The organism is Bradyrhizobium sp. SZCCHNS1050 (assembly GCF_032484785.1).
Lineage (GTDB): Bacteria > Pseudomonadota > Alphaproteobacteria > Rhizobiales > Xanthobacteraceae > Bradyrhizobium.
Map to the genome: position 1 here is coordinate 906,990 of NZ_JAUETR010000001.1, position 229,219 is coordinate 1,136,208.

A 229,219-nucleotide genomic window follows, 5' to 3' on the forward strand; every position below is an offset into this window, starting at 1 on the left:
GCAGCGCGCCGCCGATCGTGCCGGGAATACCGAACAGGAATTCCAGGCCCGCGAGATTGGCCGACGCCGCGATCTCGGCGACGCGCTTGTCGAGCGCGGCGGTGCCGGCGGTCACGATGTCGCCCTCCGCCTTGACCTCGCCGAACGCGCGCGGCGCCAGCCGGATCACGACGCCCGGCACGCCGCCGTCGCGCACGATCAGGTTGGAGCCGACGCCGATGACGTAGAGCGGCAGATCACTGGACAGGTTCTTGAGGAAGTAGGCGAGGTCGTCGGCATCCGCCGGCGTGAACAGCACCTGCGCCGGTCCGCCGACGCGAAACCAGGTGAGAGGCGCGAGACTCTCGTTGGCGAGGAGCCGCCCGCGCAGCTCCGGCATTACGGCTTTGAGCTCGGGCGTAATGTCGGGGAAACTCACGCGGCTGCTCTCACATCGTGCGCCGACATCGTCAGGGTCGGCACGCACTCTCCGTTCCCTCCCCCCTTGTGGGGGAGGGTCAGGGAGGGGGGTGAGCCCCAGGCGCCGGCGCTCGTGGTCCCCCCCTCTCCACCTCTCCCCCACAAGGGGGGAGAGAGCAGAGTATGCCGCGTAGCTGCCAGCTCGCCCAACGACACAGCCCTCATCCCAGCGCCTTCAACTCACCGGGCAGCGCGTAGGCCCATTGCGTGATGTTGCCGGCACCGAGGCACACGACCAGGTCACCGGGCTTGGCGAGACCCTTGACGATGCCGGCGAGATCGGCGGCCTTCGGCAGCGGCACCACGTCGCGATGGCCGTGGGCGCGCAGGCCCAGAACGAAGTGATCGCGATCGATGCCCTCGATCGGCGCCTCGCCGGCCGGATAGACGTCGGCAACGACGACCGCATCGGCGTCGTTGAAGCAGGTGCAGAACTCCTCGAACAGCGATTGCAGCCGGGTGTAGCGATGCGGCTGCACCACGGCGAAGACCTTGCCATTGGTGGATTCGCGCGCCGCCTTCAGTACCGCCGCGATCTCGACCGGATGGTGACCGTAGTCATCGATCACGGTGACGCCATTCCACTCGCCGGTGCGGGTGAAGCGGCGCTTGACGCCGCCGAAGCCGGCAATCGCCTTGCGGATGGCCTCGTCGGACAGGCCGAGCTCGCGCGCGACCGCGATCGCCGCCGTTGCGTTCGAGGCATTGTGCCGGCCTGGCATCGGCAGCGCGATGTCGGCAATCTCGTGCGTCTCACCGCTCTTGCGGTCGCGGAACACGACCTTGAACGACGAGCCGCCGCCCATCGGCGCGAGGTCGACAAGGCGGACATCGGCTTGCGGGTTCACACCGTAGGTGATGATGCGGCGGTCCTCGATCTTTCCGACCAGCGTTTGCACCACCGGATGATCGATGCACATCACGGCGAAGCCGTAGAACGGCACGTTCTCGACGAAGGCGCGGAAGGCGTCCTGCACGGCCTCGAAGGTCTTGAAGTGATCGAGATGCTCGGGATCGACATTGGTGACGATCGCGACATCCGCCGGCAGCTTCAGGAAGGTGCCGTCGCTCTCGTCGGCCTCGACCACCATCCATTCGCCGGCGCCAAGCCGCGCGTTGGTGCCATAGGCATTGATGATGCCGCCATTGATGACGGTCGGATCGAGACCGCCGGCATCGAGCAGCGCCGCGACCATCGATGTCGTCGTGGTCTTGCCATGGGTGCCGGCGATGGCGACGCAGCTCTTCAGCCGCATCAGCTCGGCCAGCATCTCGGCACGCCGGACGACGGGAATGCGCTGGGCGCGCGCCGCCATCAGCTCGGGATTGTCGCGCTTGATGGCGGTCGAGACGACGACGACGTCGGCACCCGCGACGTTCTCGGCCTTGTGGCCGACGCTGACGGTGATGCCCTTCTCGCGCAGGCGTGCGACGTTCGCATTGTCCGAGGCGTCCGAGCCCTGCACCGTATAGCCGAGATTGCACAGCACCTCGGCGATACCGCTCATGCCGATGCCGCCGATCCCGACGAAGTGGATGGGTCCGATCTCGCGCGGCAGTCTCATGGGGCATCTCGTCTCAAGGGTTCCGGGCGCCCGGCGGGAGGGAGCGGCCGCGAATCATCAGCCCTTCTTGCAAGACATGACCGACCTGGACAAGTCCGCCCAGGCCGTAAGAATTGCCAAATTCGCAGGCGTTCGCCCGATTTTGGCCGATTTTGGCAGCCCAGCCGGCGCGGTCGGCCAGGAGTTCCCGCTCGATCCCACCTTCACAAATTGTTAAGCGCGATCACACGCTGCCCCCTCCCAACAGGATACCTGCAATTTTTGCGCGCTCGCCGCGTCAGTTCGCGTGGCATGAGTAGCGGGCGGCCGGCGTGCCGGGCACGCATATTTCAATCTTTGATGGAGAACCCTCGCCGATGTGCTCGCTGTGTGAAACGCACCCTCCCGTATTGTCCCGGCGCCGGCTGCTTGGCGGCGGCGCAGTGCTGGCTGCCGCGGCGGTCGGCGCACTTCCGGCGTTTGCCAAGGAAGCCAAGCAGGCGAGCGACAGCGCGATGCCTCCCAACGCCATCTCTCCGGACGACGCGATGAAGCGCATCGTCGATGGCAACGCGCGCTACGTCGCCGGCAACCTCGACAACAAGGATTTCTCGGCCGGCCGGGCAGCGCGCGCCGCGGCCCAATACCCGATCGCCGCGATCGTGAGCTGCGCCGATGCCCGGGTCGCCCCCGAGCTGGTGTTCGATCAAGCGCCCGGTGAGCTGTTCGTGGTCCGGGTCGCCGGCAATTTCGTCAACGACGACGGTCTCGCCAGCCTCGAATATGGCGTCAAGTTCCTCGGCACGCCTCTCGTGCTGGTGCTCGGTCACAGCGGCTGCGGCGCCATCGATGCGACGATCAAGGTACTCAAGGACGGCACCAAGCTGCCAGGCCACTTGCCCGCACTGATCAATGCGCTCAAACCCGGCGTCGAGGCTGCGATCGCGAAGAAGCCGCAGGATCTGCTGGCCGAAGCCACCGCGGAGAACGTGCGCAGCAACGTCCGGCGCCTGTCGACCGCCAAGCCGATTGTCGGCCGCATGGTCGCCGAAGGAAAGGTGAAGATTGTGGGCGGCATCTATGACATCGGCACCGGCCGGGTCACGATGATCTGACGCCTCAAGCTGGCCGCAGCACGCGATCCGCACGCGCGGCTGCGGCCGCGAGCCAACACACTTGGTGGCAGAACCAGGCCTCCACGGAGGCCACGAAACCCGGCGTCAGTATCAGATGCCGGCGCCCGTCGGCGAAGCGCAGCAGACCGCGCCCCTCCATGGTCGTCAGCAGATTGCGGATATGGGAGCGCGAGACGCCGAGCGAGCTCGCAAGCTCCGCCGTCGAAATCGCGACGGCCTCGCGCCCAACGGCGGACCGGGCGACGAGCGTCAGCGCCAGATGGATGCCGCTGTCGTGCTCGTCGGTCCAGGCGAGATCGGGAAATCCCGTCAGGGGCCGATTGTCGCGGCACAGCCAGCTCGCACATTGCCGGATCGTCTCCGCATAGAACGCGGCGTCATCCTGCAGACGAAGGCTCAGTCCGCCGGCATGCGTCAATCGGGCGTGGCAATCCAGATGCATGGCAAGCCAGCCTCGCAGCCCCTCGAGGATGACGGGGCCGGGCACCAGGTAGCGGATACGAGCATCCTCGGGATCGCGCTCGACGGTCACCAGCGACAGACCGCGCAACACCGCGACGAACGCCGCCGTCTGCCGCGGACCCGGCAGCCGCCTCTGCAGGCGTGTCAGGGTCGGCCGCTCGACCGGCTTGCGCGCCGACATGTGCATCATCACGATGTGCGCAGCGATTTCCGTCGGAGCGCGCTGACCGAACAGCTTGATCATCAGGCGTTGACCGCGCAGCGGCGCAATCAGCTGGTCGCAAAATCCGACGAGCACAGGCACAAAGGACGGATGGCGCCGCAAGTGCATCGGATGATCGTCAAGCAGGACAGCGCCATTGTCGGAGCTCCGGTTCATCATGGGATCACCGTGCGCTTGCGCGACTAGAGCGCCGCCGTCCTGATCACGAGATCGGCCAGCCGTTCCGCGGCATCGAGCCGCCCGGCTGTGCGCGCAGCCTGGGCCATCGCGGCGAGACGCGTCGGCTCGGCGGCGAGCGCCGAGATCTCGGAGGCCAGCCTGTCGGAGGTGAATTCGCTCTGCACGATCCGGATCGCGGCGCTCGCGTCCGACAGCACGCCGGCATTCGCGAACTGGTCCTGGTCGATGGCGCCCGGCAGCGGCACCAGGATCGAGGGCCGGCCGATCGCGGCGAGCTCGGCCACGGTGCCGGCGCCGGAACGCGAGATCACGAGGTGATTGGCGGCGAGCCGCGCCGGCAGGTCGGTGAAGAAGGGTTGCAGATCGGCATTGATCTTGAGCCGGTCATAGACCGCGCGCACCCGCGCCATGTCCTCCTGGCGCACCTGCTGGGTCAGCACCAGACGGACCCACAGCGCCGGCTCCAGCCGCTCGATCGCGCCGGGCACGATGTCGCTCATGATGCGCGCGCCCTGGCTGCCGCCGACGACGAGCAACCGCAGCGGCCCGGCGGTCTCCGGCGGGACATAGGGCACGCCCGCGGCTTCGAGGATTGCAGGTCGCATCGGGGTGCCGACCGTGGTCGTCTTGCCGGCCAGCGCGGGATCGCGGTCGAGCACGCCCGGCAACGAGGTTGCAATCGCCTTCACATGCGCGGACAGGAAACGATTGGCGCGGCCGAGCACGGCATTGGCGTCGTGGATCAGGCTGGGCACGCCGGCGAGGCGCGCCGCCAGCAGCGGCGGCACGGTCGGATAGCCGCCGAAGCCGATCACGGCCGCGGGCTTGAGCCGCCGCATCAGGTTGAAGGCCGCGATGGTGCCGGTGCCGAGCAGCAGCGCGGTGCGCGCGAGCGCGACCGGCGAGCGGCTGCGCACCGTCTCGCTCGGCACCACGTCGATCATGTCCTTGGTGAACAGGCCGCTGTAGCGCAGCGCGCGCGCGTCGGTGACGAGACGGACGCGATAGCCGCGCCTGATCAGCTCGACGCCGAGCGCTTCAGCCGGAAACAGATGGCCGCCGGTGCCGCCGGCCGCGAGCAGAATGAGAGGCGCGGTTGAGGTCATGCGCGCTTGTTTACAGGCAATGTCTCGTCATTGCGAGCCAGCAGCCTAAGCGTAATTGCGCAGCGCGCCGGCTGCGTCGCCGGCCTCGAGCTCCATCCGCGGCCGCTGTCGGGTCAGCGCCAGCATCATGCCGACGCCATAGGCCAGCGACACGATCGAGGAGCCACCGTAGGAGATGAAGGGCAAGGTCATGCCCTTGGCCGGGATCAACTGCAGATTGACCGAGATGTTGATGGCCGCCTGGATACCGAACAGGATCGCGAGGCCCGAGGCCGCGAAGCGCGCAAAGCTATCCTCGGTCGCATAGGCGCGCGACAGCGTGCGGATCACGATGAACGCAAACAGCGCGACCAGCGCCAGGCACAGGATGATGCCGAACTCCTCGGCAGCGACCGCGAACACGAAATCGGTGTGGCTGTCCGGCAGGCTGCGCTTGGCGATGCCCTCGCCCGGCCCCAGCCCGAACCAGCCGCCGTTGGAGAACGCCTCCATCGCGGTGTCGACCTGGAAGGTGTCGCCGGAGGCCGGGTTCATGAAGCGCTTGATGCGGCCGGCGACGTGCGGGACCAAGAGATAGGCGCCGAACAGGCCGGTGGCGGCGGCGCCCGCGAGGCCCGCAACCCAGATCATGCGCATGCCGGCGATGAAGAACAGCGAGCCCCAGACCATCAGGATCAGCATGGTCTGGCCGAAATCCGGCTCCATCACCAGGAGCGACACCAGCATCAGCAGCAGCACCAACGCCATCGTGGTCGCCGGCATGTCGGGCCGCCGCGCGGATTCCGAGAACAGCCAGGCGGAAACGACGACGAAGGCCGGCTTCGCCGCCTCGGACGCCTGGATGTTGACGCCGATCAGCGTGATCCAGCGCCGCGAGCCCTTCACCTCCGGGCCGATCGCGAGCGTCAGCACGATCAGCACGATGGCGATCGTGAACACCACCAGCGCGCTGCGCCGGATCTGGCGCGGCGACAGGAAGGAAACGCCGATCAGCACGATGAACGACGGCAGCAGGAACAGGACGTGGCGGTTGAAGAAGTGGAACGGATCGAGCCCGATCCGAGTCGCCACCGGCGGGCTGGCCGCGAGCGACAGGATCACCCCGCACAGCATCAGCGCGAGGATGGAGCCGAGCAGCGGCTTGTCGACCGTCCACCACCAGTCGGACAGCGGATTGCGTTCTTCACGGGAGAGCATCGGGCGTCCACCTGAGCCGAGTGTCAGCCCATTGGCACCCAGGATGGTTATCGAAGGGTTAAGAAAATCGCTGGCAATGCTGCCTCAGGCCACCCGCTCCACGCCCGGTAGCGCCTGCACCAGGTCGCGGAAATGCGTGCCGCGGATTTCGAAGTTGCGGAACTGATCGAAGGAGGCGCAGGCCGGCGACAGCAGCACCACGACATCCTTCAATCCCGAGGCCTCCGCATCGGCGGCCGCCTGGGAGACCGCGACCTCCAGCGTGCCGGACATGTCGTGCGGCACCTTGTCGCCCAGCGTGCCAGCGAACTCCGCGGCCGCCTCGCCGATCAGATAGGCCTTGCGGATGCGCGGGAAGAAACCCGCGAGGCTGGTGATGCCGCCGGCCTTCGGTTTGCCGCCGGCGATCCAGAAGATGTCGGCGAAGGACGACAATGCGTGCGCGGTCGCGTCTGCGTTGGTGCCCTTGGAGTCGTTCACGAACAGCACGTTGCCGCGACGGCCGACCTGCTCCATGCGATGCGCCAGGCCCGGGAAGCTGCGCAGCCCTTGCTGCAAAACGTCCTCCTTCACACCGATCGCGAGCGCCGCGGCGGCGGCGCAGGCCGCATTCTGAGCATTGTGCTGGCCGCGGAGCGAGCCGATGCCGCCAAGCCGGGCGACCTCGCTGCGGGCCCCGCCTGCACTGCACACAATCGTCTCGTGCTCGACATACAGCCCGTCCGCCAGCGGGTTCTTCACCGAGATGCGCACGACGCGCTTGCCGGCCCGGTCGAGCCGGTCGGCGATCGCGCGCGAAAAACCGTCGTCGACGCCGACGATCGCGGAGCCCTTGGACTGGACACTCGCCACCAAGCGCTCCTTTACGGCCGCGTAGTTCTCGATCGTGCCATGCCGGTCGATGTGATCCTCGCTGACATTGAGCAGGATGCCGACGCTCGGATCGAGCGATGGTGTCAGGTCGATCTGGTAGGACGACATCTCGATGACGTGGACGCGGCCCATGCGCGGCGGCTCGAGGGACAGGATCGCGGTGCCGATATTGCCGCCCATCTGGGTGTCGTAGCCGGCGACGCGCATCAGATGCGCGATCAACGCCGTCGTGGTCGATTTGCCGTTGGTGCCGGTGATCGCGACGAACGGCGCATCCGGCGCGTGCCGCCTGCGCTCGCGGCAGAACAGCTCGATGTCGCCGATCACCTCGACCCCGGCCTCGCGCGCCTTCAATACGGTCCAATGCGGCACGGGATGGGTCAGCGGCACGCCCGGCGCCAGCACCAGCGCGGCGAAGTTCGCCCAGGAGACGGTGCGCAAATCGGCGGTGATGAAACCCGCCTTCGCCGCTTCCGTCATCCGATCGGCGCCGTCGTCGGCCGCGATCACTTCGGCGCCGCCGGCCCGCAGGGCATGACACGAGGCCAGCCCCGAGCCGCCGAGCCCGAACACGGCGACGGTCTTTCCAGCAAATGCGGTGACGGGGATCATGTCAGCGCAGCTTCAGCGTCGAGAGACCGACCAGCGCCAGCATCACCGAGATGATCCAGAACCGGATCACGATCTGCGGCTCGGTCCAGCCGAGCTGCTCGAAATGGTGGTGGATCGGCGCCATCTTGAATATGCGCTTGCCGGTCAGCTTGAACGAGGCGACCTGCACGATCACCGACACGGCCTCCAGCACGAACAGGCCGCCGATGACAGCCAGCACGATCTCGTGCTTCACCGCGACCGCGATCGATCCGAGCATGCCGCCGAGCGCCAGCGAGCCGGTGTCGCCCATGAAGATCGACGCCGGCGGGGCGTTGAACCAGAGAAAGCCGAGGCCCGCGCCGAGCACCGCGCCGCACAGCACGGCAAGCTCACCAGTGCCCGCGACATAGTGGATCTGCAGGTAGTCCGAGAACACCGCATTGCCGGCGAGATAGGCGATCAGGCCGAAGCTGGCGGAGGCGATCATCACCGGCACGATTGCCAGGCCGTCGAGCCCGTCGGTCAGGTTCACGGCATTGCCGGCGCCGACGATGACGAACGCTCCGAAGATGACATAGAGCCAGCCGAACTTGATCACCAGATCCTTGAAGAACGGAATGGCAAGCCCGGTCGAGGACGGATCGCGCCCGAGCCGCACCAGCGCGTAACAGGCGACCAGAGCGATCGCAGCCTCGATCAGCAGCCGCAGTCTGCCGGCAAAGCCGGAATGCGACTGCTTGGTCACCTTCAGATAATCGTCATAGAAGCCGACGAAGCCGAAGCCGAGCGTCACCGCGAGCACGATCCAAACATAGGGGTTGAGCGGATTGGCCCACAGCACGGTGGAGACGACGAGGCCCGACAAGATCATCAAGCCGCCCATCGTAGGCGTGCCCTTCTTGCTGATGATGTGCGATTGCGGGCCGTCGGTGCGGATCGGCTGGCCCTTGCCCTGGCGCAGGCGAAGATGATCGATGATCCAGGGCCCGAACAGGAACACGAACAGCGCCCCGGTGACGACGGCGCCGCCCGTACGGAACGTGATGTAGCGGAACACGTTCAGCAATCCGCGAAAGACGGACAGGCTCGGAAACGTATTCGTCAGCTCGATCAACCAGTAGAACATCCAACCCGCCTATGCCGCCTCACCGAGACCGCGAACACGAATTCGGTCGCGAATCCGGTCCAGCCTCTTTTAACCATGATCGGGGCCGGGTGCGAATCATAGCCCGGCGGAATGACCCATCCGGCATGACCGCTTCGACCACCAGTGGAAAATATCCTTCTGCCGCGCCGCGATATCGCCCGATTTTCAAGTGGGCCGCTGCAGCGCCGCGGCGAGCTTCGACACGAACTTATTGACCCAGAAGATCTTCTTGCTGCCCTTGATGACGACGACGTCGCCCGGCGCAAGCAGCGCCGCGACCCGACCGGGATCCAGAGTCACCGGATCCTCATGCCAGCCGAGCCGCTTCGCGTGAGGCAGGCTATCGAACAGGTGACGCATCAGCGGACCGACGCAATAGACGCCGTCGACCCCCGCGAGATGAGCGACCATCCCCTGATGATAGGCCGGCGCCTCGTCGCCGAGTTCGAGCATGTCGCCGATGATGGCGATCCGCCGTCCCCGCACCGGTCGCGCCTGCAGACTGTCGAGCGCCGCCGCCATGCTGGCCGGGTTGCCATTGAAGCTGTCGTCGATCAGAACAATGTCGCCGACGGTCTGCTCGACGCCACGGCCGGTCATGATGCCGACATCGCCGAGCGTCGGCGCGAGCAGCGCTGGATTGAGCCCGGCCGCTGCGATGGAGGCGAGCGCCGCCAGCGCATTGTGCAGGCGATGCGGCGCACCCGGCGTCAGCGTGAAGGCGACGCGGCGACCGGCGATGTCGGCGCTCACATCCCAGGTCTCGCCGCGCGAGTCGTGCGAGAGCTCGCGGACGTCAGCGCCGCCACCGAAGCGGATCACCTTGCCGGTCCATTCCGGTGCTGCGAGATCGGCCGGCAACACGAGGACGCCGTCAGCCGGCAGCCCATGCGCGATCGAGACCTTCTCTCTCCTGATCGCTTCCAGGCTGCCGAGCTTCTCCAGATGCACCGGCTGCACATTCACGACCAGCGCCACCGTCGGCTGCGACAGCTCCGTCAGCCGCGCGATCTCGCCTTTTTGATTCATGCCCATCTCGACGACCCACACCGAAGCGGAAGGATCGGCGTTGCACAGCGTCAGCGGTACGCCCCAGAAATTGTTGAAGCTCGACGGACTCGCAGAGGCACCGGGATAGGCGGCGATGAACTCCTTGGTCGAGGTCTTGCCGGCGCTGCCGGTCAACCCGATCACCGGGCCATGGAAGCGCGCCCGCGCGGAGCGCGCCAGCGCCCACAGCCCATCGATCAGCGTGTCCGGCACCACGAGCTGCGGCACCGTGATCCCATCGATCCTGTGGGGAACGATCATCGCCACCGCGCCGGCCGCTTCGGCATTCGCCGCGAACTCCCAGCCGTCGCGGCTGGAGGCGAAGCTCGATACGAAGCCGCCACTCGGCGTGCCACTCAGTGCCACGAACAGGCTGCCGGGCTTCACCGCGCGACTGTCCTGCGTGACGAAGTCGATCGGGGTCTCCGGGTAGTCGCCGGCGAGGCCGAGCGCGCGCGCCGCCTCTGCCACGGTCCACAGCGCCTTCGTCATGATGTCCTCGCTGCCAACGCGTCCGCGACCGCTTCATGATCGCTGAAATGCAGAATAGTGCTGCCGATGATCTGTCCGGTCTCATGGCCCTTGCCGGCGATCACGAGCGCATCGCCGGGCTGCAGCTCGCCGATCGCGACGCGGATTGCCTCCGTTCGGTCGCCGATCTCACGCGCACCGGGTACGGCGGCCAGGATTGCAGCGCGGATCGCAGCCGGATCCTCGCTGCGCGGATTGTCATCGGTGACGATGACACTGTCGGCCTCTTCGGCGGCGATCGCGCCCATCAAGGGGCGCTTGCCGGTGTCACGGTCGCCGCCGGCGCCGAACACGACGACGAGCTTTCGCGGAGCATAGGGCCGCAGCGCATGCAGCGCCTTGGCGAGCGCATCCGGCTTGTGCGCGTAGTCGATGAAAATGGGTGCGCCATTGTGCTCGCCGACCAGCTCGAGCCGGCCCTTGGCGCCCTCGAGCTGCTCGAGCGATTCGAACACCGCTTGCGGATCGCTGCCGGTGCCGATCGCGAGGCCCGCCGCGACCAGCGCGTTCTCGATCTGAAACGCGCCGACCAGCGGCAGGCGGACCGCATGCATGCGGCCGCAATGCTGGATCTGGAGCTGCTGCGCAAAGCCGTCGATTGCAACGGCCACGAGGCGAATGCCCTCGCCTGCACCGTCGCCATGCGTCCCCACCGTCATCAGGCGAAGACCGCGCGTCTGCGCCGCAGCGATGACTTCCGGCGAGCACTCATGATCGGCCGAGATCACCGCAGGCCCGCCCGGCGGCACGAGATCGCGGAACAGCCTCAGCTTGGCGTTGAGGTAGTGCGCGATGTCCGGATGATAGTCCATGTGGTCGCGCGACAGGTTCGTGAACCCGCCGGCCGAGACCCTGACACCGTCGAGCCTGAACTGATCGAGCCCGTGCGACGAAGCCTCGAACGCTAGATGGGTGACGCCATCCTGCGTGATCTCGTCGATCTGCCGATGCAGCGCGATCGGATCTGGCGTCGTCAGCGAGCCGTAGACGGTGCGCTTGTCCGACACCAGCCCGACGGTGCCGATGCTGGCCGAGCTGTGGCCGAGGCGCTGCCAGATCTGGCGCGTGAAGGCCGCGACCGACGTCTTGCCGCTGGTGCCGGTGACGGCGGCAATCGTCGCCGGCTGCCGCGGATAGAACCGGGACGAAGCGAGCGCGAGTGCCCGCCGCGGGTTCGGCAGCGCGATGAATGGAACGGCCAGCCCTGTTCCAGGGCCCGCCGCGCCGGCCACGGCGACCGCACCGGCCGCGATTGCCGCCGCAATAAAGCGGGAGCCATCGGTCTTGGTGCCGGAGAGTGCAAAAAACAGGTCGCCGGGCCGCACGGCTCGGCTGTCGACGGCGAGGCCGGATATCTCGACTGCGGCGATGGGAGCGTCGAGCGTCGCCTGATCGCCCAGGAGGTCGTGAAGTTTCATCCTGGTTCCGTGCCAGTCCTGGCCCCGCCCGGGATGGCGGCAGCTCCAAAGCCTGCGATTCGACGACGGCTTACTGTGTCAGCCGCGATGCCGCAAGAATTTGGCGGTCGGACGGCGGAAGGTCAAAACGGGGCTCAATTCCCAGCAGCGGCCCGATCCGGGAGATCACGTTGCCAGCGGTCGGCACCGCGTTCCAGCCCGAGGTGATGAAGCCATAGGTTTCCTTCAGCGGCTGCGGCTCGTCCAGCATGATCAGGAGCTGGTATTTTGGCTTGTCCGCCGGGATCACGGCGGTGAAGAGGGTCAGCACCTTCTTCTTGGCGTAGCGGCCGTTGATCACCTTCTCGGCGGTGCCGGTCTTGCCGCCGATGTAGTAGCCCTTCACGTCGGCCTTGCGCGCGGTGCCGACCTCGGCGTTCAGACGCATCAGATACCGCATCTTCTCCGAGGTCTCCGGCTTGATCACGCGCTTGGCGACCTGCATCGCCTCTGCCTCGGTGCGCTTCATGAAAGTCGGCGGGATCAGATAGCCGCCATTGACCAGCGCACTGACGCCCATCACACCCTGCAGCGGCGCCACCGCCATGCCGTGACCGAACGCGATCGTGACCGTGTTCAATTCGCCCCAGCGCTTGGGCAGGATCGGCGAGGCGCTCTCAGGCAGCTCGGTGCGCAACCGGTCGAACTGGCCCATCTTGCGCAGGAACGCCTTGTGCGCTTCCACGCCCTGCGTCAACGCGATCCTGGCGGCGCCGACGTTGGACGAGAAGTAGAACACTTCCTTCATGTTGAGGAAGCGGCCCTTCGGCTCGTCGTCATGAATCGCGAACTTGCCGTAGTGCAGCGGCCCGCGTGCATCCCACAGCGAATTGAGATCATATTTGCCGGTGTCGAGCGCCATTGCCAGGGTGAACGCCTTGAAGGTCGAGCCCATCTCGTACACGCCCGTGGTCAGGCGGTTGATCCGGTCGGGATCGTGCGCTTCCTTCGGGTTGTTGGGATCGAAATCCGGCAGCGACACCATGGCGATGATCTCGCCTGTCCTGACATTGACGACGAGACCGGAAGCTGCCTTGGCCTTGAACTTGTCCTTGGCCTTGAGCAGTTCGTCGCGCAGCGCGTGCTCGACGCGCAGATCGACCGAGAGCTCGATTGGGCGCTGCAGGCGATCGGTGGCGAAGCCCGCGCGATGCAGGTCGGCAAGGCCCTGATTGTCGAGCCACTTCTCCATGCCGGCGATGCCCTGGTTGTCGATGTTCACCAGGCCGATCAGATGGGCCACCTCGTTTCCGGTCGGATAGACGCGCTTGTTCTCGCGCAGGAAGCCGATGCCCGGCAGGCCGAGGCGATGAATGTCCTGCTGCTGCTTCGGCGTCATCTCGCGCTTCAACCAGACGAAACCCTTGCGCGACAACAGTCGGTCGCGGACCTCGCCCGTATCGAGATCCGGCAAGGTCGCCGTCAGAAGCTCGATTGCCTCGTCCTTGTCGATGAGACGACGCGGCTCGGCGAACAGGCTCGGCGTCTTCACGTCGGTGGCGAGAACGGCGCCATTGCGGTCGACGATATCGGGGCGCGCGGTGGCGATGGCGTCCTGCTGCGCGGCGCGCCGCGCGCTCGGACCATCCGAGCCGATCGCGAACATCACGAGGCGGCCGCCGATGACCGCGTAGACGGCAGCAAAGGCAATGATCGCGAGGCCGACTCGCGCGCGCGCCTTGGCAGTCCGATCGACATCGCGCCCATACAGCAGCGTGCGCACCAGACGTTGCCGCCAGGGTTCCTGCGGCTTGACGTCGGGCCGAAGCTGATCGGTCATTGCTGATCCTCCGGGCGACGCACCGACCCGGTCACGGGGGGCTCTTCGTTGATCGCGTCGATCGCATCGATCATCGATCCGATCGGATCCGGATTGTCCGGTCGCGCAAATCGCGGCGGCCGCTCCGGCAGATTCTTCAGGCTGTCGTATTGTGTGGCGTTGAGCGGCTTCAGCGGCAGATGCCGCTCGACCAGCCCTTGCAGCCGCAGCGGCGCGTCGAGCTTGGCCCATTCCGCGCGCAACACTGCGATGGCCTCGCGCTGCTCGCGGATCTCGGCGCGCAATTGCAGCACGCGCTCGACCCGCGCCGTGGAGTCCATCTTGATGCGATAGACATAGGCCGCCGCGAAGATCAGCGAGCAGATCACGACGAGATGCAGGAGGCGCATCGGTCACCCTCCTCGCAGGACATCGGCCAGCCGCGGCCAGGGCGACGAGGATGCCGAAGCGTGCGCCGGCGCCGCCGTGCGCTCGGCACCGCGCAGCTTGGCGGACCGCGCCCGCGGATTGGCTTCGGTCTCAGCCTCCGCGGCCACGACCGGCTTGCGGTTGAGCAACTGGAAGCTCGGTGCCTCCTGCGCGATCTCGGGCAGATGGCGCGAGCCGCCGCCGGTCCTGCTGCGCTCGGCGAGGAACGTCTTGACGATGCGGTCCTCGAGCGAATGGAACGAGACGACCGCCAGCCGGCCGCCCGGCGCCAGCACGCGCTCCGCTGCCGACAGCGCCTGTTCGAGCTCGTCCAGCTCCTCGTTGACGAGAATCCGCAGCGCCTGGAACGTGCGCGTCGCCGGATGGATGTCGCCAGGCTTGGATCTCACCACGCGCGCGACGATGTCGGCGAGTTGCCGCGTCGTCGTGATCGGCTGTTCCTTGCGCGCGGCGACGATGGCCCGCGCCACGGCGCGGGAGTGCCGCTCTTCGCCAAAGATGTAGATGACGTCGGCCAGAGCGCGCTCGGCAGCGTTGGCGACGACATCGGCGGCCGTCGGTCCCGTGCCGCCCATCCGCATGTCGAGCGGGCCGTCGAACCTGAACGAGAAGCCGCGCGCGGCGGAGTCGAGCTGCATCGAGGAGACGCCGACATCCATCACGATGCCATCGACATGCGCAAGGCCTCGCGATGCACAGATGTCGGCCAATGCCGAGAAACGGTTCTCGACCAGTGTCAGGCGACCGCCCGCTTCGGCGAGGAGACCTGCGCCGCCGGCGATTGCGGTGCTGTCGCGATCGATCCCGATGACGTGTGTTCCCGCCGTTGCCAGGATCAGGCGCGTATAGCCACCGGCACCAAAGGTCGCATCGACGTAGGTTCCGCCGCCGCGTGGCGCCAGCATCTCGACCGCTTCGGGGCCGAGCACCGGGATGTGCCGCTGGTCAGCCGTGCTCACCCGGCCGCTCCGCACGCGCGCCGTTGCTTCAGACTGACTTTGGTTGGCAGCGAGCCCATCGCGCCCTCGATCCTCGCGCCCCGTCAATTCGCCAAGCCATCTCCCGGGACGCTCCGTCATCCGTCGCGCCGTCACGACATCAGCAGCACGATCCGGCCATGTCGAGATCCTCGATCCGACAGCGATCGCGCGGCGCCGGAGCGCCCCGGAACCGCTTTCGATCGTGATCTGCCGTGCAGGACCTTGCATCGTGGCGGCTTGCCGTCCCGAAAGCCGGCTTGGCTCTTCACCACTCAGTAACGGCGTTTAGCGTTAACAAACCGTTGATGGTCTGTGGCGGATGTTGGGCACTTGGACCGCGAGGCGGAGCTGCCCGGTAGACGTTTCGTCCTGCTCGCCGCCGTGCCGTTCGGCGGACCGGCGATCGCGATACAACGGTCCGCTCAATAGCGAGGGCTCGCATGCGATTTCGATTGCGGCTGGGTCATGTAAAAGAGTAGTGCCTGCCCATATCCGGTTTGAGCCGCCGCCGCCGTCCGCTTCGAGTCGTTCATGCCAAGTCCCTCCGACAAGCCGGAATCGAAGCGTCCTCGTGCGCTGCAGATCCCCAAAGGCGTTTCCAACCTGCCGGTCTTCACGCCGGACTCGTCGGTTGTCTCCGACGTGATCCCGTCGGCCAATTTCGGCGAGCGCAAGGGTGGGCGCCAGCCGGACATGATCATTCTTCATTACACCGGCATGCCGGATGTCGAAGGGGCAATCACCAAGCTGTGCACCGCCGGCAGCGAGGTCTCCGCGCATTACGTCGTGCTCGAGGACGGACGCATCGTCCAGTGCGTGCCGGAGGCCTTGCGCGCTTGGCACGCGGGTCTCTCGTCATGGGACGGCGAGGAGGACATCAATTCCTGCTCGATCGGCATAGAGATCGTCAATCGCGGCCACGATTGGGGCTATCCGGATTTCCCACCGCGGCAGATCGCGGCGGTCATCGCGCTGTGCCGGGGCATCATGCTCCGCCGCAATGTCCCGGCGCATCGCGTGCTCGGGCATTCCGACGTGGCACCCGCGCGCAAGAAGGATCCGGGTGAGAAATTCCCGTGGCATTCGCTGGCGAATTCGGGCGTGGGCCACTGGGTGCAGCCGGCGGCGATCACCAAGGGCGAGACGCTAAAGCTCGGCAGCATCGGCGACGACGTCAAGGGCTTGCAGAAGGCGCTCGCCAAATACGGCTATGGCGTGCCGATCACGGGTAAATTCGACGGCATCACCATGGATGTCGTCACCGCGTTCCAGCGGCACTTCCGCCCCGAAAAGATCGACGGCATCGCCGACCGCTCGACCTTGTGGACGTTGCATGCGCTGCTGACGAGCCTGCCGGCCGAGGATCAGGCGCCGCGCGTCTGACACGTCAGGCCTCCACGTCGAGCTCGCCGAGCCGCCGTGCATAGAGACGCTTGAGCGGCGCGAGCTGCGTGGCTGCGCTCGCCTCGCGGTAAGCAGCGCGCGCCTCGTCGCGCCGACCGAGCCGCCGCAGAAGGTCTGCCCGCACCGCCGGCAGCAGATCGTACTGCTTCAATCCGCCGCGCGCGGCCAGCGCATCGACCAGTGCCAGCGCCCGCGCCGGGCCGTCGACCATCGAGACAGCGGCCGCATGATTGAGCTCGATCACAGGCGATGGCGCGATCCGCAGCAGAACCTCGTAGAGCCCCACGATCTGCCGCCAATCCGTTTCAGCGTAGCTGGAGGCCTGAGCATGAAGCGCGGCAATCGCTGCCTGGACCGTATAGGGCTGCGGGAGCCCCTTCATGCCCAGGGCCTGTTCGACCAGCCCAAGCCCTTCGGCGATCTGCTCACGATTCCACAGCGAGCGGTCCTGCTCCTCCAGCAGGACGATGTCGCCCGCCGCATTGGTACGGCCGGCGCGCCGCGCATCGTGCAGCAGCATCAACGCGAGCAGGCCCTTGATGTCGCGCGCCTCCGGCATCAAGCCAAGCAGCAGGCGACACAGCCGGATCGCCTCGCGCGCGAGATCCTCACGAATCAGCTCGGTGCCTGAGGTCGCGAGATAGCCCTCGGTGAACACCAGATAGATCACGGTCAGGACACCGCGCAGCCGCTCCTCGAGCGCATCGCGTCCCGGCACCTCGTAGGGAATGCCGGCGAGGCGGATCTTCTGCTTGGCGCGCACCAGGCGCTGCGCCATCGCCTCCTCGCCGGTGACAAGTGCGCGGGCGACCTCGGCGGTGGTGAGGCCGCAGACCGTGCGCAGCGTCAGCGCCACCTGGACCTCCGGCGCGAACGACGGATGGCAGCAGGTGAAGATCAGCCGCAGCATGTCGTCGTCGAGATCGCCCGGCGCGTCGGCATCGTCGTTGGCGGCATCGCGCTCGATGGCGTGAACGATCTCCGCCTCCTTGCCGCGAAAATTGCTCCGCCGCCGGATCCGGTCGATCGCCTTGTTGCGGGCGACATTGACCAGCCACGCCCGCGGGTTGGCGGGAGCGTCGGACCCCCGCCATTTGAGCAGCGCCGCAGCGAACGCATCCTGCAGCACGTCCTCGGCCAGATCGAAGTCACCGACGAGCCGGATCAAGGTCGCGAGTGCGCGGCCGGCCTCATCGCGGAACACCTTGTCGATCGCATCAAGCGTCATCGGTGACCCTTCTCGGCCGCGAGCGCACCGGCCTCAATGATTATATTGCCAGACCGGCCGCACCTCGATCGAGCCGAAACGGGCGCCGGGAATCCGCGCGGCAATCCCGATCGCCTCGTCGAGATTCTTGGCCTCGATCATGTAATAGCCGCCGAGCTGCTCGCGGGTCTCGGCGAACGGACCGTCCGTGGTGAGGATCTTGCCGTCGCGCACCCGCACCGTCGTCGACGTCGTGGTCGGCTGCAGCCGGTCGCCGCCCTTGTAATTGCCGCTCGAGATGATCGACTGGGTGAAGGTCTGGTACTCCGCCAGCATCTTGCCCTCGGCCTCCTTCTCCATCTTCGCGTAGTCGACTTCGTTCTGGTAGATCATCAACAGATATTGCATCGAACTTGCTCCCTTGTTTCGGCCGGATCGCCGACATCCAGTCGAATGGCGCGCTCACGAAACGACACGCCCAGGATAATATTTTTGCCGGCGCAGCGATGGCTTGACCTGATGGCCGGGAAGCCCCATTCAAGCTGCGTCAGTCGGCCGGACGGCCGCTCCGGCAGGCGCCGAAAGGCCGCCGGGGAGGAAAGTCCGGGCTCCATCGACATGCGGTGCCGGATAACGTCCGGCGGGGGCGACCCCAGGGATAGTGCCACAGAGAACGAACCGCTTCCTCCCGCGAGGGAGGCGAGTAAGGGTGAAAAGGTGCGGTAAGAGCGCACCGCGGGGCCGGCAACGGAACCGGCATGGTAAACCCCACCGGGAGCAAAACCGAATAGGGACGGCCACGCGGAGACAATCGCCAAGGCAGATGATGCCAAGGCGATGACGTCCGCGGGAGCGATGTCAGGCTCGCCGTCCGGGTAGGTTGCCCGAGGTCGCGCGCAAGCGCGATCCCAGAGGAATGGCCGTCACGTATCGTCATGCGCAAGCATCACGGTGCCCTACAGAACCCGGCTTACAGGCCGGCTGATATGTTCATGAGGGGCTCGGCGCAGCAGCGCCGGGCCCCTCACCATTTTTGTCAACCGGCGGCCGAGAGCTGGCCGAACTCGGTGGCCTGGCGCTCGAACAGGCTGCGATAGAGTCCGCCGGGTCTGCCAACCAGCGTGGCGTGGCTGCCCTGCTCGACGATACGGCCGCGGTCGAACACCAGGATGCGATCGAGGCTGCGCACGGTCGCCAGCCGATGCGCGATCACGATCGCCGTCCTGCCCTTCATCAGCCGCTCCATCGCCCCCTGGATCAGCGCCTCGGATTCCGAATCGAGGCTCGAGGTCGCCTCGTCCAGGATCAGCACCCGCGCGTCCGCCAGGAACGCCCGCGCCAGCGCGCCCCGCTGCCGCTCGCCGCCCGACAGCTTGACGCCGCGCTCGCCGACCAGCGTGCCGTAGCCCTTCGGCAGGCGCGTGATGAACTCATGCGCGTTGGCGAGCCGCGCCGCCTGCTCGATCTCGGCCTGGCTGGCGCCAGGACGGCCATAGGCGATGTTCTCGGCCAGCGAGCGGTGGAACAGGATCGGCTCCTGCTGCACGATCGCGATCTGGCTGCGCAGCGAGTCCTGCGTGGCATGCGCGATGTCCTGCCCGTCGATGAGGATGCGGCCGCCGCCAACGTCGTAGAGCCGCTGCACCAGCTTGACGAAGGTCGTCTTGCCGGAGCCGGAGCGCCCGACGAGGCCGATCCGCTCGCCCGGCCGGATGTCCACCGAGAGCCGGTCGTACAGCGGGGTGCGATGGCCGCCATAGTGGAACGTCACCGCATCGAACACGATGTGCCCACCGGTCACCGCGATCGGCCTGGCGTCCTTGGCATCGATGATGCCGATCGGCTCGCTGTGGATCGCGACCAGCTCGTCCATGTCGTTGACCGCGCGCTGCAGGTTGTTGATGTGCATGCCGACGTCACGCAGATACGCATGGATAACGTAGTAGCTCGTCAGCACATAGGTGACGTCGCCTGGCGAGGCCTTGCCCGCCATCCACAGCAGCACGGCGCCGCCGATCACCGAGGAGCGCAGGCACAGCAGCACGCCGAGCTGCACGGCCGCCGTGGTGTTGTAGCGCAGCCAGGTGCGGTTGACGCGGCGGCTCCAACGGCTGACGACGCGCATCAGCCGGCCGTCCTCGCGGGCTTCCGCGCCGAACGACTTGACCACCGCATTGCAGCTCAGCGCGTCCGCCAGCGTGCCGCCGACCTTGGTGTCCCAGGCGTTGGAGATCCGTGCGGCCGGGGCGATGTAGCGGGTCGAGAACGCGACGGTCATCGCGACGTACAGCACCGCGCCGACGGCGATCACGCCGCCCAGCGCGCCCCAGTGCAGGCCGAGCAGCACCATCGAGCCCAGCAGCACCGAGAGCGACGGCAGCAGCGCCAGCAGGATGGTGTCGTTATAGAGGTCGAGCGCCCACATGCCCCGGGTGATCTTGCGCACCGTGGAGCCGGCGAAGCTGTTGGCGTGCCAGTCGGTCGAGAAGCGCTGCACGCGCACGAAGGCGTCGCGCGCCACGTCGGACATGATGCGCAGGGTGAACGGCACGATCAGCTGCAGGCCCGACAATCGCAGCACGATCGAGGCGAAGCCGAGGGCTACGATGGCGGCGAACGCCACCAGCGCACTGTGCCGTGCATCGGCATTGCCTGGGCCCAGGGTGAGCGCATCGACCAGCCGGCCGGAGAACAGCGGCATGAACAGATCGGCAGCGGTGGCGCCGAGCAGCGCGCACGCAATGCCGAGCGTCATGCGTGGCTGCTTCAGCCAGTGGCGGGTCACGAACGGGATCACGACGCGGATCGCGGCGGGACGCTTGTCGGCCTTCAGGCCGGAGACGTCGACGGTCATGGCATCATCCGGCCGCGCTCGCAGCGCCAGCCGGCTCCAAATAGTGCAGACGCGACGCGGCGCGCGATCTGCGGATGAGTAACTCAGGCGTTGGGAAGTTAAGCGATGGTGCTCAAAGCGAGCGGCCGAACACCAGAACAGGCATCGAGCGGGTGCATGCGATCTGCAGATGCGATGTGGTCATGCAAATCTCCCCGGTTCGAGCGACAATTCTTGTTCCATACCATCGACGGTATGATTTGGCAACCCGCGGCGCGCGCAGGAGCCGCTCACGTCAATGTGCGTCGCCGCCGCCCGCCATCGGCGAGCTCGGCTTGTTGAGCAGCATCACCATGAAGCTGAGCCCGATGTAGAAGCAGGTCAGCATGAAGAACGCATCGCCATAGCCCATCACGACGGCCTGGCGATGCACGATCTGCGACAGCTGCTTCATCGCCATCAGGGCCGAATCGCCCATGCCCTGCAGCTTCTGCTGCAGCATGTTGAGGGTCTCGACCGCGGTGGCATTGCCCCAGTTGACGCGCTCGTGGAGGCGGGAAATGTGCAGGTCGGTGCGATCGTTCAGCACCTGGTTGATCACGGCAAGGCCGACGGCGCCGCCGAGATTGCGCATCAGGTTGAACAGGCCGGATGCATTCTTGACCCGATCCGGCGCCAGGGTGCCGAGCGCGATGTTGTTGGTCGGCACCATCGCGAACATCATGCCGACGCCGCGCAGCACCTGCGGCAGGAAAAGCTCCCAGAAGTCGTAATCGCGGGTGATGCCGGTCATCTGGTAGGAGCCGATCGCGAAGATCACGAGGCCGAACGCGATCATCAGGCGCATGTCGATCTTCAGCATCAGGCGGCCGACCACCGGCGCCATCAGGAACATGGTGACGCCGGAGACGAACATCGTCTCGCCGATCATCAGGGCGCTGTAGCCGCGAACTTCAGCGAGATAGCGCGGATAGATGTAGGTCAGGCCGTAGAGGCCGATGCCGATGCAGAACTGCAGGAGGCAGCCGACCGCGAAGTTGCGGTTGCCGAATGCGAAGAGGTCGACGATCGGCTCGTCGGCCGTCAGCACCCGCCAGAAGAAGGCGACCGCCGACACCGCGCAGACCGCGGCGAAGATCGCGACCGACGTGTCCTGCAGCCACTCATATTGCGGCCCCTCCTCCAGCACATATTCCAGCGAGCCGAGGAAGCCGGCCATGAACAGCAAGCCCCACCAGTCGAAGCGGTCGAGCAGCTCGAAATGCGGCTCGTCGAAATCCACCAGCGCCAGCACGCCTGTCGTGATGATGATGCCTGGCACGATGTTGACGAAGAACAGCCAGTGCCACGACATCGCGTCGGTGATGTAGCCGCCGACCGTGGGACCCACCGTCGGCGCCAGCGTCGCGACCAGGCCGATGATGGGACCGACGATGTGGAATTTGGTGCGCGGGAACACCGTGTAGGCCGAGGCGAACACGGTCGGAATCATGCCGGCGCCGAGGAAGCCCTGCAGCGCGCGCCACACGATCATCTGCTCGATCGACGAGGCGAAGCCGCACAGGAAGCTCGAGATGGTGAAGCCGGCCGCCGAAATCGCGAACAACAGCCGCGTGCCGAGCGCGCGCGACAGGAAGCCGGACAAGGGAATCGCGATCACCTCGGCGATCAGATAGGCCGTCTGCACCCACGACACTTCGCTGGAGCTCGCCGACAGTCCGGCCTGGATCTCGCTCAGCGACGCCGAGACGATCTGGATGTCCAGGATCGCCATGAACATGCCGAACACCATGATCAGGAACGCGATCAGCCGCCGCGGCGCGATGCGATCGGCCGGCGCCGCCGGCGCGCTCATGGTGGGGTTGGCTGTGGTGGCGGTGGCCATGGTGTTGTTCGCTGTCGAGAGAGCACGACCGCCGCGGCATCTTCGGTGCACTCCCCTCCCCCTTGCAGGGAGGGGTCGGGGGTGGGGGTCCCCAACGGCGGTCTCGCGCGGAGACCCCCCACCCCAACCCTCCCCCACAAGGGGGGAGGGAGTTCACTGCCGATGACGCGAAAGCCAACGCGATCGCATCATTCACTAACTACTTCCCCTGCACCGTCGCCGATGCGTCAAGGTCGGCTTCGGTGTCGGCATCCTTGGCGTCGGTGGTGTCGACGGTGACGTAGACCGACATGCCGGCGCGCAGCAGGTTTTGCCGCGCCACCTCCTTCGGCACGCGGATGCGCACGGGCAGGCGCTGCACGATCTTGGTGAAGTTCCCGGTGGCGTTGTCCGGCGGCAGCAGGGTGAACACCGAGCCCGCGGCCGGCGAGATGCTGTCGACCACGCCCTTGAAGCCGCGTGCGCCATAGGCGTCGACCTTGATCGTGACCAGCTGGCCCGGACGGATGCGCCTGAGCTGGGTTTCCTTGAAGTTCGCGTCGATGAAGACGTCGTCGAGCGGCACGACGTTGCCGAGCCGCTGGCCGACCGCGACGAAGTCGCCGGTGTTGACGAGACGGTTGGAGAAGGTGCCGTCGACCGGCGCGCGCACGGTGGCGAATTCGAGATCGCGCTCGGCCTTTGCAAGCGATGTCTTCAGCTCGGCGAGCTGCGCCTGGGCCTCGACCTGCTGCGCCTTCGTCACCTCGACATTGTCGCGCGCGGCGTCGTACGCGGCACGGGCGGCGCGGACCGCCGCCATGCCCTGGTCGCGCGCGGCTTCCGACTGCTCGAAGGTCGCATGCGAGGCAAAACCCTTGCTGCTCAGCGCCTGCTGGCGCTCATAGTCGAGCCCGGCGCGCTTCATCGCGGCTTCGGATGAGGTGAGATTGGCCTGCGCCTGCTCGGCGGCACTCTGCTGTGCGGCGACCTGGCGACCGATGCGCGCGATCGTCGCCTCCTGCGTGGCGATCTTGGTGCGGGCGGCGTCGACCGCGATCTTGTAGTCGCCGTCGTCGATGCGGAAGATCACGTCGCCCTTGCGAACCACCGAATTGTCCCGCGGCACGATCTCCTGGATGTGCCCGGAGACGCGCGCGCCCAGCATGGTGTTGTTGGCGCGGACGTAGGAATCGTCGGTCGAGACCATGAAGCGGCCGACCAGATAATAGTGCGTGGCATAGCCGGCGGCGGCGAGCGCGAGCAGTACGCCGATGCCCGCCAGCACGCGCTTGCGTTTGCCGGATTTCGGAGCGGCGGCGGGCGCGGCTTGCGGCTTCGCGCCCGTGGGAGCGCCGGCCGGCGCCGGCCGTTCAAGCGGCGCCTCGGTGCTGACGTCGGCCTTCGGGTCAGCCGGCTTGGCATCAACCGGCCTGCGCTGTGCCGCGTCGCTGGCCTGCGGCCGGACCGGCTCAGACCTCGTCTGTTCCAGCGTTTCCTCAGCGTCCGGACGGCGCGCCCGCACAGCCTGATCTCTCGCAGCGGCCATCAGAGACTCCCACCCATGACAGCGGGGCCGCTCAGGCCCCGAAAATCGAAAATCCCGACCGAACCGTTCGGTCAATCCACATCTACCATTGACCGAACCGTTCGGTCAATCTATATCTTCGCTACCGCAACATATCCGCGCAGATGCGTTTGTGACGTTGGCACCGGCCAAATCTTCGGGAACAGCCTAAACCAATGATTGAGCCGTACCAAAACACCACCCAGGCGACGACGGACGACGATTCCTCGAAGCGTCGGCAAATCCTCGAGGGCGCCCGCAAGGTGTTCATGGACATGGGCTTCGACGGCGCCAGCATGGGCGAGATCGCGCGCGTCGCCGGCGTCTCCAAGGGCACGCTGTACGTCTACTTCGCCGACAAATTCCGCCTGTTCGAGGCGATCGTCGAAGAGGAGAGCGTGCATCGGGGCGCCTCGAATTTCAGCTTCGACCCGGATCGCGATGCCGCGACCGTGCTCAGCGAGTTCGGCAAGGCCTGGATCGCGGTGGTCTGCCGGCCGGGCGGCGGATCGGCGATCCGTACCGTAATGGCGATCGCCGAGCGGATGCCGGACGTCGGCCGCCGTTACTACGAGTGCGTGCTCAACGGCACGATCAGCCGGCTGGCGGCCTATCTGCAGGCCCGTGTCGACGCCGGCGAGCTCGCCATCGACGACTGCCATCTGGCGGCCTCGCAATTCCAGCAGATGTGCCAGGCCACGCTGTTCCTGCCCTTCATCTTCCAGGCCGAGCCGGCCCCCTCGCCCGACCGCGTTCACAAGGTCATCGCCAGCGCCGTAGGCATGTTCCTCGCCCACTATGGCGTCAAGAACTGAGGACGGGCCGCGGATGGCGGCATCTGCGGCTCTGTTCTCACCAGCATCGGGCATGCGCTTTCCTTCTCGCGACGGATGACGTCCGAGCTTGGCGTCCGGATCACCCTCGAATCGATCGGAGGGTGCAGGGAAGGCCGGGCGCTGGCCGCGCCCGTGGCCCGCCTGCTCAAAAAAATGCAGGCGGCAGGTACCACAGGTTCAGCCGAGATCACCCGGCCCTCCCTGCGCGATGGGCTTACGACTTATACGTAGTCTCCCCGGTGTCCGGGCTTGTAGCCACCGTCATCAGCGCGATGCGCTGGGCATCGTCGCCAACTTGGCGCCAGCATCGGGGCGCCAGGACCATACGACTTCATCGTCCTGCCGGTCGCGTTCGTCCGCTCGCGATTTCAGCGCGCTGCGCGCCGACAGGCCACCGCTCCCCGCCTCCAACGCTCGTGACGACCGCGAAACGTCCCTCTTCGATCGAGGCGGGATGGCGGTAGACAACCATGAAATTCGGAAAAATGGAAGATCAAAATTTTTGCGCGAGGGACTGGACAGGGCAAATCAGTTTGATCGGGCAAACGAAATCGAATTCTGCGCGCAGCCGGCTTTAACCGCGCGCGACCGCAGCAGCAGCGGGCGACGATACCTCGGCGCCGTATCCGCGGAAGGAGCCTAGCGTCCGAGAAGGGTCGCGAGCCGACCTTGCAAGCGGTTGCGGATTGGGGCAATCGAAGCTCGGCAGCCGCGCATCCTGGGCCTACCATGTCAAAGTTCTTCGCTATGGAATCCGTCGGATCTCCCTGGGGTGACTACGGCGATATTCTTTTGAACGGCCTCGTTGAAGCGACCGAGTGCGTCGGGCCGCCGATCGTCCGCATCTTGCGCACTGGCCCATATGTGCCGCCGATGACCCAGCCATTCGGCTTCATCATCGTCACCGACGAATTTCGACGTGACCTTGAACGCAGCCAGTTGACTGGCTTTGACTTCGAGCAGACTCAGTATGGGAAAGTCGTCCGCCTCGATTGGCAGACTTGGAGCACGGACACCAATGAGCCGATGTCGTATCCCGAGACAGGCGAACCAGAGGACTACATTTTGGGATGCCCCCACGACCCCACTCTTCTGGCGCAGATGCCTCGGTTGTGGGCTCTCGCCGTCCGGCCTACGCCCGAATTGCAGGTCCAGGGCACACATTCCTTCCGCGCAGATCGACATCCGGGCACGGACATCGCTCGTGAGCATACGCTCCATTGGGTAAGCGAGCGTATGAAGGTTTGGCTCGAAAGATCGTCGGCGGCGAGATGGATTGCGTTTCGTTCGATAAGGCCGCGATGAACAATGTCCGCTTCGGGACGATTTCGTTGAAAAAGTCAGCAGTTGCGACGCAGAGATATCGGTGATTCAGTCTGTCTAGTGGGCAGGACTGAAGGTCATGATGGGGCATCGGCAAGTCGAACAGGCTGCGTTGTTCTATGAGTTCTCGCTGGAAAGGCACATCCCAGCCGACCACCTCGTGCGGTCGATCGATAGGTTCGTCGACCTTGAGGACTTACGGCGGGAGCTGGCGCCGTTCTACAGCAACATCGGGCGGCCCTCGATCGATCCGGAGCTGATGATCAGGATGCTCTTGATCGGCTATTGCTTCGGCATCCGATCGGAACGGCGCCTCTGCGATGAAGTCCATCTCAATCTGGCATACCGCTGGTTTTGCCGGCTGGGTCTAGATGGAGGCGTCCCCGATCACTCGACGTTCTCGAAGAACAGGCACGGCCGCTTCCGTGAGAGCGATCTCTTCCGTCGCGTGTTCGAGACCGTCTTGCGCCGCTGCATCCGGGAGCGCCTGATCGGCGGCGAAGGGTTCGCAGTCGACGCGAGCCTGATCAAGGCGGATGCCAATCGGCAGAAGGGAATCGAAGGCGATAAGAGGCTTCCGCCGGAGGCTGCGGGTCGAGCGATCGACGAGTATCTTGCCGTTCTTGATGATGCCGCGTTCGGTGCCGCGACGGAGGTCACGCCCAAGTTTGTATCGCCCTCCGACCCGGCGGCGCGCTGGACGGGAGCGCACGGCGGCCAAGCCTTCTTCGCCTACTCGACGAACTATCTGGTCGACGTCGAGAATGCGATCATCGTCGATGTCGAAGCGACCACGGCGATCCGCCAGGCAGAAGTATTGGCCGCCAAGCGCATGATTGAGCGTTCAATCGAAAGGTTCGATCTTTATCCAAGCCGGCTTCTCGGCGACAGCGCCTATGGCTCCGCTGAGATGCTCGGGTGGCTGGTCTACGAGCACGGGATCGAGCCGCACGTGACCGTCTTCGACAAGTCGGCCCGCACCGACGGGACCTTCTCGCGTGAGGCCTTCACCTACGACCATACCAGGGACGTCTATCGCTGCCCCGCTGGCAACCCCCTCACCACTACAGGGACGCTGGTGAACAACGACACGACGGTCCTCTACCGTGCGAGCAAGCGCGATTGTCAAGCATGCTCTCTAAGAAGCAGGTGTTGCCCCAACACCCCGGCTCGAAAAGTGCCGCGCTCGATCTACGAGGGCGCTCGCGACATGGCACGCGAGATCGCAAGCTCATGGGAAGGCCGCACTTCACGCCGGCTCCGCAAGAAGATTGAGATGCTGTTCGCGCATCTCAAGCGCATCCTCAAGCTAGATCGGCTGCGACTAAGAGGGCCGAACGGCGCACGCGACGAGTTCACCCTCGCTGCAGCCGCTCAGAACCTTCGTAAGATGGCCAAGCTGATCCCGATGCCCGCGCTGACGCCCGCGTGAACCACAACGCGCCAATTCGTCCTCGAAACAGATGGCGTTCACGACGAAACTACTGCCGACTTTTTCAACGGAATCGGACAAAATGGGATTCTGGTCGCAACAGCGGCGGAATATCTTCTGTCGTGAATGCACCAGTTGACGCGCTTCAGGATTAAACCTTCCCCGCCGCTGCCAAAGTACCTGCGGCAGCTCGTACCATTGTCATCACCGGCACGAGCAACGGCATTCTACGGCGCGCGACCGCAGTAGCACGGCGTCATCGCGAGCGAAGCGACGCGATCCAGGGGCCGCGCCGAGACTCTCGATTGCCTCAGCCCGATCGGCTGGGGCGGACACGTCGGCGCAAGGACGCCTTGCTCCGCCGCAGCCGCGGGTGATGATGCAACGGCGCCGTATCTGCGGCCGGAGCCTCGAGCCCGAGATGGGCCAAAGGCGGAAGACAAGCCGTGCAACAATCAGCCGACGCTGTCATATCATTCGGTGACGATTGACTTGGGTGAGAGTCTGCAGGAGCTACCGGAACATGCGACGCGACGGGACTCTGTTGAAGCGATATCGGGCGGGTGAGTTCGATCAGGTTTGGCGAGAAATTCGCACCTACCCAAGTATTGAAGGTGAGTTCCGCGAGGAAGTGATGGAGATCGCCGATGCGACCATGCAACGGGTCGTCCAAAACGCCGACCTCGTCGCCTCGCGATTGCAGGCCATTGGCTGGCAGGTCCTATCATCTCAAGATCAAAGTCTTCGGACACCACCGAAATCGAGCGACGAGGCGGTTTTCTCTCGCATTGTCGAGATGTCCGGAGCACCGATTCCACCGACTCTTCTGGCATTCTGGCGTGTCGTTGGTGGAATCAACTTTGTGTGGGACTACAGATCCGAGGATCGTCCGCCGGATCTTGGGTTCGATTTGCCGTCTGAGGAACACGACGCCCTATGCATAGATGCGCCCTCCATCGTTACGGATCTGTTCGATGAATGGATTTATCAGAAGGCAGACACGGAACGAGATCACGAGCATCAGCTGAGTATCGTCTTGGCACCGGACTATCTGCACAAGGCAAACATCAGCGGAGGCAGTCCATATTGCGTCCTGGTGCCATTTCTCGGTGCCGACCCGTTGTTCTCTGACGAGCGACATGGATTGCCGTTCCTCGACTATTTGCGCCTTGCATTCCGTTGGGCAGGCTTTCCCGGTCTCGATCGGCATTCAGCTCGCAGCGATGTGCGGGATTTCATAGCCAGATTCGGAAAAGATCTGCTTCCCTTCTGAGGCTCGACCGGGTCAACGGGCGCGGGCGCGAATGCAGGAGTTGTAGGGCAGGCAAAGCAGCCGCCTGCAGGACGGTCGCGTGCCCGCCATCGCTCCGCGCAGGAGATTGCGGAATGGTGGGCACGGCGCGCGGCGCATCGCGTCTGATCATTGACATCGCGGGCGCGCCTTTGCCCACCCTACCCTGTCGTCATTGCGAGCGTCAGCGAAGCGACACAGGGGCGGCACGAAAGGTCTGGATTGCTTCGTCGCTGCGCTCCTCGCAATGACGATCGGGGCAGCTATCGCGCCACACACCGGCTGTCATCGCCCGGCCTCGACCGGGCGATCCAGTACGCCGAGACGGCGATGATCCCATAGAGAGGCCGCAACGTACTGGATATCCCGCTGCGCGGGTTATGAGGAGGGAGAATTTGGCAGGCGGCGTGCCCTATCGTCTTCCGTGTTACCTCTTCCCGCTCTTCGTGCTGTGGGAATGCGAATGGCTGTGACTATGGCTATGACCATGCGCGTGCCCATGGCCTTGCGCCGGATCGACCGGCATCATCGCGACGTGGCCGTGGCGGACGCCGCGTTCGGCGATGACGTGGTCGGCGAACGCCTTGACCTCGCGACGCTCGCCCTTGAGCACGGTGACCTCGAGGCAGCTCTCCTGGTCGATGTGGACGTGCAGGGTCGCCTGGGCGAGGCCGGAATGGTCGTGCGCCTCCTGCGTCAGGCGCTTCGGCAATTCGCGCGCGGCATGGTCGTAGACGTAGCTGAGAGTCGCGATGCAGTGGCGGCTGTCGGCGGCGCCGGCGTCGGCCGTTTCGAGGCCGCTGCGCAGCAGATCGCGAAACGCCTCCGAGCGGTTGTCGTAGCCGCGCCGGGCCATGAAGGCGTCGACCTCCGCGAGCAGATCGTCGTCGATCGTGATCGTCAGGCGCTGCATGTCCGTCTCCTCGATCTGCGCGGCAAGCGCCTATCCACCAGATGAGTATGATGTTTTCACGTTGACATCATACCGGTGTCACCTTAGCGTTCTTTAACATTCGACAGTGGGGCGATCCAAGCGAGCATGTCGCGGACCAACGAAGGCGCGCGGCAGTTGACGATGCATGCCCTGTGGCGAGCTCTAGGGGCGTGACGATGCGGTGGCGTGGGGCGAGTGTTGGCGTGCTGATGGCGGCATTGGCGCAGCAGGCAAACGCCCATCCGGAACGGGCCCCTGCCGAGTTGCCGACGGTCGACGTCGACGCCCCCCGACGCACGGCCAAGCCCAAGCCGCAGGTCCGGCGCGCGGCGCAGCCGCCGAAGCCGAGCGCGGCCGGTGCGGCTGCGCATGTGATGCCGACCGCCACGACGGCGGCTGCACCGTCCGGCGCGCCCAGTGTCGGCTCCGGCCCGGCGCGGCCGCAAGGCATGGCGAGCGAGGTCGTGATATCCGGCGAGGAGATCAACGCCCGCCCGGCGACGCGCCCCGGCGAGGTGCTGGAAGCGGTGCCCGGCCTGATCGTCACGCAGCACTCCGGCGAAGGCAAAGCCAACCAGTATTTTCTGCGGGGCTACAATCTCGACCACGGCACCGACCTCGCGCTGTTCGTCGACGGCGTGCCGGTCAACATGCGCACCCATGCGCACGGCCAGGGCTATGCCGATCTGAATTGGCTGATGCCGGAAACGATCGGCCGGGTCGACGTCCGCAAGGGCCCCTACTTCGCCGACGAAGGCGACTTCGCCTCGGTGGGAAGTGTCCATATCGGCCTGATCGACAGCGTACCCAAGGCGATCGCGCAGATGACGGCCGGCAGCTTCGGCTATCGCCGTTTCTTCGGCATGGACTCGGTGCATGTCGGTGACGGCCACCTGTTGATTGCCGGTGAAGCCGGCCGCTACGACGGCCCGTGGACCACGCCGGACGACGCCAAGAAGATCAACGGCCTGATGCGCTACTCGCAGGGCACCGCGACCGACGGCTTCACCATCACCGGCATGGCCTATGCGAACCGCTGGACCTCGACCGACCAGGTGCCGGAGCGTGCCATCACCTCGGGCGATCTCGGCCGCTACGACGCGGTCGATCCGACGGACGGCGGCAAGACCAACCGCTTCGCGCTGTCGGGCCGCATCGCCGGCACCGACGAGGCCGGCTCGTGGAAGGCCAACGCCTATTTGGTGAAAAGCCAGCTCGATCTCTACAACAATTTCACCTACGCGCTGAACAACCCAACCTATGGCGACCAGTTTCACCAGCACGACGACCGGCTGATGCTCGGGGCCAACGCCTCGCGCACCTTGAACGGCAGCTTCGCCGGACGGCCGATGGAGACGACGTTCGGCGTCCAGACGCGCTATGACGACATCGCGCTGGCGCTGACGAACACCCGTCAGCGGGTGCTGCTCTCCGACATCGATCCCTTGAGCACCGGCGTCGTTCGTGCCGACAAGGTCGGCGAAGGCAGCGTCGGCCTCTACGTCGAGAACACCGTGCGCTGGACCGACTGGCTGCGCACCACGGTCGGCTATCGCGGCGACTATTATCAGACCCACGTGTATTCGCTGACCAACGGCAACAACACCGGCGATGCCGCAGCCGGCCTCGGCAGCCCGAAATTCCGGATGGTGATCGGGCCGTTCGACAAGACCGAGTTCTTCGTCGGCGCCGGCTATGGCATGCACAGCAACGATGCCCGCGGCGCGACCACGACCGAGGATCCGGCCGATCCGACCAACAAGCTCGCCTCCTCGCCGCTGCTCGTCCGCACCAAGGGCGCCGAGGTCGGCGTGCGCACGCGCATCATTCCGGGGCTCGACTCGTCGCTCAGCTTCTTCCTGCTCAACCAGGATTCCGAGATCCTGTTCTCGGGCGATGCCGGCAACACCGAGGCGAGCCGACCGAGCCGGCGCTATGGCTTCGAGCTGACCAACCATTACCGCCCGGCGTCGTGGATCGACATCGATGCCGATCTGGCGATGACGCATGCGCGCTTCGTCGGCGACAACACCGACCAAGCGGCGGTCTACGCCTCGCTCGCAGGCTACCCCCAGGCCCAGCTCGGCAATGCGCCCGGCAACTACATCCCCAACGCGCCGGCGATGATCGCGTCGGCCGGCATCACGCTCGGCGAGAAGACCGGCTGGTTCGGCGGTCTGCGCTGGCGCTATCTCGGCTCCACGCCGCTGACCGAGGACAACTACTTCCGCTCCACCCCGACCAGCGTGTTCAACGGCCGCATCGGCTTCCGCGACGCCAATGGCTGGCGCATCCAGCTTGACGTGCTGAACCTGCTCAACACCAAGGCCAGCCAGATCTCCTACGGCTACGGCTCGCTGCTGCCGACTGACCAGCTCTACCAGGCGTGCTACGGCTCATCGACCTCCCCGTTGCCGCCCCCGCCGGTGCCGCCGGCCCAGGTCTGCCAGACCGGCGTGATGGACCGCGTGCTGCACCCGATCGAGCCGCTGACGTTTCGGGTGACGGTGGCGGGGACGTTTTGAGGCGGAGCTTGCTAGGTCTCACGCCCTCTCCTCGCGGACGGTGAACTCCCCTCCCCCTTGCGGGGAGGGGTTGGGGGTGGGGGACCACGAGTCCCGCTGTTCGTGATGGAGAGTCGATCTATCAAGAACACTGGAGAATCATCGCGCGCGTCGAACGACCGCAGTCGAACGCGTGAAATCGTTCACGCGTGAAGTGTGCCCCATGGAACGTTCAGCGCGTGGGGACCCCCACCCCCGACCCCTCCCCGCAAGGGGGAGGGGACTCACCGCCGGCTGGGCAAGAGTTCGAGCCGTCGCGTGCTATAATGTGTGCCTCTTCTCGGGACCGAAACCATGTCCGACCGCACCACCCATTGGCAGAACGTCTACACCACCAAGGCCGAGACCGAGGTGAGCTGGTACCAGGACGACCCGGCGACGTCGCTGCGGATGATCCGCGAGGCCGGTGCGACACCGACATCGCGGATCATCGACATCGGTGGCGGCGCCTCGCGGCTGGTCGATGCGCTGCTCGCGGCCGGCTACGGCGCGCTCGCCGTGCTCGACATCTCCGACGCGGCACTGGCGACGGCGCGCCGCAGGCTTGGCGCGGCGGCGGCCGGGGTGACGTGGATCGCCTCCGACGTCACCACCTGGTCGCCGGACGCGCGCTACGATGTCTGGCACGACCGGGCCGCCTTCCATTTCCTCACCGCGCCCGAAGACCGCGCCGCCTATGTCGACCGCCTGCGCGCGGCCGTGGTGACCGGCGGGGCCGTCATCATCGGCACGTTCGCGCCCGATGGTCCGGAGAGGTGCAGCGGACTGCCGGTCGTCCGCTACGACGCCCACGGACTGGCCGCTGCGCTGGGTCCTGCTTTCACGCTGGAGGACAGTTGCACCGAGGTGCATCGCACGCCATGGGACTCGACGCAGCAGTTCCAGTTCTGCCGCTTCCGCGCCGGTTAGAGCATGATCCGGAAAAGTGGAAACCGGTTTTCCGAAAAGATCATGCTCAAACAAGGAGATGAGATCATGATGCGATTCCGTGGAATCGCATCATGATCTAGTCAGCAGCACAGAGGCGGGCCATCCGACACGACGAGAACCTCGGTGTCGGCATCCTCGCTGCGCGCGGCATCCTCCGCTCCACCAGCCGACGTCTCGCTCTCCGGCGGCGTGCGCCAGGGAATCGGCTTCGGCGGCATCCGCTCCAGACGCTGTGCATCGGCGACGGCGCGGCGTGCCGTCTTCAGCGAGCGGCAGACCAGCACGGCCTGCTCGGCGGTGCCGACCTCGAAGCCCGCCCCAATCGCCTTGATGCGATACGATGCCATCTCCGCCTCTCCCAATCCGGCAGCAACCAGAACCCCGCGCGCCTTGTTCCTGGCGACTGTGGCAGGTCTAGTGTCGGCCAAAGGCGGACGGCAAAACTGGTCAACGGACTCCTAATCCGCAGCGCGTGACGTCGGGGTTTCCGTTTCGGGGCGGGACAGAGCGCGGTCAGGCGCGGCTGACGGCGAAAGAAATCCACAGCCGCGCACAGGAATGGCGAATGGCGAGCAGGTGATCGTCCCGATCCCGATTCGCTACTCGCTGTTCCCTATTCGCCCTCTCAATAGTCCCGGAATTCGTCTTCCTCGTTGATCAGCTGGCCGATGCTGCGCGGCTGCTTGCGCGACGGGATCGAGCTGGTCACGTCGGGCTCGCGCTGGCCGTAGCCATAGCGCCGCTGCTGCGCACGTGCCGCCACCGCCTCGCCGGATTGCGCGGCTGGCTGGCAGATCATGCGGCGGCTGGCGCGGCGCATCAGGTCCACATGGATGTGGTCGTAGTGATAGACGTTGGAGCCGGGCGCCAGCACGGTGGTGAACTGCTGGCACGCCCCGCCCTGGATGTCGCGCAGAAAGCCCTGCTCCTCCGGCAGGCCGATCCAGCCGTCCTTGACGCTGATGCGGCGGCCGTCGGCGAGCGTGAAGGCGGCGATGTCGAGCGCGTTGCCGAAGGCATGCTCGGAAATGTGCGCGCTCGGATTGCCGTTCATGCCGCGGCAGGAATAGGCCGAGATCTGCTTGATCTCGACGACCTTGGTGCCGAACCAGCGCTGGGCTGCCGGCTGCACCGACTCCGCGATCCAGCGGTCGAGTGCCGAGACGATCGGACAGGCGAGCGTCGCGGTCGGCTTCACCGCGACCGGGCCGACGGTGCCGACCGGATCGCGCGACGGTCCGAGCCGCGGCGGCGGTTCCTGCTGCGGATAGGCGGTGCGAGCGGCCGGCTGACCGCGATAGGGCGAATAGGCCGCGTCGGCCGGCTGATCGACGTCGTCCTCGCCGACCGGCGGCTCGAGCTGCAGTGGCGCGCCGGGAGGGGCGCCATGGGACGGCGATGCCGAATTCGGATAGGCCGCGCTCGACGCGGGATAGGCCGGCTGCGGCGCGGCCTGCGGCTGATAGGTCGCGGGCGGGGCGTAGCGTTGCGGCGGCTGGTTGATCGGCCAGCGCGGCTGGCCGCCGATCGCGGCCGGTGGACGCAGGCTTTCATCGGCGAAGCCATAGCTCGTGGTCGCTTCGCCGAGCGCCGCCACCTTCAGCGGATAGTCGGCGCCGCACATGCCGGGGCCGGAGATCGGATTGATGCGGACGATATCCGCGCTCTCCTTCACCGCGCCCGATTTCAGGCAGGCGATCTCGGCCTCGGCCCGCCACGGCTCGCGCTCCTGGAAGAATCCACGGCCGCAACCCGCAAGCGAGACAAGGACGATGGAGCCGACGAGATACAAACGAACTCCGCGCGTCATATGCAGAGGTTTGCGGCAATTTGCTTAAGGACCTGTCAATGCCGTCCATTTACGGCGCGCAAACCATCGTGACGTGAAAGGCAGTCCATTTACGGGGAAGCGACAACCGCGCTGTCTTTTTTGCCGATGCCGATCGGATATGTGTGGCGCGCGCTTTGCGGAGCAGGCGTCAAGCGCGAGCGCACGCCAGGTGCGCGAGATGCGAAACGGGAGCGGTCCCATGAGCCTTGCCGATCGGCTGAGCATGGTGGTCACGTATGTCGTGTTTGCATTTGTCGGCGCGATCATCGTCGGGATGATCTGATCGCTGCGATCCGACCTCGATCGATGGACGGGCTGCGGTGGGCCGCGTGCGGCCCCAGCCGCATTGGCTTTTCGGCTGTGACCCTTGTCACAGATCGCGCCGTCACCCGCGTCTAAGAGTTCCCTCCAGGTTCACGACGCCGTCCGAGGGAGCTCATTCATGAAGACCGTGTATCTGGCCGCAGCAGCCGTTCTGATCGCGAGCAGCGCCGCGCAGGCCGGCAGCTCGATCGCGTTCAATTTCGACGGACACAAGATCCGCGTCACCGTGCCGCGCAACTGCCAGTCGCTGTCCTGCCTGCAGGTGTCCGGCATCGACCTCAGCGGGCTGAAATCATCCAAGCTCGACGATGACGATGCGCCGGCGAGCAGCGCGCCTGCGGCCGGCGCTCCGGCCCCCGCTGTCGCGGCGCCCGTGGCGGCTCCGCCGGTCGTCAACGCGCCGGCGCCCGCCGCCACCGCGCCAGCCGCGGCCGCGCCAGCCCCTGCATCGCCCACTGCCGCTGCGCCATCCACGACCGTGCAGATGCCGGTGCCGCCGGCGCCGGTCGCGGCGACCGCGCCTGCTCCACAGCCAGCCCCGGCACCCGCGCCGGTCACGGTTGCCGCGGCGCCTGCCGCAGTTCAGCCGGCGCCGGCAGCCGATCCGAACTCGCCGCTCGGGCTGTGGGCCACCGAGGGCGGCAAGGGCAATGTCGTGATCGAGCCGTGCGGCGCCAACATCTGCGGCTTTGCCGAGAAGACGCGGGAGAAGATCCTGATCAACATGAAGCCGAAGGACAGCAAATGGGTCGGCCGCATCCACGATCCGGACGGCGGCGGCAACTACGACTCCACCGTGGTGCTCAAGAATCCGAACACGCTGCGGGTCCAGGGCTGCGCCTTCGGCGGCCTGTTCTGCGGCGGACAGACCTGGAAGCGCGTGAGCTGATTGCCGTCCCTCGACATCGGCGAACGCAAAGGCCCCGCCGGGATCAGCACCGGCGGGGTTTCCTCCTCGTGGCGTCTGCTACGCCACCTTGGCGGGGATCGCCGCGGGCATCGCGAGGCGCAGCGGCAGCGACAGCCGTACCCGCAGGCCGCGCGGGGCGTTGGGCATCAGCGCGATGCCGCCGTCATGCTTCTTCATGATCTCCTGCGCGATCGACAGCCCGAGGCCGAAGCCGCCGGCGGAGCGCGCCTGGTCGAGCTTGACGAACGGCTCCAGCGCGCGCGCCTGCAGCGCCTGCGGAATGCCCGGGCCGTCATCGGCGACCTCGATCGCGATCATGCCGTCGGCCAGGGTCGACAGGCTGACCACGACCTCGCTGCCGTGCTTGACCGCGTTCTCGACCACGTTGGTGACGGCGCGCGACAGCGCCCGCGCCCGGCCCTCGCAGACCAGCCGCGACGGTCCATCGAAGCTGACGGCGTGGCCGACATCGGCGAAGTCGCAGCAGATCGTCTCGAGCAGGCTCGCCAGCTCGATCCGCGCCGGCTGCTCGGCCTTGGTGTCGTCGCGCAGGTAGTCGAGCGTCTCGTCGAGCATGCGGCTGACCTGGTCGATGTCGCGCAGCATCGCGCTGCGCATCTCCCCCTGCCCGATGCGCTCCGAGCGCAGCCTGAGCCGCGTCAGCGGCGTGCGCAGATCGTGGCTGATGGCCGCCAGCATGCGCGTGCGGTCATCGAGCAGCGCGCGGATGCGCGCCTGCATCTCGTTCAGTGCGTCGGCGACCTGCACGATCTCCTTCGGCCCGCGCCGGCCGAGCGGCTCCTGCGCCCCCGGCGAGCGGCCGAACGCGGCCGCCGCGCGCGCCATGTCCGACAGCGGCCTGATGATCGCGCGCGCCGCGTAGATCGACAGCAGCACGCCGAGGATCAGGATGAGAAACAGGAATACGGCGGTCGGCTTGAGCACCATCGACCAGAATTCGAGGCGCGGCACGTCGTCGAACACCAGCGCACGCTCGCCGTCGACCTGGACGATGATCTGGGTCGGCGGCGCCGCACCATAGCCGACGCCGTGGAGCAAGGTGACGTCACGCAGCACGCTGAGCTGACGGCGGGCCAGCCGCGAGGTCCATGGCACGTCCCTGACCGGCTTGGCGAGCAGCGTCAGCGAGGTCAGCGGCACCAGCTCGACCTGGATGCCGGAGCTGCGCAGGCTCGACAGGCTGCTCTCGACGGCCACGGGGTCGTTCGCGGCGCGGACGAAGTGCACCGCCTCGGCGACGCGCGCGATGCCGTAGGCCGGCGATTCCTGCTCGTCGGGCGGATCGAGAAACAGCAGCGCGGCCGCGATCATCAGCACCATGCCGAACAGCACCGACAGCGACGCCAAGGTCACGATCTGCGTGGTGAGGCCGAGGCGCGGGCACGGCTTGCTATCTGGCGTCATCGATGGTCTCGACTCTTGGCGTGAACACGTAGCCGCCGAGGCGCACGGTCTTGATCAGGGACCAACTGCGCGCGCCCGGCTCGATCTTCTGCCGGATACGGCTGATATGGACGTCGATGCTGCGCTCGACCGGCCCGGCCTGCCCGCCGTGCGCCAGCTCGATCAGTTGCTCGCGCGACAGCACGCGGCCGGCATTGCGGCAGAACGCCAGCAGGATATCGAACTCCGCGCTGGTCAAGGTGATCTTGACGCGGTCGGGATCGAACAGCGTGCGCGTCGCCGGCTCGATGCGCCAGCCGTCGAACGTCATCGGCGCCTGCCGCGCCGCGATCACGGCGGGATGCAATTGCGACCGGCGCAGCAGCGCGCGGATGCGCGCCACCAGCTCGCGCGGATTGAACGGCTTGACGACATAGTCGTCGGCGCCGAGCTCGAGGCCGAGGATGCGGTCGATGTCCTCGCCCTTCGCCGTCACCATGATGATCGGCACGGTCGAGATCTGGCGCAGGCGGCGGCAGATGCTCATGCCGTCGTCGTCCGGCAGCATCACGTCGAGCATGATGAGGTCGACCTGCTCGCGCTGCAGGAGGTCGTTCATCGCGGCCGCGGAGGACACGAAGCGCGGCGCGAAGCCGTGCTCCTGCAACAGCTCGGTGAGCAGCGCCGCAATCTCCCGGTCATCTTCGACGCAGAGAATGCGCGCGGCTGCCGGTATGTTCGCGTCTGCGGACACGGCGGTATCGTGTGACGACATCATGCGCGGAACATGGTCGATTTGAGTCCAAAAGAACAGCCCGAAGCGAGGTCCGATCGTGGCGAAAGTAAGCTGTATTGTTAAGGCGGAAACATTTCTTCACGCGACTTAATCCTGCGCAATCGTTAACCTGCCTAGGCTCCGCGCATCAAACAAACACGGGGAAGTCCTGCGGCGTGGCCGACCAGCCGGCGCGGCCTCCTTTCGAACCGCGATAGTATCAGCCGCCGTGAAGCCCGTCCTGCTCGCACTCTGCCTCGCCACGCCGCTGCTCGCCGGCTGCGCCGTCGGCCCCGATTACGTGACGCCTGAGTTCGGCGTGCCGAAGCGCTGGAGCAGCGACCGCAATCGGCCGGCGCAGACGCTGAAGCTCGCGCAGTGGTGGCGCAACCTCAATGATGACCTGCTCGATCAACTGATCAGCGAGGCGGTTGCCGGCAATCTCGACGTCGCCGCCGCCAAGGCGCGCATCCGCGAGGCGCGGGCGACGCAGCGCCAGGCGGTCGGCGCGCTGTTTCCGTCCGTCAGCGGCACCGGCACGGCAACGGAGACCCGCAGCGCCGGCAGCTCGACGAGCGGCATCGCGATCGCTCCTACCACCTACAGCCAGTACCAGGCCGGCTTCGATTCGAGCTGGGAGCTGGATCTGTTCGGCGCCAACCGCCGTGCGGTCGAGGCGGCGACCTACGGCGTCGATGCCGCCGAGGACGATCTGCGCGCGACCTTGCTGACGCTGGTCGGCGACGTCGCCTCCAACTACATCGATGCCCGCGCCTACCAGGCGCGAGCGGCGCTGGCGCGGCGCACTGCCGCCTCGCAGCGCGAGACCGCGGCGCTGACCGAGCGCAAGCAGAATGCCGGCTCTGCCTCGGCCGTCGACACCGCCAAGGCGAGCGCGCTGGCCGCCAGCACCGAAGCAACCATCCCGACCTATGAGAGCAGCTATCAGCAGGCCGTGCATCGGCTCGGCGTCCTGCTCGGCCGCGACCCGACGGCCCTGAATCTCCGCCTGTCGCGCGCGGCGCCGATCCCATCGCCGCGCCTGCCGCTGCCGAAGGGCATCCCGGCCGACGTGCTGGTCATGCGGCCCGACGTGCGCAAGGCCGAACGGCAGCTCGCGCAGTTCACCGCGAAGATCGGCCAAGCCACCGCCGCGCTGTACCCGGATGTCAGCCTGACCGGCACGGTCTCGACCACGGCGCTGAAGCTCGGCGATCTCGGCAAGAGCTCGACGATCGGCTGGTCGATCGGCCCGAGCGTCTCGGTGCCGATCTTCAACGGCGGCAAGCTGCAGGCCGCCGTCGAGGTCGCGGAAGCGCAGCGTGACGAATACCACGTCGCCTGGCGCAGCGCGGTGCTGAGCGCGCTCGAAGACGTCGAAAACGCCATCGTCGGCCTCGGCCAGGAGCGCATCCGCATCCGCAGCCTGAGCGAGTCGGCCCGGCGCTATGGCGAAGCCGCGCGGCTGTCGCGCTCGCTCTACCAGACCGGCTCCAGCACCTTCCTCGACGTGCTCGATGCCGAGCGCTCGCAGTTCACCGCCGAGGACAACCTGCTCGCCAGCCGCGCTACGCTCGCGAAGAACTACGTGGCGCTGGCCAAGGCGCTGGGCGGCGGTTGGACCGCAGCGATCGACAGCTCGCTGCCCGAGGTCGTCGACAGCGGCACCGGCCCGCATCTCGCACAGGCCGTCGCGCCCAAATAATCTACGATCTGAACTTCAAAAAGTGCCTCCGAAGTGATCCGATGAACGCACCCTTATCCCACATGCCCCGACCGGTCGCGGTCGATGGCGGCCTCGCGCCGGCGCCGAAGCCGAAGCGGCCACGCCGCTGGCCGCTGCTGATCGCCGGAGCGCTCGTCGTTCTGGCCGCCGCGATCGTGCTGATCATGAGGCTGACCAGCAATCCCAACGCCAATCTCGTCACCGCACCCGTCACGACCGGCGACATCGAGCAGACCGTGCTCGCCACCGGCACGCTGAAGCCGGTCAAGCTCGTCGCGGTCGGTGCCCAGGCCTCGGGGCGCCTCGTCGCGCTCAACGTCAAGCTCGGCCAGAAAGTGAAGGCCGGCGACCTGATCGCCGAGATCGACTCGCTGACGCAACAGAACACGCTGCGCACCAACGAGGCGAGCCTGCGGAGCGTGCGGGCGCAGCGTGACGAGAAGGTCGCCACCCTGGCGCTGGCGGAGGCCAACCTGGCGCGGCAGCAGGTTACGCTGGCGCAGAAGGCGTCGTCGCGCGCCGACTACGACAGCGCCGAGGCGACCGCGAAGCAGACCCAGGCCCAGATCGCGCAGCTCGACGCGCAGATCGTCGAGGCCGAGGTGGCGATCGAGACCGCGCGCGTCAATCTCGGCTACACGAAGATCACGGCTCCGATCGACGGCACCGTGCTGTCGATCGTCACCCAGCAGGGCCAGACCGTGAATGCGGTGCAGTCGGCACCGACCATCGTCGTGCTCGGCCAGGTCGAGACGATGACCGTGCGGGTGGAGATTTCCGAGGCCGATGTCGTCAAGGTCAGGCCCGGACAGAACGTCTATTTCACCGTGCTGGGCGAGCCCGATCATCGGTACGAGGGCACGCTCGGATCGATCGAGCCGGCGCCCGAATCGATCAAGAGCGATTCGAGCTTCTCGTCGAGCACGACGACCACGTCGAGCAGCAGCTCGTCCTCGTCCACCACGTCCTCCGCGATCTACTACAACGGCGTGTTCGACATCGCCAATCCGGACGGGCGGCTGATGACCTACATGACGGCCGAGGTTCACATCCTGCTCGGCGAGGCCCGCAAGGTCCCGACCATTCCGTCGTCCGCGCTTGGCAACGCCAATCCCGATGGCAGCTACACGGTGCGCGTGCTGACCGGCGCAGGAACGCTGGAGAGGCGCACCATTCGCATCGGCCTCAACAACAAGATCCGGGCCGAGGTGCAGTCCGGCCTGCGCGAGGGCGAGCGGGTCGTCATCTCGACGCCCGACGAGGGACCGAAGCGAACCGTGATGCCGCCGCCGGCCTCCTCCGGAGGCCCGTGATGGCGGAGGTGCTGATCGATCTGCAGAACGTCGGGCGGTGCTACGCCTCCGGCGAAAGCGCCGTCCATGCCTTGCGCGGGGTCGACCTCCAAATCGCGCGCGGCGAGATGGTCGCCATCGTCGGGCAATCTGGCTCCGGCAAGTCGACGCTGATGAACATTCTGGGCTGCCTCGACCGCCCGACATCCGGCAGCTACCGGATCGCCGGCCGCGAGATGGGCTCGCTCGATCCGGACGAACTGGCGGCGTTGCGGCGCGAGCATTTCGGCTTCATCTTCCAGCGCTACCATCTGCTGGGCGAACTCAGCGCCGCCGACAATGCCGAGGTGCCTGCGGTCTATGCCGGGCTCGGCCCGGCGGCACGCCACCGCAAGGCCGAGGCGCTGCTGCAGCGGCTCGGCATGGGCAGCCGTACCGACCACAAGCCGGGTCAGCTCTCGGGCGGCCAGCAGCAGCGGGTCTCGATCGCCCGCGCGCTGGTCAACGATCCCGACGTGATCCTGGCCGACGAGCCGACCGGCGCGCTCGACCGCGCCAGCGGCGAGGAGGTGCTGCGCATCCTCGACGAGATCAGCGCCTCCGGGCGCACCGTCATCATCGTCACGCACGATCCGAGCGTCGCGCAGCGCGCCCGGCGCATCATCGAGATCGAGGACGGCCGCGTCATTTCCGACCGGCTCAATCCGCGGACTTCGGAACCCGCGCCAGCCGCAGCGACCGAAGACCACGCAGCGCAGGCGGCGTCGTGGTGGCGCAGCCAGCTCGACCGTTTCCGCGAGGCCGCGCGGATGGCACTGCTCGCCATGAATGCGCACCGGATGCGCGCATTCCTCACCATGCTCGGCATCATCATCGGCGTCGCCTCGGTCGTGCTGGTGCTGGCGCTCGGCAAGGGCTCGCAGGCCAAGGTGCTGAAGGACATCAACCGGCTCGGCACCAACACGCTGGAATTCTTTCCCGGCAAGGATTTCGGCGATACGCGCTCCAGCAAGATCAGGACGCTGGTGCTCGCCGATGCCAAGGTCATGGCGCAGCAGCCTTATGTCGATGCGATCTCGCCGACGGTCTCGACCACCAGCACGCTGCGGTTCGGCGCGATCGAGGTCAGCGCCCAGATCTCCGGCGTCGGCGAGCAGTATTTCCGGGTCAAGAACACCGAGCTTGCCGAAGGCAGCTATCTCGATGCCGATACCGTGCGCTCCTACGCCCAGGACGCCGTGATCGACGATAATGCGCGCAAGGCGCTGTTTCCCGATCCCGACGTCAGTCCGCTCGGCAGCGTGGTCCTGATCGGCAAGGTGCCCTGCCGCGTCGTCGGCATCACCAAGCAGCAGCAGGCCGGCTTCGGCTCCAGCTCCACGCCGATCGTGTACCTGCCCTACACGACCGTGCAGGCGCGCTTCCTCGGCAACCAGGTGCTGCGCAGCATCAGCGTCCGCGTCGACGAGGCGACGCCGATGGCGGCGGCCGAGCGTGCCGCAACGGCGCTGCTGACGGCGCGGCACAATGCCAAGGATTTCTTCGTCCTCAACACCGATGACATCCGCAAGACCGTCGAAAGCACGACGCAGGTGCTGACACTGCTGGTGGCGGCCATCGCCGTGATCTCGCTCTTGGTCGGCGGCATCGGGGTCATGAACATCATGCTGGTGTCGGTGTCGGAGCGCGTCGGCGAGATCGGGGTGCGCATGGCGGTCGGCGCCCGCCGCAGCGACATCCTGATGCAGTTCCTGATCGAGGCGGTGCTGGTCTGCCTGCTGGGCGGTGCGCTGGGCCTTGCGCTCGCGGTCGGCTTCGGCACGGTCTTCAACGCGCTCGACGTCGGCTTCCAGCTGATCTATTCGCCGCTCGCCATGGTCGGCGCCGCCGTCACGTCGATGGCGATCGGCATCGGCTTCGGCTACATGCCCGCCCGCAGCGCCTCGCGGCTCGATCCGGCAACGGCTCTGGCAAGGGAGTAGGTCGGAAAGAATGAGCTCCACTCCTCCGGACAACAACCGGATCGATCTACTTCACCGGGCGCTTCTCCAGCTTGCGCGCGAGCGTCCGGCGATGCATGCCGAGCCTCCTCGCAGCTTCGGAGATGTTGAAGTCGGTCTCGATCAGGGTCTGGTGGATGCGCTCCCATTCCAGGGTCTTGATCGAGGTGGAGCGCTCGGCCAGGGCCACTTGCGCATTGCCCTGCGCCTTGCGGAACGCCTCCTCGATGTCGTCGGTGTTCGACGGCTTGGCCAGATAGTGGCAGGCGCCGAGCTTGATCGCCTCGACAGCAGTGGCGATGCTGGCAAAGCCGGTCAGCACCACGATCAGCATCTCCGGATCGTGCGCATGCAGCTTCTCGACGCAGACGAGGCCGGAAGCGCCGCCGAGCTTGAGATCGACGACGGCATAGCCGAACGTCTTCTTCTCGAGGATCTCGTCGACGTCCTCGAGCGAGCCGGCGACGACGGCCTCGTAGCCGCGCCGTTCGAACGAGCGCTTCAGGGTGCGTGCAAAACCGTCATCGTCCTCGACGATCAGGAGGGACAGGTCATTCGCCATCGCGCTCTCCAATGACAAGCGTCGACAACGGCAGTGACAGCCGTACGGTCGCTCCACGTCCCCGGTGGTTCCAGGCGGAAACGCTGCCGCCCAGCTTGCGGATCACGTTGACCACCAGGAAAAGGCCCAGGCCGCGGCCCGGGCGGCCCTTGCTCGACTGATAGGGACGTCCGAGTTGCCCCAGCATCGCCGGATCAAAACCCGGCCCGCGATCGCTGACGCTGAGCAGCAGCTGATCACCATCTCGTTCGACCACGAACTCCACCCACTCGCGCGAGACTTCGAACGCGTTGTCGAGCACGTTGACGATCGCCTGCTTCAGGGCGACGTCGGAGACGATCGCCGGATCCGAGCCGAACTCGTTGCGGACCATCAGATTGCGCGCCGAGCGCGCCGCGCTCCATTCGGCGACCAGCGTCGTCAGGAACGCCTTCAACGTCGTGGGCGCCGAGCCTTCGCCGCGCGCCTGACCGGCCGAGACCAGGATGTCAGTGACGATCGACTTGCAGCGCTGCACCGCCGCTTCCATTTCGGTGAAATCCTCCGCGAGCGTCGGATCGGCAGAGATCGCGGTCATGCGGCGCCAATCGTTCAGGATGACCGAGATCGACGCCAGCGGCGTGCCGAGCTCATGCGCGGCGCCTGAGGCGAGCAGGCCCATGCGGATGATGTGATCCTGCTCGACGGCGTGCTGGCGCAGATCGGCGAGTTTGGCGTCACGCTCGCGCAGGTTCCGGTTGATGCGGGTGACGAAGACGACGAGCAGCACGGCGTCGAGCATGAAGCCGACGAACATGCCGGTGATGTGCAGGGTGAAGGCATCGCTGACATGATGCTGCGGCAGTTGCAGCGGGCGGTACTCGATGGTGAGCCAGATGAAGCTGAGCACCGTCAGCGCGACCAGCGACCAGGACGAGCGCGCGTCGAGCAGCACGGCCCCCAGCGTCACCTGCAGCAGATAGAGGCACGTGAACGGGTTCGACGCGCCGCCGGTGAGATAGAGCTCCGATGTCAACGCCACCACGTCGAGCATCAGCGCGATCAGCAAATGGCGATTGCCGACGTCGTCGCGCCTGCGCAGCCAGATATGGCTGGCGATGTTGAGCGCCACCAGCGCGCAGATGATCGCCGCCATCGGCAGCACCGGCAGCGCAATGCCGAACCAGGTGGTCACGAAGCCGATGGTGACGATCTGGCCGACCACGGCGATCCAGCGCAGCTGGATCAGCAGCACCATGTTCTTGCGGTTGGTCGCGTCCTTGGTCGGCAGCGGCGCGTTGATCTCGGGTGTGGCGATCGCGGCCACGACTCCGAACGGCAAATTGGGGGCCTCGCTGCTCATGAGGGCCCGTCCGATCTCCGCCGGCAGAACGGCAAGCGTCGATCGCTCAAGACGCCGTCCCGCATCCACCCATGTCCTGCCGCTGCTGATCCCATTCCACATCCTGCGCTGCCGGCGCGCTGGGCTCACGCTGCGCGCGGATGAGCCGCTGCAGCCCGGCGCCGGCCAGCATGAGGGCCAATGTAAACCAGGTCAGCGCGTAAACCAGATGGTTGTTCGGAAACGAGATCACGGTGAGTCCGCCGATTGGAAGTCCGCCGGGATTCGGGGTCGCATCGGCATCGACGAAGAATGGTGCGACGTCGGACAGACCGCGCGCCGCCGCGATCGCCGCGACGTCACGTGAATACCAGCGATTCCCCGCGGGATCGTTGTGGCGCAGGAAGCCGCCGCCAGGCTCGGAGATCCGCAGCAATCCGGTCACGCTTACCGTGCCATTCGGGTTCCCGGCGCTGCGGCTTGCGGGCGCGCGGCGATCCGCGGGCACGAAGCCACGATTGACGAGCACGGCGCCGCCGGCGGTCTGCAGCGGCGTCACCACCCAATAGCCGGAGCCCTCGACCGTCAGCGCCTGGACCAGCGTCTCGCGGTCGTTGAGGAAGCGGCCGCTCAACGTTATCAGCTTGTACTCGTCGCTGCTGCGATCGATGGCCGGCCAATCCGCCGGGCTCGGCGCCGGCACGGGCGCGGCATGAACGCGGCGCTCGACGCGATCGATCAGGTCGAGCTTCCAGGCCCGCCGCTCGATCTGCCAGACGCCCAGCGACAGCAGCATCGCGACGCAGGCAACCCACGCCGCAACGATCGCGAGCCGCAGCGCGCCGGATCGCCCGCGGCTGGCCTCGTCGCGTTCCCCTGCCCCGTCGGCAGGAGCTGACATCACGGCGTCTGGCCCATCTCGTGTACCGGCATCATGTTGGTGGTCAGGTGATGCATGACCCAGAGCGAGCCGCTGAGCGCGATCGCCACCATGATGATGGTGAAGATCAGCGCCATCATGGTCCAGCCGCCCTCGGCCTTGGTGTTCATGTGCAGGAAGAAGATCATGTGGACGACGACCTGCACGGCCGCGAATGCCATGATGATCAGCGCCGTGGCCTGCTTGTCGAGCGAGCCGTTCATGACCAGCAGAAACGGAATCGCCGTCAGGACGACGGAGGCGCCGAAGCCGATCAGTTGGCCCGAGCGCGTGCCGGCATGGTCGTCCGCCGAACCGTGCGCGTGTGCATCAGAGCTCATCGAAGCATCCCCATCAGATAGACGAAGGTGAAGACACCAATCCAGATCACGTCGAGGAAGTGCCAGAACATGCTGAGGCAGACCAGCCGGCGGCGGTTAGCCTCGATCAGGCCGTGGGTCCCGACCTGCACCATCAGGGTGACCAGCCAGACCAGACCGAACGTCACATGCAGGCCGTGGGTTCCAACCAGCGTGAAGAACGACGATAGGAAGGCGCTGCGCTGCGGCGTCGCGCCCTCATGGATCATGTGCGCGAACTCGGTCAGCTCGATGCCGAGAAAGGCGAGGCCGAACAGCCCGGTCACCACGAGCCAGGCCTGCATCGCGCCAATGCGGTTCCGCTGCATCGACAGCATCGCGAAGCCATAGGTGAGCGACGACAGCAGCAGGAACGAGGTGTTGACCGCGACCAGCGACAGGTCGAACAGATCCTTCGGCGCCGGCCCGGCGGCGTACCTGGCGCCGAGCACGCCATAGACGGCAAACAGGATCGCAAAGATGAGACAGTCGCTCATCAGATAGATCCAGAAGCCGAGCATCGTGCTGCTGCCTTCGGGATGCTCGTGCTCGTCGACGACATAGAAGACCGGCTCCCCGGCCTTCATCGTGCCCATCGCAACGGTCATGACTTGGCTCCTGCCACGAGCAGCTTGGTGCGCGCGCGCTCGACGCTTATGACCTCATCGGCCGGGATGTGGAAGCTGCGGTGATAGTTGAAGGTGTGGCCGATCGCGACCGCGAGCAGCGCGACGAAGCTGCCTGCCGCCATCCACCACATGTACCAGATCAGTCCGAATGCCATGGTGGTGCTGAGGCCCGCCAGAATCATGCCGGTACCGGTGTTGCTCGGCATGTGGATCGCCTTGAAGCCGGCGAGCGGACGCGCGTAACCGCGGCGCTTCATGTCCCACCAGGCGTCGTTGTCGTGGACGACGGGCGTGAAGGCGAAGTTGTAGGCCGGCGGCGGCGACGACGTCGCCCATTCCAGGGTGCGCGCATTCCAGGGATCGCCGGAGACGTCGGCGAGCTGCTCGCGGCGGAGGATGCTGACCGCGATCTGGATCAGGAAGCTCGCGATGCCCAGCAGGATCAGGAACGCGCCGATGCCGGCGATGATGAACCATATCTGCAGGCTCGGATCGTCGAAGATGCGCAGCCGACGGGTCACGCCCATCAGGCCGAGCACGTAGAGCGGCATGAAGGCGAAGTAGAAGCCCACCGTCCAGAACCAGAACGACATCTTGCCCCAGAACGGATCGAGCCTGAAGCCGAACGCCTTGGGGAACCAGTAGGCGATGCCGGCGAACAGGCCGAACAGCACGCCGCCGATGATCACGTTGTGGAAATGCGCGACCAGGAACAGGCTGTTGTGCAAGACGAAGTCGGCCGGCGGCACTGCAAGCAGCACGCCGGTCATGCCGCCGATCACAAAGGTCAGCATGAAGGCGACCGTCCACATCATCGGCAGCTCGAAGCGGATGCGGCCGCGATACATCGTGAACAGCCAGTTGAACATCTTCGCGCCGGTCGGGATCGAGATGATCATCGTGGTGATGCCGAAGAACGAGTTCACGCTGGCGCCGGAGCCCATCGTGAAGAAGTGGTGCAGCCAGACCAGGTAGGACAGGATGGTGATGACGACGGTGGCGTAGACCATCGAGGTGTAGCCGAACAGCCGCTTGCCCGAGAAGGTCGAGGTCACCTCGGAGAAGATGCCGAAGGCCGGCAGGATGAGGATGTAGACCTCCGGATGGCCCCAGATCCAGATGAGGTTGACATACATCATCGGATCGCCGCCGAAATCATTGGTGAAGAAGTTGGTTCCGACGTAGCGATCGAGCGACAGCAGCGCCAGCACCGCCGTCAGCACCGGGAAGGAGGCGACGATCAGCACGTTGGTGCACAGCGAGGTCCAGGTGAAGACTGGCATCTTCATCATGGTCATGCCGGGCGCACGCATTTTCACGATCGTGCAGATCAGGTTGACGCCGGACAACAGCGTACCGACGCCGGCGACCTGCAGGGCCCAGATGTAATAGTCGACGCCGACATCCGGACTGTAGGAGAGGTTCGACAACGGCGGATAGGCCAGCCAGCCGGTGCGCGCGAACTCGCCGACGAACAGCGAGCACATCACCAGAACGGCGCCCGACGTGGTCATCCAGAAGCTGAAATTGTTGAGGAACGGGAACGACACGTCGCGGGCGCCGATCTGCAGCGGCACAACGTAGTTCATCAGGCCGGTGACCAAAGGCATCGCCACGAAGAAGATCATGATCACGCCGTGCGCCGTGAACACCTGATCATAGTGGTGCGAGTTGAGATAACCTTCGGAGCCGTTGAACGCGATCGCCTGCTGAAGGCGCATCATCAGCGCATCGGCGAAGCCGCGCAGCAGCATGACGATGCCGAGCACCATGTACATGATTCCGATGCGCTTGTGGTCGACGGTCGTGAACCACTCCTTCCAGAGATAGCCCCACAGCCGGAAATAGGTGATGGCGCCGAACAGCGTGAGGCCGCCGAGCGCGACCATCGCGAAGGTGCCGACGATGATCGGCTCGTGCAACGGCAGCGACTCCAGCGTCAGCCGGCCGAAGATGAACCTGGTGAGATTGGCAGTGTCGAACATGATGTGACCCTCACGAATCCGACGTCACGAATCCGATTTGGAGGTTGTCCCCGTGATGAAGGTGGCCTTGGACGGCCGCAGCAGGCCGGGCCGCTCCAATCCACGGCCCTGCAGCGGCGTCCAGTCGAGCGGCGCCAGGACCGTCGGCGAGGAATCGTCGGCCATCCGCGTGACCTGATCGCCCGGCAGGCAGACGCCGCCGGCAACGAAGCTCGGCTCGGCGCCGAACACGGCGCCGCGGCCGGCGAACTTGTCGTAGGCGAGCGGCAGCGTGTTGCGGACGCCGGCCATGCCCATGCCGCCTCTCGCGTCGATCGCCATCATCTCGCTCATGCACATCTTGCCGGGCTCGACGCACATGTTGAGGACGGCGCGAAACAGGTCGCTATCCACCGATGCGTAGTAGCGGACCGGCTCGTTCGCGCTGGGACGCTCCAGCTTGAGATAGTCCGGCTTGCCAAGCTCGGCGCCGCTGGCCTTGGCCTTCTCGATCCAACCGGCGAATTCGACGTCAGACAGGCCATGAAAGGCAAAGCGCATGCCGGAGAAGCCGGCGCCGCTGTAGTTCGCCGAGAAGCCGCGATAGACGCCGGGCTTGTTGATGATGGCGTGCAGCCGGCTCTGCATGCCCGGCATCGCATAGATCTGGCCGGCGAGCGCGGGGATGTAGAACGAGTTCATCACCGACGACGAGGTGATCCTGAAATCGAGCGGCCGGTTCACCGGCGCCGCAAGCTCGTTGAGGCTGGCGATGCCATATTCGGGATAGATGAACAGCCACTTCCAATCGAGCGCGACGACGTCGACCTCGAGCGGCTTGTCCTGCGGCGTCACCGCGCGCTCGGCGGAGATGCGTCCGAGCGTGCGATAGGGATCGAGCAGATGCGTGCCCATCCACGTCACCGCGCCCAGGCAGATGATGATCAGCAGCGGCGCCGCCCAGATCAGAAGCTCGAGCTGGGTGGAGTGATCCCAATCCGGCGTGTAGGCCGCCGCCTGGTTCGACTGGCGGTAGCGCCAGGCCACGATGGCGGTTGCGGCCATCACCGGCACCACGATCAGCAGCATCAGCACAGTTGCGATGATCACGAGATCGCGCTGCTGGGCGGCCACGTCACCGGAGGGCGAGAGCACGACCAGATTGCAGCCTCCGAGCGCGAGCCCCAGCGGCAGCAGTGCCAAGAATTTCCAGTAACGCACGCTTAACCTCGTCGCACGGCGGATCTCTGAACGAGGCCTCACGTAGCGACCGGACGACACGGCCGACATTGGACAATTTGTCCAATACCGGAGCGGCGCCGAGGACGACAATTACGGGGCAACAATAGAGTATGAGAGGACTGCAGGCAGCGCGATGACACAGGCAGCGGCGACCGCCGACGGCGAAACCCAACTCTCCCGCACGCATGAGGCGCATCCGGGCGAGATCGCGATCGGCGTGATCATCGGGCGCACGTCGGAATTCTTCGACTTCTTCGTCTATGCCATCGCCTCGGTGATCGTGTTTCCGCGCCTCGTGTTTCCGTTCGCCGACGAGCTGACGCAGACCCTGTATTCGTTCGCGCTGTTCGCGCTCGCCTTCATCGCACGCCCGTTCGGCAGCGTGATCTTCATGGCGATCGACCGCCGCTACGGCAAGAGCGCCAAGCTGATCACCGCATTGTTCCTGCTCGGCACCTCGACCGTCGCGATCGCGTTCCTGCCGAGCTACCACACCGTCGGCGCCGCGGCGATCTGGCTGCTGGCGCTGGCGCGGATCGGCCAGGGCCTCGCCTGGGGCGGCGCCTGGGACGGGCTGGCGTCGCTGCTCGCCATGAATGCGCCGGAGCACCGGCGCGGCTGGTATGCGATGATCCCGCAGCTCGGCGCGCCGCTCGGGCTGATCGTCGCCAGCGTGCTGTTCGCGTTCTTCGTCGGTTATCTCTCCGCGGCCGACTTCTTCGACTGGGGCTGGCGCTACCCGTTTTTCGTGGCGTTTGCCATCAACGTCGTGGCGCTGTTCGCGCGGCTGCGCATGGTGGTGACGCCGGAATATGACGAGCTGTTCCAGTCGCGCGAATTGCAGCCGGCACGCGTCATCACCACGATTCGGCACGAGGGCCGCAACATCGTGATCGGCGCCTTCGCGCCGCTGGCGAGCTTCGCGCTGTTCCACATGGTGACGGTGTTTCCGCTGTCCTGGGTGTTCCTGTTCACCAAGGAGACCCCGGCGCGCTTCCTGATCATCGAGGCCGTCGGCGCGGTGTTCGGCGTCGTCGCGATCGTGGTGTCCGGCATGCTGGCCGACCGCATCGGGCGCAAGTCGCTCCTGATCAGCTCGGCGATCGCGATCGCGGTGTTCTCCGGCTTCGCTCCGCAACTGCTCGACGCCGGCCCGGTCGGCGAGACCATCTACATGGTGCTCGGCTTCATCCTGCTCGGCCTGTCGTTCGGCCAGTCCTCGGGCGCGATCGCCGCCAACTTCGCGCGCACCTATCGCTACACGGCCTCGGCGCTCACCGCCGACCTCGCCTGGCTGTTCGGCGCCGGCTTCGCGCCGCTGGCGGCATTGGTGCTGGCGGCCAATCTCGGCCTGCTGTCGGCCGGCGGCTATCTCTTGTCCGGCGCCGTCTGCACCCTGCTCGCGCTGTGGCTCAGCGCGCCGCGCCAACTGCAGCAGGTGTGAGGCCTCACGAGCCGCGCCACTTCCGTTCCGCCTCGTCCCACGCAGCAAGCGGCTGCAGGTCCGGCACCCAGGCGAGTCCTGTCTTGGCATCCGACGACACCGCTTCCGGCGTGACGACCATGTCGAGCAGCGCCGGGCGGTTGGCCAGCGCGCGCTGGATCGCGGGGCCGAGCTGCTCCTCGGTCTCGACGCGCTCGGCATGCATGCCGAAGGCGCGCGCCATCGCCGCGTGATCGGCAAATTGCAGCCTGGTGCCGACCACCTTGCCATGTGTCACCGCCTGGTCGTGCACCTCGATCTGCCAGGCGCCATTGTTGGCGACGACGATCAGCACCGGCGCCTTGTGGCGGACGGCGGTGTCGACCTCGATCGCGTTGAAGCCGAAGGCACCGTCGCCGGTCGCGACCACCACCGGCTTGTCTGGATAGGCCAGGCTCGCGGCAATGCCATAGGGCACGCCGATGCCGATACAGCCGAACGGGCCGGGATCGAGCATCAGGGGCGCGCTCAGGCCGACGCGGGCAAAGGACAGGAAATCGCCGCCGTCGGCGATGACCACGGCGTCGTTGCCGATCGCGTCCTGGATGGCCGAGAGCACACGATTCGGATGCAACCGGCCGTCGGAGCCGGCCGGCGCCGTCGCCATGCTCTGCTTCAGCTTCGTGGCACGCTCCTGATGCGCCGCCCGCAGTCTTGCAGCCCATTGCCGATCGACAGCCGACTCGCGGTTGCCCGCCAGCCCCACCATCGCGCGCAAGGTCTCCGCTGGTGTCGCCAGGATCTCGGCCGCACCGCGGCGGTTGTCGCGCAGCTCGCTGGCGATGTCGCTGATGCGGACGAATTTGGCGTCCTTGAACACAGCCGGGGAGCCGTAGGCGAGCTGGAAGTCGAGCCGGCGGCCGACCGTCAGCACGACGTCGGCATCGCCCATCACGGCGCCGCGCATCGCGCCGACAACAGACGGATGATCGTGGGGCACCAGCCCCCTGCTCTCACCGGTGTCGAGATAGACCGCACCGAGCCGGTCGAGCAGCGCGATCAGCTCCGGGCCGGCGCCACGCGCGCCGCGGCCGGAGATGACGAGCACGCGGCGCGCCGACCACAACAGCTCGACCGCCTTCTCGACCTCGGCCGGATCCGGCCGCATCGCCGCCCGCGGCTTCGGTGCGAGATGCTCCTCCAGTTGCAGCGCCTTGGGCACGATGCCGCGCAAAGTATCCACCGGGAAATCGATGAAAACGGGCCCGGGCTCGCCGCCGTCGCCGAAGGCGCGGGAGATCGCCTCGTCGAGCTCCTGCAGCACCAGCGACGGTTCCCGCACGGTGCGCGCATAGCGCGTGATCGAGCGCACCAGCTGGGTGTGATCCATGTCCTGCAGGCCGCCGCGGTTCTCCTGCGGCCGCGGATTGCCGCCCGAGATCACCAGCACCGGCGCGCGCGAGACATGGGCATTGGCGATGCCGGTGATCGCGTTGGTCATGCCCGGCCCGGCGGTGACCAGCGCGACGCCGAGCTCGCCGGTGAGCTCCGTATGCGCCTGCGCCATGTGCACGGCGGCGCGCTCGTCGCGCACGTCGATGATGCCGATGCCTTCCGCGTCCAGCCGCATCCAGATCGGCATGATGTGGCCGCCGCACAGCGCGAACACGCGGCTGACGCCGCGGCGCTTGAGCAGGCGGGCGATCAGATCGGCGGCACTGTCGGGAGAGATCTTCATCTGACGACTCCTGCGGATGGTGACGTGATCAGCCCGGCGCAAGCCAGGCCACGAGCAGCGAGACAGTGAGGACGGCGAAGATGTGCGAAACGAGAATCGAGCCGGAGGTGACGCCGGCCTCCAGGCCGTGGAGCTTGGCGATCGTGAATGGTCCCGAGCCGATCGGCAGCGCGCTCAGGATCACGGCCGAATGCGACCACAGCGGCGGCATCGAGAACACGTAAAAGGCGAGCAGCGCGGTCACCGCCGGCTGCATCACGAGCTTCAGCGAGACGAGGATGGCGATCGAGGTCGCATCGCGCGTCGCGACGCGCTCCTGTGCCAGGAACAGCCCGATGCAGACCAGCGCGGCCGGCGAGGCTGCGCCGCCGAGCAAGGTCGTGAAGCTGAGGAACGGCGCCGGCAGCGAGAATCCGCTGAGGCCGACCGCGAGCCCGGCGACGGGCGCGATGAACAACGGGCTGGTCAGCAGCGAACGCGCCACCTTGGCGACCGTCGCGCCCAGCGTGGCGCCCTTCTGCAGATCCATCTCGACGACCACGATCGCGAACAGGAACAGCACGCAGGCCGTGAACAGGGTGGCGATGATCGAGGCCGGCGCGCTGTCCGGACCGAACACCAGGAGGCACATCGGAATGCCCATGAAGCCGACATTGCTGTAGCCGGCGTCCAGCCCCTCGATGCTGGCGTTCGCAATGCGCCGGCCGCGCAGACGGCTGATCACGAAGCCGGTCGCGAAGGTCGCGGCGATGCCGCCGCAGAACGCGCCGATGAAGCCGAACTGGCTGACCTGCTCGACGCCGATCTTGGACATCGCGGTGAAGATCAGCGCCGGCAGCGCCAGATAGACGGCAAAACGGTTGAGATTGTCGGTCGCGGTGCGATCGAACACGCCGAACCAGCCACACAGGAATCCGGTCAGAATCAGCGCGAAGATCGGAAGGGCGGAATTGAGGACGGCCTGCATCGCAACTACATATCAGACCGTAAGCCATTGCAGCGACTCACTGCGAGAATCTCTTCTTCAGCTCGCGATGCAGGATCTTGCCCGTCGCGTTGCGCGGCATCTCGGCGTCGGTGATGAAGGCGTAGGAGCGCGGCCGCTTGAAGCCGGCGAGCCGTTCTTTCGCCCATTCGGCCAGATCGCCCTCCTTCACCGCCATGCCGTCGCGCGGCACGATCACGGCATGAACGCGCTCGCCCCATTTGTCGTCGGGCAGGCCGATCACGGCGATGTCCTTGACACCAGGATGCGCGCCGACCTGCGCTTCGACCTCGGAGGGATAGATGTTCTCGCCGCCCGAGATGATCATGTTGCTCTTGCGGTCGGCGAGATGGATGTAGCCGTCGGCATCGCGGCGCGCCATGTCGCCGACCGAGCAATAGTCACCGCGGAACGCCTCCGCGGTCTTCTCCGGCAGGCGCCAATAGCAGTCGAAGGTGTGCGCGTTCGACGAATAGAGCTCGCCCGCCTCGCCGTCCGGCACCTCGTGGCCGGCCTCGTCGAGGATGCGGATCGGTGCGGCGCCGACACACTCGCGCCCGACCGAGCCGGGCTTGGTAAACTGCTCATGCGGATGCAGCATGGTGACCCAGCCAGTCTCGGTCGCCCCATACAGCTCATAGAGCCCGGACTTCGGAAACATCTCCATCACCTCGCGCTTGGTCTCCGGGCGCGCCGGCGCCGAGGAGATCATCAGCTTGGTGACGGCGCTGAAATCATGCTGCGCGCGCACCGCGCGCGGCAGATCCAGCATCATGATGTAGTGAGTCGGCACCAGCGACGTGAACGTGGAGCCGCCATCGGCAAGCGTCGTCACGGCGTGCTCGGGATCGAAACTCTTGCGCGAATAGATCGAGTTGACGCCGCCGATATAGCCGAACGCGCCGAAGAAGTTCAGCGAATTGGCATGGCACATCGGCATCACCAGCAGCGCGCCGTCGTTGCGGCTCAGCTTCAGTTCGATCTCGGTGACCATCGACAAGAGGACGGCGCTGCGATGGCTGCGCAGCACGCCCTTGGGCTTGCCGGTGGTGCCCGAGGTGTACATCAACGTCCAGGGATCGGACAGCGCGACCTGCTGGTCCGGCTCGCGGTCCGCAGCCGCGGCGATGACGTCCTCGTAGCCGCGATAGCCTGCCGGACGCGGCCTGGTGCCAAAGTGGATGAAGCGGTCGTCGGCGATGCCAAGATCCTTGCGCGTCTCCTCGACCAGGCCCACGAGTTCGTCCTGCACGATGACAGCGGCCGCTTCGGCATTCTGCACGATGAACTGCATCTCGGGCGCGGTGAGGCGGAAATTGATCGGCAGCGCCACCAGGCCGGCCTTGGCCGTGGCTGCATAGATCTCGCACCATTCGACACAATTGTAGGCAAGGATCGCAACCCGATCGCCCTTGGCAAGGCCGAGCCCGAGCAGCGCGTTTGCGAGCCGGCACGCGCGCTCGTTCCACAGCGCAAAGCTCATCGCACGTTCGAGATCTCGGGCACCGGTGCGCTCCGGCGACATGCGCGCATGGGCCGACAGCATCTGCCCGAAATTCAAGAGATCCCTCATCGTCGTTTCCTCCCGGCAACCGGGTTCACGACGCCGACTGGCGCGCGCCTCCAGCGGAGCGCGATGAAGGTCGGCGGCGGATTAGTTGATATCCTTGGTGATCCGCACCAGCGTCTGATCGACGAAGCTCTTGGCGTCCTGATCCGGCTTGCGGAACAGCTCGCGCTCGACCGTCAGGGTCCGGCCGGGCACCGTCTTCTTGCAGACCTCGCGCAGGAACACGCCCCCGACGGGCTGCTCGCCTGCGGTCGGCTGCTGCTCCTTGCACTCCCAGCCCTCGGCGCCATAGCGCGACTTCACCTGGTTGCCGAGCAGGAACGCCTTCTTGCGAATATAGAGCCGCGCCTTCGGATCGGTCTCGATCGTCAGGCCGGTGACGGTGCCCTTGTCGTCGACCAGGACCGTCAGCAGCACGGGATGACCGGCCACCTTTGTGCCGTCCTGGCTGGTCGCCGGATCGAAATCGAAGCGCACCGCGTGCCGCGCCTGCTCGTCCGCGGGACAGTCGCGCCATGCCGACCACGCATTGAGCTTGCGATTCGGATCCTTGGCGCAAGTCAGATTGACATAGCCCTGATCGGGCAGGTCGCCGACCGGCATGCCGACGGTGATGTCACGCAGATCGTAGTTCGGCACCGCCTGCGCGGAGGCCGCGTGCATCACGAACGACAGCACGAACGTGGCGAAGATCGCAGCGCAGGTCGACCGCTTCATTTCGATGGCTCGCTTGCAGGCTTGGTGGCATTCGCCTTGTAGATATCGCAGACCCGCGACGTGTTGCCGAAGAAGGCGGTGCACTCGTCGTAGGTCGGCTCGCCGCGCCCCTTGATGTGCGCGAGCACGTAGTCTGCGACCGCCTCGATGTCGTTCGGCCGCAGGAACACGCCGCCTTCCGGCGGCATGCGCTCGCCGACATCCTGGCGGCTCATGCCGTAGCACTTCGCCGTGTCATAGGAGCCGCGCGCGAAGTACGGCATGCCCGTCCCGGGCCGGCCGCAGGTCACGGTCTCGATGATCTGGTCACGAGTGAGCTGCGTCCTGCGCAGCGACAGCGCGTCGCCGCCATAGCCACCACCGCCATTGCCGTGCCATTTGTGGCAGCCGACGCAGTTCGCGCGCTTGAACACGGCCTTGCCGGCCTCGGTCGGATCCGCCGGCGCCGCGGACTGCGCCAACGCGAGCGAAGCGGAGCCGAGGACGAGAGCCGACGTCACGGCGAACGTGATCGCACTGAGTTTCATCTGATCTTCTTGTCGAACAGGGGATAGGAGGCGGAGCGGAGGCCATGCCTCCGCTCCGCAGCCGACTTCACAGCGAGAAGACGTAGAGCATCGAGCCGGGCTGGATCTTCTTCAGCTCGGGCGTGGATTCGATGAACCACTTGTCCCAGGCGCCGCCGAGACCGACCAGGATCGCGACATACTGCTTGCCGTCGACCGAGAACGTCACGGGAGGCGCATTGACGCCGCCACCGGTGTTGAACTCCCACAGCTTCTGCAGGGTCTTGGCATCGAGCGCCATCACCTCGCCCGAGGGCTGGCCGGTGAAGACGAGATCGGGCGTCGACAGCATGCCACCGAGATTCGGGAACGGCGTCTCCATCTTGCCGGCGATCTTGCCGGTGGTGACGTCGATCGCGGTCACGCTGCCCGTGATCTTGAACGGCTGGCTCGGTCCGCCGCCGGTCCAGAACTCGCGCGGCTTCAGCTTGTCCTTGGTCGCTTCTTCCACGGTGATCCGGTTGCAGCTCTCGATGACAGGGATGTACCAGAGCTTCAGGTCCGGATTGTACGAGGTCGGCGGCCAGTTCTTGCCGCCCATGTTGCCTGGGCAGATGTCCGCGACCTTGTTCTCACGATGCGGCGACACCGACGCATTGTAGCGCTGCACCGGGTTCTTCGGATCATACTCGATCGGCTTGCCGGTCTCGGCATCGAGCCCCTTGGTCCAGGTCACCTTCTTGACGAAGGGCAGGCCCCAGATGAACTTGCCGCTGGTGCGGTCGATCGCATAGGCAAAGCCGTTGCGGTCGGCCTCGAGCGCGAGCTTCAGGGTCGAGCCGTTCGGCGCGGGCACATCGACCAAGACGTTCTCGGCGACGCTGTCATAGTCGAAGGGATCGTTCGGCGTGTGCTGATAGTGCCACTTGATCTTGCCGGTGTTGGCATCGAGCGCCAGCGAACTGTCGGTGTAGAGGTTGTCGCCCGGACGATAGGCGTTGTCCCAGTCCGGACCGGGATTGCCGACGCCCCAGATGATGGTGTCGGTCGCCGGGTCGTAGGTCCCGGTCACCCAGGTCGAGCCGCCGCCGGCCGCGGCCGCGTCGTTGCTGTCCTTCCAGGTCTCGCTGCCCGGCTCGCCCTTCCCCGGAATGGTGTGGGTGCGCCAGACCTCCTTCTGCGTGCCGAGATCGGTCGCCGCGATCCAGCCGCGGATGCCGTATTCGGCGCCGGCCACGCCCGAGATCGCCATGTTCTTCACGATCAGCGGCGCACCGGTGATGACCTCGCCCTTGTCGGGATCGGCGACCTGGCGCTGCCAGGCGACCTGTCCGGTCTCCTTGTTGGTCGCGATCAGGCGGCCGTCGAGCGTGTGCGAAATGACCAGATTGCCCCACAGCGCGACGCCGCGATTGTCGACGCCGCAGCAGGCGATGGCGCCGGCCCAGTCGTGATCCGTCTTCGGATCCATCTTCCAGACCAGTTGGCCTTTGCCACCGCGCGCGTCGATCTTGTAGACCGAGCCCCAGCCGTCGGTGACGTAGATCATGCCGTTCTCGACGATCGGCGTGCCTTCGAGACCGCCGTGGCTCCAGATGCCGCCGCCCTCGACGCCGCCGAGATGCATCGTCCAGGCGACCTTCAGGTTCTTGACGTTATCCTTGTTGATCTCCCTCAGCGCCGAGAACCGTGTGCCCGAGTAGTTCTTATGATGGTGCAGCCAGTTGCCGGCTTCGTTGTCGGCGTTGAGAAGCCGTTCGGGGGTCATCTCGTCGGCGGCCTGCGCCGGCGATGCAAGCTGGAAACAGGCGAAGGCTGCGCTGGCCAGCAGCACCGCCCGCAGGGTCGACCTGACGTTAGTCCTCATCGTTTCCTTCTCCCATTATATTGATTATGAGTTGGAGCGAATACCGCTCCGCCAAGCGCGACGGCGGAGGGCAGCAGGCGACAAACACGCTTCAAGGGGACTTGCGAACCTCGACCTCCGTTTCGATGGATCCTGCTTTCTGGAACACGATCGTGCAGGTGAAGCGCTTGCCTGGCTCGAGCGGCTCCCGCGTCTGCAGCAGCATCACGTGATAGGCGGTCGGCAGCAGCACCAGCGTGCTGCCCGCGGCAATTGGAATGTTGGGAATGGAGCGCATCGCCGGCGCGCCTTCGCCGCGGTCGACGGTGTGCCGCTCCGAAAAATTTGCGATCGGACAACGCACGCGCATCAAGGCTTCCGGCGCGGTCGTGTCATTCTTGATCGTGATCAGCAACGGGATGTCGCGTCCCACCTCGGGCGCCGCCGGCACCCACGCATCCGACAGGGTCAGGCCTTCTCCGGCCACCCCGAGCGCAGGCGCCATCGCTGCAACCGACGCCACAGAGGCCGCCAGCAATGCGCGCGAGACCGCCGGCATCACGCCGGCGCGCACGCTGCCCTCCGAGCGCGCGGACCAAACCTGATCGCGCTCCAGACTGGTCGGATCTTCCGACAACGGAGTCCCTCCCCTATATGGCCGCCTCTTTAACTTGCCCTAGGGCGGCGCCCTTTTTTGAATTCGTACTCTGAATTCGAATACGTCGCAAATGGATTTTCTGTCTTGACATGCTAATGTCCGGCAAAACGTGATGACCCATGCGAATCGTGCCCGCCGCTCCCTCTCTGGTCGACCAGGTCGTCGAAGCCATCACTGACGAGATCGTCAGCGGCGTTCTCGCGCCGGGCTCGCGGCTGATCCAGGACGATCTGGCCCAGGCTTACGGAGTGTCGCGCCAGCCGGTTCAGCAGGCGCTGATCCTGCTGCGCGGCTGCGGGCTGGTGCAGAGCGCGCCGGGCCGCGGGTTGATCGTGGCGCCGCTCGACCCCGGCTTCGTCCGGGACCTCTATGAGATGCGGGCAGTGCTCGAAGGCCTCGCGGCGCGACTGGCCGCCGAGCGGGCGAGCGATCGCGCTGCGCGCGAAGGTCCGGCCTACATCGCGGCCGGCTACGAGGCGGTGAAGAGCGGGCTCGTCAACCGCAAGATCGAGACCGACATCGCCTTCCATCGCTTCCTCGGCGACCTCTCCGGCAACGCGCTGATCGGCGAGACGATGGCACCGCATTGGCCGTGCCTGAAGCGGGTGATGTCCGACGTGCTGCAGAAGGAGCAGAGCATGTCACGGATGGTCTGGGACGAGCATGAGGACATTCTTGCAGCCGTCATCGAGGGCCGCAGCGCCGAGGCCGAACGGCTGAGCCGGGAGCACATTTCGCGCGCGGCCAGCGTGTTCATCCATCACCTCGAAATCCAGCAGGACAGCAAGTCCAAGCAGCGGCGGACGCTCACTGCGCGGAAATTCCCGCTATGACTCCGTTCAAACCGACAGCGGCCGCAATGCGAGCGCTGGGCTCCGGCACGGCAGCCTCGCATTCGCGACCGGACATCACACCTGATCCCGTGGAGGCCGTGTGCCGCCGCTGAAGACCCAGCCGAGCCTGACCGAACGCGTCTACGAGCGCATTCTCTCCGACATCGTCGGCGGGGAGTTGCCGGAATCTGCCCGCCTCATCCAGGACGATCTGGCCCGCGACCTCGGCGTCTCGCGCCAGCCGGTGCAGCAGGCCCTGCTGCTGCTGCGCAATCAGGGCTTTGTGCGCGAGGCGCCGGGCCGCGGCCTGGAAGTCGCGCCGATCGACACCGACTTCATCCGCAACCTCTATGAAATACGCGCGGTCGCCGAGGGCCTCGCCTGCCGGCTCGCGGCGACCCGCGGCGCCAAGCGAGCGGCCGAGGAAGGCCCGAATTTGATCGAGCAGGGCCGGCGCGCCGAGCGCGAGCATTCGGTCGAGAAGCTGATCGAGGCCGACGTCAGGTTTCATGAATTCCTCTACGAGATCTCCGGCAACTCCGTCATCCAGGACACCACCCTGCCGCATTGGCTGCATCTGCGCCGGCTGATGGGCGAGGTGCTGATGCGCGACGAGACGCCGCGGCGGATCTGGGATCAGCATGAGGACATCCTGCGGGCGGTGATCGCGGGCGATGCGCAGACAGCCGAGGATCTTGCCAGGCAGCACATCACGCGAACCGCAACCGTGCTGCTGGCGCGGTTGACCAATCAGCGCGAGCGCGTGCCGGTCGCAACGGCGTCCTGATCACCTCGGGCTTGGCTTCTGCCCGCAACATCCGACGGCACCGCCGTCAGGAACCCCAGCATCGTTTCGAAGGGATACCCAGCATCCCACTTCAGCGTCGGCAGCAGCGCCGCCGCTATGGTCAAGCCGCCGGCAAGCTGAAAGAGAACGTGGCGCCGCCCTGCGGCTCGTTGCTGGCCAACAGCTCGCCGCCGTGCTCGCGGACGATGCCGTAGCTGATCCACAGCCCGAGCCCCGTCCCCTCCCCGACGCGCTTGGTGGTGAAGAACGGCTCGAAGATGTGGGTCAGATGATCCTTGTCGATGCCCGGGCCGTTATCGGTGATGCGAAAGGCGATCTCGCTGCCCTGGCGCGCCACCGCGACCAGAAGGCGCGGCAGGTCGGTCGATCGCATCGCGTCGATCGCGTTCTCCACGAGGTTGACGATCACCTGATGCAGCTGGCCTTCGTTGCCCAAGATCCACAGATCCGGCTCGACCTCGATCTGGATGTCGACACGATGCTGCTTGGTGCGCCCTGCCCACAGCACGGCGGTATTGATCAGTCGCTCGATGTTGACGCGCTCGACCTCGCCGAGCTTCGAGAACGACAGGCGGCGCAGGTTCTTGACGATCTCGCTGATGCGCACCGCGCCTTCCAGCGTGCCGTCGATCAGCGGCCCGAAATCCTCGAGGATGGCGTCGATCCTCAGATCCGAGCGAAGCGCTGCGATGTCCTCGCTGACCGGCTGCTCATGGATGGCATCGAGATAGCCGACCAGCGAGGTGCGGTAGCGCATCAGGGTGTGGATGTTGCCATAGACGAAGCTGATCGGATTGTTCAGCTCGTGGGCCACGCCGGCGACGAGCCGGCCGAGGCTCGCCATCTTCTCCTGCTCGACCAATTGCCGCTGCGCCCGCTGCAACTCCTGATGCGCCTTGTGCAGGGCCTCATAGGCGCGGCGCAGCTCGCCGATCGGACGGCCCGTCAGCACGACGCCGATGAAGCGGCCGCGATGGTCATGCCGCGGCGAGCTGTTGATCGCGAACAGATCGGAGCTGACGCCGGCTGCCGCGGCAAAGCGCAATTCACCGTCGACCACATCGGCGCTGCTGCGCGGCTTCAGCAGCGAGGCGAGCTTGGGCCGATGATCGGGATCGATCATCTCGGCGATATCGCGACCGGCGATGTCGGCCAAGGCCCGTCCCGATGTCTGCAGGAATGCGGAGTTGGCCTGCTGTACCGTGCCCCTGGCGTCGCAGACGACCAGGATGTCGGAGACGGACTCGATGACGTTGGTGACGAAGGCCTGGGCTTCCTCGAGCTCGGCGTTCTTGTGCTCGAGATCGACCTCGTAGCGCAGCAGGTCGGAATAGACCTCGTCCATCTTGCGGATCACTTCGATCCACACGCCTTCGCGCTCGCTGTCGAGTTCGAGCGTGCTGCTGCTCGCGATAAGCTTGAGCAGCGTGTCAGCCCCGGACTCAGGAGAGTGAGTGGCCTTTGCCATGTTTCTTCAGATCGTATCTCGACAATTTGTTCCGGAGCCCCACCCTTGACAGGCCGAGCTCGCTGGCGACGCGACTGATGTTACCATCATATTTCTCCAGACAGTGAACGATGATGGTCTTTTCAAGATCCTCGACCCTGTCCTTCAGGCTCCCGGAACCGTTGAGCTTGCCATTGGCGATCGCGGGCGCGGCGCGGCGGCCGTTGCGCCGGCCGGCGAACGGCGGACAGCGCAGTTCGTCGGCATCGGCCAGCACGGCCATGCGCTGGATCTCGTTCTGCAACTCGCGAACATTGCCGGGCCAGTGATAGCGGGAGAATTCCTCCAGCGCCGCCGGTGCGAACCGCAGATGCGGCCGGTTGAACGATGTCTTCACCGCCGACAGCACGCCCTCGGCGATCAGCGGAATGTCCATCGGACGCTCGCGCAAGGACGGCATGTGCACCGGAAACGCGGCGAGCCGGTAGTACAGATCGCGGCGGAAGCGGCCGGCTTCGACTTCGGCCTCGAGATCCCGGTTGGTGGCAGCGACCACGCGCACGTCGACCTGGCGCACGCGCTGCGCGCCGAGCGGCCGGATCTCGCTCTCCTGCAGCACACGCAGCAACTTGACCTGAAAGGCGGGGGATGTCTCGCCGATCTCGTCGAGAAAGATGGTGCCGCCGTCGGCGACCTCGAACAGGCCGATGCGGTCCTGATAGGCGCCGGTGAACGCGCCCTTCTTGCAGCCGAACAGCTCGCTCTCGAGCAGCTCATCGGGTAGCGCGCCGCAATTCTCGACCACGAAGGCCTTGGTGGCGCGCGCAGAGCCATAGTGAATCGCACGCGCCAGGAGCTCCTTGCCGGTGCCGGATTCGCCGGTGATCAAGACCGAGATGTCGTAGTCGGCGGCGCGCCGGCCGAGCTCGATCACGTTGCGCATCGGGCTCGCCGCCGAATGCACGATGCGGTCGAAATCATAGAGCTGCTTGGCGGCGCCGCGCTTGACCGACACCACCTTCTTGATGTGGGCCGGCGTGGCCTTCACGTCGACGCCGGCGGTCTCCGTCTCCTTCTGCAGCCGGTACAACTGCACGGCCTCGCGGACGATCTCGATCAGGCGATCCGGCTGCCAGGGCTTTGTGATGTACTGATAGATGCCGGCCTCGTTGAGGCCGGCGATGATGTCCTCGGAGTCCGAATAGCCGGAGATGATCATCCTGACAGGGTCGGGCCACATCTCGCGCACGCGCTTCAGGAAGCTGACGCCGGATTCCTGCGGCATGCGCTGGTCGCAGATCACGGCATGCACGATCTCGCCTTCGAGCAGCTTCTCGGCGTCGTTCGTGTTGCCGGCACACAAGACCTCGAAGTCCTGGTTGAGGACGCGGCGCAGCGCCTCCTGCGACCGGACCTCGTCATCCACGACCAGTATCGTTCCCTGGATCCCCATCGCGCGTCTCAGCAGATCCGCGGCAACTGCTCGCCGGACAGCCAGTCGACGATACGGCCGCCGCCGAAGCTCGTCGCCATCTGGACGAAGCGGTGATCATCGGCCACCGCTTCGCCGATGTCAGCCGCATCGCGGCCGAGCGGATGCGCCCTCATGGCGGCGAGCACGGCGCCGGCCAGCTCCGGCGCGACCACCGCGACGAGCTTGCCCTCATTGGCGACGTGGAGCGGATCGAGCCCGAGCAGCTCGCAGGCGGCAGCGACCGCAGGCTTCACCGGAATCGCTTCCTCCTGCAGACGGAAGCCGAGATTGGACTGCTGCGCGATCTCGTTCATCGTGGCCGCAACCCCGCCGCGCGTGGGATCGCGCATCAGCCGGATGCCGGCGCCGCCGGCTGCAACCATGTCGGCGACGAGCCCGTGCAGCGAGGCCGAGTCGGAGATGATCTCGGTGTCGAAGGTGAGGTTCTGCCGCCGCGACATGATCGCCACGCCGTGATCACCGAGGCTGCCGGACAACAGCACGCGGTCGCCGGGCCTGGCCTTGTCGGCCGAGAGATCGAGGCCGTCCGGCAGCACGCCGACGCCGGCCGTCGAAATGAACACGCCATCCGCCTTGCCGCGCTCGACCACCTTGGTGTCGCCGGTGATGATCGCAATCCCCGCCTCGCGCGCCGCCTCGCCCATCGCATCGGCGATCCGTTTCAGGTCGGAAAACGCAAACCCCTCCTCGATGATGAAGCTCGCCGACAGATACAGCGGCCTGGCGCCGGCCATGGCGATGTCGTTGACCGTGCCGTGCACCGCCAGCGAGCCGATATTGCCGCCGGGGAAGAACAGCGGCGAGACCACGTAGCCGTCGGTCGTCATCACCATGCGGCCGGCGGCGACGTCGAACGCCGACTGGTCGTTGCCACGCGCCAGCCATTCATTGCCGAACGCCTCGTGGAACAGGCCGGCAATCAGTTGCGCCATCGCGCGACCGCCGGCGCCATGCGAGAGATCGACGCAGCCGTTCTTCATGTCGAGCCGGCGCTGATGCATGCTCATGATGCAAGCCTCCGCTGATGGTCGCGGAAGCGGCCATAGGTCCAATGCGCCGCGCAGGCGCCTTCCGACGACACCATGCAGGAGCCGATCGGCGTCTCCGGCGTGCAGGCGGTGCCGAACAGCCGGCAGTCCACCGGCTTCTTCAGGCCGCGCAGAATGGCCGGACATTCGCAGGCCGGATTGTCGGCCACAACCAGCTCGGACATGGCAAAGCGCAGCTCGGCGTCGAGATGCGCGAAGGCGGGCCGCAGTTTCAATGCGCTCGCCGGAATGCTGCCGAGGCCGCGCCATTCGAACTGGTCGCGCAGTTCGAAGATCTCGGCGACCTCGCGGATGGCGCGCTGGTTGCCGCTGGCGGTGACGGCGCGACGGTACTGGTTCTCCACCTCGTGGCGGCCGTCATTGACCTGCTCGATCAGCATCAGGATCGCCTGCATCATGTCGAGCGGCTCGAAGCCTGCGATCACGACGGGCTTGCCGTCATCGCGCGCGAACGGCGCGTAGGGCTCGGTGCCGATCACGGTCGAGACATGCGCCGGCCCGACGAAGCCGTCGATCTCGACCGTGTCGTCGCTGTCGAGGATCGCGCGCATCGCCGGCGGCGTCAGCACGTGGTTGCAGAACACGGTGAAGTTCGACAGCTGCTTCTTCTCGGCGGCCCGGATCATCACGGCGGTCGGGGGCGTCGTGGTCTCGAAGCCGATGGCGAAGAACACCACCTCGCGACCAGGATTCTGCTCGGCCAGCGCGATCGCATCCAGCGTCGAATACACCATGCGGACGTCGGCGCCGCGCGCTTTCGCCTTGAGCAGCGAGGACCCGCGCGAGCCCGGCACGCGCATCAGGTCGCCATAAACGCAGAGGATGACCTCGGCCCGTTCGGCCAGCGCGGTCGCCATGTCGATGCGCCCGGCGGGCAGCACGCAGACCGGACAGCCGGGGCCATGGATCATGCGCACATTGTCGGGCAGCATGTCCTCGAGGCCATAGCGCGCGATCGCATGGGTATGTCCGCCGCAGAACTCCATGAAGCGATAGGCGCGCGCCGGATCGGCCTTGGCGCGGATGGCGCGCGCAAGACCTGTCGCCAACTCCTTGTCGCGAAACTCGTCGGCATATTTCATGGCCTGACCTCCGCCACAGCCTCGCCCATCTGCCGGAGCAGGTCGAGCGTCTCGCGCGCCTCCTCCGGATCGATCTTGGCCAGCGCATGGCCGACATGGAGAATGACGTAGTCGCCGACGGCGATCTCCTCGATCAGCGCGACCGAGACCTCCTTGCTGACGCCGTCGATCGAGACGATCGCCATGTCGTCGGCCAAGAGCTTGATCACCTCGGCAGGAATGGCCAGGCACATCAGACGGTCCCTCCAGACATCATGTTGTTTTGTGTGAGATGCAGACCGGCCACCCAGGCCTGCCCGAGGCTGAGGCCGCCGTCATTGGGCGGCAGACGGCGCGGCAGGAACGGATCGAGCCCTGCGGACCGGCAGCCGCGCACGATCTGTTCGGCCAGATGCGCATTGAGAAAACAGCCGCCGCTCAGCGCGATCGTACCGATGCCGGTCGCGCGCGAAGCTCTCACGATCCAGTCGACGCAGGCCGCGGCCAACGTGCCGTGAAACAGCCCCGCCGCTTCGACAGCGTCGAGATCACGCGCGATCAGATGCGCGAGCAGCGGCCGCAGCGACAGCACGCCATCGGCAATGGTCCAGCCGCGCTCCAGCGCTGCCGGTTCGCGCACCAGCGCCTCCAGCTTCATGGCCGCCTCGCCTTCGTAGCTCTGCACCGTGGTGACACCGAGCAGTCCGGCCACGGCATCGAACAGCCGGCCGGCGCTGGTGGTGACCGGAGCATCGGCACGATCCAGCAGCATGGAGATGTTGCGCGACTGTGTCTGGGCCGCGAAACGCCGCCCGATCTCGTCACCGCGACCGATGTCGTGCAGCACGGACGCCGCCATCCGCCACGGCTCGCGTGCGGCCCGGTCGCCGCCCGGCATCTTCAACGGAGCGAGATGGCCGAGGCGCTGGAAGCCGGCGCCGTCGCACGACAGCAGTTCACCGCCCCAGGCGCCGCCATCGCTGCCATAGCCGTAGCCATCCAGCACCAGCGCGATTGCGGGGCTGGTCACGCCATGCTCGGCCATGACCGAGGCCGCATGCGCCTGGTGATGCTGCACCGGCAGCGTCGGCAGACCGTGTGCCTGCGCGAACCGCGTCGACGCCATATCCGGATGCAGGTCATGCGCGATCGCGACCGGCTGGACGTCGAGGATGGCGGTGAGATGCGCAATCGTCTCTTCGAAGAAGCGGATCGCCGCCGCCGTGTCGAGATCACCGAGATGCTGCGACACGAACGCCTCGTCGCCGCGCGTCACCGTCACCGTCGCCTTCAGCTGAGCGCCGACCGCGAGCACCGGCGGCATGGTGCGCGCGAGCCGGATCGGCTCCGGAACATAGCCGCGCGCACGCCTGACGAAGCGGGGAACGCCGGCCACGACGGCAAGCACGGAATCGTCGGCGCGGATGACGATGTCCCGGTCGTGGGTGACGATCAGATCCGCAATGTCGGCAAGATCCGCGAGCGCCTCGGCGTTGTCGGTCAGCAGCGGCTCCCCGCTCGGATTGGCGCTGGTGCAGACCAGCGCCCATGGTCTGTCGGCAGCCGCGCGGCGGCCCGCCTCCAGCACATGGAAGATCAGATGATGCAGCGGAGCGACCGGCAGCATCACCCCGATCTTTGCGAGACCTGGTGCGACCGAGGACGCAACACGCTGGCGTGAGCGCAACAGCACGATCGGCCGCGCCACCCGCTCCAGCAGCGCGCGCTCAGGCGCATCGATCTCGGCAATCTCAGTTGCGGCGTCGGCCGTGGCCAACATCACGGCAAACGGCTTGCCGTTGCGCTGCTTAAGCCCGCGCAGCCGCCGGACGGCCTGCTCATCCTGGGCGTCACAGAGCAGCTGATAGCCACCGAGACCCTTGATGGCGACGATCCTGCCATTCGCGAGCGCGGCTGCGATATCATCGATGCCATGGCTGAGCCGCGGACCGCAGCGCGGACACGAGATCGCCTCGGCATGAAAGCGGCGCCCTGCAGGATCTTCGTAGTCGGACCGGCACGCCTCACACATCGGAAAGTGCTTCATCGCCGTGGACACGCGATCGTAAGGCAGGCGCTCGGCGATGGTGAAGCGCGGGCCGCAATGGGTGCAGTTGACAAAAGGATAGAGATGGAAGCGGCTGCCGGGATCGAACAGCTCGGCCAGGCATGCGGCACAGGTGGCTGCGTCCGGCACGATCCGCGTCGTGACGCGCCCGCCCACGCTCCCGGCGATCCGGAAGCCCGTGCCGATACCGGCCGCGATCGGCTCGACGGCGATGTCGTCGATGCGCGCCAGCGGCGGCGTCTGCCGCGGCAGGGCCTCGATGAATTCGGCGACCTCGTCGCCCTCGACCTCGATCAGCACGCCATCAGCATCGTTGGCGACGAAGCCGCCGAGCCGATGGCGGGTTGCCAGACCATGGACATAGGGACGAAAGCCGACGCCCTGCACGGCCCCGCGGACACGGAGCCGGAGGCACGTATGGTTCGCCGCCGATGTCCGGCCGGGCGTGCTCATCCCCGCACCGCGTTCGCTGCGCCCGCCCGCATCCGCTCAGACTGCTTCCTGATCCAGGCGTAGAACGCCGAAAGGCCCTCGCCTGTCTTCGCGGAGATCGTCAGCACCTCGATCTTCGGATTGACGCGGCGGGCATATTCGATCGTCTGCGCAAGATCGAAATCGAGCACCGGCGCCAGATCGATCTTGTTGATGAGCATCAGCGATGACGCTGCAAACATGTCGGGATATTTGAGCGGCTTGTCCTCGCCCTCGGTGGTCGAGAACACGACGATCTTGCAGGCCTCGCCGAGATCGAAGGCGGCCGGACATACGAGGTTGCCGACATTCTCGATGAACAGCAGCCCGCCGCGCAGTGACGGCAGCCGGCCAAAGGCTTCGCCGACCATGGCCGCGTCGAGATGACAGCCCTTGCCGGTGTTGATCTGGATCGCCGGCACGCCGGTGGCGCGGATGCGCTCGGCATCGTTGGAGGTCTGCTGGTCGCCCTCGATCACCGCGACGGGCCGACTCTGCTTGAGATCGGAGACGGCGCGGACCAGCAGCGAGGTCTTGCCGGCGCCCGGGCTGGAAACGAAGTTGAATGCCAGCACGTCATGCGCGGCGAAGCGCGCGCGGTTTTCTGCCGCGAGCCGGTTGTTCTTGCCGAGAATGTCGCGTTCGATCTGGATGATGCGCCCGCTGGAGAGGCCGGCAACCTCCTGCCCGGCCGGATTGGCCGAACAGTCGACGTGGTCGGCAGCATGATCATGTTGATGATCATGCGCGCGACCGTGATCATGCGGGTCATCATCGTGATGGTGACCATGCTCGTGAACATGATCATGATGATGATGGCCGTGATGGTGATGATGTCCGGACTGATCATGGCTGTGATCGTGTCCATGAGCCTGATGATGCTTACCGTGATCGTGATGATGATCACCGGATTCGACGGAGGGCTTGCCGTCGCTGCAGCCACACACCGTGCACATTACTCGACCTCCAGCTCCTTGACCCGCATGTCCTCACCGCCCGTGACCTGCAGCTGATGACTGCCGCAGGCCGGACAAGACTGATAGCGTTGACTGATCTCGACGCCGCGCGAGCAGCCCAGGCACCATGCCGTGCCCGGCTGTTCGATGATCTCGAGCGCTGCCCCGTGCAACAGGGTTTTCGCGGTCACCGCCTCGAAACAGAATCGCAGCGCCTCCGGCGCGACATGGCTGAGCGCACCGATCTCCAACCACACGGTCTTCACCGTGGAGAAGGCGCCCTTACGTGCCTCCTGCTCGACGATCTCGACGATGCCTTCGCACAGCGCCATCTCATGCATCGGCCATCCCCCGGAACGCCAGGTGATAGCCGACGCAGGGATCGAACGATCCGACCATCGTATGGATGGCCTGGCGATCGACGGTGCCGCGCAGCGCAACCCCCGTGAGGCTCCTCACGACAGGACCGCGCGGGTGAAAATTCCATTCCGTCGGCGCCAGATACTCGAAACGCGAGACCGCGCCGTGCGCATCCAGCTCGATCGCGTGATGCAGCCGGCCGCGCGCGCATTCGACTGCGGCGGCGCCGCGCCGCGACCCGAGCGCGTAGCTTGCGACGGCATGCGGGTCGGCCGCCTGGTCCTCCGCCTCGCCGGTCTCGATCCAGCGGAACAGCTCAGCAATCTCAGCTATCTTGGCTGAGAGACGTTCGACGGGACCAGCCGATGCCAATTGATGGCGCTCCGCATAGCGGGCCCAGACTCCGGTCTCCGGAACGCGGCCGTCGAGCTCGGGAGCCTCAGCAAAGGCAGATCCCACGTCGATCAATTGCGTGACGATGGCGCCATCATCGGCGGCCGACAGGATGTCATGCTCGGCCGGCATGTGCCTCCATCCTCCATCATCGGCGGCCTTCCGGGCCGCGTCCATCATCGATGCAAGCGGAGTTCCCGGCAGAACCGGCTCCGCTGGCAAGCCTATGCCCAGAGCCACCATGCCCGTCTTGATCTGAGACAAGGTTGCAGCGCGAGATTGCTGCGAGACGCCGGAATGCGTCTGTAGCGCCGCGATCGCCTGCAAGAGCCGTGGCACCGGCTGCGCAGCACTACGATTGTCCGCCATTGAAGCGATCAGCAGACCGCGCATGAGTTCGGCGAAGCGTTCCGTCAGCACGGCCTCGATCCGACGATGACGCGTCGACGGCTTCGCCTGCTCGCCGCGCGCCGCTTCCAGCGCCGAGAGCAGCGCGACCTGATGCGCACCGGCGCACAGCGAGAACAGCCGCGGCAGGGCCGCAAGCAGCATCTCGGCCGGCTTGCCGGCGAACAGCCGTCCCAGCGGCGGCCGCGTGCGCGGCTGAATGTCGACGCCTGTGATCCGCCGATCGGCGACCGACAGCGTCACGTCGATGCGGTTGCGAAAGCCGAGGGTCATGCGCGGCCCTCGGAGAGGGGGCCGCGCAGGAACGCGCGGCGATCGATCGTCGACGCCTTCGCGGCGCGTTCGGACAACGCCTCGTCCTCAGGTGCCGCCGTCAGCGCGGCCAGCGCGGCCTCCGCCGCCGCACGCGCCGCGGCCATGTCCGCGAACTCGAACATCGGCGAGAACAGCGAGCAGCTCGCGATCCGCCCGATCCCGGCGATATCGCCGATCGTGAACTCGAACGAGCCGGCCGGAAGCACGATCTTGACGACGGATCCCGCGGAATCCTGGGCGGCCGGAGTGACCACGTTCATGAACCAGGGCGTGACGACGATGCCGAGGATGCGGCCCTCAACCACCGAAAATCCGATCGCCTCGACGTCGAGCGCGTCGTGATAGATCGGCAGCTCGCGCATCGCACGCGCGCCGATCCCACGATAGACGCCGGCGAGACGCTCGCCCCACGCGACCGGCGTGACGTCAGACCTGCCCTGCGCGTCCGCGCTCATTGCTCGACCACCATGAACTTGGTCTTCGGCGCGTCGCAGTTCGGGCAATGCCAGTCGTCCGGCAGCGCCGCGAACGGCGTGCCCGGCGCAATCTGGGCGACGCCGTCACCGTCGGCCGGATCGTAGCGCGTCCAGCAGATGCCGCACTCCAACAGCGCGTCATCAGCGAGATCGCTGCGGACACCGTAATTCTCGAAGCCGCCGTTCATGTGAAATAGGCCTCGATGATCTGGGTCAGGCGCTCGGCCGAATCCTCGAAATCCTCGGCTGCAGCGAGCGCGACCACCGGCACGCCGCCGACTTCGAGGGTGTCGAGAATGATCGTATCCATGGCGTTGAAGAACTGCACCGACCAGACATGGCGGATGCCGGTCGCGAGCACGCGGCAGGTGCCGTAGCCGCGCGACATCAACTGGATCGGGCCGTTGCCGAGCGTCTGCTGCAGGAAGCTCATGTCGGCCGGGCTCATCGGCAGCAGCGTGAAGTTGATGGTCTGCGAGCGCTGGCCCGGTCGCCAGGACAGCGCGCGCTCGCGGATCTCGGCGAGCACCGGCAGCGCGTTCATCGTGCCCTCGGGCACCGGTCCGATCGCGATGTCATTTGCGGTCAGGTCGGCGGCCGCGCGCGACACGATCTCCGGCACGGCGCCGACTTCGATGTAGTCGTGGCGCTCATCCGCTTCCAGCCGCACCCGCCAGATGCCGGCGAGCACCGATTCCTGGATCTGGGCCAGCGTCCCGTCGGGAAGAGCCACGACGCCCGCGACCTCGCCCTCGCCCAGCACGTCGTCGATCAGCCGCCGCTCGAGATCGTTGAGGCCTTCGAGACGGAATAATTGCGTCGGTGCGCCGGCCGTCTGCGCCGCGGTGGCGGATGCAATCGTCGACAGCAGTTCGACCGCGCGCGGACAGCTCCGCGCCAGCGCCTCCGAGTCGAGCGAGGCCAGCTTGGCCAGCGCTCCGGAGGCGGTCAGCCCCTTGTGGGAGGTATCGAGCGCCTCTTCGCCGATCGGAAAGATGTTGACCGGCTCCTCGGCTCCTTCAGGCGCGATCCAGAATCCCGGCTTCATCGCTCGACTCCCGCAGGCTGATGGACTGGGACGATGCTGGCGACGACCGCCGCCGTCGCGCCCTGCGGCCGGTCGATCAGCCGCGAGATGCGATCGACATAAACAGACCAGTCCTGGATCTTGGCAATCAGGCCGAGCGTCTCTCCCCCGCGGCACAGGATCAGGCTCGGCTGCACACGCACGCCGAATCGCGCCCCGATCTCGGCCTCCGCTTCGCGCGCGACGACCGCGCCGCGCAGCCGGCCCTGAAACGCCGTGATCAGCTCCGGCAGCACGATGGCCACGTCCAGTGCCTCTGGAAACCGCGCGGGATCCCCGGCCGACAGCAGCACGGCGACAAGCCCGGCGCAATCAGCCTCGGAGAGAAAGGCATCGACGGTGCCGGTATCGACCTCCGGCAACCCGCCTCGCGCGCGCGGGGGGTCACGCTGCTGCATTTCCATCGGTGTTTCTCCCTGACCAGTTATCGTTGCCATATTCCCCATGATCAGCAATCGACGTGCCAGACGCCCACGCGGGGCCAAGAATGCTCAAGGCATTGAAAAATATTACGTTTTTATTGCAACTAAGGGATTGCGCGAGAAATCGGAAAGGTGCTTTCCAGGCAGGGCCTGCAAACTTACTTCGTCTATGGAAATCTTGTTATCAGCAATTTGGCGATGCCCGAGGGCATGACGCCGCTACCGCAAATGCTCCGGAAGCTCCGGCTCGCGCCCGATCAGATCCGCGAAGAAGTCATCGCAATTCTCGCCGTTCACGGCCGCCTGCAGGCCGCGCAGCGCTTCGCCGATCAGCCGCGCCTCTTCGTCATCGAGCAAGCGAACGGCGTTGTCGATATAGACGAGCACCTTGGCCCCCACTGGCGGGTTCGACAGCAGCAACACCGAGACGCGGCGCTCCTCGCCGTCGAAGCTGCACAGCGCCGAGACGCCATCGGTCTCGAGGATTGTCATCGGCAGGCCAAGACACATGGCGGATTCCCTCGCGGCGCGGTCAATCGGCCGGGCGCGCCCGCAGCTCGTAGCTATGATGGTCGATGTCGTTGGCGAGCAGGCGTTCGTCGCCGGCGAGCGGTTCACGCCGCGACACGGCCGGCGAGCCCCATTCCGCCAGGAGGGTGCAGGCCAGCTCGATCGCCGGCGCGATCTGCGCACGAACCGGCGCAGTCAGCGGGCCACCCCAATCCTCGAGGTCGAGCGGCTGGCAGCCGATCAGCGCAAGCCGCTGCGGATAGCGGCCGAGCAAGTCGGCCGCGCTCAGTACTTCCTGAAAGCCCGTCTGGTGCAGGCTCATCTTCTTGGCGCCGGTGAAGCGCGGCACCTCGTCGTCGCGGACGAGCTTGAGCTCGCCCGGCACCAGGCCATAGTCGATGGCGTCGAACACGATCAGGCCGTCGGCTTCCTCGACATAGTTGACGAGGTAAAGCCCCTGCGTGCCGCCATCGAGGATCGTGACGTTGTCGGGCACGGTGAAGCGGCGGTGGAATTCCTCCACCACCCGCACGCCAAAGCCTTCGTCCGCCCAGAGAATGTTGCCGATCCCGAGCACCAGAATGCGATCGCGCCCGCGCTCATCGACCATGCCGCCCCCCTACTACTCGCGGAACTGCCGCTCGCCCGAGATCATCGAGGAGATGATGCTCTGACGTGACATGATGTCTTCGCGAATGGCGGCATAGACGTGCACCATCACGAAGGTGACCAGCGCCCACATCCCGAGATGATGCCAGGTGTGGACGTCCTGGCTGTTCGGCCAGATCGCGAACACCCAACCGAACAATTTGTGCTGCCAGCTGTCGATGCCGGTGCCTTCCGAATAGAGCGCAAAGCCGGTGATGATCATGAAGGTCACGAACAGCGTGAAGCCGGTAAACATGGCTGTCTGCGCCAGGGGATTATGGCCGACATACATCTTCGGCTCACGCTCGAGGAAAGCGTACCAGCGGATCTCGTGCAGCACCTCCTTCCAGAACTGCTTGCGGTGCACCGGAATGTAGAAGATCTGCCGGGAATGGTGGTTGCCGACGAAGGCCCAGAAGATGCGGGCAAGGAAGAACACCGCCAGCACCTGTCCGGCCGCGAAATGGGCAAAGCGGATGTAACCCATCACGAAATTCGCCGACGCCTCGCCTTCGACGCTGGGGAGCGGAGTCCCGATCAGATAGCCGGTGATCATCAGCACGACGATCGCGAACGCATTCACCCAATGGCAGATGCGCACCGGTGCTTCGTACACATAGACCGTGGGCCGGCCGACCGCGTGTTCACCGGCGGCGTCGGCCGCGATCGCCGCAAGGTTGGGCTCTGCCTCGGCGGGACGTGCAATGGCATCCATCATGGTGCGTCTCCCACTACCTGACCGTGACCGTCGCCATTTGCTGGCCGTCCGGGCTCATCACGTGGGTCGAGCACGCGAGGCACGGATCGAACGAATGGATCGTGCGCAGGATCTCCAGCGGCTTCTCCGGATCCGCCATCGGCGTATCCATCAGGGAGGCCTCGAAGGCGCCGATATTGCCCTTGGGATCGCGCGGCGAGCCGTTCCAGGTCGTCGGCACGACACACTGGTAGTTGTCGATCTTTGTGTCCTTGATCTTGATCCAGTGCGCCAGCGCGCCGCGCGGCGCCTCGGTGAAGCCGTAGCCCTTGGCCTCCTTCGGCCAGCTCTCCGGCTTCCACTTCTCGATGTTCGCGGTCGAGGAATCGCCGGCCTTGATGCGTGCCACCAACTTGTCCTGGAAGTAGCGCATCTGGTTCGCCGCCCATTCGCATTCCAGCGCCCGTGCCGCGGTGCGGCCAAGCGTGGAGAACAGCGCTGTGACCGGCAGGTTCAGCGTCTTCAGAAGCCTGTCGGTCGGCTCCTTGAACTCCGGCCGCCCTTGCGCATAACCAATGATGTAGCGCGCCAGCGGTCCGACCTCGACCGCGTTGCCGCGCCAGCGCGGCGCCTTGATCCAGGAATATTTTCCGCCCTCGTCGAGCTCCTTGATGTCCGTCTTGGTGCCCTTGGCGTTGGGGCCGAGCTGGTAGTTCGGCTCAGTGACGCCGTCCCAGGGATGCAGCCCCTTGCTCTCGTCGGGATATTTGTACCAGGAGTGGGTGACGAACTCCTGGATCTGCTCGGGGTCGCCGTGATCGATCGGCAGGATCTCGTTCAGATTCCCGTTGAGGATCACGCCACGCGGCAGCTTGAGATTCTTCCCTGAATAATCGTTCGCATTCTCCGGAATGTCGCCGTAGGACATCACGTTCTTGCCGGAGAGGCCGCCGCCATAGAGCCAGTCCTTGTAGAAGGAGCCGATCGCCGCCACGTCGGGCAGATAGACCTTCTGCACGAACTCGATCGAGCGATCGATGATCGACGAGACGAGGTTCAGCCGCTCCATGTTGATCGCACCGACCGCGCCGGTGCCGTCGACATTGATCGCACACGGCACGCCGCCGACCAGCCAGTTCGGATGCGGATTCTTGCCGCCGTAGATGGTGTGGATCTTGACGATCTCCTTCTGGAAGTCGAGCGCTTCCAGATAGTGCGCCACCGCCATCAGGTTCGCCTCCGGCGGCAGCTTGTAGGCCGCATGACCCCAATAGGCGTTCTTGAACGGACCGAGCTGACCGGACTCGACGAACTTGGTCAGCCGGATCTGCAGGTCCTTGAAATAGCCCGGCGAGGACAGCGGCCAGTCCGAGACCGACTGCGCCAGCGCCGAGGTCGCCTTTGGATCGGCCTTGAGCGCCGAGACCACGTCGACCCAGTCGAGCGCATGCAGATGATAGAAGTGCACGAGGTGATCGTGCACCTGCAGGCAGAGCTGCATGATGTTGCGGATCGAGTTGGCATTATCGGGGATCATGATCCCCAGCGCGTTCTCGACCGCGCGGACCGAGGTCAGCGCGTGCGTGCCGGTGCAGACGCCGCAGATCCGCTCGGTGAAGGCCCAGGCGTCGCGCGGATCGCGGTTCCGCAGGATGGTCTCGATGCCGCGCCACATGGTGCCGGTCGAGACCGCGTTGCGGATCACGTTATTGGAATCGACATTCACCTCGACGCGCAGATGGCCCTCGATGCGCGTCAGCGGATCGACGACGACACGCTTGCCGGAATTGTCGAGATTGAAGCCGTTGGGAGTCTGGATGCCCATCGTTGCCTGCCCTGAATTCGATTAATGATCTTGCTTGGCGTCGTCGCGCTTGCCGGCGAGCCGCTTCACGGCCGTCACCGCCGCATGCGCCGCAACCGCTGCGCCCACCGTGCCCGCGGCCACCATGCCGACCTGGTCGGCGTTGTGCTCGATGCCGAACTGCTTGATGTTGGTGAGACGGTCGTAGAACGAGCCCTTGTCCCAGAAGCCGTCCTCGGAGCAGCCGATGCAGCCGTGACCGGACTGGATCGGGAACGACACGCCGCCGTTCCAGCGCACGGTCGAGCAGGCGTTGTAGGTGGTCGGACCCTTGCAGCCCATCTTGTACAGGCAGTAGCCCTTGCGCGCCGCCTCGTCGTCCCACTCCTCGACGAACTGGCCGGCGTCGAAATGCGGCCGGCGATAGCACTTGTCGTGGATACGTTGTGAGTAGAACATCTTCGGCCGGCCCTGGCGGTCGAGCTCCGGCAGCTTGCCGAAGGTGGTGATGAAGGTGACGACGCCGGTCATGACTTCCGCGATCGGCGGGCAGCCCGGCACCTTGATGATCGGCTTGTTGGTGATGACCTTGTCGATCGGGGTCGCCTGCGTCGGATTGGGCTTTGCCGCCTGCACACAGCCCCAGGAGGCACAGGCGCCCCAGGCGATGATCGCCATGGCGTCCTCGGCCATCATCTTCAGCTTTTCGACGAACGGCTTGCCGCCGTCGATGCAGAACATGCCACCTTCGTTCAGCGGCGGATTGCCCTCGACCGCAAGAATGTACTGTCCCTTGTACTTCGCACGCGTCTCGTCGAGGATGGCCTCCGCCTGGTGGCCGGCCGCCGCCATGATGGTGTCATCATAGTCCAGCGAGATCATCGACAGCACGGCATCCTTCACCAGCGGATGCGCCGAGCGGATGAAGCTCTCCGAGCAGCACGTGCACTCGAGCCCGTGCATCCAGATGACCGGCGTGCGCGGCTTGGTTTCCAGCGCATTGGCGATGCGGCTCGCCGCGACCGGGCCGAGGCCGAGGCTCGTCGCGGTCAGGCTGCAGAACTTGTGAAAGCTGCGCCGCGTGATGCCCTGACGCCTGATGACGCTGTAAAAAGTTTCCGTTGCCGCGCCCATGAGTCCTCCCCTGACATCGCGTTGGCGATCATCTGATCGCGTTCTGGCGAGAAGGACAGCAAGATGCGGGCCAGCATCATTGCTGGATTTGAATCATAATGATTCCAGATGCTTGCAGCAGCGAGGCCGCGATCGTGGATCCTTGGAAGGCGGATCGCGCGCGATAATCGGAAATCACGCGCTTTGCACCGACAAGCTTGTTTCCGCTTGCTGCCTGCCTGTGTGCAGCGCGCTCAATGGGCCGTGCAGACCATGCAGGGATCGAACGACCGCACGACGTGCTGAATGCCGACCGCACGCGCGCCGGCAGTGCCGACCTCGGTGCCGACCAGCGCCTGTTCGAGCGGGCCCGCTACCCCATCCGCGTCGCGCGGAGAGAAATTCCAGCTCGTCGGCGCGATGATCTGATAACGCTCGATCCGGCCGGAGCGCACCGCGAGCCAGTGGCCGAGGCTGCCGCGCGCAGCTTCCACGAGCCCGACGAAATTGCCGTCGGCCGCGCTGGCGCTGCTGTCGCAGAACGGCTCGTTGAGACGCAGCCCCTTGATCCAGTGCTCGATCGACAGCGCGAGCCGCGCAGTTTCGATCAGCCGGGCGATGACACGATTGCGGACATTGCTGCGACCGCTCGCGAGCAGCGCGGTGATCAACGGCTGACCGTCGATGGCCTGCCTTGCGAGAGCGCCGACCTCGACCGGTTCTCCCGCAAGACGCGGCGCCTTGCACCAGCTATAGGCGTCGGCTTTGTCGGCATCGGGCACGGTGCGGCTCTCGGCCGGATCGAGCGACGTATCGTGCATCCAGGCGTGCGAGACGTCCTCGGTGATGCCGTCCGACGGCAAAGCGTGGACCTCGCCGCTGCTCGTGCGGACACCAGCGCGAAAACGAGCCCCATTGAAGTCGTGATACGCGCCGAAGCTCATCAAGAGACCGGGTCCGCTGCCGAGGTCGGCCAGCGCGAGCGCATCGGCCAGCCGAAGGAAATGCGCGAAGTCGCCGGCGCGGCCCTCCCGCCAACGGTCGAGCTCGTCCGATGTCGACAAGGCGAGCACGTTCTCCAGCTTGTCGGCAAACACGACGCGTTCAAGGAAACCGCGAAACGACGCCGCGATCGCGTTGAGCCGCACGCGCTCGCCGAGCTCGATCGCGCGCGTCGTCCCGCCTGGCTGGAAGGCGAGACTGTGCGGCCATTTGCCGGCGATCAGGCCCATGATCTCGAGCAGCCGCGCGCGGGCAGGCAACGCATCGCGGGCCGCGCTGCCCTTCGTGGCCGCGAAGCGCTCGGCCGTAGCCGAATGCCAGGCATGCGAGGCGTAGACGTCGCGGGCGAAGTCCGGCATGAAGAAGATGTAGAAATGCGTCAGATGGTCGGCTGCGTTCTCGGCCGCGTGCGCGATGTTGGCCGCGAGGACGCCGTTTGGCGCTGCCGCAATACCCATGGCCTGGCGCAACGCCGCGGCGGCGGCGATCGATTGCGACACCGAGCAGATGCCGCAGATTCGCGGTGCGATCACCAGGGCGTCCAGCGACGGCCGCCCCTCCAGGATCTGCTCGAAGCCGCGATAGAGCGGCGCCGTCACCTCCGCCCTCGTGACGCGACCGCTCTCGATATCGAGCCTGACCTCGAGATCGCCTTCGACACGATTGAACGGTCCGACCGTGATCCGCGTCATGGACGGCGCTTGTCGCCGGCACGGCCCGGCGGCACCACGACATGATCCGCCGTCGCATTGACTCGGACGCGACGCGGCGTGGCCGATTTCGACAGCGCTGCGAGCGCGACGAACCAGGCCTTGGGCATGTCGGTCGGAAGCCCCACGGGAATGCCGGCGAGCTTGGCCGTCTGCAGATAGTTCTGCGCGCTCTCGAAGCCCGGCGAGGTGCAGGCGATGCAGGCGTAGCCGCCCTTGGTGCAGGAGCCGCCGCCGTTCCACGAGCGCTGATTGCAGTCGCCGACCGCTTGCGTCGCGCGGCAGCCGAGATGCTCCATCAGGCAGCCGCGCTCCGACATCGTCTCCGCGCTCGCCTTGAACTCGTAGAACTCGTTGCGCGAGCAGCCGTGATGCGCCAGGTGATTGGCGATGAAGGTCGGACGGCCGACTGCGTCGAGGCCGTCTGCCGACAGATCGCCCGAGGTGAGCGCCAGCAGGCTTTCCATCATCCAACCCGGATGCGGCGCACAGCCTGCGACGTTGATCACCGGCAGCCCGCGTTTCGAGCGGAAGCCCGCGCCGAGCGCGCCGCCGATGTCGCTGCCCTCGAACTGCAATCCGACCGCATCGGTCGGGTTGATGCCGGCAGCAGGAATGCCGCCATAGGCGGCGCAACTGCCGACGGCAACGACGTAGTCGGCCAGCGGCGCCAGATCGAGCAGCCAGTGATAGATCGAGCGGTTGGTGCCGGCGAGCATGTTGAAGCGGCCGGTCAGGCCAGGTCCGCGCGCCACCGAGCCTTCGAGCACCAGCAGATCGAGCCGCTCGCGACCGTCGCGGATCGCCTCCAACAGCTCCACCACCTCGTCTCCGGTCTGCTCGCTGACGGAGGGATGCCATACCAGATCGATGCCGGATTGGCGCAGCTCGTCGAACCAGCCGGACGCGCCGCTTTCCAGGATCGACATCGTGCAGCCGCCGCAGCTCGCACCCTGCAGCCATAGCATCCTGATCGTTCCCTCAGAGCCGACCATCATAAGGCCCCGCTCCTAGCCCGTCTTAAGCGTTCCGCTTCGTATCACCGGCGGGTTTAGCGCCCCCGCATGAACACTGGCAAGCGCTTCCCCGGGCATAGCCTCGGAACCGCGCTGGCTGCGACCGAGCAGCATGGCGATCGCCCAGATCAGTCCGAACAGGCCAATCGCGACGATCCCGAGATTGGCGACATCGTCGCCCAGCGCGGTGGCGACCCTCGTCCATCCCCCGGTCAGGCCAAGCCGCGGCGCCAACAGCGTGATCGCCTCGAAGCCGCCGATCACCAGCGCGATCGCGACAGAGGCGCCGGTGATCACGAGGTTATAGCGCAGCTTGCGTGCGGGATCGGTCAGCGCCCAGCGATAGGCGCCGACCATCAGCATGCTGTCGGCGGTGTCGACGGTGGCCATCGCCGCCGCGAACAGCGCCGGAAACACCAGCACGTGCGCAAGACTCGCGCCGCGCGCGGCCTCGGTTGCCGACAGGCTAAGAAGCCCGATCTCGCTCGCAGTGTCGAAGCCGAGACCGAACAGGAAACCGAGCGGATACATGTGCCAGGCGCGTCCCACCAGGCGGAGCACCGGGCGCAGCAGGCGGATGAGGATGCCCCGTCCGGAGCTTCCGGCGGTTTCCATCTCGGACTGCGGCTGTGCGGCGCGGCGCCAGAGGTTCACGAACAGAATGAGGTTCGCCAACGCGATCAGCAGCAGGAAGCCGGCCGACACCGACGTGCCGATGACGCCGCCGATCGCCCTGATCGCGCTCTCTTCATCCAGGAGGTCGGCGCCGGCGATGAGGCTCACGACGATGGTGGCGATGACGACGACGCTGGAATGGCCGAGCGCAAAATACAGGCCGGCGGCGCGCGGGGCGCTACCGTCCTGCACCAGCTTCCGCACGACGTTGTCGATCGCCGCGATGTGATCCGCATCGACCGCATGGCGCAGTCCGAGCAGCCAGGCCAGCATCGCGGTGCCGACGATGGCGGGCCGGTCGGCGTAGAGCGCGAACGCCCAGGCCCAGGCGAGCGCGTTGGCGGCGACCAGCCCGCCGACGAGCGCAACGTTGCGGCCGGGCTGCGATCGCCACCACAGCAGCCGAGGGGCACGAGGATGATCAATTTGAACAATCGTCATACTCGGACTATAGCAAGAGCCAGGCCAGTTCGGTAAAGCCCCCCGCTGCAGGCAAAAACTGCAGGAAAACGTGGGCGGCCCTTCCCGGATTGCCCTCTCGCTTGGCAACCCGCTATCCAGTCACGCACAGATCATGACCAGCGGCGGGACATCTTCTTCTCTCGCCCCTCCTTCGCTCACCGCATCGAGGCACTCTGTGCCGTGATCTCGCGCCGCACGACCGCCTCGAACTGGCTCGCGGGGGCGGCGAACATCAGCCGGGTCTCCTCGTGGAACGCCGAGAAGATGCCGACCACGGCCGGCTGTCCGCCGACGTCGGCCATGATGGGGGAGCCCGAATAGCCGAAATTGGCGAGGCAATGCACCGTCAGCAGCATCTCGTCCTTGGTCATGCCGGCGCTGCAATTGCGCTGGCCGGTCGGCGAATAGCGCCGCTCCTGGCCATAGCCGATCTCGGAGATGGTTCCGGCCGTGGTCGCAGCCTGCAATTCCTCGCGCGTCAGCGCCCTGACCTCAACCGGCTTCGACGGCAGCGCGTCCTTCAGCACGATCAGTGCCCAATCGGCGGGCGAGCGGTCGAGCGACCATCTGTCGTGCCGGGTCGGGACGAAATCGGGCGCCACGATCAGCTTGTCGGCGACCGACGATGCCGCCGGCGTGCCCCTGTTCATGCCGGCCAGGAAGCGGACGTTGCCGGGGCTGACCTGCGCCACGCCGTTGAACACGCAATGCGCCGCGGTGAGCACGACGCGCGGCGCGACCAGCGTGCCGGTGCACCAGCCGCCGGTCGAGTATTGCGCGACGGTGACGACGCCGATCGACGACGCCGGCCACGAGGTGGGATCGACGACCTCGCCGATGTGGCGGTCGAGCCCGAGCAGTTGCTCCGGACGCGGAGCGGCGATGCCGGCCTCCGCCGATTCCGGCTTCGGCCGCCAGGCCGCAATGGCACTCTGGGCCTGGACGCGCTGCGGCTCGGTCAACTTGACCCGCTGCACGTCGCGGCCGGCCGATCGCACGCCGCTACGGCCCGCCATCACCAGCCAGGCATAGCCCTGCACGACGTCCTGTTTCACACCGCGGCCGTCGAGCAGCATCAGGCCGAGCATGTATTGCGACTGGGCGAAGCCCTGCGCCGCGGCGCGGCTGAACCAGCGGCCGGCTTCGCCGTAATTGCTCGCAACACCTTCGCCGTTGACGTAGGCGATGCCGAGATAGTGTTGCGCGACAGCGAGCCCCTGATCGGCGGCCTTGCGGTACCACGCCAGCGCCTCGGCGGGGTTGCGCGGTTGGCCCCAGCCGAAGGCGTGCATGAAGCCGACGTCGAACTGCGCCCGCGCATCGCCCTTGGCGGCCAGCGGCAGCAGCCGTCGCATCGCCGCCGCATGCTGCCCGTTGCCTGCCGCCGCGACCGCGTCTTCGAGCTCGGCGGCCGTGGCGCCCGCCGCGCCGCCGAGCAGCACGGCAAGAGATATGATGATGGTCTTGATCAAGGGCGTCCGCTGGGACCGAAACATCGTGACGGGCCACGAAGCAGACACGATCAAGACGGCGGCGGCGTGGCGGAAAGCGGACCGCGATCTCCTCAATCGGGCCGCCTCGCGTCTCACACCTGCTGCGTCCTCACGCCCGATCGCCCCTTACACCTGCTCGCTCTTGGCGAAGCGATCATCGAGCGCATAACCGGCGCCGCGCACGGTGCGGATCGGGTCCTGCTCGCGGCCGGGATTGAGCAGCTTGCGCAGGCGGCCGATATGGACGTCGACGGTGCGCTCGTCGATGTAGATGTCGCGGCCCCAGACACTGTCGAGCAGCTGCTCGCGGCTGAACACGCGGCCGGGATGCTCCAGGAAGAACTCGAGCAGGCGGTATTCGGTCGGACCGAGATCGATCGGCCGCCCCGAGCGCGCCACGCGGCGTTTCTCGCGGTCGAGCTCGATGTCGCCATAGGACAGCACGGTCGCCAGCCGCTCCGGACTCGCCCGCCGCAGCAGGCCTTTCACCCGCGCCAGAAGCTCCGGCACCGAGAACGGCTTGACGATGTAGTCGTCGGCGCCGGTCGCGAGGCCGCGCACGCGCTCGCTCTCCTCCCCGCGTGCGGTGAGCATGATGATCGGCAACTGCCGGGTCTCGGTCCGCGCCCGCAGGCGGCGGCACAGCTCGATGCCGGACAGGCCCGGCAGCATCCAGTCGAGCACGACGAGATCGGGAACACGCTCCTTCAGGCGCGTGTCGGCTTCGTCGCCGCGCGCCACGGTCTCGACCTCGTAGCCTTCGGCCTCGAGGTTGTAGCGCAGCAGCGTCGTCAGCGCCTCCTCGTCCTCCACCACCAGAATTCGGGCGCCCATGTCTGAACCGTCTCTCTCAGTTGCCGGGGATCGTCGATGCGAAGCTCGTCATGTCGCCCTTCGGGCGCTTGTCCATGATCTGCTGGCCTTCGATCATATAGAACACCGTCTCGGCGATGTTGGTCGCGTGATCGCCGATGCGCTCGATATTCTTGGCGCAGAACATCAGGTGGATGCAGAACGAGATGTTGCGCGGATCCTCCATCATGTAGGTCAGGAGCTCGCGGAACAGCGAGGTGCAGATGGCATCGACTTCCTCATCGCCCTTCCACACCGTCATCGCCGCCGGCAAATCGTGCGCGGCATAGGCGTCCAGCACCGTCTTGACCTGCGACTGCACGAGATCGGTCATGTGCTCGAGCCCGCGGATCAGCTTCAGCGGATGGAAGTCGCTCTCCAGCGCCGCGACGCGCTTGCCGATGTTCTTGGCGAGATCGCCGATACGCTCCAGATCGGTCGCCACGCGCATCGCGCCGACGATCTCACGCAGGTCGACCGCCATCGGCTGTCGCCGGGCGATGGTAAGAACGGCGCGCTCCTCGATGATGCGTTGCAGCTTGTCGACCTCGGCGTCGGTGGCGACCACCTTCTGGCCGAGCGCGATGTCGCGCCGCACCAGCGCATCGACGGAATCGACGATCAGCCGCTCCGCGAGGCCGCCCATCTCCGATACCAGACGGGTGAGGTCCTGCAGATCGCTGTCGAACGCCTTGGCGGTATGTTCACTGGCCATGATGATCTCCTGAAGACAATGTCGTCGGCGTCAGCCGAACCGGCCGGTGATATAATCCTGGGTCCGCCGATCGCTCGGCGAGGTGAAGATCTTGCTGGTGTCGTCGAACTCGATCAGCTCCCCGAGATACATGAAGGCGGTCTTGTCGGAGACGCGCGCCGCCTGCTGCATGTTATGCGTCACGATGGCGATCGTATAGTTTTCGGCGAGTTCCTGGATCAGCTCCTCGACCTTGGCGGTCGAGATCGGATCGAGCGCCGAGCACGGCTCGTCGAACAGGATCACCTCCGGCCGGACCGCCACGGTACGCGCGATGCACAGCCGCTGCTGCTGGCCGCCGGACAGCGACAGGCCCGAGGCGTTGAGCTTGTCCTTGACCTCGTTCCACAGCGCGCCGCCGCGCAGCGCCTTCTCGACCCGGTCGTCCATCTCCGACTTGGAGATCTTCTCATAGAGGCGGATGCCGAAGGCGATGTTCTCGTAGATCGTCATCGGGAACGGCGTCGGCTTCTGGAATACCATGCCGACCCGGGCACGCAGCAGGTTCAGATCGAGCTTGGGATCGAGGATGTTGGTGTTGTCGAGCATCAGCTGCCCGGTCGCCCGCTGCCCCGGATAGAGATCGTACATCCGGTTGAAGATGCGCAGCAGCGTGGACTTGCCGCAGCCGGACGGGCCGATGAACGCGGTGACGCGGTTGGTGCCCAGCGACAGGTTGATGTTCTTCAGCGCGTGATGGTCGCCGTAGTAGAAGTTGAGGTTGCGCGCGGTCACCTTGGCCGGCGCATCCGGAAGCGCCTTGCCGTGAAGAGCGTGATTGGGCTGACTGACGGAGACGGACAGTTCGGTCATTTGGTGTTCCTCTCGGCGCCGAGAATGCGTGCACCGATGTTCAGGGCGAGCACGGCCAGAGTGATGAGAAGGGCTCCGCTCCAGGCCAGTTGTTTCCAGTAGGCATAAGGGCTCTGGACGAAATTGTTGATGGTGACGGGCAGGTTCGCCATCGTCTTGGAAAGGTTGAGGCTCCAGAACTGGTTCGACAGCGCGGTGAACAGCAGAGGCGCGGTCTCGCCGGCGACGCGGGCGGTCGCCAGCAGCACGCCGGTGATGAGGCCCGAGCGCGCCGCCCGATAGGCGATGCGGCGGATCACCAGCGAGCGCGGCAGGCCGAGCGCAGACGCCGCCTCGCGCAGCGGGTTGGGCACGAGCAGCAGCATGTCCTCGGTGGTGCGCAGCACCACCGGGATCACGATGACCGCCAATGCAAGGGAACCCGCGAGTGCCGAGAAGCCGCCCATCGGCACCACGACCGCACCATAGATGAACAGGCCGATGATGATCGAGGGCGCCGACAGCAGGATGTCGTTGATGAAGCGGATCACCGAGGTCAGGCGGTCGTTGCGGCCGTATTCGGCGAGATAGGTGCCGGCAAACAGGCCGAGCGGCGCGCCGATGCCGACGCCGATGATCGTCATGATCAAGGAGCCGACGATGGCGTTGCGCAGGCCGCCTTCGCTGGAGCCGGGCGGTGGCGTGTCGGCGGCAAAAACCTGCAGGCTGAGGCCGGCGAGTCCGTTATAGAACAGCGTGAACAGGATCAGCGCCAGCCAGGTGACGCCGAACATCGCGGCGGCAACGCAGAGGCCGCGGATCACGATGTCTCTGCGGCGCCGGCGCGCATAGATCGGATTGACCGGCGCATCGAGTGTAAGCGTGTCAGCGCTGGACATGGCTTATTTTCCCGCCTTGGCTTCGAGCCGCATGAGCATCAGCCGCGCGCTCGCCAGCACGAAGAAGGTGAGCACGAACAGCAGCAGGCCGAGCAGGATCAGGCTCGACTGGTGCAGCCCGTCGCTCTCCTGGAATTCGGAGGCGATGGCGGCCGAGATCGTGGTGCCCGGTGCGAAGATCGAGGATGAGATCCGGAACGAGTTGCCGATGATGAAGGTCACCGCCATCGTTTCGCCGAGCGCACGTCCCAGCGCCAGCATGACGCCGCCGATCACGCCGACACGGGTGTAGGGAATGACGACGCTGCGCACGACCTCCCAGGTGGTGCAGCCGACCCCGTAGGCGGCTTCCTTCAGCACCGGCGGGACCGTCTTGAACACGTCGACCGAGATCGAGGTGATGAACGGCAGCACCATGATCGCCAGGATCAGCGAGGCGTTGAACAGGCTGAGATAGGACGGCGGACCGGCGAAGATGTCCTGCAGCACGGGGATGCCGGCGCAGAGATTGATCATGAACGGCTGGAACGTATAGGCCAGGAACGGCCCCAGCACGAAGAAGCCCCACATGCCGTAGATGATCGAAGGAATGCCGGCGAGCAGCTCGATGGCAAGTCCGATCGGACGGCGCAGCCATTGCGGGCACAGCTCGGTGAGGAAGATCGCAATGCCCAGACCGACCGGAATGGCGATCAGCATCGCGATGAAGGACGTGACCAAGGTGCCGTAGATCGGGCCGAGCGCCCCGAGCACCGGCGGATCGGCCGACGGCGCCCAGCGCCGCGTCCACAGGAATTCGAAGCCATATTCTCTCATGGCCGGCCATGCGCCGACGATGAGCGACAGGATGATGCCGCCCAGGATCAACAGGACGGAGATCGCGGACAGCCGCGTGATCCAATAGAAGGTCACGTCGCCGAGCTTGAAGGCGCTGAGCGCGCGTGCCCGGTCATAGGGGCCGGCAGCAGCCGCGATATCGCTGACTTCGGTCTGAACCGCCATCTCTGCCAATTCTGCCCCCTGTTCCTTGGACACGCCTCAACCCCGGTAGCGCCCCTCCCCCGGAGGCCGGGAGAGGGGGATTTTCGATTCGTCCAGCTCAGCTCTTGATGTCGGCCGACCAGGTCTTCTCGATCAGCTTCACGACGCTGTCGGGCATCGGGATGTAGTCGAGCTCCTCAGCCATCTTGGCGCCCTTCTCGAACGACCACTTGAAGAACTTGATGGCTTCGCCGGACGCCGCCTTGTCGGCCGGCTCCTTGTGCATCAGGATGAAGGTCGCCGCCGTCATCGGCCAGGACTTGTCGCCGGGCTGGTTGGCGAGGATCACGTAGTAGCCCGGGGCCTTGGCCCAGTCGGCATTCGCGGCCGCGGCCTGGAAGGCCTCGACGGTCGGCTGCACGGTCTTGCCGGCCTTGTTGATCATGCCGGTGTAGGTGAGCTTGTTCTGCTTGGCATAGGCGTACTCGACATAGCCGATCGAGTTCTTGGTCTGGCCGATGTTGCCGGACACACCCTCGTTGCCCTTGGCGCCGACACCGACCGGCCACTCGACGGCGGTGTTGAAGCCGATCTTGCTCTTCCAGTCGGCGCTCACCTCGGAGAGGTAGTAGGTGAAGTTGAAGGTCGTGCCCGAACCGTCGGAGCGGCGCACCACGGCAATCGCGTCGGACGGCAGCTTGACGTTGGGGTTCAGCTTCTTGATCGCGGCGTCATCCCACTTGGTGATCTTGCCAAGATAGATGTTGGCGAGCGTCTCGCCGTCCAGCACCATCTCGCCCGGCTTCACGCCCTCGAGGTTGACGACCGGCACGATGCCGCCCATCACCATCGGCCACTGCACCAGGCCGTCCTTCTCGAGCTGCTCGGCCTTGAGCGGCGCATCGGTGGCGCCGAAGGTGACGGTCTTGGCCTGGATCTGCTTGATGCCGCCGCCGGAGCCGATCGACTGATAGTTCAGACCGTTGCCGGTCTCCTTCTTGTAGGCGTCGGCCCACTTGGAATAGATCGGGAACGGGAACGTCGCGCCCGCACCGGTGATGTCGGCAGCGAACGCCGACGTCGATGCGGCGACCAAGCCGGCAGCGACGATAGCTTTGATGAAATTCATAGCTGGTCTCCATGCTTGGGAAGCGAAGCGCCATCTGCGCCCGATTGCGCTTCCCCGGCCGCTTTACGGGGCCTCAGTGTGGCTTTTATAAAGGTTCGATGACAGTCGGATGACAGTCACAAGTCATTGATAATTCTAGGTATTTAGATTTTTATCCGAGTTTTTACGGATCGAGGGCGGTCGTTCGGGGAGGCATCGCCCCTGGCCTTTCGCAAGCATCGCTCAATCAAGATGGGCCTCCTTTGCCCGTGTCGCCCGCCGCACCTTTCGGTGTCGTCCCGGCCTTGCGCAGGGACCCATAGCCACCGGCGGATGTGGCCGGGCGGGATCGGTCGACCATCGTGCCTCGCACGCCTCCCTGGAGTTTTCGGTCCCGGATCGGCGCACGCGGTGCGCGCTTGTCCGGGACGACGCCATGAGGATTGGGTTGGCGCCGTTGGCCAACGAGACACGATCTCGCCGTCTCGCGGCTGGTGAGACCCGAGTGATGCATTCGTCGTGTCCCTCTGAACAACGAGAGGGCGCGAGGAAGGCCGGACCTCGGCTGAGGCCCGTGGCCCGCCTGCTCAAAAGAATGCAGGCGGCAGGTACCACAGGTACAGCCGGACAGACCCGGCCTTCCCCGCGCGACGGTGTTAACGGTGTCCTTCGTGCTCTCCCTGGGGATCGGCTTTCTTGCCCCCATCGCCCGCGCGTGCCGTCAAGCAACGACCACGGACTTGACCTCAGCATCGAGAGGCCAGGACCACACGACTTCGCCGTCCGTGCCGCCTGCGCTCGTCTGGCACAGCCGTCACGTCCATCGCAGCCCGCCTCCACGTTCGTGACGACGCGTACGTCCCTCTGCTCGAGGCGGGTTGCATGCAAGAGACCACGATTTCCGAAAAATAGCAAGATAATTATTTTTCTCAGAACATGATCCGCCCTCCCCCCGCACGCGGGCATCGGCTCAATCCGGCTTGGGCGGCTCGATCCAGATCCCCGGGTCGGAATGGGCGCGGATGTGGTCGACGAGGAAATCGGCGAACACCCTGATCTTGGCCGGAAGCCTGACGCGGTTCTGGTAGGCGATGTTCATCGTCAAGAGCGGCAGCTCCCAGTCGAGCAGGACCGGCACCAGCCTGCCGGCCAGAATGTCGCTCTGCACGATGTAGAGCGGCTGGATCAGGATGCCGAGCCCGGCAAGCGCCGCCCCCTTGATCACCTGGCCGTCATTGCTGTCGAGCGTCGGCGCGATCCGAATGCTCTGGGCTGTCGCGCCGTTGCGCAGGGACAGGGAATACGGATCATTGGCAAGATTGTAGATCAGCATGTCGTGGCGCACGAGATCACCGGGAACGACGGGACAGCCACGGCTCGCGAGATAGGACGGCGCCGCCGCCAGCACGCGCCGCATCTGCCCGATGCGACGGACGACGATGCCCGAGTCCGGCTCATGCTCGCGGGTGCGGATCGCCACGTCGATGCCCGCCTCAATGAAATCCGGATAGCGGTTGGCGGCGATGATCTGCAGGTTCAGCTTCGGATACATCGCGCGGAACGCCGGCAGCATCGGCGCGAGATAGATCGTCGCGAACGACAGCGAGCTGGTGACGCGCAGCATGCCCTGCGGCGACAGCGCGCGATCGCTGACGGCATCCTCGGCCTCGGCCAGCTCGTTGAGCAGCGGGCCGCAGCGCTGCAGCAGCTCCTGCCCGGCTTCGGTCAGCCAGAGACGGCGCGTGTTGCGCTCGATCAGGCGCACCGCGAGCCGTTCCTCCAGCGCGCTGAGATGCCGGCTCGCCGCGGCGTTGGACATCCGTAAGGACTCGGCGGCCTTGGACAGGCTGCCCAGCTCGGCCGTCCGGGAAAACACCTCGAGCTGGAGCAGACGGTCCATTGTTACGCTGAGCGGAAAACAGAGTTACAATTTTTGGCCTTTATTTCCATTTCCTGCAAGGCAAAATCGTCCGACAAGAACAAAGCCCAAGAACAAAGCTCAGGTGAGGACGCTGGAATGACGGGGCCGATCAGGCACATCGTGATGTGGCGGCTGCGCGCCGAGACGGCCGCCGAGCGCGCGGCGGCCCGGCTCAAGGTCAAAACCCTGTTCGAGGGCCTCAAGGGCCGCATCGACGGCCTGACCCACATCGAGGTCGGTCTCGATGTCAGCGACGTCGACTATGCCTGCGACGTCGTCCTGTTCTCCGAATTTGCCAGCAGCGCCGCGCTGCGGGCCTATGCCTCGCATCCCGAGCACCTGCGCGTGCGCGAGGAGCTCGGCGACCTCAGGATCGGCCGCTTCCAGGTCGATTATCCCATCGCTGCAGCGCCCCGCGCGTGACGGAGGCGTTCACCTTCGACGGCCTGCCCGGCCGCGGGCCCGGCACGTGAAGCAAGCAACGGACGGCATCGATGTCATTTCCTGATAAGCGCCTCGCCTTCATCGGCATCGGCAAGATCGGCCTGCCGATCGCGGCGCGGCTTGCCAAGGCCGGCTATGACGTCACCGCGTTCGATCCCAACGCCGCCCGGCTCGATGAGGCACGTGCGCTCGGCATGGCCGCCGCGTCGTCCGCGACGGAGGCGGTGCGCGACCATGCCGTGGTCATCTCGTCGCTGCCCGACGACGCCGCACTGCGCGCGGCGATGCTCGGCAGCAACGGACTGATCGCAGCCATGGCGACCGGCGCGATCCTGATCGAGACCAGCACCGTGGGCGTCGATGCGTCGAGCGAGGTCGATGCCGCCACGGCCGCCCGCGACGTCGCTTATCTGCGCACGCCGATCTCCGGCAATGCCAGCATCGCCCACACCGGCGAGCTGACCTGCTTCGTATCCGGACCGAAAGCGGCCTTCGCGCGGATCACGCCGCTGCTGGCAAGCTTCACACGCGCGCAGACCTATCTGGGTGCGGCGGAAGAGGCACGCTACGCCAAGCTCGCCGTCAACCTGATGATCGCGACGACCGCGGCGATGATGGCCGAGAGCCTCGCATTGGCACGCAAGGGCGGCATCGCCTGGCCGGACATCTTGCAGGTGCTGCACGACAGCGCGGTCGCCTCGCCGATGGTGAAGTACAAGACCGCGCCGCTGCTGGCACGCGACTTTGCCGCCACGTTCTCCTGCGCGCAGATGGCCAAGGATCTCGATCTCATTCTCGGCGCCGGCCACGCCGTCGGCGTGCCGCTGCAGCTCGCGGCGCAGGTGCGCGAGACCTATGCCGCGCTGATCGCACAGGGCGATGCCGCAACCGACTTCCTCGCCACCGTCCGGCATGTCGAACGGCTGTCCGGGCTCGGCGAGCCCCTCTGAAAGGAGCCGCCTCTTGCGCAACTTCAACGAGACCACGATCACAGATGCCGTGCTCGAACGCCTGGCGGGCGCGCGTGATGCGCGGATCAAACAGGTCAGCGCGGCGCTGGTGCGCCATCTCCATGCCTTCGTGCGCGAGGTCCGTCCGACCCAGCAGGAATGGGAATACGGGATCGACTTCCTGACCCGCACCGGCCGGATGTGCGACGACAAGCGCCAGGAGTTCATCCTGTTGTCGGACACGCTCGGCGTTTCGATGCTGGTCGACGCCATCAATCATCCGGTGCCGGAAGGCGCCACCGAGACCACGGTGCTCGGCCCCTTCTTCGTCCAGGCGGCGCCGGAACGCGCCAACGGCGACGACATCTCGGGCCCGATGAAGGGCGATCCGCTGCTGGTGACCGGCTCGGTGTCGAGCGCGGACGGCGCGCCGCTCGCAGGCGCCGTGGTCGACGTCTGGCACTCCGACGACGACGGCTATTACGACGTGCAACGGCTCGAGCAGATCGGCGATCTCGCCATGCGCGCGCGCTTCCACACCGACGGCGACGGCCGCTTCCATTTCTGGTCGATCAAGCCCGCCGCCTATCCGATCCCCAATGACGGGCCGGTCGGCGACATGCTGGCAGCGCAGGGACGGCATCCGTGGCGGCCGGCACATGTGCATTTCATGATCTCGGCGCCGGGCTTCGAACGGCTGGTGACGCATGTGTTCGTCGCCGGTGATCAGTATCTCGATTCCGACGTCGTGTTCGGCGTCAAGGACAGCCTGATCCGCGACTTCGCGCGCTGCCCGCCGGGTCGTGCGCCAGATGGCCGCATGGTGGCGCAGGGATATTTCCATCTCAACTATGATTTCGGCCTGAAACGGCTTGCGGCGCGCGCCAATCAGGTTTGAGCTGAGCGGACGACAAGGACCGTCAAGAGTCCGGTATCGTCGAGGAAGCGGACGGGAGGAACGATGGAGTTGCGGGTCGGCACCGGCGCATTGGCCGAGCGGCTTTCGAGCCTGATCGGACCACGCGCGAGTCTCGCGCGCGGCGTGCTGGATCAGCACGGCCGCAGCGAGTCATACTATCCGGCGATGCCGCCCGACATCGTCGTGTTTCCCGAGACGACGCAGGAGGTCGCCGACATCGTCAGGCTGTGCGCCGAGGCCGGCATGCCGATCGTGCCGTTCGGCGCCGGCACGTCGCTCGAAGGCAACGCTGCGGCTGTCGCGGGTGGGGTCTGTTTCGACTTCGCCCGCATGAACAAGGTGCTGGCCGTGCACGACGCCGACATGGACGTCGTGGTGCAGCCCGGCATCACGCGCAAGCAGCTCAATACGGAGCTGCGCACGACCGGCCTGTTCTTTCCGATCGATCCCGGCGCCGACGCCTCGATCGGCGGCATGAGTTCGACCCGCGCCTCCGGCACCATGGCGGTGCGCTACGGCACCATGAAGGACAACGTCCTCGCATTGGAGGTGGTTCTGGCCGACGGCAGGGTGATCCGCACCGCGAAGCGTGCGCGCAAATCCGCCGCCGGCTACGACCTGACCCGGCTGTTCGTCGGCGCGGAGGGGACGCTCGGCGTGATCACCGAGATCACGCTGAAGCTGCATCCCGTGCCGCAGGCGATCTCGGCCGCGACCTGCAGCTTCCCCACCCTGCATGACGCGGTCGACACCGCGATCACGCTGATCCAGTCGGCCGTCCCCGCCGCCCGCATCGAGCTCGTCGACGACGTCATGATGCGCGGCATCAACGCCTATTCCAAGCTCGGCTACCGGGAGACGCCGACCCTGTTCCTGGAATTCCACGGCTCCGAGGCCGCCGTCGCCGAGCAGGCGCAGACCGCCGAAGCGATCGCGACCGAGCATGGCGGCCGCGGCTTCGCCTGGGCGAAGGCGGCCGAGGACCGCAGCCGGCTGTGGCACGCGCGCGACAACACGCTGTATGCCGGACTGGGCCTGCGGCCCGGCGCGCGCGCCGTCATCACCGATGTCTGCGTGCCGATCTCGCGGCTGGCCGAATGCCTGACCGAGACGCACCGGGACGCCGACGTCAACGGTTTCCTTGCGCCGATCGTCGGCCATGTCGGCGACGGCAACTTCCACATGCTGATCCTGGTCGATCCCAACGATGAGAACGAGCTCGCCGGCGCCAAGGCGCTGCAGGCGCGCATGGTGGCGCGCGCGATCGCGATGGACGGCACCTGCACCGGCGAGCACGGCATCGGCCTCGGCAAGGTCGACTATCTCCGGGACGAGCTCGGCGAGGCCGTCGCGGTAATGCGCGCCATCAAGGCCGCGCTCGATCCCGAGGGCCTGATGAATCCGGGCAAGATCTTTGCCGGCGGAGCGCACGCATGACCGCGGCAGCCGCCATCGCAGCTCCATCGCCCGCGCCGCTGCTGGAGCTGCGCGGCATCAGCAAGTCGTTTCCCGGCGTCAAGGCGCTGGACGACGTCTCGTTCACCATCTACCCGGGCGAGGTCCACATGCTGCTCGGCGAGAACGGCGCCGGCAAGTCCAGCCTGATGAAGGTGCTGTGCGGCGCCTACAGCGCCGATGCGGGCGAGATCACCTATAAGGGCGAGAAGGTCGAGATATCATCGACGGCCGACGCGCAGAAGCTCGGCATCGCCGTCATCTTCCAGGAATTCTCGCTGGTGCCGTTCCTCGACATCGCGCAGAACATCTATCTCGGCCGCGAACCCAGAGGCCGGCTCCCCGGCACCATCGATCGCCGCAAGATCCTGGCCGACGCCAAGCGCGTGCTCGACAGCATCGGTTTCGACATCGATCCCTCTGTCATCGTCGACACGCTCGGCGTCGCGCAGCAGCAGATGGTCGAGATCGCCAAGGCGATCAGCCAGAACGCGCGGATCCTTGTGATGGACGAACCGACCGCGGCGCTGTCCGACCGCGAGGCGGAGCTGCTGTTCGCACTGATCAGGCGGCTGAAGGCGGACGGCGTCGCCATCGTCTACATCTCGCACCGCATGGCCGAGGTGTTCGCGCTCGGCGACCGCATCACCGTGCTGCGCGACGGCCGCCGCATCGACGATATCAGGCCCGCCGACGTCACCCCCGACCAGCTCGTGCGCATGATGGTCGGGCGCACTATCGACATGAGCTATCCACGCCATTTCGCGGCAACGCCCGGCGAGCTCGTGCTCGAGGTCAGGGGACTGAGCGCGCCGACCGGCATTGCCGACATCAACATCGAGGTGCGGCGGGGCGAGATCGTCGGCCTGTGCGGTCTCGTCGGCTCCGGCCGCACCGAGGTGGCGCGCGCGATCTTCGGCGCCGATCCCGTCAGCGAAGGCGAGATCATCTTCGACGGCAAGCCGATCGCGGGCGAGCCCGACATCGCGGCCCGCCGCGGCATCGCGCTGATCCCCGAGAGCCGCAAGAGCGAGGGCCTGGCGCTGCTGCGCTCGGTCGGCGACAACCTCGTGGTCTCGGCGCTGAAGAAGCTGTTTCCCAGCGGGCTCTACGATCCCCGCGGCGCACAGCGCACGGCGGACGGGCTGATCCGGCAATTGCGCATCGCAACACCGAATGCGCGGCAGACGGTCGGCCTGCTCTCCGGCGGCAACCAGCAGAAGGTCGTGATCGGCAAGTGGCTGGCGGCAGGCGCCAGGCTGTTCATCTTCGACGAGCCGACGCGCGGCATCGACGTCGGCGCCAAGTCCGAGATCTTCGCGCTGATCGACCGGCTGGTCGCCGATGGCGCGGCCGCGCTGATGATCTCGTCCGAGCAGATCGAGATCTGCCACGTCTGCGACCGCGCCTATGTCATGCGCGAAGGCCGCATCGCCGGGCACCTGGCGCGCAGCGAGCTGACCGAGGAGAATATCGTGCGACTGGGGATGCATGATGAGTGACGCCACCATCGTCGCGCCGCTCCGAACGCTGCAGCGCATCCCGGGCGTGGCGATCGTGCTGGTGCTGTTGATCGCGCTGTTCGGCGCGATCGCGCCGGGCTTCCTGTCGGCCGCGAACCTGTCCAACGTGCTGGTGCAGTCGACGATCCTGACCATGCTCGCGCTGCCGATGACCCTGATCATCATGACCGAAGGGCTCGACCTCTCGATGGGCGCGGTGCTGACGCTGACCTCGCTCTGCGTCGCCATCGTCTCGCTCGCGACCAAGTCCGTGCTGCTCGGCCTGGGCGCCGCCGTCCTGGTCGGCGCGGCGTTCGGCACCGTCAATGGTTGGCTGGTCGCGATCGTCGGGATTCCGCCGTTCGTGGCCACCCTCGCCACGCTCGGCATGGCGCAGGGCCTGTCGCTGATCGTGAGCGACGGCCAGAGCGTGGTCGGAATTCCCCACGGCGTGCGCGACATCTATTCGGCGACGCTGCTCGGCATCCCCGTGCCGATCGTGATGGGGCTTTTGACCTACGCTGCGTTTCACGGCCTGCTCTATCACACCAGGTTCGGCACCTACATCTTCGCGCTCGGCGGCAATCGCGAAGCGCTGCGCTATGCCGGCCTGTCGCCGACACGACTCCTGATCGCGGTCTACGCGATCGGCGGCACGATGGCGGGCATCGCCGGTCTGCTGATGACCGCGCGGATGAATTCGGGACATCCGACCGCAGGGCTCGGGATGGAGTTCGACGCCATCGCGGCGGTCGCGGTCGGCGGCACCTCGTTCGAGCGCGGCAATGGCTGGCTGCTCGGCACCGTGCTCGGCGTCGTCGCCGTCGGCGTGCTGCGCAACGGTCTCAATTTGGTGTCGCTGCCGTCCTCGGTGCAGGTTGCCAGCGTCGGCGCGCTGGTCATCATCGCGATGTTCCTCGACGGCCTGCGGAGCCGGTCATGACCGACATCGCCAAGGACACGCTGCCGCCGCCGCGCTCGCTCCTGTCGCAGAACGCCGCGCAGGTGTTCTATCGGATGCTCGCCGCGCTGCTGATCTGCGCGGCGCTGACCGTGCTGAGCGACTCCTTCCTCAGCCTGGGCAACATCCTCAACGTGCTCAGGCAGGCGAGCCTGACCTTCTTCATCGCCTCCGGCCTCACCCTGGTGGTGCTGACCGCCGGCCTCGATCTGTCGGTCGGCGCCAACGTTGCCTTGTCGGCGTGTCTCGCCGGCACCGTGATCCATCAGACCGGCTCGCCCGCACTCGGGATCCTGACCGGGCTGCTCGCCGGCGGCAGCGTCGGCTTCCTCAATGGCTTCATGGTCACGGCGCTGCGCATCCCCTCCTTCATCGCCACCTACGGCATGCTCTGGGTGCTGAACGGCGTCACCTACTGGTACATGGCGGGCGAGACGATCCACGGCTTTCCCGCGGGCTTCCGCCAGATCGGCAGCGGCTATCTGCTCGGGCTGCCGATCCCGGTCTATCTGCTGCTGGTGTTCCTCGCGATCGGAACGTTCTTCGCGCAACGCACGATCTGGGGCCAGGAGATCTACGCGATCGGCGCCAATCCGGTCGCGGCCCGGTTGTCCGGCATTCCGGTCGCGCGCCGGCTGCTGCTCGTCTACACCGTCTCCGGCACCATGGCCGGGCTCGCCTCCATCATCTTCCTGTCGCGGCTCAACTCCGCCGAAGCCGACATCGGCGAGAGCCTGACCTTGCCGGCCATTGCCGCGGTGCTGATCGGCGGCACCTCGCTGTTCGGCGGCGTCGGCACGGTGTTCGGCACCTTCATCGGCGCCCTGATCCTGACGCTGGTGCTGAACGGCATGAACCTGCTCGCGATCAGCGCCAACTGGCAGCCGCTCGTCACCGGAATCATCGTGATCGTCGCCGTCTGGCTCGACATGAAGACCCGGCGCCCGGCGCAATGAACCTTGGAAGACAACCAAAAAACGAGGGAAGGAAACGACATGCAACATCGGACCACATGCTGCCTCGCTCTGTCACTGCTGATCGCCGCTGGCGTGACGCAGGCCCGGGCCGACGGCGAGACCATCGCCGTCTTCACCAAGAACCAGACCAATCCGTTCTTCCAGACGGTGCGCGTCGGCGCCGACAACATGGCGAAGGTCCTCAACGCCAAGATCCTGCACTACATCCCGACCAAGCCGGACTCGATCCCCGAGCAGCTCAGCCAGATCGAGGACGTCGTGGTGAAGAAGCCGAGCGCGATCGTGTTCACGCCGGTCGACTACAAGGCGATGGTGCCCGGGGTCGAGAAGATCAACGACGCCAAGATCCCCGTCGTCAACATCACCGACCGCTCCGCCGGCGGCAAGTTCGTCGCCTTCGTCGGCGCCGACGACTACAGCCTGGGCCTTGAGACCGGACGTTTCCTGCTCAAGACGCTCGGCGGCAAGGGCAACATCGTCATCATCGAAGGCGTCAAGGGCTCGCTGACCAATGTCGACCGCGTCCGCGGCTTCAACGACGCGCTCAAGGAGAACCCCGGCGCCAAGCTGCTGGCGTCGCAGCCCGGCAACTATCAGCGCCTGCAGGCCCTGCAGGTGATGGAGAACCTGATGCAGTCCAATGCGCAGATCGACGGCGTGCTCGCCGCCAACGACGCCATGGCGGTCGGCGCGATCGAGGCGCTGGACGGCGCCGGCCGCAAGGCGCAGGTGATCGGCATCAACGGCACCAAGGAGGCGATCGACGCCATCAAGTCCGGCAAGCTGCTCGCCAGCGGCGACTACAACGGCTTCGCCCAGGGCTGCCTCGGCACCATGATGGCCGTCCGCGCATTGCGCGGCCAGCCCGTCATCAACGAGATCGTGCTGAAACCGACCGTCATCACCAAGGACAATTATCAGCCGTTCGACGTGTCGCTGGAGCAGCGCACCTGCCCGAGCTTCGAGGATGCAGGCAAGCTCAGCGCGAAATAGGATCAGCCATCAGTCCGGAAGCAGGACGGCACGCAGCCGTCCTGCTTCAACTTGCGGAGAGAATTCATGCTGTTTGCGATTCACGCGCTCGACAAGCGGGACGCGCTGCCGGTCCGGCTTGCCAACTACGACGCGCACAAGGCCTATCTCGGTGACAGCGCCCGCCTGCCCGTCACCATCGTGATGTCCGGCCCGCTCGTCTCCGACGATGGTTCGACGATGATCGGCAGCCTGTTCCTGGTCGAGGCTCCCGGCCGCGCCGAGGTCGAAGCGTTCAACCGCGCCGACCCGTTTGCCGCGGCCGGGATCTGGGAGAAGGTGACGATCACCGGGTTCCTGCGGCGCCAGGGTTAATCCGACTGCGTCACGCGGATCTCAGCAGTTGCAGTTTCCGCCGTCACCCGGAATCTGGAAATTGTCAGGTGTGGACGCAAAACAATCTCGAGATTCCGGGTTCAAGGCCCGCGGCCTTGCCCCGGAATGACGGTGGTTGCGACGCAGTAGTACCAGTCACCCCTTCAGCTCGACGCCGGCCAGCGCCTCGCTCAGCTTCGCCAGCGCCGTGTGATCCTGCCCGGGTCCGAGCATCCCCTGCGCGCTGGCGCTGAGCTCGCGGCAGAGGTTGGAGAACGGCGCGGCGACGCCGGCGGCACGCGCGACCTCGAGCGCGATCGACAGGTCCTTCACCATCAGGTCGAGCCCGAAGCCGCTGTTGAATTGGCGCGACAGCACGAACTGCTTGAACTTCTTCTGCGTCGAGTTGTTCATGCCGGTCGAGGCGTTGAGCACGTCGGTCATCAGGCCGGGGTCGATGCCGAACTGCTGGCCGATCAGCAGCGCCTCGACGCCGATCAGGAAGCCACCGGCCGAGACGAGGTTGTTGAGCGCCTTCATCGCCTGGCCCGAGCCGAGGCCGCCGATGCGGTGGATCGTGGTGCCCATGGCGCGCAACAGCGGCTCGACGCGGTCGAGCGCGCCCGGCTCGCCGCCGGCCATGATCGCGAGCTCGCCGGTCACGGCGCGCGGCACGCCGCTACTGACCGGCGCATCGAGCATGGTGACGCCGAGCGGGGCGAGATCGGCGGCGATCGCCTGCGTCGCCGCCGGCGCGCCGGAGCTCATGTCGATGACGATGTGATCGCGCGTCAGGCCGGCGCGCAGCGCGCCGACGGCGTCCGCGACATGTTTGCTAGTCGGCAGCATCGTGATGATGACATCCGCCTGCCCCGCCGCGGCCGCGAGGTCGCCGGCCTCGACACCGCCGACCTTGGCGACGAACTCAGCAGCCCGCCCGGGCACGGCGTCATTGACGGCGACCGCAAAGCCGGCGCCGAGCAGGCGCGCGGCCATCGGCCAGCCCATGTTGCCGATGCCGACGAACAGGACCTTTTGCGGCGCGCTCATGCGCCGTCCTTCTTGGCGATGGCACCTTCCGCGACCAGCACCTCATGCGCGGCCTTGAACGCCTCGAGGCCCGCGGGAATGCCGCAATAGACGGTCGCGTGCAGCAGGATCTCCTTGATCTCGTCGACCGTGACGCCGTTGGTGAGCGCGCCCTTGACGTGCAGCTTCAGCTCGCTCGGCTTGCTGAGCGCGGTCAGCATCGCGAGATTGATGATGCTGCGGGTGCGGCGATCCAGTCCTGGCCGGGTCCAGGCATAGCCCCAGCACATTTCGGTGGTGATGTGCTGGAAGGCCATCATGAAGTCGTCGGCCTTGGCGAGGCTGCCATCGACATAGGCCGCGCCGAGCACCTCGCGGCGCACCTTCAGGCCCTTCTCGAACAGTTCTTTTTCGTCGCTCATCCACTCGTCTCCTTCTGCAAACCCTGATGTCATCTCGTTGTTTGCGCATGATCTCCGCGCAAACGCCTTCGGCGTTTGTCGCGAGGGAAAACCGGCTTCCACTTTCCCGGATCATGCTCTGGCGCCTCGCCGCGCGGACTGACAACAACAACGCCGGGCGGCATTGTCAGTGACGTCCACACGGCGGAATTGATCGGAGATGCGAATCCGCTAGCCGTGCTTGACGATCAAGGTTTTCATCGCGGCAAGCTCGTACAGCGCCTCGAAACCCTTCTCGCGGCCGTGTCCCGATTTCTTCATGCCGCCGAACGGCAGCTCGATGCCGCCGCCGGCGCCGTAGCCATTGACGAACATCTGGCCGACCTTGACCTTGCGCGCGACGCGCATCGCTCGCGAGCCGTCGCCCGACCAGACGCCGGCGACCAGGCCGAAATCGGTGGCGTTGGCGAGCCTGACGGCGTCGGCCTCGTCGTCGAACGGCATCGCCGCCAGCACCGGACCGAACACCTCCTCGCGCGCCAGCTCGGAGTCGCGCGCGACGTGCTGATACAGCGCCGGCGCCACATAGAAGCCCTCGCTCGGCACGCCCTCGGCGATCCTGCCGGTCGCCACGCGCCTGGCGCCGCCGCTTTCGGCACGCGCCAGCATGTTTTCGATCCGCGTCTTCTGGACCGCGCTGATGACCGGACCAAGATCGAGATCCATCTCCGGCGTGCCGGCCGTGATCTTCTCGAAGCGGAGCGTGAGGTCGGCCAGGAAGCGGTCCCAGATCGAGCGCTCCACCAGCACGCGCGAGCCGGCCGAGCAGGTCTGGCCGGCGTTCTGCACGATCGCCGCGGCCACCGAGGTCAGCGCGGCATCGAGATCGGCGTCGGCGAACACGATCTGCGGCGACTTGCCGCCGAGTTCGAGCGTGCAGCCGATGTGGTTCCTCGCGGCCGCCGTCTGCACCAGCGTGCCGACCTCCGGGCTGCCGGTGAAGGAGATGAAATCGATGCCGTCATGCGCCGACAGCGCCGCACCCGCCTCCTCGCCAAGACCCGGCACGACATTGATCGCACCGGCCGGGAAGCCGGCTTCCGCCGCGAGCTCGGCAAGACGCAGCGGCACCAGACAGGCCTCCTCGGCCGGCTTGATCACGGTCGCGTTGCCCATCGCCAGCGCCGGCGCGACGGTGCGACCGAACATCTGGCCCGGATAGTTCCAGGGAATGATGTGGCCGGTGACGCCGAGCGGCTCGTACACCGTGGTGACGAAGAAGCCGTCGAGGAACGGGATGGTGTCGCCATGCACCTTGTCGGCGGCGCCGCCGTAATATTCGAAATAGCGCGCGACGGCGACGACGTCCGCCTTGGCCTGCTTCATCGGCTTGCCGGTATCGGCCGCTTCGAGCTTCGCCAGCTCCTCGGCATTGTCCTCGACGAGGCGGCCGAGCTTCGACAACAGGCGCCCGCGGTCCACCGCGGCGAGCCGGCCCCACGGGCCTTCCAGCGCGCGGCGCGCCGCCGCCACGGCAAGATCGATGTCGGCCGCGTCACCGGCGGCAATCGAGGCGATCACCTGTCCGGTCGCCGGCGCCAGCATCGCAATGCTGCGGCCCGACTGCGCGGGCTGCCACTTGTTGTCGATGAAGACGCCCTTGGCGGCAGGCAGTTTGACATTGGCGTTCATGGCAGCTCTCCGGCTTCTCTTTGCAGCTCGTCCGCGGGTCATATCAGACCTCGGCACGGCGCATCCCCTCGCGGCCGCGCGACAGCCGGTCGGCAATGGAGGCGTGTCACCAGGGCCGGACTGACCGGCCCCTCTCTCCGTTTGCGCTGCAGCGGTCATGATGCCCGATGGATGCGTCCGACGTTTCTGTCAGACAATCCGGGAGCCGTCCAGAACGGGACGTGGGGCGCACGAGAACGTGCGGCGCGCGGCCCTGCGGGGCTCGCGCGCGATCGGCCGCGACATGATCGTCGCAAGGCTCGTCATCTGGCTGACCGCCCGGTCCGCCATGCGGTCGGGAACGCTCGTGGCCGGCGCGCGATTACGCGCCGGTTCTCGCCTTGCTCGCCGCGATCTGGTGCAGCGCCCATCTCGCATTCTTGCGCACGTCGGGATCGAGATCGTCGGCGACCAGCGCGAGGTACGGCTCGCCGTCGGGCGCAGCGATCTCGCCGAGCGCAGCCGCCGCCTCCTTGCGCAGATTGGCCTGCTCGTGGGTGATGCATTGGCCGATCGGCCGCACCGCATGCGGCACCTTCATGCGTCCGAGGCTGCGGATCGCCTTCAGGCGCACCTGCCAGAACTCATCCGCCAGGCAGGCGATCAACGGATCGGCGGCGACTGCACCATTGACGTTGAGCCCGAGCGTCTCGGCCGCCATCTCCCGCACCATCCAGTCGGAATCCTTGAGCGCGCGTGTGATGGTCTCCGCGGCGATCTTCATGTGCGAGAAGGCGAGCGCGCTGACCGCCGCGCGCCGGACATGCGCATCGGGATCACTGATCAGCGCCGTCAGCGCCGGAATCGACTCCTCGAGCTTGAGGAAGCCGATGACGCCGATCGCCTGCACGCGGACCGCGGCATCCGGATCCTGCAGCGCCTCCAGCGCCGGCTTGAGCGTGTCCTTGCGCCGCAGCTCCTTCAGCGCGCGCAACGCGCCCATCCGGACGAAGGCGTGGGCATGCTTCACCAGCGGCAGGATGGCGTCGGCCGAAGCGGGATCCTTGAACTCGGCGAGACTGTCGGCGGCTGCCGATGCAACGATCCGCTCGGGATCGACGAGCAATTGGACCAGCGCCTCCGCCGCCTCCGGCCCGTCGAACTCGCCGAGCGCCATGGCGACCTGCTGGCGCACGCCGGCGTCGGGATCGGCGACCATCTTCGCCAGATGCGCGACCGCGGCGGGATCGCCGGAATGTCCCAACGCGATGATCGCGACCCGCCGCTCCGCCGGATCGGCGGCGCCGAGCCGCTCGTCGGCGTCGTCGAGATCGTCGTAGGATTCGAACGGGCTCGACATGATCACCTCAACAGATAGGGAATGTTGACGGTGACGGCGCCGGTCGGGCAATCCGCCTCGCAGGGCATGCAGTACCAGCATTCATCATAGGCCATGAAGGCCTTGCCGGTCATGTCGCTGATCCGGAGCACATCGAGCGGGCAGACGTCGACGCAGACCGTGCAGCCCTTGTCGGCGATGCATTTGGCGTCGTCAACGACGACCGGGACCGACGTCTGATAGGTCGCAAGAGGCATGTCTCGTTCTCCTTCTGATCGTCAGGCGCTGGCGCGGATGCGCTGCTTGTCGTAGAGGTCCTTCTCATCGTCCGCGATCGGCACGACATAGGGCTGCACCGCCCGCTTCTCGCTGGTCATGCGGCCGTCCAGCTTGCTCAGCAGCGTGTGACAGAACCAGTTCTCGTTGTCCTTCTCCGGAAAATCGGTGCGCCAGTGATAGAGCCCCCAACGGCTCTCCTCGCGGAACAGCGAGGCATGGGCGGCCATGTCCGCGCAATCCATGATCGACTGTACCTCCAGTGCGCGCAGCAGTTCATGCGCGTTGCGTGCGATCATGCGCTCCTGCATGTCCTCGCGGACCTCGGCGAGCCGGCGCATCCCGAGCTCGTACTTCCGCGTCACCTTCGGCGGCTGCAGATAGTCGTTGACCAGGCGCCGCGTCTTGTACTCGATCTGGTTCGGCGGAATGCCATCCTCGCGCTTGGTCGGCGCAAGCACGCGCTCGCGCTCCAGCGCGATCTCGGCGGCATCGATGTCGCCGAAATCATGATTGTCGGCGAACTCCATCGCGTCGAGCCCGGCGAACGAACCGTTGGTGAATGCGCCCAACATATAGTTGTGCGGAACGCTGGCCATGTCGCCGGCCGCATAGAGCCCGGGGACGGTCGTGCGGGCATTGTCGTCGACGAACACGCCCGACGCGCTGTGGCCGGAGCAGAAGCCGATCTCCGAGATGTGCATCTCGATCGATTCCTTGCGGTAGTCGACGCCGCGGCCCTCCTGAAACAGCCCCCGCGTGGGCCGCTCGACCTTGTGCAGGGTGTGCTCGATCTCCTCGATGGTCTTGTCGTGCAGGTGCTTGAGCTGCAGGAACACCGGCCCCTTGCCGGACAGCAGCTCGTTGTAGAATTCCAGCATCATCTGGCCCGACCAATAGTCGCATTCGATGAAGCGGCGATCCTCGTTGTTGGCGGTATAGGCGCCGAAGGGACCGGCGACATAGGCGCAGGCCGGACCGTTGTAGTCCTTGATCAGCGGATTGATCTGGAAGCATTCGAGATTGGCGAGCGCCGCGCCCGCGTGATAGGCCATCGCATAGCCATCGCCGGAATTGGCCGCATTCTCATAGGTGCCGAACATGTAGCCCGAGGTCGGCAGGCCGAGCCGTCCCGCCGCGCCCATGCACAGGATGACGGCCTTGGCCTTGATCACCAGCATTTCGGCGGTGCGAGTGTTGACGCTGACGGCGCCGGCGATGCGGCCATCGCTCGACTTCAAGAGCCGCGTCGCCATGTAGCGGTTGGAGATCAGGATGCGTGCGCGGCGCAGTTGCCGGTACAGCGCCTTCTTGACGGTCTCGCCGTTCGGCATCGGCAGCACGTAGGTGCCGATGTGGTGCACCTTCTTGACGGCATAGTCGCCGTTCTCGTTCTTGAGGAAGCGGATGCCGAAGCTGTCGAGCTCCTCGATGATCCCGTAGCAGCTCTGGGCGTATTTGTAGACCGCCTTCTGATCGACGATGCCGTCATTGGCGATCGTGATCTCCTTGGTGTATTGCTCCGGCGTTGCATAGCCGGGGATGACGGCGTTGTTCAGGCCGTCCATGCCCATCGAGATCGCGCCGGAGCGCTTGACGTTCGCCTTCTCCAGCAGAACGACGTTGGCCTTCGGATTCTTCATCTTGGCCTTCAGAGCGGCCATCGGGCCGGCGGTGCCGCCGCCGATCACCAGCACGTCGCAGGACACCTCCGAGAGGCCGTCGACGATCTCATCCATTGCCATTCTAAGCTCCTGCTTGGCCGGGGTCACACCGGTCCGGATCAGACTTGTTCAGCGGGGGCACCCGGCGATAGCAATTAGTTGTCGCCTGAGCGCATTTCTTCGCGCCGGCCAGTCAGCGCTCGACGAACGCCTTCTCGACCACGAAATGGCCGGGCGTGCTGTGGTTGCCTTCGACGAAGCCGCGGCCCTCCAGCATGGCCTGGAGCTCGGCCAACATCGCCGGGCTGCCGCAGAGCATGACGCGGTCGGTCTCGACATCGAGGTCGGGCTCGCCGATGTCGGCGAACATCTGCCCCGATGCGATCAGGTCGGTGATGCGGCCGCGGTTGCGGAACGGCTCGCGGGTCACCGTGGGGTAATGAAGCAGCCGGTTCCGGACCAGCGGTCCAAAGAATTCGTGGCCGCGCAGGCCATCGACGAGCTGCTCGCCATAGGCGAGCTCCGAGACCTGGCGGCAGCCATGGGCCAGCACGATGGTCTCGTAGGTCTCGTAGATGTCGGGATCCTTGACCAGGCTGGCGAACGGCGCCAGCCCGGTGCCGGTCGACAGCAGCAGCAGACGCCTGCCCTGAATCAGGTTGCCCGCGATCAGCGTTCCCGTCGCCTTGCGCCCCACCAGGATGCGATCGCCCTCTTTGATCTTCTGCAGCCGGGAGGTCAGCGGCCCGTCCGCCACCTTGATGCTGAAGAATTCCAGCTCCTCCTCGTGATTGGCGCTCGCCATGCTGTAGGCGCGCATCAGCGGCCGGCCGTCGACCTCGAGCCCGATCATCGCGAACTGCCCGTTCTGGAAGCGGAAGCCGGGATCCCGCGTGGCGGTGAAGCTGAACAGCGAATCGGTCCAGTGCCGGACCGACAACACCGTCTCGGTCTGAAAAGCGCTCATCGTCGTCTCCTGAGGCGCGGGGCGCGCCGTGTGGCGGTTGCTGACGACGATGTCGCGGAAACGGCGCGGTTCGGCAATTTCGAACGCGCCGCGGCGGTGGATTAGTTGCAAAGATTGTTCCGCGGGAAGGCGAGCGCGCGGCAACGAAGCACCTCGCGCTCTACATTCCGTCGAACGAGGCAATTAGTTGCTGGGGGCCCCGGTCCGTCTCCCCTAGCGTGACGACGCCGGCTTCGGCACAACCAGGAGGCGCCATGATTCCAGCCGATACCCTCAACAGCGAAGTCAGTCCCGACCTGGCGTCGTTACGGCTGCGGAATGCCGGCGGCGCTCCCGCGGAGCTGTCCGCCGAACGGCTGCGGCTGTCCTGCATGTGCGCGCATTGCAGGCGGGCCCGCCTCGACGGCCGCTTCCCGGCGCAGTTTCCCGGGATCGGCATCGTCGGGGTCGGAGATCTCGGTTACGGCTTGAACATCGCGTTTTCCGACGGCCACAATCGCGGCATCTATCCGAAATCATACCTTTGGGAACTCGTTGCCGCCTGAGGTGCGTCGCGCGGTGACGGATGGCACGAACATTGCTCCGCTTCTGATCAGTATGATCAATGCGGAGGCAAGACATGTTGCTGCAGGCAGCCAAATCAGCTGCGGACGCCGTGCCCTCTCCCATGACGTCAGCGCGCGCGGTGACCAGTTCGTCGCTCCTGCTCACCGAAAGCCAGCAATCCATCGGCGGCCCGCCGTCGCTGATCGAAAGGCTCAGCCTGCGCGAGCGTGAGCAGGTGCTCAAGCAGGGCCGCCGCAAGGTGCTGAACCGCGGCCAGACGCTGTTCAGCCAGGGCGCCAGGCACGACGGCATCTTCCTGGTCGAGAGCGGCCGCATCCGCGTGTTCTATACGTCGCCGCAGGGGCGCGAGATCACGCTGGCCTATTGGCATGTCGGCAATTTCGTCGGCGGTCCCGAGGTGTTCGACACCGGCGTGCATCAATGGTCCGGCATCGCCGCCAGCAACGCCAGCGTGATCCAGCTTCCCGGCAAGGAGCTGCGAACGCTGGTGGCGGAGATCCCCAATCTCGCGATCGGACTGATCGAGGGGTTGAGCTTCAAGGGAAAATGCTACTCCGCCCTGGCCCAGATGCTGGGGACGCGTTCGATCACCGAGCGGCTCGCTCATCTGCTGCTGCATCTCGTCGATCTCTATGGCGTGGACGATCCCGACGGCAAGGTCATTGCCGCGGCCTTCACCCATGCCGACATCGCCCACATGGTCGGGGCGACGCGGCAGTGGGTGACGATCAGCCTCAAGCGGATGCAGGAAAAGAATATCGTCCGCACCAGGCGTTCGCAGATCGTGGTCTGCCGGCCCGACGTCCTGGACGAGATGCGCGGGCAGGCCGCGGATTAGCCGGCCTGCTCATGCAAGCGGCTGTCATGAGCGAAATTGCCCAAGGAGTACGCAACCGGATTTTGACGGCAACTAATCCACCCGCTGCCGAACTCCGGATTTGCGCTCGTGGACGCGGCCTTCATCATGGCGCCATCAGCCATCCAACCGAACGGGGATGAGAATGGTCCGCTGCCGTCACGCGCTCTTGCTATCCGTCACCTGTCTGTCCCTGATCGCGGCGCAGCCCGTCGCAGCAGAGACAGTCACGATCGGCATAGGCACCCAGGACACCACGACCAACACGGTGACGGCCGGCACCATCGTACGGCAGCTTCACCTGCTGGAGAAGTATCTGCCCAAGGACGGCAAATACGCCAACATCAAGTTCGAGATCGAGTGGCAGAACTTCACCTCCGGTCCGCCCGTCACCAACGGGATGATGGCGAACAAGCTGCAGTTCGGCATGATGGGCGACTACCCGCTGATCGTGAACGGCTTCACCTTCGAGAACAATCCCGAGAGCAAGAGCCGGCTGATCGCCGTCGCCGCCTACAGCCTCGCCGGCTCCGGAAACGGCATCGTCGTTCACAAGGACTCGCCCTACTACGAACTCTCCGACCTCAAGGGCAAGCTGGTCAGCGTGCCGTTCGGCTCGGCCGCACACGGCATGGTGCTGAAGGCGCTTCAGGACGGCGGCTATCCGGCGGATTTCTTCCAGCTGGTGAGCCAGACGCCGGAGGTCGGCTCGACCAACCTGCAGGAAAAGAAGATCGACGCGCACGCCGATTTCGTGCCGTTCGCGGAACTGCTGCCGTTCCGCGGCTTTGCGCGCAAGATCTTCGACGGCGTCCAGACCAACCTGCCGACATTCCACGGCGTCGTCGTCCGCACCGACTTCGCGGAAAAATATCCCGAGGTCGTCATCGCCTATGTCAAGGCCGTGATCGCCGCCAACCAGTGGCTGCGCCAGGATCCGAAGGCGGCGGCCGAAAAGATCCAGGAATGGACCGGGATCAACAAGGAGGTCGTCTACATCTTCCTCGGCCCCGGCGGCAACATGACCACGGATCCGACGATCAAGCCGGCGCTGGTGGATGCCGCCGCAACCGACGTCAAGGTGTTGCAGAGCCTCGGCCGCATGAAAGAGTTCGATCCGAAGACATGGGTCGACGACAGCTACATCCGCAAGGCCTATGCCGAGCTGAAGCTGGACTACGACAAGGATCTCGCAAGCACCGCGAACTACGAAATCTCCGGCGAGGACAAGTTCTGCAACAGGCCGATCACCGAGCCGCGCAAGGCCGGCGAGGTCTGGGTCGACGGCGAGGGCATCATAGCCTTCAGCAGCGCGACCTGCACGCTCGGCGCCTATGCCGACTACAAGGCCAAGGGCAAGAAGATCAACGTCGCCTACGTCTTCGACACCGCGCGCGGCATCAAGCTGTTCGCCGACCAGGCGTTCTTCGCCGCGGCCAATGGCGAGATCGCGCCGTTCCTGCTGAAGAAGGATGCCGAGGCCTATGCCGCCAAGATCGGCGGCAAGGTGATGGGACTTGATGACGCCGTGAAGCTGGCGGTCGCGGGAGGCAAGACTTGAGCAGCCCCGCTTTGATGACATCCCCCGACCAGGCCGCGGCGACCGCCGCGCCTGGCACCGCGATCCCGCCGAGCCGTCCGGACGTCTCCGCCCGCGCGGCACGCTGGTTCCGGCTGAACCAGGACAGGCTGCAGTCGGTGCTGATCGGCACCGCGTCGCTGATCCTGTTCCTGATCGGCTGGCACCTGCTGACGACCTACCGCGTCGTCTTCTTCGTGAAGTTCACCAACGTGCCGGCGCCGCTGGCCGTCTATGCGAGCTTCACCAAGGCGATCCACGATCCGAAATTCCTGATGCACATCCTGCTCAGTTGCCGCCGGATCTTCATCGGGTTCTCGCTGGCCGCACTGGTCGGCGTGCCGCTCGGCCTGATCATGGGCCGCTTCAGGCTGGTGCACGAGATCGTGTTTCCGGTCGCCGAGGTGCTGCGTCCGATCCCGGCGATCGCCTGGGTCCCGATGGCGATCATGCTGTGGCCGACCAACGAGCAGAGCATCGTCTTCATCACCTTTCTCGGCTCGTTCTTTCCGATCCTGGTCAACACGCTGCACGGCATGACGCTGGTCGACCCCGTGCTGGTGCGGGCCGCCAAGTGCCTCGGCGCGCGGGAGACCGCGATCTTCCGCGAGGTCTATTTCCCGGCGTCGCTGCCGCACATCTTTACCGGCCTCACCGTCGGCATGGGCGTCGCATGGGTGTCGCTGATCGCGGCCGAGATGATCTCGGGGCAGTTCGGCATCGGCTACTTCACCTGGGAAGCCTATTCGCTGGTCCAGTATGCCGACATCGCGCTCGGGATGATCGCGATCGGCGTGCTCGGGCTCGGCTCGAGCCTCGTGATCCGCGCAGCCGGACAGTTGGTGATGCCCTGGAGGTCGCGATGAGCCAAGCCGCAGCGGATACGAGACAGGGCCATATCGAGGTCTGCAACTTCGCCCTGAGCTACGAGACCATCGACGGCGCCGTCGAGGCCGTCACCGACACGCAGATCCACGTCGAGCCTGGTGAGTTCGTCTCGATCGTCGGACCGTCGGGTTGCGGCAAGTCGACACTGCTCAACGCCGTCGCGGGTTTCCTCAAACCCACCAGCGGCGTCGTCACGGTCGACGGCCATGCCGTGACGGGTCCGAGCGCCGAGCGCGGCATGGTGTTCCAGCAATATTCGCTGTTTCCCTGGAAGACGGTGCGCGAGAACGTCGAGTTCGGGCTGAAGATGCGCGGCATGCCGAAGTTCGAGCGCGCACGCGCGGCGCGCACTCTGCTCGGGCTCGCCGGCCTCGAGGCGTTCGAGAACCATTATCCCGAGCGCCTCTCCGGCGGCATGAAGCAGCGCGTCGGCATCGTGCGCGCGCTCGCCACCGGTCCCAAGGTGCTGCTGCTCGACGAGCCGTTCGGCGCGCTCGACGCGCAGACCCGCATCATCATGCAGCAGATCCTCACCAACATGTGGCAGCGGCTGAAGATCTCGGTGCTGTTCGTCACCCACGACATCGACGAGGCGATCTTCCTGTCCGACCGCGTCTACTGCATGACCGCGCGCCCGGGCTCGATCAAGGCCGAAATCCAGATCCCGCTCGAGCGGCCCCGCCAGCAAGCGATGATGATGTCGTCGGAGTTCCTGGCGCTGCGGCGCGGGCTGATGTCGCTGATCCGCGAGGAAAGCCTGAAGGCGATGGGCGGCGAGATCACCGATCTCGGCATGCAGGGACTCAGTATCGAGCTGCAGGGCCAGTCGATCGCCGAAATCCTCTGAGGCGCTCGATCCGCGACGTCCGCTCCAGCTGCGCCCGAAATCGCCCGATGGTCGCATCCGGGCGGGCGCATCAGTGCTGGCGTCCCTGCCGGTCCTGACGCAGAATGCCGGAAAGCCAAACAAGGACATCGCAGGGGAGTGCCCGGATCCGTCAGCATCGACATCGGGCGCGAGTTGCTCGCAGGCGCACACGAAGGGGTCCAGGCGAACGCGCACCGGCTGTGCATCGCACGGCACGGACGACGTTCGAGATCCTGCCAGTGTCGCCGTCGGGCGCGGCTGCTCTCCAGGCGCAACTGAGAGGAAGCCAATGCAGGGCACCATCTATCCGAGCCTCAAGGATCGGGCCGTCCTCGTGACCGGCGGCGGCTCCGGCATCGGGGAAGCGATCGTGCGCAATTTCCTCGGCCAAGGCGCGCGTGTCGGATTCATCGACATCGATCTGGAGGCGTCGCAGCAGCTGCTGGCGAGCCTGCCTGCGGAGGCCAAGGTGCACTTCGAGCATGCCGACCTTCGCGACATCGGTGCGCTGAGGGCCGCGGTCGCCGGCGCCCGTGCGGCGCTGGGGCCGATCACCATTCTGGTGAACAACGCCGCGCGTGATGACCGCCACGCGATCGAGGACGTCACGCCGGACTATTGGGACGAGCGCATCGCCGTGAACCTCAAACATCAGTTCTTCGCGGCCCAGGCGGTCGCGCCGGACATGATCCAGGCCGGAGGCGGCGCGATCGTCAATCTCGGTTCGGTGAGCTGGGTGCTCGGCCAGGGCAACATGCCCTGCTACACCACGGCGAAGTCGGCGATCCAGGGACTGACCCGCGCCCTCGCCCGCGATCTCGGACCCAATAACGTGCGGGTCAATTCCATTCTTCCGGGCTGGATCATGACCGAGCGGCAGCAGAGACTCTGGCTGACGCCCGAGGGCGAGGCCGAGCTCATGCGCCGCCAATGCCTCAAGCGCAAGCTCGTGCCGGACGACATCGCCCGCGTGGTGCTGTTCTTCGCCGCCGACGACAGCGGCGCCTGCACCAACCAGAACTACATCGTCGACGGCGGCTGGGCCTGAGGCTCGACCATCATCACGAAGCCACGAGGTGCGGTCCGGTGCTGCCGCGTGCGACGATCTCGAAGCCGAGGTCGATCCGCCGCGTTCTCGGCCGCTTGCCGGTGGCGATCACCTGAAGCACCAGTTCGGACGCCACGCGCCCCATGTCGGCGCGCGGCGTCAGCACGGTCGACAGCGGCGGATTGGAGGCCGCCGCGAATTCCAGGTCGTTGAAGCCGATCAGCGACATCCGGCGCGGGACCTCCAGCCCCGCCTGCTGGCAGGCGAATAGCGCACCAAGCGCGATGTTGTCATCGCAGCAGAAGATCGCATCGGGAACTTCGCTCGCGAGCATCTCCTCGGTCAGCTTCCGCCCCAGCGAGATCGTCGCCTGCGCCGGCAGCCAGGCCACCAGCGACGTGCCGTCCAGCCCCGCTTCGGCCAGCGCCGCGCGATACCCCTCGAGCCGGGCGCGGGCCCGGTCGTCGCGCTGTCCCGAGAGATAGGCAATCCGCCGATGTCCCAGCTCGATCAGGAAGCGGGTCGCGGCGTAGCCGCCCTGGCGCTGCGAAAGTCCGACATTCAGATCGATCGGATCGTCGGTCAGCTCGAACGTCTGCACCACCGGAATCCGCGAACGTTCGAGAACGCGCCGCGCGGCCCGCGTCTGGTTCACTCCGACCAGGATCAGCGCCTCGATGTTCTGGCCCAGCAAGGTCCTGATCGCGCCCTCTTCCTCCTCCGCCGAGTAGCGGCTGCTGACGACGACGGGGCGAAAGCCGAGCGGCAGCAGGGTGTCGTAGATCGCCTGCAGGTAGTCCGCGAAGATGCCGTTGGAGAGCGACGACACGACGATGCCGATCGAATGCGTGCGGGTCGAGGCGAGCCGGCTCGCCGCGAAGTTCGGCACATAGGCCAGCCTGTCGACCGCGGCATCGATCCGCTTGCGCAACTCCGGCGACACCATATCGGGCCGCCGCAGCGCCCGCGACACAGTGACAGCGCTGACATGGGCGATGCGCGCGACGTCCTCCAGCGTGGTGCGACGCTTCTGAGACATGATCCTTGCAACATTGATTCACGCGGATTTGTCCGAACCATATTCATGACATGCGGCCGGCCGCTTGGCAAAAGCCGCGCGACGGTAATTGACAGCGCTGTCATTGATCAGTAACGCTTGGCGGGTCGAGACGACGAGTAATGCTCGCACAACCTCCGGAAACAAAGAGGCGTCTCGCACATGCGTCATTGATTTGGCGCCACAACAACAGGGGAGGTCACGAATGTCGTCCAAGTCGATGAGGGCGCGATGCCTTGCCACTTGTGCATCGCTGGTGTTGGTCACGGCGTTTGCCGGCAAGGCGCTGGCGGAGCCGGAGATGGTCAAGGGACCGGCGACCGAGCCTGAATGCATGGTGCCGTGGACCACGGACACCAAGTTCTTCAAGTTTCCGGCCAAGAAGGGCCCGTACCGCATCGCACTGGCGAACGGCTACATCGCCAATACCTGGCGCATCCAGATGATCCAGACCGCGAAGGCCTATGCGGCGCAGCCGGAGGTCAAGGCCAAGCTGAAGGAATTCAAGGTCGTCTCGACCGGCGAGGACGTACCGGCCCAGATATCGGCAATCAACAACTTCATCGATTCCGGCTATGACGCCATTGTCGTCAACGCGCAGAACCCGACCGCGTTCGGGCCGGTGATCAAGCGCGCCAAGCAGGCCGGCGTGATCCTCGTCGCCTTCGACAACATCCTCGCGACGGAAGATGCGATCAACGTCAATGTCGACCAGAAGGGTCTCGGCGAACTCTGGGCGAAGTGGCTGGTCAAGAACGTGCCCGGCGGCGGCAAGGTGCTCGAGGTGCGCGGCGTCGCCGGCACCTCGGTCGACACCGATCGGCACAACGGCTTCCACTCCGTTCTCGATGCCTCCGGCAAGAAGTGGCAGGTCACCGAGGTCGTCGGCAAATGGGACGACGGCGTCGCCCAGAAGGCCACGGCGGATGCGATCGCGACCAATGGCCCGTTCGATGCGATTTCCGGCCAGGGCGGCGACACCGGCATCGTGCAGGCCATGCTCGACGCCAAGCACAAGATGGTGCCCTTCGGCGGCGAGACCGAAAACGGCTTCCGCAAGTTCTGCGCCGCCAAGGCGTCCGAAGGCCTGAAATGCTCTTCCGCCGGTACCGGACCTGCGCAGGTCGCGGTCGCGATCAAGGTCGCGCTCGCCGCGTTGGAAGGCAAGGTGGTGCCGCAATCGGTCAAGCTGCCGCTCGCCGTCGTCGAAGATCCGAACTTCAAGAAGGATCAGGACTACTTCCCGGCCCAGTCCGACAACTTCTTCGTCGGCAACTCCTTCCCGACCTGCGGCATCAACTTCACGGCGCAGGAGATCATGGGTCAGTCGAAGGAAAATCAATAGGCCGGTGTGATCGCTGGTCCGCGAGTTCTCTCGCGGCCAGCCCGTCCCTATTGCCCAAACGACTGAGGGAGCAAGCATGATCGCGGCCGAGCCGCTGTTTCGCGCCGAAGGACTGTCCAAGCGCTACGGCGGCGTGATCGCTCTCGACGGTGCGGACCTGGAGGTCCATCCCGGCCGCATCCACGCCATTCTCGGCGAGAACGGCGCCGGCAAGTCGACGCTGATCAAGCTGATGGTCGGCGTGGTCGCGCCGGACGAAGGCCGGATGACGCTTGAAGGACGCGCGGTCGCCTTCAGCGGTCCCTCCGCCGCGAACGATGCCGGCGTCGTCTGCATCTTCCAGGAGCTGTCGCTGATCCCCGACCTGTCGGTCGCCGACAACATCATGATCTCGCATCCGCCGACGCGGTTCGGCATGATCGACCGGCGCGCCCAGCGCCGACTTGCCGAGGAGGCGCTGCACCGCGCCGGCGCCAGCGACATTCACCCGCGCGCGCTGGTGAAGGACCTGCCGCTGTCGCGCCGCCAGATGGTCGAGATCGCGAAAGCCCTGTCGCGGCAGCCGAAGATCCTGATCCTCGACGAGGCAACCTCGGCGCTGACCGCATCCGACGTGACCAAGGTGTTCAAGGTGCTGAAGCGCCTGCGCAGCGAGGGGCTGGCGCTGCTCTACATCTCCCATCGCATGCACGAGATCGCGGAGCTCGCCGACGATTGCAGCGTGTTCCGCAACGGCCGCCGCATCTCGACCTTCCGGGCCGGCACCAAGACGGATGCCGAAGTGATCGAGCTGATGATCGGCCGTGAGTACAAGCATGCCTTCCCGGAAAAGCCGCCGCGCAAGACCGATGGGCGGCCGCCCGCGCTGCAATGCAGGAGCATCAGTTGGGGCGACCGGCTGAAGGACATCTCGTTCTCGCTGCAGGCCGGCGAGATCATCGGTCTCGGCGGGCTCGACGGCCAGGGCCAGCGCGAGCTGCTGCTGGCGCTGTTCGGCGTGCTGCGCGACTGTCGCGGCGACATTCTGATCGACGGCAACAAGGTGACGATCGACAGCCCCGTCACCGCCAAGTCGGAGCGCATCGGCCTCGCCCTCATTCCGGAGGACCGCAAGACCGAAGGACTGATGCTGCCGATGTCGGTGCGCGACAATCTCTCGGCCGCCGCCTTCGACCGGTTCGCGACATTCGGCATCATCGACCGGCAGCGGCAATCGATGCTGATCGAGGAGATGATCCGCCTGATCGAGATCAAGACCGCCTCCCCCGACCTCGCCGTCAGCGCACTCTCCGGCGGCAACCAGCAGAAGGTGGTGATCGCGAAATGGCTGATGAACAAGCCGCGCATCATCCTGCTCAACGATCCGACGCGCGGCATCGACGTCGGCACCAAGCAGGAGATCTACCGGCTGCTGCGCCGGCTTGCCGACGAGGGCGCCGCGATCCTGCTCTATTCGACCGACTATGACGAGCTGATCGGCTGCTGCGACCGCGTGCTGGTGATGTACGATGGCGCGATCAGGCGCGAGCTCGCGGGCGCCGAGATCACCGAGCGCGCGCTGGTCAGCAGTGCGCTCAATGTCGACGAAGGCGAGCGAGCGGAAGCGAGTCTGGCATGACCGAGTGGCGGTACTGGCTCTCCGAACAGCGCGGCACCCTGCTCGCGATCGGGATCTTCGTCGCGATGTTCCTGCTCTATGCGACCAATCATCCGGCCGGCTTCAGCGCCAACATGGTGCAGACCGCGGCCAACAAGGCGACGCTGCTGGCCTTTGTCGCGATGGCGCAGGCGATCGTGGTGATCACCGCCGGCATCGATCTGTCCGTCGGCATGATCCTGACCCTGACCAACTGCCTTGCATCCTGGATCGTGGTCGGCACCGCCACCGAAACCGCGCTCGGCGTGGCCGGCGTGCTCGGCACCGGCATCGTCTGCGGCATGATCAACGGCGCGATCGTGATCTTCGGGCGCCTGCAGCCGATCGTGACGACGATCGCCACCGGGGCGATGTACTACGGCATCGCGCTGTTCCTGCGGCCCAATCCCGGCGGATCCGTCAACGAGACGCTGGCGGATGCCTTGACGGGAAGATTGTTCGGCGTGCTGCCCACGAGCCTCGTGGCACTGGCTGCGGCGGCGCTGCTGATCTGGGTTCCCTATAGCCGCTCGGTCGTCGGCCGCGCCGCGTTCGCGACCGGCTCCTCCGAGGTCGCAGCCTACATGTCCGGCGCGCCGATCCGCGCGGCCAAGTTTGTCGCCTACACCTTGGCTGGCCTATTGTCGGCGATCGGCGGCCTGTTCCTGACGTTCTTCTCCTACACGGGCGAAGCCGCCTATGCGAGTGGCAATGCCTACACGCTGTTCTCGATCGCGGCCGTGGTGCTCGGCGGCGTATCGCTGATGGGCGGACGCGGCAGCGCGATCGGGGCGATCTTCGGCGCGCTCGCCTTCCGCACCATCGGCGATCTGCTGTTCGTGTTCGATTTCGATCCGCTGTGGCAGCCGCTGTTCCAGGGTCTCGTGCTGATGCTCGCGGTCTCGATCGGCGCGTTCGGTCTGGTGCGGGTGCGCAATCGGCTGGAGTGGTTCGGATGAGCGACGCAACGGCACCACGACCGACCCATCGCGGGATCGCCATGCTGCGTCGGATCGATCCGGCGGTGGCGGCCTCGTTCGGCTGCATCCTGCTGCTGCTGCTGGTGGGCAGCCTCTATTCGCGCAGCTTCCTGTCGCCGGATTATCTGCTGCAGCAGTTGAAGGTCGCGAGCTTCCTGGGCGTGATCGCCACCGGCATGATGCTGGTGATCCTGCTCGGCCAGATCGATCTCTCGGTGCCCTGGGTTGTCACGACGGGCGCGATGATGGCCTGCGCGGCGGCCGCCCATGGCACGACCGGCGCCATCATCGCGATTCCCTGCGGCATTCTCTGCGGAGCCGCCATCGGTCTCCTGAACGGCATCGGCGTCGCCTATCTGCGCATTCCCTCGATGATCATCACCCTGGCGACCAACGCGGTCGCGCAAGGGCTGATGGTCGCCTACACCGGAGGCTTCGCGCCGCAGGATTCCGCCTCCAAGGCGATGCGCTATCTCGCCACCGGCAATATCGTGCCCGGCCTTCCCAACGCGGTGCTGGTGTGGGCGATCATCGGCGGCGCCGCGATCTGGCTGCTGTCGCGGACCACGTTTGGCCGCGCCATCTATGCCATCGGCAATCGCGAGCGCGCGGCCTATCTCTCAGGGATCGATACACGCCGCATCACCATGCTGGCGTTCGCGCTGTCCGGCGCCCTCTCCGCCTGCGGCGGCGTTCTGCTCGCGGGCTACGCCTCGAAGGCGGCGCAGTCGATGGGCGACGCTTATCTGCTGCCCTCGATCGCGGCCGTCGTGCTCGGCGGCACGCACATCCTCGGCGGCCGCGGCAGCTATCTCGGCACCGTCGCCGGCGTCGTGCTGATCACCCTGCTGCAATCCATTCTGTCGGTGATGCAGATCAGCGAGGCCGGTCGCCAACTGATCTACGGCGCGGTGATCATCCTGATGCTCCTGATCTACGGCCGCCAGAAGCTGTGATGCATGCGACGTCGCGACGGACTTTGCTGACGGCGACCACCTCTCGCGCAAGCCCGCGAGCGATCGGCCGCTGACCCCACAGCACCACCACAAGTAGCTCGCCCGCAACGACTGGCGAAGCCCTTCAAACCAAAGCTGCCTCGGATTCGCTCTCGGTCTCTTCTCACCGATTCACCCGCTTTCTATGGGCGCGAAGGCGGCCTCATCGCCGAATGTGCTTTCCTGTCCGGCACAACCGAAACAGGGTTCCAGGCTACGCTTGATTAAGCATCGTTGCACGGTATCTGCGTATTTTACCCGCCGAGGTTGATTTATTGGCCCGACCGGCCGTAACAAGACACCGACGGGAAACAAATCGAAATCCATTTGAAATGTGAGAGCGGACGACAATGTCGGACACCGCAGCCGGTGGTCTATTGCCTGATCTCAGCCGCCGCTGGCTCCCCTGGACAAAGAGCGTCTTGCAACGGGCGCATGACAGCGAGGATGCCGCGACGGCCTGGGCCGTGTTCCGGTTCAACTGGGCTGTCATGACAGCTCTTTGGGTGCTGTTCGGACTGTGCCTGATCTTCACGGATTTTCGCATCGAACCCGTCGGCTACATCATCGTGCTATCGACATCGGCCATCTATGGTGTCATCGGCTACGCCAACGCACGGTCGGCGCGGCGTGCCAAACCCTGGATGTTCTCATTCCTGACGGGAATGGCCCAGACCACACTGGCATCCACCGTGCTGGCATCACTGTCCTACATTGCGACGGCCGCCAACCTGCCGCTTCAGGACGCCAACCTGCTCGCCCTCGATCGCGCCCTTGGCTTCGACTTTCGCGACTACTTGTCGTTCGTCAATGACCGCCCCTGGGCCGTCCTGAGCCTCGCGTTCGGCTATCGATCCATTTCCTGGACGATCTGCATCATCGTCGTGGCCCTTCCCTTGCTGGGCCACTATCGCCGGTTCGCGGAGTTCAACCTCGCGATCAGCCTGACGCTGGCGCTGACCTGCATCATCACCTTGTTTGTCCCTGCACTCGGCGTGTATCACGCGTTGGAGCTGCCGCCGTCCGCCTACGCAAACCTCATCCCGCAGGCCTATTTCGACACGGCGCGCGAGGTGCCCCTGGTTCGCGATGGGACGCTGCGCCTGTTGGATACCAGCCATCTCGCGGGGATCGTGACCTTTCCGAGCTTTCACGCGGCAGCCGCGGTCCTCGACGGCTGGGCATTGTGGTCATTGCGCTGGTTGCGACCGTTCAATGTCCTGATCCACGGCGCGATGCTGCTCTCGACCCCAATCGGCGGCGGACATTTCCTCGTCGACATGATCGCCGGCATCGCGATCGCGACGGCGTCGATCTGCATCGCGCGCCGTGTTGCCCTGAGGCTACGCGAACGCCACGCCACGTTTCCGCGCCGCATGCTGCGACATCCATTGCCTCAGACCTGAAGGATTTGGACAAGGCGGGTGTCTGTGGCACATCCGCCGGAGCTGCATCGGCGAAAAAGTGCCGGCGGCTCCTCTCATACTTCGAGCCACTCCTGCCGGACCGCGGTGTTGGCCTTGAGCTGATCCGGTGTCCCTTCGAACACGACGCGGCCGTGGCCCATGACATAGACGCGTTTCGAAATGCGCATCGCGATCGAGAGCTTCTGCTCGACGAGCAGGATCGCGACGCCCGCCGCTGCGATCCGGGCAATCAGATCGCCGACCTGCTGCACGATCAGCGGCGCCAGACCTTCGGTGGGCTCGTCGATCATGATCAGGTCAGGGTCGCCCATCAGCGTGCGGCAGGTGGTCAGCATCTGCTTCTCGCCGCCCGACAGCACACCCGCAGGCGTATCGGCGCGCGCGGCGAGGTTGGGAAACATGTCGAGCATGTCCTGAAGGCGCCACTTCCCCGGCCGCCGCGTGTCCTTGATGCCGAGCACGAGGTTTTGCCGAACGGTGAGGCTCGGGAAGATGTCACGGTGTTCGGGCACATAGCCGAGCCCAAGGCGCGCGATCTTGTAGCTGGGCAAGCCGGCAATGTCCCGGCCCTTGAAGCGGATCGTCCCCTGCGGACTGACCTCGCCCATGATCGCCTTCACAGTGGTCGAGCGGCCGACACCGTTGCGGCCGAGCAGGCTCACGACTTCGCCGGCGGCGACGTCGAGGTCGACGCCCTGCAGAATATGGCTCTTGCCGTAGTAAGCGTGGAGGTTCCTGACCTCGAGCATCAGTGGGCCTCCTCACCGAGATAGGCTTCCTTCACCTTCGGGTCGCGACGGATCTCCTCCGGCGTGCCCGACGCGATGATGTGGCCATAGACCAGCACCGAGATGCGATCGGCGAGACCGAATACCACGCTCATGTCGTGCTCGACGATCACCAGCGTCCGCCCCTCGGTGAGCCGCCGGATCAACGAGACCGCGCGCTCGGTCTCCGCGTGGCTCATCCCGGCGGTCGGCTCGTCGAGCATGACGACCGTCGCGCCGCTCGCGATGGTGACGCCGATCTCCAGCTCGCGCTGCTCGGCATAGGTCAACAACCCCGCGGGAATGTCACGCCGATGCGTGAGATGGATGTCATCGAGGATCTGGGCGGTTCGCTCGCGCACCTCCGGCAGGCTGTCGACGTTCTTCCAGAACGCGTAGCGATGTCCGGTCGCCCACAGCACGGCGCATCGGACGTTCTCCCACACGGTCATGCGAGCGAACACGTTGGTGACCTGGAACGAGCGCGACAGGCCGCGCCGATTGATCTCGAACGGCCGCAGGCCGGAGATGAGCGTGCCGTTCAGCCTCACCTCGCCGGAGGTCGGCCTGATGTGTCCGCTGATCAGGTTGAACGTCGTGGACTTGCCGGCGCCGTTCGGGCCGATGATGGCGTGGCGCTCGCCCTTGGTGACGCTGAGATTGAGGTCGCGGATGACGCCGACATTGCCGAAGCGCTTTTCGACGGCGCGAACTTCGATCGCTGCGGTCATGCCAGATACCCCCGATCACGCGCCACGGTGGCGGCCCTGTCCCAGGCTCCGGCGATCCGCTGCCACGTCGACCGCGCGACAAAGAAGCCGGCGACCACCAGAATCGCGGCGACGCCCCATGTCGCCGGCGATTGCGGATTGAAGGCCACGCCGAACAGGTTGATGGCGTCACCACCCGAATAGCGCGCGACCGTCTCGATGGTCAGGATGACGCCGTAGGCGAGCGCCGCGGTCGGCACGACCGCAACGAGATAGGACGGGATCACCATTCCGAGCGTTCCGGCACGGACCAGCGGCCGGTGCATCATCAGCAGACCGGCAATGCCACCGGGTGAGAACATGACGATGCCGATGAAGATGATGCCAAAGTAGAGCTGCCATACGCTGGTGAGGCTCGTCAGCCCGAGCTGGAGATAGGTCACCAGGATCGCGCCGAGGATCGGACCGAAGAAGTAGGCCGTCCCGCCGATGAAGGTCGCGAACAGCACCAGGCCCGACTGGATTGCACCGAGATAGGCGGAATTCGCGATCTCGAAGCTGATCGCCGCGAGGCCGCCCGCGACCCCGGCGAAGAATCCGGCAAAACAATAGGCGAGATAGCGGACGACGTGCGGGTCGTAGCCGATGAACTGGACCCGTTCGGGATTGTCGCGCACCGCATTGCTGATCCGCCCCAGGGGCGTCCGGGTCAGCGCATACATCGCGATTGCCGACAGCACCAGCCAGAACGCGATCAGGTAATAGACCTGCAGCTGCGGCCCGAAGGTCCAGCCAAACATGCGCGGCAGAGCGGTGCGGTCCGTGGTGATGCCGGCTTCGCCGCCAAACACCGAGCGCAGGATCAGCGACGACGACGCCACGAGTTCGCCGATGCCGAGCGAGATCATCGCAAACACCGTGCCGGCGCGCTTGGTCATGACCCAGCCGAGGATGATCGCGAACGCGAGGCCGCCCAGCCCGCCGAACAGCGGAATGAAGGGCAGCGGAATCGGCCAGCCATGCGCCACCACCGCATTCATCATGTGACAGGCCGCGAAGCCGCCCAGGCCGTAGTGAACCGCGTGACCGAACGACAGCAATCCGGTCTGACCGAGGAGGATGTTGTAGGAGAGCGCGAAGACGATCGCGATCCCGATGAGGCTGAACGAGGTCAGCGATCCGCCCGAATTGAAGAGCAGCGGCAGCACGATCAGCGCCACCACGCCGATCACCCAGACGGCATAGAAGCGGAGACGGGATCCGGCGGGCTTTGCCGCGAGATGAGACGCGGAGGTCACTGCTGCGGTCATGATTCGCGAGTCCCCATCAGGCCCACGGGGCGCACGATCAGGACGAGCACCAGCAGCAGGTAGGGAACGATCGGTGCGACCTGCGCGATCGTCACGTTCCAGATGTCGGTGAGCACCGATGGCCCGGCGGATGGATCGAGCGGGCCGAAGGCGCTTGCCAGCGAGCCGTTCAGCGCGACGGCGAAGGTCTGCACCAGGCCGATCACCAGCGAAGCGATGAAGGCGCCCGGCAGCGAGCCCAGGCCGCCGAACACGATCACCACGAACAGGATCGGCCCGAGCGCCGCGGCCATGTCGGATTGCGTCACCAGAGCGGGACCGGCGATGACGCCGGCGAGACCGGCCAGCGCGCTGCCGACCCCGAACACCACCATGAACACGCGTCCGACATTGTGGCCGAGATGGCCCACCATGTGGGGATGGGTCAGCGCCGCCTGAACGATCAGGCCGACCCTGGTGCGCTTGAGCACGATCAGCAGCGCCACGAAGATCGTCACCGACACCGCCAGCATGAACAGCTTGTAGGCCGGATAGTTGGTCGAGAAGATCGTGAACGCGGGAAAGTCCAGCAGCGTCGGGACGCGATAGTCGAGCGGCGTCTTGCCCCAGATCATCGAGACGACTTCCTCGATCGCGAATGCAAGGCCGAAGGTCAGCAGCAGCTCGGCGACGTGGCCATGCTTGTGCGTGTTGCGGAGCCCGTAGCGCTCGACGGCCATGCCGATGGCCCCGACGAGGAGCGGCGCCAGCAGCAGGGCCGGCCAGAAGCCGACCCATTTCGTGAGCTGGAAGCCGAAAAAGGCGCCGAGCATGTAGAAGCTGGCGTGAGCAAAATTGAGCACCCCCATCATGCTGAAGATGACGGTCAGCCCGCTCGACAGCAGGAACAGCAGCATGCCGAACAGCACGCCGTTGAGGGTGGAGATGACGATGAGTTCAAGCACGGTGCACCCGCGAATGTCCGGGGCTTCGATGCCCCGCCGCTCATTCCCTAACAGATCGACGCAGGGCCGACGCCGCTTCCCGCACGGTGAGGACGTGCGGGAAGCCAGCGCGGATCGGTTACGGCCGCGCCATCTTGCACGTCGTCGACACCATGGCCTGGGGCGTATCGACCCTGGAGACCAGGTGCCATCCCCAGCCGGTGTTCTCCTCGTCGAACGGCTCGTTCGCCGCGAGCTTGCCGAAGGACGAGACGTAGATCGGCTGCAAGAACTGGTGATCATCCTTGCGCATGAAGCCGGTGCCGCCATCCAGCACCTCGAGCTTGAGGTCCTCGAGCGCGGCCGCGACCTTCACCGGATCGATGGAGTTGGCCTTCTCGGCCGCCGCCTTGAACATGCGCATCTCGTTGACCGCCCGCGGATACCACAGCGACATGTTGACCTTGGCGCGGAACGCCTTCTCGTAGTCCATCGCAGCCTGATGGCCCGAATTGGCGAAGCCTTCGGTGAGCTGGAAGACCTGATGATCCAGGCCCGTCTGCTTGATGGCGGTCGGGCCGCCGGCGCCGCCCGCATAGTAGGTGTACCAGTTGACCTTCAGGCCGGCATCCGCGGCGGCCTTGAGCAGCAGCGCGATGTCCTGGCCCCAATTGCCGGTGATGACGCTGTCGGCGCCGGACGCCTTGATCTTCGCAATGTAGGGCGAGAAGTCCGTGATCTTCAGCAGCGGATGCAGCTCGTCGCCGACGATCTGGACGTCGGGTCGCTTCGCCGCCAGCATCTTGCGCGCATCGCTGCGGACCGACTGGCCGAACGAATAGTCCTGATTGATCAGATACACCTTCTTGATGGAAGGGATGTCCTTCATGTAGTTGGTGAGCGCCTCCATCTTGATGTCCGAGCTGGCGTCCCAGCGGAAATGCCAGTAGCTGCATTTCTCGTTGGTCATGCTCGGATCGACGGCGGCATAGTTGAAGTACAGCACTTCCTTGCCGGGGTTGCGCGTGTTGTGCTTGTTGACGAAATCCTCCAGCGCGAGCCCGACGGATGATCCGTTGCCTTGCGTGATGTAGCGGACGCCGGCGTCGATCGCCTTCTGGGCCTGGATCAGGCTCTCTTGCGGATTGGTCTTATTGTCGAACGGCACGATCTCGACCTTGTGGCCGAGAATGCCGCCCTTGGCGTTGAGCTCGTCGGCCAGGTATTGGAACGTCTTCAGGCCACCCTCGCCGATGCTGGCGCCGCCGCCGGACAGCGGATCGATATAGCCGATCTTGACGGTGTCTTCGGCCTGCGCGGCATGACCGAGCATCGGGACGATCAGGGCAATGGCTAAAGTTAACTTGCGCATAGTCTTGTTTCCTCGCTGGCTGTCGACTTCAGTCGATCGATACGCATGATCGCGCAATTTGAAGAAGCACTGAGCAGAATAACGGCCGGATGACAAGCTCGGCATGACGTGAACGCCAGTTGCAGCTCCGGCAATGTGGAGGACAGGCCGCCCGCCGCCGATCGGACGTTTCATTCGGCGGAATGTTGGCGTCCACATATTGGACGAACCCGCCGGGCACCCGGGGGGTGACAAGCGCTGCCCCGTTCATGTCGCTTGTTCCGCAAGCTGGGACAGCGCGGCGTAGGTTCCACGCTGATAGACAGGAAGAGCACGGCGGCCGGCAGCACCGCGCCCAGTGGCAATCGTGGCCCCTGTTCCCGCCGAGACCGGCACGTGATGCTGAATCAGATAGATCATGATCAGGTCATTGACGGGATCGGCCTGCCACCAGGTGCCGAAGATGCCCGGCCAGGTGATCGTGCCCGGTGCGCCACAGGCATAGGGATTGCCGGCGGCATCCTCGACGATCGCAAGCCCTAGCCCAAATCCGCAGGTCTGCCACAGCGGCATGCCGGCGAAGGGAATCTGGCGCTGCGCGTCAATCAGCCGGTTGGTGCGCATCAGGTTGACGGTTTCGGGCCGCAACAGCCTGACGCCGTCCAGCTCGCCGCCTCCGAGCAGCATGCGCGCGAACCGATGATAATCGGGCGCGGACGAGATCAGCCCGCCGCCGCCCGGCGTATAGGACGGCGGCTCGTCATACATGACCGGCTCGACCTTCGCGAGCCGCCCCGCCGTCTCGTCATGTCCGTACAGGCTCGCCAGACGATCTCGCTTGGCGTGCGGCAACCAGAAATCGCTGTCGACCATGCCGAGCGGCGCGAAGATGCGCTCCTGTAGCACCTGCCGAAGCGGCCTGCCTGCGACCCGGCCGATCAGGAAGCCGAGCACGTCGGTCGAATGACCGTAGTGGAAGCAGTCGCCGGGCTGATACGCCAGCGGCAGCGTGCCGAGCGCCGCGAGCCATTCGTCGGGCGTCGACCGGTTCATCGCGGGATCACCGAGCGTGCGCTCATAGGCGACCTTCAACGGGCCTTCCGAGAAGAACGCGTAGGCGATGCCCGAGCGGTGCGTGAGCAGATCCTCGATGGTGATCGCGCGCCGGGCGGGCACGGTCTCGTCAAGCGGGCCGGCGGCGTCACGCAGGACCCGCAGATCGGCGAGCTCTGGAATCCAGCGGGAAATCGGGTCCGCCAAGGCGATCCTGCCTTCCTCGACCAGCATCATCGCCGCCACCGAGGCGATCGGCTTGGTCATCGACGCGATCCGGAACAACGTATCCGGGCGCATGGGGCTGTTGGTTTCGACGTCGCGCCAGCCGATCGTCTCGGCATGAACGATCTCGCCGCCGCGCGAGGTGAGAGACACGATGCCTGCGAGCTCGCCGCGATCGACGAATTCGGCGAGTGCCGGGCCGATCGCTGCAAGCGCCGCAGGATCGAAGCCCCGACGGCGGCGGACGGCTTCACTGGTCATGAGCGGCGCTCCGACGGACAGAGTTCAGTTTTCGGCGCCGGCCGGCGCGGGTGACGGAGAGACAGCAGGGCATCCTGGCGCGCAAGCGACGCTCGGTCAGGCCATGGCCGATGAGAGGATTAGTCCGCCTTGACGTCGTCGGTCAGAATCGGACCCGATATGATCCAGCGCTGACCGTCGAATTTCATCATCTGGAATTGCTTGCTGATACGGTAGTCATCGGGAGTTGTCGTCACCGACATCCCCGGCAGCCCGAGATCGGGAACGAAGCCCTTGATGCTGGTCGCCTGCTTCATGATGTTGGCGCGCGTCAGCTCGTCGCCGCATTGCCTGAGAATGTGGACGAGCAGGGCCGCCGTCGAGTAGCCATAGGTCGCAAAGCCGCTGTTGGCGTCCTCGCCGGGCGCGTATTTCGCCATGAACGCCTTGTAGCGCTTCATGCCCTCGTCATCGGCCCATTGCGGATCGAGCGGATCCTTGCCGTAGGCGACCGAGATGATGTCCTTGGCATTCTCGAGCCCTGCGGGCACGAGCACCTGACCGACCGCCGTCGCGTTGACCTCCAGGATGTGGACGGGCTTCCAGCCAAGCTCGGCGGCCTTCCTGATCGATTGCGCCGCGAATTTCGGCGTCGACATGTTGTAGAACAGATCGGCACCTGACGCCTTGAGCGTCACCAGCTGGGAATCGATCGTCGGATCGGACAGCTCGTAGGACATCTCTTTCACGATCATGCCGGCCTTGGCGCCGAGCCCGTCCTTCAGCCCCTTGACGTAGTCTTTGCCGAGGTCGTCGTTCTGATACAGGATGCCGATCTTCGCGTTCGGGTGGTTCTCCAGAATGTATCTGGCGTAGATGTGCGCTTCCGACTGGTAGTTCGGGTTGGCGGAGATCGTCCACGGAAAGTTCTTGGGATCGGTGAAGCGGGACGCTCCGCTTCCCGCCAGAAGCTGCGGAACGCCCTTGCCGTTCAGATATTTCTGGACCGCAGCGTTCGGCGGCGTGCCGATGATCTGGAACGTGGTCAGCACCTCGTCGCTTTCGACCAGCTTGCGCACCTGCTCGACGGTCTTCGGCGGGCTGTAGGCGTCGTCATACTGGATGAGGTTGATCTTGCGCCCGTTGACGCCGCCCTGCTCGTTGATCATGCGGATATAGGCCGCTTCCGCCTTGCCGATGGCTCCGAAAGCGGAAGCCGGCCCGCTGAGCGGGTTCGTCTGGCCGATCTTGATCTCGGTGTCGGTGGCGCCGACGTCGTATTTCTTCTGCGCGAACGCCGGGGCTGAAAGCGCCACGCCGAGCATCAGCACGGCAGCCGCCGTCGACTCGATCCGTGTCATGTGTCCTCCCGTGAGCGGCTGATCCATGGCCAGCCGATTGTCTTTGATGATGTTCGCGCACGACGAGACTGGCAGCGCGTTGCCCGCCGCCCGATCGTCGACCGTTCTCCATCAGGTCTCCGAGACCTACCGTCCGGCCGGCCGCCGGTCAAGTTCATTCATTTAGCGCTAAATGAAAATGTTGGAAGCCCGAAGTCCTGCTTGACCGGGCGCGCCCACCCCCTCATCGTCAAACACCAACGGCGCCGTTCCTGTCTGCGCCGATCAGGGACCACGGAGAGCATGCCAGCACAGCCGAAATCCGAGGGACGCCGCACGCGCGCGGAACAGCGCGCGACGACGGTGAAGCTGATCCTCGACACCAGCGAGGAGCTGTTCGCGCAGCTCGGCTATTTCGGCGTGACGATCAAGGATGTGGCCGACAGGATGGGCATCCATCCTGCGCTGATCCATTACTACTTCGAGGGCAAGAGGGCGTTGTTCGATGCCGTGTTCGAACGCCGCATGGAATATGCTGTCACGGTGCGCACGGCCGGGCTGGATGCCTACGAGGCCAAGGTCGGAGATCGTCCGACCGTTGAAGGCGCGCTGCGTGCCTATTATGACGGCGCGTTCGACGTCTACGTCAACGAAGAGGACAACTGGCGACACTTCGGCCGCATCTTCGCGCAGGTCGCCAACGCGCCGGGCTATGGCGTGGAGATGATGGACACCTATCTCGATCCCATGGTGCTGCGTCTCATCGGGCTGCTGCAGAAGGCGTTGCCCGACGCCACGCCTGAGGACCTGTTCTGGAGCTTCCAGTTCACCTCCGGCGCCTACTCGCTGATCCTGTCACGGACCGGCCGGATCGACCGCCTGTCCGGCGGCCTGTGCAAGTCCGACGATTTCGCCGCGGTCCGCGAGCGGTTCGTGACCTTCATGGCCGGGGGCTTCAACGCGCTCTACAAGCGGCGGAAGCAGAAGTCGAAATGAGCGCCTCTTGGCGTCTCCTGGCCGTACCATGCAAACAAGCCGGAACGAATGATGATAGCTCCCTACGTCCCGCAAATGGCTCTCTATCGGCAATGGCTGAGGGACAATCGCGGCCTCCACTTGGAGAACTTCGAGGAGATGCGGCAATGGTCCATCCGCGACCTCGACGGCTTCTGGCGCAGCATCTGGGACTATTATGACCTGCAGTCGCCGACCGCGTTTTCGACCGTCCTGGGCAAGCGCACGATGCCGGGAGCGGTCTGGTTTCCGGGCGCTTCGGTCAACTACGCCCAGCAAGTCTTTCGTCACGTCGAAGCCGCCGATGCGGCGGGCCTGCCTGCGATCATCAGCAGTCACGAGGACGGCAGGCTCACGGAGACGACCTGGCCCGAGCTCCGGCGAAAGGCAGCCGCCCTGGCGCTGCATCTGCGCGAGCAAGGTATAGCGCCCGGCGACCGGGTCGCCGCCTATCTGCCCAATATACCCGAAGCCATCATCGCGTTTCTCGCTTCGGCGAGCATTGGCGCGATCTGGAGCGTCTGCGCGCCCGACATGGCCGCGCCCGCCGTGATCGACCGGTTCAAGCAGATCGAACCCAAGGTGCTGATCGCCTGCGATGCGGTCACCTATGCCGGCCGCCGGCACGATCGCCGCGGTGTCATCGAGGAGCTGCGCCGGTCGTTGCCGACACTCGGCCACGTCATCCTGCACAGTGACGATGCCGGCGCGCCGGTGAGCGGCGGGGTTCGTCTCTCGGACGTTCTGGCAAGAACGAGCCCTGGCGTCGATGCCTTCGAGCCGGAGTGGCTTCCGTTCGAGCATCCGCTCTGGATCGTCTACTCGAGCGGCACCACCGGGCTGCCGAAGCCGATCGTGCATGGTCACGGCGGCATCATCATCGTCACGCTGGCCCTGCTCGGGCTGCACAACGACATCGGCTGCTCCTATCAGCCCAATTCGTTCGGCGAGCGCTATCACTGGTACAGCTCGACCGGCTGGATCATGTGGAACAACCAGGTCGGCGCGCTCCTGAATGGCACCACGTGCTGCGTCTTCGACGGCAGCCCCGCCGGGCCGAAGGATCGTCCGGACTGGACCACGCTGTGGCGATTCGTGGCGAATTCGAAATCCACCTTCTTCGGTGCGGGCGCGGCGTTCTTCGCGAGCTGCGTCAAGGCGGAGATCAACCTGACCGACGCGGGCGATCTGTCCCGTCTGCGTTGCCTCGGGTCCACCGGCTCGCCGCTCAGCGCCGACACGCAGGCCTGGTTCGATCTGCGGTTCGCGGCGCTGTCGCAGGTCAATGGCAGCCGGGCGCAGGCGCAAATGTGGTGGGCCAACATCTCGGGCGGCACCGATTTCGCCGGCGCCTTCATCGGCGGCAACCGCGAATTGCCGCAGGTGCCCGGAACGATGCAGTGCCGCGTGCTCGGAGCAGCGGTCGAGGCCTTCAACGACCAGGGCCAGCCTGTCATCGGCGAGGTCGGAGAGCTCGTCTGCACCGCGCCGATGCCGTCGATGCCGCTGCGGTTCTGGAACGACGCGGGGAATGTCCGCTATCTCGCGAGCTATTTCGACGCCTTCGAGACGCGCGAGGGCGGGCCGGTCTGGCGGCACGGCGACTGGCTAAAGGTCGATCCGGACGGCTCCTGCGTGATCTATGGCCGCAGCGACGCGACCATCAATCGCCACGGGCTGCGCATGGGGACGAGCGAATTGTACTCGGCCATCGAAGCGCTGCCGGAGATCCTGGATTCGCTGGTCGTCGATCTCGAATATCTCGGCCGAGACAGCTACATGCCGCTGTTCGTGGTGCTGCGCGACGGCGTCGCGCTCGATGCGGCGATGAAGCGGAAGATCAACATGGCGGTGGAAGCCAGCCTGTCGCGACGCTTCGTGCCTGACGACATCTTCGCGGTTGCCGAGATTCCGCGCACGCTGTCCGGCAAGAAGCAGGAGCTCCCGATCAAGAAGCTCCTGCTCGGGCAGCCGCTCGACAAGGTCATCAACCGCGATGCGATGGCCAATCCCGATTGCCTCGACTGGTACATCACGTTCGCCCAGAGCCGTTTGCAGAGCGGCTCAGGGGCGACGTAGCAGACGTACCCGAGCGAGCCGCTAGACCACCAGCCGGTCGAAATCGATCGCGACACGGCTTTCAGGAAAGATCTCCCGCGCCTCGGCGAGGATCTCCTCGTCGGGATAGCGGCCGGAGATGTGGTTCAGGACGAGCTGCCTGACGTTGCTGGACGCCGCCAGCCCGGCGGCCTCCGCGGCCGTCAGGTGGCCGTAGTCGCGAGCCATGGCCGAATCGCGCCGGAGGAAGGTCGCCTCGATCACGAGCATGTCCGCGTCGCGGACGTGCTCGTGCAGACCCTCGGTCGTTTCCGCATCGCCGGCGATGACGAGCTTCTTCGCCCCCTGCGGAGGCCCCAGAACATCCTCGGGATCGATGGTTCGGCCGTCCTCCAGCGTGACCGGCCGGCCCTCCGCCAATGCCTTCCGCACGGGCCCATCAGGCACCGCGAGCGCTGCCAAACGGTCCGGCAGCAGATGGCGGCGAACTTGACTTACAAATTCGAAGCCGAAGCTGTCGGTGTCGCGGTGCCGGACGGGAAAGCAGTTGATCATAAACTCGCCGGCGTCGAGAACCTCCCCGCGCCTGAGCGGAACGAGCTCAAGCGAGATCGGCGCGCGGCCCTCGCCCCACAGCCCCGCGAGCATTCGGACCACCACATCGAGCGTCTCGGGGCCGCCGTGGACGCGCATGATGTCAGCGCTCCTGCGCAGCCGCAGGGTGGAAAACAGCCCGGGAATGCCGAGGACATGGTCGAAATGGCCGTGGGTGAGCAGGATCCGATCGAGCCGGCGAAAGCCTGCCCCACTGCGGAGCAGCTGACGCTGGGTCCCCTCGCCGCAATCGACGAGAATGCGATGCCGGCCTGCCCGAACGAGAAGGCCAGGATGATTGCGGTCCGCCGACGGAACGCTCGCCGAGGTCCCCAGGAAAGTGAGCTCGAACATCACAGCTGCTTCAGGCCCATGGTCGCAACGTCGTGAGCGGCTTTGACGGCAGGTCCCGACTGCGTTGCTTCGTCTCGATCACGGTCGGCGATCCCTTTGCTCATGAGCGTGTTTCCGTCGTCGCCGATTGAAGGCCGAGGGAGACCGACGTCGCAACGTCTTTGTAAGGGACGTCGTTGGCAGCCAGCACTTGGCTGTGCAGACTTCATCGCCGCGCTCTGATAGAGCTTGGCCATGCCAAGCTCCGGTCAGGAACAGGATGGCACGCCGACGGCCATTCGCAAGATCATCCACATCGACATGGATGCATTCTACGCGTCGGTCGAGCAGCGGGACAATCCCGAGCTGCGCGGCAAGCCCGTGGCCGTCGGGGGATCGCGCGAGCGCGGCGTGGTGGCAGCCGCAAGCTACGAGGCTCGGGCGTTCGGCGTGCGCTCGGCCATGCCGTCGGTGACGGCAAAGCGCCAGTGCCCGGACCTGATCTTCGTCAAGCCGCGCTTCGAGGTCTACAAGGCCATCAGCCAGCAGATCCGCGCCATCTTCGCCGAGCACACGCCGATCATCGAACCTCTGTCGCTGGACGAGGCCTATCTGGACGTCACCGAGAATCTGCAAGGCATCCAGCTGGCACGCGACATCGCCTTGCAGATCCGGGCCAAGATCAAGGCCGAGACCGGACTCAATGCCTCCGCGGGAATCTCCTACAACAAGTTCCTCGCCAAGCTGGCCTCGGACCATCGCAAGCCCAATGGGCAATACGTCATTTCGCCGGAGATGGGTCCGGCCTTTGTGGAGGGGCTGCCGGTCGGCAGGTTTCATGGCATCGGCCCGGCGACCGCAGCGAAATTCAACGCGCTCGGAATTCACACCGGGCTCGACATCCGCAACCAGACCCTGCCCTTCCTCCAGCAGCATTTCGGCAAGGCTGGCCACCACTACTATTGGATCTCGCGCGGCATCGACAATCGTCCGGTCCGAGCCAATCGCATCCGCAAATCAGTCGGCGCCGAAAACACCTTCTCGACCGACCTGACCGACTTCGAGCCGATGCTGGCGGAGCTGCAGCCGCTGATCGACAAGGTCTGGCAGCATTGCGAAGCCAGCGGCAACAGGGGCCGGACGGTCACGCTGAAGGTCAAGTTCGCGGACTTCGAAATCATCACACGCAGCAGGTCCGTCGCCAACCTGGTCGCGAGCCGGGAGGATCTGGCACGCTTGTCCGTCGCGCTGCTTCAGAGCGAGATGCCCCTGGCCAAGCCGGTGCGGCTCCTCGGCGTCTCGCTGTCATCCTTGCAGCAGCAAGACATCGCGGTGGAAGCCCAGCTGCCCCTGCTGATCTGAGGCGGGTCGACCCCAATGGCGACCGCGGCGGTCCCCCGATCGTTCCAGCACAGGGATGGGTTGACAGCCGAACAATCGAGCGCTTTATTCTGCGGCACGGGGATGTGCGATCTCCCCGCGAGGCGACATGCCCAAGAATCGCGTCCTGGTCACCAAGGGCGCAGCATGTCATCATCATACACCTCGATCTCACCCGAAAAATTGTCTCGACTGATCGGCACGGCGACCTCGCCACGGCTCGTCGACGTGCGTGTCGACGAGGATTTCGCCGCCGACCCACGCCTCATCCCCGGCGCCGTCAGGCGCTCCCATCTCGACGTGCAGCAATGGGCACCGAGCTTCACCGGCCAATCGGTTGTCGTGATCTGCCAGAAAGGCAAGAAGCTGAGCGAAGGCACCGCGGCCTGGCTCCGGTGCAGCAACGTCGCAGCCGAGGTCCTCGAGGGCGGCCACGTCGGCTGGACGGAGTCCCAACTCCCGACCGTGCCGGCCGACAGAATTCCGAGCAGGGACGACCGCGGCCGCACCGTCTGGGTCACGCGATCACGTCCCAAGATCGACCGCATCGCCTGTCCATGGCTGATCCGTCGCTTCGTCGACCCTGCAGCGGTCTTCCTGTTCGTGACGCCGGCCGAAGTCGAAGCCGTCGCCGAGCGTTTCCAAGCCACTCCCTTCGACATCGAGAATGTCTTCTGGAGCCACCGCGGCGAGCTTTGCACCTTCGACGTCATGGTCGAGGAGCTCGGTCTGCGGACACCACCATTGGAACGACTCGCCACGCTGGTGCGGGCCGCGGATACGGCGCGACTTGATCTCTCGCCCGAGGCTCCCGGCCTCCTTGCCGCTTCACTCGGGCTGTCGCGAATGTACGACGACGATCTGGAGCAGTTGAGCGCGGGGCTGCTGCTCTATGATGCCTTCTACCGCTGGTGCCGCGACGCCACGAAGGAGGCGCACAACTGGCCGTCCAGCAAGGTGAAGTCATGACGGACCTCGTAGCATCGCGGAAGCCGGTTGCGGCCGAGCACGCCCATGGCATCTCCTTCAACGACGCGCTTCTCGTGTGGATCCGGGTGGCCTGTCTGAGTTTCGGCGGCCCCGCCGGCCAGATCGCGGTCATGCATCGCATCCTCGTCGAGGAGAAGAACTGGATCTCGGAGAGCCGCTTCCTGCACGCCCTGAACTACTGCATGCTGCTGCCGGGACCCGAGGCGCAGCAGCTTGCGACCTATATCGGCTGGCTGCTGCACCGGACCACCGGCGGCATCGTTGCGGGCACACTTTTCATTCTGCCCGGCATTTTCGCCATCATGGGCCTCAGCTACATCTATGCGGCCTATGGCAATGTCGGCGTCGTCGAAGCCTTGTTCTTCGGCCTCAAGGCGGCCGTGCTGGCGATCGTGATCCAGGCCGTCGTCCGCGTCGGCAAGCGCGCGCTACGCAATCGGATCATGATCGGACTGGCGGCCGCAGCCTTCGTCGCGATCTTCTTCTTCCGCGCGCCGTTTCCGATCATCATCATTGCTGCCGGAGTCATCGGCTTCGTCGCTGCCCGCCTCGGCCGGCCGGAATTCGCAGCCCTCGAACACGGCGGCAAGAACGCCGGTGCGATCGACAGCATGCTCGGCGAAGCCGTGCCGGATCACGTCCGTCCGAACGCTTCGCGCGCGCTGCGCGTGGCGGCCGTCTGGCTCGCGATCTGGCTCGCCCCCGTCTTCGCACTGCTGATCCTGCTCGGGCCGAACGACGTCTTCGGTCAGATCGCTATCTTCTTCAGCAAGATGGCGATGGTGACGTTCGGCGGCGCCTACGCCGTGCTCGCCTACGTCGCGCAACAGGCCGCGGAGTACTATCACTGGGTTGCTCCGCGCGAGATGCTCGACGGCCTCGGCATGGCGGAGACGACTCCCGGTCCCCTGATCATGGTCGTCCAGTTCGTGGGCTTCATGGCCGCGTTCCGCGGGGCGAGCGGGCTGTCTCCCATGCTCGCAGGCACGCTGGGCGGACTGCTGGCGACGTGGGTGACGTTCGCGCCCTGCTTTCTCTGGATCTTCGTCGGCGCGCCCTACATCGAGGCGTTGCGGGGAAACAAGGCGCTCGGCGGCGCGCTCTCGGCCATCACCGCCGCCGTCGTCGGCGTGATTCTCAATCTCTCGATCTGGTTCGCGCTGCACACCCTCTTCCGCGAGACCTTTCCGATCCAGGGATTCGGACTGTCATTCGACGCGCCCCGGCCGATGAGCATCGACCTGCCGGCCGTTGTCCTGTCGGTTGCGGCCGCCACGGCCATTTTCCGCTTCAACCTGGGAATGCTCGTCGTGCTCGCCGCCTCGTGCATCGCGGGCATGCTGATGCGCGTTGCAGGCGTCATCTGAGAGCACGCTGCGACGGAACATGGGGCAGTGCCAGACCAAAAGGAGCGAACGATGAGAAGCACGATCTGGAGTCTGTTGGGCCTCGGCGCCTGCCTCCTCGCACACGGCGCCGGACCGATCGTCTCGACGGCGCGCGCACAGGACATTGATTGGCAGAAGGTCGACGAGACATTGGGCCGGAAGCCGTCCGTGGCGGGAGACGTCCGCCGGTACGGCTTCCCGCGCACCGATCTCGCGGTGACCCTGGACGGCGTAACCATCAGGCCGGCGCTCGCGCTCGGCGGCTGGGTCGCGTTCAAGCCGGCGCATGGCGCCACCATGATCATGGGCGATCTCGTCCTGCTGGAATCAGAGATCAACCCGGTGATGGCGAAGATGATCGCCGGCGGGCTCGAAATCAGCGCCGTGCACAACCATCTGCTCCGCGCGAGCCCAGCAACGTCCTACATGCATGTCGTCGGTCACGGAGATCCGGTCAAACTCGCGTCCGCCATCCGCGACGCCCTCGCCGACAGCAAGACACCGTTGACGGTTGCGGCGTCGCCGACCACGCCGCCACCGGCCATCGATCTCGACACGGCACAGCTCGATCAGATCCTGGCGGTCAAAGGACAGGCCAATGGCGGAGTCTATCAGTTCAGCGTGCCGCGACGCGATCCCATCGTCGAGGGTGGACTATCCTTGTCTCCCGTCGCGGCGATGGGCGTCGCGACGGGCATCAACTTCCAGCCGACCGGCGCAGGCAAGGCCGCCGTCACCGGTGACTTCGTGCTGAGCGGGGAGGAGGTGAACCCCGTGATCCGGACGCTCCGTGCCCACGGCATCGAGGTCACGGCGCTGCATAGTCACATGCTGGACGAACACCCCCGCCTCTTCTTCATGCACTTCTGGGCGAACGATGATGCGATCAAGCTCGCCAAGGGTTTGCGGGCGGCGCTCGACAAGACGGCAAGCACCAAGAGCTAAGAGCAAAGAGCGAGGAAAGGCGCGGTCCGAGAGTATGCGGGCCTTGCTCTGCCGGCAGGTGCGGCAACCTTTTGGTCTGGCCCACCTGCAACGGCCGCGCATGCGTGAGACGCCGATCGGTGGCAAGGCAACGCGCTGCCGGAGTCCATGCGAGCTCTCTCGTCCGAAGATTGGGGACGGGGGCAGATCCCGTCCCTCGACCCACGCGCGATCCTATGGCAAGTCTGGACGACGCCGATGTGGCGCAGCCGGATGTCGTAATGCCGTCGAAGCAGGACTGGACGCTCGCTTTCCCGCCGTTGCGGCAATTGCCGGAGGAGATCTCCGCGCAGTTGCGCGAGGCCAGCCTCATTGTCGAGCTTCCGGAAGGCAGCCGGATCTTCGGCCCCGGCCAGGCGCCGGACTCCTTCCTGCTGCTGCTGGACGGGACCATCCGCGTGCAGCAGACGTCCGAGTCCGGCCGCGAGATCGTGCTCTACCGCGTCCAGGCAGGCGAGAGCTGCGCGCTGACCACGGCCTGCCTGATGGGTTACGAGGAATACCAGGCCGAGGGCATCGCGGAAACCCGGATCCGTGCCGTGGCGATCCCGCGCGCGCTGTTCGACCGGCTGATCGCCAGCTCGCGCGAATTCCGCCAGTTCGTCTTCACCGCGTTCAGCCGCCGTGTCACCAATCTCTTCCGCATCATCGAGGAAGTCGCGTTCGAGCGGATCGATGTGCGGCTCGCGCAGAAGCTTCTGGATCTCGCCGGGGCGAAGCAGCAGATCGCTGCGACGCATCAGGAGCTCGCCAACGAGCTCGGCAGCGCGCGCGAGGTCATCAGCCGGCAGCTCAATGAATTCGCAAGGCGCGGCTGGTTGCGAATGGCTCGCGGAATCGTCGAGATCACCGACAGACCGGCGCTCGTCCAGCTGGCCCAGCATGGCTAGGAACCGGCGTCTCTTGGTGACTTAGTTACATACCCGCGCAATGTCCCGCTCTATCGTCTGCATCATCGCAAGCCAAAGGGAGCGCGACATGACACAGAACATTGGCAAGATCGACCGGCTGCTCAGGATCATCGTCGGACTCGCCATCCTCAGTCTCACGGTCGTAGGGCCGCACACCTTGTGGGGCCTTCTGGGCCTGATCCCGCTCGGCACCGCACTGATCGGCTGGTGCCCGCCCTACGCGATGCTCGGCATCAATACCTGCGGAACGAAGTCCAATCCGACGTCTTAGACCGTTCTGGACGACAAAACGGGGCGTGGGCGGCGATGCCGCCCCAGAGCCAAATCGTGGAGCAGCAGCCATGTCCTATCCAATCGATCTCGGCGTGCAGCCGAAGGTGGCCGGATTCTTCGATCCTGACACCAGCACGATCAGCTACGTGGTGAAGGACCCGTCATCGCCGTCCTGCGCGATCGTCGATCCCGTCCTCGACATCGACTACGCGGCCGGCCGCATCAGCACCCGTTCCGCCGACATGCTGATCGACTACGTGAAGATCAACGGCCTCAGGCCAGAGTGGCTGATCGAAACGCATGCGCATGCGGATCATCTCTCCGCTGCGCCCTACATCCAGGACAAGCTCGGCGGCAAGATCGGCATCGGCGAACATATCCTGACCGTGCAGGAGACCTTCGGCAAGGTCTTCAACGAGGGCACGGAGTTTCGCCGCGACGGCAGCCAGTTCGACCGGCTGTTCAAGGATGGCGACACCTATCAGGTTGGACAGATGACGGCCTTCGTGATGCACACGCCCGGCCATACGCCGGCCTGTGCCACACATGTGATGGGCGATGCCGCTTTCGTCGGCGACACCCTGTTCATGCCCGACGGGGGAACGGCGCGGGCCGACTTTCCAGGCGGCAATGCGCGCACGCTGTTTCGCTCGATCCGGAAGATCCTTGAAACGCTGCCGCGCGAGACCCGGCTGTTCATGTGTCATGACTATGCCCCCAACGACCGCGCGGTGCGCTGGGAAACGACCGTCGGCGAGGAGCGGCTCCACAACATCCACGCGCGAGACGGGATGACCGAGAACGAGTTCGTCGCGCTCCGCGAGGCGCGCGACAAGACGCTCGGCATGCCGCGCCTGATCATTCCATCACTTCAGGTCAACATCCGCGCCGGACATCTGCCTCCCGCGGACGCGACGGGAAAGACATTCCTGAAGGTACCGATCAACGTACTTTGAGAACCACTCGCTTTGCTCACGCGATGCCGGCTTGGCCGCGAGTTCGCGGTGTCACGAAGATGTCAGTTGCCAAGAGCGGCCGGTCTGCGCGACCAGTCCAAGCTGGAGAAGTTGATCCAAGATGAGGCGTGCTGATTTCGAGATGCCAGCGATGACACGCCGCCTGATAGCGGCGCTGATCGTGCTCGTCTTGAGTCTGGCGCCTCTGCTCGGAACGTTCGAGGTTGCAACGGCAGACGCCGGCGCCGGTGCGCACCAATGGTCCCGAACGACCACGAGCGCGCCCAAGCCCTGCAGGAAGGCCGTCGTCCCGGGCATGATCAACACGTGTCCGTTTGCCGCGGCTGGTCTGACCGCCGTCCCGGCGAGCGACAGTGCGGCGGCACAGCCGGTTGCCGCCTCCCGGACGCTGTCCTGGCGCCCCTATGACGAGGCGCTGACAACGCAATGCGACGCGTCCTCGCCCTACCGTCCCCCCTGTCGCCACGCCTGATCCTTCCGTCGTCATCGGCTTACGGGCCGCGTAACGTCGTGACTTGAGCGGACGAATATCCACCATCGATCGTGCGTCGTGCAGGTCGGCTTAAGGTGCCCATTGCCAGGCGCGCCTTGCGCCGGGTCGCGCAGTGCAACTGCCACGCAATGCACGATCAGCGCGCGGGAGATCATCATGTCCATCCGTCATCTTGGCCGGCTCGCATGGCTGCTCGGCCTGCTCCATCTTGCGGCGACGACCGCTGTCGCGGGCGAGTTGCGCCCGCAGGCGAACGTCGACACGCGCCTGCTGGTCGGCGACGTCACGCGAGCAGACGGCGGCCCGGCCGCGGCATGGGCCGGACTGGATGTCAGGCTGGATGCAGGCTGGCACACCTATTGGCGCTCACCCGGCGATGCCGGCGCGCCACCCGAATTCGACTGGACCGGCTCACACAACGTCGCCGATGTCACCGTCGAATGGCCGGTGCCGAGCCGCTTCAGCGAGCAGGATATCGACACGTTCGGCTACGCCGAGCACGTGCTGTTTCCGTTGCGCGTGCGGCTCGAGGATGGAGCGGCGCCCGCACATCTCACGCTGAAAACGGTGCTGTTCGTCTGCTCGGTCATCTGCACCCAGCAGGAGGCCCATCTCGAGGCCGACATCCCCGCCGTCTCGCACCGGCCGAACGATCAGGCGCTGATCGACGAATGGCGGCAGAGCGTCCCCCGCGCGAGTTCGCCCGGGCTCTCCATCACGGCGTTGCGCATCGATCGGCAACCAAAGCCGCATCTGCAGCTCGAGGCGCATGCGACGCCGCCGCTGCACGCGCCCGACGTCTTCCTTGATGGGAACGATGCCGTGTCCGGCGGCCGTCCCCGGGTGAGCCCGATGTCGGACGGCGGCGTACGGATCACCGTGCCGGTGCAAGGCCTCGATCAGGCCGGTCCGGGACAACGCCTGCGGGTCACCCTGGTCGATGGCGACCGATCGATCGAGGCCATGCTTCCGGTGGATGCCGATCAAGCCGCTCGGGCTTCTGCGGGCAAAGAAGCCACACCGGCACCGCTTCCTTCGGCGGCATCGATCTGGGCCATGCTCGGCGCGGCCCTGCTCGGCGGCTTCATCCTCAACTTCATGCCCTGCGTGTTTCCGGTGTTGTCGCTGAAGCTCGTTTCGCTGGTCGATCACGATCCCGCACACGCGCCCTCGCCGCGCCGGGCATTCCTGGCGACGGCGGCCGGCATCGTCGCCTCGTTCGTGACACTTGCCACCGTCCTCTCCGCACTCAAGGCCGCGGGCGCCGAGGTCGGCTGGGGCCTGCAGTTTCAGCAGCCCGCTTTCCTCATCGCGATGATCATCGTGCTCGCGGCATTCGGTGCCAACCTGCTCGGCCTGTTCGAGATCAGCCTGCCGTGGTGGATCGCCGGCCGCCTTGGCAACGCCGCGAGCCACAGGACGATGGCAGGTCATGCCATCAACGGCTTCGTCATGACGCTGCTGGCCACGCCGTGCTCCGCGCCGTTCGTCGGGACCGCCGTCGCTTTTGCGCTGTCGCAGGCCGCACCGCAAATCCTGCTGGTGTTCACCACGCTCGGGCTCGGCATGGCTGCGCCATATCTGTCTCTGGCCGCGGCGCCACGCCTTGCCGCACTATTCCCGCGGCCCGGCCGCTGGATGCTGAAGCTGCGCGTGCTTGCAGCGCTCGCGATGGCGGCGACCGCGCTATGGCTGCTGATCGTGCTCGCCGACATCAGTGGCCCCTCGACTGCGGCCGTCCTCGCCGCTGCGCTGCTCGTCCCCGCTCTGATCATGGCGTCGCTCCGTTTCCCGTTGCGGCGAACGATCGCCGGAGCCGGCCTCGCCGGCACGATCGGACTGGCGCTGATCGCCGCCACCTCCGTCAAGCAGCCGGACGGCGCAAGCCGGCCGGCCGGAATCGCCTGGCAACCGCTGGTGCCCGCCGAGATCACGGCGCATGTGCGGGCCGGTCACACGGTCTTCGTCGACATCGGCGCCAGCTGGTGCGTCACCTGCAAGGTCAACGAGAAGCTCGTGCTCGACAGCACGGCCGTGCGCAGCCGACTCGCGTCGGGTGTCGTTGCCGTCAAGGCGGACTGGACTTCACCCAGCGACGCGATCGCGACCTATCTCCGATCCTTTGGCCGCTATGGCCTGCCGTTCAACATCGTGTTCGGCCCCGGAGCTCCCACCGGCATCCTGCTCCCCGAACTGCTGACGCCGCAGATCGTGCTGGACGCCATCGACACCGCATCGACCATCCCTCATCAGGAGAACGACAAGTCATGACCACGAAAACCTTTGCCGCATCGATCGCCATGCTGCTGCTGTTGACTGCGGCCATCCTGCCGATCCAGGCTCGCGCCGAGGACGACGACACCGACATTCTGAGCGAAGCGCGCATCCTGCACGATCCCGCCATCCCTGCCGTCGGAAACGCCGAGGGCGACATCACGATCGTCGAGTATTTCGACTATCAATGCCCCTATTGCCGCAAGATCAGCCCGGAGCTCGCCAAGGTGGTTCGCGACGACGGTCACGTCCGTCTCGTCTTCAAGGATTGGCCGATCTTCGGCGGCGCCTCGATCTACGCGGCACGCCTCACCCTGGCGGCGAGATATCAGGACAAGTTCGCCGAGGCCCATGAGGCGCTGATCTCGCTCAATGAGAAGCTGTCCGAGGCCAAGGTCGATGCGGCGCTCAGCGGTGCCGGAATCGACCTCGCCCGCGCCAAGGCCGACCTCGCGGCCAAGCACGCCGACATCGACGCCGTGCTCGCGCGCAATCACGAGCAGGCCACGGGCCTCGGCTTCCGCGGCACGCCGGCCTTCATCATCGGCCATTTCCGCATCCCCGGCGTCCCCAATGCACAGGCTTTCAAGCAGGCCATTGCGGATGCCCGCGCTGCTGCATCCGCCAAGTGAGCAGGCACCTGACGCTCGCCATGGACAGCCGCAGCGCCGCGCCCGCAACGTGCGGCTCAGTAGCTGGCCACAACGGAGAAGGAGATCTCGTTCCGGACGTTTGGGACAGCGGAGCTTCCTGATTCACTTCCGCGATAGGATAGAGTGAGGTCGTGATGCGGTTGGCCGGCACGGTCAGGCCGATCTCGGCATTGGCGAGGTGGCAGCCGGGGTCGTCGGCCGCGGCATGGCCGGCGATGCGCGGCGCACGCCGCGGGCGTATTGCATTGCAGATGTCAACATGTGCGCGGGCACCACGGCGGCCGGCGACTCGGGATTGCATCATCGCTTCGCTCCGCGCATGACGGCCGCGGCAGGCAGTGGCCCCGCCTGATGCGAACCGCCGAGCTGGGCGCGTCTGCCAAGCCGCGGCCGATGATCCCGCCAACATTCCCACGGCACCCAATCGATGCTACCAAGCCCGCACAATCCGCCGTATCCATGCCGAGGACGCATCGATGTTCGACCTCAACCAGCTGCGCTGCTTCGTCACCGTGGCCGAGGAGCTGCATTTCGGCCGCGCCGCGATCCGGCTCAACATGACGCAGCCGCCGCTGTCGCGGCAGATCCAGGTGCTGGAGCACATCATCGATGCGGTGCTGCTGGAGCGCACCAGCCGCTCGGTCAAGCTGACGCCGGCCGGGCGCAGCTTTTTGCCCGAGGCACGGCGCATCCTGAAGATGGCCGAGAGCGCCGCCCAGGTGGCGCAGCGCATTGCCAGCGGCAAGAGCGGCTCGCTCAAGATCGGCTTCACCGCGGCCGCGGCTTACAGCTTCCTGCCCGATCTGGTCGCCGCCTGCCGCAGCGAGCTTCCAGAAGCCGATCTGTCGCTGAAGGAAATGGTCTCCGGCGACCAGATCGAGGCGCTGGCCTCCGGCCAGATCGACGCCGGCCTGCTGCGGCCGCCGATCGCGCGCCCCGAATTCGCCACCCGCCGCGTCGTCGCCGAGCCGCTCTGCGCCGCGCTGCCGCGCCGCCATCGTCTCGCCTCCGCCGAGGCCGTGTCGATCCGTGATTTCGACGGCCAGAACTTCATCATGTATTCGCAGACCGAGGCGCGCTATTTCCACGATCTCCTGGTGTCGCAGTTCATGCGTGCAGAGGTGTTGCCCCGCTACGTGCAGCACCTGAGCCAGATCCACTCGATCCTGGCGATGGTGCGCGCCGGCCTCGGGCTTGCGATCGTGCCCGAAGCTGCCTCCAGCCTGAAGATCGCCGATGTCCGGCTGCGGCCGCTGAAGCTGCGCAACCCGACGCCGGCCGAGCTGTTCCTGGTCTGGCGGCGCGATCACGACAATCCGCTGCTGCCGGCACTGGTCGAGCTGGCCGGCAATCTCGCCGTGCAGCACGCGGAAGATTGATATCTGATCTGCATCAATCGATACCATCATTGGCTTGGACCGGCATCGAACTTGGTCCTACGACATCGCCCGGGGGAATGCGCGCCGGCGCCGGCCGCGCCCGTTCCCAAGGACATTCGTGAAGGACCCGCGCGATGAGCAAGATGACCCCGACGGAAATGGCTGCGAAGATCGGCAGCGGCCTGCTCTCCTTCCCCGTGACGCCGTTCAAGGCCGACTATTCGTTCGACGAGGCCACCTATCGCGCCAACATGGACTGGCTGTGCGGCTATGACGTCGCGGGCCTGTTCGCTGCCGGCGGCACCGGCGAGTTCTTCTCGCTGACCGCCGCCGAGGTGCCGGAGGTGGTCAAGGTCGCGGTCGACGAGACCAAGGGCCGCGTGCCCGTGCTCGCTGGCACCGGCTACGGCACCGCGATCGCGCGCGAGATCGCGATTGGCGCCGAGAAGGCCGGCGCCGACGGCCTCCTGCTGCTGCCGCCCTATCTGATGCATGCCGAGCAGGACGGCCTCGCCGCCCATGTCGAGGCGGTCTGCAAATCGGTCAAGATCGGCGTCATCGTCTACAACCGCGACAACGCCATCCTGCAGCCGGACACCCTGGCACGGCTGTGCGAGCGCTGCCCGAACCTGGTCGGCTACAAGGACGGCATCGGCGACATCGAGCTGATGACCCGTGTCTACACCAGGATGGGCGACCGCCTGACCTATATCGGCGGCCTGCCGACCGCCGAGACCTTCGCCCTGCCCTATCTCGACATGGGCGTGACGACCTACTCCTCGGCCGTGTTCAACTTCGTGCCGGAGTTCGCGACGAACTTCTATGCCGCAGTGCGCAAGCGCGACCACGCCACCATCCAGGCCGGATTGAAGGATTTCATTTTGCCGCTGATCGCGATACGCAACCGCAAGAAGGGCTACGCGGTCTCGATCATCAAGGCCGGCATGAAGGTGATCGGCCGCGATTCCGGCCCTGTCCGCCTGCCGCTGACCGATCTGACCGCGGAGGAGATGGCGGAGCTGACGGCGCTGGTGAAGGCGCTGCCGGGCGCCGTCTCGGCACAGCAGGCGGCGGAGTGATCTTGCTGTCATTCCGGGGCAAGGCCGCAAGGCCTTGAACCCGGAATCTCCGAGTTGATGGATAAGAAGAGACGCAAGCCAATCTCTGGATTCCGGGTTCAGCCCTGACGGGCTGCCCCGGAATGACGGAGATAGGAAGAAGACCGGGAGGAGCACATGAGTCACGCAGCCACCAGCACCGGAATCTCCGGCGCGCCGATCGTCACCGGCATGGAGGTCATTCCGGTGGCCGGCCGTGACAGCATGCTGCTCAATCTCAGCGGCGCGCATGGGCCGTTCTTCACCCGCAACCTCGTCATCCTCACCGACAATGCCGGCCACACTGGCGTCGGCGAGGTGCCCGGCGGAGAGAAGATCCGGCAGACGCTGGAGGATGCGAAGAGCCTGATCGTGGGCAGGAGCATCGGCGCCTGTAACACCATCCTCGCCACGATGCGTACCGCCTTCGCCGATCGTGACGCCGGCGGCCGCGGCAAGCAGACCTTCGATCTGCGCGTCATGATCCATGCGGTGACCGCAGTCGAATCCGCGCTGCTCGACCTGCTCGGCCAGCATCTCGGCCTGCCGGTGGCGGCCCTGCTCGGCGAAGGCCAGCAGCGCGCCTCCGTCGAGGCGCTCGGCTATCTGTTCTTCATCGGCGACCGCAAGAAGACCGACCTGCCCTACGCCACCGGCGAGCGCGAGAAGGACGGCTGGTATACGCTGCGACATCAGGAGGCGATGACGCCCGAAGCTGTGGTGCGGCTCGCCGAGGCGACGCACGACGCCTATGGCTTCGCCGACTTCAAGTTGAAGGGCGGCGTGCTCCGCGGCGAAGCCGAGATCGAGGCGGTGACCGCCATCGCAAAACGCTTCCCGCAGGCGCGCGTTACGCTCGACCCCAACGGCGCCTGGTCGCTCGATGAAGCGATCCGGCTGTGCAAGGACATGCACGGCATCCTGGCCTATGCCGAGGACCCCTGCGGCGCCGAGGCCGGCTTCTCCGGCCGCGAGATCATGGCCGAGTTCCGCCGCGCCACTGGCCTGCCGACCGCGACCAACATGATCGCCACCGACTGGCGGCAGCTCAGCCATGCGCTGCGGCTCGGGGCGGTCGACATTCCCTTGGCCGACCCCCATTTCTGGACCATGCAGGGCTCGGTGCGCGTCGCCCAGACCTGCCGCGACAATGGTCTGACCTGGGGTTCGCACTCCAACAACCATTTCGACATTTCGCTGGCGATGTTCACCCACGTGGCCGCCGCTGCGCCGGGCAAGGTCACCGCCATCGACACCCACTGGATCTGGCAGGACGGCCAGGCGCTGACCAAGGCGCCGCTGCAGATCAAGGGCGGCAGGATCGCCGTGCCCGAGCAACCCGGGCTCGGTGTCGAGGTTGACCGCGGCGCCATCGAAAAGGCCCATGCGCTGTACAAGAGCCACGGGCTCGGTGCACGCGACGACGCCGTCGCAATGCAGTATCTGATCCCCGGCTGGACCTTCGACGACAAGCGCCCCTGTCTCGTGCGATGACGGGGGCGATCGGTTAGATTGTCCGAGCAATCGCGCAAAGTCTGGAGAACAACATGAACGCGATCCTCAAGAATTTCATCGCCGGCGAGTGGGTCGACGGCAGCGGGGTGACCCGCAACATCAACCCGTCCAACACCAACGACGTCGTCGGCGAATACGCCAAGGCCGACAAGGCGCAGACCGAGAAGGCGATCGCCGCCGCCAAGGCCGCCTTCCCGGCCTGGTCGCGCTCGACGCCGCAGGAGCGCTATGACGCGCTCAACAAGATCTCGGCGGAGATCCTGTCGCGCAAGGAAGAGCTCGGCCGCCTGCTGGCGCGCGAGGAGGGCAAGACGCTGCCGGAGGGCATCGGCGAGGTCGCCCGTGCCGGCCAGATCTTTGCGTTCTTTGCCGGCGAGGCGCTGCGCCTCACCGGCGAGAAGGGCGCCTCGGTCCGTCCGGGCCTCGACGTCGAGATCACCCGCGAGGCCGTCGGCGTCGTCGGCATGATCACGCCCTGGAATTTCCCGATCGCGATCCCCGCCTGGAAGATCGCGCCCGCGCTCTGCTACGGCAACACGGTCGTGTTCAAGCCGGCGGAGCTGGTGCCCGGCTCGGCGCATGCGCTGTCCGAGATCATCGCGCGCTCCGGCCTTCCCGCCGGCGTCTTCAACCTCGTCGTCGGCTCCGGCTCGGTGGTCGGCCAGACCCTGCTCGAGCATCCGGACGTTCACGCGATCTCCTTCACCGGCTCGGTCGGCACGGGGCGCAAGATCGCGCAGGCCTGCGTGCTGTCGAACCCGATGAAGAAGTTCCAGCTGGAGATGGGCGGCAAGAATCCGATGGTCGTGCTCGACGATGCCGACGTCAAGGTCGCGGTCGAAGCCTGTGTCAACGGCTCCTATTTCTCGACCGGCCAACGCTGCACGGCGTCCTCGCGCCTGATCGTCACCGAGGGCATCCACGACAAGTTCGTCGCGGCGATGACCGAGCGGCTCAAGGGCCTCGTGGTCGATGACGCCGTCAAGCAGGGCACCCATATCGGCCCGGTGGTCGACGCCAACCAGCTCGAGCAGGATCAGCGCTATCTCAAGATCGGCCAGGACGAAGGCGCCAAGCTCACCTGGGGCGGCGAGCTGCTCAACCGCGAGACGCCCGGCTTCTACATGCAGCCAGCGCTGTTCACCGAGGCCACCAACGCGATGCGCATTGCCCGCGAGGAGATCTTCGGACCGGTCGCCTGCGTCATCCGCGCCAAGAACTACGACGAGGCGCTGGCGATCGCCAACGACACCGAGTTCGGCCTCGCGGCCGGCGTCTGCACCACCAGCCTGAAATACGCCTCGCACTTCAAGCGCAACAGCGAGGCCGGCATGGTGATGGTCAATTTGCCGACCGCCGGCGTCGACTATCACGTCCCGTTCGGCGGCCGCAAAGGCTCGAGCTACGGCGCCCGCGAGCAGGGCTCCTACGCGCGGGAATTCTACACGACGGTGAAGACGGCCTACACCTTCCCGGTGTGAGCCTCGTCCGCCGTGAGCTACCAGACGGGCCGCATCGACGGTCCACTCCCTCTCCCCGTTCTTACGGGGAGAGGGGATGAAAGAAGCAAGTAGGCAGGCACGGCGCTCCGCGCCTTTGCCCACCCACCGGAGCGGAACGGAGCCAGCATGAACCAGCAGGTCGTCGCCAACGAGGAGCCCCGCATCATCAAGCTCAACGCGCGCGACAACGTCGCGATCGTGGTGAACGATTTCGGCCTGCCTGCCGGCACCAAATTTCCCGATGGCCTGACGCTGAGGAGCTTCGTCCCGCAGGGCCACAAGACCGCACTGGTCGACATCGCCGAGGGCGCGCCGATCGTCCGCTACGGCGAGATCATCGGCTATGCGAAGTCGCCGATCGCATCCGGCGAATGGGTGGACGAGGCTCGCATCGACATGCCTGAGGCTCCTGCCCTCGATCAGCTCGAAATCTCCACCGCGGTGCCGGCGCCGCTGCCGCCGCTCGAAGGCTACACCTTCGAAGGCTATCGCAATCGCGACGGCTCGGTCGGCACCCGCAACGTGCTGGGCATCTCGACCTCGGTCCAATGCGTCAAGGGCACGCTCGAATTCGCGATCAAGCGCATCAAGAGCGAGCTGCTGCCGAAGTACCCGAATGTCGATGACGTCGTCGCGCTTACCCACGCCTATGGCTGCGGTGTCGCGATCACGGCGCCAGATGCCGTGGTGCCGATCCGAACCCTGCAGAACCTCGCACTGAACCCGAATTTCGGCGGCGAGATCCTCGTCGTCGGCCTCGGCTGCGAGAAGCTCGCGCCGGAGCGGCTGCTGCCGGAAGGCACTGAAGACTCGATCGTCCGCATGCAGGACGAGGCCTTCGACGGCTTCGGCGCCATCGTCGACGCCATCATGACGCAGGCCGATCGCCGCCTTGCCGAACTCAACAAGCGCACCCGCGAGACCTGCCCGGCGTCCGATCTCGTGATCGGCCTGCAATGCGGCGGCAGCGATGCGTTCTCCGGTGTGACCGCCAATCCCGCAGTGGGCTTCGCGGCGGACCTGCTGGTCCGTGCCGGCGCCACCGTGATGTTCTCGGAGGTGACCGAGGTTCGCGACGCGATCCAATTGCTGACCCGGCGCGCCATCAACGAGGACGTCGGCCGCGCGCTGATCCGTGAGATGGACTGGTACGATTCCTATCTCGCGCGCGGCGGCGCCGATCGCAGCGCCAACACGACGCCCGGCAACAAGAAGGGCGGCCTCGCCAACATCGTCGAGAAGTCGCTGGGCTCGATCGTGAAGTCGGGCTCCGGTCCGATCCACGGCGTGCTGGCGCCGGGCGAGAAGGCCAAGCAAAAGGGCATGCTGTTCGCGGCGACGCCAGCCTCCGACTTCATCTGTGGCACCCTGCAGCTCGCATCCGGCATGACCTTGCAGGTGTTCACCACGGGCCGCGGCACGCCCTACGGCCTTGCTGCGGCGCCCGTCATCAAGGTCGCGACCCGCAGCGAGCTGGCGCGGCGCTGGAAGGATCTGATCGACTTCGACGCCGGCCGCATCGCCACCGGCGAGATGACGATCGAGGAAACCGGCTGGGAGTTGTTCAAGCTGATCCTCGACGTCGCCTCCGGCCGCACCAAGCCATGGTCGGACCGCTGGGGCATCCACAACGATCTGACCTTGTTCAATCCGGCGCCGGTGACCTGAGGGAGGGCTCACCCTGCCATGCCAATTGTCTCGCTCAAACCTCTCCCCGTCATTGCGAGCGAAGCGAAGCAATCCAGGGTCCCGCCCACCATCCTGGATTGCTTCGCTTCGCTCGCAATGACGCGTATGTTGAAGCAACGAGCCTAGACAACGAATGCCGGGAGGAAGAGCCAGATGTCCAGCTTCAGCCGCTTCGCCGCGATTGCCGTAGCAGCCTTCCTCCTCTCCGCCGGCCCTTCCCGCTCCCAAGACGCCATCCCTGGTGTCCCCCGCGAGCTGCTCGAGGACATCGCGACCGGCAGCCGCATCCTCGCCGATCTCGGCGTCGTCGACGCCTTCGGCCATGTCAGCGCGCGGCATCCCACCAATCCGCACCACTTCCTGATGGCACGCTCGATCGCGCCGGCGCAGGTGACGGCCAATGACATCATGGAGTTCGATGAGAACGGCGAACCGGTCGATGCGAGGAACCGCGCCGTCTTCCTCGAGCGCTTCATCCATGCCGAGATCTACAAGGCGCGTCCGGACGTCAGCGCGGTGGTGCATACGCATTCGCCGGGCGTCGTGCCGTTCAGCGTCAGCCATACACCCTTGAAGCCGCTGTATCACAACGCCGCCTTCCTCGGCACCGGCGCGCCGGTGTGGGACATCGGCAAGGAGTTCGGCGCCACCAACATGCTGGTCAGCAACAATGTGATCGGCAAATCGCTGGCGGCCACGCTTGGCGACAAATCGGTGGTGCTGATGCGCGGCCACGGCGACGTCGCGGTTGGACCGTCGGTCAAGGCCGCCGTGTTCCGCGCCTATTACACCGACGTCAATGCGAAGCTGCAGGCGCAGGCGATCGGGCTCGGCAGAGACGTCACCTATCTCAGCGCCGAGGAGGCCGCCAAGGCCGACGCGGTCAACATGGTGATCATGGACCGCGCCTGGGCGCTGTGGAAGCAGAAGGCGCAGTCGGCGAAATAGTCCCGGAGATTGAAGATCATTCCGGGGCAGCGCCGCCCCGGAATCCTGTGACGCGCCGAGCCCGCTGCACCACGCCTTCCGTCTCGACATGGAGCGCGGGCGAGTGCGCGGCGTGCGCACGGAACTTTCCATTCCTTTTACGGTATCGGCCGACCGTGCCGTACAGCGCCGGGCTTGCGCTGGCGCGATGTGCACTGCTGCACTGGTGTCCGACCTCTTTTTGCCGCAAAGCTGACACATATCGCTTAACCTGTCGCGCCGTCATGATTCCTCCAGGCTCACTCCCGCGGATGCCCCTGCATTTTCCTCGTCTTGCTGCCGTTGCGCTCGGTCTCTGCCTGAGTGCGCCCTGCCTGGCTCAGCAGCCGATGCCGGTGACGAGCTCGCCGGAGGAGCGGCCCGACATCGATCTCTACGCGCTGATGTCCGGCACCTGCCGGACCGCAAAGGTCGACGGCCGCGAATTTTCCTGCAAGACGGTGGCGTTCTTTCACAGCGAGAAGGGGCGCGCCCATTTCACCGTCGCGCTCGACGATCCCGCTGACGAGAGCCACATCATCGCGTTCTCCGGCATCAATGGCCGCAGGTCGATCCAGAACGTCTACGAACTGCCGATCGACAGGATGCTGCTGAATTCCAAGCATCGCCCGAAGGTCGATGGCATTCCGGTGCCGGTGACGAAGAGCTCGGCCGGCATGTGCCGTCAGGTCGGCAACTTCGCGATGCTCAAGGTCACGAGCGTGACCTGCTCCGCCAAGGACGACAGCGGCCGCGCCTATGAGCTGCAGTTCGTCTCCGACGGCACGCCCATCACCTTGCGCCGGGTGCGCCAGACGATGACGAACGCCGAGCACAATCCCTATGAATGAGCGCGTCGCGATTGCGGCGACCGCGCGCATCCGCGTCGCCTGACGCGCATCTGCTCCAATCCGCATCTCGAACAGCCATGAACATGAGGGCGCGTTCTCGCGGCAGATGATGCCCGAGGCTTACGATCCGTCTCGCCCTCGGGAGTGCAAAGGGCGCAGGGAATGCCGGGTGAAGGCCCCACCCATGGCCCGCCTGCGAAAAAAATGCAGGCGGCAGGTACCACAGGCAAAGCCGGTTCAACCCGGCATTCCCTGCGCGATGGTCTTCACGCTTATACGCAGTCTCCCTGGTGCGCCGGGCTTGTTGGCCACCATTGCGACAATGCGCTTGCGCGCACTGCGCGTGATACCAGCATCGGGGTATCAGGACGCTGCGACTTCACGTCCGCGTATTGCCGTTCGTCCGCACGCTGGACAAGCATGCTGCGGCAACAGCGCGGCCATCGCAGCCCCACCTCGCGTGTCGTGACGATCGCGCGCTACGCCCCTCTGCGGTGAGGCGGGATGCGCTACCAAAGCACGATTTTCGAAAAAACGAAAGAGAAAAATGCAGGCGCGCGATCGGTCGTCAAGAGCGCGTTGAACGAACTGAACAAAATCCAGACCGGCGCGTTGCGCGCGACACGCAAGCGGAGCCTCTGTGTAGATTCCCGGAAGCTCATAGCCCTGCTGATTTGCCCGACGTGCCGGCTCGGCCACACTCGCGGCATCGATGATGCTCAGCGGCGGCGCGCCGCCGCGCCCAGGATGTCCTGGGTGGCGCGCCCGAGCCGCCTGGCGGCATCGGCGAGATCCTTCGCTGCAAAGCCCGAATAGCCCAGGATGAAACCGTCGGGCCCGCGCTGCACGATCCGCGCATCCGACAACAGCCGGCATTCGATGCCGGCCCGGTCGCGGATCAGTTTCGCCGTGCCCTTCGGCGCTGCCGGCGGCAAGGTCGCCAGCAGATGCAGTCCTTGCGACGGCGCGGCCAGTTGCAGGCTGCCTTTGCCGTGCTTGGCGAGCGCCTCGGCGACGACATCGCGCGCCTGGCGATAGCGCGGGCGCAGCCGCCGCATGTGGGCTGCGAGCACGCCGTCGGCCATCAGGTCGGCCAGCGCGTCCTGCATGAAGGCCGGCGGAAACCGGTCCTGTGCCGCGCGCGCCGCGACCACCCGCGCGACCAGCGCCGGCGGCACCACGAGGTAGCCGAGCCGCAGTCCCGCGAACAGCGTCTTGCCGAAGGTGCCGAGATAGATGACGCGCTCGCCGCCGATGCCGGCCAGCGCCGTCAGCGGCGGGCCGGCAAAGCGGTACTCGCTGTCGTAGTCGTCCTCGAAGATGTAGGCGTCCGCCCTGCGCGCCCAGTCGAGCAGCGCAATGCGCCGCGCCATGCTCATCGCAACGCCGGTCGGAAACTGATGCGATGGCGTCACGTAGGCGGCCTTGGCCGCCATGTACGCCGCCTCGCCCGAGCTCACTATGATTCCTTCATCATCGACGGGCACCGGGACCAGCTTCGCGCCGGTCGTGCTCAACGTATGGCGCGAGGCGACATAGCCCGGATCCTCGAACCAGACGGGATCGCCCGGCGCAAGCAACGCGTCGATGCACAGCCGCAGGCCATGCTGGGTGCCGCTCACGATGAGAATGCAGCTTGGGTCGCAGCGTACGCCGCGACTGGCGGCAAGGTAGTGCGCGACCTGGCTGCGCAGATGCAGGCTGCCGCGCGGATCGCCATAGCCGAGTTCGTCGGGCGCGGCGCGGGCGATGCGGCGACGGCTGGCCGCGGCGAGCCGCCGCAAGAGCACGGGATCGACCAGCGTGCAGCCGAGCGCGAACGGCCGGCGCGGCGGAATCCGGATATCCAGCTCAGCAACTGGTGCGGCGACCTGCGGTGCGGGCAGCTGTGCGGCGACATAGGTGCCGGCGCCGTGGCGCGCCTCGACCAGGCCATCCGACAGCAGCGCCTCATAGGCTGCGACGATCGCGTTGCGGCGAACACCGAGCTGCTCGGCGAGCCCGCGCGTCGAAGGCAGACGAAGGCCGGGCGCGAGCAGGCCATCGACGATGCCGGTGCGCAGCGCGCCGTGCACCTGCTGCGACTGGCTGCGGATGGTGCGGTCGAGGTGGATCGGCAGCGCCAGCACGTCGTCTCGGCGCCGCGAAGTGGTTGTCTGCTTTCGCATCGAAGTGGAACTCCCGGCAACCACTTTGCCATGGCATGACGTCGACGGAAACAGGAGACTGACGATGTCCGAGCAACAGATGCCAAGCTATCCCGTCGACGACACCAACCGGGTCAAGCGGCGGCATCAGCGCGCCCACTACGATCATGCGACCGTCCATGCCCTGCTCGACTCCGCAACGCTGTGCCACGTCTCCTATGTCATCGACGGCCAGCCCTATTGCACGCCGACGCTGTATTGGCGCGAGGAAACGACGCTGTATTGGCATGGGTCGAGCGCCAGCCGCATGTTGCGCAGCCTGTCCGAGGGACAGCCGGCCTGTCTCACCGTCACCCATCTCGACGGCCTGGTGCTGGCGCGCAGCGCCTTCCATCACTCGGCTGACTATCGCTCGGTGATGGCGTTCGGCCATGCCCGGCTGATCGAGGATCAGGCGGAGAAGGAGCGCGCGCTGGTGATGATGGTCGATCGGCTGTTTCCCGGCCGCACTGCGAGCCTGCGCCCGACCACGGAGCAGGAGCTCAAGGCCACGTCGGTCGTGACCATGGAGATCGAAAAGGCATCAGCGAAGATCCGCGCCGCGGGCGTCATCGACGATGAGGAGGACTACGCGCTGCCGATCTATAGCGAGCGCATTCCGGTGCAGACCCTGATCGGGTCCCCGGAGCCCGATGGCCGATTGCTGCCGGGCGTCACCCGTCCCGCGACGCTGTCAGGTTTCAGCGCTGGACGGCGGCTCGATGAGGCGCTGACGGAGGCGTATGCGACGAGCTATCCGGCGGGGTAATGCGCGTAGCTACCACGCGATCCGAGGGTGCCTTGCGCAACCCTGGATCGCCTCGTCGCTACGCTCCTCGCAATGACGATCGGAGCAGGCGTAGCGCCACACACTTTCCGTCATCGCCCGGCTCGACCGGGCGATCCAGTACGTCGAGACGTCTGTGATGGCATCGAGGGCAGCGGCGGACTGGATACCCCGCTTTGGCGGGGTATGACGATGGAAGCGCAAACGCGCTGGCTCCCCGGCCGTCATCGCGAGCGCCAGCGAAGCGATCCAGGGCCGCATGAAAGGTCTGAATCGCCTCGCGCGCAATGACGACGGAACGAAGCCTGCCTACCGCTCGATCATCCTGTTCCAGCGCGTATTCCATTCGGGGCGCCTGGCGTTGATGACGTCCCAGTCGAGCGTGATCGCGCTCTTCATGTAGCCGTGGAAGGTCGCGAGCTTCTGCTCGGCCGCCGGCGTCGTGGCTTTCGCGGTGGTGTTGGACGGCACGATGTTGCCGGCGGCCAGCGCCTTGGCCTGCGCTTCCGGCGACAGCAGATAGGCGGCGAGCTTCTGCGCCAGCTCGGATTCGGAGTTGTTGGCGATGACGCATTCGGCGACCATCAGCACGACCGAGCCTTCCTTCGGCTGCGCGTATTCGACAGCGATACCCTTCTCCTTCAAGGTCGACACCGCGGTCGGCGTGAGCGGGAAGATCGCGGCCTCGCCGGTCTGCACCATCTCGGAGATCTTGGCCGAGTTCGGAATGTATTCGAGCACGTTCTTGCCGATCGTGTCGGGAAACGCCTTGAAGCCCGGCTCGACATTGGCCTCGCTGCCGCCGTTGATGCGGTTGACCATCAGGAAGGCGTGCAGGCCGAAGGTCGAGACCGAGGCCGACTGGAAAACGACCTTGTCCTTGAACTTGGGATCGGCGAGATCGAGCCAGGAGGTCGGTGCCGCCCAGCCTTTCTCGTCGAACAGCTTCTTGTTGTAGGCCAAGCCCGTCATGCCGATGTCGATGCCGGCGGCGATGTCGTCCTTGAGTCGCGCGAACGGCTCGAGCTGGCCGAGCGCCTCGCTCGGCTTCAGCTTCTCGCACAGACCAAGGCCGGCGGCGCGGATCATCACGCCGTCGTCGAGAAACATCACGTGCATCTGCGGCTTGTCCTTCGCCGCGATCGCCTTGGCGAGGATCTCCGACGAGGTGCCGGGCACGACGACGATCTTGACGTCGTTGGCCTTCTCGAAGTCCGGAAACACCGCCTGCGTATAGGTGCGCTCGAAATTGCCGCCGTTCATGCCCACATAAAGCGTCTTGGTTTCCGCATGCGCGGCCGATGCAGCGAGCATGAGTGCAAAGGCTGGGCCGAGCGTGGCGCGAGCATCGATCATGGCGAGGTCTCCTTCGATCCTGTCGTCATTGCTGCTTGAGAGGCATCGCCCGGCTGCGATGCAGGTGAGAAACGGGTGATGGCGAAAGGGACGATCGGCGTCGAGGTTTCGCCGTCGCGCACCAGCTCGGCCAGCACCTCGCCGACCCCCGGCGCGATCTGGAAGCCGGCGCCGGAGAAGCCGAAGGCGTGAATCAGTCCCGGCGTCGTCGCGCTCGGCCCGATCACCGGATTGCGGTCGGGCATCGTCGCCTCGGTGCCGCTCCAGAACCGGATCGCCTGGGCATGGCGCAGCGGGCCGAACAGCTCGCTGGCGCGCTGCATGATGGCAAGCACGCCGTCGCTGCGGGGGCGCGAATAGTCGGGATCGGCGAGCGGCGCGGCGCGTTCGCCGCCGACGACGACGTTGCCGCGCGTGACCTGCCGCGCGTAGATGCCGCCGCCCTCGATGCCGATGTTGACGCCGAGAAATAGATCGAGCGGCTCGGTCACGATCATCGACGGATAGGTGCGCTCCAGCGGCACGGGCTCGTCGAACGCGCGCGCCAAGCCGTCGGCCCAGGCGCCGGCGCTGTTGATCACGGTACGCGTCCTGATGGCGACGTCACCGGCTTCCAGGGCAAAACCCTCGAACGTCCTGGTGGCGCCCGTAACCTCCGTGTTCTCCAGCACCTCGGCGCCGGCGCGACGCGCCGCTGCGGCGAAGGCGGTGGCGACCAGCCGGGGATTGGCGTGGCCGTCGCCAGGACAGAACGAACCGCCCACGACGCCGCCCGCGATGCCGAAGCGCTCGTGCAGTTGATTGTGGCCGATCAGCTCGAGAGCGAGCCCGAACGGCGCGACCTCGACGGCGTAGCGCTCCAGGCTCGCCATGTCCGCAGGCGAGCGCGCCAGCTTGAGATGGCCGGAGCGCAGGAACTCGCCGTCGATGCCGATGAGCTGCGCGAGCCGCGGCCAGATTGCATGCGCGCGCTGCGACAGCGGCAGTTGCTCGGGCGGGCGGCCCTGGCGGCGCACGCCGCCATAGTTCACGCCGCTCGCCTGAGCGCCGCAGAAGCCCTTGTCGAGCAGCGTGACGGAGAAGCCCATGCCGCGCAGCGCCAGCGCGGCGGAGCTGCCGACCAGCCCGCCGCCGACGATCGCGACATCGCAGTCAATGCGCCGGGTCATGCTGCCTCTCGTCGAGGGACAGACTCACGGCCACCGGGATCGGCTTGATCGGCGCCTGCGCGCGCAGCCGGCCGACAGCGCCGATGTCGCGGCGTGTCTGCGCAGCCAAGAGCTCCGCGGCGGCCGCGCCGCACATGCGGCCCTGGCAGCGGCCCATGCCGATGCGCGTCACCGCCTTCAGACGATTGATCTCGGTGAGCGAGAAATCCCTGATCGCGCGCCGCGCCTCGCCGGCATCGATCTCCTCGCAGCGGCACAGCAGCGTGTCATCGGCGATGTCGCCCGCCCAATGCGATGGATAGGGAAAGGCGGCTTCGAGCCCATCGCGCAGCCGGTCGATCCGCGCCAGCGCATGTTCGAGGGCGGTAGCGCGCATCGAATCATGCGGCAGGCCACGATCCTCCAACAATGCCAGCGCGGCCCGCTCGCCGGCGGCTTCCGCGGCATCGGCGCCGGCGATGCGGGCGCCGTCGCCGGCGAGGTACACGCCCGCGATGCTGCTGCGGCCACCGGCGTCGCGAACCGGACGATGCGCGCCGTCGCGCGCATCGAAGCGAAAGGCGCAGCCGGCGAGATCAGCAGCCTGAGTCTCCGAGCGCAGACCGAGGCCGTAGCCGACGCCGTCGCAGGTGATCGCGTGTTCGCGCCCGCCGGCCCGATAGACGATGCGCGCCACCCTGCTCTCGCCCTCGATCCGAAGCTGGGACACGCCAGACCGCACGCGCGTTCCGCGCAGCGTCAACTCCACCGCCATGCGCAATCCACGCAGCACGATGCCCGGCGCGAGCGGCAACGCGCGCAGCAGATTGAGCTTCGCAGACAAGGGCGCCGCGTCGAGCACGGCGGCAACGTCGACGCCGGCCTTCATGTATTGCCAGGCGACCAGATAGAGCAGCGGGCCGGAGCCAGCGAACACCACGCGCCGGCCGATCGCACAGCCCTGCGCCTTCAGCGCGATCTGCGCGCCGCCGAGCGTGAACACGCCCGGCAGGGTCCAGCCGGGGATCGGCAGCACGCGATCGGTCGCCCCGGTCGCGAGGATGAGCCCGTCATAGCTGACCCGCCGGCTGATACCCCTACGCAAGATGTCGGCCGCGCCGTCGCGCAGATTCCACAGCAGCGTGTTTGACTGATAGTCGATTGCGATGCCGAGCGCCGCAAAGTCGTGATGCAGCCGCGCGGCCTTCGAAGCCTCCGAGCCGTAGCGCGCCGTGGCATCGCGGCCGTCGGGACTCAGCGGCTGGCGATAGATCTGGCCGCCGCAGGCGTGGCCTTCATCGACCACGATCGGCCGCAGGCCGGCCGCGACCAATGTCATCGCGGCGCGGATGCCGGCCGGGCCGGCGCCGACGATCAGGGGAGATGCGCGCTCAGCCATGGCCGCGCCCTCGTCGTGTGATGATGTCTATGCCTTCGGTAAGCGGCGTCGTGCAGGCGCGCAGCCGCTCGCCGCTCGCGAGCTGCACCCAGCAGTCCTGGCAGGCGCCCATCTGGCAGAAGCCGGCCCGCGGCGCGGCGGAAAACTCGCTGTAGCGAAGCCGGTCGACCTGGCAGAGCATGGCCGTCAGCACGGTGTCGCCGGCGCGGCCGTCGCAGGGCACGCCATCGATCGCGAAGGAGATGACGGCGCTGTCGTTGCGGACGAGGCGATGCAACAGCGGCATGGTGTCAGCCCTGCCCCACGAGGATCTTGTCGAGGCCGAAGATGCGGTCGAGCAGCAGCATCGCCGCCGCCGTCACCGCGATCATCAGCGCCGATACGGCGGCCATCATCGGGTCGATCGATTCGGTCGCGTACATGTACATGCGCACCGGCAGGGTGATCGTGGCGGGCGAGGTGATGAAGATCGACATCGTGAGCTCGTCGAAGGAGTTGATGAAGGCAAGCAGCCAGCCGCCGGTGATGCCGGGCAGGATCATCGGCACGGTGATGCGGCGGAACACGATCCAGTTGGACGCGCCGAGCGTGACCGCCGCCTGCTCGGCGCTGCGGTCGAGGCCGGACAGGGCGGCCAGAACCAAGCGGAGCACATAAGGCATGACGACGACAATGTGACCTGCGGTCAGCCACAGCAGGCTGCCGGTGGCGCCGAGCAACGCGAACAGCCGCAGCAGCGCAACGCCGAGCACGAGATGCGGGATCATCAGGGGCGACAGAAACAGCGCGTTCAGTGCCGCGCGGCCGCGGAAGTCGTAGCGATCGAGCGCGAGGCCGGCGGCGACCGCGAGCACGACCGCGATCGTCGCGGCTGTTGCCGCAACCCACAGGCTGTTGAGGAAGGAGGCGACGAAATCCGGATGCGCGAACACGGCCGTGAACCAGCGCAGCGAAACCTGCGTGGTCGGCAATGTCAACGTGTTGGCCGGCGTGAACGCGACGAGGCAGATCACGATGAGCGGCGCCAGCACGAAGCCAGTGACGAGCGCATGAAAGACCAGGGCGATCGGGCCGTTGTGGCGCATGCCGCTCACCCCAACATCCGCTTGGCGCGCGCCTCGACGACGCGCTGATAGGCGAGCATGAGCACGAGGTTCGTGACCAACACCAGGATCGCGATGGCGGCCCCCAGCGGCCAGTTCAGCTCGTGCATGTATTCGTCATAGACCAGCGTCGCCGCCATCTTCAGCCGCCGGCCGCCGAGCAGCGCGGGGATCGCGAAGGCCGAGGCCGAAAGTCCGAACACCACCAGGCTGCCCGACAGCAGCCCCATCGTCACCTGCGGCAGCACCACGCGGCGCAGCGCCGTGAAGCGCGAGGCGCCGAGCGTCCAGGCGGCGGCCTCGACCATCGGATCGAGCTTCTGCAGCGAGGTCCAGACCGGGATGACCATGAACGGCAGCATCACATGGACGAGCGCGATGACGATGGCCGTCTCGGTGTAGAGGATCCTGACCGTGCCGAGCCCGAGCGCACGGAAGGCCTCGTTGACGAGGCCCGTGGGGCCGAGCAGCATGCTCCAGCCAAAGGCGCGCACCACGACCGAAACCAGCAGCGGGCCGATGATCGCGAGCAGGAACGCCGAGCGCCAGGGCTCGCGCATGCGCGCCAGGATGTAGGCCTCGGGCGCGCCGATCACGGCGCAGATCAGCGTGGTCAGCGCGGCGAGCCGCAGCGTGCGCCAGAAGATATTGAGAAAGTAGCTGTCGGAGAGGATGCCGATGTAGTGCGCCAGCGTGGTCTCGTCCTTGACGCCGGTCGCGGCGTCATAGACGTGGAACGACAGCGCCAGGGTGAGCACGAGCGGCACGACCACCAATGCGGTGAACAGCAGCGCGCCCGGCGCCGCCAGCAGCCATGGTGTCGTCGCGCGCGTGCCGCTCATGCCGACTGCGCTCCGTCGGGCTTCGACGCGCGTGCGCTGGCGCTGCTCCAGGCGAGACCGACCTGATCGCCCTCGCACGCCGGCTCCTCGCCCGCATTGGGCAGGGCGACGCCGATCAATCCGGCGGGCGTCTCCACGGTGAAGAACCAGGTGCTGCCGAGGAAAAAGCGCGCTCTGATGCGGCCGTCGAGCACGCCGGCGCCGGGAGCGGTCAGGCCGATCTTCTCCGGCCGGATCGCGATTACAACAGCCGCGCCGTCGGCGAGACCTGCGGCCTCGCACGGCAGCTCACGCCCGCCGATCTCGACGCCGCCGCTGCGCCATACGCCGGACAGCCGGTTCATCTTGCCGACGAAGGAGGAGATGAACGGCGTCGCCGGATTTTCGTAGAGCCGATAGGGCGCGTCGACCTGCATGATGCGGCCCTGCTCCATCACCACCACGCGATCGCTCATCGACAGCGCCTCGCTCTGGTCGTGCGTCACCATGATCGTGGTGGTGCCGACGCGCTGCTGGATGCCGCGCAGTTCGAACTGCATCTCCTCGCGCAGCTTGGCGTCGAGATTGGACAAGGGCTCGTCGAGCAGCAGCACCGGCGGATCGATGACGAGCGCGCGCGCCACCGCGACGCGCTGACGCTGCCCGCCGGAGAGCTGGCGTGGATAGCGGTCGGCGAGCGCGGCGAGTTGCACCAGCGCCAGCGCCTGTTTGACGCGCGCCTCGCGCTCGGCCCTGATCACCTTGCGCATTTCGAGTCCGAAGGCGACGTTCTGCGCCACCGTCATGTGCGGAAACAGCGCGTAGCTCTGGAACACGATGCCGAGGCCGCGGCGATCGGGCTTCTCGTGGGTGATGTCGCGACCGTCGAGCGTGATGCGCCCCGACGTCGGCTCGACCAGGCCGGCGATCATCTGCAGCGTCGTGGTCTTGCCGCAGCCGGAGGGGCCGAGCAGCGAGATGAACTCGCCCTTGGCGACGCTGAGATTGACGTCGCTGACCGCAGCGACATCGCCGTAGAGCTTCGTCAGACCGTCCAGCGTCAGGAAACCCATGCGTCCTCGCGCGGGAGGCTCCCTTCGCCATCAGCAGGGATTGCCGCCCTGGGGCTCTTTCATGCCGGCGGGCAACGCAGATGGTCAATCATGTATTCCGATATCCTGAATTTATCTGTCTAAAATTCTGATATATGAAATCTATGCGACGAATTTGACTCCATCATTCACCAGATCAGATGACGACAGCCGACACCGATTCGTCCTCCAGCCTTCGCCGGGCCCTGAAGCTGCTGCGCATCCTCGCCGAGGGCGACCCCGACGGGCTGCGGCTGAAGGACATCGCGGAGACCGCGGGCTGCAGCCAGCCGACCGCGCATCGCATGCTGCAGGACCTCGCCGCCGAGGGTTTCGCCGAACAGGCCGCCGGCAAGCGCTATCGCCTGGCGCTCGACTTCTACGTGCTCGCCGCACGCGCGGGCCAAGCCAGCGGCCTGCGCGAGGCGGCGCGGCCGGCGCTGCTGCGGCTGTCGGCGACCTTGAGCGACACGATCTTCCTTTTGGTGCGCAACGGCTTCGATGCGGTCTGTCTCGACCGCGTCGAAGGACCGTTTCCAATCCGCTCCTTCACCGGCGACATCGGCGGCAAGGTGCCGCTCGGGCTTGGCCAGGGCAGCCTCACGATTCTCGCCAACCTGCCCGAGGACGAGCAGGAGGCCGTGATCCGCTTCAACATCCCGCGCCTGCTCGATCGCGGCTTCCTCGACGAGGCCTCGCTGCGCAGTGCGCTGGCGCAGGCGCGCGCGCAAGGCTGGGTCAATACCAGCACCGGCCTCATTCCCGGCATGGCCGGCGTCGGCGTGCCCGTGCTCGACGCGCGTGGCAACGCGGTGGCTGCGCTCAGCGTGGGCACGCTGGCGGAGCGGCTGAACGCGGACCGGCTGCCGCATGTGGTCAAGATCCTGCAGGGCGAGGCGCAGGTGCTGGCCGGCAAGCTCAACCCGTTCGACGTGGCTTTGCGCTATCCATCACGGAGCTTGAGCACGATCGGGGGGAATTAGTCCTTCTCCATCACGACCACCGTCATTCCGGGGCAAGGCCGCAGGCCTTGAACCCGGAATCCCGACGTTGCCTTGCGTTCGTTTCCAACAATCTCGAGATTCCGGGTTCAATCGCGCACACGCCGTCGCGTGTGCACGATTGCCCCGGAATGACGGTGAGTTGCTCGGCGCCGTGCAACTTACGTTAGGCGCTCAGGTCACCCACTCCGCGCGGATATCGCCCTTCCCAACTTCGCGCTCGGGCTCGCGCCAGGCAAAGGTGAACAACCCCATCGGCTCGACCTGTTCGAGCTCATCGCGGGCAATGTCGCGCGCGATCACGACGATGAAGGGCGCCGGCGGTTTCTCGACCTTCAATTGCCGCGGCGGCGAGAACACCGTGCCGACGCTTTCGACCAGCAGCGGCCGCGGCGCCTCGTGGATCTTCACCAGGCCCTTGATCCGCAGCAGGCGCTCGCCGAGCCGGCCTGCGACATTGTCGAGCCAGCCGGCGAGATCGGCATAGGCGATCTCCGCCCGCGGGCGGACGAGGCAGAGCGCGAGGCGCGGATGCGCGGCGGTCAGATCAGGCGCGACCTCGCGCAGCGGCAGCGAAGCCGTGAGTGGCGCGAACGCAGCCGCTACGATCACGGCGCGATCGGCGTTGGCGATGGGCTCCGCGACAGGATTGAGCTGCGCAATCGAGACCGGCGATCCAGCCAAGGCGGCCGGCGCGAGGTCGGCCTTGGTCGCAACGATGCGGTGCGCTGCGGCCCATTGCGCCGCAGCCTCCTCAAATGCGGCGACGGCCAGCCCGCGCGTGAGGTCATAGGTTGCGATGACCGCAACGCGCATGCGATGCTCGGCGAGCGTTGCAAGCTGGCGCAGCACGGGGCCGGGCATCGACAGGCCCGAGGTCTCCAGGATGATCCGGCGCAACGTCTGCAGCCCATCCGGCCGCGGCGCCATGATCAGGCGGTCGATGGTGAAGGCGAGGTCGCTGCCGACCTGGCAGCACACGCAGCCGTTCGACAGCATCGCCATCGGCACGTCGTCGCCGCTCTCGCGCAACAGGACGCCGTCCAGCCCGACCTCGCCGGCCTCGTTGACGATGACAGCGGTGTCCGACGCCGTTTCCGCGGTCAGTACATCGCGCAGCAGCGACGTCTTGCCCGAGCCGAGAAAGCCGGTGAGGACGAAGAAGTCGATGCTGCCGACGCTCATGGTGCCGCGGCGTCCTTGTCTTTATCCTTGGCGGCGTATTTCTCCGGCACGTCGCTTTCCCAGCTCGCCTTAACGAGCTCGCGCACGTCGGCCAGCAGCTCCTCCGTGTCGTAGATGATGCCGTCCTTGATCGTGTATTTGAGGCCGCGGTGCCACTCGACCGCGTTGGTCGTGTCGTTGAAGCGCATCGCGCCGGTGCCATAGAGCAGCTTGAAGTCGGTCAGCGGATTGTGGTCGTGCACCAGCATGTCGGCGCGCATGCCGATGTCGATGGTGCCGATCTCGTCCTGCAGCCCGCACAGCGCCGCGCCCTGCGAGGTCGCCGAGCGGATCACCTCCAGCGGATGGAAGCCGGCCTCCTGCAGCAACTCGAGCTCGCGGACATAGCCGAAGCCGAAGATCTGGTAGATGAAGCCGGAATCCGATCCGGTGCAGACACGGCCGCCGCGGTTCTTGTACTCGTTGATGAACGCCATCCAGAGCCGGTAGTTCTCCTTCCACTCGATCTCGTTCTGGGTCGACCAGCGATACCAGTACGAGCCATGGCCGCCGCGCTGCGGGGTGAAGTAGTCCCACATCGACTTCCAGGTGTAGTCCTTGTGCCAATAGGCCTGCCGCGCGCGCATCAGGTCGCGATTGGCGTCGTAGATCGTGAACGTCGGCACGAAAGTGAAGCCGATCTCCAGGAACTGCTCCAGCACCTCGTTCCACTTCGCCGAGCCCGGCTCGGCGCCCTGCCTGAACATCTGACCCGATACCGAGAAGCGGAAATATTCATCGGTGTAGTTGTAGTCGAGCGGGAAATTCTGGATGACGCGATCCTCGAACAGCGCCTCCGGCAGGCCGTAATAGTGCTCCGCGCTGGTCAGACCCCATTTCGCCGTGGTCAGCGCGTTCATGCGCGACACCGCCATCTGGGCGTGGTGGCAGCCGGTGCGCAGGCCGAGCGTCTTGCACTCGTCGAGCGCGGCTTCCATGATCGCGGGCGGTGCGCCGAAGAACTTGATGCCGTCGGCACCGCGCTCCTTGACCTGACGCAGCCAGCTCCGGCCCTGCTCCGGCGTGTAGATCGTCTTGACCATGTCGTTGACGGCCGGAAAGTACGCATAGGCCAGCAGCCGCGGCGAGGCGATGCTGTTGTCGGCGGCGCGCTGCTTCTGGTCGAGCATCCAGGACAGGCCATTCATCGAGCCCATCTCGCGCACGGTGGTGACGCCATGCGCGAGCCAGAGCTTGTAGACGTAGTCGACCGGCGGCACCCAGCCGTTGGCGGAGTGATAGGCGACGCCGGCATGGGCGTGGCAGTCGACGAAGCCCGGCGTCACCCATTTTCCGCGACAGTCGATCTCGTGATCGGCCGGTTCGCCAGCGTTGCCGGCATAGCCATAGCCGACGACCTTCTTGATGCTGACGATGCGACCGTTCTCGACGATGATATCGACCGGCCCGATCGGCGGCGCCCCGGTGCCGTCGATCACGACGGCGCTGCGCAGCGCCAGCCGCTTGAATGGCCCGATGCCGCGATCCCTCGTGGTGGCCTTCGGCACGATCGGCGCCGCGCCCTTGTTCCTGATGAAGGCGAGCTCATCGCCCGGCAGCGTGGCTTGGTCGGTCATGAGCGCGTTTCCTCACTGTCATAACGTAGGGTGGGCAAAGCGAAGCGTGCCCACCCTGCGTCCGTTCCTTGCAACATGGTGGGCACGGCGCTGCGCGCCTTTGCCCACCCTACGATCCGTCTTCTCGTCATTGCGAGCGCAGCGAAGCAATCCAGGGCTCCAAGGAAAGGTCTGGATTGCTTCGTCGCTGCGCTCCTCGCAATGACGGCGTCTGCCGTCATCCTGCCCGATACTTCCGCGCGAACGCGACGCTGCCGAACACCGTGAAGGCCATGGTCACCGCCAGCAGCATGAAGGCGAGTGCGGCGCCCATCGGCCAGTTGTTGCCGCGCACGAACTGGTCGTACACGGCAGGCGCCATCATCTTGAATCGCGGGCCGCCGAGAAGCACCGCCGTTGCATAGGTGTTCATGCACAAAACGAACACCAGGATCGAGCCGGCGGCGACGCCGGGAACCGACAGCGGCAGGATCACCCGCCAGAACACGCGCGCGCCTGAGGCGCCGAGATTGGCGGCGGCATATTCCAGGTCGCGGGGGATGCTCTCGATGACCGCGGACAGCGTCAGGATCATGTAGGGCAGCACAACGGCGATGATGCCGATGATGACCGCCTTGGTCGTGTACATGATCTCCAGCGGCGCGGAGATCAGGCCGAGCTTCATCAGAACCGTGTTGACGAGCCCGTCGCGCGCGAACAGCGCCATCCAGCCGGCCGAGCGCACGACATTGCCGACCAGCAGCGGAAACAGGGTCGCGATGACGACCAGGCTCTTCCAGCGGCTCTCCATGCGGCCGAGCCAATAGGCCGCCGGAAAGGCGAGAATCAGCGTGAGCAAAGTACACAGCAGCGCGATACCCAGCGTGGCCAGGATGATCTGCTGGTAGTACGGATCGGTCGCGGCCTTGACGTAGTTGTCCGGCGACAGCGCCTGCACCATCAGCTGGGTCGGGCTGAACTGGTTGAGCGAGATCCGGAACATCAGGATCATCGGCCCGACCAGCAGCGCCAGGACCAGCAGACAGGCAGGAACGACCAGCAGCGCCATCGCGCGAGCTCCGATTGCAGATAAGCGGCGCATCAGCCGCATGCTCCTGCGGCCTGCGCCGCAGGAGCATGAATTCAAGACTTACGCCTTGAACTCCTTGTTCCAGAAGTCGAGCGTACGCTGCGAGCGCCCGGCGGCATAGGCATAGTCCGGCTTCAGCAGCCGCGCGCGCTCGGCCTCGGTCAGGCTGACCTGCTTGGCGAGATCCTCCGGCAGCGACGCATCGGTGACGGTCGGGACATAGCCCATCTTGTCGGCGAAGCCGCCCTGAGCCTTGGCGTCGAGCATCGCGTCGAGATAGGCGAAACCGCCGGCCTTGTTCTTGGCGTTCTTCGGCACCGCGGCCTGGAACACGATCGCCGGCGTGCCTTCCTTCGGCACGACATGGGCGAGCGGAATGCCGGACTTCTTCCACATGAAGCCGCGGGCGAGCCACATCGTGGTCAGCCACACCTCCTCCGACTTCAGCGCCGCGGCCAGCGCCTCGTTCGACGGATAGATCTTCACGTCGAGCGAACGCCATTCCATCAGCTTCTTCTCGGCCGGATCGAGATTGCTGACGCCGCCGCCGCCGGCGAGCGCCGCGGCCAGCGTGTTGTTGGGATAGAGGATGTCGGCGAGACCGATGCGGCCGCGCCATTTCGGATCCCACAGATCGGCGAAGGATTGCGGCGGCGTCTTCACCTGGTTGGTGTTGTAGAGGATGACCTGCGCCGAATAGATGTGCGGGATCGCGATGTCGCTCTTGAGCTCCGGGAACACCTTGTCGAGCCGCTTCACCTGGGCTGCATCGACCTTTTCGAACACGTCCGACTGCGACACGATGTAGGTATCGTTGTCGGACAGGCACGACACGTCCATCGAGCCGCGGCGACTCTGTCGCTCGGCCAGCAGCTTGGTCTTGCGCGGATCGGCGTTGGCGACGTCCTGCACGATCTCGAACCCCTTCGGCGTCATGATCGGCTTATCGATGATGTCGGAGAGCAACTGGCCGTAGTCGCCGCCCCAGGTGCCGACCACGACCTGTCCGCCTTCGGCGCGGGCAGTGGGCATGCCGGAGGCCAGCGCGGCGACGCCGGCGCTGGCGGAGAGAAAATGTCGTCGCGAAATCATGGGAGAACCTCTCGCTGTGGATGGATGCGTTACGAAGATGTCTGCGGCACGAGACGCGGGACCTTGCGGTCCCACTGCAGGGACACGGGATCGTTCGGTTTGAGTGTTGCCAGCGGCTCGCTCGCGTCGGGCGTTGGCCTGACGGCCACCAGCGTCTCGTCGCCGATCGCCACCACATATTCGCTCTGCGCGCCCATATAGGTGATCGCCAGCACGCGGCCGCGCACCTCGCCGGACTCACCGGCCACCACTGCAATGCGTTCAGGCCGCAGCGCGAAGGCATCGGCATCACCGCGCTCGCCGCTGGCGACATCGACCGGCAGCAGCAGGCCGGCGCTGGTACGGAAGTTATTGGCGTCCGCACGCCGGCCGGCCAGGATGTTGCAACGGCCGACGAAGTCGGCGACGAAGGCATCCCTGGGCGAATCATACAGCTCCTGCGGTGTGCCGATCTGGCGGACGCGGCCGCCCTCCATGACCACGAGGCGGTCGGCCATCGTCAGCGCCTCCTCGCGGTCATGCGTCACCATCAAGGTGGTCAGGCCGAGCCGCTGCTGCAGCGCGCGGATCTCGAGCCGCACCTCGGCGCGCAGCTTGGCATCGAGGTTGGACAGGGGCTCGTCGAGCAGGAAGATGCGCGGATTGATCACCAGCGCCCGCGCCAGCGCGACGCGCTGCTGCTGCCCGCCCGACAATTGCCGCGGCAGCCGGTCGGCGAGATGCGACAGCCGCACCAGCCTGAGCGCCTCCTCGATCTTCGTCTTGCGCTCGGCCGCACTGATGCCGCGCATCTCCAGGCCAAAGCCGACATTGTCGGCCGCGCTCATGTGTGGAAACAGCGCGTAGGACTGGAACACCATGCCGGTCGCACGCTTGTAGGCCGGCAGATGCGTCACGTCCTCGCGGTCGAACAGCACGCGGCCGCTCGTGGGCGGCAGGAAACCCGCGACCATGCGCAAGGTGGTCGTCTTGCCGCAGCCGGAGGGTCCGAGCAGCGCGACCAGCTCGCCCTCGCCGACGGCGAGATCGAGCCCCTCCACGCCGATCGACGTGCCGAAGCGCTTGGTCAGCTTCTCCAGGGTGAGCTGCGCCATCACACCACCCGCGACAGCTTGACGAAGCGGTCGGTCGCCACCATCAGAATGCCAACCAGCGCGATCTGCACAGTGGCGACCGCGGCGAGCGTCGGATCGATGCGGAATTCGAGGTAGTTCAGCATCGCAACCGGCAAGGTGATCCGGCCGGGACCGACCAGCAGCATCGACAGATCGAGATTCTCGAAGCTCTGGATGAACGAGAACATCGCCGCCGCGACGATGCCGGAGCGCATCATCGGCAGGGTGATACGGCGGAACACCGTGAACGGGCTGGCGCCGAGATTGGCGGCGGCCTCCTCGGCGGCACGGTCGAGCCCCTGCAGGCTGGCGACCACGAGCCGCACCGTCCACGGAATCGCCAGCAGCGTATGCGCGGCGACGAGGCCTTCCGTGGTTGCCTTGATGTCGCGGTCGAGCAGGTCCTCGGCGAGCACATAGAACATGTAGAGGCCGGAGCCGGCGACGACGCCGGGCACGGCCAGCGGCGCCAGCAGGAACGACGACAGCGCCTGGCGGCCACGGAACTCGCCCCGCACGATGGCAAGCGCCGCCGCAGTGCCAATGGGCACGCCGATCGCGGTCGCGAGCAGCGCGACCTGGAAGCTGGTCACGAGGCCACGCAGAAATTCCGGCTTGCTCAGCGCGTTCGCGTACCATTTCAGCGACAGGCCCGGCGGCGGAAAGCTCACGATCTCCTGCGCGAAGAAGCTGGTCACGACGATCATGACGACGGGCGCGAAGATGATTGCGTAGGCTGTGACGATCAGTGTCCGCACTGCGAAATGGCCGAGTGATATTTGTCCCGTAAAACGGAACAGCATTGCAGACACCTCAACAAACAGATCAGCGACTTGTGCAGCGGCATCGTAGTCGGCAGCTCCGCTGCCGCCAAGCCTGTGCCACGAGTTATCGCAATGCACATTCGCATGGGCGCAGCGACGCGGCGATCCTGACGCGTGATGCGGCGGCAGCGCCATCTTGGCGCTAGCCCCGTGCGCACGTGAAACCGTCGCCGGCGCGCTCGATTTCCGACTTTCGGAATCTTCGAGGACCGAGCAGGCGGACTTGACGCCTGCGCGACGGTCCGTCGCAACGGCGCGGATTTGAGCAATGCGTGCTCAATTCTTGCACCGGCACGATCCAATATTTTGTGCGCCCACGGACAAGCCATCCGCGCAGGCCCGCACCTAAGCTTGCCTTCGAGCTTGGACCGGGGCGACGGCACCAATGCACCGCCGGACCAGCGCGACATCATCGTTCGAAGGAGCTGGCAACATGCAGACGAGGCTATTCACTGGAGCGCGGCGGGCGTGGCTTGCCGCGCTCGGCGCCATCATCGCGGCGGGACTTCTCGCCCCCATCGACGCGCAGGCGGCGACGCCCGCGGGCTGCGCGGCGCTGAAGGAGAAATATCCGGACTGGAAGGGCAAGACGCTGGTCAACGCGATCAATCCGCACACGCCGGGCTATGAGTCGATCGACCCGAAAGACCCGAGCAAATATGTCGGCTTCGACATCGATCTCGGCGAGGCGATCGGCGACTGCCTCGGCTTCAAGCTGACCTACAAGCCGGTGACCTTCGCCGCTTTGCTGACGACCTTGGCGAGCGGCCAGGCCGACATCGTCATTTCCGACATCTACGCCACCAAGGAGCGCGCCAAGGCCGCCGACTTCATCACCTACTCCAAGGTGTTCGACGGCGTGCTAGTCGCCAAGGGCAACCCGAAGGGCATCAACGGCATCAACCTGTCGATGTGCGGCGCGGCCGCGGCCGAGAACACCGGCTATGTCGAGGTGCCGCTGATCCAGGATCTCGCGCCGAAATGCAAGGAAGCCGGAAAGCCTGAGCCGACGATCCAGCTCTACGACAACAACGCCAACTGCATCCAGGCCATCCTGGCGGGGCGCGCCGACACCTATGTCAACGACGTCAACACCGTCGACCAGGCGGTGAAGGCTTATCCGGACAAGCTGGAAAAGGCGATCGCGGTCACCATCCCCTATTCGGTCGGCATCGCCGTTCCCAAGGACAAGCCGAAGTTCCGCGACGCCGTCATGGCCGCGCTGATCGAGGTGCAGAAGGAAGGCATCCATCAGGAGCTGCTGAAGAAGTGGCAGCTCGATCCGGCGAACTTCAAGGAGCCGGATATTCTCACGGCGGACTAACAGGCGCTCCGTTCGAAGGCGGATCTGTCGCCGCAGAGACAGTGCGCTCCCCTCCCCCCACGCGAAGCGGAGCTTCGCTAGGCGGGGAGGGGTCGGGGGTGGGGGTCCACACGAAGACTCTTTGCTGGGTACCCCCCTCCCCAGCCCTCCCCCACAAGGGGGGAGGGAGCGCACCAATTCCTCGGCGAAACGTGCGCGACCCATCTACCCGACCAAACTCGTAGGGTGGGCAAAGCGCAGCGTGCCCACCAACGCTGTTCCGAAGCACCGCGGTGGGCACGGCGCTTCGCGCCTTTGCCACCCTACGTAGCCAGCAGGCCTGCCAACCGATGTCACTCTTCCTGCACTATCTCAGCATGCCGTATCTGCTGCAGGGCATCGAGCTGACCCTGCAGGTCACCGCGCTCGGCCTGATCGGCGGACTAATCCTCGGCCTCGTCCTCGCGGCCATGCAGCTCAGCCGGTTCTGGCTGCTGGCGGCGATCGCACGCGGCTACACCGTGATCTTCCGCGGCACACCCCTGATCCTGCAGATGGTGTTCGCCTACGACGCGCTGCCGCATATCGGCATCAAGCTGCCGGCGGTGCTGGCGGCGGGCCTCGCACTCGCCTGCAACGAGGCGCCGTTCATCGCCGAGATGCTGCGCTCCGGCGTGCTCGGCGTCGATCGCGGCCAGCTCCTGGCCGGCCAGGCGCTCGGCATGACGCCATCAGTGCTGATGCGCCGCATCATCGCGCCGCAGGCGATCCGCACCATGATCCCCGCCTTCGGCAACGAGGCCGTGAGCGCGCTGAAGAACTCCTCGCTCGCCTCCGTCATCGCGGTGCAGGAATTGACCTTGCGTTCGACGCAGCTCGCGTCGTCCACCTTCGACTTCTTCTCGATCTTCTTCGCCTCGGGTCTCATCTATCTCGTGCTGACCGGCGCGATCAGCGTCATCCAGCTCGCGCTGGAATGGCTGCTCGATCTCGACCGCACGGCGAAGCAGCGCAAGCTGGCGGACTACCTTGCGCTATTGCTACCCTGGCGCCGCATCGGCCACGCGACGAAGCTGGAACTCGCCGAGAAAACAGCCCCTGCCATCGAGGCCGCGCCGCCGGAGCCCGCCGAACTCAAAGAAACGCCGCCGCTAGCGCTGTCGATCGAGGATCGCGCCAGGCGCGCCGCGACGGTCGCCCGCAACAATGTCGCCGTCGAGGTCACCGGGCTGCGCAAGGCCTATGACGGCCACACCGTGCTCGACGGGCTCGATCTCACCGTGCGCATCGGCGAGGTGATCGCGCTGCTCGGCCCCTCAGGCTCCGGCAAGAGCACCCTGCTCCGCTGCATCAATCACCTGGAGAACTGGGATTCCGGTGAGATCCGCGTCGGCGGCCGCAAGCTCGGCTTTGACGAGGCCGGCCGCAAGCTGTCGCCGCGCGCGATCGCCAATGAGCGCGCCAACGTCGGCGTCGGCATGGTGTTCCAGCAGTTCAACCTGTTCGGCCATCTCACCGCGAAGGAGAATGTCGCAGGTCCCTTGCGCTGGGTGCACGGCCTGGGCCGCTTCGAGGCCGAGCGCCGCGCGGCGGAGCTGCTCGACCGCGTCGGCCTGTCGCATCGCGCCGATGCGCTGCCGCGCCATCTGTCCGGAGGCCAGCAGCAGCGCGTGGCGATTGCCCGCGCGCTGGCGCCGAACCCGAGCGTGCTGCTGCTGGACGAGCCGACCTCAGCGCTCGATCCCGAGCTCGTGGGCGAGGTGTTGGAGGTGATCCGCCGGCTCGCCATCGACGATGGGCTCACCATGATCATTTCCACGCATCAGATCCGCTTCGCCGACGAGGTCGCCGACCGCGTCGCCTTCCTCAACGGCGGCGTCATTCTCGAGCAGGGTCCGGCGCACGAGGTGCTCTCCAATCCGCGTCACCCGCTGACTGCGCGCTTCCTCTCGGTGATGGACGCCGAGCGGCCGAAGGATGCGGTCGCATGAGTTCATCCTTCACGTCAACATCAACAATCTCGCGTCCGATCTTTCATGAGGCCCTTGTATGAAGCACCATCTGCTGCCGGTGTCCCCGAAGACCATCCATTGGGGATATTTTTCCAAGGTGGTGACACCGGCTCTCACCTTGCGCTCCGGCGACCGCGCCACGATCGAGACGCTGACGCATCACGCCAACGACGACTACGAGCGCATGATCAAGGACGATCCCGGCGCCGAGAGCGTGTTCAAGTGGACGAGGGAGCACAAGGCCGTCGCGCGGCGCGGCTCCGGCCCGACCGAAGGCCCGTTCATCCGCGGCTCCGGCGAGGGCATCGGCGTGCATCTGCTCACCGGCCCGGTTGCGATCGAGAGCGCCGAGCCCGGCGACGTGCTGGAGGTGCGCATCCTCGACATCAGGCCGCGGCCGAGCCAGTGCGGCTGCCATGCCGGCAGATGCTTCGGCTCCAACGCCGCCGCCAATTGGGGCTTTCACTATCACGACCTGATCGAGGAGCCGAAGCCGCGCGAGGTCATCACCATCTACGAGCTGGACACCGCGGGGGAGCCGTTCGCCAGGGCGGTCTACAACTACGTCTGGACGCCGCAGACCGACCCCGACGGCATCGTGCATCCGACCATCGACTATCCCGGCGTGCCGGTCGACCACGCGACGATCAGGAAGCGCGAGAACATCATGCCGGGCATCAAGGTGCCGGCGCGGCTGCATTTTGGCACGATGGGGCTCGCGCCATCGGAAGCCGACTACGTGTCCTCGATCCCGCCGAGCTACACCGGCGGCAACATCGACGACTGGCGCATCGGCAAGGGCGCGCGGATGTACTATCCGGTCGCCGTGCCCGGCGCCTATTTCTCGGTCGGCGATCCTCATGCCGCGCAAGGTGACAGCGAGCTCGGCGGCACCGCGATCGAGACCTCGCTCACCGGCGACTTCGAGTTCATCCTGCACAAGAAGAACGATCTCGGCGGCACCCAGCTCGAAGGCCTCACACATCCGCTGCTCGAGACCAACGACGCCTGGTCGGTCTACGGCTTCACCTATCCGAACTATCTCGCCGAACTCGGCGCCAATGCGCAGACCGAGATCGCCAACCATTCCAGCCTCGACCGCGCCATGCGCGACGCCTTCCGCAAGCTGCGCCGCTTCCTGATGACGGTGCATCATCTCAGCGAGGACGAGGCGATCTCGCTGTTGTCGGTCGGCGCCGATTTCGGCGTCACCCAGGTGGTGGACGCCAATTGGGGCGTGCATGGCACGATCCGCAAGAACGTGTTCCGGTGTGAGTGAGGTCGACGTCGGGCACCCTCTCGCCCAGCGCAAGGTGCGCTCCCTCCCCCGCTTGCGGGGGAGGGTCGGGGTGGGGGCGCCCCAAGCGACACCGCCGCTGTGGACCCCCACCCCTAACCCCTCCCCGCAAGGGGAGGGGAACAGACCGCGCGCGCGGCGACAGCCCCAGCGACAACGACACCAGGAGCCGACGACTGACGCGCACCGAAACGCCGATGCCAAAACGACAAACGGTCAAGCTCATCTGGCACGGGGGTTGCTTCGCGTTCCCGGACCCGGGGCGTGCCATGAGTTTTCGTCCGTTCACCAGCGAATCCTATTCCGAGGGCGAGCGTCCGGAGGCGTGGCGCGACGTGCTGAATGCGGTCGGGCTGCAGCCCGCGGCGAAGACGCCATTCTATGATGGCCATGCCACCGCCTCGCATCGCCATGCGCCGGGCATCGCGCTCTCGCGGCTGTCGGCCGGCGCGCAGGTGGTCACTGCGGTTCCGCAGCCCCACGAAGACCTGCCGATCGTGCTGCTGGCGATCGAGGACGGCGCCGTGCTCCGGAGCGGCGACAGCCACCGCATCGTGCCCGCGGGGCATCTGATGCTGCTGCCGCGCACGGGAGACTGGGGGATCGCCTTCCAGCGCGACCTGCGCGCGATCGTGCTGTCGGTGACGGCGGACGCCCTGCATGGCCGCATCAGCGGCAAGCTGAAATTGGCCAGGCCCCAGGTGATCGCGCCGAGCGGTCTTGCCGACGTGGTCTGCCGCACCATCGAGGCCACCGCGCGGGCGCTCGAAACCCTCAGCGATGCCGAATGGAGCACGGTCGCACAGAGCCTGGTCGATCTGCTGCTGACGCTCGCCCATCAACAAGCGGTGCCGGCAACGGAGGCCGGCAGCAGCGCGACGCAGGCCGCGATCCTTCACCGGATCTGCCAGACCATCGAGCGGCGGCTCGACGATGCCGAACTGACGCCGGCGCGGGTGGCCCAGGCCGAAGGCATCTCAGAGCGCTATCTGCAGAAATTGTTCGAAGGCGCTGGTGATAATTTCAGTCACTACGTGAGGGAACGGCGGCTGCAGCGGGCCTGGACCGACCTGTCCAATCCGGCCGAAGCCAACCATTCGATCTCGGAGATCGCCTATCGCTACGGCTTCGCCGATTCGGCACATTTCAGCCGCAGCTTCCGCGCCCGCTTCGGCCTGTCGCCGCGCGAGTTCCGGCAGCAGAAGGCCGAGCAGGCGATCACGTCGGCGACTCCGCGCGGCCAGCGCGGCTGGCCGCAGGATGCGCTGGCGCAGCAGCGCGTCTGCGAGAGGCCGGCGTCAACTAGGAGCGACATCGCCCTACCCGCGCCGGCCAACGACCAGGATGCGCGGCGGCATCACCATCATCTCGCGGTGTCGGCCGAACGGGTGCATTGGGGCTATTTCAGCCGCTCGCTGCCGCCGCAGATCGAAATCGCATCCGGCGACACGATCACGGTGGAGACGCTGACCCAGCATGCCTCCGATGATCCCGAGCTGATGATCGCAGGCGATGCCGCTGCGCTCAGCGTGTTCGGCTGGACCAAGGCCAAGAAGAACGTCGACCGCCGCGGCGCCGGTCCGATGGACGCCAGCGTGTTCGGCCGCGGCGCCGGCGAAGGCTTTGGCGTCCACATCTGCACCGGCCCGGTCGCGATCAAGGACGCGCAGCCCGGCGACGTGCTCGAAGTTCGCATCCTCGACATCGTGCCGCGGCCAAGCAAGAGCAGGACGCATGAAGGCCGTGTGTTCGGCTCCAGCGTCGCGGCGTGGTGGGGCTATCACTACAACGAACTGATTGCAGCACCGGCGCCGCGCGAGGCGGTGACGATCTACGAGATCTTTGCCGGCGATCCCGAGCCGCATGCGCGCGCGCTCTATTCCTACCGCTGGGAGCCGCAGACCGATCCGGCCGGAGTCGTCCACGCGACCTACGACTATCCCGGTGTGCCGGTGGCGCCCGGCAGCATCAAGCGCCGCCACGGCGTGCTCGACAACATCCGCATTCCGCTGCGGCCGCATTTCGGCGTGATCGCGGTGGCGCCGCGCGAGGTCGACTTCGTCGATTCGATTCCGCCGTCCTATTTCGGCGGCAATCTTGACAATTGGCGGCTGGGCAAGGGCGCGACCGTGTATCTCCCCGTCGCGGTTCCCGGCGCGCTGCTGTCGGTCGGCGACCCCCACGCCACGCAAGGCGACGGCGAGCTCGGCGGCACGGCGATTGAATGCTCGATGACTGGCACGTTTCAGGTCATCCTGCACAAGAAGGCGCAGCTCGCGGGGCAGCCGTTCGCCGATCTCTCTTACCCGCTGATCGAGACCGCGACCGACTGGGTGCTGACCGGCTTCAGCCACCCGAACTATCTCGCCGAGTTCGGCGCGCAAGGCCAAAGCGAGGTCTACGCGACCTCCTCGCTCGACCTCGCGATGAAGGATGCCTTCCGCAAGATGCGCCGCTTCCTGATGCACATCAAAGGCCTCAGCGAGGACGAGGCGGTCGCGCTGATGTCGGCGGCGGTGGACTTCGGCGTCACGCAGGTCGTCGACGGCAATTGGGGCGTGCACGCGATCCTGAGCAAGCGGCTGTTCGAGGATGCGGGCTGACTCTCGATCCAATCGCCGCGTCCCGGAATTCCGTCATTGCGAGCGAAGCGACTTGTCCGCCGAAGCTCGAAGAGCGAAGGCGGAAGCAATCCAGGGCGTCACGCTCGGCCCTGGATTGCTTCGTCGCTTCGCTCCTCGCAATGACGGCTTTTGTTGTGTTTCGAGCGAAGCCCCGAACAAAGGACCATCCCCATGCAGTTCCACATGATCTCCGGCGCGACGAGGCCGGTGGCGCCGTTCAGCCACGCGGTCGAAACCGACGACTTCGTGTTCGTCACCGGCCAGATGCCGGACTCGCCGGAGGCGCCGGGCGTGCTGCCGGAGGGGATCGTGCATCAGACGAAGGCGGTGATGCAGAACTTGAAGTACATCCTCCAAGGTCTTAACCTTGGCCTCGAACATATTGTGATGTCTCGGATTTACCTGACCGAGTTCAAGCGCGATTACGCGGCGATGAATGAAACCTATCGTTCATTCTTCCCGCCGGACCGGCTGCCGGCCCGCACCTGCGTCGGCGTCACCGGCCTTGCCTATGACGCGCTGATCGAGATCGATCTGGTCTGCCGAAGACCATAGTACCCATTGGTAAACATCTCCTCAACGCGAGGCCCCGTCATTCGATCCGGGCTGGGGAGCGTCCCGCTGTTGCCGATTGTGTGCCGAGGCCCGGCGGTGTCAATTCGCCGGACCATCAGGCGGGATCGGGGAGTGCCATGCCGTATCAGTTTTCCAATCGTCAGCAGATCCGCAAGCCGGCGGTGACCAGCAAGGGCGGCATTGTCGCGGCGCAGTCACGGCGCGCCGCCGAGGTCGGGGCCGAGGTGCTGGCCGCAGGCGGCGACTGCGTCGATGCCGTGGTGGCGACCGGCTTTGCGCTCGGCGTGCTCGAGCCGTGGATGAGCGGCCTCGGCGGCGGCGGCGCCATGCTGCTGTACCGCGCCAGGGACAACCACGTCGAGGTGATCGACTACGGCATGCGCGCGCCCGACAGCCTTGATGCCGCGGACTATCCGCTGGCCAACGACGGCAGCGTCGCGGCAGACATCTTTCCCTGGCCCCGCGTCAAGGACGACCGCAATCTGCACGGCCCCGGCGCGATCGCAGTGCCCGGCGTCGTCGCGGGCATGGAGGCGGCGCATCGCCGCTACGCGCGGCTGCCGTGGCAGGATCTCGTCACGCCGAGCGTGAAGCTCGCCGCCGAGGGCTTGCTGGTGGACTGGTGGACCACCGTGATGATCTCGAGCTGCGCCGCCGACCTGCGCCGCTATCCCGGCAGCGCCGCGGCCTATCTGAAGGATGGCTTGCCGCCGAATCCGCAATGGGGCGCCAAGGCGGTGACGCGGCTGCCGCAGGAGCAGCTGAAGGCGACGCTGGCACATCTTGCCAGCGCCGGCGCGCGCGACTTCTACCGCGGCGACATCGCCCGCTCGCTGACTCGCGACATCCAGGCCGCCGGCGGCGCGCTCTCGGTGGATGACCTCGCCGCGTTCGAGGCGCATGTCCGCGATCCCCTGCGCATCCCCTATCGCGGCGGCACGGTGTTCGCGACGCCGGAGCTGACGGCCGGCCCGACGCTGGCTCACGCGCTGCGGCTGATGCAGGCGCGCGTGACGGCATCGGGCAAGGCGCCGGATGCAAGCACGTTCATCGCCTATGCCGAGGCGGTGCAGTCGGCGTACCGCGAACGGCTGAACGACATGGGCGATGCGCCTGGCAAGCGCGCGCTCGGCGCCGAATATCTCGCGCCGGCCTGCACCACGCACTATTCGGTGGTGGACCGCGACGGCAACATGGCGGCGGTGACGCAGACGCTGCTGTCGGGCTTCGGCTCGAAATTCCAGGCGCCGCAGAGCGGCATCATGATGAACAACGGGATCATGTGGTTCGACCCGACGCCCGGCACGACGAACTCGCTGGCTCCGGGCAAGCGCTGCCTCACCAACTACACGCCGGTGGTGGCGCAGGCCGCCGATGGCCGTCGCCTCGCCCTCGGCGCCTCCGGCGGCCGCCGCATCCTGCCCGCCGTGGCACAGATGCTGTCCTTCGTGATGGACTTTGGCATGGATCTCGATACGGCGATCCACCAGCCGCGCATCGACGCCAGCGAAGGTGACGTGGTCGGCGCCGACACCCGGCTGCCGGCGGAGGTGATGGACGTGCTGACAGCGAAGTTCGAGACCGTGCCGGCGCCGGTGCAAACCATGCCGATGAAATTCGCCTGCCCCAGCATCGTGCTGCGCCAGGGCGACGTGAACAGCGGCGCCACCGAGATCGCGCACGCCTGGGGCGATGCGGTGGCCGAGCGCTGAGGCGATCAGCGCCGGATTCGAGATATCGCCACGATGACGGTGAACTCCCCTCCCCCTTGCGGGGAGGGGTCGGGGGTGGGGGTCCACGAGTCACGCTCGATGTGAGGAGCGCTGAAGCTCCGCGGCTCCGCGAAGACCATCACCATCGTTGACGCAGGACGCGCTTCCGGCACGTCGCAAGCGGATATCCTGATCCGCGCTTCAAATGGACTCGCATCCTGGGAAATATCGACAGCGCACGTAGTCAAGTTCAGCGCCCGGGGACCCCCACCCCCACCCCCTCCCCGCAAGGGGGAGGGGAGATGAGGTCGCTGCGCCGTCACCGCAGAACGCATGCACGGAGCACGGGGCGAGCGCTGCAATCGACGCTACTTGAGATCACCCCACCAGCGCCTGCACCAACCCACTCTCCGCATCCGCCAGTTCATCGATCACATCGAAATGGTGCCGGTCCGGCGCCTCGACATACGCGGTCGTCGCCCCCAGCCCGATCCAGATATTCGCGAGCAATTGCGCCTGGCGGCGGAATTCGTTGCGCTCGGCGCCGCCAACCCAGGCAGTGACCTTGACGTGATCGATCGGCACCAGCAGCGCGGGGCTCTCCTTCGCAGCCGTGGCGTCGTCGATATGCAGCGTGTCGTTCATCGCGGTCCGCTGCAGCGGGCGCAGATCGTGCAGGCCGGAGAGCGAGACCACGCTGGTGATGCGCCCCTGTCGCTCCGGCGATAGCGGCGCGCCGCGGCAGATCATGCGGCTGACGAGATGGCCGCCGGCGGAATGCCCGGTCAGTGCCACCGGCCCGCCGACCTCGTCCATCGCCCGCGCGATCGCCTGCGCGACATCGGTCGAAATGTTGGCGAGGCCGACCTCGGGGCACAGCCGGTAGGACGGCATCGCCACGGCATGGCCGCGCGCGATCGCGCCTTGCGCGAGGTGCGACCAGAAGCTCTTGTCCAGCCGCATCCAATAGCCGCCATGCACGAACACGACGAGGCCCTTCGGCTTGCCCTCGGGCAGGAACAGATCGAGGCGCTGCCGCTCATGCGCGCCATACGCGATGTCGAGCTTGGCACGGCCCTGCCCCACCATGTCGGCGCGATAGCTCTCCGCCGGCGCTACCCACAGCCCGGGCCAGCGCTCGCCGCCGGCGATGTTCGGCCCGTTGGCGTAAGCGTTGTCCCAGTCCTTGACGGCATAGAGCATGAGGATCTCCTGATCGATTGATGTGCGCGCGGGCTCACAGCCCGGTGCGCAGCTTCCAGAGTTCGGGGAACAGCACGATCTCCAGCATCTTGCGCAGATAGTTGACGCCGCTGGTGCCCCCGGTGCCGGTCTTGAAGCCGATGATGCGCTCCACCGTGGTGACGTGGTTGAAGCGCCAGCGGCGGAAATAATCCTCGAAATCGACCAGCTTCTCGGCGAGCTCATACAGCTCCCAATGCCGCTGCGGCTCGCGATAGACGCTGGTCCAGGCCGCCGCGACCTCCGCGCTCTCAGCGCGCGTGCCGCGCCAGTCGGTGCGCTGGCCGTCGGCGCCGATGAAGAAGCCGCGCCGCGCCAGCAGACGCAGCGCTTCGTCGTACAGGCTGGGCTTCGCCAGGATCGCTTCCAGCTCGGCGGTCAGCTCCGGATGATGGGCATGCGGGCGCAGCATCGCGAGATTGCGGTTGCCGAGCAGGAATTCGATCGAACGATACTGGAACGATTGGAAGCCGGAGGACTCGCCGAGCTTGTCGCGGAACAACGTGTACTCGCTCGGCGTCATCGTGCGCAGCACGTCCCAGGCGCCGTTGAGCTGCTCGAAGATGCGTGACACCCGCGTCAGCATCTTGAACGCCGGCTGCACGTCGTCTTTGGCGATCGCGGCCATCGCCGCCTTGATCTCGTGGATCGCGAGCTTCATCCACAATTCGGAGGTCTGGTGCTGGATGATGAACAGCAGCTCGTCATGCGCGGTCGAGAGCGGCGCCTGCGCATCGAGCAGGCGATCCAGCATCAGATAGTCGCCATAGGACATCCGACCCTTGAAGTTCATCCGCGCACCCTCGGTGGCGGGATCGTAGGGCGCGCTGCTCACGTCACGAGCTCCTTCTGGCGATAGTCGGGCCTGTCCCACAGCCTGTTGTCGAGGACCTCCGCGAGGATGCCCACGGCGCCGCGCACCTCGGCCTCGCCGATATAGAGCGGCGTGAAGCCGAAGCGCAGCGCGTCCGGCGCGCGGAAGTCGCCGATCACGCCGCGCGCGATCAGCGCGCGCATGATCGCATAGCCGTCCGGGTGGCGGAACGACACCTGGCTGCCGCGCTGCGTCGCATCACGCGGTGACGCCAAGGTCAGCGACGGACAGCGCTTCTCGACCTCGGCGATGAACAATTCCGACAGCGCGATCGAAGCCGCGCGCACGTCCTGCATCGACACGCCGTCCCAGGCGTCGAGCGCGGCATCGAGCGCGGCGAGCGCAATGATCGGCGGCGTGCCGATGCGCATGCGCTCGATGCCGCCGCCGGGGCGGTAGTCGAGATCGAAGGCGAACGGCGCCTCGTGCCCCATCCAGCCGGACAACGCCGGCGGCGCGATGTCTGCGTAACGCGGCGCGACATAGATGAAGGCCGGCGCGCCGGGACCGCCATTGAGATATTTGTAGGTGCAGCCGACCGCGAAGTCGGCATCCGCGCCCGCGAGATCCACCGGCACGGCGCCGGCGGAATGCGCAAGGTCCCACACCGTGAGCGCGCCGGCCGCGTGCGCCTTCTTCGTCAGCGCGGCCATGTCGTGCATGCGGCCGGTGCGGTAATCCACCTCGGTCAGCATCAGCACGGCGACGCTGTCGTCGATCGCCGCCTCCACCTGCTCGGGCTCGACCACCTTCAAGGTGGCGCGGTCGCCGAGCATGCGGACCAGGCCCTGCGCCATATAGAGATCGGACGGGAAGTTGCCGCTGTCGGACAGGATCACGCGGCGGCCCGGATTGAGCGACAGCGCGGCGGCGAGCGCCTGATACACCTTGATCGAGAGCGTATCGCCCATCACGACCGTGCCGGGCGCGGCCCCGATCAGCCGGGCGATGCGATCGCCGACCCGGCGCGGCTGCACCATCCATCCGGCGGTGTTCCAGCCGCGGATCAGCTCCTGTCCCCACTCCGCTTCGATCATGCGGCCAACGCGGGCGGGCACGGCCGACGGCAGCGCGCCGAGCGAATTGCCATCGAGATAGATGACCCCTTCAGGTATCGTGAAGAGCGATCGGGTCCTGGAAAAATCGGTCATGCGGCTCCTGCTTCGGTCACGGCCTGAATGCATGATTCGCGCCGGGGCAGGCCAGATCAAGCCGGTCCCATCGCCACCAGCACCGCGTGGGCCGCATGGCTCGCGAAGACGTGACGATGGCGACACAATCCAGCCGGTCGATCGCCGCCGGCCGGTGACATTGACGCGCCACGGCAGGCTTGTCACGGGCGGCGCGTGGCGCATGATAGATCGATCTGAACTGCCGATGGAGCCCAAAATGCGCATTCTGGTGCCGCTCGTCCTGCTGATGGCGCTGCTGATGCACCCTGCCGAGGCTGCCGACGCCAGCGCGGCGCAGAGCGTCATTCGCGCCCAGGAGCAGGCTTTGGCGCGCGACGACGGAGCGACCGCCTATGCCCAAGCCGCGCCGGAGATCCAGGCGCTGTTTCCGAGCGTCGAGATCTTCATGAGCATGGTCAAGAGCGGCTATCCGCCGGTCTATCGCCATCGCAGCTTCGAATTCGGCGCCGCGCAGGTCGAGGACGGCAGCATCGCGCAGCGCGTGCACATCGTCGATGCCGAAGGCGAGGCGTGGGAGGCTCTGTACACGTTGCGGACCCAGCCTGACGGCAGCCTCAGGATCACCGGCTGTTCGCTGTTGAAGACGGGCCAGTCGGTCTAGCGCTGAGCGGCTACGTCACGCCGAAGCGCTTCTTGAACTGCTCGACATTGATGAGGCCGCGGCCGTGGCGGCCGTCGCCGATCTTCACGTCGCCATGATAGGCCTCGACCGAGAAGCGGATGATGCGGCGCTCGACCTCGATCACCTCGGCGACCGTACGGATGGTCGCGCCGACCGGCGAGGCCGCGAGATGGCGGACGTTGACCTCGGTGCCGACCGTGACCCAGCCCGGCGGCAGTGCCGGGTTGATGGCGTCGCCCGACGTCATCTCCATCTCCAGGATCATCATCGGCGTCGCATAGACCATCGGCATGTGCGGTACGAAATGCCCGACGGTGCGCTCCGGCGGCACCACCAGCAGACGCTCGGCGCGCATGCCCGGCTTGATGATCTCACGTGCGTCCATGGCTGCTCCGAACTGTGCTGTCGTCCCGGACAAGCGCGCGGCACGCGCGCGCCGATCCGGGATCCATACGCCGTGGCGGTCGTGATGGGCGAAGGGCCAATGACCAGCGTGCCTCGAGCCGCTCCCTTGGGGGTATGGGTCCCGGCGTTCGCCGGGACGACCGCGGTGATCGTCGAGACAGATGTCATAGCCTCGCTTTCGCCAGGACGACGGCCAACTACTTCTTCTGCTCGGCCAGGCGCTCGACGAAGGTCTTGCCGCCCTTCATCTTGTGCGTCAGCGGCGCCTCGTTGATCTGGATCACCACCGCTTCCGGATCGACGCCGAGATGCGTCACCAGCGCCTTGGTGATATCGCGCATCATGTTGGCCTTCTGCTCGTCGGTGCGGCCGGCGGCCATGCTCACGGTGATCTCGGGCATTCGTTGCTCCCTGTTGTTGTCTCTGCTGCGTCATCGCCGGGCTTGCCCCGGCGATCCATCTTCTGAAATCGATGGCGTCGTTTGAAGAGATGGATACGCGGGTCTAGCCCGCGTACGACGAGTCTTGTTATCCCCAGCTCACGTCGTGGCGCGCGAGCACCTCGCGGACGCCGGCAACCAGTTCGTCCTCCTTGGCTGAGAACTGCGCCGGGCGGCTCTCGCGCCATTCCTGGTTGGAGGCGATCGCGGCCGCCGCCTTGGCGCCCTCGATCAGGTCCTTGATCTGCACCTCGCCGCGCGCCTTCTCGTCCGAGCCCTGGATGATGACGCAGGGCGCGTTGCGGCGGTCGGCATATTTGAGCTGGTTGCCCATGTTCTTCGGATTGCCGAGATAGAGCTCGGCGCGGATGCCGTGACTGCGCAGGGTCGACACCATCTTCTGATAGTCGGCGACGCGGTCGCGGTCGAACACGGTGACGACCACGGGGCCGAAGGCGGGGCGGGTGTCGAGCTTGCCGAGCAAGGTCAGCGCCGCCTGCAGGCGCGACACGCCGATCGAGAATCCGGTCGCCGGCACCGGTTCGCCGCGGAAGCGCGAGACGAGACCGTCATAACGGCCACCGCCGCCGACCGAGCCGAAGCGCACCGGACGGCCCTTCTCGTCCTTGGTCTCGAGCAGGAGTTCGACTTCGTAGACAGGGCCGGTGTAGTATTCGAGACCGCGGACGACGGAGGGGTCGACGCGGACCCGGCTGTAACCGTAACCGGCCGCGCTGCACAGCCTTGCGATCTCGGTCAGCTCGTTGACGCCTTCCACATAGGCCGGCGAGGACATGAACAATTTCTGCTGAGCAACGCTCGCCAAGACCTGGGCGTTGAACTGCAGATCCTGCTCCTCACCTTGGATTTGCGGCTCCGCGACCTTCATCTCGAAGAAGGCCAGCAGGGAGTCGATCTGACTTTCAGTCAGGCCCGCGCCCTTGGTGAAATCACCCTTGCCGACCTCGCCGCCGTCCCAGCGGCCCTCGCCGAGCAGCTTCTTGATCTCTGAAATCGGAAACTTGTCGGCCTTGTCGATTGCCCTGAGCACCGTCAGCCGACGGCCCACGTGCTCATCACCGCCGATGCCGATCGCATCCATCACGCCATCGAGCACCTTGCGGTTGTTCACCTTCACGACATACGAGCCGCGCGGAATCCCCAGCGCCTCCATCGCATCCGCCGCCATCATGCACATCTCGGCGTCCGCCGCCGGCGAGCCGGAGCCGACCGTGTCGGCGTCGAACTGCATGAACTGGCGAAAGCGGCCAGGGCCGGGCTTCTCGTTGCGGAAGACGTAGCCGGCGCGATAGCTGCGATACGGCTTCGGCAGCGCGTCGAAATTCTCGGCGACGTAGCGCGCGAGCGGCGCGGTCAGGTCGTAGCGCAGCGAGATCCACTGCTCGTCATCGTCCTGGAACGAGAACACGCCCTCGTTCGGACGATCCTGGTCGGGCAGGAACTTGCCGAGCGCGTCGGTGTATTCGAACGCCGGCGTCTCCACCGGCTCGAAGCCGTAGCGCTCGTAGACGGCGCGGATCTTCTCGACCATCTCGCGCGTCGCGGCGATCGCCGCGGGGCCGCGATCCTCCAGCCCGCGCGGCAGCCGCGCCTTCAGCTTCTGGGGTTTCTTGGGTTTGTCGGACATCTGGGACCGGAACGTAGGGCGGGCAAAGCGCAGCGTGCCCACGGCTGACAAAGACCGGAACGGTGGGCACGGCCCGCTGTCGCGGTCCTTTGCCCACCCTACGGGATGGAATGCGTTGTTTGGGTTGGTAGCAGCCAGGGCGAGGTGCGGCAACCCGAAGCAGGGTTGGGCCCGGGGCGCGCTGGCTCGGCTGCGGCCTGTGAATTTGAGCCGAGCATTCGCTCCGATTGCGGTGCGCCCCCTCCCCCTTGCGGGGAGGGGTTGGGGGTGGGGGTCCACACGGGCAGTCTTTGCTGGGACCCCCACCCCCGACCCCTCCCCGCAAGGGGGAGGAGAGTCGACCGTCCGTGGGGCGCCCAGCCCCTACTTCACATCCCTGATCCACTGATGCGGATCGGGGCTGCGGCCGTACTGGATGTCGACGAGCTGCTTGCGCAGGCCCATGGCGACCGGGCCGGCCTCGCCGCCGTTGATCAGGACGTCGCCGCTCGCCGAGCACACCTTGCCGATCGGCGAGATCACCGCGGCGGTGCCGCAAGCGAACGCCTCCTTCAGCTTGCCGCTCTTGGCGTCCGCCCGCCACTGGTCGATCGAGTACGCCTCCTCGCGCACCTCACGGCCGGCGTCGCGCGCCAGCTTGATGATGGAATCGCGGGTGATGCCGGGCAGAATGGTGCCGAGCGGCGGCGTCGACAGCGAGCCGTCGTCGAACACGAAGAACACGTTCATGCCGCCGAGCTCCTCGACATAGCGGCGCTCGATCGCGTCCAGGAACACGACCTGGTCGCAGCCATGCGCGATCGCCTCGGCCTGCGCCTTGAGGCTCGCGGCATAATTGCCGCCGCATTTGACGCCGCCCGTGCCGCCGACCGCGGCGCGGGTGTAGTTCTCCGAGACCCAGATCGAGACCGGCGCCGGGCCGCCCTTGAAATAGGAGCCGACCGGCGAGGCGATCACCGCGAAGATGTATTCCGCCGACGGCTTCACGCCGAGGAACACCTCGTTGGCGATCATGAACGGGCGCAGATACAGGCTGCCCTCGCCGCCCGGGATCCAGGCGCGGTCGATGCGGACGAGCTGCTCGACCGCCTCGATGAAGACCGCCTCGGGCAGTTGCGCCATCGCCATGCGCTCGGCCGAATTCCAGAACCGCTTGGCATTGGCATCGGGGCGGAACAGGTTCACGCCGCCATCGTCGCGCTTATAGGCCTTCAGGCCCTCGAAGATCTCCTGCGCATAATGCAGGACGGCCGCGGCCGGATCGAGCGGGAAGTTGGCTCGGGATTCGACCCGCGCGCTGTGCCAGCCCTTGTCCTGGCTGTACTGGACCACGGCCATGTGATCGGTGAACACCCGGCCGAAGCCCGGGTTGGCGAGCTTGGCCGCGCGCTCCTGGTCGGAGGTCGGGTTCGTCGTCGGCTTGATGTCGAATGTCAAAGTCATGTCCTTGCTTCCCCCGCTCTGATCGCCATTCGCGAGTTCTGGCGCCGACCCGTCCGATCGGGCCGGTCGGCTTTCTGAATTTCGGACCTGCCGCGACCGGCTTTGAGCCGGTCACCGGGCAAGCATGCCACCACAGGACATGCTTTTGCGCCCGGCAGAAGTCCAGTATGGTTTGCCGAAATGCCGCTCGACATCACACGGTTGTTCGATACGTCGCCCAAGGATGCCCGTCGGGGTTGCCTACGGCCCGTTGAGACACGCCTGGAGACCATTGCCCGCCGATGAAGCGATCTAAAATTTCGCAGTGGGCGATTGTTTTGTAACATTGAACCGCAGAAACGTCAATATGGCTGACATAAATTTCTCGTCTCCGACGTTGAGCCCCGAGCTGCGCGCGGCTGAGCCCTCCGCGACGGCCGGCGAGCCGCTGCGCTGGGACATCATCGAGCTCTTGTTCTTCGCCTATCGCGACTTCGTGGGCGATGCCGACCACGAGCTGGAAGCGTTCGGATTCGGCCGCGCGCATCACCGCGTGATGCATTTCGTCACACGCTATCCCGGCCTGAAGGTCGCCGATCTGCTCGACGTTCTGCGCATCACCAAGCAGTCGCTCGGCCGCGTGCTCAAGCAGCTGCTGGACGAGGGCTACATCGTGCAGAAGACGGGCAACAACGACCGCCGCCAGCGCCTTCTTTTCGCCACGCCGAAGGGCGAGGCGCTGGTCGCCAAGCTGGCCGGGCTGCAGACGCGGCGCATCGATCATGCGCTGGAGCAGATCGGGCCGGCCGGCGCCGAAAAGGTCCGGCAGTTCCTGCGCGCGATGATCGATCGCGACGATCCGGACAAGGTGCTGGAAGCCATCTTCAAGACGCCTGTCGCCGCCGCCAAGGAGTGACCGTGACGATCGCCGCCATCGCACCGCATCCGCCGCAGACGCCGGCCGACGACGCACCGCATCTCCTGCTCGTCGACGACGACCGCCGCATCCGCGATCTGTTGTCGCGCTTCCTGCGCGGCGAAGGCTATCGCGTCACCACGGCGGCGAGCGCAAGCGATGCTCGCGCCAAGCTCACCGGGCTGCATTTCGATCTCCTGATCCTCGACGTGATGATGCCCGGCGAAAGCGGCTTCGACCTCGCCCGCTTCATCCGCACGCAATCGTCGGTGCCGATCGTGATGCTGACCGCACGCGCCGAGCCGGAGAGCCGTATCGAGGGCCTGCAGCTCGGCGCCGACGACTACGTCGCAAAGCCTTTCGAACCGCGAGAGCTCGCGCTGCGCATCGGCAACATCCTCAAGCGCGCCGCGCCGCCGCCGGCGGAGGAAGTCGTCGAGCAGATCGCGTTCGGCCCGTTCGTCTATCATCTGGCGCGCGGCGAGCTGAAGCAGGGCGAGGAGATCGTCCACCTCACCGACCGCGAGCGCGAGATGCTGCGCATCCTCGCCAATGCCCGCGGCGAGACCGTGCCGCGCGGCGCGCTGACCGGCAACGGCACCGTCAACGAGCGCGCGGTCGACGTCCAGATCAACCGCCTGCGCCGCAAGCTGGAAAGCGATCCGGCCAACCCGCTGTTCCTGCAGGCCGTGCGCGGCATCGGCTATCGGCTGATGGTGACGGGCTGAGGCGGTGCAGGTGAAGGTCTCGACGTCATTGCGAGCGCGACGAAGCAATCCAGAGGCCCGCGATGACTCTGGATTGCTTCGTCGCTTCGCTCCTCGCAATGACGGAAGCAGCGAGGGCCTCCCAGCATGAGCACGCTCGACACCGGCCTCACCCTCATCCGCACCGCATCCCGCCGCGTCTCGCGCGCCAACAGCATCGTCGGCAATGCGTTCAAGGGCTGGATGCCGACCGGCCTCTATGCGCGCGCGCTGCTGATCATGATCGTGCCGATGGTGATCCTGCAGACGGTGGTCGCGGGCGTGTTCATGGAGCGGCACTGGAACACGGTGACGCGACGCCTCTCCGCCGCCGTGGTGCAGGACGTCGCCGCGCTGATCGACATCTACAAGGGCTATCCGCAGGACAAGGACCGCACCATGCTGCGCCGGATCGCGCAGCAGCGGCTCAACCTCGTGGTCGACTTCCTGCCGGCCGGCGACATGCCGCCGCCGGGGCCGAAACCGTTCTTCAACCTGCTCGATCAGTCGCTGTCGAGCCAGATCGGCCGCCAGATCAGCCGCCCGTTCTGGATCGACACCGTCGGCCGCTCCAACCTGGTCGAGATCCGCATCGCGCTCGATGATGCCGTGATGCGCGTGTTCGCGCAGCGTGGCGCGGCCTACGCGTCGAACACCGATATCTTCCTGTTCTGGATGGTCGGCACCTCCTCGATCCTGCTGATCGTCTCGGTGCTGTTCCTGCGCAACCAGATCAAGCCGATCCTGCGCCTTGCAGATGCCGCCGAGAGTTTCGGCAAGGGCCGCGAGGTGCCGAACTTCCGGCCGCGCGGCGCGCGCGAGGTGCGGCGTGCGGCGCACGCCTTCCTGGAGATGAAGGCGCGCATCGAGCGCACCCTGGAGCAGCGCACGGCGATGCTGGCCGGCGTCAGCCACGATCTGCGCACCATCCTGACGCGCTTCAAGCTGGAGCTGGCGCTGCTCGGCGACAGTCCCGAGATCGACGCCATGCGCAAGGACGTCGACGAGATGTCGCACATGCTCGAGGATTATCTCGCCTTCGCGCGTGGCGACAATGGCGAGATCGCGCAGCCGACCGACATCTCCAATGCGCTCGAGGAGCTGCGCGGCGACGCCGAGCGCAACGGCCATTCCGCCACGGTCTCGTTCCACGGCCTGCCTGTGGTCACCGTGAAGCCGCAGGCGCTGAAGCGCTGCCTCGGCAACCTCGTCTCGAATGCCGCCCGCCATGCCGACGCGATCGCCATCACCGGCCATCGCGACCACCGCTACCTCACCATCACCGTCGACGATGACGGCCCGGGCATCCCGGCCGACATGCGCGAGGAGGTGTTCAAGCCATTCCTGCGCCTCGACGACGCGCGCAACCAGGACGAGGGCGGCACCGGCCTCGGCCTCGCCATCGCCCGCGACATCGCCCGCTCCCATGGCGGCGACATCACCCTCGGCGACAGCCCGATGGGCGGGTTGCGGGCGAGCGTGCGCATTCCGGTGTAGCGCGCCGCTTAGTTCATTCCTGCGCGACCACGGCGTCGAGCCAGGCGCAGTTCAGTGCCGGAACGCGAGGATCCGGCACGCGAACGCCGCGTGCAGCCGCGGACAGCCGCATATCGCGCAGGCGCTTGCGCTGCTCATCCGGCAGGTACAATCGCTCGTGCCCCCACAGCGACGGGCCGTCAAAGGTCTCATGCGGCTGCCAGGTCGCGGGATCGATCACCCGACCGCCCCAGCCATATTCGATGAAGAAGCCGGAGGGCGTGTTGACGTAGAACGAGGTCATGTGGTCGTTGGTGTGACGGCCGAGCGTGTAGGCCACGCGCCCGTCATCGAGCTGTGCCAGGTCGTAGCCCTGGCCGACGTCATCGAGACTGCCGAGTTCCACCATGAAGTGATGCAGTGTGCGGCGACCGGAGCCGACCATCGCGAAGCTGTGGTGGCGGCCGTTGACGTGGAAGAAATAGAGCTTGTACGGCGTCAGGCCGAAGTCGGACACCTTGAAGCCGAGCAGGTCGCGATAGAACCGCAGCAGCGGCTCGACGTTCTCGACGTTGAGCACGACGTGCCCCATGCCGAGCGGCCCGGTGCGAAAGCCGGAGATCGGACGTCCCGGCCTGAAGGGATCCGAGGCGACGGCTGCCCCCCAGAACACCTCGATCGTGTTGCCAGCGGGATCCTGAAAGCAGATCAGCTCGCTGACATGACGCTCGTCGGCCAGTGCCTGCGAACCGCGGGCCACCTTCACGCCGTTGTCGTCGAGACGGCTCGCGAGGCGCGCGAGCGCGGCAGCGTCGCCGACCTCCCAGCCCATGACGGCGAGCCCGCCATCGCCGCTGCCATCGACGATCAGCCGCTGCTTGCGATCATCCATCCGATAGGCCTGCACGCTGGCCGCGCGATCCACGCGCTGCATCCCGAGGAGCTTGGTCGCCATGCGTCCCCACTGCTCCGCTTGGGACGACTTGATGCCGATGTAACCGAGCGCCGTTATTTCCATCTTGCTTTCTCCCGAAAGGCGCGGGCGGAATTTCGTATCAGCTCCGCGCGGTCCTGCAGTAGACTGCCGCCCCTGCATCCGGCTCGCGTTCTCAAGACGGTATCGGCGGACGGAAACGAAGAACAGGGAGGATTTTCCAAGTGTCCAAGCAACGGACGCGATCTCCGCAGGCCCGTCCTGCGGAGGGTGTCCGCGCCTTCAAGCGGGGGCTCGACGTGCTGCGCGCGGTCAATCGGTCCGGGGGCATTCGCGCCGGCGACGTGGCGCGCCAGCTCGATCTGCCGCGGCCCACGGTCTATCGGTTGCTCGAAACACTCGAGGAACTCGGCTATGTCGCGCGCAGCGCCAGCGACGACCGCTTCCGGGTGACGCGCCACGCGTTGAGCCTCGGCGACGGCTATGATCCCGGCATCTTCATCTGCCAGGTCGCCGCGCCCTATCTCGCCGAGCTCAGCCGCAGCCTGATCTGGCCGGTCGATCTGTCGACTTATGAGAACGGCGCGATGGTCATCCAGGAGACCACGCATGCGCGCAGCCCGCTCTCGATCGATCGCAGCATGATCGGCAAGCGGCTGCCGATGCTGCACACCTCGGCCGGCCGGGCCTATCTGGCCGCCTGCCCGCCCGCAGAGCGGGACCTCATCATCAACCATCTGCGACGCATCGAGGATGCCGAGGACCTCTTCTTCCTGGCGCCCGAGCGGCTGCAGCGCATGATAACGGAAACGTCTCAGCGCGGCTATGCGATCCGCAACGAGGGCGAATTCAATCCGAAGACGTCGTCGATCGCGGTGCCGATCGTGCGGGGCGACGTCGTGTTCGGCTGCATTTCGATCATCTGGATCCGCTCCGCCATGACCCTCGAGGAGGCTGTCGCTCAGTACGCGGCCCCATTGCGCGACGCCGCGGCCGCGATCCCCGTCCAGGCCTGAGCGTCCGCTGCGCGGACAGTTCGTGACCGCGCCTTGAAGGTGCGAGGCGGTTGCGGAACAAGATGCGGCCATGAGCAACATGGCCGCACATTCCGGAAGCTTCGACGTCGTCATCGTCGGTCGCGGGCCCGTGGGCTCGACGCTCGCCAACCTGCTCGGCCTGTGCGGCATCCGCACGCTGATCCTGGAGCGCGAAGCCAAGGCCTATCATTTGCCGCGCGCGGTGCATTTCGACGACGAATGCATGCGCGTGTTCCAGACCATCGGCCTTGCCGACGCCATCCTGCCCCACCTTACATTGAGTCCCGGCATGCGCTTCGTCGATGCGGGGGGACGATTGCTGCTCGACTGGCCGCGCCCCAGCGAGCCGACCGCGATGGGCTGGAATCTGAGCTACCGATTCCACCAGCCCGATCTCGAAGCCGTACTCAACACCGGCCTGGAGCGCTGGCCTCATGTCGAGCTGCGCACGCGCTGTGATGTCTTCGCGCTCGAGCAGGACCGCGAGGGAGCGCGCGTTCGCTATGAGGACCTCGGCACCGGCCGGCTCGTCGACATCTCCTGCGCCTATGTCATCGGCTGCGACGGTGCACGTTCGCTGGTGCGCCGCTTCATCGGCTCGGCGCTGGACGATCTCGGCTTTCACGAGCGCTGGCTCGTCTGCGACGTGCTGCTGAGGGAGGAGCGGCCCGATCTCGGCGATTTCAGCGTCCAGCACTGCAACCCGCAGCGTCCCGCAACCTATATTCGCGGCACCGGCAACCGGCGCCGGTGGGAGATCACGGTTCGTCCTGACGAGGACGGGGTCGAGATCACCCAACCGGCTCGCGTGTGGGAGCTGCTCTCGCCCTGGCTCCGGCCCGCAGAGGCCGAGATCGAACGCGCCGCCGTCTACACATTCCACTCCGCGGTCGCCCAGCAATGGCGTGCCGGACGGTTCCTGCTCGCAGGCGATTCCGCGCATCAGACCCCGCCTTTCCTCGGTCAGGGCATGTGTGCCGGCATTCGCGACGCAGCCAACCTCGCATGGAAGCTGGCGCTTGTGATTGCCGGGAAGGCGACGCCTGATCTTCTCGACACCTATCAGAGCGAGCGCGCGCCGCATGTGCGCGAATTCATCGAGCTCGCGATCCGGCTGGGTGGGCTGATCAACACCAAGGCGGTCGAGGCGGCGCTTGCGACCGGCACGGCACAGGGCGACGGCCAGCTCAAGCTCGACGTGCAGAAGCCAGTGCTCGGCCCGGGCCTTGCCTGCGGCGAACGCAGCATGACGGGAAAGCTGGCGCCGCAATTCCGCAGCCGTGATCACGGCCGCAGCGACGACCGCGTCGGCTATCGCTTCGCGCTGCTATGCCGGTCCGGTCTCGGGACCGCAATGATCGAGCAGCATCATGCCCGCCTGACGGTCGCTGACGTCGCCGTCATTTGCGGCGAGGAAGCTGGCGGCCTCGACGGCTGGCTCGATCAGCACGGCTTCGACGCCGTGCTGATGCGCCCCGACCGCTACATCCTGGGTGCTGTCCGCACGGGCGAAGATCCCGCGGCGCTGTTGTCAGGCCTCGCCTTCCTCGCACCGCCGCCGAGCGCGGCCTGAGCGTTTCCGTTCTTTTTGAGAGGGTTCACGTATGAAGCTGGTTTCCTTTGTGATCGACGGGCGTCCCGGATACGGCGCCGTGAAGGGAGACGGTGTCGTCGACCTCGGCCGGCGGCTGCCGGCGAAGAGCCTGCGCGCGCTGCTCGAGGCGGATGCGCTTCGCGACGCCGCCGCGCTGCTCACCTCCGAACCGCCCGACTATCCGCTCGATGCGATCACCTTCGCGCCCGTCATCCCAGATCCCGGCAAGATCATCTGCGTCGGCCTGAACTATCGAGACCACGTCGCCGAGACCGGACGAACGGTCACCGAGAAGCCCGCGCTGTTCGCGCGCTTTCCGACCAGCCAGGTCGGACATCTGCAACCGGTCATTCGCCCTGGTGTCTCCGATCATTTCGACTATGAGGGCGAACTCGCGCTCGTGATCGGGAAAGCCGGCCGGCATGTCCGGCGCGAGGACGCGCTCGCGCACATCGCCGGCTATTCCTGCTACAATGAAGGCAGCATCCGCGACTGGCAACGCCACACGTCGCAATTCCTGTCGGGCAAGACCTTCGACCGGTCCGGCGCATTCGGCCCCTGGCTGGTCACCGCCGACGAAATTCCCGACCCGTCCAAGCTGACGCTGCAGACCCGCCTCAATGGCGAGACCGTGCAGCGGACCACCACGGATCTCCTCATCACCGACGTGCCCGATCTGATCGTCTATTGCTCGACGATCATGACCTTGCTGCCCGGGGACGTGATCGTCACCGGCACGCCGGGAGGCGTCGGCCTCAAGCGCACCCCGCCTCTGTTCATGAAGCCCGGCGATACGGTCGAGGTCGATATCTCGGGCATCGGCGTGCTGCGCAATCCCGTGACTGCCGAACTGGAAGCCTGACGTTTCCGCCTCGCGGAGAACCGCGAGGCGCACCAATCAAACACGACAAAAAACCAAATCTTCAAATCCGGGGAGGATCATCATGTCGCGCTGTCTCAGATCCAGCATCGCTGCCCTGCTACTGCTTGCAGGCTCATCCGCGCAGGCCGAAATCAAGGGAGGTGCCATTCGTATCGGTGTGCTCACCGACATGACCGGCATCTTCGCGACCGCGATGGGGCCCGGCTCCGTGGAAGCGGCCCGGATGGCCGCTGAGGAGTTCGGTGGCAAGATCAACGGCAGGCCGATCGAGATCCTTCAGGCCGATCATCAGAACAAGCCGGATATCGCGGTCGCGATCGCCCGGCGCTGGTTCGAGCAGGACGGTGTGCAGGCGATCGCCGACGGCGGCAGCTCCGGCGCGGCCCTCGGCGTCCAGGAGCTGGTGCGCAGCAACGGCAAGATCTTTCTCATCTCCGGGGCCGGCGCCAATCAGCTCACCGACGAGGCCTGCGCCCCGACCTCGGTGCAATGGACGCACGACGCCTATTCGACCGCGACAGCCGTCGTGTCGGGCATCATGCAGACCAGCAAGGAGCCGTGGTTCTTCATCACCGGCGACTACGCATTCGGCCATTCGGTCGAGGCGACCGCGCGCGCTCGCATCGCCGAGCTCGGCGGCACGGTCGCCGGCAGCGTCAAGGCGCAGCTCGGCACGCCGGATTACGGCTCGTTCCTGCTGCAGGCCCAGGCCTCCGGCGCCAAGATCCTGGCGCTCAACGTCGCCGGCGACAATGCCACGGCCATCAAGCAGGCCGAGGAATTCGGGCTTGCGGCCCAGGGCATGAAGATCGTGCCAATGTCGTTCCAGAACGTCGACATCGAATCCATCGGCCTCAAGGCGACGCAGGGCGATCTCATCGTCACCAGCTTCTTCGAGGATGCCTCCCCCGCCGCGCGCCGCTTCTCCGACGCATTCTACGCGCGCCGGAAGGCGATGCCGTCACAGATCCAGGCCGGGGTCTATTCGGCCGTGCGGCACTATCTGCAGGCGGTGAAGGATGCCGACAGCGACGACGGCGCAACGGTGATGGTCCGGATGAAGGCCACGCCGGTCTCGGACGCCTATGCCGACCACGGCCAGATCCGCGACGACCAGCGCATGGTGCACGACCTGTATCTGGTCCAGGTCAAGACCCCCGCCGAATCGAAGCGCCCCTGGGACTTCGTCAAGCTGGTGACGAAGATCGCCCCCGATCAGGCGTTTCGCCCGCTCGACCGCAGCAAGTGCAGCCTGGTCGGCAAGTGAGCACATGAGCGACCAAGCATGATTCCGGACGATCAGCGCGCCGTCATCATCACCGCCGCGGGCGGCCCGGAGGTCCTGTCGGAGCGACAGGACTGGCCGGTGCCGCGCCTCGGACCAGACGATGTGCTGATCGAGGTCGCAGCCGCCGGCATCAACCGTCATGACTGCAACCAGCGCGCTGCCGGGCCGTTGCGGGAGCCCAATCCCATACCGGGATTGGAAGCCTCGGGGCGCATCGTGGCCTGCGGCGCCAACGTATCCCCGGAACGGCTGGGTAGAGCGGTGATCGCACTGACCGACGGCGGTTCATACGCGCAATACGTCGCCACCGACCAGCATCTTGCACTGGACTTGCCGAGCGGCCTCGACTTGATCCAAGGCGCCGGCCTGCCCGAGGCGCTGTTCACGACCTGGTTCAACTTCTTCGAGCTGATGCGCATGGCGCCCGGCGAGACGGCCCTGATTCATGGCGGAAGCAGCGGCGTCGGCACGATCGCGATCCAGCTCCTGCGCGAGCTGGGTCATCCCGTCATTGCCACCGCCGGCACCGCAGAGAAGCGCGCCCTGGCACTCGGGCTCGGCTGCAGCGCCGTGTTCGACTATGCCGATCCCGATCTCGCCGAGCAGATCCGCGCGGCGACGGGGACGCGCGGCGTCGACTGCATCCTCGACACCTCCGCCGGCGCTCACATCGCGCAGGACCTTGCGGCGCTCGCGACGGGCGGACGGATCGCCCTGCTCTCGGCCGGACATGGCAAGGAGCTGGCGGTGCCGCTGCGCAGCCTGATGGCGCGCCGGGCCAGCATCACCGGCGCATTCCTGCGGTCGACGTCACTCGATATCAAACGCCGCCTCGCAAGCAAGCTGCGGCAGCGCATCTCGCCCCTGCTCGGAACGGCCATTCGGCCGCACATCGACAGCACCTATCGCCTGTCCGAGGCAGCCGATGCGCACGAACGCATGGAGACGAGCCGACACATCGGGAAGATCGTGCTTCGCGTCCGCGGATGAACGCCAACCCACGTCTCTGCACCCGCCACACGCAACGAGCGCCCGCCTACTGCTTCACGCCCGGGATCAGGGCCTTCAGCTTGGCCATGTCCTTGACGTTCATCTTCATGCCGCCGGGCATCACGATGTCCCCGGGCTTCTGGTCGGGCTTGCAGGCGCCGAGCCATTTGGCCTCGATCGTCATCGCGGTGTCCTTCACCCCGGTGCCGGCGGCGCCGCCCGTGACGCGCGACATCGTCTTCACCGTATAGGCCGAGTTGAAGTCGCCGGTGATGTCGGCATGCGACGTCGTATTGATGCCGCCGAAATTGCAGACCGAATCGGAGACGTAGCCGGTCGCGGTCTTCTGGATGTCCTGCTTGGAGCAGACCTGCTGCGCCATCGGCGAGGCGAAGTTGTTCATCTCCTTGTCGGTGGCCGCGTCGGTGCAGTGCTGCATCGTCGCCTCCGGCAGCTGACCGCCGGATCTGATCATCTTCAGCTCCCACAGGCCGGCCTTGCGCACCGGCAGGTCGACGGCCCGTGCCTCATGGCTCGCGGTCACGCCCAGGAGGCAGCAGGCCAACAGCCCAATTGCGATGCGTGTGCAGGTCATATGCCCCGTTCCGGCTCGTTGATCGATGCCGGAGCGAATGCCGCAGAAAAGTGGCAATTGGGAGAACGGCAGTTGATGGAAGGTCAGTACAGCGTCCGCAGCGGCCGCTGCGCCGAGCCATAGGGTACCCAGCGGCAGGCGAACGAAACGTAGCCACCGTAGCGCGCATCGACGGCGCGGAACTTCGCGACCTTGCCGTAGGAGGCGCAATGATCGACCGCGAGCTGGCGCGCATCCGTGGTCTGGGCCAGCTGGAAGGCGATGATGCCGCCGGTGTCGTTGCCCTTGAAGGGCGGCACCACGTCGGCCTGGGCGGATGCCGCAACCAGCACCATCCCAGCGGCCACGAGGCCTGCAGTCTTCACGAATCCGGCCATCAGCGTCCGCATTGCATTCTCCTCGATCTGGCCCGCCATTCTAAAGGTCCTGTCCGGTCAAGAAAAGAACACCGGCCTCGCGTTAACAGGACTAATCGTGGAGTGTTGCCGCGTTGCACTTGACCTCCTGTGGCCGCCGCGGCACGGTCCACGCTCCCGGATCAGCCTTGCGGACGGCCCATGCGCGACTTCAGCTCACCTTTCAAGATGTTCGGCGCCGCCTGTGGCGCGCTGCTTGCCGCCATCGTCGCCACCGCCCCGGCTCAGGCCGCCAACCCGCTCGAGATGAACTTCTGGTTGTCCGGTCCGAAATATGAAGGCCGGGTCGCGCCTTGCGAGGCGGCCATTCCGACCATCGTCTCGCGATTCCAGGACAAGGAGAGCACCTTCTGGAATTCCTCGCTGACGATCACCGGCGTCGCCAATGTCCATGAGATCGCCTTCCGGCCCTGGCAGTCCGACAACATTCCGCGTCGCTTCTGCACCGGCAGCGTGATGATCAGCGACGGCAAGGCGCGCACCGTCAACTTCTCGATCATCGAGGATGGCGGCTTCGCCGGCTATGACCAGGGCGTCGAGTTCTGCGTCGTCGGCCTCGATCGCAACTGGGCCTTCAATCCGGCCTGCCGCGCCGCCAAGCCCTGATTTGCCTTTCCCGGCGTATCGGCCGCTCGCGCGGGCGGCCGGCTGACGAATGGCTGCCTTGGGGCAGCCATTTTTGTTCTTGAAATGTTCCCGTGTGCTGGTAGGCTCCTGGCATTTTCCGGGGAGTACGCCATGTTCGATTGCCTGTGCCGACCTGCCGTCCTGTTGTCCAGAACGATCGCCTGCTTTGCCCTCTTGCTCGGTGTGCTCACGGCTGGCGCCGCCGAGGCGCAGGACCGCCGCCAGAATGCGCCGGGCGCGTTCGACTTCTATGTTCTCTCGTTGTCGTGGTCGCCCTCGTACTGCGCCGAAGCCGAGGAGCGCGGCGGTCGCGGCAGCCGGTCCCAGCAATGCAGCGGCCGACCGTACTCGTTCGTCGTGCACGGGCTGTGGCCGCAATACGAGAACGGCTACCCCGAATATTGCGAGCAGCCGGCGCCGCGCCTGCCCCGCAACATCATGACCTCGATGCTCGACCTGATGCCGGCGCCGGGCCTGATCTACAACGAGTGGGACAAGCACGGCACCTGCGCCGGCGTGTCGGCGAAGGCCTATTTCGAAGCCATCCGCAAGGCCCGCGCCGCCATCAAGATCCCCCCGGAATTCCTCGATCTCGCGGAGGCCAAGACGGTGGCGCCGGCGGCGATCGAGGAGGCCTTCATCAAGGCCAACCCCAAGCTCACGACATCGGGCATTGCCGTCACCTGTAACCGCACCAGGCTGAGCGAGGTCCGGATCTGTCTGTCGAAGGATCTGGAGTTTCGCAACTGCGACGAGATCGACCGGCAGGCCTGCCGGCGCGACGAGGTCAACATGCCGCCGGTCCGCGGCGGCTAGCGGCTGCGAATCGGGCGACGCAGCGCGTCGGCCTGCGGCGGCGCTCATCCGCGGCTCTCCGGAGGGCGTCCGGCGCATCGACGGGGTACCCTTTTGACGCGGAACGGCGTAACCGGATGGCATGAACTACCGACATGCCTTCCACGCCGGCGGCTTCGCCGACGTCATCAAGCACATCGTGCTGACGCGCATCCTGGTCTACCTCCAGGAGAAGCCCGCCGCGTTCCGGGTGATCGACACCCATGCCGGCGCCGGCCTGTATGACCTCACCGGCGACGAGGCGACGCGCAGCGGCGAGTACCTCACCGGCATCGCCCGCGTGCTGCAGGCGCGGCTGTCGGATCAGGCCTATGCGCTGGTCCAGCCCTATCTGGATATCGTCCGATCGTTCAATCCCAAGGCCGAACTGGTCGCCTATCCCGGCTCGCCGCTGATCGCGCGCGCGCTGCTGCGGCCGCAGGACCGCATGACCCTGTGCGAGCTCGCGCCGATCCCCCGCAAGCAGTTGATCGATCAGTTGCGCCGCGACACCCAGGCCCGTGTCGTCGATCTCGACGGCTGGGTCGCCCTGCCCGCCTTCGTGCCGCCGAACGAGCGCCGGGGCGTGGTGCTGATCGATCCGGCGTTCGAGGCGAAGGATGAGTTCGAGCGGCTCGCCGATCGCTTCGCCGCGGCCTTCGCGAAGTGGACCACCGGTATCTACGTGCTGTGGTATCCCGCCAAGAGCCGGCGTGCGACGGAAGAGCTGAGCGATCGTGTCGCGGCGCTCGCAGCCGCGGCCAAGCCGCCGGGCAAGGTTCTGCGGATCGAGTTCAGTGTTGCGCCGCAGATCGAAGGCGAGGCGCTCACCTCGACCGGGCTGCTGATCGTCAACCCGCCCTGGACATTACATGACGAGCTGAAGCTCATCCTGCAGGAACTGCAGAAGCCCCTCGGCCAGGGCGGCGCGGCGCGCTTCCGACTCGAATTCCCCAAAGCTTGAAACGGCGACTGGTCGAAAAGCCGTAGTCAATCGGCGCGGAACCGTATTATTGTGTCCGATTGTAAGACTGGCTTTACGTTCCGCTTCCGCGAATGGTTGCGGCGGGGTGATCAAGGCCTAACAAGATCCGGCGATCCGGCGCGGCGAGCGCTGGGCGTTAAGGTGGCCAACGCTTTCCGATCAAAGTGATGTCCGGTCGGACGCTGCGCAGGGCGCGCAGTGGAGGAAGCATTGCGGGGGAGGAGTTTCCCGATGGCCATGACTGGGACGGTCAAGTTCTTCAACGGCGAACGCGGCTACGGCTTCATCAAGCCGGACGACGGTGGACGCGACGTGTTCGTGCACATCACGGCGGTGGAGCGCGCGGGCCTGAAGGACCTGACCGAAGGACAGCGGATCAGCTTCGAGGTCGAGCCGGACAAGAAGGGCAAGGGCCCGAAAGCGGTGAACCTGGTGCTGTCGTCTTAGGGCGAGCCCGCCTGGCGGTGGTGCACGCGCCGGCATGATTGCAGCCGGGCGCGCCTCGACGCCACCTCTTCGCTGGTTTGGAAGCTGTCGGCAGCGCCTGCTCGCGTGCACAGCATTGCCGGCTCGTACGTGCAGGCCGCGCGCAATGATGCACGCCTGCCAGATTGCACAGAGCGCTCCGACAAAAAAATCCCGGCCGCGCGAGCGGCCGGGAGGTTGTCGTTGGACGTTTCTTCTTCCTATTCCCTCGTTGCCATCAGAAGTGGAAGTTGATGCCTGCGCGCACAATTCCAAACCGATAGTCGTTCTTCGCCCCCGTGATCACGAAATTGCTGCTGTCGAGATCGACGTAGAGATACTCGATCTTGGCGGTCCAGTTCTGTGCCAGACCGAACTCGGTGCCGGCACCGAGCGTCCAGCCCACCGTGGTGTGCGATTCCGAAAGACCGAAGGTCTCGGCGCGCAGGCCGCCAAAGGCGAGGCCGCCGGTGCCGTAGAACAGGATGTTGTTGAAGGCGTAGCCGGCGCGGCCGCGCAATGTGCCGAACCACGGGTTCGAGAACTTCCACGGGGCGAAGGTGTCATTGGCGCCGGTCAGGTTGATGTCGCCCTCGGCGCCGAACACCCACGGGCCGTTCTGCCAATTGTAACCCGCGGTCAGGCCGCCGGTGAGACCGGACGGCTTGGTCGGGTTGTTGCCGACGGTGCCCCATTCATAGCCCAGCGTGCCGCCGAGGTAGGGCCCGGCCCAGCTGTAGGCGTTGAGGGGCTGGTTCACGGTATAGGGCGCGCCGCGCCCGTAGCCGAGATCCGCCGCCTGGGCCGAGACCGATCCGAGAGCCGCCGCGCCCAAGCCCGCCGCGGCGGCAGCACCGACCAAGAACCTGTTCATCGCTCACTCCACGCCACTCGCCGTCACCCGCCGGAGCCTGCGCCGCGCGACTGTGGTGCGCGGGCCGGCGTGGTTACGGAACTCTCGCTTCTTTCGTGAGCATTTATCGAGAGTTTTAGGTTAAGCCGTTGTTAAGCCGGGTTACCCGGCCATTAACGTGCTTAACGAAGCGTTACCGCCCTGCCCTGTGCATGGCGCCATCGCAAGCTGGCGAGACGGCGCGGCAGCGCTTAGTTTGCGGACATGACCACCCACAGCTCCGATCCACCCAAGGCGCCGGCGCCCCCGAGCCGGCGTGGCGCGGCCGACCTGCCGCCCGAGACCATCGACACGCCCGACCTCGATCCCGCCGCATCGGCTGCGGACGAGGACGATGACGGCCGGCTGCCGGAGCTGGCCGAGGAGAGCCTGGAGGCGGTCGGCGAAGGTCCGCTCGCGATCGGCCACGCGGCGATCGAGAACGCGGTGCGGCTGGCGCCGACCTCGCCGGGCGTCTACCGCATGCTCAACGCGGCGCACGACGTGCTCTATGTCGGCAAGGCCAAGAACGTCAAAAAGCGCCTGTCGTCCTATGCGCGTGCCAACGCGCCGCTGCCGGCGCGCATCCTGCGCATGATCGCAGCCACCGTGACGGTCGAGATCGTCTCCACCACCACGGAGACCGAGGCGCTGCTGCTGGAGGCGAACCTCATCAAGCAGCTCAAGCCGCGCTTCAACGTGCAGCTGCGCGACGACAAGTCGTTTCCCTATATTCTCATCACCGGCGACCATTGGGCGCCGCAGATCCTCAAGCACCGCGGCGCGCAGTCCAGGCCGGGGCGCTATTTCGGTCCGTTCGCCTCGGCCGGTGCCGTCAACCGCACCATCACGGCGCTGCAGCGCGCCTTCCTGATCCGCTCCTGCACCGACTCGTTCTTCGAGAGCCGCACCCGCCCCTGCCTGCTGCACCAGATCCGCCGCTGCGCCGGGCCCTGCACCCAGGAGATCGACTTCCCCGGCTACACCGAGCTGGTGCGCGAGGCGACCGACTTCCTGTCCGGACGCAGCCAGGCGGTGAAGGCGCTGCTGGCGGCCGAAATGGAGAAGGCGTCGGGCGAGCTCGAATTCGAGACTGCCGCCGTCTATCGCGACCGCCTCGCGGCGCTGTCGGCGATCTCCTCGCAGCAGGGCATCAATCCGCGCACGGTCGAGGAAGCCGACGTGTTCGCCATCCACCAGGAGGGCGGCTATTCCTGCGTCGAGGTGTTCTTCTTCCGCACCGGGCAGAACTGGGGCAACCGCGCCTACTTCCCGCGCGCGGAGAAGAGCTATCTGCCGGAGGAGGTGCTGTCGGCGTTCATCACGCAGTTCTACGACGACAAGCCGCCGCCGAAGCTGATCCTGCTGTCGCACGAGATCGAGGAAGCCGAGCTGCTCGCCGAGGCGCTGTGCGTCAAGGCCGGCCACAAGGTCGAGGTGTCCTGCCCGAAGCGCGGCGAGAAGAAGGACCTCGTCATCCATGCGCTGACCAATGCGCGCGAGGCGCTGGGCCGCAAGCTCGCGGACACCGCAACGCAGAGCCGGCTCTTGGAGGCGATGACGACGACGCTCGGTCTGCCGCAGGTCCCGAAGCGCATCGAGGTCTACGACAACAGCCACATCCAGGGCACCAACGCGGTCGGCGCGATGATCGTCGCCGGCCCCGACGGCTTCATGAAGAACCAGTACCGCAAGTTCAACATCAAGTCGGAAGGGTTGACGCCCGGCGACGACTACGCGATGATGAAGGAGGTGCTGCAGCGCCGCTTCAAGCGGCTGGTGTCACCGTCGGAGAAGGATGTCGCCCGCGCGGCCAAGGAGGACGACGTGCCGCAATGGCCGGACCTCGTCATCATCGACGGCGGCCGCGGCCAGCTCAATGCCGTCCGCGAGATCTTCACCGAGCTCGGCGTCACCAATGTCGCGCTGATGTCGGTCGCCAAGGGCCCTGATCGCGACGCCGGCCGCGAGACGCTGTTCATCCCGGAGCGGGAGGCGATCAAGCTCGAGCCGCGCGACCCCGTGCTGTATTTCATCCAGCGGCTGCGCGACGAGGCACATCGCTTCGTCATCGGCTCGCACCGCAAGCTGCGCAAGAAGGACATCCGCGAGGCCGGCCTGCAGGAGATCCCCGGCATCGGCCCGTCGCGCAAGCGCGCGCTGCTGCACCATTTCGGCACCTTGAAAGAGATCGAACGCGCCTCGATCGCCGATCTCGGCAAGGTGCCGGGCGTGAGCGCCGAAAGCGCGCGGAAGATTTTCGAGTATTTTCACAGCAACGCGAGCTGAGCCGATCGCGGCTCAAGCCGCAGCCGGCGGCTCCTGCTTCACCGCATCGGCGAACTTCCGCATCAGCCGCACCAGCTCATCCACATCGCGGATCTCCCAGCTTTCGAAGATGGCGCGGCCGATCCGCTCGCGCGCAGCGTCGACGAGGTCGGTCATGGCCTTGCCCTTCGGCGTGATCACCGCCTCGCGCACCCGCCGGTCCGCGGCGCTGGCCTGGCGTGCCACCAGCCCGAGGCTCTCGAGCTTGGCGACCTGGCGGCTGACGGTGGTGTAGTCGCGCCCGACCCGATCCGCCATCTCGACCACACCGACCGGGCCAAATCGCTCGATTCCGACCAGCAGCGGAAACAGCGCGCGGTCGAGCGCGATGCCGGCTTCCCTGATCAGCGCCTCGTCGCGCTGCGGCCGGTTCATCACGGCCACAATGTCGAGCAGCGCCCCGTGCAGGACGCGGAGCTGCTCACTTATATGTGTATTTTGCACATTATTCCTTGGCGACATCAGCCCCTCCGGATATATGTGCATTATACACATATAATCCGGAGCTCCACCATGAAAGCCGCTATTGTCCAGAAAGCCGGGCAGCCGCCGGTCTACGCCGATTTCGCCAACCCGATCGCTGCTCCTGACGAGCATCTGATCACCGTGACCGCCGCAGCGATCAGCCAGATCACCAAGGCCCGCGCCTCCGGCACGCACTACAGCTCAACCGGCGCGTTTCCCTTTGTGGCTGGGATCGATGGCGTCGGCCGCTGTGAGGACGGCAGCCGGGTCTACTTCGTGCTTCCCAGGACCCCCCATGGCGGCATGGCCGAAAAGACGGTGGTGCCGAAGGCGCGATGCCTCGCCTTGCCCGATGATCTCGATGACGTCACCGCGGCGGCAATCGCCAATCCTGGCCTGTCGTCCTGGGCGGCGCTGCGCGAGCGCGCACACCTCCGCGCCGGCGACACCGTGCTGATCAATGGCGCCACTGGAACGTCCGGTCGGCTCGCGGTTCAGATCGCCAAGCATCTCGGTGCGGCCAAGGTGATCGCGACCGGGCGCAACGCCGCGACGCTGCAATCCCTGACCGCGCTCGGCGCCGACGCGGTCATTCCCCTGGTCGGCGATGGCGACGCGCTGGAGGAACGTTTCAAGCCCCATTTCGCCGGGGGTGTCGACGTCGTGCTCGACTATCTCTGGGGCGCCAGCGCCGAGCGGCTGCTGATGGCAGCAGCCAAGGCGGGCGCGGAGGCGAGGCCAATCCGATTCGTCCAGATCGGCTCCATCAGCAGCGGCGACATCACCCTGCCGAGCGCGGTGCTGCGCGCATCAGCCATCGAATTGATGGGCAGCGGCATCGGCAGCATTCCGCTCGAGCGTCTGATCGCGCTCACCGATGAGTTGTTGCAGGCGGCCATCCCTGCCCGGCTCGAGATCGCGGCCGATCCGATCCCGCTGAACGCGATCGAACGCAATTGGGCCAGGGATGATGCCACCCGCCGCGTCGTGCTCACCATGTGAAAGCCGGGACAGCAAAAAAACGGCGAGTTGGCAGGCTGTCGGCAAAAACAATTTACCCGGATAAAAATATACGCTAATTACCCGGGTTAAAGTGGAGCCCCACCATGACCCCCGACCAGCGCAAGGCGGCCGTCGCCGCCTATAAGGAACGCAAGACACCTGCCGGCATCTTCGCCGTGACCTGCGCCGCCACCGGCCAGCGCTGGGTCGGCTGCGCGCCGGATCTCGACAAAATCCAGAACCGGCTGTGGTTCACCCTGCGCCAGGGCGGCCACCGCCGCGGCGGGTTGCAGGCGGCTTGGGCCGCCCACGGCGAAGGGTCGTTCAGCCTGGAGGTGATCGAGACCTTCGACGACGAAACGCTGACCTATGTGCGCGACCGCGTGTTCGCGGAACGCCAGGCGCATTGGTGCGCGGTGCATGGCGCGGAGGCGATCTGAGGCTTTCGCTCAAGCCTTCGCGCAGCCGTCACTGCACCGCAACAAGGTCCCAGCCGTGCGTCGCGCCCGCCGATCTGCGCACTGGCGCGACCGCGTCCGGTTGCTTAATGAAGCGTTGCGGGTCGCCGCATGCGCAAGAGTTCCTATCTCCGCAAGACTTCGTTGCGATTCGCGTCATATCTGCGTCATCCTGCCGAAGCGGCTCGGCTCGGAGGTTGACGTCCGAACGGCGGCAGTATTGGTACACCGGATGAATATTGCGACCACACGCGTGCCCAGCAAGACGTCGACGTCCCTGCCGAACATCCTGACCTATACGCGCATCGCCGCGATACCGGTCGTGGTCGGCTGCATCTACGCGCAGTCGGTCTGGATGTATCCTTTGTGGCTCCGCTGGGTCGCCGTCGCAGTGTTCATTGCGGCTGGGATCACCGACTATCTCGACGGTCATTTCGCGCGGATCTGGAACCAGCAATCGGCATTCGGCCGTATGCTCGATCCGATCGCCGACAAGCTTCTGGTCGCCTCCTGCCTGCTGATGCTGGCCGCCGACAGCACCATCCAGAACTGGTCGCTGTGGGCGGCCATCGTGATCCTGTGCCGCGAGATCCTGGTGTCGGGCCTGCGCGAATATCTCGCCGCGCTGCGCGTCTCGGTGCCGGTGACCAAGGTCGCCAAATGGAAGACCACGATGCAACTGGTGGCAATCGGCTTCCTGCTCGCGGGCGAGGCCGGCGATGCGGCGGTCGCCCAGATCTCGACGGCCGTTGGCCCGATCGTGAGCGGGATCGGAATTTGGCTGCTCGGCTTGTCGGCGGTCTTCACCATCTACACCGGCTACGACTATTTCCGCGCCGGCATCCACCACCTCATCGAGGCGGACTCGCGATGAAGGTGAAGTATTTCGCCTGGGTGCGCGAGCGCGTCGGCAAGGCCGAGGAGACGATCGAGCCGCCGGCGGACGTGCGCACGGTCAGCGAGCTGATCGCCTGGCTCACCACGCGCGGCGAGGGCTACGCCTATGCGTTCGAGAGGCCGAAGGTGATCCGCACCGCGATCGACCAGACCCATGTGCAGCCGGATGCGGCCATCGCCGGCGCCCGAGAGATCGCGTTCTTCCCGCCGATGACCGGCGGCTGACGTAACGGAATATCTGTCCATGACCGCGATCGTCACCGTCCGCGTGCAGCAAGAGGATTTCGACACCGCGGCCGAGATCGCAGCCCTCAGCCATGGCCGCACCGACATCGGCGCCGTCGTCAGCTTCTCCGGCCTGTGCCGCGGCAACGACCATGACACGCCGATCAGCGCACTGACGCTCGAGCACTATCCAGGGATGGCGGAAGCCGAGATCATGCGCCATGCCGAGCAGGCGATGGCGCGCTGGCCGCTGCAGGGCATGACCGTGATTCACCGCTTCGGCCGGATACGGCCGGGCGAGAACATCGTGCTGGTGGTGACCGCATCCAGCCACCGTCAGGCGGCGTTCGAGGCGGCTGAGTTCCTGATGGATTATCTCAAGACCAACGCGCCGTTCTGGAAGCGCGAGGAAACCGAGAACGGCGGCAGCTGGGTCGAGGCCAAGAGCCACGACGATGCCGCCGCGGCGCGCTGGAAGTCGTGATGGCGAAGAAGGTCAAGACGGCAGCACCGCGCAAGGCGGCGGCGCCGAAGCTCCCGAAGGTCAATGCGGGCGAGCTGGCGAGCCTGCTCGACTACCTGCGCTACGCGGTGAGCTGCTTCCAGAACGCCGATCTGGTGTTTGCGCACGGCACCACCGATCCGGTGTCGGAGGCCGCCTTCCTGATCGGCGAGGCGCTGCATCTGCGCCCCGATCAGTTCGAGAGCTTCGTCACGGCCCGGGTCACCGCGGCCGAAGGCAAGACGATCCTCGACCTGATCACGGCGCGAATCACCACGAGGAAGCCGGCGGCCTATCTGGTCAACAAGGTCTATATGCGCGGCCTGCCGTTCTACGTCGACGAGCGCGTCATCGTGCCGCGCTCGTTCATCGGCGAGCTGCTGGAGACGCATTTCGGCGGCGCCGAAGCCGACGGCACCTCGCTGATCGACGATCCGCTGGCCGTGGACAGCGTGCTGGACCTCTGCACCGGCTCTGGGTGCCTGGCGATCCTGGCCAGCCGCCACTTCCCCAATGCGGTGATCGACGCCGTCGACATCTCCAAGGATGCGCTCGCCGTTGCGGCGAAGAACGTCGCCGACTACGACCTCGGCGAGCGCATCTCGCTGCACCGCGGTGACCTGTTCGCACCGCTCAGCCAGCGCCGTTACGATCTCATCATCACCAACCCGCCCTATGTCGACGCCGAGGGCATGGCCGGCCTGCCTCGGGAATGCCGCGCCGAGCCGGCGCTGGCCTTCGACGGCGGCACCGATGGGCTCGACATCATCCATCGCATCCTCAGCCAGGCGCGCGACCACCTGACTGCGGAGGGAGGGTTGTTGTGCGAGGTCGGGCGCGACCGTCCGCAGATCGAGGCGGCCTATCCCGACCTGCCGCTGCTCTGGCTCGACACCGAGGACTCCGAGGGCGAGGTGTTCTGGATCACCGCGCGCGATCTCGTCTGAGACGCGGCGGCCCGAGGCACACCGGCGCGGTTGGCGCGAAATGACGCAGCGACTTCCAATATGCGGCACAATCTGCTGCTGCTGTGCAGAATCCGCTCACCAGGGCAGCGGGAACGCTGGACCTTTGACATTTCCGTCCGTCCGCGAAGCTGATAGCTTGGCGGCGGCCCGGATCAGCGGCTGACAACGTCGGCGCACGCATTCAGGCCCATCAAGCACGATCCGTTTCGGCAAGCTTTTCTGGCACCGGTTCGCCACCTTTCCGGATCATGCTGCCGCCGTCGCACAACCGTCCGAGAGGTCCCCATGCTGGACAAGAGCCCCCGCCCCGCCGTCACCGTTCCGAATGATCTTGCCGCGCATTGGATGCCGTTCACCGCGAACCGCGCCTTCAAGAAGAACCCGCGCCTGCTCGCCGGTGCCAAGGACATGCACTACATCACCGTCGATGGCCGCAAGATCATCGACGCCGCCGCCGGCATGTGGTGCTGCAACGCCGGTCACGGCCGCAGCCAGATCGCCGAGGCGATCGGCCAGCAGGCCGCGGCGCTCGACTACGCACCGCCGTTCCAGTTCGGCATTCCCCAGGCGTTCGAGCTGGCCAACCGCATCGCTGATCTCGCGCCCGCCGGCCTCGACCACGTGTTCTTCTGCAACTCCGGCTCGGAGGCAGCCGACACCGCGCTGAAGATGGCGCTCGCCTATCACCAGATCAACGGCCAGGGCAGCCGCACCCGCCTGATCGGCCGCGTCCGCGGCTATCACGGCGTCGGCTTCGGCGGTACCTCGGTCGGCGGCATCGTCAACAACCGCAAGCTGTTCGGCACCTTGCTGACCGGCGTCGACCACATCCCGGCGACCTATGACCGCGAGAAGCAGGCCTTCACCAAGGGCGAGCCGGAGTATGGCGCGCACTTCGCCGACGAGCTCGAGAACCTCGTCAACCTGCACGGCGCCAACACCATCGCCGCCGTAATCGTCGAGCCGATGGCCGGCTCGACCGGCGTGATCCCGGCGCCGAAGGGCTATCTCAAGCGGCTGCGCGAGATCACCCAGAAGCACGGCATCCTGCTGATCTTCGACGAGGTCATCACCGGCTTCGGCCGCCTCGGCTACGCCTTCGCCGCCGAGCGCTACGGCGTGACGCCTGACCTTCTCACCTTCGCCAAGGGCGTCACCAATGGCGCGGCACCGATGGGCGGCGTGCTGGTGCGCGACACCATCCACGACGCCTTCATGAGCGGCCCCGAGCACATGGTGGAGTTCACCCACGGCTACACCTATTCGGCGCATCCGATCGCCTGCGCGGCCGGCCTCGCCACGCTCGACATCTATCGCGACGACAAGCTGTTCGAGCACGCCCGCGCGATCGAGCCGAAATTCGCCGACGCCGTGATGTCGCTCAAGGGCCTGCCCAACGTGCTGGACATCCGCACGGTTGGTCTCACCGCCGGCATCGACCTCGCGCCGCTGCCCGACGCGGCTGGCAAGCGCGGCTACTCCGCGATGGAGACCGCCTTCCACAACAACGACCTGATGCTGCGCATCGCCGGTGACACGCTGGCGCTGACCCCGCCGCTGATCGTCAGCGAGGATCAGGTCGGCGAAATCATCGAGAAGGTCGGCAAGGTCATCAAGGCCGTGGCGTAAGCCGCGCGCGGACATCGTCAGCCAACAACAATGGCGGCCCCGGTGGCCGCCATTTCCTTATCTGGACTGCTTCCCAGCAGCGGTCATTCCGGGGCAATCGTCAACGCGGCCCCGCGTTGGCGATTGAACCCGGAATCTCGTACTTGTTGGGAAGGGACGCGAGACAATATCGGGATTCCGGGTTCAAGGCCTGCGGCCTTGCCCCGGAATAACGTTGGTTGGCATAGCTATTCATACGGTCTCGCTCTGGCTCCGCATCGGTCATGCGCCGCCATCACCTTATGAAGTCCGCTCCTACCCGGCGTGCGGGAGAGCATCCCCGATCGCAAATAGCTTGCCCTGCAAGGATTGCCGCAGAACGGCACGCCTGATTGCCGGGAACCTTCGCAAATCCTCCACGTTCATGTCGCGAGCCGGCGGTTTGCGCGCGGCGAGCGGATTGTCGGAGGACGCGCATGCTTGCACCGCCAGGAGAGCTGCTGCGATTGGGGCTCGAACAGAGGCTCAACCGCGTCAAGCGCGCCACCCAATCCTACATTCGGGATCGCGCCCGGCAGGCCACCGGAACGGTGACGTCCTACGCCGTCGCCGCCGGGCTGTTCGCCACCGCGGGCATCTTCCTGATCGCCGCCTGCATCGTCGGATTGACCGCGCTGTTCCGCTGGGTGGAAATGACCTACGGCCTGTTCACCGCGTTCGCGGTTGTCGGCGGCATCCTGATCGCGCTGGCGGCGATCTGCGCGATCGTCGCGGCAGTGAAGCTCCGCAGCCCTTCGCCGCACTATCCGTCGCTCTCCAGCCGGCTGCGCGTGGCGATCGCAGCGCCCGTGGCCCGGGAACCCGACGCGGACGAGATCGATCCCGACACCATCCCCTTGGCACCGTCACCGACCTCCACGAATCACGCGAGCGGAGTTGCGGGCGCACTCGGACGGATCAACGTACCCATCGGTGTCGCCGTTGCGGCACTGCTGCTCGGCGTGGCCGCCCTGCGCCGGCGTCACCGCAGCACGTGAGCCTGCCCGGACAGCGGCAGGCGCGGTTCGACGGACATCGAAGCATAACCGCTCAGTTGAGCTGATCAGCGTCGGGATCACCACCGCTCCTGGAGCGCCTACATGCGCGATCAGCCGAAGGGCATCGCGAGCATGTCTAAAGATGTCTGGAATCCGCACGGCGCGTACTCCGGCGTTCTACGGACCCGCGACACTACGATGACACTCCGCTTTCCCACGTGAACTTGCGTAAATGACACGCAGACGAGAAATCATCGGCGTCTCCCGGTATTTGAATCCCGCCCACTATCCTCGCGAATCAACAGAAGTGCTAAGGTTGCGTTCGGTTGGGAGCGTCGCCAAGCATGATCCGTATCTCCACGATTTTCGTTGCCATTTGTATGGTTCTGGTCGCGGCCTCGCTCGGCCTGATCCTGTATTCGGTGGCCGGTATCAGTGGCTCGGAATCCGCGATCGTCGCGCTCGCCGCACTGACGTTCCTGATTCTCTACAATGCCGTGTCGATGCGACTGCGCGACCGCACCGACATCGGCAGCCAGATCGCCGATCTGTCGCGCGGCACCGCCGACCTCGCGCGTCAGGTCGCCGAGTTCGGCCGCCGCCTGTCGGCGGTGGAGGGACGCATCGTGTCGTCGAGCTCGGTCAGCGCCGATCGCCTGCAAGGGGTCATCGGCGAGATCAACGAGCTCGGCGGACTGATGAAGCAGCTCGCCGTCACCGTGGCCCAGCACGAGGACCTGATCGCGGCCATCCCGCCGGCAACACCGCCGGGAGCTGGGGCCGGCACGGTTCGCGACGCCGATCGCCCGCTCCCGGCGACCGCTTCCTCCAGCGGCGCGCTCGAGATGAACGCGCTGCCGTCGCGCGGCGTCGAGCAGAAGGTGGCCGAGACCTCCGGCACGTTCAGCGCGGCACCGGCTGCCGCCCCCCTGCCGCCCAAACCGCAGGCCCCGGCGGTCACGGCCGTGCCGCGCAGCCAGCCGCAGATCCTCGCCGCCGTCAAAGGCGCGATCGAGGACAACCGCCTCGACATCTATCTGCAGCCGCTGGTGACGCTGCCACAGCGCAAGGTGCGCTTCTACGAGGCGGTGACCAGGCTTCGCGACGAGCGCGACCAGGTGGTCGCGGCCGAGGACTTCATCGGCATCGCGGAAGCCGCCGGCCTGGTCGGGCGCATCGACCACATGGTTCTGCTTCGCTGCGTCCAGGTGCTGCGCCGCCTGATGGTTCGCAACAAGGACGTCGGCATCTTCTGCAACATCTCCTCGGCGACGCTCAGCAGCCCTGCAAACTTTTCGCAATGCCTCGATTTCCTCGAAGCGAATCGCGCCCTGGCGCCGTCCTTCGTGCTCGAATTCAAGCAGTCGACCTTGCGCAGCCTCGGTCCGACCGGGACCGAGCATCTCGCGGCCCTGGCACAGCGCGGCTACCGCTTCTCGATCGACCATGTCACCGACCTCCGGTTCGAGCCGCGCGAGCTCGCCGATCGCGGAGTCCGCTTCATCAAGGTCCCGGCCGCGCTGCTGCTCGACCCGAAGCAGAGCTCGGCCTCCGACATTCACCCGACCGATCTCTCCGATCTGCTGGGCCGCTTCGGCATCGACCTGATCGCCGAGCGGATCGAAGGTGAGAACAGCGTCGTCGACCTGCTCGACTACGACGTCCGCTTCGGCCAGGGCTTCCTGTTCGCGCCGCCCCGCCCATTGCGACCCGAGGGCGCATCTGCTACCGGCGAGGCCGCCGCCGGCCCATCGGGCGGGCAGGACATCAAGATTCAGGACCCCAATGCCGCCGGCACCACCTCTCTCGACGCGTCACACACCAATGCTCCGACGCGCAGCGGCAATGCCGCCCTCGCCCGCCGTGCCGCCGGGACCCTCTGAGATCAGCCGGCTGCCATGACCGTTCTCCGCTTCGAAGAGCGGCTGCGCGATCTGGTCGGCCGCAAGCAGGTGCTGCTGAGCGACATCTGGGGCGTGGTCCATAACGGGCTCGAGTCCTTTCCCGACGCCTGCGACGCGCTGCACCACTTTCGCCGCCAGGGCGGTACGGTGATCCTGATCACCAACGCACCCCGGCCGGCCGATTCGGTCCAGCGCCAGTTGCGCAAGCTCGGCGTCGCCGACGAGGTCTACAGCGCCATCGTCTCCTCCGGCGACCTGACCCGCCACTACGTGGCCGATCATCCCGGCGGCAAGGTGTTCTGGCTCGGCCCCGAGCGCGACAATTCCATTCATCGCGGTCTCGACCTGGCGCTGTCGCCGCTCGAAGAAGCGTCCTACATCATCTGCACCGGCCTCTACGACGACGAGACCGAGACCGCCGAGGACTACCGGCCGATGCTGCTGCGCGCCCGCGAGCGCAAGCTGCCGCTGATCTGCGCCAATCCGGACATCGTGGTCGAGCGCGGCGACCGGCTGATCTACTGCGCCGGCGCCATCGCCGAGCTCTACCGCGAACTCGGCGGCGAGGTGATCTTCTACGGTAAGCCGCACCGGCCAATCTACGAGCGGGCCATGATGCTGGCCGAGCAGCACGCCGGCCGGCCGGTCGCGCGCGAGGAGGTGCTGGCGATCGGCGATTCCGTCCGAACCGATCTCGCCGGCGCGCACGGCTTCGGCATCGACTGCCTGTTCGTGACCCGCGGCATCCATTCCGAGGAGTTCGCCGGCGTCGAGCAGCTCGACCCGGCCTCTATCAAGGAGCTGTTCGGCCATCCGCCGCGCGCCCTGATGCGCGAATTGAAGTGGTGAACGGATCCTGAAACGCAAAACGCCCGGCCGAGTGCCGGGCGTCTTTCGTTGGAGTGGATCAGGCGGGCGTCAGGCCGTCGCCATGTCCGGGAACACCGCGTCGATCTTGGTCTTCAAGGTCGCGGCATTGAACGGCTTGACGATGTAGTTGTTCACGCCGGCCTTCTTGGCCGCGATCACGTTCTCGGTCTTGGATTCCGCCGTGATCATGATGAACGGCGTGGTCGCCAGGTTCGGATCGGCGCGGACCTCGCGGAGCAGGTCGTAGCCGGTCATCGGCTCCATGTTCCAGTCGGAGATCACGAGGCCGTATTTCTTGGCGCGCATCTTGTTGAGGGCCATCGAGCCGTCGCTGGCATCGTCGATGTCCTCGAAACCGATCTGCTTGAGAAGATTCCTGATGATACGGATCATGGTGCTGTAATCGTCGACGACGAGCACCGGCATCGTCAAATCAACCGCCATCTTGACTCCCCCAGACGCGAACACAACGCGCAGACTGTTACAAAAAAGCTCATGCGGCACGGGTCGTAACCGACCCCGCCATCCGCTTTCAGCAGTAGCATCAGCCGTTAAACAGCGCGTTAACTGCGCTGCGGCTGCATGTCGCTATTGCTGCGCTGCATGAGCGGAGGAACCCCTTCGGCTTGACTTCGCGGGGCCGGCCGCCCACCGTCACGGCAACCACCGTCCGCCGGTAGCCCACCGAAATCCGCGAGATATTTCCGTCACATGCCCGATTTCAAGATCATCCGCGATTCCACCCCGCCGTCGGACATCCTCAAGGGCGCGGTGGTCGCGATGGGCAATTTCGACGGCGTCCATCTCGGTCACCGGGCCGTGATCGAGGCGGCGATCGAGATGGGCAAGGCCAAGGGGCGCCCGGCGCTGGCGCTGACCTTCGAGCCGCATCCGCGGCGCTTCTTCAGCCCCAATACCCCGCAGTTCCGCCTGACCGACGAGACCGCCAAGCTGCGACTCCTGGCCGGAACCGGCCTTGCCGGCGCCGTGGTCATGGCCTTCGACAAGGGCCGCGCCCAGACCTCGGCGCAGGATTTCATTCACCATGACCTGATCGGGCGGCTCGGGATCGCCGGAATCGCGGTCGGCTACGACTTTCATTTCGGCAAGGGCCGCGTCGGCTCGCCCAGCCTGCTCGCCAACGGGGCCCCCAAGCTCGGCATCGAGGTCGACATCCAGGCCCATGTCGACATCGACGAGCGGCCGGTGTCCTCCACAGCGATCCGCGAAGCGCTGGCGGAGGGCCAGGTCAGCGAGGCGACCGCGATGCTCGGCGGCCCCTGGTTCGTGAGCTCCGAGGTCATCCACGGCGAGAAGCGCGGCCGCGATCTCGGCTACCCCACCGCCAACATGCGGCTCGATCGCGATTGCGGGCTGCGCCACGGCATCTATGCCGTCCGGGTCGGCCGCGGCCGCGGCGCTGAGCGGGTGCTGATCGACGGCGTCGCCAATTTCGGCCGCCGGCCGACCTTCGACAACGGCGCGCCGCTGCTCGAGACCTTCCTGTTCGACTTCAAGGACAGCCTCTATGGCGAGGTCCTGGACGTCGCCTTCATCGGCTTCATCCGCGAGGAGGCCAAATTCAGCTCGATCGAGGCCCTGATCCGGCAGATGGACGACGACAGCGCCAGGGCCCGCGCTTTGCTGGCGGCCCATCCCGGCCTTTTCCCCCGGCTCGGCGAGATCGGCTGATCCTCCTGCTCCATCGGTGACGTCATTCCGGGGCAGCCCGCCAGGGCTGAACCCGGAATCTCGAGATTCCGGGTTCGATGCCAGCGCATCGCCCCGGAATGACGCTGAACGACGATCCCGCAGCGCTGCTGCCGCAGGATCGCTTTGCGATTCCGCAGTCCGGCTGCTATGAGGAGGCCCCATGTTGATACGGCGCATCATCGGCATTAGCGGCCCGGCTTCCGCCTGAGCTTTGAGCTCGGCGCAAGACCGGGATGTCTCTGCTCGTTCCGCCGCCCGCGATCGAAATCGCGTCTCAGCGCCTCATCTCTCAGCCAGCCAGATCACGATGTCCGAAAAGCCGCAAAAGCCCGACGCCCAAAAATCCGACGCCAAGGACTATTCCAAGACCCTCTATCTGCCGCAGACGGAATTCCCGATGCGCGCCGGCCTGCCGCAGCGCGAGCCGGAGATCCTGAAATATTGGAGCGACATCGACCTCTACGGCAAGCTGCGCGACACCGCCAAGAACAGGCCGAAATTCGTCCTGCACGACGGCCCGCCCTATGCCAACGGCAACATCCACATCGGGCACGCGCTGAACAAGATCCTCAAGGACGTCGTGACCAAGAGCCAGCAGATGCTCGGCCACGATTCCAACTACGTGCCCGGCTGGGATTGCCACGGCCTGCCGATCGAATGGAAGATCGAGGAGGAGAACTACCGCAAGAAGGGCAAGACCAAGCCCGACTTCCGCGACTCCGCCGCCATGGTCGCGTTCCGCAAGGAATGCCGCGCCTATGCCGACCACTGGCTCAACGTGCAGCGCGAGGAGTTCAAGCGGCTCGGCGTGATCGGCGACTGGGATCATCCTTACGCCACCATGACCTATCCGGCCGAGGCGCAGATCGCCCGCGAGCTGATGAAGTTCGCCGCCAACGGCACGCTGTATCGCGGCTCCAAGCCGGTGATGTGGAGCGTGGTCGAGAAGACCGCGCTCGCCGAGGCCGAGGTCGAGTACGAGGACTATCAGTCCGACACGGTGTGGGTGAAGTTTCCGGTGACGTCGCCGGCGCATGGCGCGCTCGCGGGCGCCTCGGTGGTGATCTGGACCACCACGCCCTGGACCCTGCCCGGCAACCGCGCCATCTCGTTCTCGCCGAAGATCGCCTACGGCCTCTATGAGGTCACGGACGCGCCGGCAGACAATTGGGCCAAGACCGGTGACAAGCTGATCATGGCCGACGCGCTGGCCGACAGCGTGTTCAAGCAGGCGCGCGTCACGAGCTACAACAAGCTGCGCGACATCCCCGGCGACACGCTCGACGCCGTCGAATGCGCGCACCCGTTGAAGGGCCTCGCCGGCGGCTATAATTTCGTCGTCCCGCTGCTGCCCGGCGACCACGTCACCGACGACACCGGCACCGGCTTCGTGCACACCGCGCCCGGCCACGGCCGCGAGGACTTCGACGTCTGGATGGCGCATGCGCGCGAGCTCGACGGCCGGGGCATCGCAACCACCATCCCCTACACCGTCGACGAGAACGGCGCGCTGACCGACCACGCGCCGGGCTTCACAGGAAAACGCGTCATCAACGACAAGGGCGAGAAGGGCGACGCCAACGAGGCCGTCATCAAGGCGCTGACGGATGCCGGCATGCTGCTCGCGCGCGGCCGGCTCAAGCACCAGTACCCGCATTCCTGGCGCTCCAAGAAGCCGGTGATCTTTCGCAACACGCCGCAATGGTTCATCGCGATGGACAAGGACATCGCGGACCAAGGTCAGGCGAAGTCCGGGGATACGCTGCGTGCCCGCGCGCTGCGCGCGATCTCGGTCACGCAATGGGTGCCGGCCGCCGGCCAGAACCGCATCACCGGCATGATCGCCAACCGTCCGGATTGGGTGATCTCGCGCCAGCGCGCCTGGGGCGTGCCGATCGCCGTGTTCGTGCGCGAGACCGGCGACGGCTCCGCGGAGATCCTGCAGGACGAGACCGTCAACGCCCGCATCACTGAGGCCTTCGCCAAGGAAGGCGCCGACGCCTGGTACGCCGACGGCGCACGCGAGCGCTTCCTCGGGTCCCGCGCCAATGAAGACTGGAACAAGGTCGACGACATCTGCGACGTCTGGTTCGATTCCGGCTCGACCCACGCCTTCGTGCTCGAAGACCCCGTGCACTTCCCCGGCCTCGCTGGCATCAGGCGCAAGGTCGACGGCGGCCGGGACACGGTGATGTATCTCGAAGGCAGTGACCAGCACCGCGGCTGGTTCCACTCGTCGCTCCTGGAGAGCTGCGGCACCCGCGGCCGCGCGCCTTACGACGTGGTGCTGACGCACGGCTTCACGCTCGACGAGAACGGCCGCAAGATGTCGAAGTCGCTCGGCAACACCGTCGAGCCGCAGAAGGTGATCAAGGAGTCCGGCGCCGACATCCTGCGCCTCTGGGTCTGCGCCACCGACTATGCCGACGACCAGCGCATCGGCCCGGAGATCCTCAAGAACACCATCGAGACCTACCGCAAGCTGCGCAACAGCATCCGCTGGATGCTCGGCACCCTGCATCACTACAAGCGCAGCGACGCCGTGGCGTTTGCCGACATGCCGGAGCTGGAGCGCTTGATGCTGCATCAGCTCTCGCAGCAGGCCGAGGTCATCAGCCGCGCCTACGCCGCGTTCGACTACAAGACCGTGATCGCAAGCCTGGCGGCGTTCATGAACACGGAGCTGTCGGCGTTCTATTTCGACATCCGCAAGGACACGCTGTATTGCGACCCGCCGTCGTCGGTGGCGCGCAAGGCGGCGCTGACCGCGATCGACCTGATCTGCGATGCCGTCCTGAAATGGCTGGCGCCGGTGCTGTCCTTCACCACCGACGAGGCCTGGCGGATGTACAGGCCCGACGCAGAGCCGTCGGTGCATCTGACGCTGTTCCCGGAGGCGATGGACCAATACCGCGACGATGCGCTCGCCGCGAAGTGGGAGACGATCCGCAACGTCAGGCGCGTCGTCACCGGCGCGTTGGAGCTCGCCCGCGCCGCCAAGACCATCGGCTCCTCGCTCGAAGCCTCGCCGGTCATCTACGTCGCCGACCGCGCGCTGCTCGGCACCTTGTTCGACACCGATCTCGCCGAGGTCTGCATCACCTCGAACTACGAGGTCCGCGAAGGTGACGCCCCGGCCGATGCGTTCCGGCTCGATGCGGTGCCGGGCGTGGCGGTCGTCGTCGAGAAGGCCGTGGGCAAGAAGTGCGCCCGCTCCTGGAAGATCCTGGAGAGCGTCGGCGACGACCCTGAGTACCCGGACGTTTCCCCGCGCGACGCGCAAGCGCTGCGCGAGTGGAAGGCGCTCGGGGTCGGTATGTGACGCGTGATCGCGCGACACCCACAACTGTCGTCCCGGCGAACGCCGGGACCCATAACCACCGGCGTTCATGTTGACGAAGGACGATGACCCAGGCTTTCTCCGCCAACACACATCACGCGGTATGGGTCCCGGCGTTCGCCGGGACGACAGCGGTATTTGCCGCGAGTTGCTTGGCATGATCGCGCTCACCCCATGACCCCCCGCCTCCGCCTCGGCCTCATCGCCGGCTTCGCCACCCTGGTCATCGACCAGGCCTCCAAGCTGTGGCTGCTGTACGTGTTCGACCTGCCCAACCGCGGCACCGTCAAGATCACCCCGTTCTTCGACCTCTACCTCGCCTGGAACATCGGCATCAGCTTCGGCTGGCTGCAGAGCGAGAGCACGCTGGCGCAATATGGACTGATGGCGGTGAAGGCCGTCGCGGTGATCGCCCTCGCCATCTGGATGGCGCGTGCGGAAAGCAAGCTGGCGACGGCGGCACTCGGCCTGATCATCGGCGGCGCCATCGGCAACGGCATCGACCGGCTGGCCTATGGCGCGGTGGTCGATTTCGCGTTGTTCCACATCCAGATCGGCGGCACGGTTTACAACTGGTACATCTTCAACATGGCCGACGTGGCGATCGTTGCCGGGGTGGCGGGCCTGCTATATGACTCCTTCTTCGGGGCCCCCGCCGCAAAAGCGCCCTGATCCGGGTCGATACCGGCCGGTGCCGATCCTGGGTCAAGAGCCTGATGATCTTCACGTTTTCGAGATCGGCGCGATGCCTGGACGGCCCCCCGTCGAATCGAGGATCGCAATCGGTGGGTCGCGGCCGGTTCGTCGGAGCACGAGCACTGGACAAGCGAGGACAGGGAAAGCCATGCGCAAGACCGAAGTCAGCGGCCGGATCATGACCCACGCGGCCATTCGCGTCCTGCGGCTGTCCGCCGTTGCGCTCGGCATTGGCCTCGTCATGGCCGCCGGCGCCGCCCGTGCCCAGGACGACGAGGAAGACGACAAGACCTTCGAAGAGAAGATCATCGACAATCTGATGCGCGGTCTCGGCGGCACCAACATGGAGACGCCCTCCATCGAATACCGCGAGCGGTCGCCCCTGGTGGTGCCGCCCAAGCTCGATCTGCCGCCCCCCGCCGCCGCGGCGCAGGCGACCGCGCCAAACTGGCCGAAGGACCCCGACGAGCAGCAACGCCGGGCCGCGGCCGCCGCGCGCAAGAAGGAAAACAGGGATCCGGTCAATGCGGCCCGTCCGCTGACCCCGGCCGAGATGAAGATGGGGCGGACGGCCGCCGCCAAGCCGACTGAGCCGATTCAGCCCGGCGTGGCCAACAACCCGATGATGAGCCCGTCGCAGCTCGGCTTCAAAGGCGGCCTGTTCGGCATGTTCAAGGGCAGCGACAGCGAAACCAAGCCGTTCACCAGCGAGCCGCAGCGCGAGAGCCTGACCCAGCCGCCGCCGGGCTATCAGACGCCGTCGCCGAGCTATGCCTATGGCACCGGCAAGCAGGAGCCGATCGGCGGCAAGCAGCTGGACATCATGACCGGCAAGGAACGGTGACGGCAGCAGCCGTTCGCCCGGAGATGCCGGCTTCGCTGGCGTTAGCGAAATTTAGTGTCTCGCGGCGACAGGATGTCGCCGTTTTGTGACGCCGGGCCCCGTCCGGCGCGATGTAGCATGCTGCGCTCAAACCCGATCGCCCCGCCCCGCGGGCCTTCAGAAGGATCATGATGTCCTCGCACCGGTTCATTCCCGTCGCCGCCGCGCTCGTCTCCCTCATCGCGTTCACGGCGGGCGCTTCGGCGCAAACGACGTTTGCCTCCGAGCCCCCCGCCAGCTTCACCCTCCCCAACGGCCTGCAGGTCGTCGTGATCCAGGATCACCGCACGCCGGTGGTGACGCAGATGATCTGGTACAAGGTCGGCTCCGCCGACGAGACGCCGGGCAAGTCGGGCCTGGCGCACTTCCTCGAACATCTGATGTTCAAGGGCACCGAGAAGCATCCCGCCGGCGAGTTCTCCAAGACGGTGCTGAAGATCGGCGGCAATGAGAACGCCTTCACCTCGGTCGACTACACCGGCTATTTCCAGCGCGTGCCGCGCGATCAATTGCCGAAGATGATGGAGTTCGAGGCCGACCGCATGACCGGCCTCGTGCTGAAGGACGAGAACGTGCTGCCCGAGCGCGACGTGGTGCTCGAAGAGTACAACATGCGCGTCGCCAACTCGCCGGAAGCCCGTCTCAACGAGCAGATCATGGCGGCGCTGTACGTCAACCACCCCTATGGCCGCCCGGTGATCGGCTGGCGGCCGGAGATCGAGAAGCTCGGCCGTGAGGATGCGCTGGCGTTCTATCGCCGCTTCTACGCGCCCAACAATGCCATCCTGGTGATCGCCGGCGACACCGACGCCAAGGAAGTGCGCCCGCTCGTGGAGCAGACCTTCGCCAAGATTCCCGCGCAACCCGACATCCCCGCGCGCCGGTTGCGGCCGCAGGAGCCCGAGCCGGTGGCGCCGCGCACGGTCACGCTGGCCGACCCGCATGTCGAGCAGCCCTCGATGCGCCGCTTCTATCTGGTGCCCTCGGCCACCACCGCGGCCCCCGGGCAGTCGGCCGCGCTGGATGTGTTGGCGCAACTGATGGGTAGCGGCAGCAACTCCTATCTCTACCGTGCGCTCGTCGTCGACAAGCCGCTCGCGGTCAATGCCAGCGCGTCCTATCAGGGCACGTCGCTCGATCCGAGCCAGTTCTCGATCGCGGTCGCGCCGCGTCCGGGCGTCGATTTCGCCCAGGTCGAGGCTGTCGTCGACAGCGTCATCGCCGAGATCGCGCAGAACCCGGTGCGCGCGGAGGATCTCGAGCGCGTCAAGACGCAGCTCATCGCCGAGGCGATCTACGCCAATGACAACCAGGCCACCATGGCACGCTGGTATGGCGGCGGCCTCACCACCGGATTGAGCATCGAGGACATCCGGAGCTGGCCCGACCGCATCCGTGCCGTCACCGCCGAGCAGGTGCGCGCCGCCGCGCAGACCTGGCTGCAGAAGAAGCGCTCGGTCACCGGCTATCTGATCAAGGACAATGCGGCCAAGCGCGAGGAGAAGCGGTCGTGATGAACACAATGACCTTCGCCCGCCGCTTCGCCTGCGTTCTCGCCGTCGGCGCCGCCGCGCTCACGATCGTTCCCGCCGCCCACGCGGCGACCAAGATCCAGCACCTGGTGTCGCCCGGCGGCATCGAAGCCTGGTTCGTACAGGACGCCACCGTGCCGCTGATCGCGATGGAATATGCGTTCCAGGGCGGCGCCTCGCAGGACCCCGCCGGCAAGCCCGGCGTCGGCAATCTCGTGGCCGACCTGCTCGACGAAGGCTCCGGCGATCTCGACTCCAAGACCTTCCACGAGCGGCTCGACCGCCGCGCCATCGAGCTGAGCTTCCAGATCTCGCGCGATCAATTCCGCGGCTCGCTGCGCATGCTGCGCGACAACAAGGACGAGGCGTTCGAGCTGCTGCGCACCGCGCTGACCTCGCCGCATTTCGACAGCGCCGACGTCGAGCGCATCCGCTCGCAGGTGATCTCCGGCCTGCGCCGCGAGACCACCAATCCGAGCTCGCTGGCGGGCCGCAAGTTCCTCGAGCTTGCCTTCCCCAACCACCCCTACGGCCGTCCGGCCAACGGCACGCTGGACAGCGTGCCGACGATCACCGTCGACGATCTCAAGGCCTATGTCGGCCGCGTGCTCGCCAAGGACACGCTGAAGGTCGCGGTTGTCGGCGACGTCGACCCGGCCACGCTCGGCAAGCTCCTCGATCAGACCTTCGGCAGCCTGCCGGCCAAGGCCACCTTGACGCCGGTGCCCGACGTCGTCGCCACCATGCCGCCGCAGCGCGCGCTCGTGCCGCTCGACGTGCCGCAGACCGTGATCACCTTCGGCGGTCCCGGCATCCGCCGCCACGACCCGAACTTCATGGCGGCCTATGTGGTCAACCACATCCTCGGCGGCGGCGGCCTGTCGTCGCGGCTCTACAAGGAGGTGCGCGAGAAGCGCGGCCTCGCCTACTCCGTCTACGACGCGCTGCTGTGGATGGATCATTCGGCGCTGTTCATCGGCAACACCGCCACCCGCTTCGACCGCGCCGGCGAGACCATCGCGGCCGTCGAGCAGGAGATCCGCCGCATGGCCGAGGAAGGCCCGACCCAGCAGGAGCTCGACGAGGCCAAGTCCTACATCAACGGCTCGCAGATGCTGGCGCTCGACACCTCCTCCAAGCTGGCGCAGGCGATGCTGCAATATCAGCTCGACAAGATGCCGATCGACTACATCGAGAAGCGCAGCGAGATCGTCAACGCCGTCACCCTGGACGACGCGAAGAAGGCGGCGAAGCAGCTCTGGAGCCAGGGCCTGCTCACGGCCGTCGTCGGCCGCACCCCGCAGGCCGCCGCCGAACCGTCCCAGGCGCCGGCCACGGCCCCGGTGACCAAGACGAACTGAGCGGGGCGCGGAGCTTCTCTCCTACGAGCACGTTGTTAGTTGCTCGGCATGCCCGGGCTTGTCCCGGGCATCTACGTCGTTCCGAGGACGCTGGGCCACGTGGATAGCCGGGCCTTCGCTGCGCCCAAGCGGCTTCGGCCGCGCAGGCGGGACAAGCCCGGCCATGACGAACGATCGTGGCCAACCACCGCTGGCGCCACAAAAACAGTGTCGTCCCGGCCTTGAGCCGGGACCCATACCCCCAGGGCGATGTTTGAGGCAGCTTGGTCATTGGCATCTGCCGCCCCACCTCGGCTGCGGCGAATGGGTCCCGAGTCGGCGCCGTCAGCCAGGCTTCGCGTCGCTGACGGCTTGCCCGGGACGACAGCGGAGGACCGCGCGTCGACTTCCGATAAAAATAATCAGCTTGCTATTTTTCGGAATTCATGATTTGATCCGCCCATCCCGCCTCACTGCGGAGGGGCGTTGCGCGCGATCGTCACGACACGCGAGGCGGGGAGCGGTGGCCGCGAGAGATCGCAGCGTCTTCTCACGAGGACGCGGACGAACGATGTCTTGCGGACGTGAAGTCGCAGCGTCCTGATACCCCGATGCTGGTATCACGCGCTGATGCGCAAGCATCATGCGCAATGGTGGCCAACACGCCCGGCGCACCAGGGAGACTGCGTATAAGCGTGAAGACCATCGCGCGGGGAATGCCGGGATGCCTCGGCTGAACCTGTGGTACCTGCCGCCTGCATTTTTTTCGCAGGCGGGCCATGGGTGCGGCCAGCGCCCGGCATTCCCCGCGCCCTCTGCATGCTCGCGAGGGACGAACTGATCGCAGACCTCGGGCATCAGATGCCGCGAGAACGCGCTGACATGTCGTCGCCTGCGGCCGCTGTTTGAACCGTGAATCCGCCTCGCACACCGCTGTCGTCCCGGACAAGCTGCGACGCGCGCCAGCGCGGCGCAGATCCGGCACCCATACGCCGCAGCCGACGTGAGGCGGGAGGTGTCAGCGGCCAGCCTGCCCCAAACTGCTCCCTGGGGTTATGGATCCCGGCGTTCGCCGGGATGACAGTGGAGATTCTGGCGGCGGTCTCGGGCCGCCAACCGCGCCTCGCCATGACGCCCCGCGCACACCTCCCCTAAACCCGCTATGGTGGGCGCGAAAACCTCGATTCCACTGGTGCCCCATGCTGCGGATCTCCCGCGACCTCGCCATCAACGAAGACGACATCGAGATCTCGTTCGTCCGCGCCTCCGGCCCCGGCGGCCAGAACGTCAACAAGCTGTCGACCTCGGCGCAGCTGCGCTTCGACACGACCCGGATCACCCTGCCCGAGGACGCCGCCGCACGGCTGGCGCGGCTCGCTGGACAGCGCATGACCAAGAACGGCGTCATCGTCATCCAGGCCGAACGCTTCCGCACCCAGGAGCGCAACAAGGCCGATGCGATCGAGCGTCTCGTCACGCTGTTGAAGGAGGCGATGATCCGGCCGAAGGTGCGGCGCCCGACCAAGCCGACCTTCGGCTCCAAGCAGCGCCGGCTCGAAGGCAAGAAGATCCGCAGCGATGTCAAAGCGGGACGCGGCGGGCGCCGCTTCGACGATTAGTCCGCAACGCTGACATATCCTGCGACTAGACAAGTCCTGCGCACGCTTTGTTCCGGCCGAAACAGCCCGCTACTACCACGGCGCTCTCGCTGCCACCTAGTCTCATCAAAAATGATGAGAGAGGATCGATGTCGAGACGGCGTACGGCGCAAGAGCTGCTGATTGTTTTTGGACTAGGATGGTGCGGCGCAGTCCTGAGCACCACGATTGCATCGGCGCAGATGGCCTTGCCGTCGCCCAAGCCTGCCGACGGCGCGACCTTGTTCAAGCAGCAATGCGGCGTCTGCCATACGCTGAGCAGCGCCGAGCCGATGCGCCAGGGGCCGCCGCTCTCGAAGGTCGTCGGCCGCCGCGCCGGCTCCGTCGAAGGCTTCCGCTATTCGGCCGGCTTCGCGAAAGCTGATTTCACCTGGGACGAGACCAAGCTCGATGCCTGGCTGACCAACCCGCAAGAGCTGATCCCCGGCGCCGTGATGGCGTATCGCCAGGCCAAGCCCGACGTGCGCGCCGCGATCATCAACTACCTGAAGGACAATTGAGATGGCCAAACCCGTTCATTCCATGATCCGCGTGCTCGACGAGGCCAAGGCGCTCGACTTCTACAAGCGCGCCTTCGGCTTGGAGATCGCCGACAATCTGCGCTTCGACGGCTTCGCGCTGATCTATCTGCGCCATCCGTCGTCGCCCTTCGAGGTCGAGCTCACCGTCAACTACGACCGCAAGGAGCCGTATACGCTCGGTGACGGCTACGGCCATCTCGCTGTCGTGGTCGACGATCTCGATGCCGAGCATGCCCGTTTCGAGCGCGAGAACCTGGCACCAGGCCCGTTGCGCGATTTCAAGCACAATGGTGCGACACTCGCGCGCTTCTTCTTCGTCACAGATCCCGACGGCTACAAGATCGAGGTCATCCAGCGCGGCGGCCGCTTCGGATGAGCCGCTGACCACGAAAATACACCAAACAAAAAACCAACGGAGGATACCCATGAGAGAAGTCGATCGCCGCAACAAATACGACCGCCGCGTCTTTCTCAAGGGCGCGGCCTCGACCGTGCCGGCCGCAGCCGTGGCTTCCGCGACCGGCCTCGGCATTGCCGATGCCTGGGCGGAGGATGCCAAGGCGCTGACGCCGGCGACGCTGAAGACGCTGGTGAAGGTCGCGCGCGACATCTATCCGCACGACTTCCTCGCCGACCGCTACTACATCACCGCGGTCAAGCCGTGGGACGGTAAGGCCGCGGAGGATGCCGCCGTGAAGGCAATGATCAATGACGGCGTCGCCCGGCTCGACCAGGACGCGCGTGACCGCCACAAGGTGCCTTACGCCCAGGTGCCGTGGGAGGCCGACCGCGTCGCGCTGCTCCAGGGCATCGAGCAGACGACCTTCTTCAAGACGCTCCGCGGCGACCTCGTGGTGTCGCTCTACAATCAGAAGGAGCTCTGGCCGAAGTTCGGCTACGAGGGCTCCTCCGCCGAGCATGGCGGCTACATCAACCGTGGCTTCTCCGACATCGACTGGCTGCCGAAAGCCTGACGCCGGCGAACAACAGAAAACACGGAGGAAACCACCATGGCAAAATTCGATCAGAACGATTCGGGCGTGGTCGTGATCATCGGCTCGGGCGCCGGCGGCGGCACCCTGGGCAACGAGCTCGCGCAGAAAGGCATCAAGGTCGTGATCCTCGAGGCGGGCAATCGCTACGAGATTCCCGACTTCATCAACGACGAGTGGGAGAGCTTCACCCAGCTCGCCTGGACCGACATGCGCACGACATCCGGGACTTGGCGCGTGGCGAAGGACTTCGCCAACCTGCCGGCCTGGATCGTCAAGGCGGTCGGCGGCTCGACCGTGCACTGGGCGGGCGCCTCGCTGCGCTTCGATGAGCACGAGTTCAAGGCCCGCACCACCTATGGCGGCGTGCCCGGCACGAGCCTGTTGGACTGGCCGGTGACCTTGGCCGAAATGGAGCCGTGGTACGCCAAGGCCGAGTTCAAGATGGGCGTCACCCGCACCAACGACATTCCGGGCCTACCCGGCAACAACAATTTCAAGGTGCTCGAAGCCGGCGCCCGGAAGATCGGCTACAAGACCGTGCACACCGGCAACATGGCGATCAACTCGCAGCCGCGCGACGGCCGCGGCGCCTGCCAGCAGATCGGCTTCTGCTTCCAGGGCTGCAAGTCCGGTGCGAAATGGTCGACCCTGTACACCGAGATCCCGAAGGGCGAGGCTACCGGCAATCTCGAGGTGCGGCCCAACAGCATGGCGATCAAGATCGAGCATGACGCTTCGGGCAAGGTCACCGGCGTGGTCTATGCCGACGGCCAGGGCAAGATGCAGTTGCAGAAGGCCCGTATCGTCGCCGTCGCCGGCAACTCGATCGAGAGCCCACGGCTTCTGCTCAACAGCGCCTCGAACATGTTCCCGGATGGACTTGCCAACTCCTCCGGCCAGGTGGGGCGCAACTACATGCGGCACATGACCGGCAGCGTCTATGCGACGTTCGAGAACCCGGTGCACATGTATCGCGGGACCACCATGGCCGGCATCGTCCGCGACGAGGCGGCGTTCAATCCGAAGCGCGGCTTCGTCGGCGGCTACGAGATGGAGACGCTCTCGCTCGGCCTGCCGTTCATGGCCGCGTTCCTCAATCCCGGCGCCTGGGGCCGCAGCTTCACGGCGGCGATGGAGACCTATCCGCGCATGGCCGGCATGTGGCTGGTCGGCGAGGACATGCCGCAGGAGACCAACCGCATCACGCTCGATCCTGTCGCCAAGGACAAGTTCGGCATGCCGGTCGCCTCGGTGCATTTCGACGATCATCCCAACGACGTCGCGATGCGCGCCCACGCCTACAAGCAGGGCTCGGCGATCTACGAGGCGGTCGGCGCCACCGTGACCTACCCGACCACGCCCTACCCCTCGACGCACAATCTCGGCACCAACCGGATGAGCGAGAAGGCCAAGGACGGCGTCGTCAACAAGTTTGGCCAGACCCACGACGTCAAGAACCTGTTCGTCTCAGACGGCAGCCAGTTCACTACGGGGGCTGCGTGCAATCCGACACTCACCATCGTGGCGCTGGCGATCCGCCAGGCGGACTACATTGCTGGCGCGATGCAGAAGAAGGAGATTTGATTACCATCGGTATGGTGACGCAAAACTCTTGCGGCGATCTCGGTCAGCGCCTCCCCCGCTTGCGGGGGAGGTCGTATCGCATCGAAGATGCGATACGGGTGGGGGAACGCTCAGGAAAGACCGCCGATGTGGCGCCCCCACCCCGCCCTCCCCCGCAAGCGGGGGAGGGAGACGAGAGACCGCCCGAGTGGCTACTCGGCCGCGTCCATGATCGCCGCCGCGGTAAATTCCGGCAGCGTCGCAGTCGCCTTTGCCCGATAGATCAGACAGGAGCAGCGCAGCAGCGACGCAAAATTCTTCACCTCGCCGTGATGGTCGAGCACCTCGGCGTACAGCGTGGTCACGAACTTGGCGAGGCTCATGCCTTCCTTGGCGGCGATCTCCTCGAGCGTGTCCCAGAACGCCATTTCGAGCCGGATCGACGTGCTATGGCCGCCGATCCGCAACGAGCGGGTCTGCGACTCATAATCGCGCTGAGGCTGGTGTGCGAACAGATGGCACATGGGCTTCCTCCGGCTGATCGTTATTTTTGCGAAACGATATACTGGCCCCGCCCGCCTCACAATCCCGTTGGAGAAGGTTGCTTTTCTCTGCCGCAGCGCATGAAAAAAGCTATTCTCACCCCACATTTGCAACGTGACCGCCGCAGCGCCGCGCGCCTTCAATATCCAAGCCAGCCAGCTTTCAAGTTCGTTCGCACCATGCCCGTCCGCCAGCTTCCCGAACAGATCGTCAACCGCATCGCCGCCGGCGAGGTGGTCGAGCGGCCGGCGAGCGTCGTCAAGGAGCTGGTCGAGAACGCGATCGATGCCGGCGCGAGCCGCATCGACATCTTCACCGACGGTGGCGGCCGGCGAAAGATCGCGATCACCGACGACGGTGGCGGCATGACGGCGGCCGATCTTGCGCTCGCGGTCGAGCGCCACGCGACATCGAAGCTCGACGACGAGGACCTGCTGCAGATCCGCACCCTCGGGTTCCGCGGCGAGGCGCTGCCCTCGATCGGCTCGGTGGCGCGGCTGTCGATCACGACGCGGCACAGGAGCGAGCCGCATGCCTGGGCGCTCGCGGTCGATTGCGGCGACAAGTCGCCGATCGTGCCGGCCGCGCTGAACCAGGGCACCCGCGTCGAGGTCGCCGATCTCTTCCACGCCACGCCGGCCCGGCTGAAGTTCCTCAAGACCGACCGCACCGAGGCCGAGGCGATCCGCGAGGTGGTGCGGCGGCTGGCGATGGCGCGGCCCGACATCGCCTTCACGCTGGCCGGCGAGGAGCGCGCGCCGGTGACCTGGGCCGCCGCGCTGCCCGGCGCGCCGGGCCAGCTGACGCGGCTCGGCGACATCC

General features: G+C 66.1%; 207 protein-coding genes, 1 other RNA gene and 2 pseudogenes (2 of these 210 only partly in view). 100 read left to right on the top strand and 110 right to left on the bottom strand.

Features of this window, described 5'->3' with window-relative positions:
* Both murB and murC read right to left on the bottom strand, forming a co-directional pair.
* Positions 1–418, bottom strand: the beginning of a protein-coding gene (gene murB, locus QX094_RS04290; RefSeq protein WP_316184011.1) for a UDP-N-acetylmuramate dehydrogenase. It extends 506 nt beyond the left edge of the window; only the first 418 of its 924 coding nucleotides appear in the window; it begins with the start codon at positions 416–418; its stop codon lies off the left edge, out of view.
* Between the two features lie 202 nt (positions 419–620).
* On the bottom strand, positions 621–2,024 hold the full coding sequence (gene murC / locus QX094_RS04295) for a UDP-N-acetylmuramate--L-alanine ligase (protein ID WP_315825274.1): 1,404 nt from the start codon (positions 2,022–2,024) through the stop codon (positions 621–623).
* 356 nt (positions 2,025–2,380) lie between these two features.
* Here murC and QX094_RS04300 point away from each other — a divergent pair, with 356 nt between their 5' ends.
* A complete protein-coding gene (locus QX094_RS04300) occupies positions 2,381–3,118 on the top strand; it encodes a carbonic anhydrase (RefSeq protein WP_315769162.1) in 738 nt (245 codons plus the stop codon).
* A 4-nt stretch (positions 3,119–3,122) separates the two neighbouring features.
* Here QX094_RS04300 and QX094_RS04305 read toward each other — a convergent pair whose 3' ends face one another.
* Complete coding sequence (locus QX094_RS04305) at positions 3,123–3,782, bottom strand: hypothetical protein (protein WP_316184012.1); 660 nt, start codon at positions 3,780–3,782, stop codon at positions 3,123–3,125.
* 15 nt (positions 3,783–3,797) lie between these two features.
* Here QX094_RS04305 and QX094_RS04310 point away from each other — a divergent pair, with 15 nt between their 5' ends.
* Entirely contained in the window at positions 3,798–4,010 is a 213-nt protein-coding gene (locus QX094_RS04310) for a hypothetical protein (protein WP_315752429.1), read from the top strand.
* Here QX094_RS04310 and murG read toward each other — a convergent pair.
* The 9 genes from murG to rsmH form a co-directional block, all read right to left on the bottom strand.
* Positions 4,007–5,110 carry an undecaprenyldiphospho-muramoylpentapeptide beta-N-acetylglucosaminyltransferase gene (gene murG, locus QX094_RS04315; protein WP_316184014.1) on the bottom strand — a complete coding sequence of 368 codons (1,104 nt, stop codon included), beginning with the start codon at positions 5,108–5,110 and terminating at the stop codon, positions 4,007–4,009. The genes QX094_RS04310 and murG overlap by 4 nt on opposite strands.
* A 45-nt stretch (positions 5,111–5,155) precedes the next feature.
* Positions 5,156–6,307, bottom strand: a complete 1,152-nt coding sequence (ftsW, locus tag QX094_RS04320) for a putative lipid II flippase FtsW (RefSeq protein ID WP_315752427.1) — start codon at positions 6,305–6,307, stop codon at positions 5,156–5,158.
* Positions 6,308–6,391: 84 nt separating this feature from the next.
* On the bottom strand, positions 6,392–7,792 hold the full coding sequence (gene murD / locus QX094_RS04325; protein WP_316184016.1) for a UDP-N-acetylmuramoyl-L-alanine--D-glutamate ligase: 1,401 nt from the start codon (positions 7,790–7,792) through the stop codon (positions 6,392–6,394).
* A 1-nt stretch (position 7,793) separates the two neighbouring features.
* Positions 7,794–8,900, bottom strand: a complete 1,107-nt coding sequence (gene mraY, locus QX094_RS04330; protein ID WP_315713440.1) for a phospho-N-acetylmuramoyl-pentapeptide-transferase — start codon at positions 8,898–8,900, stop codon at positions 7,794–7,796.
* A gap of 186 nt (positions 8,901–9,086) precedes the next feature.
* Positions 9,087–10,463, bottom strand: coding sequence for a UDP-N-acetylmuramoyl-tripeptide--D-alanyl-D-alanine ligase (gene murF / locus QX094_RS04335; protein WP_316184018.1), 1,377 nt, complete (start codon positions 10,461–10,463; stop codon positions 9,087–9,089).
* Positions 10,460–11,920, bottom strand: coding sequence for a UDP-N-acetylmuramoyl-L-alanyl-D-glutamate--2,6-diaminopimelate ligase (locus QX094_RS04340; protein ID WP_316184019.1), 1,461 nt, complete (start codon positions 11,918–11,920; stop codon positions 10,460–10,462). The genes murF and QX094_RS04340 overlap by 4 nt, the downstream gene beginning before the upstream one ends.
* Before the next feature lie 70 nt (positions 11,921–11,990).
* Positions 11,991–13,739 carry a penicillin-binding protein 2 gene (locus QX094_RS04345; protein ID WP_315752422.1) on the bottom strand — a complete coding sequence of 583 codons (1,749 nt, stop codon included), beginning with the start codon at positions 13,737–13,739 and terminating at the stop codon, positions 11,991–11,993.
* Entirely contained in the window at positions 13,736–14,128 is a 393-nt protein-coding gene (locus QX094_RS04350) for a hypothetical protein (protein WP_315713444.1), read from the bottom strand. The genes QX094_RS04345 and QX094_RS04350 overlap by 4 nt, the downstream gene beginning before the upstream one ends.
* A gap of 3 nt (positions 14,129–14,131) precedes the next feature.
* Complete coding sequence (gene rsmH / locus QX094_RS04355) at positions 14,132–15,127, bottom strand: 16S rRNA (cytosine(1402)-N(4))-methyltransferase RsmH (protein ID WP_315769172.1); 996 nt, start codon at positions 15,125–15,127, stop codon at positions 14,132–14,134.
* A 552-nt stretch (positions 15,128–15,679) separates the two neighbouring features.
* On the opposite strand from rsmH, the gene QX094_RS04360 reads away from it, so the two are divergent.
* On the top strand, positions 15,680–16,531 hold the full coding sequence (locus QX094_RS04360; protein WP_315769174.1) for an N-acetylmuramoyl-L-alanine amidase: 852 nt from the start codon (positions 15,680–15,682) through the stop codon (positions 16,529–16,531).
* A 4-nt stretch (positions 16,532–16,535) separates the two neighbouring features.
* On the opposite strand, the gene QX094_RS04365 is transcribed toward QX094_RS04360, so the two are convergent.
* Positions 16,536–17,780: an RNA polymerase sigma factor gene (locus QX094_RS04365; protein WP_315769176.1), complete on the bottom strand. Its 1,245-nt coding sequence runs from the start codon at positions 17,778–17,780 to the stop codon at positions 16,536–16,538.
* 33 nt (positions 17,781–17,813) lie between these two features.
* A complete protein-coding gene (locus QX094_RS04370) occupies positions 17,814–18,167 on the bottom strand; it encodes a YciI family protein (protein WP_315713448.1) in 354 nt (117 codons plus the stop codon).
* A gap of 139 nt (positions 18,168–18,306) precedes the next feature.
* Here QX094_RS04370 and rnpB point away from each other — a divergent pair.
* An RNA gene (gene rnpB, locus QX094_RS04375) (RNase P RNA component class A) lies at positions 18,307–18,748 on the top strand.
* A 47-nt stretch (positions 18,749–18,795) separates the two neighbouring features.
* Here rnpB and QX094_RS04380 read toward each other — a convergent pair.
* From QX094_RS04380 to QX094_RS04390, 3 genes are all read right to left on the bottom strand, one after another.
* Entirely contained in the window at positions 18,796–20,613 is a 1,818-nt protein-coding gene (locus QX094_RS04380) for an ABC transporter ATP-binding protein (protein ID WP_316187651.1), read from the bottom strand.
* A gap of 274 nt (positions 20,614–20,887) precedes the next feature.
* On the bottom strand, positions 20,888–22,477 hold the full coding sequence (locus tag QX094_RS04385; protein WP_316184023.1) for a DHA2 family efflux MFS transporter permease subunit: 1,590 nt from the start codon (positions 22,475–22,477) through the stop codon (positions 20,888–20,890).
* Between the two features lie 199 nt (positions 22,478–22,676).
* On the bottom strand, positions 22,677–24,005 hold the full coding sequence (locus QX094_RS04390) for an HlyD family secretion protein (protein WP_316169818.1): 1,329 nt from the start codon (positions 24,003–24,005) through the stop codon (positions 22,677–22,679).
* Positions 24,006–24,199: 194 nt separating this feature from the next.
* Between QX094_RS04390 and QX094_RS04395 the strand changes: the two genes are divergently transcribed.
* The 4 genes from QX094_RS04395 to QX094_RS04410 all read left to right on the top strand — a co-directional run bounded on the left by QX094_RS04395 (position 24,200) and on the right by QX094_RS04410 (position 28,887).
* Positions 24,200–24,838 (top strand): TetR/AcrR family transcriptional regulator, encoded by a 639-nt coding sequence (locus QX094_RS04395; RefSeq protein ID WP_315752415.1) that lies wholly within the window; start codon positions 24,200–24,202, stop codon positions 24,836–24,838.
* Between the two features lie 750 nt (positions 24,839–25,588).
* Positions 25,589–26,164 (top strand): hypothetical protein, encoded by a 576-nt coding sequence (locus QX094_RS04400; RefSeq protein ID WP_316169819.1) that lies wholly within the window; start codon positions 25,589–25,591, stop codon positions 26,162–26,164.
* Positions 26,165–26,261: 97 nt separating this feature from the next.
* Positions 26,262–27,614, top strand: coding sequence for an IS1182 family transposase (locus QX094_RS04405; RefSeq protein ID WP_316167505.1), 1,353 nt, complete (start codon positions 26,262–26,264; stop codon positions 27,612–27,614).
* 523 nt (positions 27,615–28,137) lie between these two features.
* The gene (locus tag QX094_RS04410) at positions 28,138–28,887 is read left to right on the top strand and encodes a hypothetical protein (protein ID WP_316169820.1); all 750 of its coding nucleotides are present in this window, start codon (positions 28,138–28,140) and stop codon (positions 28,885–28,887) included.
* Positions 28,888–29,332: 445 nt separating this feature from the next.
* On the opposite strand, the gene nikR is transcribed toward QX094_RS04410, so the two are convergent.
* Complete coding sequence (gene nikR, locus QX094_RS04415) at positions 29,333–29,818, bottom strand: nickel-responsive transcriptional regulator NikR (protein ID WP_316169821.1); 486 nt, start codon at positions 29,816–29,818, stop codon at positions 29,333–29,335.
* Between the two features lie 197 nt (positions 29,819–30,015).
* On the opposite strand from nikR, the gene QX094_RS04420 reads away from it, so the two are divergent.
* The gene (locus tag QX094_RS04420) at positions 30,016–32,364 is read left to right on the top strand and encodes a TonB-dependent receptor (RefSeq protein WP_316169822.1); all 2,349 of its coding nucleotides are present in this window, start codon (positions 30,016–30,018) and stop codon (positions 32,362–32,364) included.
* Positions 32,365–32,697: 333 nt separating this feature from the next.
* Positions 32,698–33,312, top strand: a complete 615-nt coding sequence (locus tag QX094_RS04425) for a class I SAM-dependent methyltransferase (RefSeq protein WP_316184026.1) — start codon at positions 32,698–32,700, stop codon at positions 33,310–33,312.
* A gap of 101 nt (positions 33,313–33,413) precedes the next feature.
* Here QX094_RS04425 and QX094_RS04430 read toward each other — a convergent pair whose 3' ends face one another.
* Positions 33,414–33,680, bottom strand: coding sequence for a hypothetical protein (locus tag QX094_RS04430; protein WP_315713457.1), 267 nt, complete (start codon positions 33,678–33,680; stop codon positions 33,414–33,416).
* 278 nt (positions 33,681–33,958) lie between these two features.
* The gene (locus tag QX094_RS04435; RefSeq protein ID WP_315825288.1) at positions 33,959–35,143 is read right to left on the bottom strand and encodes an extensin family protein; all 1,185 of its coding nucleotides are present in this window, start codon (positions 35,141–35,143) and stop codon (positions 33,959–33,961) included.
* 463 nt (positions 35,144–35,606) lie between these two features.
* On the opposite strand from QX094_RS04435, the gene QX094_RS04440 reads away from it, so the two are divergent.
* Positions 35,607–36,377 (top strand): DUF2147 domain-containing protein, encoded by a 771-nt coding sequence (locus QX094_RS04440; RefSeq protein ID WP_315769196.1) that lies wholly within the window; start codon positions 35,607–35,609, stop codon positions 36,375–36,377.
* Between the two features lie 78 nt (positions 36,378–36,455).
* Here the strand turns inward: QX094_RS04440 and QX094_RS04445 are convergent, their stop codons facing one another.
* Both QX094_RS04445 and QX094_RS04450 read right to left on the bottom strand, forming a co-directional pair.
* Complete coding sequence (locus QX094_RS04445) at positions 36,456–37,823, bottom strand: ATP-binding protein (protein ID WP_316184029.1); 1,368 nt, start codon at positions 37,821–37,823, stop codon at positions 36,456–36,458.
* Complete coding sequence (locus QX094_RS04450) at positions 37,810–38,580, bottom strand: response regulator (protein ID WP_315713462.1); 771 nt, start codon at positions 38,578–38,580, stop codon at positions 37,810–37,812. Before QX094_RS04450 ends, QX094_RS04445 begins: the two co-directional genes overlap by 14 nt.
* Before the next feature lie 226 nt (positions 38,581–38,806).
* Between QX094_RS04450 and QX094_RS04455 the strand changes: the two genes are divergently transcribed.
* The 3 genes from QX094_RS04455 to QX094_RS04465 are packed head-to-tail and all read left to right on the top strand — an operon-like array spanning position 38,807 to position 43,577.
* Positions 38,807–40,282, top strand: coding sequence for an efflux transporter outer membrane subunit (locus tag QX094_RS04455; protein ID WP_315769200.1), 1,476 nt, complete (start codon positions 38,807–38,809; stop codon positions 40,280–40,282).
* Between the two features lie 41 nt (positions 40,283–40,323).
* Positions 40,324–41,616: an efflux RND transporter periplasmic adaptor subunit gene (locus QX094_RS04460; RefSeq protein ID WP_316184032.1), complete on the top strand. Its 1,293-nt coding sequence runs from the start codon at positions 40,324–40,326 to the stop codon at positions 41,614–41,616.
* The gene (locus QX094_RS04465) at positions 41,616–43,577 is read left to right on the top strand and encodes a MacB family efflux pump subunit (protein WP_316184034.1); all 1,962 of its coding nucleotides are present in this window, start codon (positions 41,616–41,618) and stop codon (positions 43,575–43,577) included. Before QX094_RS04460 ends, QX094_RS04465 begins: the two co-directional genes overlap by 1 nt.
* A gap of 46 nt (positions 43,578–43,623) precedes the next feature.
* Here the strand turns inward: QX094_RS04465 and QX094_RS04470 are convergent, their stop codons facing one another.
* From QX094_RS04470 to cyoA, 7 genes are read right to left on the bottom strand one after another with little or no spacing between them, the layout of a single operon-like run.
* A complete protein-coding gene (locus tag QX094_RS04470; RefSeq protein WP_316184035.1) occupies positions 43,624–44,157 on the bottom strand; it encodes a response regulator transcription factor in 534 nt (177 codons plus the stop codon).
* Entirely contained in the window at positions 44,147–45,499 is a 1,353-nt protein-coding gene (locus QX094_RS04475) for an ATP-binding protein (protein ID WP_316184036.1), read from the bottom strand. Before QX094_RS04475 ends, QX094_RS04470 begins: the two co-directional genes overlap by 11 nt.
* Before the next feature lie 46 nt (positions 45,500–45,545).
* Positions 45,546–46,379: an SURF1 family protein gene (locus QX094_RS04480; protein WP_316184037.1), complete on the bottom strand. Its 834-nt coding sequence runs from the start codon at positions 46,377–46,379 to the stop codon at positions 45,546–45,548.
* Positions 46,379–46,738 (bottom strand): cytochrome o ubiquinol oxidase subunit IV, encoded by a 360-nt coding sequence (gene cyoD, locus QX094_RS04485; RefSeq protein WP_315769206.1) that lies wholly within the window; start codon positions 46,736–46,738, stop codon positions 46,379–46,381. The genes QX094_RS04480 and cyoD overlap by 1 nt, the downstream gene beginning before the upstream one ends.
* Positions 46,735–47,364, bottom strand: coding sequence for a cytochrome o ubiquinol oxidase subunit III (gene cyoC, locus QX094_RS04490; protein WP_315752396.1), 630 nt, complete (start codon positions 47,362–47,364; stop codon positions 46,735–46,737). The genes cyoD and cyoC overlap by 4 nt, the downstream gene beginning before the upstream one ends.
* The gene (gene cyoB / locus QX094_RS04495; protein WP_315769208.1) at positions 47,361–49,370 is read right to left on the bottom strand and encodes a cytochrome o ubiquinol oxidase subunit I; all 2,010 of its coding nucleotides are present in this window, start codon (positions 49,368–49,370) and stop codon (positions 47,361–47,363) included. The genes cyoC and cyoB overlap by 4 nt, the downstream gene beginning before the upstream one ends.
* A gap of 24 nt (positions 49,371–49,394) precedes the next feature.
* Positions 49,395–50,570, bottom strand: coding sequence for a ubiquinol oxidase subunit II (cyoA, locus tag QX094_RS04500; RefSeq protein WP_315769210.1), 1,176 nt, complete (start codon positions 50,568–50,570; stop codon positions 49,395–49,397).
* 154 nt (positions 50,571–50,724) lie between these two features.
* Between cyoA and QX094_RS04505 the strand changes: the two genes are divergently transcribed.
* Positions 50,725–52,035, top strand: a complete 1,311-nt coding sequence (locus tag QX094_RS04505) for an MFS transporter (RefSeq protein ID WP_315769211.1) — start codon at positions 50,725–50,727, stop codon at positions 52,033–52,035.
* A gap of 4 nt (positions 52,036–52,039) precedes the next feature.
* Here QX094_RS04505 and QX094_RS04510 read toward each other — a convergent pair whose 3' ends face one another.
* The 7 genes from QX094_RS04510 to QX094_RS04540 form a co-directional block, all read right to left on the bottom strand.
* Complete coding sequence (locus QX094_RS04510) at positions 52,040–53,752, bottom strand: thiamine pyrophosphate-binding protein (protein WP_315769213.1); 1,713 nt, start codon at positions 53,750–53,752, stop codon at positions 52,040–52,042.
* 28 nt (positions 53,753–53,780) lie between these two features.
* Positions 53,781–54,719 carry an AEC family transporter gene (locus tag QX094_RS04515; RefSeq protein WP_315769215.1) on the bottom strand — a complete coding sequence of 313 codons (939 nt, stop codon included), beginning with the start codon at positions 54,717–54,719 and terminating at the stop codon, positions 53,781–53,783.
* A gap of 37 nt (positions 54,720–54,756) precedes the next feature.
* Positions 54,757–56,310, bottom strand: a complete 1,554-nt coding sequence (locus QX094_RS04520; protein WP_315713476.1) for an AMP-binding protein — start codon at positions 56,308–56,310, stop codon at positions 54,757–54,759.
* An 81-nt stretch (positions 56,311–56,391) separates the two neighbouring features.
* Positions 56,392–57,024, bottom strand: a complete 633-nt coding sequence (locus QX094_RS04525) for a hypothetical protein (RefSeq protein ID WP_315713477.1) — start codon at positions 57,022–57,024, stop codon at positions 56,392–56,394.
* Complete coding sequence (locus QX094_RS04530; RefSeq protein ID WP_315713478.1) at positions 57,021–57,551, bottom strand: c-type cytochrome; 531 nt, start codon at positions 57,549–57,551, stop codon at positions 57,021–57,023. The genes QX094_RS04525 and QX094_RS04530 overlap by 4 nt, the downstream gene beginning before the upstream one ends.
* 67 nt (positions 57,552–57,618) lie before the next feature.
* A complete protein-coding gene (locus QX094_RS04535) occupies positions 57,619–59,397 on the bottom strand; it encodes a PQQ-dependent dehydrogenase, methanol/ethanol family (RefSeq protein ID WP_315769218.1) in 1,779 nt (592 codons plus the stop codon).
* A 91-nt stretch (positions 59,398–59,488) separates the two neighbouring features.
* Positions 59,489–60,013 (bottom strand): copper chaperone PCu(A)C, encoded by a 525-nt coding sequence (locus QX094_RS04540; protein ID WP_315769220.1) that lies wholly within the window; start codon positions 60,011–60,013, stop codon positions 59,489–59,491.
* A gap of 140 nt (positions 60,014–60,153) precedes the next feature.
* Between QX094_RS04540 and QX094_RS04545 the strand changes: the two genes are divergently transcribed.
* Positions 60,154–60,867: a GntR family transcriptional regulator gene (locus tag QX094_RS04545; protein WP_315713481.1), complete on the top strand. Its 714-nt coding sequence runs from the start codon at positions 60,154–60,156 to the stop codon at positions 60,865–60,867.
* A gap of 100 nt (positions 60,868–60,967) precedes the next feature.
* On the top strand, positions 60,968–61,654 hold the full coding sequence (locus tag QX094_RS04550; protein ID WP_315825303.1) for a GntR family transcriptional regulator: 687 nt from the start codon (positions 60,968–60,970) through the stop codon (positions 61,652–61,654).
* Between the two features lie 121 nt (positions 61,655–61,775).
* Here the strand turns inward: QX094_RS04550 and QX094_RS04555 are convergent, their stop codons facing one another.
* From QX094_RS04555 to QX094_RS04695, 29 genes are all read right to left on the bottom strand, one after another.
* Entirely contained in the window at positions 61,776–63,143 is a 1,368-nt protein-coding gene (locus tag QX094_RS04555; protein WP_315752381.1) for a sensor histidine kinase, read from the bottom strand.
* Complete coding sequence (locus QX094_RS04560; RefSeq protein WP_315713484.1) at positions 63,118–64,575, bottom strand: sigma-54 dependent transcriptional regulator; 1,458 nt, start codon at positions 64,573–64,575, stop codon at positions 63,118–63,120. The genes QX094_RS04555 and QX094_RS04560 overlap by 26 nt, the downstream gene beginning before the upstream one ends.
* Before the next feature lie 8 nt (positions 64,576–64,583).
* Positions 64,584–65,624: a hydrogenase expression/formation protein HypE gene (gene hypE / locus QX094_RS04565; RefSeq protein ID WP_315825305.1), complete on the bottom strand. Its 1,041-nt coding sequence runs from the start codon at positions 65,622–65,624 to the stop codon at positions 64,584–64,586.
* A complete protein-coding gene (gene hypD, locus QX094_RS04570; protein WP_316184045.1) occupies positions 65,621–66,748 on the bottom strand; it encodes a hydrogenase formation protein HypD in 1,128 nt (375 codons plus the stop codon). The genes hypE and hypD overlap by 4 nt, the downstream gene beginning before the upstream one ends.
* The gene (locus QX094_RS04575) at positions 66,745–66,981 is read right to left on the bottom strand and encodes a HypC/HybG/HupF family hydrogenase formation chaperone (protein WP_315754994.1); all 237 of its coding nucleotides are present in this window, start codon (positions 66,979–66,981) and stop codon (positions 66,745–66,747) included. Before QX094_RS04575 ends, hypD begins: the two co-directional genes overlap by 4 nt.
* On the bottom strand, positions 66,981–69,248 hold the full coding sequence (hypF, locus tag QX094_RS04580) for a carbamoyltransferase HypF (RefSeq protein ID WP_316184047.1): 2,268 nt from the start codon (positions 69,246–69,248) through the stop codon (positions 66,981–66,983). Before hypF ends, QX094_RS04575 begins: the two co-directional genes overlap by 1 nt.
* Positions 69,245–70,222: a hydrogenase nickel incorporation protein HypB gene (gene hypB, locus QX094_RS04585; RefSeq protein ID WP_316184049.1), complete on the bottom strand. Its 978-nt coding sequence runs from the start codon at positions 70,220–70,222 to the stop codon at positions 69,245–69,247. Before hypB ends, hypF begins: the two co-directional genes overlap by 4 nt.
* Complete coding sequence (gene hypA, locus QX094_RS04590) at positions 70,222–70,563, bottom strand: hydrogenase maturation nickel metallochaperone HypA (protein WP_315752375.1); 342 nt, start codon at positions 70,561–70,563, stop codon at positions 70,222–70,224. Before hypA ends, hypB begins: the two co-directional genes overlap by 1 nt.
* Complete coding sequence (locus tag QX094_RS04595; RefSeq protein WP_316184051.1) at positions 70,556–71,656, bottom strand: nickel-dependent hydrogenase large subunit; 1,101 nt, start codon at positions 71,654–71,656, stop codon at positions 70,556–70,558. The genes hypA and QX094_RS04595 overlap by 8 nt, the downstream gene beginning before the upstream one ends.
* Positions 71,653–72,153, bottom strand: a complete 501-nt coding sequence (hybE, locus tag QX094_RS04600) for a [NiFe]-hydrogenase assembly chaperone HybE (protein WP_316187652.1) — start codon at positions 72,151–72,153, stop codon at positions 71,653–71,655. Before hybE ends, QX094_RS04595 begins: the two co-directional genes overlap by 4 nt.
* Positions 72,150–72,362 carry a rubredoxin gene (locus QX094_RS04605; protein WP_315752372.1) on the bottom strand — a complete coding sequence of 71 codons (213 nt, stop codon included), beginning with the start codon at positions 72,360–72,362 and terminating at the stop codon, positions 72,150–72,152. Before QX094_RS04605 ends, hybE begins: the two co-directional genes overlap by 4 nt.
* On the bottom strand, positions 72,359–73,222 hold the full coding sequence (locus tag QX094_RS04610) for a hydrogenase expression/formation protein (RefSeq protein ID WP_316169843.1): 864 nt from the start codon (positions 73,220–73,222) through the stop codon (positions 72,359–72,361). Before QX094_RS04610 ends, QX094_RS04605 begins: the two co-directional genes overlap by 4 nt.
* Positions 73,219–73,665, bottom strand: a complete 447-nt coding sequence (locus QX094_RS04615; protein ID WP_316188194.1) for a hydrogenase accessory protein — start codon at positions 73,663–73,665, stop codon at positions 73,219–73,221. The genes QX094_RS04610 and QX094_RS04615 overlap by 4 nt, the downstream gene beginning before the upstream one ends.
* Positions 73,666–73,902: 237 nt before the next feature.
* Complete coding sequence (locus QX094_RS04620; protein ID WP_315736711.1) at positions 73,903–74,193, bottom strand: HypC/HybG/HupF family hydrogenase formation chaperone; 291 nt, start codon at positions 74,191–74,193, stop codon at positions 73,903–73,905.
* Positions 74,194–74,215: 22 nt separating this feature from the next.
* Positions 74,216–74,803 carry a HyaD/HybD family hydrogenase maturation endopeptidase gene (locus QX094_RS04625; protein WP_315752370.1) on the bottom strand — a complete coding sequence of 196 codons (588 nt, stop codon included), beginning with the start codon at positions 74,801–74,803 and terminating at the stop codon, positions 74,216–74,218.
* Positions 74,804–74,815: 12 nt separating this feature from the next.
* Positions 74,816–75,559: a Ni/Fe-hydrogenase, b-type cytochrome subunit gene (gene cybH, locus QX094_RS04630; protein ID WP_315752369.1), complete on the bottom strand. Its 744-nt coding sequence runs from the start codon at positions 75,557–75,559 to the stop codon at positions 74,816–74,818.
* Between the two features lie 13 nt (positions 75,560–75,572).
* Positions 75,573–77,363, bottom strand: coding sequence for a nickel-dependent hydrogenase large subunit (locus QX094_RS04635; protein ID WP_315713498.1), 1,791 nt, complete (start codon positions 77,361–77,363; stop codon positions 75,573–75,575).
* A 21-nt stretch (positions 77,364–77,384) separates the two neighbouring features.
* Positions 77,385–78,476, bottom strand: coding sequence for a hydrogenase small subunit (locus tag QX094_RS04640; RefSeq protein WP_316187653.1), 1,092 nt, complete (start codon positions 78,474–78,476; stop codon positions 77,385–77,387).
* 233 nt (positions 78,477–78,709) lie between these two features.
* Positions 78,710–80,149: a nickel-dependent hydrogenase large subunit gene (locus QX094_RS04645; protein ID WP_315825315.1), complete on the bottom strand. Its 1,440-nt coding sequence runs from the start codon at positions 80,147–80,149 to the stop codon at positions 78,710–78,712.
* Positions 80,146–81,162, bottom strand: coding sequence for a HupU protein (locus QX094_RS04650; protein ID WP_315752484.1), 1,017 nt, complete (start codon positions 81,160–81,162; stop codon positions 80,146–80,148). The genes QX094_RS04645 and QX094_RS04650 overlap by 4 nt, the downstream gene beginning before the upstream one ends.
* Positions 81,163–81,177: 15 nt before the next feature.
* Positions 81,178–82,299 (bottom strand): HoxN/HupN/NixA family nickel/cobalt transporter, encoded by a 1,122-nt coding sequence (locus QX094_RS04655; RefSeq protein WP_316187654.1) that lies wholly within the window; start codon positions 82,297–82,299, stop codon positions 81,178–81,180.
* 176 nt (positions 82,300–82,475) lie between these two features.
* Entirely contained in the window at positions 82,476–83,792 is a 1,317-nt protein-coding gene (locus tag QX094_RS04660; protein ID WP_316184062.1) for a trypsin-like serine protease, read from the bottom strand.
* Positions 83,793–83,939: 147 nt separating this feature from the next.
* Positions 83,940–84,647: a phosphate regulon transcriptional regulator PhoB gene (gene phoB, locus QX094_RS04665; protein WP_315713503.1), complete on the bottom strand. Its 708-nt coding sequence runs from the start codon at positions 84,645–84,647 to the stop codon at positions 83,940–83,942.
* Between the two features lie 16 nt (positions 84,648–84,663).
* Positions 84,664–85,380: a phosphate signaling complex protein PhoU gene (phoU, locus tag QX094_RS04670; RefSeq protein WP_315713504.1), complete on the bottom strand. Its 717-nt coding sequence runs from the start codon at positions 85,378–85,380 to the stop codon at positions 84,664–84,666.
* Between the two features lie 30 nt (positions 85,381–85,410).
* Positions 85,411–86,232 (bottom strand): phosphate ABC transporter ATP-binding protein PstB, encoded by an 822-nt coding sequence (gene pstB, locus QX094_RS04675; RefSeq protein WP_315713505.1) that lies wholly within the window; start codon positions 86,230–86,232, stop codon positions 85,411–85,413.
* Complete coding sequence (pstA, locus tag QX094_RS04680) at positions 86,229–87,110, bottom strand: phosphate ABC transporter permease PstA (RefSeq protein WP_315713506.1); 882 nt, start codon at positions 87,108–87,110, stop codon at positions 86,229–86,231. Before pstA ends, pstB begins: the two co-directional genes overlap by 4 nt.
* A 3-nt stretch (positions 87,111–87,113) precedes the next feature.
* Positions 87,114–88,112 (bottom strand): phosphate ABC transporter permease subunit PstC, encoded by a 999-nt coding sequence (gene pstC / locus QX094_RS04685; protein WP_315713507.1) that lies wholly within the window; start codon positions 88,110–88,112, stop codon positions 87,114–87,116.
* Positions 88,113–88,209: 97 nt separating this feature from the next.
* Positions 88,210–89,220, bottom strand: coding sequence for a phosphate ABC transporter substrate-binding protein PstS (pstS, locus tag QX094_RS04690; protein WP_315713508.1), 1,011 nt, complete (start codon positions 89,218–89,220; stop codon positions 88,210–88,212).
* Positions 89,221–90,169: 949 nt separating this feature from the next.
* Positions 90,170–91,099, bottom strand: a complete 930-nt coding sequence (locus QX094_RS04695) for a LysR family transcriptional regulator (protein WP_315752365.1) — start codon at positions 91,097–91,099, stop codon at positions 90,170–90,172.
* 117 nt (positions 91,100–91,216) lie between these two features.
* Between QX094_RS04695 and QX094_RS04700 the strand changes: the two genes are divergently transcribed.
* From QX094_RS04700 to QX094_RS04740, 9 genes and pseudogenes are all read left to right on the top strand, one after another.
* Positions 91,217–91,543, top strand: coding sequence for a Dabb family protein (locus QX094_RS04700; protein WP_315713510.1), 327 nt, complete (start codon positions 91,217–91,219; stop codon positions 91,541–91,543).
* Positions 91,544–91,611: 68 nt separating this feature from the next.
* Positions 91,612–92,514 (top strand): annotated as a pseudogene (locus QX094_RS04705) (NAD(P)-dependent oxidoreductase); the annotation flags it as partial.
* A gap of 13 nt (positions 92,515–92,527) precedes the next feature.
* Positions 92,528–93,412, top strand: coding sequence for an intradiol ring-cleavage dioxygenase (locus tag QX094_RS04710; protein ID WP_315769609.1), 885 nt, complete (start codon positions 92,528–92,530; stop codon positions 93,410–93,412).
* Positions 93,413–93,475: 63 nt separating this feature from the next.
* Positions 93,476–94,870, top strand: coding sequence for an FAD-linked oxidase C-terminal domain-containing protein (locus tag QX094_RS04715; protein WP_316187655.1), 1,395 nt, complete (start codon positions 93,476–93,478; stop codon positions 94,868–94,870).
* Positions 94,867–96,390 (top strand): sugar ABC transporter ATP-binding protein, encoded by a 1,524-nt coding sequence (locus tag QX094_RS04720; RefSeq protein WP_316187656.1) that lies wholly within the window; start codon positions 94,867–94,869, stop codon positions 96,388–96,390. Before QX094_RS04715 ends, QX094_RS04720 begins: the two co-directional genes overlap by 4 nt.
* Positions 96,383–97,333 carry an ABC transporter permease gene (locus QX094_RS04725; RefSeq protein WP_316165905.1) on the top strand — a complete coding sequence of 317 codons (951 nt, stop codon included), beginning with the start codon at positions 96,383–96,385 and terminating at the stop codon, positions 97,331–97,333. Before QX094_RS04720 ends, QX094_RS04725 begins: the two co-directional genes overlap by 8 nt.
* On the top strand, positions 97,330–98,307 hold the full coding sequence (locus QX094_RS04730; protein WP_316165903.1) for an ABC transporter permease: 978 nt from the start codon (positions 97,330–97,332) through the stop codon (positions 98,305–98,307). Before QX094_RS04725 ends, QX094_RS04730 begins: the two co-directional genes overlap by 4 nt.
* A gap of 39 nt (positions 98,308–98,346) precedes the next feature.
* On the top strand, positions 98,347–99,321 hold the full coding sequence (locus tag QX094_RS04735; protein ID WP_316187657.1) for a sugar ABC transporter substrate-binding protein: 975 nt from the start codon (positions 98,347–98,349) through the stop codon (positions 99,319–99,321).
* Between the two features lie 66 nt (positions 99,322–99,387).
* On the top strand, positions 99,388–99,675 hold the full coding sequence (locus QX094_RS04740) for a YciI family protein (RefSeq protein WP_315752359.1): 288 nt from the start codon (positions 99,388–99,390) through the stop codon (positions 99,673–99,675).
* A 156-nt stretch (positions 99,676–99,831) separates the two neighbouring features.
* On the opposite strand, the gene QX094_RS04745 is transcribed toward QX094_RS04740, so the two are convergent.
* The 7 genes from QX094_RS04745 to QX094_RS04775 form a co-directional block, all read right to left on the bottom strand.
* Entirely contained in the window at positions 99,832–100,725 is an 894-nt protein-coding gene (locus QX094_RS04745) for an NAD(P)-dependent oxidoreductase (RefSeq protein ID WP_316187658.1), read from the bottom strand.
* Positions 100,722–101,126: a carboxymuconolactone decarboxylase family protein gene (locus QX094_RS04750; RefSeq protein ID WP_315713518.1), complete on the bottom strand. Its 405-nt coding sequence runs from the start codon at positions 101,124–101,126 to the stop codon at positions 100,722–100,724. Before QX094_RS04750 ends, QX094_RS04745 begins: the two co-directional genes overlap by 4 nt.
* A 210-nt stretch (positions 101,127–101,336) precedes the next feature.
* Entirely contained in the window at positions 101,337–102,797 is a 1,461-nt protein-coding gene (locus QX094_RS04755) for an aldehyde dehydrogenase family protein (RefSeq protein WP_316184072.1), read from the bottom strand.
* Positions 102,798–103,158: 361 nt separating this feature from the next.
* Positions 103,159–104,136: a HEAT repeat domain-containing protein gene (locus QX094_RS04760; protein ID WP_315825319.1), complete on the bottom strand. Its 978-nt coding sequence runs from the start codon at positions 104,134–104,136 to the stop codon at positions 103,159–103,161.
* A 2-nt stretch (positions 104,137–104,138) separates the two neighbouring features.
* Complete coding sequence (locus QX094_RS04765; protein WP_006609939.1) at positions 104,139–104,372, bottom strand: ferredoxin family protein; 234 nt, start codon at positions 104,370–104,372, stop codon at positions 104,139–104,141.
* Positions 104,373–104,393: 21 nt separating this feature from the next.
* Entirely contained in the window at positions 104,394–106,136 is a 1,743-nt protein-coding gene (locus tag QX094_RS04770; protein ID WP_316184073.1) for a fumarate reductase/succinate dehydrogenase flavoprotein subunit, read from the bottom strand.
* 112 nt (positions 106,137–106,248) lie between these two features.
* The gene (locus tag QX094_RS04775; protein WP_316165899.1) at positions 106,249–107,022 is read right to left on the bottom strand and encodes a ferredoxin--NADP reductase; all 774 of its coding nucleotides are present in this window, start codon (positions 107,020–107,022) and stop codon (positions 106,249–106,251) included.
* Between the two features lie 254 nt (positions 107,023–107,276).
* Here QX094_RS04775 and QX094_RS04780 point away from each other — a divergent pair, with 254 nt between their 5' ends.
* From QX094_RS04780 to QX094_RS04805, 6 genes are all read left to right on the top strand, one after another.
* Positions 107,277–107,567 (top strand): gamma-butyrobetaine hydroxylase-like domain-containing protein, encoded by a 291-nt coding sequence (locus tag QX094_RS04780; protein WP_315713523.1) that lies wholly within the window; start codon positions 107,277–107,279, stop codon positions 107,565–107,567.
* 74 nt (positions 107,568–107,641) lie between these two features.
* The gene (locus tag QX094_RS04785; RefSeq protein WP_315752353.1) at positions 107,642–108,427 is read left to right on the top strand and encodes a Crp/Fnr family transcriptional regulator; all 786 of its coding nucleotides are present in this window, start codon (positions 107,642–107,644) and stop codon (positions 108,425–108,427) included.
* A 163-nt stretch (positions 108,428–108,590) separates the two neighbouring features.
* Positions 108,591–110,006, top strand: coding sequence for an ABC transporter substrate-binding protein (locus QX094_RS04790; RefSeq protein WP_315825321.1), 1,416 nt, complete (start codon positions 108,591–108,593; stop codon positions 110,004–110,006).
* Entirely contained in the window at positions 110,003–110,890 is an 888-nt protein-coding gene (locus QX094_RS04795) for an ABC transporter permease (RefSeq protein WP_316165898.1), read from the top strand. Before QX094_RS04790 ends, QX094_RS04795 begins: the two co-directional genes overlap by 4 nt.
* On the top strand, positions 110,887–111,759 hold the full coding sequence (locus tag QX094_RS04800; protein ID WP_315769575.1) for an ABC transporter ATP-binding protein: 873 nt from the start codon (positions 110,887–110,889) through the stop codon (positions 111,757–111,759). The genes QX094_RS04795 and QX094_RS04800 overlap by 4 nt, the downstream gene beginning before the upstream one ends.
* A 310-nt stretch (positions 111,760–112,069) precedes the next feature.
* On the top strand, positions 112,070–112,828 hold the full coding sequence (locus QX094_RS04805) for an SDR family oxidoreductase (RefSeq protein WP_316184074.1): 759 nt from the start codon (positions 112,070–112,072) through the stop codon (positions 112,826–112,828).
* Between the two features lie 13 nt (positions 112,829–112,841).
* On the opposite strand, the gene QX094_RS04810 is transcribed toward QX094_RS04805, so the two are convergent.
* Positions 112,842–113,867, bottom strand: a complete 1,026-nt coding sequence (locus QX094_RS04810) for a LacI family DNA-binding transcriptional regulator (protein ID WP_316184077.1) — start codon at positions 113,865–113,867, stop codon at positions 112,842–112,844.
* A 223-nt stretch (positions 113,868–114,090) separates the two neighbouring features.
* On the opposite strand from QX094_RS04810, the gene QX094_RS04815 reads away from it, so the two are divergent.
* The 5 genes from QX094_RS04815 (at position 114,091) to QX094_RS04835 (ending at position 120,247) form a co-directional block, all read left to right on the top strand.
* Entirely contained in the window at positions 114,091–115,230 is a 1,140-nt protein-coding gene (locus QX094_RS04815; protein ID WP_315825326.1) for a sugar ABC transporter substrate-binding protein, read from the top strand.
* 76 nt (positions 115,231–115,306) lie between these two features.
* On the top strand, positions 115,307–116,848 hold the full coding sequence (locus tag QX094_RS04820; protein ID WP_315752347.1) for a sugar ABC transporter ATP-binding protein: 1,542 nt from the start codon (positions 115,307–115,309) through the stop codon (positions 116,846–116,848).
* Positions 116,845–117,825, top strand: coding sequence for an ABC transporter permease (locus QX094_RS04825; RefSeq protein ID WP_315752346.1), 981 nt, complete (start codon positions 116,845–116,847; stop codon positions 117,823–117,825). Before QX094_RS04820 ends, QX094_RS04825 begins: the two co-directional genes overlap by 4 nt.
* Positions 117,822–118,802, top strand: coding sequence for an ABC transporter permease (locus QX094_RS04830; protein ID WP_315713532.1), 981 nt, complete (start codon positions 117,822–117,824; stop codon positions 118,800–118,802). The genes QX094_RS04825 and QX094_RS04830 overlap by 4 nt, the downstream gene beginning before the upstream one ends.
* A 461-nt stretch (positions 118,803–119,263) precedes the next feature.
* Positions 119,264–120,247: a phosphatase PAP2 family protein gene (locus tag QX094_RS04835; protein WP_315752345.1), complete on the top strand. Its 984-nt coding sequence runs from the start codon at positions 119,264–119,266 to the stop codon at positions 120,245–120,247.
* Positions 120,248–120,321: 74 nt separating this feature from the next.
* On the opposite strand, the gene QX094_RS04840 is transcribed toward QX094_RS04835, so the two are convergent.
* The 7 genes from QX094_RS04840 to QX094_RS04870 all read right to left on the bottom strand — a co-directional run bounded on the left by QX094_RS04840 (position 120,322) and on the right by QX094_RS04870 (position 128,208).
* The gene (locus tag QX094_RS04840; RefSeq protein WP_315713534.1) at positions 120,322–121,017 is read right to left on the bottom strand and encodes an ABC transporter ATP-binding protein; all 696 of its coding nucleotides are present in this window, start codon (positions 121,015–121,017) and stop codon (positions 120,322–120,324) included.
* Positions 121,017–121,766: an ABC transporter ATP-binding protein gene (locus QX094_RS04845; RefSeq protein ID WP_316165893.1), complete on the bottom strand. Its 750-nt coding sequence runs from the start codon at positions 121,764–121,766 to the stop codon at positions 121,017–121,019. Before QX094_RS04845 ends, QX094_RS04840 begins: the two co-directional genes overlap by 1 nt.
* Positions 121,763–123,055 carry a branched-chain amino acid ABC transporter permease gene (locus QX094_RS04850; RefSeq protein WP_316165892.1) on the bottom strand — a complete coding sequence of 431 codons (1,293 nt, stop codon included), beginning with the start codon at positions 123,053–123,055 and terminating at the stop codon, positions 121,763–121,765. The genes QX094_RS04845 and QX094_RS04850 overlap by 4 nt, the downstream gene beginning before the upstream one ends.
* Positions 123,052–123,999 (bottom strand): branched-chain amino acid ABC transporter permease, encoded by a 948-nt coding sequence (locus tag QX094_RS04855; protein ID WP_316165890.1) that lies wholly within the window; start codon positions 123,997–123,999, stop codon positions 123,052–123,054. Before QX094_RS04855 ends, QX094_RS04850 begins: the two co-directional genes overlap by 4 nt.
* A 118-nt stretch (positions 124,000–124,117) precedes the next feature.
* Complete coding sequence (locus QX094_RS04860) at positions 124,118–125,350, bottom strand: branched-chain amino acid ABC transporter substrate-binding protein (protein WP_316169855.1); 1,233 nt, start codon at positions 125,348–125,350, stop codon at positions 124,118–124,120.
* 246 nt (positions 125,351–125,596) lie between these two features.
* Positions 125,597–126,868, bottom strand: coding sequence for a serine hydrolase domain-containing protein (locus QX094_RS04865; RefSeq protein ID WP_316174305.1), 1,272 nt, complete (start codon positions 126,866–126,868; stop codon positions 125,597–125,599).
* A 119-nt stretch (positions 126,869–126,987) separates the two neighbouring features.
* A complete protein-coding gene (locus QX094_RS04870) occupies positions 126,988–128,208 on the bottom strand; it encodes an ABC transporter substrate-binding protein (protein ID WP_316174307.1) in 1,221 nt (406 codons plus the stop codon).
* Positions 128,209–128,490: 282 nt separating this feature from the next.
* On the opposite strand from QX094_RS04870, the gene QX094_RS04875 reads away from it, so the two are divergent.
* Together QX094_RS04875 and QX094_RS04880 are read left to right on the top strand one after the other, a co-directional pair.
* The gene (locus QX094_RS04875) at positions 128,491–129,183 is read left to right on the top strand and encodes a TetR/AcrR family transcriptional regulator (protein WP_315713541.1); all 693 of its coding nucleotides are present in this window, start codon (positions 128,491–128,493) and stop codon (positions 129,181–129,183) included.
* 51 nt (positions 129,184–129,234) lie between these two features.
* Entirely contained in the window at positions 129,235–131,280 is a 2,046-nt protein-coding gene (locus tag QX094_RS04880; RefSeq protein WP_316188195.1) for an acetoacetate--CoA ligase, read from the top strand.
* 21 nt (positions 131,281–131,301) lie between these two features.
* Here the strand turns inward: QX094_RS04880 and QX094_RS04885 are convergent, their stop codons facing one another.
* Positions 131,302–132,207, bottom strand: coding sequence for a ribonuclease Z (locus QX094_RS04885; protein WP_316174309.1), 906 nt, complete (start codon positions 132,205–132,207; stop codon positions 131,302–131,304).
* A complete protein-coding gene (locus tag QX094_RS04890; RefSeq protein ID WP_316174310.1) occupies positions 132,207–132,443 on the bottom strand; it encodes a hypothetical protein in 237 nt (78 codons plus the stop codon). The genes QX094_RS04885 and QX094_RS04890 overlap by 1 nt, the downstream gene beginning before the upstream one ends.
* Here QX094_RS04890 and dinB point away from each other — a divergent pair.
* From dinB to QX094_RS04975, 17 genes are all read left to right on the top strand, one after another.
* Positions 132,442–133,548, top strand: coding sequence for a DNA polymerase IV (gene dinB, locus QX094_RS04895; protein WP_316174311.1), 1,107 nt, complete (start codon positions 132,442–132,444; stop codon positions 133,546–133,548). The two genes, QX094_RS04890 and dinB, sit on opposite strands and share 2 nt — an antisense overlap.
* A 165-nt stretch (positions 133,549–133,713) precedes the next feature.
* Entirely contained in the window at positions 133,714–134,535 is an 822-nt protein-coding gene (locus QX094_RS04900) for a sulfurtransferase/chromate resistance protein (RefSeq protein WP_315825333.1), read from the top strand.
* Positions 134,532–135,923, top strand: coding sequence for a chromate efflux transporter (chrA, locus tag QX094_RS04905; protein WP_316174312.1), 1,392 nt, complete (start codon positions 134,532–134,534; stop codon positions 135,921–135,923). Before QX094_RS04900 ends, chrA begins: the two co-directional genes overlap by 4 nt.
* A gap of 51 nt (positions 135,924–135,974) precedes the next feature.
* Positions 135,975–136,889, top strand: a complete 915-nt coding sequence (locus QX094_RS04910; protein ID WP_316174313.1) for a DUF1259 domain-containing protein — start codon at positions 135,975–135,977, stop codon at positions 136,887–136,889.
* Between the two features lie 260 nt (positions 136,890–137,149).
* On the top strand, positions 137,150–137,818 hold the full coding sequence (locus QX094_RS04915; RefSeq protein WP_316174377.1) for a Crp/Fnr family transcriptional regulator: 669 nt from the start codon (positions 137,150–137,152) through the stop codon (positions 137,816–137,818).
* 88 nt (positions 137,819–137,906) lie between these two features.
* Complete coding sequence (locus QX094_RS04920) at positions 137,907–138,110, top strand: DUF2892 domain-containing protein (RefSeq protein WP_315752337.1); 204 nt, start codon at positions 137,907–137,909, stop codon at positions 138,108–138,110.
* Positions 138,111–138,180: 70 nt separating this feature from the next.
* Positions 138,181–139,068: an MBL fold metallo-hydrolase gene (locus tag QX094_RS04925; protein WP_316174314.1), complete on the top strand. Its 888-nt coding sequence runs from the start codon at positions 138,181–138,183 to the stop codon at positions 139,066–139,068.
* 151 nt (positions 139,069–139,219) lie between these two features.
* On the top strand, positions 139,220–139,561 hold the full coding sequence (locus tag QX094_RS04930) for a hypothetical protein (protein WP_315713550.1): 342 nt from the start codon (positions 139,220–139,222) through the stop codon (positions 139,559–139,561).
* A 177-nt stretch (positions 139,562–139,738) separates the two neighbouring features.
* Positions 139,739–141,853, top strand: coding sequence for a protein-disulfide reductase DsbD family protein (locus tag QX094_RS04935; protein ID WP_316174315.1), 2,115 nt, complete (start codon positions 139,739–139,741; stop codon positions 141,851–141,853).
* Positions 141,850–142,488: a DsbA family protein gene (locus tag QX094_RS04940; RefSeq protein ID WP_316174316.1), complete on the top strand. Its 639-nt coding sequence runs from the start codon at positions 141,850–141,852 to the stop codon at positions 142,486–142,488. The genes QX094_RS04935 and QX094_RS04940 overlap by 4 nt, the downstream gene beginning before the upstream one ends.
* A 497-nt stretch (positions 142,489–142,985) precedes the next feature.
* Positions 142,986–143,888 (top strand): LysR substrate-binding domain-containing protein, encoded by a 903-nt coding sequence (locus tag QX094_RS04945; protein ID WP_315713553.1) that lies wholly within the window; start codon positions 142,986–142,988, stop codon positions 143,886–143,888.
* Positions 143,889–144,022: 134 nt separating this feature from the next.
* Entirely contained in the window at positions 144,023–144,967 is a 945-nt protein-coding gene (kdgD, locus tag QX094_RS04950; RefSeq protein WP_315825338.1) for a 5-dehydro-4-deoxyglucarate dehydratase, read from the top strand.
* 156 nt (positions 144,968–145,123) lie between these two features.
* Positions 145,124–146,479, top strand: a complete 1,356-nt coding sequence (gene gudD / locus QX094_RS04955) for a glucarate dehydratase (protein ID WP_316184096.1) — start codon at positions 145,124–145,126, stop codon at positions 146,477–146,479.
* 53 nt (positions 146,480–146,532) lie between these two features.
* Entirely contained in the window at positions 146,533–147,981 is a 1,449-nt protein-coding gene (locus QX094_RS04960) for an aldehyde dehydrogenase family protein (RefSeq protein WP_315713556.1), read from the top strand.
* 147 nt (positions 147,982–148,128) lie between these two features.
* Positions 148,129–149,670 (top strand): galactarate dehydratase, encoded by a 1,542-nt coding sequence (garD, locus tag QX094_RS04965; protein WP_316184099.1) that lies wholly within the window; start codon positions 148,129–148,131, stop codon positions 149,668–149,670.
* 174 nt (positions 149,671–149,844) lie between these two features.
* On the top strand, positions 149,845–150,639 hold the full coding sequence (locus tag QX094_RS04970; protein WP_316184101.1) for a class II aldolase/adducin family protein: 795 nt from the start codon (positions 149,845–149,847) through the stop codon (positions 150,637–150,639).
* Positions 150,640–150,929: 290 nt separating this feature from the next.
* The gene (locus QX094_RS04975; RefSeq protein WP_316184102.1) at positions 150,930–151,508 is read left to right on the top strand and encodes a hypothetical protein; all 579 of its coding nucleotides are present in this window, start codon (positions 150,930–150,932) and stop codon (positions 151,506–151,508) included.
* 719 nt (positions 151,509–152,227) lie between these two features.
* Here the strand turns inward: QX094_RS04975 and QX094_RS04980 are convergent.
* The gene (locus QX094_RS04980) at positions 152,228–153,676 is read right to left on the bottom strand and encodes a PLP-dependent aminotransferase family protein (protein WP_316184104.1); all 1,449 of its coding nucleotides are present in this window, start codon (positions 153,674–153,676) and stop codon (positions 152,228–152,230) included.
* Positions 153,677–153,740: 64 nt separating this feature from the next.
* On the opposite strand from QX094_RS04980, the gene QX094_RS04985 reads away from it, so the two are divergent.
* Complete coding sequence (locus QX094_RS04985; RefSeq protein ID WP_316184105.1) at positions 153,741–154,463, top strand: pyridoxamine 5'-phosphate oxidase family protein; 723 nt, start codon at positions 153,741–153,743, stop codon at positions 154,461–154,463.
* Positions 154,464–154,790: 327 nt separating this feature from the next.
* On the opposite strand, the gene QX094_RS04990 is transcribed toward QX094_RS04985, so the two are convergent.
* The 7 genes from QX094_RS04990 to QX094_RS05020 are packed head-to-tail and all read right to left on the bottom strand — an operon-like array spanning position 154,791 to position 161,381.
* Entirely contained in the window at positions 154,791–155,837 is a 1,047-nt protein-coding gene (locus QX094_RS04990) for an ABC transporter substrate-binding protein (protein WP_316184107.1), read from the bottom strand.
* The gene (locus QX094_RS04995) at positions 155,834–157,006 is read right to left on the bottom strand and encodes an FAD-dependent oxidoreductase (protein ID WP_316184109.1); all 1,173 of its coding nucleotides are present in this window, start codon (positions 157,004–157,006) and stop codon (positions 155,834–155,836) included. The genes QX094_RS04990 and QX094_RS04995 overlap by 4 nt, the downstream gene beginning before the upstream one ends.
* Entirely contained in the window at positions 156,990–158,384 is a 1,395-nt protein-coding gene (locus tag QX094_RS05000) for an FAD/NAD(P)-binding oxidoreductase (RefSeq protein WP_316184110.1), read from the bottom strand. The genes QX094_RS04995 and QX094_RS05000 overlap by 17 nt, the downstream gene beginning before the upstream one ends.
* Positions 158,377–158,670 (bottom strand): (2Fe-2S)-binding protein, encoded by a 294-nt coding sequence (locus tag QX094_RS05005; RefSeq protein WP_316184111.1) that lies wholly within the window; start codon positions 158,668–158,670, stop codon positions 158,377–158,379. Before QX094_RS05005 ends, QX094_RS05000 begins: the two co-directional genes overlap by 8 nt.
* A gap of 4 nt (positions 158,671–158,674) precedes the next feature.
* A complete protein-coding gene (locus QX094_RS05010; RefSeq protein WP_316184314.1) occupies positions 158,675–159,469 on the bottom strand; it encodes an ABC transporter permease in 795 nt (264 codons plus the stop codon).
* Positions 159,470–159,474: 5 nt separating this feature from the next.
* Positions 159,475–160,329: an ABC transporter permease gene (locus tag QX094_RS05015; RefSeq protein WP_316184112.1), complete on the bottom strand. Its 855-nt coding sequence runs from the start codon at positions 160,327–160,329 to the stop codon at positions 159,475–159,477.
* The gene (locus QX094_RS05020; protein ID WP_316184115.1) at positions 160,326–161,381 is read right to left on the bottom strand and encodes an ABC transporter ATP-binding protein; all 1,056 of its coding nucleotides are present in this window, start codon (positions 161,379–161,381) and stop codon (positions 160,326–160,328) included. The genes QX094_RS05015 and QX094_RS05020 overlap by 4 nt, the downstream gene beginning before the upstream one ends.
* Before the next feature lie 179 nt (positions 161,382–161,560).
* On the opposite strand from QX094_RS05020, the gene QX094_RS05025 reads away from it, so the two are divergent.
* Positions 161,561–162,382, top strand: a complete 822-nt coding sequence (locus tag QX094_RS05025) for an IclR family transcriptional regulator (RefSeq protein ID WP_316184117.1) — start codon at positions 161,561–161,563, stop codon at positions 162,380–162,382.
* A gap of 192 nt (positions 162,383–162,574) precedes the next feature.
* Here QX094_RS05025 and QX094_RS05030 read toward each other — a convergent pair whose 3' ends face one another.
* The 6 genes from QX094_RS05030 to QX094_RS05055 all read right to left on the bottom strand — a co-directional run bounded on the left by QX094_RS05030 (position 162,575) and on the right by QX094_RS05055 (position 169,280).
* Positions 162,575–163,585: a CobW family GTP-binding protein gene (locus tag QX094_RS05030; protein WP_316184118.1), complete on the bottom strand. Its 1,011-nt coding sequence runs from the start codon at positions 163,583–163,585 to the stop codon at positions 162,575–162,577.
* Entirely contained in the window at positions 163,582–165,201 is a 1,620-nt protein-coding gene (locus QX094_RS05035) for an amidohydrolase family protein (protein ID WP_315713570.1), read from the bottom strand. Before QX094_RS05035 ends, QX094_RS05030 begins: the two co-directional genes overlap by 4 nt.
* A 217-nt stretch (positions 165,202–165,418) precedes the next feature.
* Positions 165,419–166,249 carry an ABC transporter permease gene (locus QX094_RS05040; RefSeq protein WP_315713571.1) on the bottom strand — a complete coding sequence of 277 codons (831 nt, stop codon included), beginning with the start codon at positions 166,247–166,249 and terminating at the stop codon, positions 165,419–165,421.
* An 81-nt stretch (positions 166,250–166,330) separates the two neighbouring features.
* Positions 166,331–167,362 (bottom strand): PotD/PotF family extracellular solute-binding protein, encoded by a 1,032-nt coding sequence (locus QX094_RS05045; protein ID WP_315713572.1) that lies wholly within the window; start codon positions 167,360–167,362, stop codon positions 166,331–166,333.
* Positions 167,363–167,391: 29 nt separating this feature from the next.
* Positions 167,392–168,456 carry an ABC transporter ATP-binding protein gene (locus tag QX094_RS05050; protein WP_315713573.1) on the bottom strand — a complete coding sequence of 355 codons (1,065 nt, stop codon included), beginning with the start codon at positions 168,454–168,456 and terminating at the stop codon, positions 167,392–167,394.
* Entirely contained in the window at positions 168,456–169,280 is an 825-nt protein-coding gene (locus QX094_RS05055; RefSeq protein WP_315713574.1) for an ABC transporter permease, read from the bottom strand. The genes QX094_RS05050 and QX094_RS05055 overlap by 1 nt, the downstream gene beginning before the upstream one ends.
* A 454-nt stretch (positions 169,281–169,734) precedes the next feature.
* On the opposite strand from QX094_RS05055, the gene QX094_RS05060 reads away from it, so the two are divergent.
* From QX094_RS05060 to QX094_RS05085, 6 genes are all read left to right on the top strand, one after another.
* On the top strand, positions 169,735–170,625 hold the full coding sequence (locus QX094_RS05060) for an ABC transporter substrate-binding protein (RefSeq protein WP_315713575.1): 891 nt from the start codon (positions 169,735–169,737) through the stop codon (positions 170,623–170,625).
* Between the two features lie 329 nt (positions 170,626–170,954).
* Positions 170,955–172,595 (top strand): amino acid ABC transporter permease/ATP-binding protein, encoded by a 1,641-nt coding sequence (locus QX094_RS05065; protein WP_315713576.1) that lies wholly within the window; start codon positions 170,955–170,957, stop codon positions 172,593–172,595.
* A gap of 58 nt (positions 172,596–172,653) precedes the next feature.
* Positions 172,654–173,895 (top strand): acetamidase/formamidase family protein, encoded by a 1,242-nt coding sequence (locus QX094_RS05070; protein WP_315713577.1) that lies wholly within the window; start codon positions 172,654–172,656, stop codon positions 173,893–173,895.
* A 287-nt stretch (positions 173,896–174,182) separates the two neighbouring features.
* A complete protein-coding gene (locus tag QX094_RS05075; protein ID WP_315713578.1) occupies positions 174,183–176,516 on the top strand; it encodes an acetamidase/formamidase family protein in 2,334 nt (777 codons plus the stop codon).
* 192 nt (positions 176,517–176,708) lie between these two features.
* On the top strand, positions 176,709–177,092 hold the full coding sequence (locus QX094_RS05080) for a RidA family protein (protein WP_315713579.1): 384 nt from the start codon (positions 176,709–176,711) through the stop codon (positions 177,090–177,092).
* Between the two features lie 137 nt (positions 177,093–177,229).
* Positions 177,230–178,825, top strand: a complete 1,596-nt coding sequence (locus QX094_RS05085) for a gamma-glutamyltransferase (RefSeq protein ID WP_315713580.1) — start codon at positions 177,230–177,232, stop codon at positions 178,823–178,825.
* Positions 178,826–179,203: 378 nt separating this feature from the next.
* Here QX094_RS05085 and QX094_RS05090 read toward each other — a convergent pair whose 3' ends face one another.
* The 3 genes from QX094_RS05090 to kynU are packed head-to-tail and all read right to left on the bottom strand — an operon-like array spanning position 179,204 to position 182,092.
* The gene (locus QX094_RS05090) at positions 179,204–180,028 is read right to left on the bottom strand and encodes an alpha/beta hydrolase (protein ID WP_316187659.1); all 825 of its coding nucleotides are present in this window, start codon (positions 180,026–180,028) and stop codon (positions 179,204–179,206) included.
* Between the two features lie 34 nt (positions 180,029–180,062).
* The gene (gene kynA, locus QX094_RS05095) at positions 180,063–180,902 is read right to left on the bottom strand and encodes a tryptophan 2,3-dioxygenase (protein WP_315825363.1); all 840 of its coding nucleotides are present in this window, start codon (positions 180,900–180,902) and stop codon (positions 180,063–180,065) included.
* Entirely contained in the window at positions 180,899–182,092 is a 1,194-nt protein-coding gene (gene kynU, locus QX094_RS05100; protein WP_316184125.1) for a kynureninase, read from the bottom strand. The genes kynA and kynU overlap by 4 nt, the downstream gene beginning before the upstream one ends.
* A gap of 238 nt (positions 182,093–182,330) precedes the next feature.
* Here kynU and QX094_RS05105 point away from each other — a divergent pair, with 238 nt between their 5' ends.
* Positions 182,331–182,735: a DUF4864 domain-containing protein gene (locus tag QX094_RS05105; protein ID WP_315713584.1), complete on the top strand. Its 405-nt coding sequence runs from the start codon at positions 182,331–182,333 to the stop codon at positions 182,733–182,735.
* A gap of 10 nt (positions 182,736–182,745) precedes the next feature.
* On the opposite strand, the gene QX094_RS05110 is transcribed toward QX094_RS05105, so the two are convergent.
* The 4 genes and pseudogenes from QX094_RS05110 to QX094_RS05125 form a co-directional block, all read right to left on the bottom strand.
* A complete protein-coding gene (locus tag QX094_RS05110; RefSeq protein ID WP_316184126.1) occupies positions 182,746–183,141 on the bottom strand; it encodes a thioesterase family protein in 396 nt (131 codons plus the stop codon).
* Between the two features lie 217 nt (positions 183,142–183,358).
* Positions 183,359–183,565: pseudogene (locus tag QX094_RS05115) on the bottom strand (tautomerase family protein); the annotation flags it as partial.
* Between the two features lie 124 nt (positions 183,566–183,689).
* Positions 183,690–185,249, bottom strand: coding sequence for a histidine--tRNA ligase (gene hisS / locus QX094_RS05120; protein ID WP_316187660.1), 1,560 nt, complete (start codon positions 185,247–185,249; stop codon positions 183,690–183,692).
* Positions 185,250–185,612: 363 nt separating this feature from the next.
* Entirely contained in the window at positions 185,613–186,692 is a 1,080-nt protein-coding gene (locus QX094_RS05125; RefSeq protein WP_315713588.1) for a branched-chain amino acid aminotransferase, read from the bottom strand.
* A 346-nt stretch (positions 186,693–187,038) separates the two neighbouring features.
* Between QX094_RS05125 and QX094_RS05130 the strand changes: the two genes are divergently transcribed.
* From QX094_RS05130 to QX094_RS05140, 3 genes are all read left to right on the top strand, one after another.
* A complete protein-coding gene (locus QX094_RS05130; RefSeq protein ID WP_315754431.1) occupies positions 187,039–187,587 on the top strand; it encodes a MarR family winged helix-turn-helix transcriptional regulator in 549 nt (182 codons plus the stop codon).
* Positions 187,584–188,315 carry a response regulator transcription factor gene (locus QX094_RS05135; protein WP_315713590.1) on the top strand — a complete coding sequence of 244 codons (732 nt, stop codon included), beginning with the start codon at positions 187,584–187,586 and terminating at the stop codon, positions 188,313–188,315. Before QX094_RS05130 ends, QX094_RS05135 begins: the two co-directional genes overlap by 4 nt.
* A gap of 126 nt (positions 188,316–188,441) precedes the next feature.
* Positions 188,442–189,830, top strand: a complete 1,389-nt coding sequence (locus QX094_RS05140) for an ATP-binding protein (protein WP_316171639.1) — start codon at positions 188,442–188,444, stop codon at positions 189,828–189,830.
* A 13-nt stretch (positions 189,831–189,843) separates the two neighbouring features.
* Here QX094_RS05140 and QX094_RS05145 read toward each other — a convergent pair whose 3' ends face one another.
* Positions 189,844–190,827: a VOC family protein gene (locus tag QX094_RS05145; protein ID WP_316187661.1), complete on the bottom strand. Its 984-nt coding sequence runs from the start codon at positions 190,825–190,827 to the stop codon at positions 189,844–189,846.
* Positions 190,828–190,967: 140 nt separating this feature from the next.
* On the opposite strand from QX094_RS05145, the gene QX094_RS05150 reads away from it, so the two are divergent.
* The 5 genes from QX094_RS05150 to QX094_RS05170 all read left to right on the top strand — a co-directional run bounded on the left by QX094_RS05150 (position 190,968) and on the right by QX094_RS05170 (position 196,535).
* Positions 190,968–191,759 carry a DNA-binding transcriptional regulator gene (locus QX094_RS05150; RefSeq protein ID WP_315754435.1) on the top strand — a complete coding sequence of 264 codons (792 nt, stop codon included), beginning with the start codon at positions 190,968–190,970 and terminating at the stop codon, positions 191,757–191,759.
* Positions 191,760–191,829: 70 nt separating this feature from the next.
* Positions 191,830–193,353, top strand: a complete 1,524-nt coding sequence (locus QX094_RS05155) for a bifunctional 3-(3-hydroxy-phenyl)propionate/3-hydroxycinnamic acid hydroxylase (RefSeq protein WP_316187662.1) — start codon at positions 191,830–191,832, stop codon at positions 193,351–193,353.
* Positions 193,354–193,384: 31 nt separating this feature from the next.
* Positions 193,385–194,236, top strand: coding sequence for a fumarylacetoacetate hydrolase family protein (locus QX094_RS05160; protein ID WP_316187663.1), 852 nt, complete (start codon positions 193,385–193,387; stop codon positions 194,234–194,236).
* 82 nt (positions 194,237–194,318) lie between these two features.
* Positions 194,319–195,524 (top strand): ABC transporter substrate-binding protein, encoded by a 1,206-nt coding sequence (locus tag QX094_RS05165; RefSeq protein ID WP_315825369.1) that lies wholly within the window; start codon positions 194,319–194,321, stop codon positions 195,522–195,524.
* Positions 195,525–195,542: 18 nt separating this feature from the next.
* Positions 195,543–196,535, top strand: a complete 993-nt coding sequence (locus QX094_RS05170; protein WP_316184142.1) for an NAD(P)H-quinone oxidoreductase — start codon at positions 195,543–195,545, stop codon at positions 196,533–196,535.
* 46 nt (positions 196,536–196,581) lie between these two features.
* Here QX094_RS05170 and QX094_RS05175 read toward each other — a convergent pair whose 3' ends face one another.
* Both QX094_RS05175 and QX094_RS05180 read right to left on the bottom strand, forming a co-directional pair.
* Positions 196,582–197,130 (bottom strand): DUF3617 domain-containing protein, encoded by a 549-nt coding sequence (locus QX094_RS05175; RefSeq protein ID WP_316184144.1) that lies wholly within the window; start codon positions 197,128–197,130, stop codon positions 196,582–196,584.
* Positions 197,131–197,213: 83 nt separating this feature from the next.
* On the bottom strand, positions 197,214–197,519 hold the full coding sequence (locus QX094_RS05180) for a hypothetical protein (protein ID WP_315713661.1): 306 nt from the start codon (positions 197,517–197,519) through the stop codon (positions 197,214–197,216).
* Positions 197,520–197,687: 168 nt separating this feature from the next.
* Here QX094_RS05180 and QX094_RS05185 point away from each other — a divergent pair, with 168 nt between their 5' ends.
* From QX094_RS05185 to QX094_RS05200, 4 genes are all read left to right on the top strand, one after another.
* Positions 197,688–198,152, top strand: a complete 465-nt coding sequence (locus QX094_RS05185; protein ID WP_315713599.1) for a hypothetical protein — start codon at positions 197,688–197,690, stop codon at positions 198,150–198,152.
* A gap of 132 nt (positions 198,153–198,284) precedes the next feature.
* Positions 198,285–198,989, top strand: coding sequence for a ribonuclease T2 (locus QX094_RS05190; RefSeq protein WP_315754447.1), 705 nt, complete (start codon positions 198,285–198,287; stop codon positions 198,987–198,989).
* A 121-nt stretch (positions 198,990–199,110) separates the two neighbouring features.
* A complete protein-coding gene (locus tag QX094_RS05195) occupies positions 199,111–199,971 on the top strand; it encodes a 23S rRNA (adenine(2030)-N(6))-methyltransferase RlmJ (protein WP_315713601.1) in 861 nt (286 codons plus the stop codon).
* 252 nt (positions 199,972–200,223) lie between these two features.
* Entirely contained in the window at positions 200,224–200,439 is a 216-nt protein-coding gene (locus QX094_RS05200) for a cold-shock protein (RefSeq protein ID WP_006612991.1), read from the top strand.
* Positions 200,440–200,695: 256 nt separating this feature from the next.
* On the opposite strand, the gene QX094_RS05205 is transcribed toward QX094_RS05200, so the two are convergent.
* The gene (locus tag QX094_RS05205; protein ID WP_315713602.1) at positions 200,696–201,331 is read right to left on the bottom strand and encodes a porin family protein; all 636 of its coding nucleotides are present in this window, start codon (positions 201,329–201,331) and stop codon (positions 200,696–200,698) included.
* A 243-nt stretch (positions 201,332–201,574) separates the two neighbouring features.
* Here QX094_RS05205 and uvrC point away from each other — a divergent pair, with 243 nt between their 5' ends.
* Complete coding sequence (gene uvrC / locus QX094_RS05210; RefSeq protein ID WP_315713603.1) at positions 201,575–203,638, top strand: excinuclease ABC subunit UvrC; 2,064 nt, start codon at positions 201,575–201,577, stop codon at positions 203,636–203,638.
* A 12-nt stretch (positions 203,639–203,650) separates the two neighbouring features.
* Here uvrC and QX094_RS05215 read toward each other — a convergent pair whose 3' ends face one another.
* The gene (locus tag QX094_RS05215) at positions 203,651–204,139 is read right to left on the bottom strand and encodes a MarR family winged helix-turn-helix transcriptional regulator (RefSeq protein ID WP_316184150.1); all 489 of its coding nucleotides are present in this window, start codon (positions 204,137–204,139) and stop codon (positions 203,651–203,653) included.
* On the opposite strand from QX094_RS05215, the gene QX094_RS05220 reads away from it, so the two are divergent.
* The 10 genes from QX094_RS05220 to QX094_RS05265 all read left to right on the top strand — a co-directional run bounded on the left by QX094_RS05220 (position 204,080) and on the right by QX094_RS05265 (position 213,592).
* Positions 204,080–205,144 carry a zinc-binding alcohol dehydrogenase family protein gene (locus QX094_RS05220; protein WP_316184151.1) on the top strand — a complete coding sequence of 355 codons (1,065 nt, stop codon included), beginning with the start codon at positions 204,080–204,082 and terminating at the stop codon, positions 205,142–205,144. The genes QX094_RS05215 and QX094_RS05220 overlap by 60 nt on opposite strands.
* A gap of 104 nt (positions 205,145–205,248) precedes the next feature.
* A complete protein-coding gene (locus QX094_RS05225) occupies positions 205,249–205,584 on the top strand; it encodes a GIY-YIG nuclease family protein (RefSeq protein ID WP_315754454.1) in 336 nt (111 codons plus the stop codon).
* Between the two features lie 250 nt (positions 205,585–205,834).
* Complete coding sequence (pgsA, locus tag QX094_RS05230; RefSeq protein WP_315754456.1) at positions 205,835–206,476, top strand: CDP-diacylglycerol--glycerol-3-phosphate 3-phosphatidyltransferase; 642 nt, start codon at positions 205,835–205,837, stop codon at positions 206,474–206,476.
* Positions 206,473–206,724 (top strand): molybdopterin converting factor subunit 1, encoded by a 252-nt coding sequence (gene moaD / locus QX094_RS05235; protein ID WP_315754458.1) that lies wholly within the window; start codon positions 206,473–206,475, stop codon positions 206,722–206,724. The genes pgsA and moaD overlap by 4 nt, the downstream gene beginning before the upstream one ends.
* 19 nt (positions 206,725–206,743) lie before the next feature.
* Positions 206,744–207,208: a molybdenum cofactor biosynthesis protein MoaE gene (locus QX094_RS05240; protein WP_315713609.1), complete on the top strand. Its 465-nt coding sequence runs from the start codon at positions 206,744–206,746 to the stop codon at positions 207,206–207,208.
* Positions 207,208–208,173: a 50S ribosomal protein L3 N(5)-glutamine methyltransferase gene (prmB, locus tag QX094_RS05245; protein ID WP_315754460.1), complete on the top strand. Its 966-nt coding sequence runs from the start codon at positions 207,208–207,210 to the stop codon at positions 208,171–208,173. Before QX094_RS05240 ends, prmB begins: the two co-directional genes overlap by 1 nt.
* Positions 208,174–208,479: 306 nt before the next feature.
* A complete protein-coding gene (locus QX094_RS05250) occupies positions 208,480–209,823 on the top strand; it encodes an aspartate aminotransferase family protein (protein WP_315754462.1) in 1,344 nt (447 codons plus the stop codon).
* Between the two features lie 455 nt (positions 209,824–210,278).
* Positions 210,279–210,839 carry a phage holin family protein gene (locus tag QX094_RS05255; RefSeq protein WP_316187664.1) on the top strand — a complete coding sequence of 187 codons (561 nt, stop codon included), beginning with the start codon at positions 210,279–210,281 and terminating at the stop codon, positions 210,837–210,839.
* Between the two features lie 344 nt (positions 210,840–211,183).
* A complete protein-coding gene (locus tag QX094_RS05260; RefSeq protein WP_315754467.1) occupies positions 211,184–212,722 on the top strand; it encodes an EAL domain-containing protein in 1,539 nt (512 codons plus the stop codon).
* 15 nt (positions 212,723–212,737) lie between these two features.
* Positions 212,738–213,592 (top strand): TIGR01459 family HAD-type hydrolase, encoded by an 855-nt coding sequence (locus QX094_RS05265; RefSeq protein WP_315713614.1) that lies wholly within the window; start codon positions 212,738–212,740, stop codon positions 213,590–213,592.
* 69 nt (positions 213,593–213,661) lie between these two features.
* Here the strand turns inward: QX094_RS05265 and QX094_RS05270 are convergent, their stop codons facing one another.
* Entirely contained in the window at positions 213,662–214,057 is a 396-nt protein-coding gene (locus tag QX094_RS05270; RefSeq protein WP_006613531.1) for a response regulator, read from the bottom strand.
* Between the two features lie 267 nt (positions 214,058–214,324).
* Between QX094_RS05270 and QX094_RS05275 the strand changes: the two genes are divergently transcribed.
* The 11 genes from QX094_RS05275 to QX094_RS05325 all read left to right on the top strand — a co-directional run bounded on the left by QX094_RS05275 (position 214,325) and on the right by QX094_RS05325 (position 227,875).
* A complete protein-coding gene (locus QX094_RS05275; RefSeq protein WP_316187665.1) occupies positions 214,325–215,305 on the top strand; it encodes a bifunctional riboflavin kinase/FAD synthetase in 981 nt (326 codons plus the stop codon).
* A gap of 328 nt (positions 215,306–215,633) precedes the next feature.
* Positions 215,634–218,648 (top strand): isoleucine--tRNA ligase, encoded by a 3,015-nt coding sequence (gene ileS, locus QX094_RS05280; protein ID WP_316187666.1) that lies wholly within the window; start codon positions 215,634–215,636, stop codon positions 218,646–218,648.
* A gap of 192 nt (positions 218,649–218,840) precedes the next feature.
* Complete coding sequence (lspA, locus tag QX094_RS05285; RefSeq protein WP_316187667.1) at positions 218,841–219,338, top strand: signal peptidase II; 498 nt, start codon at positions 218,841–218,843, stop codon at positions 219,336–219,338.
* 202 nt (positions 219,339–219,540) lie between these two features.
* Complete coding sequence (locus QX094_RS05290; protein ID WP_315713662.1) at positions 219,541–220,206, top strand: hypothetical protein; 666 nt, start codon at positions 219,541–219,543, stop codon at positions 220,204–220,206.
* Between the two features lie 167 nt (positions 220,207–220,373).
* Positions 220,374–221,759 (top strand): pitrilysin family protein, encoded by a 1,386-nt coding sequence (locus QX094_RS05295; RefSeq protein WP_315754473.1) that lies wholly within the window; start codon positions 220,374–220,376, stop codon positions 221,757–221,759.
* Complete coding sequence (locus tag QX094_RS05300) at positions 221,759–223,138, top strand: pitrilysin family protein (protein WP_316187668.1); 1,380 nt, start codon at positions 221,759–221,761, stop codon at positions 223,136–223,138. The genes QX094_RS05295 and QX094_RS05300 overlap by 1 nt, the downstream gene beginning before the upstream one ends.
* A 1,178-nt stretch (positions 223,139–224,316) precedes the next feature.
* Positions 224,317–224,736: an alternative ribosome rescue aminoacyl-tRNA hydrolase ArfB gene (gene arfB / locus QX094_RS05305; RefSeq protein ID WP_315716703.1), complete on the top strand. Its 420-nt coding sequence runs from the start codon at positions 224,317–224,319 to the stop codon at positions 224,734–224,736.
* Between the two features lie 221 nt (positions 224,737–224,957).
* Positions 224,958–225,275, top strand: a complete 318-nt coding sequence (locus QX094_RS05310) for a c-type cytochrome (protein ID WP_315716717.1) — start codon at positions 224,958–224,960, stop codon at positions 225,273–225,275.
* Between the two features lies 1 nt (position 225,276).
* Positions 225,277–225,672 (top strand): VOC family protein, encoded by a 396-nt coding sequence (locus tag QX094_RS05315; protein WP_315753454.1) that lies wholly within the window; start codon positions 225,277–225,279, stop codon positions 225,670–225,672.
* Between the two features lie 49 nt (positions 225,673–225,721).
* The gene (locus QX094_RS05320; protein ID WP_315716701.1) at positions 225,722–226,270 is read left to right on the top strand and encodes a gluconate 2-dehydrogenase subunit 3 family protein; all 549 of its coding nucleotides are present in this window, start codon (positions 225,722–225,724) and stop codon (positions 226,268–226,270) included.
* Positions 226,271–226,306: 36 nt separating this feature from the next.
* Positions 226,307–227,875, top strand: coding sequence for a GMC family oxidoreductase (locus QX094_RS05325; protein WP_316184172.1), 1,569 nt, complete (start codon positions 226,307–226,309; stop codon positions 227,873–227,875).
* Positions 227,876–228,066: 191 nt separating this feature from the next.
* Here QX094_RS05325 and QX094_RS05330 read toward each other — a convergent pair whose 3' ends face one another.
* Entirely contained in the window at positions 228,067–228,378 is a 312-nt protein-coding gene (locus tag QX094_RS05330; RefSeq protein ID WP_315716699.1) for a ribbon-helix-helix domain-containing protein, read from the bottom strand.
* A 198-nt stretch (positions 228,379–228,576) separates the two neighbouring features.
* Between QX094_RS05330 and mutL the strand changes: the two genes are divergently transcribed.
* Positions 228,577–229,219, top strand: the 5' end (the start) of a protein-coding gene (mutL, locus tag QX094_RS05335; RefSeq protein WP_316184175.1) for a DNA mismatch repair endonuclease MutL. It continues 1,211 nt past the right edge of the window; the window shows 643 of its 1,854 coding nt (coding positions 1–643); it begins with the start codon at positions 228,577–228,579; its stop codon lies off the right edge, out of view.

Coding starts and splice junctions, on each gene's coding strand:
- murC (WP_315825274.1), bottom strand. CDS start 2,024: ATGAGACTGCCGCGCGAGATCGGACCCATCCACTTCGTCGGGATCGGC.
- QX094_RS04300 (WP_315769162.1), top strand. CDS start 2,381: ATGTGCTCGCTGTGTGAAACGCACCCTCCCGTATTGTCCCGGCGCCGG.
- QX094_RS04305 (WP_316184012.1), bottom strand. CDS start 3,782: ATGTCGGCGCGCAAGCCGGTCGAGCGGCCGACCCTGACACGCCTGCAG.
- murG (WP_316184014.1), bottom strand. CDS start 5,110: ATGACCTCAACCGCGCCTCTCATTCTGCTCGCGGCCGGCGGCACCGGC.
- ftsW (WP_315752427.1), bottom strand. CDS start 6,307: ATGCTCTCCCGTGAAGAACGCAATCCGCTGTCCGACTGGTGGTGGACG.
- murD (WP_316184016.1), bottom strand. CDS start 7,792: ATGATCCCCGTCACCGCATTTGCTGGAAAGACCGTCGCCGTGTTCGGG.
- mraY (WP_315713440.1), bottom strand. CDS start 8,900: ATGTTCTACTGGTTGATCGAGCTGACGAATACGTTTCCGAGCCTGTCC.
- murF (WP_316184018.1), bottom strand. CDS start 10,463: ATGACGAAGGCGCTGTGGACCGTGGCAGAGGCGGCGCGCGCGCTCGGC.
- QX094_RS04340 (WP_316184019.1), bottom strand. CDS start 11,920: ATGAAACTTCACGACCTCCTGGGCGATCAGGCGACGCTCGACGCTCCC.
- QX094_RS04345 (WP_315752422.1), bottom strand. CDS start 13,739: ATGACCGATCAGCTTCGGCCCGACGTCAAGCCGCAGGAACCCTGGCGG.
- QX094_RS04350 (WP_315713444.1), bottom strand. CDS start 14,128: ATGCGCCTCCTGCATCTCGTCGTGATCTGCTCGCTGATCTTCGCGGCG.
- QX094_RS04360 (WP_315769174.1), top strand. CDS start 15,680: ATGCCAAGTCCCTCCGACAAGCCGGAATCGAAGCGTCCTCGTGCGCTG.
- QX094_RS04365 (WP_315769176.1), bottom strand. CDS start 17,780: ATGACGCTTGATGCGATCGACAAGGTGTTCCGCGATGAGGCCGGCCGC.
- QX094_RS04370 (WP_315713448.1), bottom strand. CDS start 18,167: ATGCAATATCTGTTGATGATCTACCAGAACGAAGTCGACTACGCGAAG.
- QX094_RS04380 (WP_316187651.1), bottom strand. CDS start 20,613: ATGACCGTCGACGTCTCCGGCCTGAAGGCCGACAAGCGTCCCGCCGCG.
- QX094_RS04385 (WP_316184023.1), bottom strand. CDS start 22,477: ATGGCCACCGCCACCACAGCCAACCCCACCATGAGCGCGCCGGCGGCG.
- QX094_RS04390 (WP_316169818.1), bottom strand. CDS start 24,005: ATGGCCGCTGCGAGAGATCAGGCTGTGCGGGCGCGCCGTCCGGACGCT.
- QX094_RS04395 (WP_315752415.1), top strand. CDS start 24,200: ATGATTGAGCCGTACCAAAACACCACCCAGGCGACGACGGACGACGAT.
- QX094_RS04400 (WP_316169819.1), top strand. CDS start 25,589: ATGTCAAAGTTCTTCGCTATGGAATCCGTCGGATCTCCCTGGGGTGAC.
- QX094_RS04405 (WP_316167505.1), top strand. CDS start 26,262: ATGATGGGGCATCGGCAAGTCGAACAGGCTGCGTTGTTCTATGAGTTC.
- QX094_RS04410 (WP_316169820.1), top strand. CDS start 28,138: ATGCGACGCGACGGGACTCTGTTGAAGCGATATCGGGCGGGTGAGTTC.
- nikR (WP_316169821.1), bottom strand. CDS start 29,818: ATGCAGCGCCTGACGATCACGATCGACGACGATCTGCTCGCGGAGGTC.
- QX094_RS04420 (WP_316169822.1), top strand. CDS start 30,016: ATGCGGTGGCGTGGGGCGAGTGTTGGCGTGCTGATGGCGGCATTGGCG.
- QX094_RS04425 (WP_316184026.1), top strand. CDS start 32,698: ATGTCCGACCGCACCACCCATTGGCAGAACGTCTACACCACCAAGGCC.
- QX094_RS04430 (WP_315713457.1), bottom strand. CDS start 33,680: ATGGCATCGTATCGCATCAAGGCGATTGGGGCGGGCTTCGAGGTCGGC.
- QX094_RS04435 (WP_315825288.1), bottom strand. CDS start 35,143: ATGACGCGCGGAGTTCGTTTGTATCTCGTCGGCTCCATCGTCCTTGTC.
- QX094_RS04440 (WP_315769196.1), top strand. CDS start 35,607: ATGAAGACCGTGTATCTGGCCGCAGCAGCCGTTCTGATCGCGAGCAGC.
- QX094_RS04445 (WP_316184029.1), bottom strand. CDS start 37,823: ATGACGCCAGATAGCAAGCCGTGCCCGCGCCTCGGCCTCACCACGCAG.
- QX094_RS04450 (WP_315713462.1), bottom strand. CDS start 38,580: ATGATGTCGTCACACGATACCGCCGTGTCCGCAGACGCGAACATACCG.
- QX094_RS04460 (WP_316184032.1), top strand. CDS start 40,324: ATGAACGCACCCTTATCCCACATGCCCCGACCGGTCGCGGTCGATGGC.
- QX094_RS04465 (WP_316184034.1), top strand. CDS start 41,616: ATGGCGGAGGTGCTGATCGATCTGCAGAACGTCGGGCGGTGCTACGCC.
- QX094_RS04470 (WP_316184035.1), bottom strand. CDS start 44,157: ATGGCGAATGACCTGTCCCTCCTGATCGTCGAGGACGATGACGGTTTT.
- QX094_RS04475 (WP_316184036.1), bottom strand. CDS start 45,499: ATGAGCAGCGAGGCCCCCAATTTGCCGTTCGGAGTCGTGGCCGCGATC.
- QX094_RS04480 (WP_316184037.1), bottom strand. CDS start 46,379: ATGTCAGCTCCTGCCGACGGGGCAGGGGAACGCGACGAGGCCAGCCGC.
- cyoD (WP_315769206.1), bottom strand. CDS start 46,738: ATGAGCTCTGATGCACACGCGCACGGTTCGGCGGACGACCATGCCGGC.
- cyoC (WP_315752396.1), bottom strand. CDS start 47,364: ATGACCGTTGCGATGGGCACGATGAAGGCCGGGGAGCCGGTCTTCTAT.
- cyoB (WP_315769208.1), bottom strand. CDS start 49,370: ATGTTCGACACTGCCAATCTCACCAGGTTCATCTTCGGCCGGCTGACG.
- QX094_RS04505 (WP_315769211.1), top strand. CDS start 50,725: ATGACACAGGCAGCGGCGACCGCCGACGGCGAAACCCAACTCTCCCGC.
- QX094_RS04510 (WP_315769213.1), bottom strand. CDS start 53,752: ATGAAGATCTCTCCCGACAGTGCCGCCGATCTGATCGCCCGCCTGCTC.
- QX094_RS04515 (WP_315769215.1), bottom strand. CDS start 54,719: ATGCAGGCCGTCCTCAATTCCGCCCTTCCGATCTTCGCGCTGATTCTG.
- QX094_RS04520 (WP_315713476.1), bottom strand. CDS start 56,310: ATGAGGGATCTCTTGAATTTCGGGCAGATGCTGTCGGCCCATGCGCGC.
- QX094_RS04525 (WP_315713477.1), bottom strand. CDS start 57,024: ATGAAGCGGTCGACCTGCGCTGCGATCTTCGCCACGTTCGTGCTGTCG.
- QX094_RS04530 (WP_315713478.1), bottom strand. CDS start 57,551: ATGAAACTCAGTGCGATCACGTTCGCCGTGACGTCGGCTCTCGTCCTC.
- QX094_RS04535 (WP_315769218.1), bottom strand. CDS start 59,397: ATGAGGACTAACGTCAGGTCGACCCTGCGGGCGGTGCTGCTGGCCAGC.
- QX094_RS04545 (WP_315713481.1), top strand. CDS start 60,154: ATGCGAATCGTGCCCGCCGCTCCCTCTCTGGTCGACCAGGTCGTCGAA.
- QX094_RS04555 (WP_315752381.1), bottom strand. CDS start 63,143: ATGGCAAAGGCCACTCACTCTCCTGAGTCCGGGGCTGACACGCTGCTC.
- QX094_RS04560 (WP_315713484.1), bottom strand. CDS start 64,575: ATGGGGATCCAGGGAACGATACTGGTCGTGGATGACGAGGTCCGGTCG.
- hypE (WP_315825305.1), bottom strand. CDS start 65,624: ATGAGCATGCATCAGCGCCGGCTCGACATGAAGAACGGCTGCGTCGAT.
- hypD (WP_316184045.1), bottom strand. CDS start 66,748: ATGAAATATGCCGACGAGTTTCGCGACAAGGAGTTGGCGACAGGTCTT.
- QX094_RS04575 (WP_315754994.1), bottom strand. CDS start 66,981: ATGTGCCTGGCCATTCCTGCCGAGGTGATCAAGCTCTTGGCCGACGAC.
- hypF (WP_316184047.1), bottom strand. CDS start 69,248: ATGAGCACGCCCGGCCGGACATCGGCGGCGAACCATACGTGCCTCCGG.
- hypB (WP_316184049.1), bottom strand. CDS start 70,222: ATGTGCACGGTGTGTGGCTGCAGCGACGGCAAGCCCTCCGTCGAATCC.
- hypA (WP_315752375.1), bottom strand. CDS start 70,563: ATGCATGAGATGGCGCTGTGCGAAGGCATCGTCGAGATCGTCGAGCAG.
- QX094_RS04595 (WP_316184051.1), bottom strand. CDS start 71,656: ATGACCCTCGGCTTTCGCAACCGCATCGACGTGACGCTGTCGGTCGCC.
- hybE (WP_316187652.1), bottom strand. CDS start 72,153: ATGAGCGCGGACGCGCAGGGCAGGTCTGACGTCACGCCGGTCGCGTGG.
- QX094_RS04605 (WP_315752372.1), bottom strand. CDS start 72,362: ATGAACGGCGGCTTCGAGAATTACGGTGTCCGCAGCGATCTCGCTGAT.
- QX094_RS04610 (WP_316169843.1), bottom strand. CDS start 73,222: ATGAAGCCGGGATTCTGGATCGCGCCTGAAGGAGCCGAGGAGCCGGTC.
- QX094_RS04615 (WP_316188194.1), bottom strand. CDS start 73,665: ATGGAAATGCAGCAGCGTGACCCCCCGCGCGCGCGAGGCGGGTTGCCG.
- QX094_RS04620 (WP_315736711.1), bottom strand. CDS start 74,193: ATGTGTCTTGGCCTGCCGATGACAATCCTCGAGACCGATGGCGTCTCG.
- QX094_RS04625 (WP_315752370.1), bottom strand. CDS start 74,803: ATGGTCGATGAGCGCGGGCGCGATCGCATTCTGGTGCTCGGGATCGGC.
- cybH (WP_315752369.1), bottom strand. CDS start 75,559: ATGATGGATGCCATTGCACGTCCCGCCGAGGCAGAGCCCAACCTTGCG.
- QX094_RS04635 (WP_315713498.1), bottom strand. CDS start 77,363: ATGGGCATCCAGACTCCCAACGGCTTCAATCTCGACAATTCCGGCAAG.
- QX094_RS04640 (WP_316187653.1), bottom strand. CDS start 78,476: ATGGGCGCGGCAACGGAAACTTTTTACAGCGTCATCAGGCGTCAGGGC.
- QX094_RS04645 (WP_315825315.1), bottom strand. CDS start 80,149: ATGACGCGGATCACGGTCGGACCGTTCAATCGTGTCGAAGGCGATCTC.
- QX094_RS04650 (WP_315752484.1), bottom strand. CDS start 81,162: ATGGTCGGCTCTGAGGGAACGATCAGGATGCTATGGCTGCAGGGTGCG.
- QX094_RS04655 (WP_316187654.1), bottom strand. CDS start 82,299: ATGACGATTGTTCAAATTGATCATCCTCGTGCCCCTCGGCTGCTGTGG.
- phoB (WP_315713503.1), bottom strand. CDS start 84,647: ATGGGCGCCCGAATTCTGGTGGTGGAGGACGAGGAGGCGCTGACGACG.
- phoU (WP_315713504.1), bottom strand. CDS start 85,380: ATGGCCAGTGAACATACCGCCAAGGCGTTCGACAGCGATCTGCAGGAC.
- pstB (WP_315713505.1), bottom strand. CDS start 86,232: ATGACCGAACTGTCCGTCTCCGTCAGTCAGCCCAATCACGCTCTTCAC.
- pstA (WP_315713506.1), bottom strand. CDS start 87,110: ATGTCCAGCGCTGACACGCTTACACTCGATGCGCCGGTCAATCCGATC.
- pstC (WP_315713507.1), bottom strand. CDS start 88,112: ATGGCGGTTCAGACCGAAGTCAGCGATATCGCGGCTGCTGCCGGCCCC.
- pstS (WP_315713508.1), bottom strand. CDS start 89,220: ATGAATTTCATCAAAGCTATCGTCGCTGCCGGCTTGGTCGCCGCATCG.
- QX094_RS04695 (WP_315752365.1), bottom strand. CDS start 91,099: ATGGACCGTCTGCTCCAGCTCGAGGTGTTTTCCCGGACGGCCGAGCTG.
- QX094_RS04700 (WP_315713510.1), top strand. CDS start 91,217: ATGACGGGGCCGATCAGGCACATCGTGATGTGGCGGCTGCGCGCCGAG.
- QX094_RS04715 (WP_316187655.1), top strand. CDS start 93,476: ATGGAGTTGCGGGTCGGCACCGGCGCATTGGCCGAGCGGCTTTCGAGC.
- QX094_RS04720 (WP_316187656.1), top strand. CDS start 94,867: ATGACCGCGGCAGCCGCCATCGCAGCTCCATCGCCCGCGCCGCTGCTG.
- QX094_RS04725 (WP_316165905.1), top strand. CDS start 96,383: ATGAGTGACGCCACCATCGTCGCGCCGCTCCGAACGCTGCAGCGCATC.
- QX094_RS04730 (WP_316165903.1), top strand. CDS start 97,330: ATGACCGACATCGCCAAGGACACGCTGCCGCCGCCGCGCTCGCTCCTG.
- QX094_RS04735 (WP_316187657.1), top strand. CDS start 98,347: ATGCAACATCGGACCACATGCTGCCTCGCTCTGTCACTGCTGATCGCC.
- QX094_RS04740 (WP_315752359.1), top strand. CDS start 99,388: ATGCTGTTTGCGATTCACGCGCTCGACAAGCGGGACGCGCTGCCGGTC.
- QX094_RS04745 (WP_316187658.1), bottom strand. CDS start 100,725: ATGAGCGCGCCGCAAAAGGTCCTGTTCGTCGGCATCGGCAACATGGGC.
- QX094_RS04750 (WP_315713518.1), bottom strand. CDS start 101,126: ATGAGCGACGAAAAAGAACTGTTCGAGAAGGGCCTGAAGGTGCGCCGC.
- QX094_RS04755 (WP_316184072.1), bottom strand. CDS start 102,797: ATGAACGCCAATGTCAAACTGCCTGCCGCCAAGGGCGTCTTCATCGAC.
- QX094_RS04760 (WP_315825319.1), bottom strand. CDS start 104,136: ATGTCGAGCCCGTTCGAATCCTACGACGATCTCGACGACGCCGACGAG.
- QX094_RS04765 (WP_006609939.1), bottom strand. CDS start 104,372: ATGCCTCTTGCGACCTATCAGACGTCGGTCCCGGTCGTCGTTGACGAC.
- QX094_RS04770 (WP_316184073.1), bottom strand. CDS start 106,136: ATGGCAATGGATGAGATCGTCGACGGCCTCTCGGAGGTGTCCTGCGAC.
- QX094_RS04775 (WP_316165899.1), bottom strand. CDS start 107,022: ATGAGCGCTTTTCAGACCGAGACGGTGTTGTCGGTCCGGCACTGGACC.
- QX094_RS04780 (WP_315713523.1), top strand. CDS start 107,277: ATGATTCCAGCCGATACCCTCAACAGCGAAGTCAGTCCCGACCTGGCG.
- QX094_RS04785 (WP_315752353.1), top strand. CDS start 107,642: ATGTTGCTGCAGGCAGCCAAATCAGCTGCGGACGCCGTGCCCTCTCCC.
- QX094_RS04790 (WP_315825321.1), top strand. CDS start 108,591: ATGGTCCGCTGCCGTCACGCGCTCTTGCTATCCGTCACCTGTCTGTCC.
- QX094_RS04800 (WP_315769575.1), top strand. CDS start 110,887: ATGAGCCAAGCCGCAGCGGATACGAGACAGGGCCATATCGAGGTCTGC.
- QX094_RS04805 (WP_316184074.1), top strand. CDS start 112,070: ATGCAGGGCACCATCTATCCGAGCCTCAAGGATCGGGCCGTCCTCGTG.
- QX094_RS04810 (WP_316184077.1), bottom strand. CDS start 113,867: ATGTCTCAGAAGCGTCGCACCACGCTGGAGGACGTCGCGCGCATCGCC.
- QX094_RS04815 (WP_315825326.1), top strand. CDS start 114,091: ATGTCGTCCAAGTCGATGAGGGCGCGATGCCTTGCCACTTGTGCATCG.
- QX094_RS04820 (WP_315752347.1), top strand. CDS start 115,307: ATGATCGCGGCCGAGCCGCTGTTTCGCGCCGAAGGACTGTCCAAGCGC.
- QX094_RS04825 (WP_315752346.1), top strand. CDS start 116,845: ATGACCGAGTGGCGGTACTGGCTCTCCGAACAGCGCGGCACCCTGCTC.
- QX094_RS04830 (WP_315713532.1), top strand. CDS start 117,822: ATGAGCGACGCAACGGCACCACGACCGACCCATCGCGGGATCGCCATG.
- QX094_RS04840 (WP_315713534.1), bottom strand. CDS start 121,017: ATGCTCGAGGTCAGGAACCTCCACGCTTACTACGGCAAGAGCCATATT.
- QX094_RS04845 (WP_316165893.1), bottom strand. CDS start 121,766: ATGACCGCAGCGATCGAAGTTCGCGCCGTCGAAAAGCGCTTCGGCAAT.
- QX094_RS04850 (WP_316165892.1), bottom strand. CDS start 123,055: ATGACCGCAGCAGTGACCTCCGCGTCTCATCTCGCGGCAAAGCCCGCC.
- QX094_RS04860 (WP_316169855.1), bottom strand. CDS start 125,350: ATGCGCAAGTTAACTTTAGCCATTGCCCTGATCGTCCCGATGCTCGGT.
- QX094_RS04865 (WP_316174305.1), bottom strand. CDS start 126,868: ATGACCAGTGAAGCCGTCCGCCGCCGTCGGGGCTTCGATCCTGCGGCG.
- QX094_RS04870 (WP_316174307.1), bottom strand. CDS start 128,208: ATGACACGGATCGAGTCGACGGCGGCTGCCGTGCTGATGCTCGGCGTG.
- QX094_RS04875 (WP_315713541.1), top strand. CDS start 128,491: ATGCCAGCACAGCCGAAATCCGAGGGACGCCGCACGCGCGCGGAACAG.
- QX094_RS04880 (WP_316188195.1), top strand. CDS start 129,235: ATGATAGCTCCCTACGTCCCGCAAATGGCTCTCTATCGGCAATGGCTG.
- QX094_RS04885 (WP_316174309.1), bottom strand. CDS start 132,207: ATGTTCGAGCTCACTTTCCTGGGGACCTCGGCGAGCGTTCCGTCGGCG.
- dinB (WP_316174311.1), top strand. CDS start 132,442: ATGCCAAGCTCCGGTCAGGAACAGGATGGCACGCCGACGGCCATTCGC.
- QX094_RS04890 (WP_316174310.1), bottom strand. CDS start 132,443: ATGGCCAAGCTCTATCAGAGCGCGGCGATGAAGTCTGCACAGCCAAGT.
- QX094_RS04900 (WP_315825333.1), top strand. CDS start 133,714: ATGTCATCATCATACACCTCGATCTCACCCGAAAAATTGTCTCGACTG.
- chrA (WP_316174312.1), top strand. CDS start 134,532: ATGACGGACCTCGTAGCATCGCGGAAGCCGGTTGCGGCCGAGCACGCC.
- QX094_RS04910 (WP_316174313.1), top strand. CDS start 135,975: ATGAGAAGCACGATCTGGAGTCTGTTGGGCCTCGGCGCCTGCCTCCTC.
- QX094_RS04915 (WP_316174377.1), top strand. CDS start 137,150: ATGCCGTCGAAGCAGGACTGGACGCTCGCTTTCCCGCCGTTGCGGCAA.
- QX094_RS04920 (WP_315752337.1), top strand. CDS start 137,907: ATGACACAGAACATTGGCAAGATCGACCGGCTGCTCAGGATCATCGTC.
- QX094_RS04925 (WP_316174314.1), top strand. CDS start 138,181: ATGTCCTATCCAATCGATCTCGGCGTGCAGCCGAAGGTGGCCGGATTC.
- QX094_RS04930 (WP_315713550.1), top strand. CDS start 139,220: ATGACACGCCGCCTGATAGCGGCGCTGATCGTGCTCGTCTTGAGTCTG.
- QX094_RS04935 (WP_316174315.1), top strand. CDS start 139,739: ATGTCCATCCGTCATCTTGGCCGGCTCGCATGGCTGCTCGGCCTGCTC.
- QX094_RS04940 (WP_316174316.1), top strand. CDS start 141,850: ATGACCACGAAAACCTTTGCCGCATCGATCGCCATGCTGCTGCTGTTG.
- QX094_RS04945 (WP_315713553.1), top strand. CDS start 142,986: ATGTTCGACCTCAACCAGCTGCGCTGCTTCGTCACCGTGGCCGAGGAG.
- kdgD (WP_315825338.1), top strand. CDS start 144,023: ATGAGCAAGATGACCCCGACGGAAATGGCTGCGAAGATCGGCAGCGGC.
- gudD (WP_316184096.1), top strand. CDS start 145,124: ATGAGTCACGCAGCCACCAGCACCGGAATCTCCGGCGCGCCGATCGTC.
- QX094_RS04960 (WP_315713556.1), top strand. CDS start 146,533: ATGAACGCGATCCTCAAGAATTTCATCGCCGGCGAGTGGGTCGACGGC.
- garD (WP_316184099.1), top strand. CDS start 148,129: ATGAACCAGCAGGTCGTCGCCAACGAGGAGCCCCGCATCATCAAGCTC.
- QX094_RS04970 (WP_316184101.1), top strand. CDS start 149,845: ATGTCCAGCTTCAGCCGCTTCGCCGCGATTGCCGTAGCAGCCTTCCTC.
- QX094_RS04975 (WP_316184102.1), top strand. CDS start 150,930: ATGCCCCTGCATTTTCCTCGTCTTGCTGCCGTTGCGCTCGGTCTCTGC.
- QX094_RS04980 (WP_316184104.1), bottom strand. CDS start 153,676: ATGCGAAAGCAGACAACCACTTCGCGGCGCCGAGACGACGTGCTGGCG.
- QX094_RS04985 (WP_316184105.1), top strand. CDS start 153,741: ATGTCCGAGCAACAGATGCCAAGCTATCCCGTCGACGACACCAACCGG.
- QX094_RS04990 (WP_316184107.1), bottom strand. CDS start 155,837: ATGATCGATGCTCGCGCCACGCTCGGCCCAGCCTTTGCACTCATGCTC.
- QX094_RS04995 (WP_316184109.1), bottom strand. CDS start 157,006: ATGACCCGGCGCATTGACTGCGATGTCGCGATCGTCGGCGGCGGGCTG.
- QX094_RS05000 (WP_316184110.1), bottom strand. CDS start 158,384: ATGGCTGAGCGCGCATCTCCCCTGATCGTCGGCGCCGGCCCGGCCGGC.
- QX094_RS05005 (WP_316184111.1), bottom strand. CDS start 158,670: ATGCCGCTGTTGCATCGCCTCGTCCGCAACGACAGCGCCGTCATCTCC.
- QX094_RS05010 (WP_316184314.1), bottom strand. CDS start 159,469: ATGCGCCACAACGGCCCGATCGCCCTGGTCTTTCATGCGCTCGTCACT.
- QX094_RS05015 (WP_316184112.1), bottom strand. CDS start 160,329: ATGAGCGGCACGCGCGCGACGACACCATGGCTGCTGGCGGCGCCGGGC.
- QX094_RS05020 (WP_316184115.1), bottom strand. CDS start 161,381: ATGGGTTTCCTGACGCTGGACGGTCTGACGAAGCTCTACGGCGATGTC.
- QX094_RS05025 (WP_316184117.1), top strand. CDS start 161,561: ATGACGACAGCCGACACCGATTCGTCCTCCAGCCTTCGCCGGGCCCTG.
- QX094_RS05030 (WP_316184118.1), bottom strand. CDS start 163,585: ATGAGCGTCGGCAGCATCGACTTCTTCGTCCTCACCGGCTTTCTCGGC.
- QX094_RS05035 (WP_315713570.1), bottom strand. CDS start 165,201: ATGACCGACCAAGCCACGCTGCCGGGCGATGAGCTCGCCTTCATCAGG.
- QX094_RS05040 (WP_315713571.1), bottom strand. CDS start 166,249: ATGGCGCTGCTGGTCGTTCCTGCCTGTCTGCTGGTCCTGGCGCTGCTG.
- QX094_RS05045 (WP_315713572.1), bottom strand. CDS start 167,362: ATGATTTCGCGACGACATTTTCTCTCCGCCAGCGCCGGCGTCGCCGCG.
- QX094_RS05050 (WP_315713573.1), bottom strand. CDS start 168,456: ATGGCGCAGCTCACCCTGGAGAAGCTGACCAAGCGCTTCGGCACGTCG.
- QX094_RS05055 (WP_315713574.1), bottom strand. CDS start 169,280: ATGCTGTTCCGTTTTACGGGACAAATATCACTCGGCCATTTCGCAGTG.
- QX094_RS05060 (WP_315713575.1), top strand. CDS start 169,735: ATGCAGACGAGGCTATTCACTGGAGCGCGGCGGGCGTGGCTTGCCGCG.
- QX094_RS05065 (WP_315713576.1), top strand. CDS start 170,955: ATGTCACTCTTCCTGCACTATCTCAGCATGCCGTATCTGCTGCAGGGC.
- QX094_RS05070 (WP_315713577.1), top strand. CDS start 172,654: ATGAAGCACCATCTGCTGCCGGTGTCCCCGAAGACCATCCATTGGGGA.
- QX094_RS05075 (WP_315713578.1), top strand. CDS start 174,183: ATGAGTTTTCGTCCGTTCACCAGCGAATCCTATTCCGAGGGCGAGCGT.
- QX094_RS05080 (WP_315713579.1), top strand. CDS start 176,709: ATGCAGTTCCACATGATCTCCGGCGCGACGAGGCCGGTGGCGCCGTTC.
- QX094_RS05085 (WP_315713580.1), top strand. CDS start 177,230: ATGCCGTATCAGTTTTCCAATCGTCAGCAGATCCGCAAGCCGGCGGTG.
- QX094_RS05090 (WP_316187659.1), bottom strand. CDS start 180,028: ATGCTCTATGCCGTCAAGGACTGGGACAACGCTTACGCCAACGGGCCG.
- kynU (WP_316184125.1), bottom strand. CDS start 182,092: ATGACCGATTTTTCCAGGACCCGATCGCTCTTCACGATACCTGAAGGG.
- QX094_RS05105 (WP_315713584.1), top strand. CDS start 182,331: ATGCGCATTCTGGTGCCGCTCGTCCTGCTGATGGCGCTGCTGATGCAC.
- QX094_RS05110 (WP_316184126.1), bottom strand. CDS start 183,141: ATGGACGCACGTGAGATCATCAAGCCGGGCATGCGCGCCGAGCGTCTG.
- hisS (WP_316187660.1), bottom strand. CDS start 185,249: ATGTCCGACAAACCCAAGAAACCCCAGAAGCTGAAGGCGCGGCTGCCG.
- QX094_RS05125 (WP_315713588.1), bottom strand. CDS start 186,692: ATGACTTTGACATTCGACATCAAGCCGACGACGAACCCGACCTCCGAC.
- QX094_RS05130 (WP_315754431.1), top strand. CDS start 187,039: ATGGCTGACATAAATTTCTCGTCTCCGACGTTGAGCCCCGAGCTGCGC.
- QX094_RS05140 (WP_316171639.1), top strand. CDS start 188,442: ATGAGCACGCTCGACACCGGCCTCACCCTCATCCGCACCGCATCCCGC.
- QX094_RS05145 (WP_316187661.1), bottom strand. CDS start 190,827: ATGGAAATAACGGCGCTCGGTTACATCGGCATCAAGTCGTCCCAAGCG.
- QX094_RS05155 (WP_316187662.1), top strand. CDS start 191,830: ATGAGCAACATGGCCGCACATTCCGGAAGCTTCGACGTCGTCATCGTC.
- QX094_RS05160 (WP_316187663.1), top strand. CDS start 193,385: ATGAAGCTGGTTTCCTTTGTGATCGACGGGCGTCCCGGATACGGCGCC.
- QX094_RS05165 (WP_315825369.1), top strand. CDS start 194,319: ATGTCGCGCTGTCTCAGATCCAGCATCGCTGCCCTGCTACTGCTTGCA.
- QX094_RS05170 (WP_316184142.1), top strand. CDS start 195,543: ATGATTCCGGACGATCAGCGCGCCGTCATCATCACCGCCGCGGGCGGC.
- QX094_RS05175 (WP_316184144.1), bottom strand. CDS start 197,130: ATGACCTGCACACGCATCGCAATTGGGCTGTTGGCCTGCTGCCTCCTG.
- QX094_RS05180 (WP_315713661.1), bottom strand. CDS start 197,519: ATGCGGACGCTGATGGCCGGATTCGTGAAGACTGCAGGCCTCGTGGCC.
- QX094_RS05185 (WP_315713599.1), top strand. CDS start 197,688: ATGCGCGACTTCAGCTCACCTTTCAAGATGTTCGGCGCCGCCTGTGGC.
- QX094_RS05190 (WP_315754447.1), top strand. CDS start 198,285: ATGTTCGATTGCCTGTGCCGACCTGCCGTCCTGTTGTCCAGAACGATC.
- QX094_RS05195 (WP_315713601.1), top strand. CDS start 199,111: ATGAACTACCGACATGCCTTCCACGCCGGCGGCTTCGCCGACGTCATC.
- QX094_RS05200 (WP_006612991.1), top strand. CDS start 200,224: ATGGCCATGACTGGGACGGTCAAGTTCTTCAACGGCGAACGCGGCTAC.
- QX094_RS05205 (WP_315713602.1), bottom strand. CDS start 201,331: ATGAACAGGTTCTTGGTCGGTGCTGCCGCCGCGGCGGGCTTGGGCGCG.
- uvrC (WP_315713603.1), top strand. CDS start 201,575: ATGACCACCCACAGCTCCGATCCACCCAAGGCGCCGGCGCCCCCGAGC.
- QX094_RS05215 (WP_316184150.1), bottom strand. CDS start 204,139: ATGTCGCCAAGGAATAATGTGCAAAATACACATATAAGTGAGCAGCTC.
- QX094_RS05225 (WP_315754454.1), top strand. CDS start 205,249: ATGACCCCCGACCAGCGCAAGGCGGCCGTCGCCGCCTATAAGGAACGC.
- pgsA (WP_315754456.1), top strand. CDS start 205,835: ATGAATATTGCGACCACACGCGTGCCCAGCAAGACGTCGACGTCCCTG.
- moaD (WP_315754458.1), top strand. CDS start 206,473: ATGAAGGTGAAGTATTTCGCCTGGGTGCGCGAGCGCGTCGGCAAGGCC.
- QX094_RS05240 (WP_315713609.1), top strand. CDS start 206,744: ATGACCGCGATCGTCACCGTCCGCGTGCAGCAAGAGGATTTCGACACC.
- prmB (WP_315754460.1), top strand. CDS start 207,208: ATGGCGAAGAAGGTCAAGACGGCAGCACCGCGCAAGGCGGCGGCGCCG.
- QX094_RS05250 (WP_315754462.1), top strand. CDS start 208,480: ATGCTGGACAAGAGCCCCCGCCCCGCCGTCACCGTTCCGAATGATCTT.
- QX094_RS05255 (WP_316187664.1), top strand. CDS start 210,279: ATGCTTGCACCGCCAGGAGAGCTGCTGCGATTGGGGCTCGAACAGAGG.
- QX094_RS05260 (WP_315754467.1), top strand. CDS start 211,184: ATGATCCGTATCTCCACGATTTTCGTTGCCATTTGTATGGTTCTGGTC.
- QX094_RS05265 (WP_315713614.1), top strand. CDS start 212,738: ATGACCGTTCTCCGCTTCGAAGAGCGGCTGCGCGATCTGGTCGGCCGC.
- QX094_RS05270 (WP_006613531.1), bottom strand. CDS start 214,057: ATGGCGGTTGATTTGACGATGCCGGTGCTCGTCGTCGACGATTACAGC.
- QX094_RS05275 (WP_316187665.1), top strand. CDS start 214,325: ATGCCCGATTTCAAGATCATCCGCGATTCCACCCCGCCGTCGGACATC.
- ileS (WP_316187666.1), top strand. CDS start 215,634: ATGTCCGAAAAGCCGCAAAAGCCCGACGCCCAAAAATCCGACGCCAAG.
- lspA (WP_316187667.1), top strand. CDS start 218,841: ATGACCCCCCGCCTCCGCCTCGGCCTCATCGCCGGCTTCGCCACCCTG.
- QX094_RS05290 (WP_315713662.1), top strand. CDS start 219,541: ATGACCCACGCGGCCATTCGCGTCCTGCGGCTGTCCGCCGTTGCGCTC.
- QX094_RS05295 (WP_315754473.1), top strand. CDS start 220,374: ATGATGTCCTCGCACCGGTTCATTCCCGTCGCCGCCGCGCTCGTCTCC.
- QX094_RS05300 (WP_316187668.1), top strand. CDS start 221,759: ATGAACACAATGACCTTCGCCCGCCGCTTCGCCTGCGTTCTCGCCGTC.
- arfB (WP_315716703.1), top strand. CDS start 224,317: ATGCTGCGGATCTCCCGCGACCTCGCCATCAACGAAGACGACATCGAG.
- QX094_RS05310 (WP_315716717.1), top strand. CDS start 224,958: ATGGCCTTGCCGTCGCCCAAGCCTGCCGACGGCGCGACCTTGTTCAAG.
- QX094_RS05315 (WP_315753454.1), top strand. CDS start 225,277: ATGGCCAAACCCGTTCATTCCATGATCCGCGTGCTCGACGAGGCCAAG.
- QX094_RS05320 (WP_315716701.1), top strand. CDS start 225,722: ATGAGAGAAGTCGATCGCCGCAACAAATACGACCGCCGCGTCTTTCTC.
- QX094_RS05325 (WP_316184172.1), top strand. CDS start 226,307: ATGGCAAAATTCGATCAGAACGATTCGGGCGTGGTCGTGATCATCGGC.
- QX094_RS05330 (WP_315716699.1), bottom strand. CDS start 228,378: ATGTGCCATCTGTTCGCACACCAGCCTCAGCGCGATTATGAGTCGCAG.